The 230026-nt window shown below is 67.2% G+C and carries 219 protein-coding genes, 2 pseudogenes and 1 riboswitch (2 of these 222 only partly in view); of the genes and pseudogenes, 100 read left to right on the forward strand and 121 right to left on the reverse strand.

All coding sequences use genetic code 11. The annotated features are described in order from the left end of the window. Nucleotides 1–603, forward strand: the final stretch of a protein-coding gene (locus BKA23_RS08660; RefSeq protein ID WP_145227295.1) for a lamin tail domain-containing protein. Its footprint begins 1794 nt before the window's first position; the window shows 603 of its 2397 coding nt (coding positions 1795–2397); its start codon lies beyond the left edge, outside the window; the stop codon is at nt 601–603. A 91-nt stretch (nt 604–694) separates the two neighbouring features. After that, nucleotides 695–1117 (forward strand): peptide-methionine (R)-S-oxide reductase MsrB, encoded by a 423-nt coding sequence (gene msrB / locus BKA23_RS08665; RefSeq protein WP_145227298.1) that lies wholly within the window; start codon nt 695–697, stop codon nt 1115–1117. 70 nt (nt 1118–1187) lie between these two features. On the opposite strand, the gene hemQ is transcribed toward msrB, so the two are convergent. The 3 genes from hemQ to yczR all read right to left on the reverse strand — a co-directional run bounded on the left by hemQ (nt 1188) and on the right by yczR (nt 4835). Then, a complete protein-coding gene (gene hemQ / locus BKA23_RS08670) occupies nt 1188–1907 on the reverse strand; it encodes a hydrogen peroxide-dependent heme synthase (RefSeq protein ID WP_145227300.1) in 720 nt (239 codons plus the stop codon). 42 nt (nt 1908–1949) lie between these two features. Beyond that, nucleotides 1950–3329, reverse strand: a complete 1380-nt coding sequence (gene hemG, locus BKA23_RS08675) for a protoporphyrinogen oxidase (RefSeq protein WP_211841630.1) — start codon at nt 3327–3329, stop codon at nt 1950–1952. Nucleotides 3330–3419: 90 nt separating this feature from the next. After that, nucleotides 3420–4835 (reverse strand): MocR-like transcription factor YczR, encoded by a 1416-nt coding sequence (gene yczR / locus BKA23_RS08680; RefSeq protein ID WP_145227302.1) that lies wholly within the window; start codon nt 4833–4835, stop codon nt 3420–3422. Nucleotides 4836–4895: 60 nt separating this feature from the next. Here yczR and yczE point away from each other — a divergent pair, with 60 nt between their 5' ends. Next, entirely contained in the window at nt 4896–5615 is a 720-nt protein-coding gene (yczE, locus tag BKA23_RS08685) for a membrane protein YczE (protein WP_145227304.1), read from the forward strand. A gap of 37 nt (nt 5616–5652) precedes the next feature. Here the strand turns inward: yczE and BKA23_RS08690 are convergent, their stop codons facing one another. After that, on the reverse strand, nt 5653–6105 hold the full coding sequence (locus BKA23_RS08690; protein WP_145227306.1) for a MarR family winged helix-turn-helix transcriptional regulator: 453 nt from the start codon (nt 6103–6105) through the stop codon (nt 5653–5655). Between the two features lie 81 nt (nt 6106–6186). On the opposite strand from BKA23_RS08690, the gene BKA23_RS08695 reads away from it, so the two are divergent. Next, entirely contained in the window at nt 6187–7137 is a 951-nt protein-coding gene (locus BKA23_RS08695; RefSeq protein WP_145227308.1) for a quinone oxidoreductase family protein, read from the forward strand. Nucleotides 7138–8126: 989 nt separating this feature from the next. Here the strand turns inward: BKA23_RS08695 and hemE are convergent. Genes hemE through BKA23_RS08710 form a run of 3 tightly spaced genes read right to left on the reverse strand, consistent with a single transcriptional unit; the run spans nt 8127 to nt 10838 of the window. Continuing rightward, entirely contained in the window at nt 8127–9173 is a 1047-nt protein-coding gene (gene hemE / locus BKA23_RS08700) for a uroporphyrinogen decarboxylase (protein ID WP_425473761.1), read from the reverse strand. Nucleotides 9174–9204: 31 nt separating this feature from the next. Next, the gene (locus BKA23_RS08705; protein ID WP_145227310.1) at nt 9205–10044 is read right to left on the reverse strand and encodes a DMT family transporter; all 840 of its coding nucleotides are present in this window, start codon (nt 10042–10044) and stop codon (nt 9205–9207) included. Between the two features lie 2 nt (nt 10045–10046). Next, nucleotides 10047–10838: an isocitrate lyase/PEP mutase family protein gene (locus BKA23_RS08710; protein WP_145227312.1), complete on the reverse strand. Its 792-nt coding sequence runs from the start codon at nt 10836–10838 to the stop codon at nt 10047–10049. Nucleotides 10839–10967: 129 nt separating this feature from the next. Between BKA23_RS08710 and BKA23_RS08715 the strand changes: the two genes are divergently transcribed. From BKA23_RS08715 to BKA23_RS08740, 6 genes are all read left to right on the forward strand, one after another. Then, on the forward strand, nt 10968–11555 hold the full coding sequence (locus BKA23_RS08715; protein ID WP_246104530.1) for a DUF3000 domain-containing protein: 588 nt from the start codon (nt 10968–10970) through the stop codon (nt 11553–11555). Beyond that, entirely contained in the window at nt 11552–12826 is a 1275-nt protein-coding gene (locus BKA23_RS08720; RefSeq protein WP_145227314.1) for an HRDC domain-containing protein, read from the forward strand. Before BKA23_RS08715 ends, BKA23_RS08720 begins: the two co-directional genes overlap by 4 nt. Nucleotides 12827–12877: 51 nt before the next feature. Continuing rightward, nucleotides 12878–14107, forward strand: a complete 1230-nt coding sequence (locus BKA23_RS08725; RefSeq protein WP_145227316.1) for a thiolase family protein — start codon at nt 12878–12880, stop codon at nt 14105–14107. Further along, on the forward strand, nt 14104–16242 hold the full coding sequence (locus tag BKA23_RS08730) for a 3-hydroxyacyl-CoA dehydrogenase NAD-binding domain-containing protein (protein ID WP_145227318.1): 2139 nt from the start codon (nt 14104–14106) through the stop codon (nt 16240–16242). Before BKA23_RS08725 ends, BKA23_RS08730 begins: the two co-directional genes overlap by 4 nt. A gap of 126 nt (nt 16243–16368) precedes the next feature. Next, the gene (locus BKA23_RS08735) at nt 16369–17898 is read left to right on the forward strand and encodes a helix-turn-helix domain-containing protein (protein WP_145227320.1); all 1530 of its coding nucleotides are present in this window, start codon (nt 16369–16371) and stop codon (nt 17896–17898) included. A gap of 24 nt (nt 17899–17922) precedes the next feature. Next, a complete protein-coding gene (locus BKA23_RS08740) occupies nt 17923–18675 on the forward strand; it encodes a glycerophosphodiester phosphodiesterase family protein (protein ID WP_145227322.1) in 753 nt (250 codons plus the stop codon). Nucleotides 18676–18833: 158 nt separating this feature from the next. Here the strand turns inward: BKA23_RS08740 and BKA23_RS08745 are convergent, their stop codons facing one another. The 3 genes from BKA23_RS08745 to dxs all read right to left on the reverse strand — a co-directional run bounded on the left by BKA23_RS08745 (nt 18834) and on the right by dxs (nt 23429). After that, nucleotides 18834–20393: a DEAD/DEAH box helicase gene (locus BKA23_RS08745; protein ID WP_246104531.1), complete on the reverse strand. Its 1560-nt coding sequence runs from the start codon at nt 20391–20393 to the stop codon at nt 18834–18836. A 127-nt stretch (nt 20394–20520) separates the two neighbouring features. Then, the gene (locus BKA23_RS08750) at nt 20521–21558 is read right to left on the reverse strand and encodes a phosphotransferase (RefSeq protein ID WP_145227326.1); all 1038 of its coding nucleotides are present in this window, start codon (nt 21556–21558) and stop codon (nt 20521–20523) included. Beyond that, entirely contained in the window at nt 21555–23429 is a 1875-nt protein-coding gene (gene dxs / locus BKA23_RS08755; protein ID WP_145227328.1) for a 1-deoxy-D-xylulose-5-phosphate synthase, read from the reverse strand. Before dxs ends, BKA23_RS08750 begins: the two co-directional genes overlap by 4 nt. A gap of 140 nt (nt 23430–23569) precedes the next feature. Further along, nucleotides 23570–23676, forward strand: a riboswitch (TPP riboswitch). On the opposite strand from dxs, the gene BKA23_RS08760 reads away from it, so the two are divergent. From BKA23_RS08760 to BKA23_RS08770, 3 genes are all read left to right on the forward strand, one after another. Next, nucleotides 23667–24308: an ECF transporter S component gene (locus BKA23_RS08760; RefSeq protein ID WP_145227330.1), complete on the forward strand. Its 642-nt coding sequence runs from the start codon at nt 23667–23669 to the stop codon at nt 24306–24308. It overlaps the preceding riboswitch by 10 nt. Beyond that, nucleotides 24305–25732: an ABC transporter ATP-binding protein gene (locus BKA23_RS08765; protein ID WP_145227332.1), complete on the forward strand. Its 1428-nt coding sequence runs from the start codon at nt 24305–24307 to the stop codon at nt 25730–25732. The genes BKA23_RS08760 and BKA23_RS08765 overlap by 4 nt, the downstream gene beginning before the upstream one ends. Next, entirely contained in the window at nt 25729–26427 is a 699-nt protein-coding gene (locus tag BKA23_RS08770; RefSeq protein ID WP_145227334.1) for an energy-coupling factor transporter transmembrane component T family protein, read from the forward strand. The genes BKA23_RS08765 and BKA23_RS08770 overlap by 4 nt, the downstream gene beginning before the upstream one ends. A gap of 7 nt (nt 26428–26434) precedes the next feature. Here BKA23_RS08770 and BKA23_RS18125 read toward each other — a convergent pair whose 3' ends face one another. From BKA23_RS18125 to acnA, 4 genes are all read right to left on the reverse strand, one after another. Further along, the gene (locus BKA23_RS18125; protein WP_281287543.1) at nt 26435–26569 is read right to left on the reverse strand and encodes a hypothetical protein; all 135 of its coding nucleotides are present in this window, start codon (nt 26567–26569) and stop codon (nt 26435–26437) included. A gap of 77 nt (nt 26570–26646) precedes the next feature. After that, entirely contained in the window at nt 26647–27753 is a 1107-nt protein-coding gene (locus tag BKA23_RS08775; RefSeq protein ID WP_170226430.1) for a DUF1648 domain-containing protein, read from the reverse strand. After that, on the reverse strand, nt 27750–28151 hold the full coding sequence (locus BKA23_RS08780; RefSeq protein WP_145227338.1) for a GntR family transcriptional regulator: 402 nt from the start codon (nt 28149–28151) through the stop codon (nt 27750–27752). Before BKA23_RS08780 ends, BKA23_RS08775 begins: the two co-directional genes overlap by 4 nt. A 175-nt stretch (nt 28152–28326) precedes the next feature. Continuing rightward, nucleotides 28327–30990 carry an aconitate hydratase AcnA gene (gene acnA, locus BKA23_RS08785; RefSeq protein WP_145227340.1) on the reverse strand — a complete coding sequence of 888 codons (2664 nt, stop codon included), beginning with the start codon at nt 30988–30990 and terminating at the stop codon, nt 28327–28329. 321 nt (nt 30991–31311) lie between these two features. On the opposite strand from acnA, the gene BKA23_RS08790 reads away from it, so the two are divergent. Together BKA23_RS08790 and BKA23_RS08795 are read left to right on the forward strand one after the other, a co-directional pair. Beyond that, complete coding sequence (locus BKA23_RS08790; RefSeq protein WP_145227342.1) at nt 31312–31518, forward strand: type II toxin-antitoxin system VapB family antitoxin; 207 nt, start codon at nt 31312–31314, stop codon at nt 31516–31518. Beyond that, complete coding sequence (locus BKA23_RS08795; protein ID WP_145227344.1) at nt 31515–31952, forward strand: PIN domain-containing protein; 438 nt, start codon at nt 31515–31517, stop codon at nt 31950–31952. Before BKA23_RS08790 ends, BKA23_RS08795 begins: the two co-directional genes overlap by 4 nt. 411 nt (nt 31953–32363) lie before the next feature. Here the strand turns inward: BKA23_RS08795 and BKA23_RS08800 are convergent, their stop codons facing one another. From BKA23_RS08800 to BKA23_RS08810, 3 genes are all read right to left on the reverse strand, one after another. Next, nucleotides 32364–33062: a hypothetical protein gene (locus BKA23_RS08800; RefSeq protein WP_145227346.1), complete on the reverse strand. Its 699-nt coding sequence runs from the start codon at nt 33060–33062 to the stop codon at nt 32364–32366. 83 nt (nt 33063–33145) lie between these two features. Further along, a complete protein-coding gene (locus BKA23_RS08805; protein ID WP_145227348.1) occupies nt 33146–34375 on the reverse strand; it encodes a class I SAM-dependent RNA methyltransferase in 1230 nt (409 codons plus the stop codon). A gap of 167 nt (nt 34376–34542) precedes the next feature. Beyond that, entirely contained in the window at nt 34543–36546 is a 2004-nt protein-coding gene (locus tag BKA23_RS08810; RefSeq protein WP_246104532.1) for an APC family permease, read from the reverse strand. A 63-nt stretch (nt 36547–36609) separates the two neighbouring features. Here BKA23_RS08810 and BKA23_RS08815 point away from each other — a divergent pair, with 63 nt between their 5' ends. Both BKA23_RS08815 and BKA23_RS08820 read left to right on the forward strand, forming a co-directional pair. Then, nucleotides 36610–37275 (forward strand): potassium channel family protein, encoded by a 666-nt coding sequence (locus BKA23_RS08815; RefSeq protein ID WP_145227350.1) that lies wholly within the window; start codon nt 36610–36612, stop codon nt 37273–37275. 51 nt (nt 37276–37326) lie between these two features. Next, nucleotides 37327–38022 (forward strand): potassium channel family protein, encoded by a 696-nt coding sequence (locus BKA23_RS08820; RefSeq protein WP_145227352.1) that lies wholly within the window; start codon nt 37327–37329, stop codon nt 38020–38022. Nucleotides 38023–38044: 22 nt separating this feature from the next. On the opposite strand, the gene BKA23_RS08825 is transcribed toward BKA23_RS08820, so the two are convergent. From BKA23_RS08825 to BKA23_RS08850, 6 genes are all read right to left on the reverse strand, one after another. Then, nucleotides 38045–38419: an OB-fold nucleic acid binding domain-containing protein gene (locus BKA23_RS08825; protein ID WP_145227354.1), complete on the reverse strand. Its 375-nt coding sequence runs from the start codon at nt 38417–38419 to the stop codon at nt 38045–38047. Next, entirely contained in the window at nt 38419–39276 is an 858-nt protein-coding gene (locus tag BKA23_RS08830) for a DUF3710 domain-containing protein (RefSeq protein WP_145227356.1), read from the reverse strand. Before BKA23_RS08830 ends, BKA23_RS08825 begins: the two co-directional genes overlap by 1 nt. Before the next feature lie 42 nt (nt 39277–39318). Next, nucleotides 39319–39768: a dUTP diphosphatase gene (dut, locus tag BKA23_RS08835; RefSeq protein WP_145227358.1), complete on the reverse strand. Its 450-nt coding sequence runs from the start codon at nt 39766–39768 to the stop codon at nt 39319–39321. A gap of 5 nt (nt 39769–39773) precedes the next feature. Next, entirely contained in the window at nt 39774–40073 is a 300-nt protein-coding gene (locus BKA23_RS08840; RefSeq protein ID WP_145227360.1) for a DUF4193 domain-containing protein, read from the reverse strand. Between the two features lie 189 nt (nt 40074–40262). Next, nucleotides 40263–41096 (reverse strand): inositol monophosphatase family protein, encoded by an 834-nt coding sequence (locus BKA23_RS08845; RefSeq protein ID WP_145227361.1) that lies wholly within the window; start codon nt 41094–41096, stop codon nt 40263–40265. Nucleotides 41097–41102: 6 nt separating this feature from the next. Further along, a complete protein-coding gene (locus BKA23_RS08850) occupies nt 41103–42341 on the reverse strand; it encodes a ferrochelatase (protein WP_145227363.1) in 1239 nt (412 codons plus the stop codon). A 118-nt stretch (nt 42342–42459) separates the two neighbouring features. On the opposite strand from BKA23_RS08850, the gene sepH reads away from it, so the two are divergent. Beyond that, nucleotides 42460–43857, forward strand: a complete 1398-nt coding sequence (gene sepH, locus BKA23_RS08855; RefSeq protein WP_170226431.1) for a septation protein SepH — start codon at nt 42460–42462, stop codon at nt 43855–43857. Nucleotides 43858–43886: 29 nt separating this feature from the next. On the opposite strand, the gene BKA23_RS08860 is transcribed toward sepH, so the two are convergent. From BKA23_RS08860 to BKA23_RS08890, 7 genes are read right to left on the reverse strand one after another with little or no spacing between them, the layout of a single operon-like run. Further along, nucleotides 43887–45830: an MFS transporter gene (locus BKA23_RS08860; RefSeq protein ID WP_246104533.1), complete on the reverse strand. Its 1944-nt coding sequence runs from the start codon at nt 45828–45830 to the stop codon at nt 43887–43889. Further along, a complete protein-coding gene (locus BKA23_RS08865; protein WP_145227367.1) occupies nt 45827–46531 on the reverse strand; it encodes a thymidine kinase in 705 nt (234 codons plus the stop codon). Before BKA23_RS08865 ends, BKA23_RS08860 begins: the two co-directional genes overlap by 4 nt. An 11-nt stretch (nt 46532–46542) precedes the next feature. Further along, complete coding sequence (locus BKA23_RS08870; protein WP_246104534.1) at nt 46543–47706, reverse strand: alkaline phosphatase family protein; 1164 nt, start codon at nt 47704–47706, stop codon at nt 46543–46545. 8 nt (nt 47707–47714) lie between these two features. After that, nucleotides 47715–48323 carry a DUF5998 family protein gene (locus BKA23_RS08875; protein ID WP_145227370.1) on the reverse strand — a complete coding sequence of 203 codons (609 nt, stop codon included), beginning with the start codon at nt 48321–48323 and terminating at the stop codon, nt 47715–47717. A 57-nt stretch (nt 48324–48380) separates the two neighbouring features. After that, nucleotides 48381–51110: a bifunctional acetate--CoA ligase family protein/GNAT family N-acetyltransferase gene (locus BKA23_RS08880; RefSeq protein WP_145227372.1), complete on the reverse strand. Its 2730-nt coding sequence runs from the start codon at nt 51108–51110 to the stop codon at nt 48381–48383. A gap of 18 nt (nt 51111–51128) precedes the next feature. Further along, nucleotides 51129–52556, reverse strand: coding sequence for a sialidase family protein (locus BKA23_RS08885; RefSeq protein WP_145227374.1), 1428 nt, complete (start codon nt 52554–52556; stop codon nt 51129–51131). Further along, complete coding sequence (locus BKA23_RS08890) at nt 52553–53059, reverse strand: RNA polymerase sigma factor (RefSeq protein ID WP_170226432.1); 507 nt, start codon at nt 53057–53059, stop codon at nt 52553–52555. The genes BKA23_RS08885 and BKA23_RS08890 overlap by 4 nt, the downstream gene beginning before the upstream one ends. Nucleotides 53060–53265: 206 nt before the next feature. Between BKA23_RS08890 and BKA23_RS08895 the strand changes: the two genes are divergently transcribed. Next, entirely contained in the window at nt 53266–53901 is a 636-nt protein-coding gene (locus BKA23_RS08895; RefSeq protein ID WP_145227379.1) for a nitroreductase family protein, read from the forward strand. On the opposite strand, the gene BKA23_RS08900 is transcribed toward BKA23_RS08895, so the two are convergent. Further along, nucleotides 53877–54917, reverse strand: a complete 1041-nt coding sequence (locus BKA23_RS08900; RefSeq protein ID WP_145228389.1) for an alpha-hydroxy acid oxidase — start codon at nt 54915–54917, stop codon at nt 53877–53879. The genes BKA23_RS08895 and BKA23_RS08900 overlap by 25 nt on opposite strands. A 103-nt stretch (nt 54918–55020) precedes the next feature. Here BKA23_RS08900 and BKA23_RS08905 point away from each other — a divergent pair, with 103 nt between their 5' ends. The 3 genes from BKA23_RS08905 (at nt 55021) to BKA23_RS08915 (ending at nt 59839) form a co-directional block, all read left to right on the forward strand. After that, nucleotides 55021–55830 (forward strand): LLM class F420-dependent oxidoreductase, encoded by an 810-nt coding sequence (locus tag BKA23_RS08905; RefSeq protein ID WP_145227382.1) that lies wholly within the window; start codon nt 55021–55023, stop codon nt 55828–55830. 1 nt (nt 55831) lies between these two features. Continuing rightward, nucleotides 55832–57286, forward strand: a complete 1455-nt coding sequence (locus BKA23_RS08910; RefSeq protein ID WP_170226434.1) for a glycosyltransferase family 39 protein — start codon at nt 55832–55834, stop codon at nt 57284–57286. 105 nt (nt 57287–57391) lie between these two features. Next, nucleotides 57392–59839, forward strand: coding sequence for a DNA gyrase/topoisomerase IV subunit A (locus BKA23_RS08915; protein WP_145227386.1), 2448 nt, complete (start codon nt 57392–57394; stop codon nt 59837–59839). 195 nt (nt 59840–60034) lie between these two features. Here the strand turns inward: BKA23_RS08915 and BKA23_RS08920 are convergent, their stop codons facing one another. Genes BKA23_RS08920 through BKA23_RS08930 form a run of 3 tightly spaced genes read right to left on the reverse strand, consistent with a single transcriptional unit; the run spans nt 60035 to nt 62705 of the window. Beyond that, nucleotides 60035–60529 (reverse strand): GNAT family N-acetyltransferase, encoded by a 495-nt coding sequence (locus tag BKA23_RS08920; protein WP_145227388.1) that lies wholly within the window; start codon nt 60527–60529, stop codon nt 60035–60037. Then, nucleotides 60526–61071, reverse strand: a complete 546-nt coding sequence (locus tag BKA23_RS08925) for a DinB family protein (protein WP_145227390.1) — start codon at nt 61069–61071, stop codon at nt 60526–60528. The genes BKA23_RS08920 and BKA23_RS08925 overlap by 4 nt, the downstream gene beginning before the upstream one ends. 32 nt (nt 61072–61103) lie before the next feature. Then, nucleotides 61104–62705: an MFS transporter gene (locus BKA23_RS08930; protein WP_145227392.1), complete on the reverse strand. Its 1602-nt coding sequence runs from the start codon at nt 62703–62705 to the stop codon at nt 61104–61106. Nucleotides 62706–62804: 99 nt separating this feature from the next. On the opposite strand from BKA23_RS08930, the gene BKA23_RS08935 reads away from it, so the two are divergent. Beyond that, the gene (locus BKA23_RS08935; RefSeq protein WP_145227394.1) at nt 62805–63389 is read left to right on the forward strand and encodes a TetR/AcrR family transcriptional regulator; all 585 of its coding nucleotides are present in this window, start codon (nt 62805–62807) and stop codon (nt 63387–63389) included. 198 nt (nt 63390–63587) lie between these two features. On the opposite strand, the gene BKA23_RS08940 is transcribed toward BKA23_RS08935, so the two are convergent. Beyond that, nucleotides 63588–64163: an HhH-GPD-type base excision DNA repair protein gene (locus BKA23_RS08940; protein ID WP_145227396.1), complete on the reverse strand. Its 576-nt coding sequence runs from the start codon at nt 64161–64163 to the stop codon at nt 63588–63590. Nucleotides 64164–64379: 216 nt separating this feature from the next. Here BKA23_RS08940 and uraD point away from each other — a divergent pair, with 216 nt between their 5' ends. The 5 genes from uraD to BKA23_RS08965 are packed head-to-tail and all read left to right on the forward strand — an operon-like array spanning nt 64380 to nt 72356. After that, nucleotides 64380–66305: a 2-oxo-4-hydroxy-4-carboxy-5-ureidoimidazoline decarboxylase gene (gene uraD, locus BKA23_RS08945; RefSeq protein WP_145227398.1), complete on the forward strand. Its 1926-nt coding sequence runs from the start codon at nt 64380–64382 to the stop codon at nt 66303–66305. 53 nt (nt 66306–66358) lie between these two features. Then, entirely contained in the window at nt 66359–67783 is a 1425-nt protein-coding gene (locus tag BKA23_RS08950; RefSeq protein WP_145227400.1) for a xanthine dehydrogenase small subunit, read from the forward strand. Next, the gene (gene xdhB, locus BKA23_RS08955) at nt 67780–70257 is read left to right on the forward strand and encodes a xanthine dehydrogenase molybdopterin binding subunit (protein WP_145227402.1); all 2478 of its coding nucleotides are present in this window, start codon (nt 67780–67782) and stop codon (nt 70255–70257) included. Before BKA23_RS08950 ends, xdhB begins: the two co-directional genes overlap by 4 nt. Before the next feature lie 3 nt (nt 70258–70260). Next, nucleotides 70261–71079 carry a xanthine dehydrogenase accessory protein XdhC gene (xdhC, locus tag BKA23_RS08960; RefSeq protein ID WP_145227404.1) on the forward strand — a complete coding sequence of 273 codons (819 nt, stop codon included), beginning with the start codon at nt 70261–70263 and terminating at the stop codon, nt 71077–71079. Then, on the forward strand, nt 71076–72356 hold the full coding sequence (locus BKA23_RS08965; protein ID WP_145227406.1) for a guanine deaminase: 1281 nt from the start codon (nt 71076–71078) through the stop codon (nt 72354–72356). The genes xdhC and BKA23_RS08965 overlap by 4 nt, the downstream gene beginning before the upstream one ends. A gap of 166 nt (nt 72357–72522) precedes the next feature. Here the strand turns inward: BKA23_RS08965 and BKA23_RS08970 are convergent, their stop codons facing one another. After that, nucleotides 72523–74643, reverse strand: coding sequence for a DNA gyrase/topoisomerase IV subunit B (locus tag BKA23_RS08970; RefSeq protein ID WP_145227408.1), 2121 nt, complete (start codon nt 74641–74643; stop codon nt 72523–72525). Between the two features lie 300 nt (nt 74644–74943). Here BKA23_RS08970 and BKA23_RS08975 point away from each other — a divergent pair, with 300 nt between their 5' ends. Then, nucleotides 74944–75159, forward strand: coding sequence for a DUF7455 domain-containing protein (locus tag BKA23_RS08975; RefSeq protein WP_145227410.1), 216 nt, complete (start codon nt 74944–74946; stop codon nt 75157–75159). A gap of 132 nt (nt 75160–75291) precedes the next feature. Here BKA23_RS08975 and BKA23_RS08980 read toward each other — a convergent pair whose 3' ends face one another. The 3 genes from BKA23_RS08980 to metF all read right to left on the reverse strand — a co-directional run bounded on the left by BKA23_RS08980 (nt 75292) and on the right by metF (nt 77440). Further along, nucleotides 75292–75705 carry a DUF3040 domain-containing protein gene (locus BKA23_RS08980; RefSeq protein ID WP_145227412.1) on the reverse strand — a complete coding sequence of 138 codons (414 nt, stop codon included), beginning with the start codon at nt 75703–75705 and terminating at the stop codon, nt 75292–75294. A gap of 286 nt (nt 75706–75991) precedes the next feature. After that, nucleotides 75992–76435, reverse strand: a complete 444-nt coding sequence (locus BKA23_RS08985) for an SAV_6107 family HEPN domain-containing protein (RefSeq protein WP_145227414.1) — start codon at nt 76433–76435, stop codon at nt 75992–75994. 102 nt (nt 76436–76537) lie between these two features. Next, nucleotides 76538–77440, reverse strand: coding sequence for a methylenetetrahydrofolate reductase [NAD(P)H] (metF, locus tag BKA23_RS08990; protein ID WP_145227416.1), 903 nt, complete (start codon nt 77438–77440; stop codon nt 76538–76540). Between the two features lie 69 nt (nt 77441–77509). On the opposite strand from metF, the gene BKA23_RS08995 reads away from it, so the two are divergent. Next, nucleotides 77510–78589, forward strand: a complete 1080-nt coding sequence (locus BKA23_RS08995; protein WP_170226435.1) for a polyprenyl synthetase family protein — start codon at nt 77510–77512, stop codon at nt 78587–78589. A gap of 22 nt (nt 78590–78611) precedes the next feature. Here BKA23_RS08995 and BKA23_RS09000 read toward each other — a convergent pair whose 3' ends face one another. Genes BKA23_RS09000 through BKA23_RS09010 form a run of 3 tightly spaced genes read right to left on the reverse strand, consistent with a single transcriptional unit; the run spans nt 78612 to nt 79632 of the window. Then, nucleotides 78612–78947 carry a lycopene cyclase domain-containing protein gene (locus BKA23_RS09000; RefSeq protein WP_145227418.1) on the reverse strand — a complete coding sequence of 112 codons (336 nt, stop codon included), beginning with the start codon at nt 78945–78947 and terminating at the stop codon, nt 78612–78614. Next, entirely contained in the window at nt 78944–79264 is a 321-nt protein-coding gene (locus BKA23_RS09005) for a lycopene cyclase domain-containing protein (RefSeq protein ID WP_145227420.1), read from the reverse strand. Before BKA23_RS09005 ends, BKA23_RS09000 begins: the two co-directional genes overlap by 4 nt. Before the next feature lie 8 nt (nt 79265–79272). Further along, nucleotides 79273–79632, reverse strand: coding sequence for an Rv2175c family DNA-binding protein (locus BKA23_RS09010; protein WP_246104535.1), 360 nt, complete (start codon nt 79630–79632; stop codon nt 79273–79275). 210 nt (nt 79633–79842) lie between these two features. Between BKA23_RS09010 and BKA23_RS09015 the strand changes: the two genes are divergently transcribed. Beyond that, entirely contained in the window at nt 79843–80643 is an 801-nt protein-coding gene (locus tag BKA23_RS09015; protein WP_145227421.1) for a lytic transglycosylase, read from the forward strand. Nucleotides 80644–80716: 73 nt separating this feature from the next. Continuing rightward, nucleotides 80717–82585, forward strand: a complete 1869-nt coding sequence (gene pknB / locus BKA23_RS09020; RefSeq protein ID WP_246104536.1) for a Stk1 family PASTA domain-containing Ser/Thr kinase — start codon at nt 80717–80719, stop codon at nt 82583–82585. A gap of 97 nt (nt 82586–82682) precedes the next feature. On the opposite strand, the gene BKA23_RS09025 is transcribed toward pknB, so the two are convergent. Together BKA23_RS09025 and BKA23_RS09030 are read right to left on the reverse strand one after the other, a co-directional pair. Next, the gene (locus BKA23_RS09025; RefSeq protein WP_145228395.1) at nt 82683–84053 is read right to left on the reverse strand and encodes a class II 3-deoxy-7-phosphoheptulonate synthase; all 1371 of its coding nucleotides are present in this window, start codon (nt 84051–84053) and stop codon (nt 82683–82685) included. Between the two features lie 78 nt (nt 84054–84131). Further along, nucleotides 84132–85040 carry a lysophospholipid acyltransferase family protein gene (locus tag BKA23_RS09030; RefSeq protein WP_145227422.1) on the reverse strand — a complete coding sequence of 303 codons (909 nt, stop codon included), beginning with the start codon at nt 85038–85040 and terminating at the stop codon, nt 84132–84134. Between the two features lie 218 nt (nt 85041–85258). On the opposite strand from BKA23_RS09030, the gene BKA23_RS09035 reads away from it, so the two are divergent. Then, nucleotides 85259–85777: a hypothetical protein gene (locus BKA23_RS09035; protein WP_145227423.1), complete on the forward strand. Its 519-nt coding sequence runs from the start codon at nt 85259–85261 to the stop codon at nt 85775–85777. Nucleotides 85778–85787: 10 nt separating this feature from the next. On the opposite strand, the gene BKA23_RS09040 is transcribed toward BKA23_RS09035, so the two are convergent. The 8 genes from BKA23_RS09040 to BKA23_RS09075 are packed head-to-tail and all read right to left on the reverse strand — an operon-like array spanning nt 85788 to nt 91575. Beyond that, complete coding sequence (locus BKA23_RS09040) at nt 85788–86501, reverse strand: endonuclease/exonuclease/phosphatase family protein (RefSeq protein WP_145227424.1); 714 nt, start codon at nt 86499–86501, stop codon at nt 85788–85790. Next, complete coding sequence (locus BKA23_RS09045) at nt 86498–87520, reverse strand: ROK family glucokinase (RefSeq protein ID WP_145227425.1); 1023 nt, start codon at nt 87518–87520, stop codon at nt 86498–86500. The genes BKA23_RS09040 and BKA23_RS09045 overlap by 4 nt, the downstream gene beginning before the upstream one ends. Further along, nucleotides 87517–88473: an ROK family glucokinase gene (locus tag BKA23_RS09050; RefSeq protein WP_145227426.1), complete on the reverse strand. Its 957-nt coding sequence runs from the start codon at nt 88471–88473 to the stop codon at nt 87517–87519. Before BKA23_RS09050 ends, BKA23_RS09045 begins: the two co-directional genes overlap by 4 nt. After that, the gene (locus BKA23_RS09055) at nt 88473–88949 is read right to left on the reverse strand and encodes a hypothetical protein (RefSeq protein WP_145227427.1); all 477 of its coding nucleotides are present in this window, start codon (nt 88947–88949) and stop codon (nt 88473–88475) included. Before BKA23_RS09055 ends, BKA23_RS09050 begins: the two co-directional genes overlap by 1 nt. Beyond that, a complete protein-coding gene (locus BKA23_RS09060; protein ID WP_145227428.1) occupies nt 88946–89980 on the reverse strand; it encodes an ArsA family ATPase in 1035 nt (344 codons plus the stop codon). The genes BKA23_RS09055 and BKA23_RS09060 overlap by 4 nt, the downstream gene beginning before the upstream one ends. Then, nucleotides 89980–90423: an SRPBCC family protein gene (locus tag BKA23_RS09065; protein WP_145227429.1), complete on the reverse strand. Its 444-nt coding sequence runs from the start codon at nt 90421–90423 to the stop codon at nt 89980–89982. Before BKA23_RS09065 ends, BKA23_RS09060 begins: the two co-directional genes overlap by 1 nt. A 40-nt stretch (nt 90424–90463) precedes the next feature. Then, nucleotides 90464–91414, reverse strand: coding sequence for a gluzincin family metallopeptidase (locus BKA23_RS09070; protein ID WP_145227430.1), 951 nt, complete (start codon nt 91412–91414; stop codon nt 90464–90466). After that, entirely contained in the window at nt 91411–91575 is a 165-nt protein-coding gene (locus BKA23_RS09075) for a hypothetical protein (protein WP_170226299.1), read from the reverse strand. The genes BKA23_RS09070 and BKA23_RS09075 overlap by 4 nt, the downstream gene beginning before the upstream one ends. 12 nt (nt 91576–91587) lie before the next feature. On the opposite strand from BKA23_RS09075, the gene BKA23_RS17640 reads away from it, so the two are divergent. From BKA23_RS17640 to BKA23_RS09090, 3 genes are all read left to right on the forward strand, one after another. Further along, nucleotides 91588–92070: a hypothetical protein gene (locus BKA23_RS17640; protein ID WP_170226300.1), complete on the forward strand. Its 483-nt coding sequence runs from the start codon at nt 91588–91590 to the stop codon at nt 92068–92070. Nucleotides 92071–92209: 139 nt separating this feature from the next. Next, on the forward strand, nt 92210–93964 hold the full coding sequence (locus tag BKA23_RS09085) for a DEDD exonuclease domain-containing protein (protein ID WP_145227434.1): 1755 nt from the start codon (nt 92210–92212) through the stop codon (nt 93962–93964). Nucleotides 93965–94036: 72 nt separating this feature from the next. Next, nucleotides 94037–94318, forward strand: coding sequence for an Lrp/AsnC family transcriptional regulator (locus tag BKA23_RS09090; protein WP_145227436.1), 282 nt, complete (start codon nt 94037–94039; stop codon nt 94316–94318). Here the strand turns inward: BKA23_RS09090 and trpD are convergent. Further along, nucleotides 94307–95377 carry an anthranilate phosphoribosyltransferase gene (gene trpD / locus BKA23_RS09095; RefSeq protein WP_246104537.1) on the reverse strand — a complete coding sequence of 357 codons (1071 nt, stop codon included), beginning with the start codon at nt 95375–95377 and terminating at the stop codon, nt 94307–94309. The two genes, BKA23_RS09090 and trpD, sit on opposite strands and share 12 nt — an antisense overlap. Nucleotides 95378–95391: 14 nt before the next feature. Beyond that, a complete protein-coding gene (locus tag BKA23_RS09100; protein WP_145227440.1) occupies nt 95392–95832 on the reverse strand; it encodes a response regulator transcription factor in 441 nt (146 codons plus the stop codon). 200 nt (nt 95833–96032) lie between these two features. Here BKA23_RS09100 and ctaE point away from each other — a divergent pair, with 200 nt between their 5' ends. The 5 genes from ctaE to BKA23_RS09125 all read left to right on the forward strand — a co-directional run bounded on the left by ctaE (nt 96033) and on the right by BKA23_RS09125 (nt 101116). After that, nucleotides 96033–96686 carry a cytochrome c oxidase subunit 3 gene (gene ctaE / locus BKA23_RS09105; protein WP_484336726.1) on the forward strand — a complete coding sequence of 218 codons (654 nt, stop codon included), beginning with the start codon at nt 96033–96035 and terminating at the stop codon, nt 96684–96686. Nucleotides 96687–96738: 52 nt separating this feature from the next. Beyond that, the gene (gene qcrC / locus BKA23_RS09110; RefSeq protein ID WP_145227442.1) at nt 96739–97521 is read left to right on the forward strand and encodes a cytochrome bc1 complex diheme cytochrome c subunit; all 783 of its coding nucleotides are present in this window, start codon (nt 96739–96741) and stop codon (nt 97519–97521) included. Next, nucleotides 97521–98660 carry a cytochrome bc1 complex Rieske iron-sulfur subunit gene (qcrA, locus tag BKA23_RS09115; RefSeq protein ID WP_145227444.1) on the forward strand — a complete coding sequence of 380 codons (1140 nt, stop codon included), beginning with the start codon at nt 97521–97523 and terminating at the stop codon, nt 98658–98660. Before qcrC ends, qcrA begins: the two co-directional genes overlap by 1 nt. Beyond that, nucleotides 98660–100444: a cytochrome bc1 complex cytochrome b subunit gene (gene qcrB, locus BKA23_RS09120; RefSeq protein WP_145227446.1), complete on the forward strand. Its 1785-nt coding sequence runs from the start codon at nt 98660–98662 to the stop codon at nt 100442–100444. Before qcrA ends, qcrB begins: the two co-directional genes overlap by 1 nt. Before the next feature lie 306 nt (nt 100445–100750). Beyond that, the gene (locus tag BKA23_RS09125; RefSeq protein WP_145227447.1) at nt 100751–101116 is read left to right on the forward strand and encodes a metallopeptidase family protein; all 366 of its coding nucleotides are present in this window, start codon (nt 100751–100753) and stop codon (nt 101114–101116) included. A 772-nt stretch (nt 101117–101888) separates the two neighbouring features. Here the strand turns inward: BKA23_RS09125 and BKA23_RS09130 are convergent. From BKA23_RS09130 to BKA23_RS09165, 8 genes are all read right to left on the reverse strand, one after another. Continuing rightward, the gene (locus BKA23_RS09130) at nt 101889–102290 is read right to left on the reverse strand and encodes a cytochrome c oxidase subunit 4 (RefSeq protein WP_145227448.1); all 402 of its coding nucleotides are present in this window, start codon (nt 102288–102290) and stop codon (nt 101889–101891) included. Continuing rightward, nucleotides 102287–104056, reverse strand: a complete 1770-nt coding sequence (gene ctaD / locus BKA23_RS09135) for an aa3-type cytochrome oxidase subunit I (RefSeq protein ID WP_145227449.1) — start codon at nt 104054–104056, stop codon at nt 102287–102289. The genes BKA23_RS09130 and ctaD overlap by 4 nt, the downstream gene beginning before the upstream one ends. Beyond that, on the reverse strand, nt 104056–105000 hold the full coding sequence (gene ctaC / locus BKA23_RS09140; RefSeq protein ID WP_425473762.1) for an aa3-type cytochrome oxidase subunit II: 945 nt from the start codon (nt 104998–105000) through the stop codon (nt 104056–104058). The genes ctaD and ctaC overlap by 1 nt, the downstream gene beginning before the upstream one ends. Nucleotides 105001–105028: 28 nt before the next feature. Further along, a complete protein-coding gene (aat, locus tag BKA23_RS09145) occupies nt 105029–105784 on the reverse strand; it encodes a leucyl/phenylalanyl-tRNA--protein transferase (RefSeq protein WP_145227450.1) in 756 nt (251 codons plus the stop codon). Between the two features lie 18 nt (nt 105785–105802). After that, on the reverse strand, nt 105803–106780 hold the full coding sequence (locus BKA23_RS09150; protein WP_145227451.1) for a carbohydrate kinase family protein: 978 nt from the start codon (nt 106778–106780) through the stop codon (nt 105803–105805). A gap of 163 nt (nt 106781–106943) precedes the next feature. Further along, nucleotides 106944–107309: a HesB/IscA family protein gene (locus BKA23_RS09155; RefSeq protein WP_145227452.1), complete on the reverse strand. Its 366-nt coding sequence runs from the start codon at nt 107307–107309 to the stop codon at nt 106944–106946. 93 nt (nt 107310–107402) lie between these two features. Next, nucleotides 107403–108473 (reverse strand): glycerate kinase, encoded by a 1071-nt coding sequence (locus tag BKA23_RS09160; RefSeq protein ID WP_170226436.1) that lies wholly within the window; start codon nt 108471–108473, stop codon nt 107403–107405. 55 nt (nt 108474–108528) lie between these two features. Then, the gene (locus BKA23_RS09165) at nt 108529–109203 is read right to left on the reverse strand and encodes a M50 family metallopeptidase (protein WP_246104538.1); all 675 of its coding nucleotides are present in this window, start codon (nt 109201–109203) and stop codon (nt 108529–108531) included. A gap of 102 nt (nt 109204–109305) precedes the next feature. Between BKA23_RS09165 and BKA23_RS09170 the strand changes: the two genes are divergently transcribed. Continuing rightward, nucleotides 109306–110238, forward strand: coding sequence for a phosphotransferase (locus BKA23_RS09170; protein WP_170226437.1), 933 nt, complete (start codon nt 109306–109308; stop codon nt 110236–110238). A 60-nt stretch (nt 110239–110298) separates the two neighbouring features. Here BKA23_RS09170 and BKA23_RS09175 read toward each other — a convergent pair whose 3' ends face one another. The 3 genes from BKA23_RS09175 to BKA23_RS09185 are packed head-to-tail and all read right to left on the reverse strand — an operon-like array spanning nt 110299 to nt 113611. Next, nucleotides 110299–111264 carry a nucleoside hydrolase gene (locus tag BKA23_RS09175; protein WP_246104539.1) on the reverse strand — a complete coding sequence of 322 codons (966 nt, stop codon included), beginning with the start codon at nt 111262–111264 and terminating at the stop codon, nt 110299–110301. Beyond that, nucleotides 111261–112295, reverse strand: a complete 1035-nt coding sequence (locus BKA23_RS09180) for a glutathione S-transferase family protein (protein ID WP_145227455.1) — start codon at nt 112293–112295, stop codon at nt 111261–111263. Before BKA23_RS09180 ends, BKA23_RS09175 begins: the two co-directional genes overlap by 4 nt. A gap of 2 nt (nt 112296–112297) precedes the next feature. Continuing rightward, the gene (locus tag BKA23_RS09185; RefSeq protein WP_246104607.1) at nt 112298–113611 is read right to left on the reverse strand and encodes a dipeptidase; all 1314 of its coding nucleotides are present in this window, start codon (nt 113609–113611) and stop codon (nt 112298–112300) included. Nucleotides 113612–113775: 164 nt separating this feature from the next. Here BKA23_RS09185 and BKA23_RS09190 point away from each other — a divergent pair, with 164 nt between their 5' ends. Further along, nucleotides 113776–114345: a DUF3043 domain-containing protein gene (locus BKA23_RS09190; protein WP_246104540.1), complete on the forward strand. Its 570-nt coding sequence runs from the start codon at nt 113776–113778 to the stop codon at nt 114343–114345. Between the two features lie 25 nt (nt 114346–114370). Here the strand turns inward: BKA23_RS09190 and BKA23_RS09195 are convergent, their stop codons facing one another. The 3 genes from BKA23_RS09195 to BKA23_RS09205 form a co-directional block, all read right to left on the reverse strand. Beyond that, nucleotides 114371–114586, reverse strand: coding sequence for a hypothetical protein (locus BKA23_RS09195; protein ID WP_145227460.1), 216 nt, complete (start codon nt 114584–114586; stop codon nt 114371–114373). A 181-nt stretch (nt 114587–114767) separates the two neighbouring features. Then, nucleotides 114768–115589, reverse strand: a complete 822-nt coding sequence (locus BKA23_RS09200; protein WP_145227461.1) for an ABC-2 transporter permease — start codon at nt 115587–115589, stop codon at nt 114768–114770. Next, nucleotides 115586–116482: an ABC transporter ATP-binding protein gene (locus tag BKA23_RS09205; RefSeq protein WP_211841632.1), complete on the reverse strand. Its 897-nt coding sequence runs from the start codon at nt 116480–116482 to the stop codon at nt 115586–115588. Before BKA23_RS09205 ends, BKA23_RS09200 begins: the two co-directional genes overlap by 4 nt. A gap of 111 nt (nt 116483–116593) precedes the next feature. Between BKA23_RS09205 and BKA23_RS09210 the strand changes: the two genes are divergently transcribed. Both BKA23_RS09210 and BKA23_RS09215 read left to right on the forward strand, forming a co-directional pair. Further along, nucleotides 116594–117790, forward strand: a complete 1197-nt coding sequence (locus BKA23_RS09210) for a sensor histidine kinase (RefSeq protein ID WP_170226438.1) — start codon at nt 116594–116596, stop codon at nt 117788–117790. Next, nucleotides 117771–118457: a response regulator gene (locus tag BKA23_RS09215; RefSeq protein ID WP_170226439.1), complete on the forward strand. Its 687-nt coding sequence runs from the start codon at nt 117771–117773 to the stop codon at nt 118455–118457. Before BKA23_RS09210 ends, BKA23_RS09215 begins: the two co-directional genes overlap by 20 nt. A gap of 57 nt (nt 118458–118514) precedes the next feature. Here the strand turns inward: BKA23_RS09215 and BKA23_RS09220 are convergent, their stop codons facing one another. Further along, nucleotides 118515–119666, reverse strand: coding sequence for an NAD(P)-dependent malic enzyme (locus BKA23_RS09220; RefSeq protein ID WP_145227464.1), 1152 nt, complete (start codon nt 119664–119666; stop codon nt 118515–118517). Between the two features lie 268 nt (nt 119667–119934). On the opposite strand from BKA23_RS09220, the gene BKA23_RS09225 reads away from it, so the two are divergent. Further along, nucleotides 119935–120456, forward strand: a complete 522-nt coding sequence (locus BKA23_RS09225) for a bifunctional adenosylcobinamide kinase/adenosylcobinamide-phosphate guanylyltransferase (RefSeq protein WP_170226440.1) — start codon at nt 119935–119937, stop codon at nt 120454–120456. Nucleotides 120457–120870: 414 nt separating this feature from the next. Here the strand turns inward: BKA23_RS09225 and gcvT are convergent, their stop codons facing one another. After that, a complete protein-coding gene (gcvT, locus tag BKA23_RS09230; protein ID WP_145227466.1) occupies nt 120871–121974 on the reverse strand; it encodes a glycine cleavage system aminomethyltransferase GcvT in 1104 nt (367 codons plus the stop codon). 80 nt (nt 121975–122054) lie between these two features. On the opposite strand from gcvT, the gene BKA23_RS09235 reads away from it, so the two are divergent. Continuing rightward, on the forward strand, nt 122055–123557 hold the full coding sequence (locus tag BKA23_RS09235) for a leucyl aminopeptidase (protein WP_342783600.1): 1503 nt from the start codon (nt 122055–122057) through the stop codon (nt 123555–123557). Nucleotides 123558–123640: 83 nt separating this feature from the next. Here BKA23_RS09235 and BKA23_RS09240 read toward each other — a convergent pair whose 3' ends face one another. Continuing rightward, complete coding sequence (locus BKA23_RS09240) at nt 123641–123823, reverse strand: DUF5302 domain-containing protein (protein ID WP_145227468.1); 183 nt, start codon at nt 123821–123823, stop codon at nt 123641–123643. Between the two features lie 251 nt (nt 123824–124074). On the opposite strand from BKA23_RS09240, the gene lpdA reads away from it, so the two are divergent. The 4 genes and pseudogenes from lpdA to BKA23_RS09260 form a co-directional block, all read left to right on the forward strand. Further along, nucleotides 124075–125454 carry a dihydrolipoyl dehydrogenase gene (lpdA, locus tag BKA23_RS09245; protein WP_145227469.1) on the forward strand — a complete coding sequence of 460 codons (1380 nt, stop codon included), beginning with the start codon at nt 124075–124077 and terminating at the stop codon, nt 125452–125454. 44 nt (nt 125455–125498) lie between these two features. Continuing rightward, the gene (gene sucB / locus BKA23_RS09250; RefSeq protein WP_145227470.1) at nt 125499–127280 is read left to right on the forward strand and encodes a 2-oxoglutarate dehydrogenase, E2 component, dihydrolipoamide succinyltransferase; all 1782 of its coding nucleotides are present in this window, start codon (nt 125499–125501) and stop codon (nt 127278–127280) included. Between the two features lie 209 nt (nt 127281–127489). After that, entirely contained in the window at nt 127490–128380 is an 891-nt protein-coding gene (locus tag BKA23_RS09255) for a TIGR01777 family oxidoreductase (protein WP_145227471.1), read from the forward strand. 120 nt (nt 128381–128500) lie between these two features. Continuing rightward, a pseudogene (locus BKA23_RS09260) lies at nt 128501–128977 on the forward strand (ABC transporter ATP-binding protein); the annotation flags it as partial. Between the two features lie 38 nt (nt 128978–129015). On the opposite strand, the gene BKA23_RS09265 reads toward BKA23_RS09260, so the two are convergent. The 5 genes from BKA23_RS09265 to BKA23_RS17985 all read right to left on the reverse strand — a co-directional run bounded on the left by BKA23_RS09265 (nt 129016) and on the right by BKA23_RS17985 (nt 132900). Continuing rightward, nucleotides 129016–129825: an SDR family NAD(P)-dependent oxidoreductase gene (locus tag BKA23_RS09265; protein WP_145227472.1), complete on the reverse strand. Its 810-nt coding sequence runs from the start codon at nt 129823–129825 to the stop codon at nt 129016–129018. Nucleotides 129826–129827: 2 nt separating this feature from the next. Further along, nucleotides 129828–130514, reverse strand: a complete 687-nt coding sequence (locus tag BKA23_RS09270; protein WP_145227473.1) for an NADPH-dependent F420 reductase — start codon at nt 130512–130514, stop codon at nt 129828–129830. A 74-nt stretch (nt 130515–130588) separates the two neighbouring features. Next, entirely contained in the window at nt 130589–131443 is an 855-nt protein-coding gene (locus BKA23_RS09275) for an aldo/keto reductase (RefSeq protein WP_145227474.1), read from the reverse strand. A 240-nt stretch (nt 131444–131683) separates the two neighbouring features. Then, nucleotides 131684–132574, reverse strand: a complete 891-nt coding sequence (locus tag BKA23_RS09280; protein WP_145227475.1) for a helix-turn-helix transcriptional regulator — start codon at nt 132572–132574, stop codon at nt 131684–131686. Between the two features lie 53 nt (nt 132575–132627). Continuing rightward, nucleotides 132628–132900: a hypothetical protein gene (locus BKA23_RS17985; protein ID WP_246104619.1), complete on the reverse strand. Its 273-nt coding sequence runs from the start codon at nt 132898–132900 to the stop codon at nt 132628–132630. Between BKA23_RS17985 and BKA23_RS09285 the strand changes: the two genes are divergently transcribed. From BKA23_RS09285 to BKA23_RS09300, 4 genes are all read left to right on the forward strand, one after another. Next, nucleotides 132815–133981, forward strand: a complete 1167-nt coding sequence (locus BKA23_RS09285) for a multidrug effflux MFS transporter (RefSeq protein WP_246104608.1) — start codon at nt 132815–132817, stop codon at nt 133979–133981. The genes BKA23_RS17985 and BKA23_RS09285 overlap by 86 nt on opposite strands. Beyond that, a complete protein-coding gene (locus tag BKA23_RS09290) occupies nt 133969–134991 on the forward strand; it encodes a zinc-dependent alcohol dehydrogenase family protein (RefSeq protein WP_145227477.1) in 1023 nt (340 codons plus the stop codon). Before BKA23_RS09285 ends, BKA23_RS09290 begins: the two co-directional genes overlap by 13 nt. A 53-nt stretch (nt 134992–135044) precedes the next feature. Beyond that, complete coding sequence (locus BKA23_RS09295) at nt 135045–136025, forward strand: aldo/keto reductase (RefSeq protein ID WP_145227478.1); 981 nt, start codon at nt 135045–135047, stop codon at nt 136023–136025. A 128-nt stretch (nt 136026–136153) separates the two neighbouring features. Next, entirely contained in the window at nt 136154–136510 is a 357-nt protein-coding gene (locus tag BKA23_RS09300) for a helix-turn-helix domain-containing protein (RefSeq protein WP_170226442.1), read from the forward strand. Nucleotides 136511–136560: 50 nt separating this feature from the next. On the opposite strand, the gene BKA23_RS09305 is transcribed toward BKA23_RS09300, so the two are convergent. From BKA23_RS09305 to mobF, 3 genes are all read right to left on the reverse strand, one after another. Continuing rightward, on the reverse strand, nt 136561–136935 hold the full coding sequence (locus tag BKA23_RS09305; RefSeq protein WP_145227480.1) for a recombinase family protein: 375 nt from the start codon (nt 136933–136935) through the stop codon (nt 136561–136563). Continuing rightward, nucleotides 136932–137327, reverse strand: a complete 396-nt coding sequence (locus BKA23_RS09310) for a sulfate permease (RefSeq protein ID WP_145227481.1) — start codon at nt 137325–137327, stop codon at nt 136932–136934. Before BKA23_RS09310 ends, BKA23_RS09305 begins: the two co-directional genes overlap by 4 nt. Before the next feature lie 211 nt (nt 137328–137538). Continuing rightward, nucleotides 137539–141144 (reverse strand): MobF family relaxase, encoded by a 3606-nt coding sequence (mobF, locus tag BKA23_RS09315; RefSeq protein WP_145227482.1) that lies wholly within the window; start codon nt 141142–141144, stop codon nt 137539–137541. Nucleotides 141145–141359: 215 nt separating this feature from the next. Here mobF and BKA23_RS09320 point away from each other — a divergent pair, with 215 nt between their 5' ends. The 25 genes from BKA23_RS09320 (at nt 141360) to BKA23_RS09440 (ending at nt 162206) form a co-directional block, all read left to right on the forward strand. After that, the gene (locus BKA23_RS09320; protein WP_145228409.1) at nt 141360–141968 is read left to right on the forward strand and encodes a helix-turn-helix domain-containing protein; all 609 of its coding nucleotides are present in this window, start codon (nt 141360–141362) and stop codon (nt 141966–141968) included. Next, a complete protein-coding gene (locus BKA23_RS09325) occupies nt 141961–142722 on the forward strand; it encodes a B3/B4 domain-containing protein (RefSeq protein WP_145227483.1) in 762 nt (253 codons plus the stop codon). Before BKA23_RS09320 ends, BKA23_RS09325 begins: the two co-directional genes overlap by 8 nt. Before the next feature lies 1 nt (nt 142723). Beyond that, nucleotides 142724–143389, forward strand: coding sequence for an FMN-binding negative transcriptional regulator (locus BKA23_RS09330; protein ID WP_145227484.1), 666 nt, complete (start codon nt 142724–142726; stop codon nt 143387–143389). Nucleotides 143390–143400: 11 nt separating this feature from the next. Then, the gene (locus tag BKA23_RS09335) at nt 143401–144267 is read left to right on the forward strand and encodes an EamA family transporter (RefSeq protein WP_145227485.1); all 867 of its coding nucleotides are present in this window, start codon (nt 143401–143403) and stop codon (nt 144265–144267) included. Nucleotides 144268–144272: 5 nt separating this feature from the next. Continuing rightward, nucleotides 144273–144695, forward strand: coding sequence for a helix-turn-helix transcriptional regulator (locus BKA23_RS09340; RefSeq protein WP_145227486.1), 423 nt, complete (start codon nt 144273–144275; stop codon nt 144693–144695). 245 nt (nt 144696–144940) lie between these two features. Then, a complete protein-coding gene (locus BKA23_RS09345; RefSeq protein WP_211841636.1) occupies nt 144941–146044 on the forward strand; it encodes an ArdC-like ssDNA-binding domain-containing protein in 1104 nt (367 codons plus the stop codon). A gap of 11 nt (nt 146045–146055) precedes the next feature. Beyond that, a complete protein-coding gene (locus BKA23_RS09350; RefSeq protein ID WP_170226443.1) occupies nt 146056–146925 on the forward strand; it encodes a bifunctional DNA primase/polymerase in 870 nt (289 codons plus the stop codon). 56 nt (nt 146926–146981) lie between these two features. Further along, nucleotides 146982–147674, forward strand: a complete 693-nt coding sequence (locus tag BKA23_RS09355) for a DUF2637 domain-containing protein (RefSeq protein ID WP_246104609.1) — start codon at nt 146982–146984, stop codon at nt 147672–147674. Then, entirely contained in the window at nt 147671–148033 is a 363-nt protein-coding gene (locus BKA23_RS09360) for a hypothetical protein (RefSeq protein WP_145227489.1), read from the forward strand. The genes BKA23_RS09355 and BKA23_RS09360 overlap by 4 nt, the downstream gene beginning before the upstream one ends. A 128-nt stretch (nt 148034–148161) precedes the next feature. Then, nucleotides 148162–149001: a serine/arginine repetitive matrix protein 2 gene (locus BKA23_RS09365; RefSeq protein WP_170226444.1), complete on the forward strand. Its 840-nt coding sequence runs from the start codon at nt 148162–148164 to the stop codon at nt 148999–149001. Further along, nucleotides 148994–150100, forward strand: coding sequence for a ParB N-terminal domain-containing protein (locus BKA23_RS09370; RefSeq protein ID WP_246104542.1), 1107 nt, complete (start codon nt 148994–148996; stop codon nt 150098–150100). Before BKA23_RS09365 ends, BKA23_RS09370 begins: the two co-directional genes overlap by 8 nt. 73 nt (nt 150101–150173) lie before the next feature. Beyond that, on the forward strand, nt 150174–150839 hold the full coding sequence (locus tag BKA23_RS09375; RefSeq protein ID WP_145227492.1) for a hypothetical protein: 666 nt from the start codon (nt 150174–150176) through the stop codon (nt 150837–150839). Between the two features lie 16 nt (nt 150840–150855). Further along, entirely contained in the window at nt 150856–152004 is a 1149-nt protein-coding gene (locus BKA23_RS09380) for a C40 family peptidase (protein WP_211841637.1), read from the forward strand. A 92-nt stretch (nt 152005–152096) separates the two neighbouring features. After that, entirely contained in the window at nt 152097–152357 is a 261-nt protein-coding gene (locus tag BKA23_RS09385) for a DUF6112 family protein (protein WP_246104543.1), read from the forward strand. A gap of 132 nt (nt 152358–152489) precedes the next feature. Further along, nucleotides 152490–152831, forward strand: coding sequence for a DUF6112 family protein (locus tag BKA23_RS09390; RefSeq protein WP_246104544.1), 342 nt, complete (start codon nt 152490–152492; stop codon nt 152829–152831). A 13-nt stretch (nt 152832–152844) separates the two neighbouring features. After that, nucleotides 152845–154362 (forward strand): conjugal transfer protein TrbL, encoded by a 1518-nt coding sequence (locus BKA23_RS09395; RefSeq protein WP_145227494.1) that lies wholly within the window; start codon nt 152845–152847, stop codon nt 154360–154362. Continuing rightward, nucleotides 154362–155819 carry an SCO6880 family protein gene (locus BKA23_RS09400; RefSeq protein WP_145227495.1) on the forward strand — a complete coding sequence of 486 codons (1458 nt, stop codon included), beginning with the start codon at nt 154362–154364 and terminating at the stop codon, nt 155817–155819. Before BKA23_RS09395 ends, BKA23_RS09400 begins: the two co-directional genes overlap by 1 nt. Before the next feature lie 94 nt (nt 155820–155913). After that, nucleotides 155914–156363 carry a hypothetical protein gene (locus tag BKA23_RS09405; protein ID WP_145227496.1) on the forward strand — a complete coding sequence of 150 codons (450 nt, stop codon included), beginning with the start codon at nt 155914–155916 and terminating at the stop codon, nt 156361–156363. 92 nt (nt 156364–156455) lie between these two features. After that, nucleotides 156456–157949, forward strand: coding sequence for an ATP-binding protein (locus BKA23_RS09410; protein WP_145227497.1), 1494 nt, complete (start codon nt 156456–156458; stop codon nt 157947–157949). Beyond that, nucleotides 157946–158416 carry a hypothetical protein gene (locus BKA23_RS09415; protein WP_145227498.1) on the forward strand — a complete coding sequence of 157 codons (471 nt, stop codon included), beginning with the start codon at nt 157946–157948 and terminating at the stop codon, nt 158414–158416. Before BKA23_RS09410 ends, BKA23_RS09415 begins: the two co-directional genes overlap by 4 nt. 68 nt (nt 158417–158484) lie before the next feature. Beyond that, nucleotides 158485–159084 carry a hypothetical protein gene (locus BKA23_RS09420; RefSeq protein WP_145227499.1) on the forward strand — a complete coding sequence of 200 codons (600 nt, stop codon included), beginning with the start codon at nt 158485–158487 and terminating at the stop codon, nt 159082–159084. Next, a complete protein-coding gene (locus tag BKA23_RS09425) occupies nt 159081–160844 on the forward strand; it encodes a type IV secretory system conjugative DNA transfer family protein (RefSeq protein ID WP_145227500.1) in 1764 nt (587 codons plus the stop codon). Before BKA23_RS09420 ends, BKA23_RS09425 begins: the two co-directional genes overlap by 4 nt. Before the next feature lie 95 nt (nt 160845–160939). Beyond that, on the forward strand, nt 160940–161392 hold the full coding sequence (locus BKA23_RS09430) for a single-stranded DNA-binding protein (RefSeq protein ID WP_145227501.1): 453 nt from the start codon (nt 160940–160942) through the stop codon (nt 161390–161392). Between the two features lie 5 nt (nt 161393–161397). Further along, nucleotides 161398–162015, forward strand: a complete 618-nt coding sequence (locus BKA23_RS09435) for a hypothetical protein (protein WP_246104545.1) — start codon at nt 161398–161400, stop codon at nt 162013–162015. Beyond that, a complete protein-coding gene (locus BKA23_RS09440; protein WP_145227502.1) occupies nt 162012–162206 on the forward strand; it encodes a hypothetical protein in 195 nt (64 codons plus the stop codon). The genes BKA23_RS09435 and BKA23_RS09440 overlap by 4 nt, the downstream gene beginning before the upstream one ends. A gap of 25 nt (nt 162207–162231) precedes the next feature. On the opposite strand, the gene BKA23_RS09445 is transcribed toward BKA23_RS09440, so the two are convergent. Continuing rightward, the gene (locus BKA23_RS09445; RefSeq protein WP_145227503.1) at nt 162232–163734 is read right to left on the reverse strand and encodes a recombinase family protein; all 1503 of its coding nucleotides are present in this window, start codon (nt 163732–163734) and stop codon (nt 162232–162234) included. A gap of 26 nt (nt 163735–163760) precedes the next feature. On the opposite strand from BKA23_RS09445, the pseudogene BKA23_RS09450 reads away from it, so the two are divergent. The 3 genes and pseudogenes from BKA23_RS09450 to BKA23_RS09460 all read left to right on the forward strand — a co-directional run. After that, nucleotides 163761–164219 (forward strand): annotated as a pseudogene (locus BKA23_RS09450) (ABC transporter ATP-binding protein); the annotation flags it as partial. Further along, nucleotides 164219–165046 (forward strand): ABC transporter permease, encoded by an 828-nt coding sequence (locus tag BKA23_RS09455; RefSeq protein WP_145227505.1) that lies wholly within the window; start codon nt 164219–164221, stop codon nt 165044–165046. The pseudogene BKA23_RS09450 and the gene BKA23_RS09455, both read left to right, overlap by 1 nt. Then, on the forward strand, nt 165046–165858 hold the full coding sequence (locus BKA23_RS09460) for an ABC transporter permease (RefSeq protein WP_145227506.1): 813 nt from the start codon (nt 165046–165048) through the stop codon (nt 165856–165858). The genes BKA23_RS09455 and BKA23_RS09460 overlap by 1 nt, the downstream gene beginning before the upstream one ends. A 115-nt stretch (nt 165859–165973) precedes the next feature. Here BKA23_RS09460 and BKA23_RS09465 read toward each other — a convergent pair whose 3' ends face one another. Continuing rightward, nucleotides 165974–167578: a serine/threonine-protein kinase gene (locus BKA23_RS09465; protein WP_145227507.1), complete on the reverse strand. Its 1605-nt coding sequence runs from the start codon at nt 167576–167578 to the stop codon at nt 165974–165976. Nucleotides 167579–167706: 128 nt separating this feature from the next. Between BKA23_RS09465 and BKA23_RS09470 the strand changes: the two genes are divergently transcribed. Further along, complete coding sequence (locus tag BKA23_RS09470) at nt 167707–168879, forward strand: citrate synthase (protein ID WP_145227508.1); 1173 nt, start codon at nt 167707–167709, stop codon at nt 168877–168879. Here the strand turns inward: BKA23_RS09470 and BKA23_RS09475 are convergent. Further along, the gene (locus BKA23_RS09475; RefSeq protein WP_145227509.1) at nt 168864–170033 is read right to left on the reverse strand and encodes a citrate/2-methylcitrate synthase; all 1170 of its coding nucleotides are present in this window, start codon (nt 170031–170033) and stop codon (nt 168864–168866) included. The two genes, BKA23_RS09470 and BKA23_RS09475, sit on opposite strands and share 16 nt — an antisense overlap. Nucleotides 170034–170196: 163 nt before the next feature. Between BKA23_RS09475 and BKA23_RS09480 the strand changes: the two genes are divergently transcribed. Next, on the forward strand, nt 170197–171429 hold the full coding sequence (locus BKA23_RS09480) for an O-antigen ligase family protein (protein ID WP_145227510.1): 1233 nt from the start codon (nt 170197–170199) through the stop codon (nt 171427–171429). A gap of 49 nt (nt 171430–171478) precedes the next feature. Continuing rightward, a complete protein-coding gene (locus BKA23_RS09485; RefSeq protein ID WP_145227511.1) occupies nt 171479–172651 on the forward strand; it encodes a DegT/DnrJ/EryC1/StrS family aminotransferase in 1173 nt (390 codons plus the stop codon). Between the two features lie 23 nt (nt 172652–172674). Here BKA23_RS09485 and BKA23_RS09490 read toward each other — a convergent pair whose 3' ends face one another. Further along, nucleotides 172675–173895, reverse strand: coding sequence for a carboxylate--amine ligase (locus BKA23_RS09490; protein ID WP_145227512.1), 1221 nt, complete (start codon nt 173893–173895; stop codon nt 172675–172677). 369 nt (nt 173896–174264) lie between these two features. Between BKA23_RS09490 and aspS the strand changes: the two genes are divergently transcribed. Both aspS and lipB read left to right on the forward strand, forming a co-directional pair. Then, nucleotides 174265–175557, forward strand: coding sequence for an aspartate--tRNA(Asn) ligase (gene aspS / locus BKA23_RS09495; protein ID WP_145227513.1), 1293 nt, complete (start codon nt 174265–174267; stop codon nt 175555–175557). Between the two features lie 81 nt (nt 175558–175638). Next, on the forward strand, nt 175639–176283 hold the full coding sequence (lipB, locus tag BKA23_RS09500) for a lipoyl(octanoyl) transferase LipB (protein ID WP_145227514.1): 645 nt from the start codon (nt 175639–175641) through the stop codon (nt 176281–176283). Between the two features lie 115 nt (nt 176284–176398). Here the strand turns inward: lipB and BKA23_RS09505 are convergent, their stop codons facing one another. Together BKA23_RS09505 and BKA23_RS09510 are read right to left on the reverse strand one after the other, a co-directional pair. Then, nucleotides 176399–177847 carry a gamma-aminobutyraldehyde dehydrogenase gene (locus BKA23_RS09505; protein WP_145227515.1) on the reverse strand — a complete coding sequence of 483 codons (1449 nt, stop codon included), beginning with the start codon at nt 177845–177847 and terminating at the stop codon, nt 176399–176401. Nucleotides 177848–177889: 42 nt separating this feature from the next. Beyond that, on the reverse strand, nt 177890–179263 hold the full coding sequence (locus BKA23_RS09510) for an L-serine ammonia-lyase (protein ID WP_145227516.1): 1374 nt from the start codon (nt 179261–179263) through the stop codon (nt 177890–177892). 88 nt (nt 179264–179351) lie between these two features. Between BKA23_RS09510 and BKA23_RS09515 the strand changes: the two genes are divergently transcribed. From BKA23_RS09515 to BKA23_RS09530, 4 genes are all read left to right on the forward strand, one after another. After that, nucleotides 179352–179828, forward strand: a complete 477-nt coding sequence (locus tag BKA23_RS09515; RefSeq protein WP_145227517.1) for an Lrp/AsnC family transcriptional regulator — start codon at nt 179352–179354, stop codon at nt 179826–179828. Then, on the forward strand, nt 179825–181249 hold the full coding sequence (locus tag BKA23_RS09520) for an aspartate aminotransferase family protein (protein ID WP_145227518.1): 1425 nt from the start codon (nt 179825–179827) through the stop codon (nt 181247–181249). Before BKA23_RS09515 ends, BKA23_RS09520 begins: the two co-directional genes overlap by 4 nt. 102 nt (nt 181250–181351) lie before the next feature. Then, nucleotides 181352–182170, forward strand: a complete 819-nt coding sequence (locus tag BKA23_RS09525) for a hypothetical protein (protein WP_145227519.1) — start codon at nt 181352–181354, stop codon at nt 182168–182170. Between the two features lie 15 nt (nt 182171–182185). After that, complete coding sequence (locus BKA23_RS09530) at nt 182186–183424, forward strand: saccharopine dehydrogenase family protein (protein ID WP_145227520.1); 1239 nt, start codon at nt 182186–182188, stop codon at nt 183422–183424. 106 nt (nt 183425–183530) lie between these two features. On the opposite strand, the gene BKA23_RS09535 is transcribed toward BKA23_RS09530, so the two are convergent. The 3 genes from BKA23_RS09535 to BKA23_RS09545 form a co-directional block, all read right to left on the reverse strand. After that, nucleotides 183531–184151 (reverse strand): SIMPL domain-containing protein, encoded by a 621-nt coding sequence (locus tag BKA23_RS09535; RefSeq protein WP_170226445.1) that lies wholly within the window; start codon nt 184149–184151, stop codon nt 183531–183533. A 150-nt stretch (nt 184152–184301) separates the two neighbouring features. Then, nucleotides 184302–185594, reverse strand: a complete 1293-nt coding sequence (locus BKA23_RS09540; protein ID WP_145227522.1) for an AAA family ATPase — start codon at nt 185592–185594, stop codon at nt 184302–184304. Nucleotides 185595–185854: 260 nt separating this feature from the next. Beyond that, nucleotides 185855–186379 (reverse strand): hypothetical protein, encoded by a 525-nt coding sequence (locus tag BKA23_RS09545; RefSeq protein ID WP_145227523.1) that lies wholly within the window; start codon nt 186377–186379, stop codon nt 185855–185857. Nucleotides 186380–186528: 149 nt separating this feature from the next. On the opposite strand from BKA23_RS09545, the gene BKA23_RS09550 reads away from it, so the two are divergent. Further along, on the forward strand, nt 186529–187632 hold the full coding sequence (locus tag BKA23_RS09550; RefSeq protein WP_145227524.1) for an LOG family protein: 1104 nt from the start codon (nt 186529–186531) through the stop codon (nt 187630–187632). Here the strand turns inward: BKA23_RS09550 and BKA23_RS09555 are convergent. From BKA23_RS09555 to pyrH, 5 genes are all read right to left on the reverse strand, one after another. Continuing rightward, nucleotides 187546–188436 carry a phosphatase PAP2 family protein gene (locus BKA23_RS09555; RefSeq protein ID WP_145227525.1) on the reverse strand — a complete coding sequence of 297 codons (891 nt, stop codon included), beginning with the start codon at nt 188434–188436 and terminating at the stop codon, nt 187546–187548. The two genes, BKA23_RS09550 and BKA23_RS09555, sit on opposite strands and share 87 nt — an antisense overlap. Further along, nucleotides 188433–189596 (reverse strand): 23S rRNA (adenine(2503)-C(2))-methyltransferase RlmN, encoded by a 1164-nt coding sequence (rlmN, locus tag BKA23_RS09560; protein ID WP_145227526.1) that lies wholly within the window; start codon nt 189594–189596, stop codon nt 188433–188435. The genes BKA23_RS09555 and rlmN overlap by 4 nt, the downstream gene beginning before the upstream one ends. 9 nt (nt 189597–189605) lie before the next feature. Beyond that, nucleotides 189606–190553, reverse strand: a complete 948-nt coding sequence (locus BKA23_RS09565; protein WP_246104547.1) for a phosphatidate cytidylyltransferase — start codon at nt 190551–190553, stop codon at nt 189606–189608. Nucleotides 190554–190574: 21 nt separating this feature from the next. Further along, the gene (frr, locus tag BKA23_RS09570) at nt 190575–191141 is read right to left on the reverse strand and encodes a ribosome recycling factor (protein WP_145227527.1); all 567 of its coding nucleotides are present in this window, start codon (nt 191139–191141) and stop codon (nt 190575–190577) included. A gap of 84 nt (nt 191142–191225) precedes the next feature. Next, nucleotides 191226–191957, reverse strand: coding sequence for a UMP kinase (gene pyrH / locus BKA23_RS09575; protein ID WP_145227528.1), 732 nt, complete (start codon nt 191955–191957; stop codon nt 191226–191228). Nucleotides 191958–192116: 159 nt separating this feature from the next. Between pyrH and BKA23_RS09580 the strand changes: the two genes are divergently transcribed. After that, nucleotides 192117–193805, forward strand: a complete 1689-nt coding sequence (locus BKA23_RS09580; RefSeq protein WP_145227529.1) for an APC family permease — start codon at nt 192117–192119, stop codon at nt 193803–193805. A gap of 190 nt (nt 193806–193995) precedes the next feature. Further along, nucleotides 193996–195009: a LacI family DNA-binding transcriptional regulator gene (locus BKA23_RS09585; RefSeq protein ID WP_145227530.1), complete on the forward strand. Its 1014-nt coding sequence runs from the start codon at nt 193996–193998 to the stop codon at nt 195007–195009. Nucleotides 195010–195205: 196 nt separating this feature from the next. On the opposite strand, the gene tsf is transcribed toward BKA23_RS09585, so the two are convergent. Beyond that, the gene (gene tsf, locus BKA23_RS09590) at nt 195206–196033 is read right to left on the reverse strand and encodes a translation elongation factor Ts (RefSeq protein WP_145227531.1); all 828 of its coding nucleotides are present in this window, start codon (nt 196031–196033) and stop codon (nt 195206–195208) included. Between the two features lie 120 nt (nt 196034–196153). Beyond that, nucleotides 196154–197077, reverse strand: a complete 924-nt coding sequence (gene rpsB / locus BKA23_RS09595) for a 30S ribosomal protein S2 (RefSeq protein WP_145227532.1) — start codon at nt 197075–197077, stop codon at nt 196154–196156. Between the two features lie 256 nt (nt 197078–197333). Here rpsB and BKA23_RS09600 point away from each other — a divergent pair, with 256 nt between their 5' ends. Beyond that, a complete protein-coding gene (locus BKA23_RS09600; protein ID WP_145227533.1) occupies nt 197334–198503 on the forward strand; it encodes a pyridoxal phosphate-dependent aminotransferase in 1170 nt (389 codons plus the stop codon). Nucleotides 198504–198687: 184 nt separating this feature from the next. Beyond that, nucleotides 198688–199275 (forward strand): M23 family metallopeptidase, encoded by a 588-nt coding sequence (locus tag BKA23_RS09605; RefSeq protein ID WP_145227534.1) that lies wholly within the window; start codon nt 198688–198690, stop codon nt 199273–199275. A gap of 102 nt (nt 199276–199377) precedes the next feature. Here BKA23_RS09605 and BKA23_RS09610 read toward each other — a convergent pair whose 3' ends face one another. The 17 genes from BKA23_RS09610 to BKA23_RS09690 form a co-directional block, all read right to left on the reverse strand. Next, nucleotides 199378–200298 (reverse strand): tyrosine recombinase XerC, encoded by a 921-nt coding sequence (locus BKA23_RS09610; protein WP_246104548.1) that lies wholly within the window; start codon nt 200296–200298, stop codon nt 199378–199380. Nucleotides 200299–200387: 89 nt separating this feature from the next. Next, on the reverse strand, nt 200388–201623 hold the full coding sequence (gene dprA, locus BKA23_RS09615) for a DNA-processing protein DprA (protein ID WP_170226446.1): 1236 nt from the start codon (nt 201621–201623) through the stop codon (nt 200388–200390). Nucleotides 201624–201652: 29 nt separating this feature from the next. Continuing rightward, nucleotides 201653–203185 carry a YifB family Mg chelatase-like AAA ATPase gene (locus BKA23_RS09620; RefSeq protein ID WP_145227537.1) on the reverse strand — a complete coding sequence of 511 codons (1533 nt, stop codon included), beginning with the start codon at nt 203183–203185 and terminating at the stop codon, nt 201653–201655. Beyond that, nucleotides 203182–203628, reverse strand: a complete 447-nt coding sequence (locus tag BKA23_RS09625) for a YraN family protein (protein WP_145227538.1) — start codon at nt 203626–203628, stop codon at nt 203182–203184. Before BKA23_RS09625 ends, BKA23_RS09620 begins: the two co-directional genes overlap by 4 nt. A 117-nt stretch (nt 203629–203745) precedes the next feature. Next, the gene (locus BKA23_RS09630) at nt 203746–204051 is read right to left on the reverse strand and encodes a DUF2469 domain-containing protein (RefSeq protein ID WP_145227539.1); all 306 of its coding nucleotides are present in this window, start codon (nt 204049–204051) and stop codon (nt 203746–203748) included. Continuing rightward, nucleotides 204048–204824 carry a ribonuclease HII gene (locus tag BKA23_RS09635; protein WP_246104549.1) on the reverse strand — a complete coding sequence of 259 codons (777 nt, stop codon included), beginning with the start codon at nt 204822–204824 and terminating at the stop codon, nt 204048–204050. The genes BKA23_RS09630 and BKA23_RS09635 overlap by 4 nt, the downstream gene beginning before the upstream one ends. Next, on the reverse strand, nt 204821–205597 hold the full coding sequence (lepB, locus tag BKA23_RS09640; protein WP_145227540.1) for a signal peptidase I: 777 nt from the start codon (nt 205595–205597) through the stop codon (nt 204821–204823). The genes BKA23_RS09635 and lepB (BKA23_RS09640) overlap by 4 nt, the downstream gene beginning before the upstream one ends. Beyond that, nucleotides 205594–206511 carry a signal peptidase I gene (lepB, locus tag BKA23_RS09645; RefSeq protein ID WP_246104550.1) on the reverse strand — a complete coding sequence of 306 codons (918 nt, stop codon included), beginning with the start codon at nt 206509–206511 and terminating at the stop codon, nt 205594–205596. Before lepB (BKA23_RS09645) ends, lepB (BKA23_RS09640) begins: the two co-directional genes overlap by 4 nt. Further along, a complete protein-coding gene (lepB, locus tag BKA23_RS09650; RefSeq protein ID WP_145227541.1) occupies nt 206508–207173 on the reverse strand; it encodes a signal peptidase I in 666 nt (221 codons plus the stop codon). Before lepB (BKA23_RS09650) ends, lepB (BKA23_RS09645) begins: the two co-directional genes overlap by 4 nt. An 18-nt stretch (nt 207174–207191) precedes the next feature. Then, nucleotides 207192–207554: a 50S ribosomal protein L19 gene (gene rplS / locus BKA23_RS09655; RefSeq protein WP_145227542.1), complete on the reverse strand. Its 363-nt coding sequence runs from the start codon at nt 207552–207554 to the stop codon at nt 207192–207194. A 195-nt stretch (nt 207555–207749) separates the two neighbouring features. Beyond that, nucleotides 207750–208949: a tRNA (guanosine(37)-N1)-methyltransferase TrmD gene (gene trmD / locus BKA23_RS09660; RefSeq protein WP_145227543.1), complete on the reverse strand. Its 1200-nt coding sequence runs from the start codon at nt 208947–208949 to the stop codon at nt 207750–207752. A 1-nt stretch (nt 208950) separates the two neighbouring features. Further along, entirely contained in the window at nt 208951–209484 is a 534-nt protein-coding gene (gene rimM / locus BKA23_RS09665; RefSeq protein WP_246104551.1) for a ribosome maturation factor RimM, read from the reverse strand. Between the two features lie 12 nt (nt 209485–209496). Continuing rightward, the gene (nagA, locus tag BKA23_RS09670; protein WP_145227544.1) at nt 209497–210624 is read right to left on the reverse strand and encodes an N-acetylglucosamine-6-phosphate deacetylase; all 1128 of its coding nucleotides are present in this window, start codon (nt 210622–210624) and stop codon (nt 209497–209499) included. A gap of 100 nt (nt 210625–210724) precedes the next feature. After that, on the reverse strand, nt 210725–210961 hold the full coding sequence (locus BKA23_RS09675) for an RNA-binding protein (RefSeq protein ID WP_145227545.1): 237 nt from the start codon (nt 210959–210961) through the stop codon (nt 210725–210727). A gap of 5 nt (nt 210962–210966) precedes the next feature. Beyond that, nucleotides 210967–211425, reverse strand: coding sequence for a 30S ribosomal protein S16 (gene rpsP / locus BKA23_RS09680; protein WP_145227546.1), 459 nt, complete (start codon nt 211423–211425; stop codon nt 210967–210969). Between the two features lie 171 nt (nt 211426–211596). After that, complete coding sequence (locus BKA23_RS09685) at nt 211597–212943, reverse strand: serpin family protein (protein ID WP_145227547.1); 1347 nt, start codon at nt 212941–212943, stop codon at nt 211597–211599. A 187-nt stretch (nt 212944–213130) separates the two neighbouring features. Beyond that, nucleotides 213131–214714, reverse strand: a complete 1584-nt coding sequence (locus tag BKA23_RS09690) for a helix-turn-helix transcriptional regulator (RefSeq protein ID WP_246104552.1) — start codon at nt 214712–214714, stop codon at nt 213131–213133. Nucleotides 214715–214831: 117 nt separating this feature from the next. Between BKA23_RS09690 and aceA the strand changes: the two genes are divergently transcribed. The 3 genes from aceA to BKA23_RS09705 all read left to right on the forward strand — a co-directional run bounded on the left by aceA (nt 214832) and on the right by BKA23_RS09705 (nt 219095). Further along, complete coding sequence (gene aceA / locus BKA23_RS09695; RefSeq protein WP_145227548.1) at nt 214832–216130, forward strand: isocitrate lyase; 1299 nt, start codon at nt 214832–214834, stop codon at nt 216128–216130. Between the two features lie 160 nt (nt 216131–216290). Next, on the forward strand, nt 216291–217976 hold the full coding sequence (aceB, locus tag BKA23_RS09700; protein ID WP_145227549.1) for a malate synthase A: 1686 nt from the start codon (nt 216291–216293) through the stop codon (nt 217974–217976). A 102-nt stretch (nt 217977–218078) separates the two neighbouring features. Next, nucleotides 218079–219095, forward strand: a complete 1017-nt coding sequence (locus BKA23_RS09705; protein ID WP_145227550.1) for an agmatine deiminase family protein — start codon at nt 218079–218081, stop codon at nt 219093–219095. A gap of 49 nt (nt 219096–219144) precedes the next feature. Here BKA23_RS09705 and BKA23_RS09710 read toward each other — a convergent pair whose 3' ends face one another. From BKA23_RS09710 to BKA23_RS09750, 9 genes are all read right to left on the reverse strand, one after another. Next, nucleotides 219145–220263, reverse strand: a complete 1119-nt coding sequence (locus BKA23_RS09710) for a GNAT family N-acetyltransferase (RefSeq protein ID WP_246104553.1) — start codon at nt 220261–220263, stop codon at nt 219145–219147. A 46-nt stretch (nt 220264–220309) separates the two neighbouring features. Next, the gene (locus tag BKA23_RS09715; RefSeq protein WP_211841638.1) at nt 220310–221404 is read right to left on the reverse strand and encodes an amidohydrolase family protein; all 1095 of its coding nucleotides are present in this window, start codon (nt 221402–221404) and stop codon (nt 220310–220312) included. 77 nt (nt 221405–221481) lie between these two features. Continuing rightward, nucleotides 221482–222648, reverse strand: coding sequence for an NlpC/P60 family protein (locus BKA23_RS09720; RefSeq protein ID WP_145227552.1), 1167 nt, complete (start codon nt 222646–222648; stop codon nt 221482–221484). 124 nt (nt 222649–222772) lie between these two features. Beyond that, nucleotides 222773–223042: an ArsR/SmtB family transcription factor gene (locus BKA23_RS09725; RefSeq protein WP_170226447.1), complete on the reverse strand. Its 270-nt coding sequence runs from the start codon at nt 223040–223042 to the stop codon at nt 222773–222775. 134 nt (nt 223043–223176) lie between these two features. Continuing rightward, nucleotides 223177–224352 carry an NlpC/P60 family protein gene (locus BKA23_RS09730; RefSeq protein WP_145227554.1) on the reverse strand — a complete coding sequence of 392 codons (1176 nt, stop codon included), beginning with the start codon at nt 224350–224352 and terminating at the stop codon, nt 223177–223179. 242 nt (nt 224353–224594) lie between these two features. After that, the gene (ffh, locus tag BKA23_RS09735; protein WP_145227555.1) at nt 224595–226184 is read right to left on the reverse strand and encodes a signal recognition particle protein; all 1590 of its coding nucleotides are present in this window, start codon (nt 226182–226184) and stop codon (nt 224595–224597) included. 10 nt (nt 226185–226194) lie between these two features. Further along, entirely contained in the window at nt 226195–228564 is a 2370-nt protein-coding gene (locus BKA23_RS09740; RefSeq protein ID WP_145227556.1) for a [protein-PII] uridylyltransferase, read from the reverse strand. A 5-nt stretch (nt 228565–228569) separates the two neighbouring features. Continuing rightward, nucleotides 228570–228908: a P-II family nitrogen regulator gene (locus BKA23_RS09745; protein ID WP_145227557.1), complete on the reverse strand. Its 339-nt coding sequence runs from the start codon at nt 228906–228908 to the stop codon at nt 228570–228572. Then, nucleotides 228905–230026 carry the 3' portion of an ammonium transporter gene (locus tag BKA23_RS09750; RefSeq protein ID WP_145227558.1) on the reverse strand. Its footprint extends 312 nt past the window's final position, so only the last 1122 of its 1434 coding nucleotides appear in the window; its start codon lies beyond the right edge, outside the window — the gene reads right to left on this strand; it ends in the stop codon at nt 228905–228907. Before BKA23_RS09750 ends, BKA23_RS09745 begins: the two co-directional genes overlap by 4 nt.

A 230026-nucleotide genomic window follows, 5' to 3' on the forward strand; every position in this document is an offset into this window, starting at 1 on the left:
GTGCACAAGGCGGGTGGCACCGCGACCAACTCGACGCAGGTCACCGGCAAGGGCGCCGCGACCTCGATCTCCTTCTCGCCCGGCCGTCTCGACCCGACCGACTCGGCCTGGTCCAGCTCCCGCAAGCCGCTGGTCGGTGAGTTCCTGTGGCAGGGAACGCCGATCTTCGTCGTCGCCAACCACTTCAACTCCAAGGGCGGCGACGACCCGCTGACCGGGCGCTACCAACAGCCGGTGCGGACCTCCGAAGCCCAGCGGCACGCGCAGGCGACGATCGTGCGCACCTTCGTCTCGCAGTTGCTCAAGGCGAACTCCGCTGCCAATGTCGTGGTGCTGGGCGATCTGAACGACTTCGAGTTCAGCCAGACCGCTGACATCCTGGTCGGCTCGGGCAAGTCCGCGCTGACCGACCTGCCGCGCACGCTGCCAGTGAACCAGCGCTACACCTACGACTACGAGGGCAACAGCCAGGTGCTGGACCACATCCTGCTGAGCCCCTCGCTCACCGCGAAGTACAAGTACCAGGTCGTGCACACCAATTCCGAGTTCTACGACCAGGATTCCGACCATGACCCGCAGGTCGTGAAGCTCACCCTGAAGTAATCGCCGGCGTTCACAGGGCCGGTCGGGAAGCTCCGGCCGGCCCTGTGCGTTGCGCACGTATGACGATGCTTTCGATGCGTAAGGAGTCGTGATGGGCGAGCAGGCGGCATACCGGGTGAACAAGTCCGACGAGCAGTGGCGCGAGGAGTTGTCCCCGCAGGAGTACTCCGTGCTGCGCGGCGCCGGCACCGAACGACCGTTCACCGGTGAATACACAGACACCGAGACCGAGGGTGTCTACTCGTGTCGCGCGTGCGGAGCGGAGTTGTTCCGCAGCACCACCAAGTTCCACAGCCACTGCGGCTGGCCGTCGTTCTATGCGCCGTCGGCCGACGACAACGTCGAACTGATCAGCGACCGCTCGATGGGCATGGTGCGCACCGAGGTGCGCTGCGCCACCTGCGGCTCACACCTCGGCCACGTCTTCGAGGGCGAGGGTTACGGCACACCCACCGACCAGCGCTACTGCATCAACTCGGTGTCGCTACGGCTCGAGCCGTCCGCACAGCAGTGAGCACCCGCTGACCGGCTCGCATCGCGGGCCGGTCAGCTCGGGCGGCCGGACAGCCGGCGGCCGGTGCCGATCAGCGAAGCTGGTCGACGAACGCGCTCAGTTCCACCAGCGGCCCGGTGAAGAACGGAATCTCCTCGCGCACGTGCCGCCGGGCTTCGGTGGCGCGCAGGTCGCGCATGAGGTCGACGATGCGGTGCAACTCGTCGGCCTCGAATGCGAGCAGCCACTCGTAGTCGCCCAGAGCGAACGCCGGGACGGTGTTGGCGCGCACATCCGGGTATCCACGAGCGGCCATACCGTGGTCCTTCAGCATCGTGCGGCGTTCGTCGTCGGGCAGTAGATACCAGTCGTACGAACGCACGAACGGGTACAGGCACAGGTACTTCTTGGGGTTCGGATCCACCAGGAAGTCGGGGATGTGCGACTTGTTGAACTCCGCCGGCCGGTGCACGGCGGCATTCGACCAGACGGGGTCGAGGTGGCGGCCCAGACCGGTCCGCTGCAACCCGCGGTAGGCGGCCTGCAACAACTCGATGCGCGGCGCGTGCCACCAGACGAGCAGATCGGCGTCCGCGCGCATCCCGCCCACGTCATACAGGCCTCGGACGACGACGTCCTGCTCCCCCAGCTCCGCGAGGAACTGCTGCGCCTCGACGACGAGTTCACTGCGATCAGAGGGCAGTTCGCGGGTCACCTTGAACGCCGAATACATCGTGTAGCGCAGCGTGTCGTTGATCTCGTTGATGGTGCGAGCCCCTGGGCGAAGTCGCTGGGTTTCCTGTTCGGTCATGTCGTCATCCTCTCCGGGTGGGTGAAGTCGTGGTGTGCCGGGTCAGCGCAGCGCGGCGATGAGTTGGTCGGCGGCGGCTCGTGCGGAGCCGATGCAGGCTGGGATCCCGACCCCGTCGTAGGCCGCGCCGGCGAGAGCAAGCGTCGGGTATGCCGCAAGCGACTCCCGCACACCGGCGATCCGCTCGACGTGGCCGACGGCATACTGCGGCAGTCCCCCGCCCCATCGCTGGACGTGCGCCGCGACCGGTGCGGGGACCTGGCCTGGTAGCGCCTTGCGCAGGTCGGCCAGTCCGTCCCATGCGAGATGAGCGTCGCTGAGTTGCAGGCTCGCGACCTCGCGGTGCCGACCGAAGGAGACGCGGACGAAGGTGAGGTCTGGTCGCGCCTGCCCCAGCCGTGGCCACTTGCTGCTGCTGAAGGTGGACGCCTTGATGTTGCGCCCGTCGACAGGCGGCACCAGGAAGCCGGAACTGCCTGCAAATGCTGCTGATTCGGCACTCGGGAAGGCGTAGGTGACCAGCGCCATCGAGGCGTAGTCGATGTCGGCGAGCGCCGCCGCGGCATCCGGCGCAACGCTACGCAGGAGCCGCGCCGTCGGGGCAGCAGGCACGGCACACAGGACCGCATCGACAGTGAGCGACTCGTCGCGCACCGGTCCACCTGCCTGCAGACGCCAGCCGGATCCTTCCACAGCGATCTCGGTGACGGGCGTGTCGAGTCGGATGCTGACGCCGCGCTCTTGCAGAGCAGCGACCAGCACGGATGGCAGTTGGCCGAGTCCGCCTTCGATGCTGGCGAAGACAGGCTCACCTGCGCGCGCGGTCGAGGCCTCGGACACGCGCCGCGCCACGGCGGTCAGCGATTCGCCTGTGTCCGCGGCGGTCAAGAGCGCCGGCATACAGGCACGGGCAGACAGCTCGCGCGCGTGTCCGGCATACACGCCGCCGAGCAGCGGTTCGACCAGCCGGTCGACGACCGCCGAACCAAGTGCGCGCTCGATGAGCACACCGATGGCGACGTCGCCGTCGACCGAGACGCTGTGCTCGTCGGCCACCCGCGCCAACTCATCCTCGCTCAGCAGACCTTCGAGGTCCGCGGGCTTGCCTGGGACACCCATCAGCGTCCCGGCAGGCATGGGATGCAACGCATCTCGGCTCCAGATGCTCGCGCCGACGCGGTCGGGGTGCACCGTCGGCAGGCCGAGCTCCTGCAAGAGTTGCACCGCCTCAGGGCGACGGGCGAGCACGGATTCGGCACCGACATCGACACTCTGACCGCCGACGACTGCACTGCGCAACTTGCCCCCAGCGGTGCCGGATCCTTCGAGCACGATGACCTCGACGCTGTCCGCGTGGGTACTCAGCTGCCATGCAGCTGCCAGACCCGCGATTCCCCCGCCAACGATTGCGATCGACACCATGTCGGAAGCCTTTCACCTTGAATTACTACACATTGTAGTAGATCGTTTCTCGGGCTCCTCGCGCAGGGTCTTGGCGTCGGACGCTCGCACCTACCGGCCAGTCTTCGCCTCGGCCCATGCCTGCGCGATGATCGGCACTGCGCGCCGGAGCGTCACGTCATCCAGACCGTATGGCGTGCGCACCCATCTCTCCAGCCCGTGGCCGGTGACCGCGAAGGCAGAGCCCGGCGCGAGCAGGATGCCGTGACGCCGAGCCGCCGTCACAAGCGCCGATGACTTCGGCTGTGGCAGTTGCCACCACAAGGACAGTCCGCCCTCGGGCACGCGCGTGCGCCATCCAGGACACGCCGTCGCCAATTCGAGGAGCGCTTCCCTCGACGCGATCAGTTGCCGGCGCACGCTGTCGGCGAGCCCGTCGGACTCTCGCAGCAACTGGGCAACGACGAGTTGCTCCAGGATGGGCGCGCCCAGATCCAAACTCAGCCGCGCGCGGGCGATCGCGCCTATCACGTTGTGCGGAGCACGTATCCAACCGATCCGCAGACCGCCCCAGTGGGATTTGGACGCACTCCCGACACTGACGCAGTCGGCGGAATGCGCCGCCATCGGCCGCACCTGCGGTTCCGCATCGAGCCACACACGCGCCGTGGTGTCGTCCACGATGCCGATCACTCCGCGCTCACGCCACGCCGCGGCAACGCGGGCACGCTCGTCCTCCGACCACACCACACCGGTGGGGTTGTGGAAGTCCGGCATCGCGAGCATCGCCCGGGCACCCGAGCGATGAATCGTGTCCAGCAGTTGCTCGATTCCCGCGCCGTCATCGGTCACAGGCACCACTCGTGCACCCGAATGGCTCAGCGCACCAAGAGAATTCGGGTATCCAGGACTCTGCGCGATTACCCGGTCGCCAGGACGAACGAGGGCCCGGAAGACCGCGGCCAGGCCACCAAGAGCGCCGACCGTGACGATGATCTGCTCGGCATCGGTGGGCACCCCGCGCGCCCGATAGCCGGAAGCGATCTGCTCGCGCAGCTGCGGGACGCCCAGGTGGAAGTAGCCTCCACCGCCGACGAAGGCAGGCAGACGGTCGACAGCCTCGGCATACGCAACGGAGAGCCCCGGGACGGCCATAGGGGATGCATGCGTCAGGTCGATGACATCGCCGGATCCGTCGTCGAGCGAGGCAAGTGGTAGGGGCTCTCCGCCGCCAGACGCGGGACCACCCGGCACTCGTACGACCGTGCCCGACCCCTGTCGGGATTGGGCATACCCCTTGTCACGCAGAATTGCGTACGCGTGCGTCACCGTCGTGCGGCTGAGCGCGAGCGCAGTCACCAAATCGCGCTCGCTGGGAAGTCTCGTGTCGTGCAGCAGTCTGCCATCGGCGATCAGGAGCCGGATGCTATCTGAAATCCATTGGTATGCAGGAATATTCGGATCTACTGGACCTAGCAGACGGACAAGGTGGGGCGCCGACACGCGGCGATCGGTCACAGCGGACATGAGGCCACTGTCGGGCAAGTGGCTCTTTGAAGCAAGGCCACTTTGATTCAGGATGGACGTATGCCGATCGCCACTCTTGCCCGCCGGCCCCGGGGTATCGCACGCACGGGGGCGCAGTTGGCAGCACTCTCCCCGCGGCAGCAACTGCGCGCCGGTCGCATGCCGCGCCGATTGGTGCAACTGTTCGCCGGCCTGAGTTTGTACGGCGTGGCGATGGCGATGTTCGTCCGCGCCCACCTCGGACTGGACCCATGGGACGTCTTTCATTACGGCATCGCCCGGCACCTCGGACTCGACCTCGGAACCGCAGTCATTCTGGTGAGCATTCCGGTGCTTCTCCTGTGGATCCCGTTGCGGCAATGGCCCGGCCTGGGCACCATCACGAATGCAGTCTGGATCGGCGTCGCCACGAACATCGCGCTCGTCGTCATACCGAACGCACAGGGCATCTGGACACGAGCAGCAATGTTCGCAATTGCGTTGATGATCAATGGCTTTGGAGGCGCGCTCTACATCGGCAGCCAGCTGGGGCCAGGTCCTCGCGACGGCTTGATGACCGGGCTGCACCGCCGCACCGGGCTGTCACTCCGACTGGTGCGCACAGCACTCGAACTGTCGGTCCTGGTGATCGGTTGGCTGCTCGGCGGAATCGTCGGCATTGGCACCATCGTCTACGCCGTGGCAATCGGACCCCTTGTGCAGTTGTTCCTGCCGTGGTGCATCGTGCGCCTGGGCGACGGTGGCGTGTCTGCGGACACGGCCGGATCAGACCAGCCATGAGAGAAGCAGGACCCACCCCCATGTGGGACTCGGTGCGTCAGAACAACCGCATGAGCAGCGCCGTCAAACGCGAGGTCTCCTGCGAATCAAGGCGATTCAAGGTCGGTGCCAGTCCTGTGGCGACCTGCTTGACGCCCTCGGCGATGACACGGTGGCCGATCGCGGTCAGCGACACGAGCACGCCGCGATGATCGTGCGGATTGGGCTTGCGCTGCAGTAGACCCCTCGCCTCACCCCGGGCGACCAGCCCCGACACCGTCGACTTGTCCAAGCCCAGATAGCCGGCAAGCTCGCCCACAGTCGTCGTACGGTCCCGCAGAATCGCCAGCACCCTCAACTGCGTCAGCGACAGGTCATGCGCCGCGGCGACCCGATTGAGCACCCCCATCGTGAGGAAGGACGCCTGCACCAATGCGTCGATCAGCGGCTGATCGGGGGCAGCCATCGCCCCGGCGTCATCGGAAGCCTTCGGCGACTCGTCGTCGGACATGGCTGGCAGCGTATCCCTATTTAGTTGGTAATCACATCTAGTTGTGTATGGTGTTACCACCTAATCAAGGAGAATCACTTCATGGATGCCGCCGTCGTCACCCGCTTCGACCAGCCGCCGCAGTTCGGCCAGATCGACGCCCCGGAACCTCGCTCCGAGCACGACCTCGTGGTCGACGTCCTGGCCGCAGGGCTTCACCAACGCGTGCGCTCGCAGGCAGCGGGCTCGCACTACACCAGCACCGACCACCTGCCCCTCGTGCCCGGTATCGACGGGGTCGGACGGGACACCGAGGGTCGTCTGCGCTACTTCTTGCTCCCCACCACGACGATGGGCTCGATGGCTCAGCAGACGGTGATCGACGCACGACGCAGCGTCATACTGCCCGAGGACATCGACCCCGTCGCACTCGCCGCAGCGATGAATCCGGCGATGTCGTCATGGGTGGCATTGCGTCAGCGCATCTCCTTCGAGCCGGGTCAGGACGTGCTGATCCTCGGCGCGACCGGGAATTCAGGGCAGATGGCCGTCCGCATCGCGAAGCTGTTCGGAGCCGGCAAGATCGTCGCCGCCGGGCGGGATTTGGAGAAACTGGCGCAGCTGCCTGCCCTCGGCGCGACCGAGACGATCCGCCTCGGCGCGGATGACACCGCAGATCGCCTCGCCGAACTCGCTGCCGACGTCGACGTCGTCATCGACTATGTCTGGGGCGAGAACACCGTCGCGGCCATGACCGCGATGGTGCCGCGTCGTTCGGATCCGGGCCGCCAGCTCACCTGGATCGAGATCGGTTCGGTCGGTGGCCTCACTGCGAACATCCCGTCGGCAGCTTTCCGTGCTGTGCGGCTGCAGCTCGTGGGAAGCGGCCAGGGGTCGATCACACCGAGCGACTACATGGCCCAATTGCCAGCATTGGCAACAGAAATTGTGTCGGGTTCACTCCGCGTCGATGCCAGCGCGGTGCCGCTTCGCGAGGTCACCGCAGCATGGACCGCCGACGACGCGAACGGTCGCATCGTCCTGGTGCCCTGACCGTCAAGCGCCGGTCAGGGTCTCATCGAACTCTCGTCGTCCTTCGGCGGTCCACCAGTCCGCATCATCGCTGGCGTCTTGGCCGTAGCCTCGACAGCGATCTTTGGGCGGAGTCCGGCGTCACGAGATGTCGTCATTTGTCGGCGCTCGGCACTGGTTCCGACCATTCTCGACATCTCGCGGAACAGGTAGCGACCAGAAACGACATCTCGCGACGAACGCCAAGCGCGCGAGGAACACACCAGCACAACAGCACAACCTCGACGCCGCATCGGCGACTTATGTGTGACTGCCGCATCGGCGACTTATGTGTGACTGCCGCATCGGCGACTTATGTGTGACTGCCGCATCGGCAACGTATGTGTGACTACAGAGGCCAGTGTAAACCAGGTGACTGGTGAGGCGCTCAATTCGACCGCATCGGCGACTTATGTGTGACGACGCAATCACCGAGCGCCGCATCGGCGACTTCTGTCTCTGGGCACACGTGGCGCGGGTGGCGTGGCCCGGTGCCACGAGATGTCGTCATTTGTCGGCGCTCGTCACTGGTTCCGACCATTCTCGACATCTCGCGGAACAGGTAGCGACCAGAAACGACATCTCACGACGAACGCCAAGCGCGCGAGGAACACATCAGCACAGCAGCACAACCTCAACGCGCCGCATCGGCGACTTATGTGTGACTACAGAAGCCAGCGTGAACCAGGTGACCGGTGAGGCGCCAAACTCGACCGAATCGGCGACTTATGTTGGGCAGCACAACCTCGACGCGCCGAATCGGCGACTTATGTTGGGCAGCACAACCTCGACGCGCCGCATCGGCGACTTATGTTGGGCAGCACAACCTCGACGCGCCGCATCGGCGACTTATGTTGGGCAGCACAACCTCGACGCGCCGCATCGGCGACTTATGTTGGGCAGCGCAGTCACAAAGCGCCGCATCGGCGACTTTTGTATGACGTCGGCCAGCGAACCGCGCCGCCCCGACCTCAGCGGACCGAGATCTCGCGCACCCGTTCGACCACCCGCGTCAGCACGCCCGGATCCGTCGACGGCAGCACCCCGTGGCCGAGGTTGAAGATGTGCCCACGCGCAGATCGACCGGCGGCCACGATCTCGTCGATCGCGTCCGACAACGGCTCCCAGGGCGCGAAGAGCAGCGCCGGGTCGAGGTTGCCCTGCACGCTGTATGTCGGGCCGATCCGCTTGGCGGCCTCGTCGAGGGGGATGCGGAAATCCACCCCCACGACGTCGGCACCGGCCTCACCCATCGCGGCCAGCAACTCCCCCGTGCCGACACCGAAATGAATCCGCGGCACGTCGAGGTCGGCCACCGCCGCGAGCGCGTCACGCGAGTGGGGTTGCACGAACCGCAGGTAGTCGCGCAACGACAGCGCGCCGACCCAGGAGTCGAACAGTTGCACCGCAGACGCGCCCGCCTCGGCCTGCACCCGCAGGAATGTTCCAGAAATGCGAGCAAGCTTGGCGCACAACGCATTCCAGGTCTCGGGAGCGCCATACATCATCGCCTTGGTCCGCTCGTGATTGCGCGACGGGCCGCCTTCGACCAGATAGCTGGCCAGGGTGAACGGCGCCCCGGCGAATCCGATGAGCGGGGTGCCCCCGAGTTCACCGCGCAGCAGGTGCACGGCTTCGGCGATGTCCTGCACCTGATCGGCGGACAGCTCCGGCAGCGCTTCGACATCGGCGAGGGTCCGCACCGGCGAGGCGACCACCGGCCCCACACCGGGCACGATGTCGACGTCGATACCGGCCGCGGCAAGCGGCACGACGATGTCGCTGAAGAAGATCGCCGCGTCCACGCCATGGCGCCGGACCGGCTGCATCGTGATCTCGCAGACGAGTTCGGGAGTGCGGCACGCCTGCAGCATCGGCACGTCGGCACGCACCTGGCGGTATTCCGGCAGCGAACGTCCGGCCTGACGCATGAACCACACCGGCGTCCGACTGACCGGCAGTCCACGTGCTGCTCGAACCAGGTCACTGTCTCGGGGGTCTGTCACAGGCGAAGTCACGTGGCCGATCCTCGCACGCTTCCGCTGGGCTTCAGGACGCCACCAGTGCGACTCCCAGGACAGCCAAGCCCACACCGACGAGCTGTATGCCGCGCAGCCTCTCGTGCAACACGAATCGCGCCCAAGCCAGCGTCGCCACCGGATACAACGAGCCGAGCACGCTCGCGACGGCAAGGCTGCCGCGAGAGGACGCGAGGGCGAACAGTCCGTTCGCGCTCAGGTCGATGCAGCCGACTGCCATGACCAGCGGGATCGTGCGGCGCGGAATCGACGTCGCGCCAGCCAGTTTCGGCCGCACCCGCCAGGTCGTGAACAACACGCAGGCACTGGCCAAGCGCATCGCCCACAACGTGCCGACGACGCTGGTTGCTCCGCCGCGGTCGAGGAAGAAGAACGTGAGCCCGAAGCCGACGGCAGCTGCCACCGCCAGCAGCACCGGTCGCCGACTGACCTGACCGGACAGCTCGGGCCCGGATGCGAGCGCAGCGCCAATGAGGGCGACCGCCATACCGACTCCGACGACGATGGTCACGTGATTGCCGGTTGCGAAGCCGATCGCGACCGGCACGAGCGCCCCCATCGCCGAGATCGGCGAGATGACGCCCATGGTGCCGGCCGACAGCGCTGCATAGAAGCACGACAGTGCGATGCACCCGCAGACGCCGGCGCACAGCCCGTAACCGAACCATGGCCCGGACGGCCGGCCGTCGATCGCGACTGTCGCGGCGAACACCACCGAGATCGCGATCAACCCACCCAGTTGTGAGATCGCGACCACCCGCATTGCGGCATACCGCCTGCTGAACAATCCGCCGCAGAAGTCGGACGTGCCCCATGCGGCGCTCGAGGCGAGCGCAAGAAGAGCGATCATCCTCAGCCGCCGAAGACGACCGCGCGACGCTCGGCCGGCAGCGCGCCCGCGAGGTAACCGGTGCTTCCCTGGTCCCGCAACTCGTCAGCTCCCCGCAGCAGCGCACCGTACGCCGCCCATGCCAAGGCTCCCCCGGTTGACACGCGGCGAACACCAAGGTCCGCGAGGTCGCGCACACTCGGAATGCCTGCGATCGCAAGCACATTCACTGGTGCACCGAGGGCCACGATCCGCGAGATGTCAGCGGCGGCAACGACACCCGGTGCATACAGGACGTCCGCACCTGCCGCCCGGAAGGCCGCCAGCCGCGTGACGGTGTCGTCGACGTCGCCTGCGGCATACAGGTGGTTCTCGGCGCGGGCGATCAGCAGCATGCCGTGACGGTGTGCCGCCTGCGCGGCGATGCCGACACGTTCGGTCGCCGTGGGCAGATCGAGCACGACCCCCGCCACCGGGTCGTAGTCCTCGATCGACACTCCGGCGGCGCCGGCGTCCGCGAGCGCCTCGACCGTGTGTTCGACTCCTGGACTGTGGGGATAACAGGCCTCGGCGTCGACCTGCACCGGCACGTCCACGGCGTCGGTGAGTGCAGTCACGTGAGCGCACAACTCGTCCAGGCTCACCTGCTGGTCGGCCTTGCCGAGACTCGCTGCGAGCCCGGAACTCGTCGTCGCAAGTGCCGGATATCCAGCGCTGGCAAGCACTTTCGCCGATCCGACATCAAACGGGTTCGGTATGACGAAGGTCCCGTGACGATGCAGATCAGCGAACTGCCGACGAGCGATGGTGAGCATCGGACCATGCTGTCACGCATCGCGCCTCGGACCCGCCGGATCGGTCGCATCCTTGAACTGGACGACTGTCGCGACCCGCCGATGCCGGCCTCCCGGCATCGAAGGCATGTACGACCTACTCTTACGGACGTGGCAACAAGAAACATCAGCGGCGACGCCGCTGCCGACTTCCAGCACGCGGTCGCCTGCCTGCAAACGGTGCGACTGCGTCCGGAGCTTCGGCTCACCGAGGTGCCTTCCCCCGGTCGCATCGCGCCCCATTCGGTCGCGATGTCGGTCGACGTGCTCGGCGCTCCCGACGACGCCGACGAGGAGCTCGCATCGGGCCGTTTCGTGGTGCTGCACGACCCGAGTTTCCCTGAGCCCTGGGAAGGTTCGTGGCGCATCGTCACGTTCGCCCGCGCCGAGATCGACGCCGAGACCGGCACCGACCCGCTGCTCGGAGAGGTCGGTTGGAGCTGGCTCACCGATTCGTTGGCGGATGGCGACGCGACATTCCGGGCCGAGGCCGGCACGGTCACCCGGGTGATCTCTGAGGGCTTCGGGTCGTTGGCCGACAACGTCACGACGGTCGACCTCGAGGTCCGCGCCTCGTGGACGCCGACCGGCATCGACCTGGGCAACCACTTGTCTGCGTGGACCAATCTGTTGTGCACCATTGCGGGGCTGCCGCCCCTGCCCGAGGGCGTCGTAGCCCTTCCCGGCCAACGTCGATGAGTTCGGCGGACTCTCCGCCACCGGCATCCGACGTGCCGGTCCTGACCGAACCGGCCGAGGGCGTGCCGGACGTCATACAAAGCGAACGTGCACTCGTAGCCGCCGCCGAGGCGATCGCCGAAGGCACCGGCCCAGTTGCCCTGGATGCCGAACGCGCCGGCGGGTTCCGCTACGGCAATCGTGCGTACCTCGTGCAGCTGCGACGCGAAGGCTCCGGCAGCTTCCTGTTCGACCCGATTGCCGTGCCCGACCTGTCCCCCATTCAGACCGCCATCGGCGACGCGGAGTGGGTGCTGCACGCGGCCACACAGGACCTGCCGTGCCTGGCCGAACTCGGCCTCCATCCCACGGCCCTGTTCGACACAGAGCTCGGTGCCCGCTTGGCGGGACTGCCACGCGTCGGCCTCGCCGCGGTGGTCGAGAACTACCTGGGCATCTCGCTGGCAAAAGAGCACTCGGCGGTCGACTGGTCGACGAGACCCCTGCCCGAACCCTGGCTCACGTATGCCGCATTGGACGTCGAGTTGCTCGTCCAGGTGCGCGACGCGATGTATGCCGATCTGGCCGGTCAACAGAAACTCGAACTGGCCCTGCAGGACTTCGCGGCGCTGACCCATTTCACCGGCCCTCCGGTGCGCACCGACCCGTGGCGGCGCACCTCAGGCATGCACAAGATCAGGGATCGTCGGGCCATCGCGCGGGTGCGCGAGCTGTGGCTGACCCGTGATCGCATCGCGGCCGCCAACGACACGGCACCAGGTCGCGTCCTGCCGGATTACCTGATCGTGGTCCTGGCCAACCTGGCGCCGACCACTCCGGAGGCATTGCGCGCTGCCGGCGCCAGCGAGCGGCCGGCCTCCCGCAGCAGGGCGCGCATCGCGCACCGCGGCATCGAGCGCCATGCCGAGGAGTGGCTGAGCGCCATACGTCGCGTGAACGAACTCACCGACCGGCAACTGCCACCGGCCACCGTTCGCAACGACTCTCCGCCGCCACCTCGGGTCTGGGCCGACCGCGACCCGATGGCCTCCGCCCGCCTCACCTACGTCCGCGAACAGCTGACCGAACTCAGCGAGCAGCGCACGATCCCGCTGGAGAATCTGATCACCCCTGACACCCTGCGACGGGCGCTCTGGGGAGCTCCGAAGACGTTGGACGAGAGCGTGATTCGCACCCAGCTGAGCGATCTCGGGGCACGGCAATGGCAGCAGGACATCGTCACTCCACTCATCCTCGAAGCGCCGACGACGGCCCCTGTTACCGACGAGTAACAACCGGGTTAGAGTGAGTTCGTCAACTCGTTCGCTCTCTCGGGAGGCATCGTGCCCCGCACGCTCTCTGAGGTCGTCTTCGTCGATGGTGTCCGCACACCGTTCGGCAAGGCCGGGGACAAGGGCATGTACGCCCAGACCCGCGCCGACGACCTGGTCATCAAATGCATTCGTGAACTTCTGCGCCGCAACCCCGACCTCGATCCGGCCAAGGTCGAAGAAGTCGCCATCGCCGCCACGACCCAGATCGGCGACCAGGGTCTGACACTCGGTCGCGTGGCGGGTCTGCTGGCCGGGCTGCCGAAGTCGACTCCGGGATATTCGATCGACCGGATGTGCGCCGGCGCGATGACAGCGGTCACCAACACCGCGTCGAGCATCGCCTTCGGCTCCTACGACATCGGCATCGCCGGTGGCGTCGAGCACATGGGCCGTCACCCCATGGGTGAGGGCGTCGATCCGAACCCGCGCATCATCGCCGAGAAGCTCGTCGACCCCTCGGCGCTGGTCATGGGTGAGACCGCCGAGAACCTGCACGATCGCTTCCCGCACATCACCAAGGAGCGTTGCGACGCCTTCGCCGTCGGCAGCCAGAACAAACTCGCTCAGGCGTATGCCGACGGCCGGATCCAGCCCGACCTGATCACGGTCGCCACGCGGCACACCGAGAACGGTTGGGGCCTGGCCACGACCGACGAGCCGCCGCGTCCCGGCACAACCGTCGACGACCTCGCGCAGCTGAAGACGCCTTTCCGTCCGCACGGCAACGTGACCGCCGGCAACGCGGCCGGCCTCAACGACGGCGCGACCGCCTGCCTGCTGGCATCCGAAAATGCAGCAACCGCAATCGGTTTGCCGATCGCGATGCGCCTGGTCAACTACGCCTTCGTCGGCGTCGAGCCGGAGGTCATGGGCATCGGCCCGGTGCCCGCCACCGAAAAAGCGCTCGCCAAGGCCGGTCTCGGCATCGAGGACATCGGCCTGTTCGAGCTCAACGAGGCATTCGCCGTGCAGGTGCTGGCCTTCCTCGACCACTTCGGCATCGCCGACGATGACCCGCGGGTCAACGAGTATGGCGGTGCCATCGCCACCGGCCACCCTCTCGCGTCCTCCGGCGTGCGCCTGATGACGCAACTGGCACGTCAGTTCGCCGAGCACCCCGACGTGCGCTACGGCCTGACCGCTATGTGCATCGGCATCGGCATGGGCGGAGCGGTGATTTGGGAGAACCCGCACCACCCCGACTACGTCAGCAGTGTCACCGAAGGAGCAGCCCGATGAGCACCACCACCGAGACCACCCAGGGCACGACCGGACTGCCCCAGGTCGACGAGGTCGTCACGCACGCGCACGTGCACGACATCCAGCTGCCGAGCGGCACCTTCGCGCTCATCACCCTGGACAACGGTTTCAACCACACCAAGCCGAACACCTTTGGTGCACAGGGCCTTTCGGAGCTCGCTGCGGCATTGGACACCCTGCACCAGCGGGCGACGTCCGGCGAGATCGTCGGCGTGGGTGTCACCGGCAAGCCGTTCATCATGGCTGTCGGTGCCGATCTGACCGGCGTGCCAGCGATCACCACGCGTGAGCAGGCTCTTGAGATCGCGCGGCTTGGCCACCAGACGTTCTCGCGAATCGCCGACCTGCCGGTGGCGACTTTCGGCTTCATCAACGGCGCGTCGATGGGCGGTGGCGTGGAAATCGCGCTGTATGCCGACTACCGCACCATCTCCTCCGATGTCCCGGCGTACGCGACTCCGGAGTGTTTCCTCGGACTGGTCCCCGGATGGGGTGGCACCTACCTGGTGCCGCGGCTGATCGGCACCGAGGGCGCGGCGAAGCTGATCGTGACCAACCCGCTGTCGCAGAACCGCATGATCAAGGGCAAGGACGCCTTCGCCCTGGGCTTGGCGGACCGACTGCTGGAGCCGGTGACCTTCCTGGAGGACTCGCTGGCGTTCGCCGACCGGGTCATCGCCGGCTCCGAGACGGTCGAGCGCACGCCGGTCGACACCGACGACGAGGCCGCCTGGAACGCTCCGCTGGACAAGGCTGCTGCCGACGCCGACGGGCGCACCGGCAAGGCCGCGCCTGCGCCATACCGCGCGATCGAATTGATGCGCCTGGCCCGCACGGCGACCCGCGAGGAGGCTTTCGAGGCCGAGAACCAAGCCCTCGCCGATCTGATCATGAGCGACGAACTGCGCTCGGGTCTTTACGCATTCGATCTGGTGCAGAAGCGGGCCAAGCGGCCGGCAGGCGCACCCGACAAGTCCCTTGCGCGCAAGGTGACCAAGGTCGGCGTCGTCGGTGCGGGCCTCATGGCCAGCCAGATGGCGCTGCTGTTCGCGCGCCGGCTGAAGGTGCCGGTCGTCATGACCGACCTCGACCAGCAGCGGGTCGACAAGGGCGTGGCGTATGTCCACGACGAGGTCGACAAGCTCGCGGCCAAGGGCCGGGTCAGCGCCGACGGAGCCAACCGGCTCAAGGCTCTGGTGACCGGTTCGACCAGCAAGGACGGCTTCGCAGACGCCGACTTCGTCATAGAGGCCGTCTTCGAGGAGATGTCGGTCAAGAAGACCGTTTTCGCGCAGGTCGAGGACGTCGTCACTCCGGAGTGCGTGCTGGCGACCAACACCTCCTCGCTGGACATCACCGAGATGGCGGCCGACCTGAAGCACCCCGAGCGGGTCGTCGGCTTCCACTTCTTCAACCCCGTCGCGGTGATGCCGTTGCTGGAGATCATCCGCGGCGACCGGACCGACGACGCAACGTTGGCAACGGCGTTCGCGACCTCGCGCGGTCTGGGCAAGACCAGCATCCTGGTCAAGAACTCGCCGTCCTTCGTGGTCAACCGACTGCTCGGGCGGTTCATGGGTGAGTCAGGGCGCATCGTCGACGAGGGCACGCCGATCTCGGTCGTCGAGCAGGCCTTCGCCGGTCTGACCCCGATGCCGCCGTTCATGCTGATCAGCCTGGTCGGTCCGGCGATCGCCCTACACAACAGCGAGACTCTGGCGGCGGCCTTCCCGGAGCGGTTCAGCGCGTCGCCGAACCTTGCCAAGGTCGTCGAAGCGAAGATCCCCAGCTTCTACGGCAGCGACGGCGCCATCGACCCCGAGGTGCTCGCGCTGTTCGAGGCACCCGCCGACCCGGTCGTGCTCACCGGCGAGCAGGTGCGCGAGCGTGCCCTGGAGGCGCTGGCCGACGAGATCCGTCGGATGCTCGACGAGGGCGTGGTGCAGGGGCCGCAGGACATCGATCTGGCGATGATCACCGGTGCAGGCTTCCCGTTCTGGAACGGCGGCGTCACTCCGCTGCTGGACCGCTCGGGCATCTCCGAGAAGGTCACCGGACGGCGATTCCTGCCGCGCGGGGTCGCAAGCGTTCCGGAGGCCGCAACCGCGGGCTGAGCCCCGTCATACAGGGCAATTCGCTGTCGACGACGGCGGCGACACCTGGGATGCACGGTGGACCGGTGCGTGGCGACACACAGGCTGAGTTCACCGTGCATCTCATATGTGATCTACAATTTCGGCATGGCTGATGACTACCTCGTCCGCGTCGGGACGCTGATCCGCGACGCACGCCGCCACAAGAAGCTCACCCAAAATGAGTTGGCCCAATCCCTGCAGACTTCGCAGAGCGCCGTCGCCCGCATCGAGCAGGGCAAACAGAACCTCAGCCTCGAGACGCTGGCCCGCATCAGCGAGGCGCTTGACACCGAAGTCGTCGCGGTGGCGTCCTCGACGCCGCTGAATCTGCGGATTCAGGGCGGTCGCAAACTGTCCGGCGAGATCGACGTGCGCACCTCCAAGAACGCCGCCGTCGCGTGCCTGTGCGCCTCGCTGTTGAACAAGGGCAAGACCACCCTGCGCAACCTGGCGCGCATCGAGGAGGTCAACCGGATCACCGAGGTGCTCAACTCCATCGGCGTCAAGACCCGCTGGCTGCCCGACAGCAGCGACCTCGAGATCGTCCCGCCGGCGCGCCTCAACCTGGAAGCGATGGACGAGACGGCAGCGCGGCGCACCCGCACCATCCTGATGTTCCTCGGCCCCCTGCTGCACGGTTTCGACCAGTTCAAGCTGCCCAACGCCGGTGGCTGCGACCTGGGGTCGCGCACGGTGGAGCCGCACCTGCACGCACTGCAGGCCTTCGGGCTGAATGTCGTTGCCTCCCATGGCTATTACGAGGCCACGGTCAACCCGAACGTGCGCCCGACCAAGCCGATCATCCTCACCGAGCGGGGCGACACCGTCACCGAGAACGCCTTGTTCGCCGCCGCGCTGTATGACGGCACCACCGTGATCCGCAACGCCTCCCCGAACTACATGGTGCAGGATCTCTGCTTCATGCTCGAGAAGTTCGGCGTGCGGATCAACGGCATCGGCACGACCACCCTCGAGGTGCACGGGGTGCCGGAGATCGACGTGGATGTGGAGTACCACCCGTCCGAGGACCCCATTGAGGCGATGACGCTGCTCGCGGCAGCGGTGGTGACCGAGTCCACCATCACGATCCGCCGAGTGCCGATCGAGTTCATGGAGATCGAGCTGACGCTGCTTGAGGGCATGGGCATGAAGTACCACCTCAGCGAGGAGTACAAGTCCGCCAACGGCAAGACCCGACTGGTCGACCTCACGACTGAGCCCGGTCCGCTGGTCGCTCCGAAGGACAAGATCCACCCGATGCCCTTCCCCGGGCTCAACATCGACAACCTGCCATTCTTCGCCGTCATCGCGGCTTATGCCGACGGGCGCACCACCCTGCACGACTGGGTCTATGAGAACCGCGCCATCTATCTGACCGAGCTCACGCCGCTGGGCGTGAAGGTGCAGCTGATGGACCCGCACCGGGTGCTCATCGACGGCCCGACCCGGTGGCGTGCAGCCGAGGTCATGTCACCGCCCGCGCTGCGACCGGCCGTCGTCATCCTGCTGGCGATGCTCGCGGCGCCCGGCGTCTCCGTGCTGCGCAACATCTACGTCATCGACCGCGGCTACGAGGAACTCGACTCCCGGCTGAACAAACTCGGCGCCAACATCCAGACGTTCCGCGACATCTGAGCGCAGCAGGCAGCTGCCCGCACAATGAAGACCGCGTATCTGGACGGCCCCGGTGTGCTGGCAATGGCGCACCGGGGCTTTTCCCGCACCGGGCTCGAGAACTCGATGGCAGCCTTCGCGGCAGCTGTCGACCTCGGCTTCCGGTATGTCGAGACCGACGTCCACGCGACCAGCGACGGAGTGCTGCTGGCCCTCCACGACTCCACGCTCGATCGGGTCACCGACCGCACCGGCGTCATCGCCGATCTGCCATGGTCGGCGGTGCGGGAGGCGAAAATTGCTGGTACTGAACCAATTCCGACGTTCGACGAATTGCTGGAAACCTGGCCGGAGTTGCGGATCAACATCGATTGCAAGGCCGCGGGTGCTGTGCAGCCACTTGCCGAGGCGATCGAACGGCATGGGGCGCACGACCGGGTGTGTATCGCCTCGTTCTCCGATCGGCGACGCCGGTCGGTACTGCGCCAGTTGACCCGGCCGACCGCGACATCGGCCGGTCCCGTCACCACCGGTGCACTGGCGATCGGCCGGATTCCGTTGGTGCACAGTGCTTTCGGCGTCGACTGCATCCAGATCCCGCAACGGGTGGGCTCGCGACCGCTGGTGACCGCGCGGCTGATCCGGTCGATGCACGCTCGCGAGGTGCAGGTGCACGTGTGGACCGTCGACGATCCCGACGACATGCACCGCCTGCTTGACCTGGGGGTCGACGGCCTCATCACCGACCGCTCGGACGTGCTCAAAGACGTTCTCCAGCAACGCAATCAGTGGGTCTGAGCTACGCCGATCGAGCATCCACCAAACGCTTCGACAACCGCGATATTCGACGATGGGGCTGCTATGCCCGCCACAGTGTCGAATGTGGAGAGGTAAAACGAGCGAGCAACGCACGATGGGCCGGCAACATCCGCCGGCCCATCGTCATGTCTGCAAGGTCAGCGCGAGCGACCCGAGCTGAAACCAGCTGCCGAGTGTCCGGTGCCGCCACCATTGCCGCGGCCACCACGCTGCTGGCCGCCTCGACCGCCGTTGCGCGCTGCGGTCGGCGCACCCGAGCGCGACCCCTGCGAACCGCCGCGACCGCCCGAGCCGCCTCGACCGCCCGTGCCGTTGCCACCACCCAAGCCGCTACGACCACGGTTGTCGCCGCCGGATCGACCACCGTCAGACCGACCGCGGCCGGACGACTGCGAATTTCCCTGCGGCTGAGCCGAGCCCGAACCTGAGCCGCCTGACCGACCCCGACGACGACCGCCACCACCAGAGCCGGCGGGCTTCTGAGCCTGCTGCTGAGGCGTGACGGGTGCGACATACCCACCGTCGACGAGCACCCGCTCCCCCGGCGCCAACTCACGCAGCACCGGGTGCTGCGCGCTGTCGACCTTGGTGGTCGCGGGCTTGATGCCGGCCGCCTTGGCGAGACTGCGTACGTCGTTTCGCTGGTCGTCGGTCATCAACGTGATGACGGTGCCCTCGGCACCCGCCCGTGCGGTGCGACCGGAACGGTGCAAGTAAGCCTTGTGCTCTGCCGGCGGGTCTGCGTGCACGACCAGCGCGACATCGTCGACGTGGATGCCGCGGGCTGCGACATCGGTGGCGACCAGCGTGCTGGCCTCACCGGAGTGGAACGCGGCCATGTTGCGGGTGCGTGCGTTCTGCCCGAGGTTGCCGTGCAAGTCGACGGCGGGCACACCGCTCTTGTTCAGCTGCCGCGCCAACGCCTTGGCGCCATACTTGGTGCGAGTGAAGACAACCGTCCGCCCGGGCGCCGACGCAAGGTCGACCAGCACCGGCAGACGCAGCTCACGGGTGATGTGCAACACGTGATGGCTCATCTTGGCGACCGGCGACTGCGCCGAATCCGCCTCGTGCGTCACAGGTTTGCGCAGGAATTCGCGCACCAGCACGTCGATGGCCTTGTCCAGCGTTGCCGAGAACAGCAGGCGCTGACCACCCGTCGGTGTCTGCTTCAGCAGACGCCGCACGCCCGGCAGGAAGCCCAGGTCCGCCATGTGGTCGGCCTCGTCGAGCACGGTCACCTCGACCGCCGCAAGGGAGCAGTGCCCTTGGCTGATGAGGTCTTCGAGCCGCCCGGGACAGGCGATGAGAATGTCCACGCCCGAACGCAATCCGCGCACCTGCGGGTTCTGTCCGACGCCGCCGAAGACGGTCAGCGTGTTCAGGCCGGCAGTCGCAGCGAGCGGTGCGATGGCCGTCTCGATCTGGGTGACCAACTCACGCGTCGGGGCCAGGATCAGCGCGCGCGGCTTGTTCGGCGCAGGGCGGCGGTTGCTCTCGCCGAGCCGAGCAACGACCGGCAGCGCGAACGCATAGGTCTTGCCAGAACCGGTACGGCCACGACCGAGAACATCACGACCGGAGAGGGAGTCCGGCAGCGTCGCGGCCTGGATAGGTGTGGGATTCGTGATGCCCTGGGTCTTCAGGACATCGATAAGTCGTGCAGGGACGCCGATGGCGTCGAAAGATGAGCTCAATTCACTACTATCTGTGCGGTGTCTCGCCTCACCAGCCTGTTCCCTGATCTCAGGGGGCTGCGCATGGAGCGTGCTCGACATGCGGATCAACTCGTGGCGAGAACTTCGACGAGTGGATGACTCCAGTCTAGCGGTCAGCTCTCGAAATCCCCGAATCGCCAATCCGTCCAGCGCGTCTCAGCGCCACCTCGACGACCTCGTCCACGGTCGGATCGACGACCCGTGGCGCCCATGTCGTAACCTCGTACGGCGTCGCCGACACCAGCGCAGCCTCCATCGCGAACACCCGCGCCAGCCGGGCGATCAGCATTGCGTCATCCAGCGCCGCCAGCAACGAAGATGCCGGAACGACGTCGGCCCAGCCGGCGGCGTACGCGCGGAACAACCGCGCATCCCGCTCGGGATCGGGTGGCAGCCCGAAGTGGTATGACGGTCCGCGCAGCGCAATCAGCAACGAACACAACGGGTTTCCGACATACGCGTCGCCCCAGTCGAAGAACCGCGCGTCGTGCGCGGCCTTTGCGGTGTTGTCGGCGCAGAAGACGTTCCCGGCGTGCAGGTCACCGTGCTCGATAGTGAGCGGAAGACCCAACGAGTCCAGTCGATCGGCGGCATCGCGCAGCACCGGTTCCAGATCCGTGTGCCCGGCGCCACGACCCGCGAACCACCTGTCGACCAGCTGGTGTGGCCACGCTGCCGGAACCCCCGCACGCGTGACCTGATCGACGACAGCAACCGAAGCTCGCTGCAACCTGGAGTAGCTGCGTAACACCGACGACCAGAGACCGGTGATGGATTCGGTATCGGCGACGTCCCGTAACTGCGGTCCCTGATCGGGCATGAGCAACCACCGGCGCTCCTCATCGGCGGCCCAGACCGGCGGGAGCAGGTCCGGCGCGACGGCACTGAGCGCTGCGTAGATCGCCGACTCTGGAGGCGACGTGGGAAGTGCCGCCTTGAACCACGCCCGCCCGGCGGAGGTGTCGACCACCAACTGGGTGGACCACGGCCGCACTCTCGGCTGGCGTGGGGTGACGGGAATCCGCGTCAGACCACGACGCTCCAGGGATTCGTCGATCCACCGGGTGGCCGCCTGCCGCCACCGCACCGACGACCACAGCGCCGATGCCGACCCACCGTCGCCGACGACAGCGGGGTCCCTCACTCCTGCGCCGAAAGGCGCGACATCACCTCGGTGGCAATGACATCAGGAGTCAGGCCGATCGCCTCGAGCACCTGGCCCCGGGATGCGTGATCGAGGAACTGCTTCGGTATGCCGAAGGTATGCACCGCCGCCGGCACCCGCTCGGTCTGCAGCGTCTGTGCGACGGCAACACCGATGCCGCTGGTCACCAGGTTGTCCTCGATCACCACGACGTGAGCGACCGATCGGGCCAACGAGACCACGTCGGCGGACACTGGCAATACCCAGCGCGGGTCGACGACGAGCACCGAATGTCCCTGCGCCTCAAGCTTTTCCGCAACGCCGAGAGCGGTCGGACACATCGACCCGACTCCGACGAGCAAGACGTCCGGCTGCTCGGCGTCGTGCAGCACGTCGACCGCACCGTGCTGTCGCACGGCCGACAGAGGGTCACCCACGTCGCCCTTGGGAAAACGCAGGACCGTCGGTGCATCGTCGACCTCGACGGCCTCACGCAGTTGCAGGCGCACCTGCTCCCCGTCGCGTGGCGCTGCCAGGCGCAGCCCCGGCACGATCGAGCAGATCGAGATGTCCCACATGCCGTTGTGTGACGGGCCATCCGACCCGGTCACCCCGGCACGGTCGAGCACGAAGGTCACACCGGCATGATGCAGCGCGGCATCCATCAGCAACTGATCGAAAGCGCGGTTGAGGAAGGTCGCATAGACCGCGACGACCGGATGCATTCCGCCGAACGCGAGCCCGGAAGCCATGGTGACTGCGTGCTGTTCGGCGATGCCGACGTCGACGACACGTTCCGGGTATGCCGCAGCAAAACCGTCGAGACCGACCGGGATCATCATGGCCGCGGTGATCGCGACCAGGTCGTCACGCTCGGCGCCGAGGCGCACCATCTCGTCGTTGAACTCGTCTGTCCAGATACGGCCCGACACTTCGAACGGCAGACCGGTCTCGGGGTTGATCTTGCCGATGCCGTGCATGTGATCGGCGACGTCGTCCAGTGCCGGCTGATAGCCGCGGCCCTTCTGGGTGATCACGTGCACGATGCACGGGCCGTCATACGCACGCGCGCGGCGCAACGCCTGCTCGACCGCGGGTTCGTCGTGGCCGTCGACCGGCCCGACATACTTCATGCCGAGGTCCTCGAACATCCCCTGCTGGGGGGCGACGATGTCTTTGACGCCCTTCTTGACGCCGTGCAGCGTCTCGTACAGCAGTTCACCGACCACCGGCGTGTTGTGCAGGGTGGTCTTGCCCCAGTCGAGCACCCGTTCGTAGCTGCGGGTCGTGCGCAACGCGGCCAGGTGGTCGGCCAACCCGCCGATCGTCGGAGCGTAGGAACGCTCGTTGTCGTTGACCACGATCACCAACGGCAGGTCACGCTCGACGGCAACATTGTTGAGCGCCTCCCACGCCATACCGCCGGTCAATGCGCCGTCACCGATCACCGCGACCGTATGCCGCTGCGACTCCCCCGCCAGCACCCGCGCCTTGGCGATGCCCTCCGCCCACGACAGCGACGACGATGCGTGTGAACTCTCGACGACGTCATGCTCGGATTCCGCGCGCGACGGATAGCCCGAAAGGCCGCCCTGCTTCTTGAGTTTGGAGAAATCGTGTCTGCCGGTGATGAGCTTGTGCACGTAGGACTGGTGGCCCGTGTCGAAGACGATCGCGTCGCTGGGTGAGTCGAAGACGCGATGTATGGCGATGGTCAACTCGACGACGCCGAGGTTCGGGCCGAGGTGGCCGCCGGTCTTGGACACGGACTCGACGAGGAAAGACCGGATCTCGGCAGCGAGGTCGTCCAGCCGGTCCTCCGGCAGTTCCTTCAGCGCTCGAGGTGAGGTGATCGAGTCCAGCAGTCCCACGGTGTCGTCAGTTCCTTCCGCGCGCCGGGTCGACGCTTGTCGGGGTCGGTCGAGTCTACGCGGCGCGGGGCCGTGACGGCGAAGCGACGGGATGCGGCGCGGCGGCTCGGCCAACCGCCTCCTGCTACGGTGGACAACACATCAACCGACAGGGGAGCGCCTGGTGGCGCTGAGAGTGCGGATCGACCGCAGACCCTAAGAACCTGCTCCGGCTAGCACCGGCGAAGGGAGTCATTCATGGCTACTGTCAGCGCACCCCAGACCACACCGCCGTCATCGGACAAGCGGCCCCGACTCACGGCATACCGAACGATCGACCTGGTCACGATCGCAACCCTGGGCGTCGCGTGCGGTGTGGTCTTCTGGGGCTGGTCCCAGGCCTGGAACGGCATCAGCACACTGGCTCTGTTCGCTGCTCCTCCCCTGCTCGGATTGCTGGCCGGCCCCTGGCTCGTCGGCGGGATCCTGGGCGGGCTGATCGTGCGACGGCCGGGAGCCGCACTCGCCACCGAATTCATCGCTGCCTTCGTCGAGATGCTGATCGGCAACCAGTGGGGCGCGAGCACGATGGTCTCCGGCCTGCTGCAGGGCCTCGGCGCCGAGATCGTCCTCGCCATACTGCTGTATCGGCGTTTCGGCCCGGTCGCGGCCGGCCTCTCGGGAGCACTGGCCGCAGCGCTGGAGATCTTCTACGAGTGGCACGCGTACTACGGCTACTGGACGTGGAACTACAAGCTGGCCTACCTGGGCTGCACGATGCTGTCGGGACTGGTCATCGCAGGGATCGGCGGCTGGCTGATCGTGCGAGCCATGGCTGCGACCGGGGTGCTCGACGCCTTCGGCCCCGGACGTGAGCACCACGACCGCACCGCGGTGTGACGGGCGTCTCTGCTGCGCTGGCGGGCTTCGGCTGGCGACCGCTCGGTCGTCGTGCCGAGGTCGTCAGCGGCCTTGACCTGACCCTCGCACCCGGTCAGATCACATTGCTCGCAGGTGGCAGCGGGGCCGGCAAGTCGACTGTATTACGAGCATTTGCAGGCGTTCTCGGCTCTTCGGTGCCAGGCGAAGCGAGCGGCCGCATCACGATCGACGATGCGCACATCGGCTTGCTGCTGCAGAATCCCGCCGACAGCCTGGTGGCCACCACCCTCGGGCGTGAGGTCGCCTTCGGCCCGGAGAATCTCGGGCTGCCGCGAGACCAGATCTGGCGCCGGGTGCACGAGTCGTTGGAGCGGGTCGGCCTGCAGTATGACGTCGAGCGGCCGACCAACGCGCTGTCCGGAGGTGAGTTGCAACGCCTTGCTCTGGCGGGCGTGCTCGCGATAACACCCGGGCTGCTGCTGCTGGATGAACCCACCTCGATGCTGGATGACGCGACCGCGGCGCACGTGCGCAAATACATCGTGCGGGTCGCGCGTGAGACCGGTGCCACCACCGTCGTGGTCGAACACCGGATCGGGCCGTGGCTGCCGCACTGCGACCGGGTCGTGGTGCTCGACCGCGGGCAGCTGATCGCGGACACCGACCCGCACTCGTTCATCGCCGACCAGCACGACGCGATGATGTCCGCGGGTGTGTGGATGCCCGGCGCGCCGGACCCGGCGCCCGTCGACGTTCCCGAGGACTGGGTGCGACCTGTTCGTCGCGGACCGACGCTGACCGCGGATTCGTTGTCGGTGGAGCTCGTGATGCGCACACTGCGCGGAAGCATCCGCCACCGCGCTCTGCGCGATACGTCGGCAATCCTCGAATCAGGTGCGCTCACCGCCCTTACCGGTCCGTCAGGGGCGGGCAAGTCAACCCTGCTCGCTGCTCTCGCCGGTCTGCTGCGACCCAGTGGCGGCTCTGTCAGCGGCGCGACACCGCCGCTCGACCGTCGCGCATCCAGGTCCCTGGCGCAGATCGCCGGCTTCGTGCCGCAGAACCCCGAGCATGGCTTCCTCACCCACCGGGTGCGCGACGAGATCGAGCTCACCGCGCGGCTGGTCGGCCGTTCGGTGGAGACCGAGGGGTTGCTGGATCTGATGCGGCTGAGTCACCTGGCCGATGCAAATCCGTTTCAGCTCTCCGGCGGCGAACAGCGGCGGCTCGCGGTGCTGGCCGGGCTCGCGCATCGGCCGGAACTCGTCCTGCTCGATGAGCCGACCGTCGGTCAGGACCGCCACACCTGGGCTGCTGTCACGGGGTGGGTCACCAGCGCTCGCGCGTCGGCCGCCACCGTGGGTGTCGCCACGCACGATGCGAGCCTGATCGCGCTCGCGGACTCCGTCATACATCTGGACGACGGGCGGTCGGCGTCGTGAAACATGTTCTGCCACAGGCCAATCCGCTCGCACTGTTGGCAGTCGGACTCAGTGCAGTGGTGGGATCCTTCTTTGTCGGATCCGCCACGGCCGGCGGTCTCACCGTCCTTCTGTATGCCGCAATCGCCGGATGTTTGGTCCCGCAGTGGCAACCGGTGCGCTGGCGATTGGTGGCGGTCGGAATAGCCGCGGTGTCGCTGTGGTGGTCGACGTGGCTGCTCGGGGGCCACCACCCGGACCTGGCCACAGAGGCCGCGACGCGCGTCCTGGTGCTGGCCCTGCCCGGCGCGGTCCTGATGGCGTTCGTCGATCCGAGCCGACTCGGGGACGCACTGCGCCAACAGTTGCGCCTGCCGGCGCGGCCGGTGGCGGCTCTCACCGCCGCACTCACCAGATTCGAGACGCTGGGGCAGGTCTGGGAGCAGGTGCGCCGGCTTCGTCGCATGCGCGGGATGGGCGCCGGCCGCAACCCGTTCGCACAAGTCCGTGCGACGACCGCGACGAGCTTCACACTGTTGGTCTCCGCGATGCGAGGAGCCACTCAGCTGTCGATCGCCATGGATTCCAGGGGCTTTCGGCTGGCCCACGATCGAACGTCGGCACACGACTCGGCGTGGTCCGTCGTCGACACCGTCCTGCTCCTCGGCGGCATCGTCGCCACCATCGTGGCGCCGGTGGTCCTCTCGGCCTGGTGACGCGACGTCAGCGAGTCAGAGCCGTCACGACAGCAACGACGACCACGACAAGAATCGCGACGAGTGCCCAGCCCTGCCAGGTCTGCGGTCGCACACCGATGCCGACCCGCTTGGGCCCGAACCATGGCTTGTTTTCTGACATCACAGACTCCCCTTCTGACAAACCGGACGGCGTCTCCGTCCGGAAGTTCATCGCATGCTTGCTTCAGCGTTGTGCCGTCAGTGCAGCGCGAGTGGCAGGACGACGCCCAGCACGACGAAAGCCAGCAACGCAATGGTCAGCGCCATACCGGCCGGCGCTCCGACGTTGACGGTGTAACCGACGCCGACCCGCTTGGGCACAAAGACCGCAGGATCGTCGCGGTTGAAGTAGACCAAGCCACCTTTCCAGACCCGATCATCATCGGGTGAATCGGCGGCCGAAGTGCCCGATTTCGTTGAAGATTCGGATGTCACAACCACTTGATGCTCTCCGCGCAGCCTGGTCGCCCGCACGACAGCGAAGCCGGCAAATGCCAGCATCACGACCGTCATCGCAATGACCACGACTCCGCGGAGCTCGTCCGGCACCGTCAGGTATGTCGTTGTGCCGACCACCGCGAACATCGTTGCTACGAGCACGACAGCTCCGCTCAGGATTGTCGTCGTGACGCGCAGCGTTGACTCGGCGCGCTGTTTCGCGCCCCCTTGGTCACCATCGGCGTAACGACGGGGCGGCAACTTCGCGAGAATCACCAGCAGCACTCCGAGCACGACCGTCACCACGAGCCCTATGAGCAGCGGCCCAAAGACCGTCATGACGCTCTTGTCGGCCCACGAATCGGCCCGTCCGCTGATTCCGAAGTGCACCGGGAACCGCTGCGGCAGTTGACTCCAACGGGCGACACCCACGGCGGCAGCGACAGCCTGGACCAGCAGTGCGACGCCGATCGACCACCACACTCGCCGTGGCGTCGCGTGTGCCTGCGGTGAGACCGAGGCAGACGCCACGACGGAAACATCGTCATACCAATGGCTTTCGCGCTTGGTCATGATGATGCTCCGGCGACACCAGATGAGCGCGAGCGCACCCGCCGCGACCATGCCGAGTGTCCCGACGGCAAGCCCCACGGCGGGGTTCGGGATGGCGACGACTGCGACGAGAAGGACCACACCTGCACTGCCCGTGATGCGGTGGAAGCGGCGAATCGCGATGGCCACAACGGGGTCTGCGGCATACCGCGCCGGGACGCTGACGCCCAGTGGCACGGTCGGTCGGGACAGTTGCGGCGACAGGTAGACACATCCCGCGATCAGCAGGACGACTGCGATGTTGACCCAGATCATGCCTGCAATCCCCTGTCTGCTCCCGTGAAACTCGTTGCGACTGCATCGCATTCGTCCAACAGCGACTGCAGGGGCACGCCCTTGGCGATCTCTTCGGCGAAGAGCATCCGCACGCGGTCGTGCCAGTCGAATGATGGCGACGACTGCACCGGATGATCGGGGTCGCAGGCAACCACCGATCCGGACTTGGCATTCGTCGTCAGAAAGCCGTCCTCACGCAGACTGTCGTAGGCCTTCACGACGGTCGCCGGATTGATACCGAAGGCCACGGCCAACCCGCGAACCGACTGCAGGGCCTCTCCGTAGCGCAGTCCGCCACCTGCGATCGCCTCGACGATGCGGTCGCGCAACTGCTGGTAGATCGGTGTCCGCGACTGCGGTTCCAGAACGATCTCCACGGCGGCCCTTTCGCACAATCTGTATTGCACCTATCAACACAGTCAACTGTATGACTATCGCCAATACAGATGCAAGTACGCCGCTGCAATACATGCCCACGTATGACGCAGCCCGCGTCCCCTCGGAGGGGACGCGGGCTGCGTCATACGTGCCGTCAACCGGTGGCCGACATGGTCAGTTGGAGACCAAGGACCGCAGGACGTACTGCAGGATGCCGTCGTTGCGGTAGTACTCCGCTTCGCCGGGAGTGTCGATGCGCACGTCGGCGTCGAACTCGACCTTCGCGCCGTCCGTCTTGGTCGCCGTGACGTGGACAGTCTTGGGAATGCCTCCATCGTTCAGTGCCGAAACGCCTTCGATGTCAAAGGATTCCGTGCCGTCCAAGCCGAGGGACTCGATGTTCTGCCCCTGTGGGAACTGCAGCGGCAGCACACCCATGCCGATCAGATTGGACCGGTGGATCCGCTCGAAGGACTCGGTGATGACCGCCTTGACGCCCAGCAGTCGAGTGCCCTTGGCCGCCCAGTCGCGCGACGACCCGGAGCCGTACTCCTTGCCACCCAGGATCACCAGCGGGATGCCGGCGTCCGCGTAGTTCTGCGCGGCATCGTAGATCGCTGCCTGCTCGCCGTCCTTGGTGAAGTCGCGGGTGTAGCCGCCCTCGACATCGTCCAGCAACTGGTTGCGCAGCCGGATGTTGGCGAAGGTGCCACGCACCATGACCTCGTGGTTGCCGCGCCGCGAACCGTAGGAGTTGAAGTCGCGGCGCTGGACGCCGTGCTCCGACAGGTAACGGCCAGCCGGGCTGTCTGCCTTGATCGAACCGGCCGGGCTGATGTGGTCGGTCGTGACCGAGTCCCCCAGCTTGGCCAGCACGCGCGCACCCTTGATGTCCTCGACCGGCGACGGCTTGGCCGCCATGCCCTCGAAGTACGGAGGCTTGCGCACGTATGTCGAATCTTCGGCCCACTCGAAGGTGTCGCCCTCCGGCGTGGGCAGCGACTGCCAGCGCTCGTCACCGGCGAAGACGTCGGCGTAGTCCTTGACGAACAGCTCGCGGTCCATCGCACCGGCGATCGTCTGCTCGACGTCGGTCGGCGCCGGCCAGATGTCCTTGAGGAAGACGTCGTTGCCGGCCTGGTCCTGACCCAGCGGGTCGGTCTCGAAGTCGAAGTTCATCGTTCCGGCGAGCGCGTAGGCGATGACCAGCGGCGGCGAGGCCAGGTAGTTCATCTTGACGTCGGGGTTGATGCGGCCTTCGAAGTTGCGGTTGCCCGATAGCACCGAAACCACTGTCAGATCGTCCTTCTGGACGGCCGCCGAGATCTCTTCGTTGAGCGGGCCGGAGTTGCCGATGCACGTGGTGCAGCCGTAGCCGACGAGGTAGAAGCCGAGCTTCTCCAGGTAGGGCCACAGGCCGGCGTTGTCGTAGTAACCGGTCACAACCTGCGAACCAGGCGCCATCGACGTCTTGACCCACGGCGGGACCGTCAGGCCCTTCTCGACGGCGTTCTTGGCCAGCAGTGCAGCCGCCATCATCACCGACGGGTTGGAGGTGTTGGTGCAGCTGGTGATGCTGGCGATCACCACGGCGCCGTCCTTCAGGCCGTAGGTCTTGCCGTCCTCACTGGTGACCTCGGCCTCGCGGAAGTTGCCTTCCACGCCGTAGTTCTTGATGTCCAGGGAGAACTGCTGCTTGGCGTCGGCCAGCACGATACGGTCCTGCGGACGCTTCGGACCGGCGATCGAGGGTACGACTGTCGACAGGTCGAGCTCGAGACGCTCACTGAACCGTGGCTCGACGCTCGCGTCGTGCCACAGGCCCTGCTCCTTGGCGTAGGCCTCGACGAGCGTGACCTGCTCGTCGGGACGGCCGGTGAGACGCAGGTAGTCCAGGGTGACATCGTCGATCGGGAAGATCGCGCAGGTGGACCCGAACTCCGGGCTCATGTTGCCGATGGTCGCGCGGTTGGCCAGCGGCACCGAGGCGACGCCCTCGCCGTAGAACTCCACGAACTTGCCGACCACGCCGTGCTCACGCAGCATCTGGGTGATGGTCAGCACGACATCGGTCGCCGTTGCACCAGAAGGGATTTCGCCGGTCAGCTTGAAGCCGACGACGCGCGGGATCAGCATCGAGACCGGCTGGCCCAGCATCGCGGCCTCCGCCTCGATGCCGCCGACGCCCCAGCCCAGCACGCCCAGGCCGTTGACCATCGTCGTGTGGCTGTCGGTGCCGACGCAGGAGTCGGGGTAGGCGACACCGTCGCGCACCATGACGGTGCGGGCGAGGTGCTCGATGTTGACCTGGTGCACGATGCCGGTGCCCGGCGGCACGACCTTGAAGTCGTCGAAGGCGGTCTGGCCCCAGCGCAGGAACTGGTAGCGCTCCTTGTTGCGGCCGTACTCGATCTCGACGTTCTTCTCGAAGGCGTCGGGACGACCAAAGACGTCAATGATGACGGAGTGGTCGATGACCATCTCGGCGGGAGCAAGCGGGTTGATCTTGGTGGCATCGCCGCCCAGGTCGACAACGGCCTCACGCATGGTGGCCAGGTCGACCACGCACGGCACACCGGTGAAGTCCTGCATGATCACGCGGGCCGGCGTGAACTGGATCTCGGTGTCGGGCGTGGCGTTTTCGTCCCACTGACCGACAGCGTTGATGTGGTCCTTGGTGATGTTCGCGCCGTCCTCGGTCCGTAGGAGACACTCCAGCAGCACCTTGAGACTGAACGGCAGATTCTTGCTGCCCTCGACCTTGTCGAGGCGGTAGATCTCGTAGGACTGATCCCCGACCTTCAGGGTGTCCTTCGCACCAAAGCTGTCGCTGCTCACGACGACTCCTTTGTCCGATCGATATATCTTGATGTCAAGATAATGTTCTCACACCGGCCGCGCGCCTTTCAGCAAAGGCAGACCTAACTCGAAACCGTGACACGCAGCCCCGTGTCGATCCTCCCACCGCACCACCGATCGCGACCCAGATCCGCGTCAGCAATCGCCGCTACCTGGCCGCCAACCGAGCAACGCGCTTCTCATGTCGAGCGCGATCGAGAGTGGCTTCAACCGAGATGAGCTCGAGCCTCCGACGAAAGAACCGCACTCAAGCAGATGAGATATATACTCGATGGCGCAACGTTATATATGGAGGTCCGTATGACGAAGACATTGATCGACCTCGACGACGAACTCATCCGTCGAGCCCAGGAAGTGTCGGGCATCTCAACGAAGAAGGGCGTCGTCATGGCGGCATTGGAGGAAATGGTCCGTCGCGACGACCTGCGGCGGTATGCCGACTACATCGCTTCGGGCGCGGTTGACGATCTGGCCGACCCGGACGTGATGCGGGCAGCGCACCGGTGACGACCCGCTTCTTGGTCGACAACTCCGTCGTACAGCGCCTTGGCAAACCCGTCATCCGCCACGCGTGGGACCAACTCGTGGATCAGGGAGTCATCTCGACCTGCCTGCCAGTGATGCTGGAGGCCGGCTACTCGGCGCGGTCTGCTCGCGAACACACACAACTGCTTGCTCTGGAACAGCTGGCCAAAGTTGTGCTGCCGCCGACTCCCGAGGTTCTGACATTCGCGCTACAGATCCAGGCCAACCTCTTTGCCGCTGGGAAGGGACGCTCCGCTGGCATCAGCGACATCCAAATCGCTGCGACGGCACTCCATCACTCGACTCCGACAGACCAGGTGGTCGTCGTGCATTACGACGCGGACTTCGAGCACATCAAAAGCGTCACTCCTGAGCTCACCCTGCAATGGATCGTGCCACGAGGAACCGTCGACTGACGTCGCGGCCCCGAATTGGAATTGAGCAAGGCGAGAGCGGTCTTCCTCCGCTGCCCCACTGCTGATCACGCACGCCCGGCTTCCTACTGTCGACGACGCTGGAACTGGCGTGTGGCGATCGACGAGGCATTCACCACATGGGCGGCGCGGACGCATTGTCCCGGGCAGAACTCGGACAGCTCATCGCTTTGCGCGATGGATTGGACCCGACCGCGCTGCCTACCCGGCTCCAGGAGCAAGAACTCTGGCGCCCACGCGACGTGCGTCTGGACAACACTGCGACGCAGGCAGTGCTCACGACTCGGCTGCGCGGTGCTCGTGAATTCCTTGCCGCTGACGGAACGACTCACACACGGTGATTCCGGCAGTCTCACTCGGTCCCAGTCGAGACCGGCGGCGCCGACGGCACTCTCATTGACCTTCCGTATCCGCAGGCAACTCAGCGAGGAACTGTTCAAAGCGCTGGTCGTCACCGTTGAGGCTCCACTGCTCACCGCACGACTCGCACTCGCGCACGTAGCCCGGGTAGCTGCACCCGACGTGATGAGCCCACTCGGGATAGTCGACAACAGGACACGGGTAGACAGGCATACCGGCCAAAATATGGGTCACATCACCAGATCCGCAGGATCGGCAGGTGCCACGCGGGACGTCATACGGCACATGCTCCGGCTCTTGGATCAGCTCGGTGACCACGACATCGTCATCGTCTTCCAGCAGGTTATAGATCCGTACACGCCCGAGCGCATCGTGCAGCGCACTGATCAGGGCGCTGTCGTCAAGATCAGCGATCCGCACGACATCTCCAGTTGCCGGAACATCGTCGCCGTACGGCCCGAGATCGTCGGCGATGTCTGCACACTCGCGCACCAGTTGGACCACGCTCAGCGGGAAATCGACAGTGCAACCGACGGCCTCGTCGTTTGCGTAGATGAACACCTCGAGGAATGCGCTCTCTGCTGTGCTGTCCGCCAAATGGTCGATGACAGCAAACCGCCTGCCGAACAGCGCCATCAGCAACGTCTCGACATCATCGATGTGGTCGATCTCAACGACATTGAGTAACTGCTCAGAGTCGTCGGCAACCGTCGTGAACCTGGTGTCTTCCATGCCCAGATTCTTCCAGCGAGGTATGACACCCACCACGCGTCGAACGCCGGCCGGGTCACTCACCGCGACCGCTGACTGGATCGTCAATCGTCAGCTACGAGAACCTGATTCGACGGCTCGAGTATGGCGATGCATTCGACGTGATGCGTCATCGGGAAGGCGTCGAACGCCCGCAACGAGCGCACCTGATAACCCTGCTCCGCGGCATACGACAGATCACGTGCCAAGGCAGCCGGATCGCACGCGACGTATGCCGCCCGCCTCGGCCGCAGCTGCAAGGTCGCCTCGATCACCGCGCGCCCGGCTCCGGTCCGCGGCGGGTCGAGCACGACGAGGTCGACGCGGTCGAGCCTCTGCGTCACGACGTCGATCCATCCGCGCCGGCCGATGTCCGCCCGACGAACCTCCGCCTGCGAGACCTCCGCAAGGTTCAGCGCCGCATCCCGCACCGCACGCGAGTCGCCTTCGAGCCCGAGCACGCGCCCGTCGTCTCCCACCTCCTCCGCGAGGAAGGCCGTGAACACCCCGACACCGCTGTAGAGATCGAGCACCCGATCGCCCGCCGCGGGCTGCAGACCATCGAGCACCTCAGACACGAAGGTGCCCGCGGCGCCGGGGTGCACCTGCCAGAAGCCACGTGCCGAGACTTCGAAGTCACCTTCACCCAGCTGCGGAACAACCACGGTCTCAACGACATTCGGCACATCACCCACCAGTGGCAGGTCGACGGAAGTCACCGATCCGTCAGAGCTCACCGCGATGTCGAGACCGGTCACACCGGTCTCGACCACCGACGAGAGCACACCCGATGCAGCCACCTCCGGCACCGCGATCAGGCAATCCTCGACCGGCACCACATCGTGCGAACGATGTTTGCGCAACCCCAACCGGCCGCCCGCGGCTGTCGCGAACTCGACCCGCGTGCGCCATCGCAGACCGTCCGCATCGCCCGGCACGGCCTCGACCTCCCCGGCCCACTCGAGCCCGGCAAGCCATCGCAACTGCTCACGCACCACCATCGTCTTCAGCTCGCGCCCGTATGCCGCAGACGCGTGCTGCCAGTCGCATCCGCCGCAGGCGCCGGGCCCGGCATACGCGCACGGGGCAGGCCGCCGTTGCGGGGACGCCTGCACGATCTGCACGGCATCCGCGCGCAGGAACTTCGAGGTCGTCGTGCCGTCGGTGATCCGGATCCGGACCTGCTCCCCCGGCAGCGCGTGGCGCACGAAGACGACGCGACCGTCGAGTCGAGCGACGCAGTGACCGCCGTGCGCGACATCGCCGATGAGCACCTCGTGCTCTTGACCTGCCATCGAAAGCCCTTGATCAGCTTGGGCTTTCGGACGCACCTGGTCGGGGCGACCGCTGCGGGCGGGTGCTCCCCGCCGGCGGCTGTCGCCGCGCCCGCCACCACCGTTACGCCCGCCGCGGCCACGATCCGACCCGGCACCACCGGCACGGCCGGACCGGGACCCGCCGCTCACTGGCCGCGCCGCACTGAGCCGGCCGCGGGAGCGTCATACCGAAGCTCATGGCCCTGCGACGACCGCAACTGCCACGGCACACTCGCCACGAGCACCCCCGGCGTGAACAGCAACCGAGACTTGAGCCGCAGCGCCGACTGGTTGTGCAACAACTGCTCCCACCACTTTCCGACCACGTATTCGGGGATGTAGATCATCACCACGTCGCGGGGGCTGTCGCGCCGCACCGACTTGACGTATTGCACCACCGGACGGGTGATTTCGCGGTATGGAGATGCCACCGTCTTCAACGTGATCGGGATCTGGCGGCGCTCCCAGTCCGCCTGCAGGGCCGCGGTCTCCTCCGGATCGACGTCGACCGTGATGGCCTCGAGCACCGAAGGACGCGTCGCGCGCGCATACGCCAACGCGCGCATCGTCGGCTTGTGCAGCTTCGACACCAGCACCACCGCATGCACCCGCGAGGGCAGCAGCTGGTCGTCGCCGTCGTCCTCCAGCGCCAACTCCTCACGCACCCGCGTGTAGTGGCGCCGGATCTGCCCCATCACGAAGAAGAGCACGACCATCGCCGCGACGGCGTAACCGGCGCCGTGGGTGAACTTGGTCAGCAGCACCACCACGAGCACGATGCCGGCCATGACCGCACCGATCGCGTTGATCACCCGCGAGCGCCGCATCCGTTTGCGCTCCGCGGGGTTCTGTTCGGCGCGCAGCAGCCGGTTCCAGTGCCGGATCATGCCGGTCTGGCTGGTGGTGAAGGACACGAAGACGCCAACGATGTAGAGCTGGATGAGCCGGGTGGGCTCTGCGTCATACACGACGATGAGCAGGATCGCGACGGCAGCAAGGATCAGGATGCCGTTGGAGTACGCCAGCCGGTCACCGCGCGTGTGCAACTGCCGCGGGAGCCATCCGTCGCGGGCGAGGATCGAGGCGAGCACCGGGAATCCGTTGAATGCGGTATTGGCGGCGAGCACCAGGATCACACCGGTGACGATCGCCACGAACAGGATGCCGAGCGGGAACCCATGGAAGACCGCGTGTGACAGCTGGCCGATGACGGTGTCCTCGTTGTACCCCTTGACCGGCACACCGTGCAGCAGCAGGTTCCCCGGATGCTCCGGGTCCTGGATGTGCACGCCGGTCCAGTTCGCCAGCGTGATGATCGACACCAGCATCGCGACCGAGATGCTGCCCATCAGCAGCAGTGTCGAGGCTGCGTTCTTGCTCTTCGGTTTCTTGAACGCAGGCACGCCGTTCGAGATCGCCTCGACACCGGTCAGGGCCGCACATCCGCTGGAGAACGCGCGCAGCAGCAGGAACATCACCGCGATCTGCGACAGGCTGTCCATGTGCGGCTGCGGGGCGAGGGTGTATTTCGCGCTCTCCGCCAGCGGCAGGTCGCCGGCCAGTTTGCGGATGACGCCGACGATCGCCAGCGCGAAGATGCCGAGCATGAACAGATAGACAGGTATGGCGAAGAACGACCCGGACTCGCGCACACCGCGCAGGTTCATCGCCGTCAGGCCCACGACGAGCAAGACCGCAACCAGGGCTTCGTGACCATGCAGGAAGGGCATCGCGGATGCGGCGTTCTGCACGCCGGACGACACCGACACCGCCACGGTCAGGGTGTAGTCGACCAACAGCGCCGACGCGACGGTGAGACCGGCCTTCGGCCCGAGGTTGGTCGTGGCGACCTCGTAGTCACCGCCGCCGGAGGGATAGGCGTGGACGTTCTGCCGGTACGACATGACGACGACCGCCATCACGAAGATGACACAGGCGGTGATCATCCATGAGTGTGTGAAGGCGAAGGTGCCGCCCGCTGTGCCCAGCGTCAGGAATATCTCGTCAGGGGCATAGGCGACCGATGACAGCGCGTCACTGGCGAAGATCGGCAGCGCCAGCTTCTTGGGCAGCAGCGTCTCCCCGAGGCGGTCGCTGCGCATCGCCCGCCCGACCACGAGGCGCTTGACGGCCCGACCTGTCACTGACACAACGCGAAAGTGTAAGGGTCACCGCAGGTTGCGTGGATGGTGCACTCAGGTAGCGTCTGCCCGGTGTACTTCGTGATCATGGGTTGTGGGCGCGTCGGATCCGCGCTCGCGCTGAGCCTGGAGCAGCAGGGCCACGAGGTGGCCGTCATCGACCAGGACGAAGCGGCCTTCCGCCGGTTAGGCCCGTCCTTCGAAGGTCGTCGCGTCACCGGGCTGGGCTTCGACCGGGACACGTTGATCCAGGCCGGCATCCGCGACACCTACGCCTTCGCTGCAGTGAGCAGCGGTGACAATTCCAACATCCTGGCTGCGCGCGTAGCGCGGGAGACCTTCGATGTCGAACACGTCGTCGCCCGCATCTACGACCCCGGGCGGGCCGAGATCTATCAGCGGCTCGGGATCCCCACCGTCGCAACCGTTCGCTGGACCAGCGACCAGGTGTTGCGCCGACTGCTGCCGCAGGGCGCCGTACCGACACACACCGATCCCAGCGGCCGGATCATGTTGACCGAGATCCCGCCGCACTCCTCGTGGGTGGGCACGAGCCTGCGACGCATGGAGGAGGCTGCCGGTGCTCGTGTCGGCTATCTGACGCGGCTCGGCGAGGGCATGCTCCCGGCCGTGGACACGGTCTTTCAGGAAGGTGACTTGGTGCAATTCCTGGTCGGGACCGACCGACTCACCGCCGTCGAGGCCCTGCTGACGTCGCCTCGCCCGCACGACCTCTGAGCGACGCTCCCCCACCACGACACCATCCCGCACGACAAGGAGACTGAACCCATGCGCGTTGTCATCGTCGGTGCCGGAAGCGTCGGCCGCTCGATCGCCCGCGAACTCATCCTCGGCGGTCACCAGATCCTGATGATCGACAAGGATGCCGACGAGTCCCGCTCTCGTTCGGTCCCCGAGGCCTCGTGGCTGCTGGCCGACGCCTGCGAAACGTCGACCCTGCACGAGGCCGACCTGGCCAATTGCGACGTCGTGGTGTGCGCGACCGGCGACGACAAGGTCAATCTGGTCGTGTCCCTGCTCGCGAAGACCGAGTTCGGCATCGGCCGCACCGTCGCCCGGGTCAACAACCCCAAGAACGAGTGGATGTTCGACGAGGCGTGGGGCGTCGACGTCGCCGTCTCGACGCCCCGGCTGATGACGGCGCTGGTCGAGGAGGCCGTCAGCGTCGGTGACCTGGTGCGACTGTTCCAGTTCCAACAGGGCAAGGCCACGATGGTCGAGATCACCGTCCCCGACGACAGCCCCAACGTCGGCCGCGCAGTGGGCCAGTTGAGCCTTCCGCCTGAGTGCGTCCTGGTCGGCATCATCCGCGACGAGAAACCGATCGCGCCCAGCCCCGACGACGCGATCGAGGCACTGGACGAATTGCTGCTGCTGGCGACCCCCGAGGCCGAGGCCTCGCTGGGCGCCGTGCTCACCGGCCGGCCGGCGGACCAGATCCGCACGCACGCGCCGAACGACTGACGCCGACCGGCCCGTACCGATCTCAGGGGCCGGGCTTGATCTCGTATGCCGGATTGAAGATCGTCGGGACGCCCTTGCGAAAGGTGACGCGTCCGCGCACCTTCAGATAGACACCTGGCTCGATGCCGCCGATCCGGCGTCGACCCAGCCAGATCAGGTTCATCGTGCGCGTGCCGTCATCCAGATCGACGACCAGCGCAGGCACCTCACCGGACCGAGGACGCAGGCTGACGCATCGCACGGTGCCGGCACAGCACGTGACACTGCGGTCGATGGTCTGCCCGATCGGCACACCTCCGTGACGCCGTGCGGCTTGCTCAAGCTCGTCCTGCTCGAGAGCAGTCTCCGAACGGGTGAGCCGCCCGGCCACCTGCCCGACGCGAGTGCGCAGCGACATCAGCGGACCTCGGTGATCTCCGGTCCGCGCTCGAACGGCTTGAAGTCGTCGGCGGTGTCCGACTTGTCCTGCAGGTGGTCGGGCGCGGCGTTGGGGTCCACCTCAGGCTGCTGCGCGGCAACCTCGTCGGGGATCCTCAGCGGCAGCAGCTCGCGGGGTGCGCGGGCCTGGCTGCCGCGGATCACCACGCTGCGACGGATGAAGGCGATCAGCGGCTCGCCGGCGGCGTCGTCGACAGCCGCACGACCCGAGAGCACTGCGCGCAGGAACCAGCGCGGCCCGTCGACGCCCACGAAGCGAGCCGGGGAGTATGTCGTGCGACCGTCGGCACCCCTCGCCGGCATCCGGGCGTGCAACTCGATGCCGAGCGGACCCATCTTCTCCTCGGCGGTACCGCCACCGGCGATGAGATTGTCGGCGATCTCGTCACGGATGCTGTCCCAGATACCGCTGGTCTTGGGCGCCGCGAAAACCTGCAGCTGGCAGGCGGATTCGCCTTGGACCGCCGTCATACCGGTGATCTCCGTGCCCGAGTCGTCGACGTCGAGGCGCAACTCCATGGTCGCCTCGGGGATGATCGCGATCGACCCGAATGCCAGTCGGCTGTCGAGGTCGTCGACCTCAGACTCGTCGAAGGGGCCGTCCGTGCGGTCAAGGTCGAACGGACGCGGCAGCCGGTCAGGCGCGTCGTCCTCAGCTGCTTCGTCGGCCTCCCCGTCGTCGGATTCTTCGTCCAGCGATGCGTCGGCGTCGACCTCGTCGGTCTCCTCCTCGACGGATTCGTCCAGTTCGGTCGCGTCGGAGACGACGGCGGAGTCGTCAGCGTCGTCCTTGGCCTTCCGTCGGAAGATCGCCACGGCAGTCGTGCCCCTTTGTGTCGGTGATGTGTGACCAGTGAATTATGCGCCGGCGAAACCGCCGCTGGCCCCATGGCCAGTCTCGCCCCTGACCGAGTCCGGAAGCGAATCGACCGGGTCCCACTCGATCGTCTCGACCCGTTGGACGACAAGCTGTGCGATGCGATCACCGCGCTCGATCGTGAACGCCTGCTGCGGGTCGTGGTTGATGAGGTTCACCAGGATCTCGCCGCGGTATCCCGCATCGACCGTGCCCGGCCCGTTGAGCGTCGTGACACCGTGCCGGGTCGCAAGACCTGAGCGAGGATGCACAAATGCGGCATACCCCTCGGGCAGGGCGATCGCGATGCCCGTTGCGACCAGCCCCCGCTCCCCCGGCCGCAGCGTCGCGGTTGTCCGTGCATACAGGTCGAGACCTGCATCCGCCGGGCGAGCGTATGCCGGCAGCGGCAACTCGGGATCGAGTTGCCGCACCTGCACACGCATCGTCATGTCGGTCAGGCCGCGCACTCGCTGCAGACCGGAAGTCCGGCGACCTCCTTGGCCAACTGGCTGCGGTGGTGCACCAGGAAGCACTTGGAGCAGGTGAACTCGTCCGCCTGACGCGGAATGACCTGCACCGACAACTCCTCACCGGAGAGGTCGGCGCCGGGGAGTTCGAAGCCTTCGGCCTGCTCGGTCTCGTCGACATCGACACTCGCGGTGTTCTTGTCGACGCGGCGGGCCTTCAGTTCTTCGATGGAATCGTTGTCGATGTCATCGTCTGTCTTGCGCGGTGCGTCGTAATCCGTTGCCATTGCTCAGGTTTCCCGTCTTCATCTGGCGTCCTGCCACGTGGCCCCGGACGCGTCTCTTCAAGCTCTCGCGCGCATCAACGTCGTGACCGGCGATTTTGTGCCCGGTCGGACCGGGATTGTGCCCTATGTCGCTGCGATGTCAATACAGCGGGTCAGGTCGCGGACACCCCACCGCCGCGAAAGCGCAGGTCAGGCGTCGATCAGCGCGGCCAGATCGGTGACCAGCGGGTCCGGCCCGGCGATCACGAGTTCCTTGCCCGCGGGCGCGCCGTGCCGGCCGCGTACGACCCCACCGGCTTCGGTGACGATCAACTGGCCGGCGGCCTGGTCCCACGCGTTGAGGCCCGACTCGTAGTACACGTCGAGCCGGCCGGCAGCCACCGAGCACAGATCCAGCGCCGCACTGCCGATCCGGCGTATGTCGCGCACCTCGCCGATGATCGCCGCCACGACGGAGATCTGCTCGCGACGCTTCTGCGCGGCATACCCGAACCCGGTGCCCAGCAAGGACAGTGCCAGGTCACGCTGCCCGCTGACGTTCAGCAGTGTCAGTTCCTCACCGCGGCGCAGGAAGGCACCGCCGCCCTGTCGTGCGTGGAACAGTTCTCCGGTGACCGGGTTGATGACCGCACCGGCAACCGTGTGCCACGCGCCTGCCACCGAGACATCACCGACGCAGGCGGCCACCGACACGGCATACGCGGGGATGTCATAGAGGTAGTTGACGGTGCCGTCGATCGGGTCGACCACCCACGTGATGCCTGACGACGATTCTTTGGACCCACCCTCCTCGCCCAGCAGACCGTCCTGCGGACGGAGTTCCTCCAGCCGGGTGCGCAGCAACTCCTCGCTGCGCTGATCCATGACCGTGACGACATCTGTGCCGGTGGACTTGGTGGCTGCGACATCGACATGCCGTGGCCGTTCTTCCACGATCAGCCGGCCGGCCTCCGTCGCGAGCTCGCAGGCGATGCGCTCGAGGGTGGACAGGTCGGCAGGCCCGAGCGGCGGTTGGTCGATCATCACGTCTCAGTCCATTCCGCACGCGGCGGGCTTGGCCACCCGCAGATTGGGGCAGCAGCCGGCCCGGCACACCGACGGCATCGCAGCCCCGGGCCAGGCAGCTGGGTCCACGGCCTCGCCACGGGCCTCGGCAGCACGTTCCTCCAGCAGGTCCACCAGGCCCATGACGAACTCCGGATCGACTCCCAATGTCGGCACGCGCGTCATGCGCAGGCCGAGCTCGGCAGCGGTCTCGGCTGCTTCGGTGTCGAGGTCGTGAACGACCTCCATGTGGTCGGAGATGAAACCGATCGGTGCGACGACGACATCCGTCACGCCCTTGCGGGCGAGCTCTCGTAAGTGGTCGTTGACGTCGGGCTCGAGCCAGGGCGTGTGCGGCGAACCGGATCGCGAGCAATAGACCAGCGCGCCGCTGAGGTTGCGATCCAGCGTGACGCCGGCCTCGTCCAGGATCACGTGGGCGATCTCGTCATGCTGGTGCTCGTACAGATTGCCCTCGCCGTCACCCGGCCCGGAGGTGTCGTCCATCGCCTCTGGGATCGAGTGGGTCACGAACACGATGCGGAGCCGGTCGTCGTCGGGCTGCCCGCAGGCCCGCACCGCGTCGGTCACCAGTCGCGCGTAGACCCGGGTGAAGCTGGGGTGGGTGGCGTACTGCCGGATCTTGTCGACCTCGATGACACGCCCTTCGTCGGCCAGCGCCTCGATCGCCGCGGCGATGTCCTCGCGGTATTGACGGCACGAGCTGTATGACGAATACGCACTCGTCGTGACTGCCACCACACGTCGGACTCCGGCGTCGTGGGCATCGCGCAACACGTCCGTGGCGAACGGCTCACTGTTGCGGTTACCGAACAGCACCGGCGCGGGGATGCCGCGGCGTCGGAGTTCGTCGTGCAGGGCCTTCTGCAGGTCGCGGTTGAGGTCGTTGATCGGGCTCCTGCCGCCACGCGCGTAGTAGTGCTCGGCGACGGATTCCAGCCGCTCGTCCGGCACGCCGCGGCCGGCGGTGACCCGTCGCAGGAAGGGCATCACCTCGTCCATCGACTCGGGACCACCGAACGACATGAGCAGGACTGCGTCATACGGCTCGACGCCTGTCGCTTCTGTCTCCGGTGCAGGTTCGAGGTCCGCGGATTCCTGCGTCGAGGCGTCGCCGAGGAGCGGCTCGGGCGCCAGGTGACCGGCCGGCTGGTCGCCCGGTGGAACGGTTGGATCCGGCGGTTCAACGATCGGCGACGTCATACGGCACACACTACGACGCCTGACACCGGCGATCCGGCGCGCCCTGCCACGCCCGATCGCCCCGTCGTGGCATGGTGGTGGACGGCCCATGCCACGAACTCACCTGGGAGATACACGCATGCGGGATCTGCGACTTGTCGGCGTTCACGAGGACGGTGAACACGTCGTCCTCACGGATGCCGACGGCGAACGCTTCCAGGTCGCGATCGACGACGAACTGCGACGTTCTGTGCGCGTCCGGCAGGTTTCGACAACGAGCACGGAGGCCTCCGACGAGGACGCCGTGCAGATGCGGCCGCGCGACATCCAGGCGTTGCTGCGGTCCGGCTTGACAATGGACGAGGTCGCCGAGCGCTCCGGGTGGACCGTGGAGAAGATCCGGCGATACGAACCTCCGATCCGGGCCGAGCGCGACTATGTCGCCGGACTGGCGCGGAACATCGCCATCTATCACCCGGGGCCGCGACAGGCCGAGCCCGCGACCTTCGCCGGGCGGGTGCAGCAGCGACTCGACGGTCGCGGTGTGCCGGCCGAGGAGATCGTCTGGGATTCGTGGCGCGGCAACGACGGTGTCTGGACGGTGCAATGCGCCTTCCCCGCCGGCGGACGGCTGCGACAGGCGAACTGGCGCTTCGAGGTGTCCAGCCGCACGCTCGCGCCGCAGGACGACGAGGCTCGGTGGCTCGGTGAGGACGAGCAGACGCCGGGACCGCTGAGTGCCGCTCCCTCCGGCCGCGATGTCACGGTGTATGACGTGGAGGCCGAAGGTGGTCTGGCCGGTCGCGGCGGCACCAGCGTCCGCCGGGTCCGCGGCGGCACGGCGTCGGCCACCGCGATACCCGCAGCGGTTGCCCCGGCAACGCCTGCGGACAAGGGAGCGACACCGGTGGATCTCGTCTCGGCCATGCGGGAGCGGTCCAAAGGCCGCCGCAAGCGCGGCCGAACCAAGCCCGACACCACCTTTCCGGCCGATGCAGTGCCGGCCGTGCACGTCGACACCACCGGCGTGGAACCTCCGCTCGGATCGCACCCGCGTCCCGACGAGATCGACCCCCCGGCGCCCGCGACCGCTAAACGGTCCGAGGCGTCGGACGGCGACGCGGCCCCGCGCAAGCAGCGGCCGACCGTCGAAGATCTGGGCCACGACCCGGTCACCGGCACCGTCTCGATGTTCGCCGACGCCGAGTTGACCGACTCCGAATCGACACGTGCGCCCCTCGATTCGCAGCCTGCCACTGCAGCGGACGATGCCGCTGATGAGACCGTCGATGTCGCGCAGGTTGCGGCGGACGATGAGACCGCCGATGGCGCCCAAGCCGGCCAGCGGACATCTGCGAATGATGCGCGTGAGACAGCTGAGCAGCAGGAGCGCGTCACACCCCTTGCTGCAGCCGAGGCCGCCACGCCCGACGACTCGGTCGTTCCGCCGGAGCGTCCGAGTGCAGCGCGCAAGGGTCGTCCTGCCGTGCCCAGCTGGGACGACATCATGTTCGGCCGGCGTCCGGGCAACGACTGAGCCGCGCCGGATTCCACCGGCCGGCGAGGTCAGCGCCAGCCGCCGGGACGCCGCGGCTGACGGCCGTCGGCGGGCTGATCGCCGTCATGCCGGTATGCCGCGACGTCGCTGCGCCGCACACCGATCGTGTCCGCTGTGCCCCGATCGCGGGATGTGCTCTGCTGCGCGGGTGCTGAGGGTGCTGAGGGTGCTGCCGGCAATGTGACACCGGTCTCCTGCGGACGCGCCGAGCCGGCAGCGGGCCCTGCGTCATACGGAACGGTTTCGGCAGGCTCGCCGGTGACGGGTCGCTGTCGACGAGCCATCGGATTGGCCGATTTCACCCGGGCCGGCAACGGCAGTTCGCGGCCGGTGTGCCAGACCAGCACCACGCTCGCCCATCCGACGAGCAGCACGGCGGCCAGGACCATCCCCAGCGTTGCATCGGACGGTATGGCGACGGCGATGATGCCGCCGATGACCCAGGACAGTTGCAGCAGCGTCTCAGAACGGCCGAAGACGCTGGTGCGCATGTGTTCCGGCACGGTGTCCTGGATCTGCGAGTCGAGCGCCAACTTGCCCAGTTGCTGACCGATGCCGGCCACCAGACCCACGGCGATCGCGGTGCTCAGCGAGAAGTGCACGGCCGCGACGACGGCCAGGATCGCATCGGCCACGAGGGTGCCGAGCACGATGACCTTCGGCGAGGCGATCCGCAACAACGAGCCCATCACGGTGCCGAGCGAATTGCCGGCGCCGGCTGCCCCGACCACCAGTGCGAGCAGGAGCGTCTTGCGGTCCTCCCAGCCGGGGAACGGATGGATACGCACCAGGAAGGCCAGGAAGATCGTCAGGAATCCTGACAACCACCGCAGCCCGACGTTGGCGCGCAGCGCGGTCACCACCGAAGCCGTGATGCCGTACTTGCTACCGCCACCGGTCGCCAGGCCGGACGGAGCCGGCTTCTCACCGACCGCGGAGTCGACCTTGGGCGGCAGCAGGATGGCCAGCACGGTGCCGATCGCGAACAACAGCGCGCCCATGCGCAGCGCCCACGGCGCTCCGCCCAACTTGGCGGCGGTGCCGGCCAGTCCACCGGCGACCGCTGCACCGATGACCCCGGCGAGCGAAAGCCGACCATTGGCCTTGACGAGGGTCAGTTGGTCGGGAAGCAGTCGCGGCGCCGCCGCCGATCGCGTGACCAGGTAGGCCTTGGAAGCGACCAGCACGCACAACGCGACCGGAAAGAGCCAGGTCGACTTGTCCTGCACGGCCTGCGCGAGAACCCAGCACAGAAAGGCGCGGATGGCCAGGGTGGTGCCGATCGCCCAACGGCGGCCGTGCCGGTAGCGGTCCAGCAGCGGTCCGATGAACGGCGCGACCACAGCAAACGGCAGCATCGTCAGGCACAGGAACAACAGCACCGAACTCTTCGCCTGCGCCGAGGACACCGAGAAGAAAACCGTCCCCGCCAGGCCGATCGTGACTGCGGCGTCACCGGCGGAACTGAAGGCGTGGACCTGGATCAGCCGGGCCAGCCCGCTCTCGCCTGCGCCTTGGGCTTCGCTGGCCCGACGTGCAACGCGCACGGTGGTGCGACTCGCAGTGGCCGCCAACCGGGCTGCTGCTCCCGCGCCACGACCGACGGTGCGACCTGCGGAGACCGCCGCGTCGCGCTTGTTGTGCATCGAGTCGCCTGGGTGGTCACCCGAATCCGTACGGCTGCCAAGCGGATTCGCACCGGGGTGTGTTGGCGCGTCGACGTCGGAGCTGTCGGGCTCGTATGCCGCACGGTGGTCGTAACTCACGTCATACGCACGCTCGGAGGGATCGATGCGCTCAGTGCGCGGCCGTATGCCGGAGGTGCTGTCACGACCAGGTCGATCGCGCCTGATCGGCCTGGTCGACTCGGAGGCCGGCGCACCCGGGCTGAAGGCACGATCGCGCTCCATGCGACGGCGCTGCCGGCGGGAGGGCGAGCCGTCGCGAGTCATGGCTCCATCATGCCAACCGGTGGCGCCGGTGGACCGGGTAGCGGACAGAGATCAAGATCGAAGGGCAGGACCTCCGGCGAGACCGCCTGCGCCCGGGCAGCCTGCGAGGTCATCCGCCGCATGTAGTGGCGCCGGCACAAGACTTCGTACTCCACCGCAGCCGTCGGCACACCGGTGACGTCACCGACCACGACCTGCTCCCCCTCGACCACCATGTGACCGTCGACGACGCGCGCATTGTGCGTGGCCCGGCGCCCGCACCAGCACAGTGCCTCGACCTGCAACACCTGGATCCGGTCGGCGAGTTCGATCAACCGGCGCGACCCCGGGAACAGCTGAGTGCGGAAGTCCGCGGTGATGCCGAAGGCGTAGACGTCGACATCCATCTCGTCGACCAGCCGGGCCAGTTGCTCGATCTGCTCCGGGGTGTAGAACTGCGCCTCGTCACCGATCAGGTAGTCGACGACCCGGCCACCGGTCGCCTGCGTCACGACCAGCTCCCAGAAGTCCAGGTCGTCGGCCACCTCGAGTGCGTCGTGCGCGAGTCCGAGCCGCGAGGACAGCACCGCCTCGCCCGCGCGGTCGTGCTTGGTGAACACCAGACCCCGCCGACCACGCGCGCGGTGGTTGTGCTCCATCTGCAGGGCAAGGGTGCTCTTGCCGCAGTCCATCGTTCCGCTGAAGAAGACCAGTTCCGCCACGACAGCAGACCTTACGAGGTCGGCAGGTGCAGCATCGGCACCGCCGTCTCCGCCGTGGTGAGAGAGCCGTGCTGGCCGATCAGGCCGGTGACGGTCGGCTTCATGAACCGCGAGTCGTACGCCCCGACAGGCGCCCGCATCGCGACGATCACGTCTCCGATTCTGTTTTGTATGGCGGGCACCACCGGTCCGAACAGCCCTGCGCTGACAGCGGTTTCGCGATCGAGCACCCACGCGTCGTCACCGAAGCGCTCCTGCCAGATGGCCAGCACGTCGTCGGCGGCACCGGACCTGCAGTACAACTGCAACGATCGCAGTTCGCCGCCGACGAGTTCGATGCCGTCGCGCAGTTGCGCATCGTGGGCGATGTCGACCCGCGCGTCGGGCGGAACGTCGACCATGCCGTGGTCGGCAGTGATCGTGAGCGAGGTGCCGGCGGGCAGTGACCGGTGCAATCGCGCGAGTTCGCGGTCGAGCAGTTCGAGCGCATCACCCCATTGCCAGGAGTCGCAGCCGTGGCCGTGGCCGGTGCGGTCGACATCGCCCCAGTAGAGATAGGTCAACGAGCGACGGGCGGCTTTCGCGGCCGGCACGGCCGCGTCGACGCAGTCGGCCAGGTCGCGGCCACCGCGAAAATGCGCACCGCGCAAGGCAGCACGGGTCAGACCCGAGCCATCGAACTTGGCCGGGCCGACCATGGTGACCTCGATGCCGGCTGCGACCGCGCGTTCGAAGACCGTCGGATTGCTCTGCCACTGCAGCGGATCCGGCCCGTCGACCCAGTCGAGCTCGTTGAACAGGTGATCGGTGCCCGGCACGCGCACCTGGTAGCCGACCAGGCCGTGCGCGCCTGGCGGCAGACCGGTGCCGAACGAACCCATGCTGGTGGCGGTGGTGCTGGGGAAACCACACGTGAGTTGGACCGGCACCTCAGAGGGCTGACCGGCGAGAGCCTTCCGCAGGAAGGGCGCGTGGCCGCTGCGGGCCTTCAACAGTTCGAGGCCGAGTCCGTCGGCGAGAACCACCACCGCACGTTGCGCCGGCGGCAGCGGCGCGCCCGCGATGTCTTCCGGGGGGCGCGGGCCACCGATCGATGCCAGCACCCGCGGCAGCACTCCTGCGAGACCACCTGCGTCATACGCGGGCAGCGGCAGACCAGGCCGGGCCGTCGGCACCGGCCCGGTCACTGACCGATCGCCGCCGACAACGCGCGTGAAAAGTCCAGTGCCTGCTGCAGATTCGCGTCGCCGTCGGCGTCGGCGCTGACACGCAGCGCGATGTCGTCGCCGGCGATCGAGCCTTCGTAACCGTGATCGGCGCCGCAGTCGGGGTCACCACACGTCGCCGGCAGCAGGTCCACCCGGCTGACCGCTCCCCACGAAATCGTCACGGTCACCTCGCGGCCGAGGCTGCCCTCGACATACGTCTCGGGAGACGGCATGACGTGGGCAAGCATGACGCCACGGACTGCCGACAAGGGCACAGTTTCGGTGGTCGCCGTCGCCACCGAGCCAAGGTGGGCCACCGGGGACTCCGGCGTGGGTGTGTGGTCGTCGGCGTGGGCCACGATCAGCCGGCGAGACGTCAGCGCGACGACGGTGACGTGACGACGAACCGTCTCGTTATCGATGGTGGTCTCGGCGTGCACCAAGTGCGACAGGACCAAATCGGTTCCGACTGCAGTCGCGACGACGTCGGCGACGAGCGCCGGGAAGTACCCCGCCTGCTCGATGTCGGACAGCAGTCCCTGCGGCAGGACGGCACCGGTGATCTGTTCACTGCGTGAAGCCATGAGGGACATTCTCGCAGCATGCCTACGGTGCTCGCGATGGCTGTGTGCAGATCGCTCTCAGCGCGCTGTCGGCAACGATCTGCGACCGGTGTCGGTCCGCGAGCGCGAGGGAGCGACCGTTGCCGCAGCACCGAGGACCTCGAGCCCCGAAGAGTGGGTGTTGATCGGGTTGAGCTCCAGCGCTGCGACCTCCGGCAGGTGCTCGGCCAGGACAGCGACCCGCGCGATCAGATCTTCCAGCGCCGCACGGTCGATCGCCATACCGCCGCCGCGCCCGCTCAGCAGCGGCGCTGCCCGCACCGAGCCGATCAGGTCGCGCACATCGGCAGCGGACATCGGCGGAATCCGGTAACCGATGTCGCCCATGACCTCCGTCGGGGCGCCGCCGAGGCCGAACCGCACGACCGGGCCGAACAGCGGATCCTCACCCGTCGACACGACGCACGCGATGCCGGGAGGCGCCATCCGTTGCACGACGAGGCGATTCGCGTGCAACGTTCGCAGCCGCTCGTCCAGTGACCGGAAGGCATCGCGCACGGCGGCGTCGTGATGCAGGTCCGCGCGCACGGCGGTGATCGGTTGTGCCCGCACCAGCGGCGAGACCGACTTGACCACGACCGGGTAGCCGACGCGTCGGGCAGCTGCGACGGCTTCGTCCGGCGACCTCACCAGGGTGACCGGCCACACCGAGATGCCGTATGCCGCAAGCAACTCCTGCAGTTCGGCAGCTGTCAACGCGCGACCCTCCCGCGAGCCGGCCAGAACCCTGGCGATCAGCGCCTCGGCGGCAATCCGGTCGATTCCATCGGGCATCACCGGCACCCCCCGCTCACTGGCGCGCCATTCGCCGTATCGCGTGGCAGCGGCCAGCGCGCGGACCCCGTCCTCGGGCATCGAGTATGCCGGGACCACCTTGCTGCGGCCGTCGCTCGTGGTGCCGCCCGCGAGCGCCTCGGACACTCCCTCGATGCCCAGGAAACTGGTGATGCAGGGTTTGTCATGATCGGAGGCGACACGAGCCAGGCTCTGGGCCAGAGCGAGTCCGGCGAAGATCCGCGACTGCATGAAGCCGGTGATGACGCTGTCGACATTGGGGTCCTCGAAAGCGGCAGTCACCGCCGCGGCACACTCGTCCGGGCCCGATTCGGCGGGAAGGTCGATCGGGCCGTGTGTCACCTCCAGGCCCCAGCTGACGGCGGCATCGGCGGCAAGGGCCCCCATGGCTGCGGAGTTGCTGACGATGGCGACACGCGGGCCGCGCGGGATCGGCTGGTGCACGACCAACTGGCCGACGTCGAAGAGTTGGTGGACGTTCTCCACCCGGATCACGCCCGCCTGCCGCAGCATCGCCGCGAAGGCCTCGGGTCGGGCGTTCGTGACGCGCACCCGGTGACCCGGCGGAACGCCATACTCGGAGACTCCGGACTTGACCACGATCACCGGTTTGCGAAGCGCCAACCTGCGCGCGATGCGGGAGAACTTGCGCGGGTTGCCCATCGATTCGAGGTAGAGGCCGACCGCCTTGGTGGCGTCGTCGTCGATCCACAACTGCATGATGTCGTTGCCGGACACGTCGGCCCGGTTGCCGGTGGACACGAAGTGCGACAGGCCCAGCCCACGACGGGTGGCGAAATCGAGAACGGCGATACCGAGTGCGCCGCTTTGGGAGAAGAGCCCGAACCCACCCGTCGGCGGCATCTCCGGGGCCATCGAGGCGTTGAGCCGCACCTGAGGGTCGGTGTTGATGATGCCGAAGGAGTTCGGCCCGACCACCCGCATACCGTGTCGCCGCGCGGCCCGCACCAGCTGGGCCTGCCGACGCTCGCCCTCCGGACCCGCCTCCGCGAAACCCGACGACACCACGAGCAGCGCCTTGACGCCGTGCGCGGCGCAGTCGGTCACGACCTGCATCACTTCGGCGGCCGGGACGGCGACGACGGCAAGGTCGACCGGTTCAGGCAGATCGGTGACCTTGGCGAACAACTCACGATCGGCCAATTCGTCGTGACTGCGCGCGTTGACGGCATACAGGCGGCCGGTGTAGCCACCGTCGACGAGGTGGTCGAGCAGTCCGCGTCCGACCGAATCCAGCCGGTGACTGACGCCGATGACAGCGACGGATTCCGGCGACAGCAGCGTGTGCACGCTGCGTGCCTCGGCACGCTGCTCACGTGCGGCGCGCACTGCCTGGGATTGTTCGGTGGGTTCGATCCGGAACGACAGTGAGATGACGCCGTCGTCGAACCGGCGGTCGACCTCGTAGCCGGCGTCGGTGAAGACGCCCATCATCTTGCGGTTCTGCGGGAGCACGTCGGCGACGAACTCCTGAACCCCGGACTCCGCACCGATCACAGCCAGGTGTTCGAGCAGCACGGAGCCGACACCTCGGCCCTGGAAGTCGTCGGCGACGTTGAAGGCGACCTCGGCGCGTGGACTGTCCGGCCCGGAGAGCCGGTCGTAGCGCGCGACTCCGACCATCTGCTCGCTGGCCTCCATGATCAGGGCGACCCGCTCGCGGTAGTCGACCGTGGCGAACCGTTGGGCGTCGCGATCGCTCAGGTGCCGCAGCGGCGCGAAGAACCGTAGGTAGATCGATTCCTCGGACTGCCGCTCATGGAATTGCTGCAGTCGTTGCACGTCGTCCGGCCGGATCGGCCGCACCTGCGCGACTGAGCCGTCGCGCAGCACGACATCGGCTTCCCAGTCCTGCGGATAGCCCTCCGGCAACGCCGGCGGCGTGGCCCGCTCGGGCGCGGTCGCCGAGGTGTCACCCGGATCGACGCTCATGGCGTCCAGCATCCCAGGTCACCTCGTGGGGTCAATGACTCCCCAGGTCTGCCCGTAATCGTCGGACACCAGGATCTGGCTGTTGGTGCGCGTGAACGCGTAGAAGATCCGGCTGCCGGGACTGGCGAGCCAGTTGACCCCGGTCGCCGGTGTGGCGACTGCCGCCGGGGCGAAACTGCCACCGCCGTCGCCGGAGACGAGCACATTGCCCGAGCCGGTCGCAGTCGACGCGCTGCCCGCCGGCTGACCACCGGTCGCCGCGACCACATGCTTCTCGTCCGCAGCCGCGAGCCACACCTGCCCCAGGTTCGGCAGGGTCAGCGCCGAAGTGGACACAGTGGTCCAGGTCTGCCCGTCGTCGGTGCTGCGGACAACGGTGTAGGTGGCGTCGGCCCCCGAGACCCGCTCATCGCACAGGCCATAGAGCACCAGCGCGGAGATGTTCGTCGCCGGGGTGAGGGCCTGGATCGGCGTGCTCGCGCAGGACGACGGCCCGGTGAGTGGCACGAGGTTGCCACCGACAAGTCGCATCGCCGACGGGGACGCCGCGCTGCCGGAGGAGGTGAGCTCGACATACGTCTGGTTGTTCTGCACCACGATCCGGCCGGCGCTGATCGCCGAGGACGGCGACGTGGTCGCCACCATATCGGTGTCGTTGTTGCTCTGCGCCGAGATCTTGCTGACGTAGACCGGCCCTGAGCAGACGCCCTGTGTGCAGCCCGACGCGCTGAGAACCATGATCTGGCCCTGCCAGATCTCGACGTCGAGGACGATGTCGCCGGGGTGCTGCATCTGGGTGAAGCTGGCGCCGCCGTCGTGGGTGACCCACAGCCCCCCACCAAAGACATAACCGGTGGTGGCCGTCGCGAATCTCACCTGGGTGGCCGCGCCCGACGGTTGGATCGACGGCACGGTCTGACCGGTCGCGCTGGAGACGTCGGTGCCCTCGAAGGTGTGCACCGCGGACCATGTCTGACCGTCGGTGCCCGACCGCAGCAACACCGGGCAGGTTCCGTCACTGCTGCAGGTCTGCGCGCCGAGCGCGTACAGCGTGTTCTGCGCCGCGTAGCTCACCGACCAGGTGGTGAACGACTTGGGCACCGCGAACGGTTGCTGCGTCGCCGTGGAATTCGGGGCTGTGGCAGGACCTGACCCGAGACGAGGCTGGCCCGTGGCGGCGGGCACCGTGGTGTCGACTCCGGTCTGCTTTGTCGGTTGCTGCCAGCTCCAGATCGCGAACAGAGCCACGATCGCCACCGCCGCACTGGCGATGATCGTGACGTGGCTGCGCCGCCGTGTGGTGGTGCGCGCGGACCGCAGGATCCGCTGCCAATCCAGGTCGGTGGCCGGTTGGCTCTCGACGGAGTCGCGCTGCTGTGCGAAGAAGCGGGCGACCGGGTCGTCGTCGTTCACGGGCTCGGATGCCCTGCGCGGATCAGAGTTCATCGCACACCCTCCAGAGCCGCAGCCAGTTGCTTGCGCGCATCGAACAGATCTCGTTTGACGGCGCCTTCGGACTTGCCGGTTTGTATGGCGACCTGCGCTATCGACAGGTCAGCGTAATAGTGCAGCAGCACCGCGAGCCGGAAACGTTCCGGCAACGACTCCACCGCCTGACGGACGGTCACGCGAGTCGCCGAGTCGAACTCCGGCGCCGCGACATCGGGATCCACCGGCTGACCGGCCGTCAACTTGTCGTATGCCGCGGACTCCCGACCGCGCTTGCGCCAATGGTCGCGGACCTGGTTCGCCGCGGCCGTGTACAGCCAGGCACGCGGATCCTGCACTGAATCCCAGTGCTTGATGAGCTTGATGAAGGCATCGGTGGCCACGTCGTGGGCCAGATCCCGGTCGCCGATCAGCGACGTCGTCCACCCCGCCAATCGACCGAAATGCGCGTCATACACCTGCCGTACATCTTGCTCGACGGCCGCCTCCCCCGACGTCACGCACCCCCACCTTTCCCGAGAACGAGCGGCACGGTGCACCGCAGGGAACGCAATCGTCATACCAGCTGGACGACGCAGGAGCCCTCTCGGTTGGCTGCCGCCTCAAACATTGTGACCGTGTCCTGGCATCCAGGGCCGATTCACAGCCGAGCCACAGGAGGTCACCCTATCCCGCGGCTGACAGGCCCTGGGCCTACGGTGGCCGGATGCAACTCGATGACGCGATCTTCGGACGCCGGATGGTGCGCCGCTTCGACCCGGACCGCCCTGTTCCGCGCACCGCCCTGGACAACATCGCCCGCTCCGCTGTGCGCGCTCCCAGCGCCGGTTTCAGCCAGGGTTGGGATTTCGTGATTCTCGAGGGCGCGGCGCGCGAGTCCTTCTGGACCGCCAGCGCGGATGCGGATGGCCCGGACGCTTGGCTGCGCGGGGTGATGAGCGCGCCGACGCTGATCCTGTGCGTCTCGGACAAAAACCGTTACCTCGACCGGTACGCCAAGGACGACAAGCCCTGGCCCGACCGCAGCGAATCCCACTGGCCGGTGCCTTACTGGGACGTCGACACCGGTATGGCGTCGATGCTGATGCTGCTCACGGCGGTGCAGGAGGGCCTCGGCGGACTTTTCTTCGGAGTCGCAGTCGAGCGGCACGTCGCCGTCCGAGATGTCTTCGGCATACCGGACGAACACAACATCGTCGGCGTCATCGCGCTGGGATACGCCAGCAGCACCAAGGCGTCCGGCAGCACCCGGTCCGTGACCCGCCGGCCGTTGGAGGACACCTTCCACGACGGTGCCTTCGGCCGGCCGTATGCCGTTCAGCCCGCCACCACCAGCGACTGATCGACTGCGCTCAGTCCGGCGGCACCGGCCAGCCCCATGGCGTGTGCGAGTTCGTCCGTGAGGCCACTGAGCACCGCTCGCACTCCCGCGGCTCCGTCGGCACCCAGACCCCACAGCACCGGGCGACCGACAAAGACAGCAGCCGCGCCGAGCGCCAGCGCGGTCAGCGCATCGAATCCGGACCGGATGCCACCGTCGACGATCACCGGAGCGTCACCGCCCACCGCTGCGACGACCTCCGGGAGCGCGCGTGCCGTCGGGACGGCCCGGTCGAGTTGTCGGCCACCGTGGTTGCTGACCCACACCCCCGATGCCCCGGCGGCCAACAGTTCGTGGGCATCGTCCCCGCGCAGCACCCCTTTGACGATCACCGGCAGACCGGTGAGTTCGGCGAGCGCCCGGACGTCGGCGACGGTCTGATCGGCCCGCTGATCGATGCGATCCCACGCCTCGTCGACGGGTCCGCGCAGATGTTCGCCCACATTGACCAGCGCAAGCTCGTCCGACATCGGCAACGGCCGGACCGCCTGCCCGGCGCTGCGATAACCCACGTATGGCGTGTCGCCGGTCAACACGAGCGCGCTCGCGCCGGCGCGGGTCGCTCGGAGCGCCAGCGCCTCGGTGACCTCGCGGTCGCGCATCGAATACACCTGGAACCACCATGGCCCGCCGATACCGGCAGCGACATCCTCGATGCGCGTGGTCGACCTGCTCGACAGCACCATCGGCGATCCGCAGTGAGCGGCTGCCCTCGCCGTCGCCAACTCCCCGTCCGGGTGGACCAGCCGGTGGAAGGCGGTCGGCGCCACGCCGATCGGCGTGCGCCACCGTCCGAACAGGCTCAGTTCGGTGGACACGTGCGACACGTCGCGCAGCACGTGCGGACGCAGCCGCCACGTCGACCACGCGTCGGTGGCCTCCTCGACGCTGACGTTCTCGCCGGCGCCGCGGTTGAGGTAGTGCCAGACCTGCGGGTCACAGGTGCGGGCAGCCTGGTCGCGCAACCCGCGCAGCATCTCGCGCACATCAACCTCCTCGTCGGGCCCACCCCGTCGAAATTCGACACCAGGGCGGTTACAGGTGCCACCTCAGCAAACATCGCTCACTAGCATGACGGGCATGACCCTCTCACGTCCTGTGCGCATCGGCGTGCAACTCCAGCCGCAGCATGCTCCGTATTCCGCGATCCGCGACGCCGTCCGGCGTGCCGAGGATCTCGGCGTCGACGTGGCCTTCAACTGGGACCACTTCTACCCGCTGTACGGCGAGCCGGAAGGCATGCACTTCGAGTGCTGGACCATGCTCAGTGCCTGGGCGGAGCAGACCAGCCGCGTCGAGATCGGCGCGCTGGTGACCTGCAACAGCTACCGCAATCCGGATCTGCTCGCCGACATGGCGCGCACCGTCGACCACATCAGTGACGGTCGACTCATCCTCGGCATCGGCTCGGGCTGGTTCGAAAAGGACTACGAATCATACGGATTCGAGTTCGGCACCGCCGGTGGACGACTGGACGACCTGGCCAATGCGCTCCCCCGCATCGAGGCGCGTTTCGAGGCGTTGAACCCTGCTCCGACCCGCAAGATCCCGGTGCTCATCGGTGGTGGCGGCGAGAAGAAGACCCTGCGTCTGGTCGCGCAGCACGCGGACATCTGGCACACCTTTGCCGACCCTGAGGTGTTGAGCCACAAGCTCGAGGTGCTGCGCGGACACTGCGACAGCGTCGGGCGCGATCTGAACGACATCGAGGTTTCCGTGGGCGTCGGCGGACGAGGCCGAGACGGCGGTCAGGCGGGCGAGCCCGAGGAGGAGGGCAGCCCGCTGCTCGACCTCGGTGCGCGGTTGTTCACCGTCGGCACAGGTGGACCCGACTACGACATGTCGGTGCTGGAGAAGTGGATCGCCTGGCGCGACCGCGTCAACTCCTGAGGTGACGACGGTCCCGGTCCGCCCACGCACCATCCGCACGTGGGCGCTGCTCGCCGGTGCGGCCGCCGCACTGCTGAGCCTGGCCTGGTCCTGGCGTCCGAGCATCTGGTTCGACGAGACGGCGAGCTTGTCCGCGGTCCGGCGACCGTGGTGGTCGCTCATCGACGTGGTGCATCACGTCGACCTGGTCCATCTCACGTTCTACTCGTTGTTGCGTTGCTGGTCGGATGTGTTCGGCACGTCCGGCTTCGCCATCCGCTCGCTGTCGGCCGTGCTGCTCGGCGCCTGCTGCGCCCTCGGGGTGCTCGTCGCCAAAGAATTGTTCGACGAGCGGGTGGCCGCCTGGTCGACGCTGACCTTCCTGCTGCTGCCCGGACTCACCTGGTCGGGCTTCGACGCCCGCTCGAGCGCCTTCTCGTGCTTCACCTCGATGCTGGCGGTCTGGGTGTTGCTCAAGGCCAAGGCCCGTGGCGGCCGCTGGTGGGTGCTGTATGCCGCAGCCCTCATGTTGTCGGTCTTCGTGCAACTGCTGACGGTCATCGCGCTGGTGGTGCACCTGGTCATCGCGCGCGAGCGGTGGCGCCCGTGGGTCCTCTCCGCGGCGGTCGCCCTTGTGCTCTTGGCACCGTTCATCCTGGCCGCCCACGGTCAGCAGGGCCAGATCAGCTGGCTCCATATCCAGCCACTGGATTCAGCTGTCTCTGTTGGCTTTTCACAGTTCTTCCTCGGGATGCGAAGCGACTCCCGCAACCCGCTGGTGACGATCGTCGGTCCGGCGCTGCTCGGCGCCAGCGCCTGGGCACTCGTGGTGATCGGCTGGCGTCGCAGCCGCGGCTGGGCCGTCGCGCTGATCTGGGCCCTGGTGCCTGCCATGCTCGCCGTTGCCTGGTCGCTCGTGGCGTCGCCGATCTACCAGGAGCGCTATTTTTCGTGGTGTGCTCCGGCATACGCCATGTTGATGGCAGCAGGAATCGACCGGCTGTGGCGCTCTCGTCGGCCGCTCGGAGTCGCCCTGACCGTGGCGGCGGTGCTGGGCGCATTGCCCGTCACGGTGGCCCAGCGGGGGCCGCACGCGAAGTACGACCAGGACTACCGACTGCTCGCGTCATACGTGCGCGCCCTGCCCCGCGCGGGAACCGGCGTGTTCTACGCGACTCCCGCCTCGCGTGCCGGCAGCATCGCCTATCCGTCGAGTTTCACCGGCCTGCAAGACTTTTCGCTCGGCCAGTCCCCCGTCGCATCGGGCACGCTGTTCGGGGTGAATGCCCCGGACAGCACCACATTGGCGCGACTGAAGGCCGCTCATGTCAGGCACGTGTTGCTGTTGTACGAATTCCAGACACCACTGCGGAAGCGCCCGCAACTGCCGGAGTTGCAGGCGGCCGGCTGCACTCTGCAGTGGGACAAGGTGATCAGCCGCACCAGTGCCGCGTGGTTCGAGTGCACCTGGCGGTGAACACCCGCGCCCGGCGGCCGGGTGTCGCGGATGGGTTCGCACGCGCGATGTTGGATGATGAGCCGCGCAACAGATGGACGATCGGGTAAATCAGAAGGGCGGCCAATGGCACGCGGCAAGAAGCGCGATGACATCGAGTACATCGACGACGACCAGCAGAACATCGTCGACATCGACGTCGAGGATGAGATGCAGGCGGCATACCTTGAGTACGCCTACTCGGTCATCTACTCCCGTGCTCTGCCTGACGCGCGTGACGGCCTCAAGCCGGTACAGCGGCGGATCCTGTTCGCGATGGACGAGTTGCGACTGTTCCCGGACCGCAATCACGTGAAGTCTTCGCGTGTCATCGGGGAGGTCATGGGTAAATACCACCCGCACGGCGACCAGGCGATCTACGACACCTTGGTCCGTATGGCGCAGAGCTTCACGATGCGGCTGCCGCTCATCGACGGTCACGGCAACTTCGGGTCACTGGATGACGGACCGGCCGCTGCGCGATACACCGAGGTGCGCCTTGCTCCGGTGGCGCTGACGATGACGCGCAGCCTCGGCGAGGACACCGTCGACTTCGTCCCGAACTACGACGACAGCGAGATGCAGCCCGACGTGCTGCCGGCGGCCTTCCCCAATCTGCTGGTCAACGGCGCGAGCGGCATCGCCGTCGGCATGGCCACCAACATGGCACCGCACAACCTCGGCGAGGTCGTCGCCGCGGCGCGTCACCTGATCGCGCACCCGGACTGCTCGTTGGACGACCTGATGAAATTCGTGCCAGGGCCCGACCTGCCGTGCGGTGGCCGCATCATCGGTCTCGACGGTGTGCGCGACGCCTATCTGACCGGGCGCGGCAGCTTCCGCACCCGCGCCACCGCCACCATCGAAAACCTCACTCCCCGCAGAAAATCCATCGTTGTCACCGAGTTGCCCTACCTGGTCGGCGCGGAGAAGGTCATCGAGCGGATGAAGGACCTGGTGCAGGCCAAGAAGCTGCAGGGCATCGCCGATGTCTACGACCTGTCGGACATGTCCGGCATGCGGTTGGTGATCGACGTCAAGAACGGTTTCAATCCCGAGGCTGTGCTCGAAACCCTCTACAAACAAACGCCGTTGGAGGAATCCTTCGGCATCAACAATGTCACCCTCGTCGACGGCCAGCCGCGCACCCTGGGCTTGAAGGAACTGCTCAAGGTGTATGTCGATTTCCGCATCGACGTCGTGCGCCGCCGCACCGCCTTCCGGCTGGCCAAGAAGCAGGACCGGCTGCACCTGGTCGAGGGCCTGCTGCTCGCGATTCTCGACATCGACGAGGTCATCCAGCTGATTCGCTCCTCGGACGACGCCGGCACAGCGCGCGCCCGCCTCATCGAGGTCTTCGACCTGTCGACCGCCCAGGCGGACTACATCCTTGAGTTGCAGTTGCGCCGTCTGACGAAGTTCTCGCGCATCGAGCTCGAGAAGGAGCAGGACGAGCTGCGCCGCGAGATCGAGCAGTTGCAGGCGATCCTCGACGACGAGAAGCTGCTGCACCGGACCGTCTCCAATGAACTCGCAGACGTGGCAAAGGAATTCGGCACGCCGCGGCGCACCGTGCTGCTCGAGGGCGGACAGGCGGTGTCGTCGGCATCAGGCCCCCTGGAGGTGTCCGACGACCCGTGCTGGGTGCTGCTGTCGTCGACGGGGCTGCTCGCGCGCACCACCGGAGTCGACCCGCTGTCGACGCAGGGCAGCCGACGCAAGCACGACGTGGTCGTCTCGCGCGTGCGCACGACGGCACGTGGCGAGTTCGCCGTGGTGACCAGCGCCGGGCGCATGGTGCGGCTGACCGCCCTCGATCTGCCGGCGCTTCCGCCGACCAACGACGCGCCGGTCCTGGCCGGCGGCGCCCCGCTGGCGGCATACATCGACCTGCCGCCCGGCGAGCAGCCACTGGCACTGGTCTCGGTGGCTGCCGACTCCAAGGGCCTGGCGGTCGGCACGGCGCAGGGCGTCGTCAAGCGTGTGAACCCCGACTACCCGGGTAAGGACTCCTTCGAGATCATCACGCTCAAAGACGGTGATCACCTCGTCGGCGCGGTCGAAATCGAGACCGGCGAGGAGCACCTGGTGTTCGTCACCGACGATGCGCAGCTGCTGCACTTCTCCGCCGAAAGCGTTCGCCCGCAAGGGCGTTCAGGCGGCGGTATGGCGGGGATCAAGCTCTCGCCGAAGGCAGCCGTCATCTGGTTCGGCGCTGTCGCTCCGAGCGACGCGAGTGTCGTGGTCACCTGCGCAGGAGCATCGGGGGCACTACCCGGCACGAGCATCGCGTCGGTCAAAGTCGCGCCGTTCGCGGAGTTCCCAAGCAAGGGCCGCGCCACCGGCGGCGTGCGCTGCCAGAGGTTCCTGCGCGACGAGGATCAACTGGTGCTCGCCTGGGCCGGCACCGGCCCCGCGCGCGCTGCGTCGGCCACGGGTGCCGCGGTCGAGCTGCCGAGCGCTGACGGCAAGCGCGACGGCAGCGGCGTTCCGGCGGCCGGTCAGCTCGTCGCGATCGCAGGAGCCTTCGACTGAGGGTCATCTCGCTCGATCGCAGGAGCCTCGGCTGGTGACTTCTGGACGGCGACCCGACCGGCGGATGCGCCGGCGCCCCTCGCTCACGCGTTGACCTGTCGGCACACGTCGTTATCCGGCGGTCACAACGACACCTTCTGCCAGGTCAACCCGCAGCTCCTGACGCGACGCTCGTGTCTTACCGCCCGACCCCGGTCACCCCAGCCGCAGGTACATGACGTGCAAGCCCACGAGTCCGTCCGTGGGGTGCCGGAATGCCTCGGGAACCGTGCCGATGATCCGGAAGCCGAGGGACTGCCACAGTGCGACCGCGGCGGCATTGCTCTCGACAACTGCGTTGAACTGGATCGCGTGGTAACCATTTTCGCGATGCCACTGCACGACGTACTTACCCATTGCCCTTCCGGCGCCATGTCCACGAGCCGCCTCGGCGACCATGAAACTCGCTGTGCCCACGTGGTCACCGTTGCCGGGCCGATTCGGTCCCATCTTCGCTGTGCCGATCACTGCGCCGTCGTCATCGACTGCGACCACCGTCGCGCCCGGCGCCTCGGCCAGCCACAACCGTCGTGCCTCGTCCGACGTCAGATCCGTGGGATAGGCGTAGGTGTCACCAGCGGCTACAACTGCTTGGAAGATCGGCCAGACGGCGGGCCAGTCGGCGGCAGTTGCGGTGCGAATCAACGTCATTCGCCGACCTGCCCGTCGATCGACTGCCGGATCAGGTCTGCGTGACCGTTGTGGCGGGCGTACTCCTCGACGAGGTGCAGCAGGATCCAGCGCAGCGAAAAGCGTTCTCCCGTATGACGACTCGGACGCTGTGATTCTGCCGCGAGGCCGCCACCGGCGAGCGCTGCACTGATCACTGTGTCCGCCCGGGCCACCGATGCGTCATACAGCTCGCGCAACTCGGTCGGGCTGTCCAGATGTGCGCTGTGCCACTCCCAGTCGGGGTCGTCGTCACCAGCAGACGCCCACGGTTCCGGATCCGGCTGGCCGGCGAAGACCACGACAAGCCAGTTGTCCTCGACGAGTGCGAGGTGTTTCAGCATCCCGCCGAGGGTCATGTCCGAGGGAGCAAGCGTCGTGGCGAGCTGCTCGGCGGTGAGTCCACCAATCTTCATCCGCAAGGTGTCCCGGTGATAGTTCAGAAAGCCGAGGAGCGTCTCGGCCTCCCCGGCGCGCAGTGCCGGGTCACGGCGGTCGTCCGGTGCGAACGTGGCAGTCGTCATACCGGCGAACCTACCGACGGCCGGTGCGGTAGTCATCCGATTTCAGCGACCACCCGTTGATCCGCGTGTGTTTTCTCCGCTGCACCCTCACCGCGTCGACGGGCGAGCAGCAGAAGCCCTGCCACCACCACGATCGACCCCGTCGAGACCACTCCACCGATCAGCAGGATCGAGTGGATGCCGTGAGCGGTCGCGTCGACGGCGACGTTGGCCAGCATGCTGCGGTCTGCCGCGGGCGCATGCGCCGCAACGAGTTTGCCTGCTCCCGATTCGACCGCACCCGAGATCGTCGCGACCGTCTGGCGGGGCAGTTGCGCCACGCCGAGATCGGCCGTGACGCGTGAGCGCACGTTCGAGGTGAACACCGCGCCCAGAGCCGCAACACCCGCAGCCGTGCCGACCTGCCGAAGCGTATTGACGACACCGGTCGCCATACCTGCACGGTCTGGTTCGACGGAGGCCAGCGCCGCAGCCGACATCACCGCGCTCGATGCGCCGAGCCCGACTCCGGCGAGTGCGAGCCCCGGAGCGAGGGCCAGCCAGCCGCTGTGGGCATCGATACGCGAGGCCCACAGCAGGCCCACCGCGACGGTCACGAGGCTGGCTGGCAGGGTCACCACCGGCGGTACCTGGCGGCCGAGCTGAGCCGTCACCGGCGCAGCGACGAAGGCCGCCAGACTCAGCGGCAGGAAGCGCAGACCGGCCCCGAACGGCGAAAAGCCCAGTGAGTTCACGAAATACAGGCCCACGTAGTTCGTCGCGGCGACGATCGTTCCGGCGATCACGAAGCCGCTCAGACCGATGCCGACGAAGCCGGGTCGGCGAAAGAGTTCGAGGTCGACCATCGGTTCGTCGACGACCGCAGCACGTATGACGAAGCCGATCAGGGCCAGCACGCTCACCGCGAAGGCGCCGAGGATCTGTGCCGATGACCACCCCGCACTCTGCCCGCGGATCAGCCCGAACACCAGAGCGGCGAGTGCCACGGTGAGCAGTGCCGTGCCGATCCAGTCGGCGGCGCGCGGCACCGCCGCCTTCGACTGCGGCAGGTACCTGCGCGCCGCCACGAAGGCGGCAATGCCGATCGGCACGTTGATCGCGAAGATCCACTTCCAGCCGAGGTGGTCGACGATCGCTCCGCCGAGCAGCGGTCCGACCGCCGTCGCCGACGCCAGCACCGCGCCGAAGATGCCGACCGCCTTCGCGCGGGAGGCCAGGTCGGGGTATGCGTGACCGAGGATCGGCATGGTCGTGGCGAACAGCATGGCCGCGCCGATGCCCTGCAGCCCGCGCATCAGGTTGAGCATCATCGGATCCACCGACAGTGCGCACATCAGCGAGCCGAGCGTGAAGACAGCCATGCCGGAGCTGAACATCGTGCGCCGACCGATGCGATCGCCCATCGTGGCGGCCGTCAGCAGGAGCGCCGCCAGCGGCAGCGTGTACGCGTCGACGACCCATTGCAGGTCGCTGAGATTCGACCCCAGGTCCCGTTGGATGTCGGGCAGGGCCACCGCGACGATCGTGAGGTCGAGCATGAGCATGAACATCGCGGTGCAGATGAGAGTGAGCGAGATGCCCGGCCTCGAGACCCGTGCTGACGTGGCGTCGTCTTGCGCGGTGGTGATCGACATGGCGTCCTCAATTCGACGAATCAGTGAGTGAACACCCGTAGCCTAACGGTCGTAGCCCTACGAGTGTCAATCTTTGATCACACAGAGCACAATGAGGCCATGACGAAACGAACGCCGTCCGCGCGAGGCGAGGGTGGCCAGCTGCGCGAGGACATCGTGGACACAGCACTCCAACTCGTGGAGGAGCTCGACGATCCCTGGTCGCTGTCCCTTCGAGCTGTCGCCCGCAAGCTGGGAATTGCCGCCACGTCGATCTACCTGCACTTCGACTCGCTCGAATCGCTATTGACCGCAGTGAAATCCAAGCTCTGGCTGCAGTTCGGCGAGCAACTCGCGGAGGCGGGCCATACGACGGACGACTCCCCCAAGGATCGACTCGTCGAGCTCGGCCTGCTGTATGCCGACTTCGCCGAAAAGCGCCCCGGAGCTTTCCGGACACTCTTCGCGACGAGCTGGAACCTCGACCTGCCCGACGGCTGCGACTACATCGGCCAGCCCGAATTCGAACTCATCGTCGACACGGTCCGCCCGGTCTGCACCTCAGACGAGGACGCCCGCGAGCGCGCCATCCAGTTGTGGTGCGGGATCCACGGGGCCGTCGTGCTGCGCAGCCCGCTCAGCAAGTTCCCGTGGCCGGACCTGCGCGAACAGATCAACGCTCTCGCGACACGCATCACCAGTTGAGACGACCCGGCGCGCGCCGATTCGGCGGAACCAAAAGCCGCGATCGGTTGACCTGGCAGCAGACGTCGTTATCCGACGCCCAAAACGACACCTACGGACAGCTCGCCCGGTCGCACCGCACGTAGCCGCTCAGTCGAACACCCGACCACCTCGATACCCACCCAACCTGGGCGGCGAACCGCGGGACCGCGGCGCCGGTCAGCCTTGAGCGGCAGCCTTCGCCGCGGCCTTGGCCGACTTCTTGAAATCCCTGACCTTCTGCAGGGATTCGGCATCGACGACGTCTGCGACGGACCGGAAGCTGCCGACCTCGGCATACGGCCCGATCGCCTCGCGCCAACCCGCCGACTGCACACCCAGTTGCTTGCCGAGCAGCGCGGCGAAGATCCGCGCCTTCTGCTCACCGAAACCGGGTAGCGCCATCAGTCGCCTCAACAGCTCTCGCGTGTCGGACGCGGTCGTCCAGATGGCGGCGGTGTCACCGTCATACTCATCGCGCACGACCGCCGCGACGGCCATCACCCGGCGAGCCATCGACCCGGCATACCGGTGGATCGCCGGCGGCTGGACGCACAACTGCACGAAGGCCTCCTCGTCGGCAGCGGCGATCTGGACCGGGTCGATGGATCCGAAGCGGTCGGCGATCTTGGCCGGTCCCTGAAACGCGCGCTCCATCGGAAACTGCTGATCGAGCAGCATCCCGACGACCAACGCGAACGGATGGTCGGACAGCACGGCGTCGGCGTGCTCGTCTTGCGCGATGCAGAGCGTCATGACGCCCGAGAATACGCGCCGAAGCGCCTGCCGTGAGTCGTCACCGATTCCACCAATTGAAATTAATCTTCCAAAATGCGTGACACGGGTCACAGCGACCGCCTACTATCGCATCCCAGGACCTGCTGTTCGGCATGGATAACCTGCTGGTCCCGCCTTGAAGGCCCGTCAACCATGTCTGCCTCATCTCGGCAGACATGGTCAGGAGCCCACCCGATGACCGCAACAGCTACCAGGCGCCGCGCCGTCCACCCGGTCGATGAGGTGTTGCCGCCCAGCAAACTCGCGATCTACGGATTCCAGCACGTGCTCGCGTTCTACGCCGGTGCCGTCATCGTGCCGATCCTGCTCGCCAGCAGCCTCAAGCTGAGCACGGAGCAGTTGATCCACCTGATCAATGCCGACCTGTTCACCTGCGGCATCGCCTCGATCATCCAGTCGATCGGATTCTGGAAGGTCGGCGTCCGGCTGCCGCTGCTGCAGGGCGTGACCTTCACTGCGGTGTCACCGATGATCTCCATCGGCCTCGCGGCCGGCGGCGGTGTCAACGGCCTCCTCACGATCTACGGGTCGGTGCTCGTCGCGGGCCTGGTCACCCTGGCGATCGCCCCATTGTTCGGCAAGCTGGTCCGCTTCTTCCCGCCCGTGGTCACCGGCTCGGTCATCACCATCATCGGCCTGTCGCTCTTGCCGGTCGCCGCCGGCGACGCGGTCACCAGCGCGAACGGCAAGTCCGACCCCACCTCGGTGCGCAATCTGTGTTATGCGATCGGCACCGTCCTGCTCATCGTCGCCCTGCAACGCATCTTCCGTGGGTTCATCGCCACGGTGGCGGTGCTCATCGGACTGGTCATCGGCACCGTGGTCGCCTGGTCGATGGGTGACGCGCACTTCGGTTCGGTCGGTTCGTCCAGCTGGGTCGGAGTCACCACCCCGTTCCATTTCGGAGCGCCGAAATTCGCGGTGGCAGCGTGTATCTCGATGATCATCGTCATGCTGATCACAGCGGTCGAAACCACCGGCGACGTCTTCGCCACCGCCGAGATCGTCGACAAGCGAGTCGACTCCAGCGACGTCACCCGCGCCCTCCGCGCCGACGGCCTCGCCACGATGATCGGCGGTGTCCTCAACTCTTTTCCCTACACCTGCTTCGCCGAGAACGTCGGTCTGGTGCGGCTGACCCGGGTCAAAAGTCGGTATGTCGTCGCCACCGCGGGCGCGTTCATGATCGTGCTGGGCCTGCTGCCCAAGGCGGCGGCAATCGTCGCAGGCATCCCGACGCCGGTGCTCGGTGGTGCCGGTCTGGCGATGTTCGCGACCGTGGCCGTGGTCGGCATACAAACCCTCGCCAAGGTCGATTTTCAGGACCACCGCAACGTGATCATCGTGGCCACCAGCCTGGGGCTGGCGATGTTTGTCACCGCCGAACCTGGTGTCGCGCAGACGCTTCCGCAGTGGGCCCAGGTCTTCCTCGGCAGCGGAATCACCATCGGCAGCATCAGCGCGTTCGTGCTGTACCTCGTCTTCCATCACCTTGGCTCCGGTCTCGGACCGGCAGTCGCCGGTCGTCCAGGCGACTTGATCCGTCTCGAGCAGGTCAACCGGATGAGCCGCGCCGACTTCGTGAGCACTTTCGGTGAACTCTTCGAGGGTCCGACCTCCGTCGTCGAACGGGCCTACGATCAAAGGCCGTTCAGCACCACGCACGACCTTCGACGCTCGTTCCAGGAAGCGCTCTTCGCGTCCGACCCGGGCGAGCGAACCGCCCTCCTCAACGCGTACCCTCCCCTGGGCGAGCCCGCCACCGACGAAGCACATGCTGCGTCCGTCGACGACCAGCGCTCGGCGGGCCTGACCGATCTGACCGCTGCCGAGCGCAGCGAACTCCACGAGCTGACGAGCACGTATGCCGAGCGTTTCGGCATGCCGCTGGTCCTGTGTGTGCGCGGTGAGACCTCCGTCCCGACGCTCATGGCGCACGGCTGGGAGCGGCTGGCGAACTCTCCGGCGCAGGAGCAGGCAGCGGCCGTTGTCGAGGTGGCCAAGATCGCCGGCCACCGGTTCGACCGGCTTGTCGAGGACGCCAACCCGATCCCGATGTCCCGCACCAGCCATCTGCGGCTGAACGAGGCGAGTCGATGACCACGACCGGCATACCGAAATACACTCTCCACACGATCGGAAGGAGCCCGCTCATGGAGGCGACTGTCAATGGCCGGTGCGCGTCCCTGGACGCTGCGGACCCACACACCAACGCTCTGGACTGGTTGCGCAGTCAGGGCCTGACCGGTGCCAAAGAGGGGTGTGCGGAGGGCGAATGCGGCGCCTGCTCGGTGCTCGTCGCCAAACCGGACAGCACGGGCGAGGGCACCACCTGGGTCGCGGTGAACTCCTGTCTCATCTCCGCGCTCAGCCTCGAAGGCCAGGAGGTCGTCACCTCTGAGGGCCTGGGCTCCGCCGACGACCTGCACCCTGTCCAACAGGAGATGGCCAGCCGCGGCGGTTCCCAATGTGGTTACTGCACACCGGGATTCATCTGCAGTATGGCGTCGGAGTTCTATCGCGACAGCCGTCAGGCATGCGAGCACGCCGATGCCGAGCATGGGCCAAACGGCTTCGACCTGCACTCGTTGTCGGGCAATCTGTGCCGGTGCACCGGGTACCGACCGATCCGCGATGCGGCATACGCCCTGGGCTTCCCCGAGTCCGGTGACGCACTCGCTGCCCGGCGGACCCAGCCGGCACCGCAAGCGGCACCGACCCGCGTCAGCGCCGCGGGTGCGACCTTCGTCCGCCCGCGCGACCTGGACGAAGCGCTCTCGCTGCTCGCCGAGAGCCCGCAGGCGCAACTGGTCGCCGGTGCTACCGACTGGGGAGTCGGCGTCAACCTGCTGCGCTCGCGCGCCGAGACCGTCATCGCGATCGACCGGTTGCCACAACTGCGCGAGTTGACCGAGACGGACGAGGCCGTCGAGATCGGCGCCGCACTGACCCTGAGTGAGATCGAGAACCGCCTCGACGGCTCGATTCCGTTGCTGGCCAAGCTCTTTCCGCAGTTTGCATCTCGCCTGATCCGCAACGGCGCCACCCTTGGTGGCAATATCGGCACCGGCTCTCCCATCGGCGATTCGCCGCCGGTGCTGCTGGCGTTGGAGGCCGAGGTGATCCTCACCAGCACCTCCGGCGATCGGTCGGTGCCTTTGGCGGACTATTTCACCGGCTACCGGCAGACCGTGCGCGCGCCAGGCGAGATCATCCGCGCGCTCCGCCTGCCCAAGCCGCTCGCCCGACTCACCGACTTCCACAAGATCGCCAAACGCCGGTTCGACGACATCTCGAGCGTCGCCATCGCGTATGCCGTCGACGTGAGCGATGGCATCGTGACGCGTGCGGCCATCGGTCTGGGTGGCGTGGCGGCCACTCCGATCCGGGCTCGTGCCACGGAGGCAGCGCTCCTCGGGCAGCCGTGGTCGGCCGAGACGGTGTCCGCTGCAGCCGAGGCCATGAGCACGGAGGGCACTCCGATGAGCGACCACCGCGCCAGCGACAGGTACCGCCGGGCAGTGCTGGGCACCAGCCTGCCGAAGTTCTTCGAGTCAACGATGGAGTCGGTGCGATGAGTTCTCTTTCCCAACGCCCAATGAATCCGGTTGTCGGGCAAGCGCTTTCGCACGAGGCCGCCGACCTGCACGTCACGGGAGCGGCGCTCTACACCGACGACCTCATCGAACGCACCCGGGACGTGCTGCACGCATGGCCGGTCCAGTCGACGCATGCCCGCGCCACCGTCACCGCCATACGCACCGCACCTGCGCTCGAGGTGCCGGGCGTGATCCGGGTGCTGACCGGTGACGACGTCCCCGGCGTCAACGACGCGGGAGTCAAGCATGACGAGCCGTTGTTCCCGACCGAGGTGCAGTTCTATGGGCACGCCGTCTGCTGGGTGCTCGCCGAAACCCTTGACGCCGCACGGCAAGGCGCTGCCGCGGTCGAGGTCGACTACGAGCCCCTGCCGGCTATCGTCACAGTGCGTGAGGCGATCGCTGCCGACCAGTTCCAGGGCGCGCAGCCGGTCATGGAACGCGGTGACCTCACCACCGCCTTCGACTCCGCAGCTCACGTCTTCAGCGGCGAGTTCGAGTTCAAAGGCCAGGAGCACTTCTATCTCGAGACTCACGCTGCCCTGGCGCTCGTCGACGAGAACCAGCAGATCTTCGTCCAGAGCAGCACCCAGCACCCCAGCGAGACGCAGGAGATCGTCGCTCATGTCATGGGCGTCGCCTCACACGAGGTCACGGTGCAGTGTCTGCGCATGGGCGGCGGATTCGGTGGCAAGGAGATGCAACCCCACGGCTTCGCGGCCATCGCGGCGTTGGGTGCGACCTTGACCGGCCGACCCGTCCGTCTGCGCCTGAACCGCACCCTGGACATGACCATGAGCGGCAAACGCCATGGATTCCATGCGGATTGGCGGGTGGGCTTCGACGCGAACAACCGCATCACCGCGCTGGATGCGACGCTGACCTCTGACGCCGGCTGGAGTCTCGATCTGTCCGAGCCGGTGCTCGCCCGCGCGCTGTGTCACATCGACAACGCCTACTACGTTCCGAACGTGCGCGTCGCCGGCCGCATCGCCCGAACGAACAAGACGTCGCAGACGGCCTTCCGCGGGTTCGGCGGTCCGCAGGGGATGCTCGTCATCGAAGACATCATCGGTCGCTGCGCGCCCTTGCTGGGAGTCGACGCCACGACGCTGCGGCACGACAACCTTTACCAACCCGGCCAGACCACGCCGTACGGCCAGCCGGTCGCCCAGGCGGAACGCCTCGGCCGCGCATGGAACCAACTGGTCGATCAGGCGGACGTGTCACGTCGCCTGCGCGAGATCGAAGAATTCAACGCGACGCACCGCCATACCAAACGAGGTATGGCGATCACTCCGGTGAAGTTCGGCATCTCCTTCAACCTGACCGCTTTCAACCAGGCGGGCGCCCTTGTGCTCATCTACAAGGACGGCTCGGTGCTGATCAACCACGGCGGCACCGAGATGGGCCAGGGCTTGCACACAAAGATGCTGCAGGTCGCTGCGACCGCTCTCGGGGTCCCGCTGTCCACGGTCCGGCTGGCACCGACCCGCACCGACAAAGTCCCGAACACCTCTGCCACCGCTGCGAGTTCGGGTGCAGACCTCAACGGTGGAGCCGTCAAGCACGCCTGCGAGCAACTCCGCGAACGGCTGGCCGTCGTGGCGGCTCAGCACTTCGGTGTCAACCCGGCCGATGTGCGCTTCGAAGCCGGCGTGGTCTCGGCGATCGGCAGCAAGGCCGAGCCGATCACCTGGTCCGACCTCACCACGCGTGCGTACTTCCAGCGGGTTCAACTGGCCGCGTCGGGGTACTACCGCACCGAGGGTCTGCACTGGGACTCCACCGCCATGCAGGGCGAGCCCTTCAAGTATTTCGCGCACGGCGTCTCCTGCACGGAGGTGGAGGTCGACGGGTTCACCGGCAGCTACCGCACCCGTCGGGTCGACATCGTGCACGACGTCGGCGACAGCCTCTCCCCGCTGGTCGACATCGGTCAGATCGAAGGCGGCTTCGTGCAGGGCGCCGGCTGGATGACGCTCGAGGAACTCGTCTGGGACGAGAGCGACCGCCCGACCCGTGGTCGGCTGCAGACACAGGCGGCATCGACCTACAAACTGCCGAGCTTCTCGGAGATGCCCGAGGAGTTCCATGTTTCGCTGCTCGAGCAGGCACACGAGGAGGGTGCGGTCTACGGATCCAAGGCAGTCGGCGAGCCGCCGCTGATGCTGGCGTTCTCCGTCCGTGAGGCACTGCGTCACGCGGCCGCCGCCTTCGGCAGTCCGGGCGCCAGCGTGAACCTCGGCCTGCCGGCGACACCGGAGGCTGTCTTCTGGGCGATCGAATCCGCACGTGCCGGCCACTGTGGTGACGATCTGCGCCGTGACAGCAACGCTGTGCAGCCTCCGCGCCCGGATGCCGATGCCCCTGCGATGCACCCGCTGTCCGAGCAGATGAACGAGGAACACGAACCTCGGCAGTCCATGCTCGAAGAGCCCGCGAAGGCTTGAATCATGCACTGGATCAACGCAATTGCGCACTTGCGCGCCAGCGGTGAAGCGGCCGTCCTGGTCACCGTCATCGAGACGCGCGGGCACGCTCCGCAGTCCCCTGGCGCGAAGATGGTCGTCACAACTGAGCGCACCTGGGGCACCGTCGGCGGGGGCAACCTCGAGGCGACCGCGGTGCAGCACGCGCGGGAGCAACTCCAAGCGGCCGATGCGGCCACGCGCACCATGCGCTTCGATCTGAACGAGCATGCAACCACGGAACACGGCACGCAGTGCTGCGGCGGTGTGGTGACCGTACTCTTCGAGGCGCTTCGCCCGTCACCGTCCATCGCGGTCTTCGGTCTCGGACACGTCGGCGTCGAACTCGCCGCGCTACTCGCCCGCCACGACGTCCGCCTGCACTTGGTGGACTCGCGCGCATCACACGCCGTGTGGCCGTCGACAATCGCTCCCGACCCGACCGCCGACATCGTCATACACCACGCGCCGGTGCCCGAAGTCACGCTCGGCGAGCTCCCCGTCGGCACACACGTGGTGATCCTCACCCATGATCACAGCGAGGACGCCGCATTGTGCGACATGGCACTGCGGTGCCGGCACCTCGGGTCCGTCGGACTGATCGGATCATCGGCGAAGTGGCGGCGTTTCGAGAAGCGGCTGCAGGACGAGGGTCACTCGCCGGAGGCGGTCGCCGGTATCCGTAGCCCGTTGGGCGACCGGTCGATCGCGGGCAAGGATCCCGCTGTGGTGGCCGTGTCGATCGCCGCCGAACTGCTGCGCATCACCGAGTCGGAGCGCGCACCTGTGGGGGCCACCCGATGACGATCTACCGCGCCTGCCTGCTGGACACACCGGAGGACCCGTTCACCGGGGCTGCTCTGCGCACCGAGTCCGATGGCGCTTTGCAGGTGATCGACGGAAAGATCACCGATCGCGGCGCATATACCCAGGTGCGCAGCCGGTGTCCCGACGATGACGTCATCCACCTCGACGGGGGCCTGTTGCTGCCAGGGTTCATCGACACGCACGTGCATTTCCCGCAGGTGCGTGTCATCGGCGGCCTCGGTATGCCGTTGCTGGAATGGCTCGACCGGTGCGCGCTGCCGGAGGAGGCCCGGCTGGCGCAACCGTCCTACGCACGCGGAGTGGCCGCGGACTTCGTTCGCGGCCTGGCTCAGGCCGGCACGACCTCGGCACTGGTCTTCGGGTCGCACTTCGCGTCGGCCGTGGATCTGCTGTTCGAGGAGGCCGCTGCGGTGGGTCTGCGGATCACCAGCGGAGTGGTGCTCAGCGACCGGATCCTGCGGGAGGATCTGCTGACCGACGCGCAGCGCGGGTTGGCGGACTCGCTGGCGCTGGCCGCGCGCTGGTCCGGCCAGGAACGCCTGCGGTATGCCGTGACTCCCCGTTTCTCGCTGTCGTGCACCGACGATCTGCTCGCTGCCTGCGGCGAGCTGATGCGTCAGGTGGACGGGGCGCTGTTCACCTCTCACATCAACGAGAACGTCCACGAGATCGCCCGCGTGCGTGAGCTCTTCGGGACCGATTACCTCGGCAGCTACCTGCGGCACGGTCTTGTCGGCAACCGCAGCATCTTCGCCCACAACGTCCACCCGGCGGACTCCGAACTTGCGGCGATGGCAGAGCATGACGCGGCGGTGGCGCACTGCCCGACGAGCAATGCGGCGCTGGGTAGTGGCCTGTTCCCGTTGCGGCGGCATCTTGATGCAGGAGTGCGTGTCGCCCTCGGCTCCGACGTCGGCGCCGGCACCGGCTTCAACCTGCTGAAAGAGGGTCTCCAGGCGTACTTCATGCAGTCACTGCTGGGCGCGGACGGTATGCCGATGACCCCCGCGCAGCTGTTGAGCCTGATGACCCGCGCCGGAGCGGACGCCCTCGCCCTGCCCGAAGTGGGCGACCTGAGCGTCGGCCGGCGTTTCGACGCCGTGTGGGTACGTCCGGTCGCCGACACCGTGCTCGACGTGGCATTGCGGCACGCCGAGGACGAAAGCGAAGCCTTGGCAAGGACATTCGCGCTCGGCGCCAGCGCCGATCTGGCGTCGGTGTGGGTCGACGGCGAGGTCGTGCACCAACGCTGATCGCACGACGCTCATGGCCCGCCGTCTGTCGCGAGTGGCGGGCGCGCATCGTGACACCGCTCGCTGCCACTGGCTGCCGCTCGCGGGCCGATGCCTCATGCCCCTCGCAGCACGAGGACACGCGTCGCTGGGTCACGCCACTGCCCGCAGTGTGCGATGACCCCGATCAGGCGTCGATGCGTTCGCGGTCGAGTTCGAGCGCCGCGTCGACGATGAACTCCTTGCGAGGAGCGACATCGCTGCCCATCAGCAGGTCGAAGATGCGCTCGGCGTTCTCTGCGTCCTTCAGAGTGACACGGCGCAACATCCGGTAGCGCGGGTCCATGGTCGTCTCGGCGAGTTGATGAGCGTCCATCTCTCCGAGGCCCTTGTAGCGCTGAGGTTGCTTGAGGTTGCGGCCCCTGCGCTGCAGGTCGGCGGTGACCTTGCGCATCTCCGCCTCGGAGTAGGTGTAAATGACCTCACCCTTGGCCCGGCCCTGCGCCGTCGTCTCGATGCGATGCAGCGGCGGAACGGCGGCATACACCCGGCCGGCTTCGACCAAGGGACGCATGTATCGGAAGAACAACGTCAGCAGCAGCGTGCGGATGTGCGCGCCGTCGACGTCGGCATCGGTCATCAGGATGACCTTGCCGTAGCGCGCCATGTCGACGTCGAAGGAACGGCCGGAGCCGGCGCCGATCACCTGGATGATCGCGGCACACTCGGCGTTCTTGAGCATGTCGCCCACCGACGCCTTCTGCACGTTGAGAATCTTGCCCCGGATCGGCAGGAGCGCTTGATACTCGGAGTTGCGGGCCGCCATACCGGTGCCGAGAGCGCTGTCACCCTCGACGATGAACAACTCCGAGCGCCCGGTGTCGGTGCTGCGGCAGTCCTTGAGTTTGCCCGGCAGGGAGGACGACTCGAGGGCGGTCTTGCGGCGCTGAGTCTCCTTGTGCAGCCGCGCGCTGATGCGGCTCTTCATCTCGGCGACGACCTTCTCTTGCACGAGCGCAGACTGCGCCTTGTCGTCGCGTTTGGCCGACGTCAGCCGCGCGGTCAGCTCGGTCTCGACGACCTTGCTGACGATCTGCCGCACCGCGGCGGTGCCCAGCACCTCTTTGGTCTGCCCCTCGAACTGGGGCTCGGCCAGGCGCACGGTGACGACACCGGTCAGGCCAGCGAGCACGTCATCCTTCTCGACCTTGTCGTTGCCGACCTTGAGCCTGCGCGAGTTGACCTCGAGCTGCTTGCGGAAGACCTTCAGCAAGGCTTGGTCGAAGCCCGCCACGTGCGTGCCGCCCTTCGGCGTCTCGATGACGTTGACGAAGGACATCAGCCGCGTGTCGTAGCCGGTGCCCCAACGGATGGCGACGTCGACCTCCGCGACCCGCTCGACGTCCGCAGGAGCCATGTGGCCCTGGGCGTCCAGCACCGGCACGGTCTCGGTGAACGTGCCCGACCCCTGCAAGCGCCAGACGTCGGTGAGCGCCGGATCGGCGGCGAGGAACTCGGTGAACTCCGAAATGCCACCGTCGTGGCGGAAGACCTCCTCGTGGCGACCCTCGGCCCCTGGGGTGTCCGGCAGGCGCCGGTCGTCGCGCACGACAATGGTCAGCCCTGGTATCAGGAAGGATGTCTGCCGCGCGCGTGCGATGAGCCCGTCGTAGTCGAAAGCAGCCCCCTTCAGGAAGATCTGCGGGTCGCTCCAGTAGCGGATCCGGGTGCCGGTGACCCCTCGCTTGGCCTTGCCGATCACCCGCAGCTCGCTGCCGGCCAGGAACGGCGTGAAGCGGGACTCCGGCGACGGCGCATCGCTGTCGTCGAAGATGCCGGGTTCGCCGCGCCGGAAGCTCATCGCGTAAGTCTTGCCACCGCGGTCGACCTCGACGTCGAGCCTGCTCGACAAGGCGTTGACGACCGAAGCGCCCACACCGTGCAGACCGCCGGACGCGGCATACGAACCGCCGCCGAATTTGCCGCCGGCGTGCAATTTGGTGAAGACCACCTCGACGCCGGTCAGCCCGGTGCGTGGCTCGATGTCGACCGGTATGCCGGCGCCCTGGTCGTCGATCGACACGGATCCGTCGCTGTGCAGGGTCACCGTGACGTGGTCACCGCGGCCGGCGAGCGCCTCGTCGACAGCGTTGTCGATGATCTCCCAGACGCAGTGCATGAGACCGCGGCCGTCGGTCGAGCCGATGTACATGCCCGGCCGCTTGCGGACGGCCTCCAGCCCCTCAAGGACCTGCAGGTGGCGGGCGGTGTAGTCACCTTCGGACGACGTCGACCGGTTGGCAGTCACGGGTGGTCTGGCTCCTTCGGCAGCACGCCGCTGACAGCGACGCACGGTGGTGAGATCGTTCCGTGGAAGGGTAACCGGCCACCCGGACAATGCCCGGGAGGCGTTCCGGGAACAACGGCAGCGCCTGGCACGCTGTGTGCACTGGGATCGGCACCGGCGTCCGGCACAGAAAGTATTTTCTGTGAACCGCACCACAGGCCACGAATGTGTCACCTGGGAATCCATTGCCGTGATTGACTGTTGACCACTTCGAAGACGGCAGCGGGTGAGGCCCCAGTCCGCAACGAGAGGATGATCACGATGACCACTGCACTAGCTCCGACCTTGACCACATCCGATCGCTGCGACCGTTGCGGCGCGCAGGCATTCATCCGCGCACGGCTCGGCGGCGGACACGACCTGCTCTTCTGCGCTCATCACGGACGCAAGCACCTCGACAAGCTGCGCTCCATCGCTGAAGAAGTCATCGACGAGACCGACCGGCTCCACGCAGAGGAGCACCCTTCCGAGGGATGACCGTGTGGCCGTCCGCTATTCGACGACCCGATGGCAGACGAGCCGACTCACGAAGTGAGAAAATGTCGAACGTGGCACCTCGCATTTCGAGGTGCCACGTTCGATGTCTTTAGTCCTGCGAGGTGCGGCGGATTACCAGCCGCCCATGCCCCGGCGACGATCCCAGCGCTGCTCCAGACGCTGCATGAATGACCCCGTGGTGCGTTGCCGCGATGACACCGATGGCCTGCGCGCCGGAGCCGCGGGCGTGACCGAGCCGTCGGCCTGCACGGTGCCCAACTGGGTCCGGCCCGGGGTCAACCCGTAGGCGCCAGCAGCGACCATGCACGCAAATCCGATCGCGCCCACCCAGATCTGAGCACTCATCACGCCGACCAGCACCAGCGCCAGGCCGGCAAGCACTCCGAATCCACCGATCACAGCGCGACGGCCGAGGCGATGTGACAATCGGCTCGACACCATGTGCGAAGCGAACTTCGGGTCTTCGGCTTTGAGCGCCTGCTCCATTTGATCGAGCAGGCGTTGCTCGTGCTCCGAGAGCGGCACTGTGACCTCCCACAATCTCCACGCCACCACCACGCGGCCGCGTGCTACGAGTCGATCCGACCGTGGGGCTTTCGTCCCAGGATATGTCGCTCCGTTGGGGAGCGGAAGTCGCGGCGGAGACTCCGGACCCGAGGGCCGGACCGGGCAACATCTGGAACGTCGTCACCATCGATAGAACCAACGATTCATCGGTGAATGCGCACAGCCTAAACACCTGAACGCCTCCGTGTGTGGACAAGGCCGAAAGTTCATCAGCACACCCGTCGTACCGGCCGACCGCGCGGCTTCAGCAGCGGCCGGTGGGAGCCACACACGCAGTGAACGACTCCATCATCGGCAGACCCAGATGGGCCAGGACGAGTTCGAGGAAGGTCTCGACCTGGCGGACCAGATCGTCGGCCTCACGGGTACTCACATGGCGCGCACCACGCTCGATCTCCGCGCGGATGGCCGCCGTCCCGGTGAAGAAATCCGCCCACTCCGACAGGTCGGGCGCGACGGCGGGCAGGGTGGCCCACACATTCCGCGGAGCCGATCGGCGCGCGCCGGGCGCCGCGCCCGCGAGCAACGCTCCGCCGGCCCGCAGTGCCGCCAGATGCGCCAACTGGAAGCGGTCGTCCGCAGTGGAGGCATGGCACGCGAGCAACAGACCCGTGCGGGTGCGATCGACAAGCTCCAGAGCCGCGGTCGCGACGGCGGGAACGGGTGCGGACGGGATGACTACGGCCATGAGCGACTCCTGCGGGTGCGTCGGACTGCATCGAAATAACGAACATGTGTTCGATAGTTCCAACTCTAGTACCGCACGCCGACAGCCACCTCTGGCCACGCCTCAGACGGCGGGCACGTGCAGGTTGTCGAAGACCTCGATCGTCGCCGTGGATTTGTTCATCGTGATGAAATGCAACCCAGGGGCGCCCTCGCGCAGCAACCGCGACGCATGCTCGGTGCAGATGGCGATGCCCACCTCCCGCACCGCCGCGGCATCGTCGCCGACCGCGTCGATGCGGCGCACGACATCAGCCGCAACCGGCTGACCGTTGAGCTCGGTCAACCGCTGCAACTGGCCCGCGGCCGTCACGGGCAGCAGTCCGGGGATGATCGGCATCGCGCAGCCTCGGCGGTCGACGAGATCCCGCAGCCGCAGATAGGCATCGACATCGGTCACCATCTGGGTGATCGCGAACTCCGCGCCGGCGTCGGCCTTGCGCACGAGCACATCGGCGTCCATCTCAAGATCCACCGACTCCGGATGCCGGTCCGGAAAGGCCGCGACGCCTACCGTGAAGTCACCCAGCGACTGCACCAGATGGACCAGTTTGTCAGCGTGATCCAGGCCCTCCGGATGAGCCGTCCACACGCCCCCGGGGCCGCCGGGCGGATCCCCGCGCAGTGCCAGCACATTGCGTATGCCGACCGCGGCGTACTCCCCCACGATCTGCCGCAACTGAGCCACCGATGAACCCACACAGGTCAGATGGGCCATCGTCGTCAGCGTGGTCTCCTGCTCGATGCGACCGGTGATCCGGATCGTGCGGTCACGAGTCGACCCGCCTGCGCCATACGTGACGGACACGAAGGTCGGGCTGAGCCGCTCAAGGCGCCGGATCGAGTCCCAGAGCAGGTCCTCGCCCTTCTCCGAGCGCGGCGGCATGAACTCGAAGCTGAAACTGGGACCATCGTCGGCGAGCAGCTCGGGAATGGTGCGGCGCGGGCCTCGAGACGGGGTCGACATGCCGGTGATCCTAATTGCCGCCGAGGCAACTAGGCTCGGCTGAACACCATTCGGAAAGGACCACCGTTCGTGTCTGCCCTGGATATCGACGACCTGCGGGTTCGCGTGCAGAGCGTCCTTGACGCCGAGCGTGAGATCCAGCGCGCAGTCCTCGCCCCCCTCGGCGACGAGATGGACGACCTTCTCGGCTGCGTGTTCGACCTGCTCAGTGGTGGCAAGCGGCTGCGCGCGGGCTTCTTCTACTGGGGCTATCGCGCGTTCGGTCGCGACAGTTCTGACGCGCTCGTCCGCGCCGCCACGTCGCTGGAGGTCTTCCAGGCGGCTGCGCTGCTGCACGACGACGTGATGGACGACTCCGACGTACGTCGCGGAATGCCCGCCGCGCACCGGCGTCTGGCGCAGGTGCACCGCGAGCGTCATCTGGCCGGCGACTCCGACCGGTTCGGGCAGGCAGGCGCCATCCTCGCCGGAGATCTGTGCCTGAACTGGACCGACGAGATCTACACGACCAGCGGTCTGCCCGATGACGAACTCGCCCGCGGGCGAAAGGTGTTCAACACCATGCGAACCCAGTTGATGGGTGGGCAGTACCTCGACGTCGTCGAGTCCGCTCAGACCTGGAGGGGTGCCTCCCACGAGGAGCGTGTGGCACGCGCGCGTGCCGTCATCCGCTTCAAGAGCGCCAAGTACACCGTCGAGCAACCGGTGCTCATCGGCGCGTCCTGTGCCGGCGCGGACGACGCGAGCCTCGCCGCGCTGTCGGCATACGGTCTCGCGCTCGGCGAGGCATTCCAGCTGCGCGACGACCTGCTCGGAGTCTTCGGCGACCCGGAGGCCACCGGCAAGCCCGCCGGCGACGACCTGCGCGAAGGCAAGCGCACGGTGCTGATCGCCTACCTGCTGGAGTCGGCGACACCGGGTGAAGCGGAGCGTTTCGCAACGGTCTTCGGTCGTCCGGACATCGCCCCGCTCGACCTCGACTGGTTACGTGACCTGTGTGTCAGAACCGGTGCGGTCGACCGTGTGGAAAAACTCATCAGCAGCACGGCCGATGCCGCCAGGATCGCCCTCGAGGACGCACGTGTCACACCGCTGGGTCGGCAGGTGCTGACCGAACTCGTCGACATCTCGACGGCGCGCACCTCCTGAGCACGGCTACTTCCGGGCGCCACTACTCCTCAGTTGCGCCGAGCCGACGATTCCACCAGCACCACCACGCGACGCTCGCCAGCGCCAGGGCGAATCCGAAGCCAAGATCCTCGACCGGCGCGAAGACCAGCCGGCCGTCGCCGATGAAGCGCACCTGACCCGACCCGATGATCGCTCGCGGGTCGTAGGTCACGATGCGGCGCCCGGTGAGCCAACCATTGGTCACCAGCTGGAAGACCAGCACGATCGCGTATGCCGACCACCAGCGCCGGGTTGCGGTCACCCGGGTGCGCAACACCACCCAGTCCATGCACAGCGCCACGACAACGGCGAGTGCCGCAAGAGCGGTGTAACTCACCGCTGCCTGCGCCGCCGGCTGATCTCACCGACGGTCGAGTATGTCGCGATCGCTGCGAACGGGATCACCACGAAGAAGCACCACTCCTCCACCGGGAGCCCGAGCAAGCGCATCGGCAGCGTCTGGCCGGCCGCGAAGTGCCACTGGCCGTTTCGGGCGGCGATCACATCCCAGATCACGAACGGCACTGCGGCACAGGCGATCGCGAGAGCCAGCCGGCGGATCCGTTTCAGGCTGCGCACCTTGAAGACAAACCCCAGCGGCACGGTCCCGGCGAGGCAGAAGACCAGCATCGCGACATACGACAGGTGCCGCACGGTCAGGCCTAGAACGCCAGCTCGGCGGCCCTCTTACGCACCTCGGCCTTGCGATGGGCCTGCAGCATCGTGATGGGCGAACCGACGATCGGCAGCGTTTCGTCCGGGGTGAACAACCACAGCAGAGCGTCGTCGTCGCTCAGATGCGCGTCGCGCAGAACGGTGATCGTGCCTTCCAGACCGGGCAGGAAGTGGTCGTCCTCGACGAAGTCCGCGGGGATGCAACGGGCGAGGTTGGGGCCGACCCGCGCCGACAGGACGACGCCTTCCTCGACGAGTTTGCGAGCCTGTCGCTGAGGCAGGCCGAGGCGGTCGCCCAGCTCGGGGATCGACAACCACGCACCGACCAGGTCTTCGATGGAACTCACCCGGGGCAGTGTAGTTACCGCGCATGGCACGCGCGCACCGCGCGGGGTTCGTCCCGCTCGCGCAGCCGGCTCGACTCCGGAGTGGGCACGCGCGCGCCGCGCGGTTCGTCGCCCGATTGCCACCATCGCGACTCGCATGTCCGCTAGGTTTTCAATAAAGTCTCAGCTTTCCCAACTGTCACACCGCTTGCAGCCTCCAAGGAGTCGTCCATGGCTTTGATCGCCACCGCACCCCCCGCGGCAGCACCTGTGCACGCGCTTCATGCAACATCTCGGAAGAAGCCGGCGAAGGCCAAGAAGCCCTCAACGCACTCACCCCGCCGTAGCACCGCCACCGGCAAACGTCAGGTCCGGACGTCCAGCACGTATGTCGTCCGCCCCGGCGACACCCTGACCTCGATCGCAGCGTCACATCACGTCGGTATCGCGGCGCTGATGAAGGCGAACCACATCGGCAACCCAAACTACATCCAGGCGGGGGCGCGGCTGGTCATGCCTGGTCAGGTCGGATCGGCGCCCACCCGCTCGACAAAGACCACCGCCCGCAAGAAGCCGCTCGGCGCGCCCCGGCTGAGCACCTCACGCGCGGCCAACGAGGCGGCTCTTGCAGCCCGTCCCGCACCCAGCCGCTCGCAGGCCAAATCGCTGATCGAGCACACCGCACGGCGCTACGGCGTCAACACCAAGCTGGCCCTCGGCATCGCCTGGCAGGAGTCCGGCTGGAACCAACGAGCGGTGTCGTCGTGCAATGCGATCGGCATCATGCAGGTCATGCCGCAGTCCGGAACCTGGGCTTCGGATTTGGTCGGCCGGCGGCTGAACATCATGGAGGCACAAGACAACGTCACCGCCGGAGTGGCCATCCTGCGGTATCTCACCAGCAACTCGTCGAACCTGGACGAGGCCATCGGCGCCTACTACCAGGGCCTGGCAGGAATCCGGGCACACGGGCCGTATGCGGACACCAAGGCATACGTCCGTAACGTCAAAGCGATCATGGCCAGGCAATAGTCCTCACGAGTCCGACAGGCATGCTTCGGCCTGCCTCAGTCATCGCCGCGTATCGGCTCCGTAGGATCTGAGCGTGTCAACAACTGCACCTTCCCTGGTCGGCCGCACCGTCGACCGGCGATATGTGGTGCGCGGACACATCGCCGACGGCGGCATGGGTTCGGTGTATGTCGCTCTCGACCAGCGCCTCGACCGTGAGGTGGCGCTGAAGATCATGCGCGCGGATCTCGCGCGCGACGAGGCCTTCGTCGAGCGGTTCCGACGCGAGGCGCGTTCTGCGGCGCGGCTGAATCACCCCAATGTCGTGGCCGTCACCGACCAGGGCCAGGACAAGAATCACGTCTTCCTGGCGATGGAACTCGTCCGCGGTCGCACCCTGCGAGACGTGATCAGGGATGACGCGCCGCTCCCCCTGCGTCAGTCCCTCGACATCGTCGACGGCATTCTGCAGGCTCTCAGCGCCGCGCACCGAGCGGGCCTGGTGCACCGCGACATCAAGCCGGAGAACGTCATCATCGGAGACAGCGGCGTCAAGGTCGCCGACTTCGGACTCGCGCGAGCGGTCACCACCGAGACGTTGACGACCGACAACGACGTCCTGCTCGGCACCGCCGCCTACCTGTCGCCGGAGCAGGTGGAGTTCGGCCGGGCGGATGAGCGCAGCGACGTCTACTCCACCGGCCTGCTGCTGTTCGAGTTGCTCACCGGCGAAAAGGCCTTCCCCGGCGATGTGCCCATCCACGTCGCCTACCAGCACGTGCACGGCAGTATGCCGATCGCCTCGGACGCGGTGCCCACGGTTCCGCCGCAGATCGACGAACTCATTGCGCGGGCGACGTCCCGCAACCCTGAGGACCGACCCGAGAACGCCACCGCCTTCCTGCAGGAGTTGCGGCATACCCGAACGCTGTTGGACCCCGATGCGATGGACACCGCGCCTGCCGCGGCGGTCGCAGTCGCGGGTGACCCCAATCGCACCGATCCGCTGGGCGCCGGCTCGACGCGGCAACTGCGCCGCGCCGAATTGCCTGTCGTCGAAGCACCACCGCGACGGCGACGTAACCGGCTCGTACTGATGGTGCTGGCCGTCATCGTCGTCCTGGGCGCCCTCGGCGGCTGGTTGTTCACGGCTGGTCCGCTGGGCTCGGTGACCATGCCACGCGTCGTCGGTATGTCGCAAAGCGCTGCCACCACTCGCGTCCACCATGCCGGCTTGGGGACGCGCATCGAGCAGATCTTCAGCGAGAACATCCCTGTCGGCACCGTGGTGTCGACCAGCCCCAAAGCAGGTGGCAGCGCACGCCGCGACTCTGACGCCGTGCTGCGCATCTCCAAGGGACCCCTACGGTTCACGGTGCCGTCCGTCGTGCTGCGCCCGCAAGCCGATGCGACGGCCGCCATCAAGGCGGCCGGCCTGAGCCTGGGATCGGTGACCCAGGCCTACAGCGACACGGTGCCGTCCGGACAGGTCATCAGCACTGATCCGGCGGCGGGCACATCCCAGAAACCGGGCACAGCAGTTGATGTCGTCGTCAGCAAAGGTAAGCAGCCGATCGCCATCCCGAACGTCACCAACCAGACCAAGGCTGCGGCGCAGACCACCCTGACCGGACTCGGGCTCAACGTGAGCTTCGCCGCAGACCAGAACAGTTCCACAGTGCCGTCCGGGGAGGTCATCAGTGAGAGCCCGGGCCAGGGCGGCACGGCATACAAGGGGGACACGATCACCCTCACGATCTCCAAGGGCCCGGTGATGGTCACCGTGCCGAAGGTGATCGGCGACTCCTCAAGTGCCGCGAAGAAAGCGCTGGAAGCTGCCGGCTTCAAGGTGAAGGTCAACTACCCGTTGTTGATCCCGGTGTTGTTCGTCGTGCAGGGCCAGTCGGTCAGCGGCGGATCCCAGGCGCCACAGGGCAGCACCATCACCATCGACGTGGTCTGACAGCTCGACGGGCCAGGCGACCATTGACCGCACGCCGATCAGACGGCGATCCGGCCGCCAGGCGAAGCTGCCGACCCAATGACGTGGCCGCCGATGATCAGACGCGCGACCGGCGCGACAGCATCTCGGCCACCAGGAATGCCATCTCCAGGCTCTGCTGGTGGTTCAGCCGCGGGTCGCACGCCGTCTCGTAGCGCTTCTCGAGATCCGCGTCCAGGATCTTCTCCGAACCGCCGAGGCACTCCGTCACATCGTTGCCGGTGAGTTCGACATGCACGCCACCCGGCACCGTGCCCAACCCTTCGTGCACCTCGAAGAAGCCCTGCACCTCGTCGATGATCGCGTCGAACTCGCGTGTCTTGTATCCCGACGGGGCTTCGAAGGTGTTGCCGTGCATCGGATCGCACACCCACACGACCTTGGCACCAGAGTCGGTGACACGCTGCACGATCGACGGCAGCGCGTCACGCACCGTGCCGGCGCCCATGCGGGTGATGAACGTCAGCCTGCCGGGCTCGCGCTCGGGGTCGAGGATGTCGATGAGCCGCAGGACCTCGTCGGGGTCGGCTGTCGGGCCCAGCTTGACGCCGATGGGGTTCTTGATGCGGGCAGCGAAATCGACGTGCGCGCCGTCCAGTTGCCGGGTGCGTTCCCCCACCCACACGAAGTGGCCGGAGACGGCGTAGCGATCGCCGGTGCGTGAGTCGATGCGGGTCAAGGGCTGCTCGTAGTCCAGCAGCAGCGCCTCGTGGCTGGCGAAGAACTCCACCGAACTCATCGGGCTCGAAGCGAAGTCGACGCCGCAGGCCAGCATGAATTTCATCGCCCGATCGATCTCGACGGCCATCGACTCGTAACGAGCGTATGCCGCATTGGCGATGAAACCGCGGTTCCACTCGTGCACGTGCCGCAGGTCGGCGAAACCGCCTGTGGTGAAGGCGCGCACGAGATTCAGCGTCGACGCAGCGGTGTGGTAGGCGCGCAGCAAACGCTGCGGGTCGGGCCGACGCGCCTGCTCGTCGAACTCGAAGTCGTTGATGATGTCGCCTCGGTATGCCGGGAGCGTCGCCTCGCCACGCGTCTCGGTGTCCTTGCTGCGAGGCTTGGCGTACTGGCCCGCAAGACGGCCTAGTTTGACGACCGGCGTGCTCGCGCCATACGTGAGCACGGCGGCCATCTGCAGGATCGTCTTGACCCGGTCCCGGATGTTGTCGGCGGTGGCCTCGGAGAAGCGTTCGGCGCAGTCGCCGCCCTGCAGCACGAATGCGTCGCCGACGGCGGCATCGGCGAGTCGGTCGCGAAGCACGTCGCACTCGCCGGCGAACACCAGCGGCGGCGAGGCCGCGAGCTCTGCGCGCACCCGGGCGAGAGTGTCGACATCTGGCCAGGTCGGTTGCTGCATCGCGGGCAACGACGGCCAGTCCAGCTGCCCGCTCAAGAGTTGGGCAGGTTCTGAGGTGGCTGACATCGCGGTGAAACTCACGCGGCAAGCTTACGGTCCGGCATGGCTGCGGCCCGTGCCGGTGTTCGCCAGATGGAATGCCCCTCAGTCAGTCTTCGGATCGGCGTCGGCCCCGGCCCGCTGCGACGTCGCGTCGACCGAGTCGGCCTCGGTGCTCTCATAGTGATCGCGCTCGCCGTCGGCCGGCTTCTTGTCGACGGACTCGGTCTTGACAGTCTCGTCGCCGTGCCGCGGCAGGCGTCCCACCTGCTCCTTCGCGTGTGACGCCAGAGCCGCAGCGCCCGTCACTGCGCCGCCCCCGATCTCCTTCGCCTTCTGCGCGATGCGGTTCTTCACCGTTGCGGCATACACATCGACGTACTCCTGGCCGGACAGCAGCATCAGTTCGTACATCACCTCGTCGGTGATCGACCGCAGGACGAACCGATCGTCCTGCATGCCTTCGTAGCGCGAGAAATCCATCGGCTTGCCGAAGCGGACGTGCGGGCGCACGATCCGGCCGAACAGCTTGCCCTGCGGCGCGATCTCGTCGGTGCCGATGACCGCCACCGGAATGATCGGGACCTTGGCCTCGAGCACCATCCGGGCGATACCGGTCTTGCCCTTGTACAACCGGCCGTCCGGCGAGCGCGTGCCTTCGGGGTAGATGCCGAACAACTCGCCCTGCCGCAGGATCTTCAACCCGGTCGCGAGTGCTCCGGCAGCCGCTGTGCCACTACTGCGATCGATCGGCACCTGTCCGGCACCGGAGAAGAACGCGCGCTGCAACCGGCCCTTGATACCGGGGCTGGTGAAGTACTCCGCCTTGGCCACGAAGGTCACCCGCCGGGGAATCGCGAGCGGCATGAACAACCAGTCGGCCACCGACAGGTGGTTGCTCGCCAGAATTGCCGGACCTTCCTCCGGAACGTTCTGCGCACCCTCGACCGTCGGACGGAAAACGCCCTTGAGCAGGGGGCCGAGCAACACCCATTTGAGCAACCAGTAGAACAACCGTGCCTCCTCGCATCGATTCGGGTGAACAATACGGCAGCGGGCTCCGGCGCGCCTGGCTGGTGGAATGATGTGCTCATGGGGATCCTTGCCTCCGGAAACCGATTGAGCTGTGCTCGTCTCAAGCGTGTCAGCAGCGTCCCGAGGCTCCCCCTCGACAACACTGCCGGTCTGGCTGAGGATGAGTCAGTGAGTTTCGTGCGCCGGGTGAGTGCCTCGTGACTCCCGAGCGCGCCGAGGAACCCGACGGGCAGACCGACATCGACCGGCAATTCGCCGAGATCATCGCCCATTTCGACCCGCCACAGTACCCATGGGAGGACGCGCGGGCGCTCGGCGACCAGTCGGACACCGAGCGCGCCGCCCCGGCGGCATCCGAAGATCGGCCCACCCCGTCGAGCGATGACTCGACGGAGCAACCACCACCTGCTGCCCTTCCCACGCAGTGGCGCATCCCCTCCGAAGCCGAGTCGATGTCGTTCCTGGAGGACGACGGCGACTTCGAAGCGCCGCCGCTACGTCCGTTGCCCGATGCAGATGACCTGGGGTTCTGGAGCATCCTGGGATGTCTGGTGGCAGGCCCGTTGTGGCTGTTGTACTTGTTCCTGTTCGACCAGTACGCCGCCCCACTGTGGTGGGTGCTGGCCTGCGCGCTGATCGTCGCCGGTGTGGTGCAACTGATCATGCGGCAACCGAAGCACCGCCCCGATGACGGGGACGACGGCGCCAGACTGTGAGCCGGTCGGCTCAGTCCGTCGCGAGCGCACTCAGATCGAGGTCGACGACCACCGGGCGATGATCGCTGGCCGTCGCGACGTCGGCGTCGACGAGGTCGAGGCCCGGTGTACGACCAGTGATCAAGGGACTGGCGAAGATCGCATCGATCTGCTTGTGCGGTGCCTTCGCCGGATAGGTCGGGACCGACTCGCTCACCTGGGCAAGCCCATCGCTCAGCTCGGTCCACGCCGCATCGCCTGGCTCCTCATTGAGGTCCCCGCCCACCACGGCCGGCCGCCCGGCGGCCGTCGCAGCCGCACGTATGGCGCGGACATGTGGCAGCCGCTCGGAGCTGCGGAGCGGCAGATGCACGCTGGCGACGACCAACGACTCATGACCGGGCAGCCGCACCGTGGCCATCGCATAACCGCGTGGTTCATCGAAGATCCGCACCGGCAGCGTGGCGTGGTGCGCCTCCAGCAGATCCACCCGGAGGCTGGTCATCAGCGTCGTGCTCATCCGGCCGCGCGCACCGCCGAACCAGGTCAACCCCAACTCGTCGGCGAAACCGGCGAGCCGGTGACCCGACAACGGATGACGCGGAACCTCTTGCAGCAGAAGCACATCCGCATCGATGGCTCGAATGACCCGTGTGATCGCAGCGCGGTCGTCCTTGAAGATTCGCAGGTTGTACGACGCGACGCGCAGCACGTGCGATGAGCGTGTTTCCGTGGGCTGCGTCATACCCGACTCTCCTCCGAACGTGCCAGATCGGCCGCGCCGATGAACCCGGCTTCATTTCCCAGTCCGGCCGCGACGATGCGCGCCTCCGGACGATAACCTCGACCGGCGAGGTGCCGGCGGAACGCATCTCGAGCCGGCTCGAGCAGCAGGTCGCCGGCGGCGCTGACTCCCCCGCCGATGACGAACGCACCGGGATCGAAGGCATTGGCCAGGTTCGCGAGCCCGACGCCGAGCCAGGTGCCGATCTCGGCGAGCAATTCGGCCGCTGTCGGATCACCCGCCCGGGCGGCCTCGGTGATCATCGGCCCGCTCAACGACTGCGGATCACTGCCGACGGTCGCAGCCAGATCGTGCGCGAGCGGAGAGCCCGCCTGGATCAGCGAACGCGCCTCGCGCACAAGGGCATTGCCACTGGCGTACTGCTCCCAGCAACCCCGGTTTCCGCACTCGCAGCGGTGACCGCCGGGCATGACCTGCATGTGGCCGAACTCGCCGGCGATGCCGAAGCGACCGCGCTCGATGCGGCCGTTCAGCAGCACCGCGCCGCCGATGCCGGTCCCGAGATTGACCATCAGGACATGGGACTCACCCTGCACGCTGCCGAAGCGCCATTCCGCCCAGCATGCCGCGTTGGCGTCGTTGTCGACGAACACCGGCAGGTCGATCCGCTTGGCCAAGGCGTCGCGCAACGGCTCGTGCCGCCAGGACAGATGCGGCGCGAAGACAACGGTCGCCCGGTCGGCCGCCACGAATCCGGCAGCCCCGATGCCGATGGCGCCGACCGGCCGGTCGGCGAGTTCGAGCAACTCGTCGACGACGCTGACGATCATGTCCTCCACGACCAGCGGCTTCGTCGATCGATGCGGTGTGTCACGACGGGCACGCCGGGATACGGCGCCGGTGTCATCCACCAGACCACCGGCAACCTTGGTGCCGCCGATGTCGATGCCGATGGCAAGCGGGGTCTGCTCGTCGGCCGTTCTCGCCCCAGAGCCCGGGTGCACCCCGGCCTGGGTCACGCCTCGATCTCCATCGCCAGCATGGCAGCGCCGATGACGCCTGCATCGTTGCCGAGGGTGGCACCGGCGAATCCGGCCACCGGCAACTGGCCGAGGCCGGGCTGCTGCGCGCGGTATGCCGCACGCATCGGCTCCAGCAGCAGGTCCCCGGCGTCGGCCACGCCACCGCCGATGACGAACAATTCCGGGTCGCACACTGCCGACAACGACGCGGCTGCCTCGCCGAGCCAGCGGCCGAGATCCGCAAGGAGTCCGATCGCCGCCGGGTCGTCGGCCTTGGCGGCCTCTGTCACGTGCGAACCCCGCAGTGCGGCGACGTCGCCGTCGCACATCTGCGACAACACCGCTGCCTCAGGCGCGCCGGACTGCACGAGTTTCCGAGCAGCGCGCAGCAGCGCCGAGCCGCTGCCGTAGGCCTCCAGGCATCCCCTCTTGCCGCAGCCGCACGGCAGCCCGTCCGGCATGACGCGCAGATGGCCGATCTCGCCGCCGAACCCGAAGGCACCGCGGACAAGGTTGCCGTCATTGATGATTCCCCCGCCCACACCGGTGCCGACAGTCATCATGATCATGTCGTCGGCGGCCTTCCCACCGCCGTGCAGGAACTCGCCGTATGCCGCTGCGTTGGCATCGTTCTCGATCAGCACGGGCAGTTCGACCTGACTGGACAGCCGAGCCTTCAGCGGCTCGTCGCGCCACGCGAGGTTCGGCGCGAACAGCACGGTCGAGCCGACCTTATCGATGTACCCGGCGCACGCCACACCGACACCGGCAATGTGGTCGGCGCCCGCGGCGAGTTCGAGGATCAGATCCGCCGTGGTGTGGGCGATCGCGTCAGGATCCTGCGCGGGTGTGTCACGTCGCGCCCGGCGGACGATCTGTCCGCCCTGGTCGACCACACCACCGGCGATCTTGGTGCCGCCGATGTCGATGCCGATGCTGACCGTTGCCATCAGTCCTCTGCTCCTTGAACCGGTATGTCGACGCCCGCGTGCCTTTCGGCCGGGCTGTTGCTGTCGTGCGCCTGCGGGGTCTGTCCAGCTGCGGCATCGCGCCGGCTGGAGGCAACTTCGTGCAGGCTTCCCGACACCATGGCCAGCAGATCCGCAACCCGGTCGATGACATCGGGACGGATCGCCTGGACCAGTCCCGCGAGCCGGCAGACCGGACAGACACGGCATACAGCATCGAGTGCAGTGGCTTGACCGCACCCGCATCCGGGTTCTGGGGGCTCGTGCGCCTCCGCTCGTGGTGTCGACGACCCCTGACCCGCGGTGTCGTCACGCGCGGCATCGGCCGACCGATCGGCGTCAGCGTGTTGCGAGTGGGTGTCGGACACTCCTCCCGCCCAGGCGGCGAATGCCTCGGCGAGGCGAAGAGCCTCGGCAGCTACCGGACCGGCGCTGTCGCTCGGTGGAAGGTCGGTCAACGGTGGGCTCCTGCAGTCATCGGGTCGAAGGCGACCTCAAGCATGCCGTCCCGGAGTCTGGCGCGTGTGGGGTGGCACCGCCGAAGTGCGCTCGGCAGGGGCTTGAGCACCTGGTGACCGGCCGCACGCAACACCAGATCGTCGTCAACACGTTTGAGATCGAGTTCGTGAAAGCTCAGCAATGGCAGCGACATTCGCCATACATAACCATCCCCGACCGGCGACACGGTGACCGAGTGCGCGGTCGGTCGCACGAGCGTGTTGTATGTCGCAGGCGTGATCTCGGCATCGGCGTCCCCCACCGTGACCACGTCGACCGATCCAGCCGTCGTCACCAATGCGTCACGGTCACCGGGCCGACCCGCGAGCGCGCGTATCGGCACACCCGCCAGGGCAACACCGACGGCAAGACCGCGGAGCTTGCCGACCGCGCCCTGACCCCCAACAAGCACGCACCCTCCCGTGGTTCCGGCAACCGCTGCGCGCAGTGCCGTGGCACGCGAACCGGCGACCTGCAGACCGGCCGTGAGATCAGGCATGGACCTACTCCGGCCGAGGGCCGCCGCCAGCAACGGCCGTGCCGTGGCCAGCCAGCCAGGGCCGGCCTCACCCAGACGGCTGCAGATCCACGGCAGGGTCATGATCAGACGCGCGAGTTCTGCGACGGCAGGTCCGGCGTCGATCACCACGAGCCGATCGTCCGCGACGGGAACGGACCACAGCAGTCGCAGTTGCGCAGCGGTGGTCGTCGTGGCCAACTCGCCACCGAGCCGGGGGTCGATGCCGAAGGCGTCGAGCAGCGCGGCCAGACCGCCGGCGAATCGCTCACCGTCCTCCGGCTGCTCCGCGAGATGGTGTGCCGGTCGATCCGACTCGACGAAAGAGGTCTTCGCCGCCGCCCCGTATGCCGGGTCGAGGTCGACCACGGTGACCGTGCGACCGGCGAGCTGTCCGGCGCGCGCAATCGCCGCGGCGTAGGTGGAGACGCCGGACCCCCCGGTTCCTCCGACCAGCACGATCGTCGGCGGCATCAGCCTTCGGCGCGCTTCTTGAGACCCTTCAGCGCGGTGTCGATGATCATCTTCTCGGCTTTGCGTCGCAGCATGGCGATCACTGGAATCGTCACGTCGACGCTGAGCTCGTAGGTCACTCGGGTCGTGTCGCCGTCGGCGACGAGGCGGTAGACGCCATCCATCGCCTTTAAGATCGTGGACTTCACCAGATGCCACTCGACGGTCCCGGTGCCGTTCTCGACGACGTCCCACACGTAGGACAGCGTGTAGGTGTCCTTGATGACACCGGCGTCGAGTGTCAACTCGACCTGCTCGGGCCAACCGTCCTCGTCCTCGACCACGACCGTCGCGCTCTTGATCTGACCGGTCCACTCGGGGTACCCGTCGAAATCGGCGATCACGTCGAGCACCTTCGCTGGAGTCGCGTTGATGACCACGGACGATTGGGTGCTGTCAGCCATACCGGTGACCCTACCGGGATCATGGCCGTGTTAGCTCGGATCAACCCGCTCGCACACGTGACCGCAGGAACGTGGCGTACGCATCGCTCAGTCGCGGGATAGAGGTCGCAAACGCGCTGGCGAATGCGTCGGCAGACCTGGCGTCTGCCGCTCTCACAAATGAGGTGAACGCCGCCAGCCCGAATCGGTCGGCCAGGAAGAGGCAGTACGCATATGCGTACTGGTAGGCCTGCTGCGGATCCGCGGACGATCCGGAGAACTCGGCATCATCGGGCGGACCAGTGGGAACCTGACCCTTGGCGACAACAGTCGCGAGTTGTGGTGCCGCTGCGGCAAGACCCAGCCCGGTGGGCCGGTACGCCGTGTACTCCGCCGAGCCTTCGATCACCCAGTGGTGCACGCCCGTCAGGCCGCCCTGACCGAGCACCGCGTGGGTCAACTCGTGGGCGAGGACCACGACGACCCCCTCGGCAGTGACCTCGGTGGTCAACTGCGGGCTGATGACGATCAGGCGAGACGGGGTCGTCGTCGCGGCGATCTGCCCGGCCTCACCCGTGCCGCCACCCAGTGCCCGGAACTCGGTCAGCGTCTTCGGAGCCGCCAGCGTGAGGGGTGCGTGCGCCGCGACTGTCGGCTCTCCCCACACCTGGGACACCCAACCAACGGCCCGCTCCGCCGCCGTGAACAGCACCTGCAGTTGCGCAGCTGCAACGTCGCCGACCAGCGTCACGCGAGATCCGTGCAACACACGAGCACCAGGCATGCGCGCGGCGATGCGATCGGTTGCAGTCGCACCACTGCCTCCGGTGGCTGAGCCGCTCGCCCAGCTCCGATGTGTCGCCGTTGTCGACGAAGCACACCCTGCCAGCGCCGGCGAGGCGCCCATCGACAGCAGTGCTCGAAGGACGAGCCGCCGGTCGACGTGCTGCCGAAGCCAGCCGTCCCCTACGTCGAAACGCACCGGGAGAGCCGCTGCGGGTTCGTCGATCACCCGGTCGAACGTAGCGGACGCCAGGGTTCGATCCGGGCGGTGGCCCGGGCGGCCTCCCCGGCCGACACCATGCCGAGCGCGGCAAGTGCGTCCACCGCCGCACGTTCGTCGTCATCGAGCCGTAATTCCAGCGGTGCAAGCTGCAGCAGCGCTGTCACCATGCACTCCGCACAGTGGCGCTCGCGCACCGGGCAGCTGTCGCAGTCGATCTGCATCGGTCTCACCTCGTTCCGGAGTTCGGGCGGCCGACTCGGCCGCCGTCACGGACGACGCTAGGCGCGGGGTGTGACAACCACGTCACGCTGTCCACCACCGGCCTGCCCACCAAGTCGCTCGGCCCGGCCAAACCCTACGACCCGGGCGTCTATGCGGCTCTGGGCACGAAGGGAAGCAGCGGCACGATCACCGTGCGCGGGTCAAGTACAGGGTCCAGCTTCACTGTTCGCGCGGCCTTGCCCAAGAGCTGCGCCGGACTTCCGACCATCAAGCCGGTGGCGCCGACGTGGGGAGCCTCCGGCCCGCCCGTGGTCACCGACGGTCCGGCAGCCACCTCGGGCAATGACACCACCCTGATCCTCGCCGGAGCGGGCCTGGTTGTGGTGGGTGTCGCGTCCGCAGGCACCGGCCTTCGGATGCAGATGAAGCGTCGCCGCTGAGCGGACCGTCATGAGGGAACGCCCCGTCCGCTGGGTTCACAGCGGGTGGGGCGTTCCCTCATGACGCAGGCCAGTACTGCTGCGGTCCCTCGGCGCGGCGCGGCGGTGGTTGTCGTACCCGGGGCCTAGCGTCAGCGGCATGAGCACGACAGCAGCGATACAGGCGACCTTCGAGGACCTGGGCACGGCCCTCGCCGACGTCACGTTCGTCGTGCTCGACCTCGAGACCACCGGTGGCAGCGCCACAGACTCACGCATCACCGAGATCGGCGCGGTGAAGGTGCGGGCCGGCGAGCGCCTGGAGGAGTTCCAGACGCTCATCAATCCAGCGGAGTCGATCCCCGCCTTCATCTCCGTCCTGACCGGCATCACCGACCGCATGGTCGCAAGCGCGCCGCGCATCGAGTCTGCCCTGCCTGCCTTTTTGGAGTTCATCGGCGACTCGGTGCTGGTGGCGCACAACGCCGGCTTCGACATCACGTTCTTGAAGGTGAATGCCGCACGCCTCGGGCTGCCATGGCCCGGCAACAAGGTGCTCGACACGGTGCACCTGGCCCGCCAACTGGTCGGCCGCGACGAATCCCCCAACCACAAACTTTCCTCGTTGGCGCAGTTGTTCCATGCGGTGACCACGCCCGATCACCGTGCCCTGCACGATGCCCGTGCGACCGTCGACGTGCTGCACGGCCTCTTGGAACGGGTCGGCAATCTCGGCGTGCACACCCTGGAGGAGTTGCAGTCCTACTCGGCCCGCGTGTCACCGGGTCAGCGGCGCAAGCGTTTTCTTGCTGATCCATTGCCGTCGGCGCCGGGGGTCTACATCTTCAAGGACGACCACCAGCGACCGCTCTACATCGGCACCTCGGTCAACATCAAACGCAGAGTCCGCACCTACTTCACCGCAGCCGAGCAGCGATCCCGGATGGCTGAGATGGTCGGTTTGGCAGCATCCGTCACGCCGATCGTCTGCCAGACGACGTTGGAGGCCCAGGTCCGCGAGTTGCGCCTGATCGCGGAGCACAAACCGCGGTACAACCGTCGCTCACGTCATCCTGAGCGCGCCGTCTGGCTCAAGCTCACGGCCGAGGCATTCCCACGGTTGTCGATCGTGCGCGAGGTCCGTTGCGACCACGCCACGTATGCCGGCCCGTTTGGCTCGCGGGTTGCTGCCGAGGCGGCGATGGCGGCCGTGCACGAGGTGTTGCCGTTGCGGCAATGCACCAAACGCCTGTCGACACGGACGACGTCCTCCGCGTGCGCTCTCGCGGAGATGGGCCGATGCGGTGCACCCTGCACCGGTGCCCAGTCCGTCGACGACTACGCACTCATCGCGCGCTCGGCGGCACAGACCCTCGACGGCAGCGGCCGCGGCGTACTCGACGCACTGGACGAGCGACTGCGCGACCTGGCTGCGGGTGAACGCTTCGAGGATGCCAGCCTGGTTCGCGACCGGATGATCGCACTGGTGCGGGCGGCAGCACGCGCTCAGCGCATCCGCCCCTTGGCCGACAGTGCAGAGATCATCGCCGCGGCACCTCGGCCGACGGGTGGCTGGGAGTTCACCTGTGTGCGTTGGGGCCGCTTCGCCGGGGCCACCGTGGCTCCTCGCGGTGCCGACCCGCGCCCTTTCATAGAGGCCTTGCGCGCCTCCGCCGAAACCGTCGCCGAGCCGCAGAGCCCGGCACCGGCAGCATCGGCAGAGGAGACGGAGAAGATTCTCACCTGGCTCGACCAGCCCGGTGTGCGGGTGGTCGACATCGACGGCGTGTGGACCTGCCCGGTCGACGGTGCCGGTCAGGCCCAGGACGTCCTCGAACCCCTGTTGCGCTCACAACGTGACGTGGCCGGATTCAGCGAGGCGAGCGACTGGTCCGTCGCGTCACGCGCCGGCTGAGCCGACCGACCGTCATACGCTCTGTGTGCCGTCACCGCAACGATGGGCACCCTGCGGCACTAGGCTCTTGCCATGATTTCCGCGATTGTGATGATCAAAGCCGATGTGCACCGCATTCCCGAGGTCGCCGAGCAGATCGCAGAGATCGACGGCATCTCGGAGGTCTACAGCGTCACCGGCGACGTCGACCTCATCGCAATCGCCCGCGTCGCGCGGCACGAAGACTTCGCCGATGTCATCGCGGACCGCCTCAACAAGGTCGACGGCGTTCGCGACTCGCAGACGCACATCGCCTTCCGCACCTACTCCGCACAGGATCTGGGCGCGGCCTTCGCCATCGGTTTAGACGACTGATCCGTCCTGGGTGGCCCGCACCCACCGTTCAATGGCTCGTGCCGCAGCGCCGGAGTCGATCGACGCGCGCGCCTGCGCCATACCGCTGGAAAGCGCCTCGTCGAGCGAACCGTGAGATCCGAACCGGCCCGGGCCGTCTTCGAGTCCGACCACCGCGAGAGCCAACCCTGCGTTCAGGACGACGGCGTCGCGCACCGGGCCCCGCTCACCGGAGAGCAGCGTGCGCACCACCGCTGCGTTGTGAGCGGCGTCCCCGCCGCGCAGAGCGGCGATGTCGGCGAGTTGCAGGCCGTGCGCGCCCGGATCGACGACGTGGTCACTGACCTCACCTCCGCGCACCCAGCACAACGTCGAGGTGGTGGTGATCGTCGCCTCGTCGAGTCCGTCGTCACCGCGCACGACCACGGCATCCCGTCCCCGGTCGGCGAAGACACCCGCGATCAACGGGACCATGCGCGGGTCAGCAGCGCCGATGCAGGCATATCTCGGGCTGGCCGGGTTGGTCAGCGGACCGAGCACATTGAAGGCGGTGCGGATGCCGAGTTCGCTGCGAGTCGGTGCCGTATGCCGGAACGACGGGTGAAAGGTCTGCGCAAAACAGAAGGTGATGCCGGCCTCGGCCGCAACCCTCGCCACGTCCGCAGCGCTGAGATCCAGCCGGACACCGAGCGCTTCGAGCACATCAGCAGCGCCGGATTGCGAGGACGCTGCACGGTTGCCGTGCTTGACGATCGAGGCGCCGGCGCCCGCTGCGACGATCGCCGACATCGTCGAGATGTTGACCGTGTGCGCCCCGTCACCGCCGGTCCCGACGATGTCGAGAGTGACTCCGGGGACGCTGATGGGCACGGCGTGTCTGATCATCTCGTCGGCGAGGCCACGCAGTTCGGCGACAGTCTCGCCCTTGGCGCGCAACGCGACGAGGAAGCCGGCAATCTGCGAACCCGTCGCGGCTCCCGACATGATCTGGTCCATCGCCCACGACGTGTCTGAGGCGGCCAGATCGCGGCCGTCCAGCAGCGCGTTCAGCAGTCGGGGCCAACTGTTGTGATCGACCACGACGGGCCGGTCGTTCAGGAGGTGCGACCCCGACGGGCCAGGTCGGCGATCGCCGATCCCAGAGTCATCGGGTCGATGGGGTGCGGAACGGCAGCGTCGGCCTGCGACCAGGCCGCCAACCAGCCGTCAGCGGGTCGACCGGTGAGCACCAGGATGTCGGGGCAGTCGTAGATCTCGTTCTTCAACTGTTTCGCCAGACCGAGACCGCCGACCTTTGCCGCCTCGCCGTCGAGGATGAGCAGGTCGTAACGCTCCTTCTCGACCGCTTCGATGACGGCGTCGGCGGTCGCGCACTCGCGCCACGCCGCAATCTCGACGTCCTTCGCAGGTCGACGTCCAACCCCGACGCGCACCGCATCCCGGGTCGCGATGTCGTCGCTGTAGAGCAGGACGGTGATGGTGTGCGCTGTGCCGGTGCGGTCGCCGGTCGGAGACGCGACGGAAGAAGCTGTCATGCCCGGAATCCTACTTGTCCCATCGGGCACCAAACGCGGCAGTCGTCCGTTGTCAGAGGTGCGACGACGAGCGCGCCCCGGCATACCAGTCTGTGAGTTCCCATTCGAACCCGCGTGATTCCGGGCAGCGTTGCAGTGAAATGAAACTCGTTGGGGGGTCGCGCGCGCGCCGACGCCCCATTGGGTACATAATTCTGCGCGTGGCGACCGCAACTGCAGCTCATACGAGCAATCCCGGGATACCCGCCGGACACGGCCCGGTGACCCGGCCAAACATGACCGCCGTTGGCACCATGGTCTGGCTGTCCAGCGAACTGATGTTCTTCGCGGGACTCTTCGCGATGTACTTCACGATCCGATCAGTCGCCGGCGGCCTCTGGCACGAGCGCACGAATCACCTCGAGGTGACCTACGCCTTCTGCAACACACTGGTCCTGGTGATCTCCTCGGTGTGGTGCCAGATGGGCGTCTGGAAGGCTGAGCAGGGCCAGCCCTCGCGCACCGGCAAGCTGCTGCAGTTCAAGCAATGGGGTATGCGCGAGTGGTACGTCCTCGCCTACCTCTTCGGCGCGGTCTTCGTCTCCGGCCAGGTGCTCGAGTACTCCAACATGTTCGGGGACGGCATCTCGCTGAACTCCGACGCCTATGGCTCGATGTTCTATCTGACGACCGGTTTCCACGCGATGCACGTGACTGGTGGCCTCATTGCGTTCCTGCTGATCATCGGCCGTACGTTCACGGCCAAGAAGTTCTCCCACCACCAGATCACCGGCGCCATCGTCGTGTCCTACTACTGGCACTTCGTCGACGTCGTGTGGATCGCTCTGTTCGCCACGATCTACCTGCTGAAGTGATGCCGACACCGATGAGCGCCGCATCGCACCCCTCCGACGACAGGATCACCTCGTGACTTCCATCGCAGCCAAGCGCCGGCACCCCGCCGCGATCGCCGTGGTGCTGCTGCTCGGTCTGATCATCACAGGCGGGCTGTATGCCGCGTTCGCTCCCAAGGACGCCAGCGCTGCGCCGGACAACAGTCAGGCCATCGCGGCCGGCCACAAGCTGTTCCTGTCCAACTGCGCGACCTGCCACGGCCTCGAAGCCGCAGGCGGTGACGGCGGCCCGTCCCTCGTCGGTGTCGGCGCTGCGGCGGTCGACTTCCAGGTCGGCACCGGCCGTATGCCGCTCGCGAACCCCGGTGTGCAGGCGCAGCACGGAATCATCGTCCAGTTCAGCACGAACGAGATTTCCCAGCTTGCCGCCTACGTCGCTTCGCTGGCACCCGGCCCGGCGATCCCTCCCGCGGACCTCACCTCGGGTGGCGGTGACATCGCGAAGGGCGGTGAACTCTTCCGCGTGAACTGCGCCATGTGTCACAACTTCGCCGGCTCCGGTGGCGCCCTGACTCGCGGCAAGTACGCGCCTGACCTGATGGATGTGTCCGGAAAGCACATCTACGAGGCGATGCTGACCGGCCCGGAATCCATGCCGATCTTCAATGACGCGAACCTCAGTCCGCAGGACAAGAAGGACATCATCTCCTTCTTGATGAACGTCAAGACCGAGTCCAGCCCCGGCGGTTGGAGCCTGGGCAACCTCGGCCCGGTGCCGGAAGGTCTGTTCGCCTGGACCATCGGCATCGGCATGATGATCGCAGTCGCCGTCTGGCTCGGTAAGAAGGCCGCCTGATGATCGACGAGTCCGCAGAAGGAAAGCACGTGACCCACGCCGAGAACCACGGCTCTGCCGTCGGTTCGCATGACACGGTCGGACAAGCACCCGAGCGATTCGTGGACCCGGGCCTGCCGGCCCATGTCCACCGCCTCGGTGACACCGACGAGAAGGCCGCGCACCGCAGCGAGGTGCAAGTCGCGTCGCTGTTCGGCATTTCGATGGTGGCGACGGTCCTGTTCTGTGTCAGCTATTTCGCCATCGGTGAAGAGCAGTCGGTCACCCTGCCCATCGCAGGCAAGGTGGGAGCGCTGCACGTCGCACTCGGCGTCTCGCTGGGCGTGTCCCTGCTGTGCATCGGTCTCGGTGCGATCCACTGGGCCAAGACACTCATGTCCGACGAAGAAGTGGTCGAGGAACGCCACGAGCTGCGCACGTCCGACGAGGACCGTCAGGCCTTCGTGGAGACTCTCAACGACGGCATCGAAACCTCGCAGTTCAAGCGGCGTCCGTTGATCAAGTACACCCTGGGCGGCGCGCTCGGCATCTTCGCACTGCCGCTCGGCCTGCAGTTGGTGGGCTCGCTCGGTCCGACCGGCAGCAGCGTCGTCGAAGACCTGCGCACCACGTTGTGGGACACCGGGGTGCCTGTCCTCAACGCCAACGGCACTCCGATGATCGTCGACGGGAAGCCGGTCACCAGGCCGCGTCGGTTGATGCGCGACCCGGAGGGCACCGCCATACTCCTGTCCGACGTCACCCTCGGCTCGGTCTTCCACGTCCTGCCCGAAGGTATCAACGACACCGCGGAGCCGAACAACCAAAAGGTCAAGGCCGCCGTCATCCTGATCAGCCTTGAGAACAGCGAGATCAAGAGCGCCAAGGAGCGTGAGTGGGGTCTCAACGGTGTTGTGGCCTACTCGAAGATCTGCACCCACGTCGGTTGCCCGGTCGGCCTGTACGAGCACACCACGCACCACCTGCTGTGCCCGTGTCACCAGTCGACCTTCGACCTGAGTGAGGACTGCCGGGTGATTTTCGGACCGGCAAAACGTCCCCTTCCGCAGTTGAAGATCGAAGTGGATGACGCCGGTTACCTCTATGCGCCGCACGGTTTCGGACAACCGGTGGGCCCGAGCTTCTGGGAGCGTGGCTGATGAGCAGCAACTCCGGCGCTGAGTCGCTGCGCGCCAACGACAAGACCGGTGCACCCTCGGGTGACGGCGGTCCCATCGGTGGCGTCGCCAGCTGGGTCGACGAACGCACCGGCGCCGCCAAGGGCGTCCGCTACCTGATGAAGAAGGTCTTCCCCGACCACTGGTCGTTCATGCTGGGTGAGATCGCGATGTACTCGCTGATCATCCTGTTGATCAGCGGGACCTTCCTCACCTTCTGGTTCGTGCCCAGCATGGGCGAGACCACGTACACCGGCTCCTATGTGCCGTTGCGCGGCGTCCAGATGAGTGAGGCCTTCGCCTCGACGGTCAAGATCTCGATGGACATCCGTGGTGGTCTGCTGATGCGGCAGATCCACCACTGGGCGGCATTGATCTTCGTCGTCTCGATCGCGCTGCACATGTTCCGCGTGTTCTTCACCGGCGCTTTCCGCAAGCCGCGCGAGATCAACTGGATGATCGGCCTCATCCTCGCCCTGCTGGCGATGGTCGAGGGCTTCATCGGTTACTCGTTGCCGGACGACCTTCTGTCCGGCACCGGTATCCGCGCCATGCAGGGATTCATCCTGTCCATCCCGGTTCTCGGCACCTACATCAGCTACTTCCTGTTCGGTGGCGGCTTCCCGGGCGAGGACATCATTCCGCGCTTCTTCACCATTCACGTGCTGCTGCTTCCGGCGATCCTGGTCGGCTTGTTCACTGCTCACATCATCCTGGTGATGGTGCACAAGCACACCCAGTACCCCGGCCCCGGCCGCACGGACAAGAACGTCGTCGGCTACCCGATGATGCCGGTGTATGCCGCAAAGGCCGGCGGCTTCTTCTTCGTGGTCTTCGGTATCACCGCGCTGATCGCCGGCTTGGTCTCGATCAACCCGATCTGGATGTACGGCCCCTACGAGCCCACGATGGTGACCGCCGGCTCACAGCCGGACTGGTACATGGGCTTCGCCGACGGTGCGCTCCGACTTCTGCCGGGCTTCCTGGAATTCAACCTGTTCCATCGAACGTTCAGCTTCAACATCATGATCGGCGCAATCCTGCTGTTGCCGATCCTGTGGACGATCATGGGCGCGTATCCGTTCGTCGAATCCTGGGTGATCGGCGACAAGCGTGAGCACCACATTCTCGACCGTCCGCGCAATGCTCCGACCCGCACCGGGCTCGGTATGGCGGCGATCACCTTCTACGGCATCCTGTTTGCTGCCTGCGGCAACGACATCATTGCCGTGAAGTTCCAGTTGTCGATCGACGACATCACCCGAAGTTTCCAAGTCGGGTTGATCATCATGCCGCCGATCGTGTTCTGGGTGACCAAGCGGTTGTGTCTGTCGTTGCAGCGTCGTGACCGCGACCTGGTGCTGCACGGTCGGGAGAGCGGCCGTATCGTCCGCACCGCGGAGGGCCGATTCTTCGAAGCGCACGAGCCGCTCAACGAGTACGACCGTTGGCGTCTGGTGTCGTTCGAGGCGCACGAGCCGATCGCGTTGCCCGCCGGCACGGACGAGAATGGCGTGCGCAAGGCGACCGCTCGCAAGGATCGGCTACGCGCTCGGCTGTCGCACTACTACTTCAAGGATCGCATTGAGCCGGTCACCCCGCTGGAACTGGCCGCTGCCCACCACGACGGTCATGCACACGAGGCGATCGAGTCGCACCCTGACGAATCCGAGTCCGGTCACATGCACGGTGGCGCGGAAGAGCTCGGCGAGAGCCACGCGTACGGTCATCCCAGCGAGCATCAGCACGCCGACCGGCAGCCGTGACGTTCAACTGACTGAAGAAACATTCATCGGCCATGACCGCTGACCTGCTTCCGAGCAGCGTCGGCCGTCATGGCCGATGTGTGTCTCAGCCGTACCCGGCATCGCGGGCACGTGTCTTCCGCAGCTTTCCTTCGGGGCACGGCCTTGTGAGTCCTGCCCTCGCTTCGGAGACAGCGCGTTTCTCGCCTTCCGAAGGCCGCACTGGCCACGCCGACGCATCGACAAGGCGGGCGGCATACTCTCCACTCCCCCGCGGCGCCTGCCAGCCGCTTCTCCCGCACATGCCACCGGCCGGAGGCTGACGTCATGACACTGCACATGTCCGCCGCTGAATTCGACCACGCTGTCGACGACGCGATGGCCAGCATCCCCGAAGACCTGCTGAAGCAGCTCGACAATGTGGCCGTCCTGATCCAGGACGAACCCGATGCCGACATGCCGGGTGCACCCCACCTGCTCGGACTGTATGTCGGTGTCCCGTTGACGCAGAGGTCGTCCGGATACGGTTTCGGTAATCTGCCCGACCGGATCTACATCTTCAAAGGCCCACTCAGTCGGCAGGCCCACAACCGCACTGAACTGCTGCGCCAGATCCGCGTCACCGTTGTGCATGAGATCGGCCACTACTTCGGCATCGACGACGCTCGTCTGCACGAACTCGGCTGGGGCTGACTCACTCCCGCGCGATCGGCCCCCCGCACGTAACAGCACGCACGTGTAGATGCGGCGGGACGCCGTGTCTGGGAAGGATCGGCCCCGCACCTACAGCACGGACGTGTAGATGCGGCGGGACGCCGTGTCTGGGAAGGATCGGCCCCGCACCTACAGCACGACCGTCAGTTATCCGCTGTCGGTCGACGCCAGAACCCAGCTGAGCCTCCCACCACACTCGGTCAAGCACCTACCTCCACGAGATGTCGCGATGTGTCGAATGATGGCGACGTTTCTGACCAATGCGGACATCTCGTGTAGCTGGTTTCCGACCAGGATCGACATCTCGTGGTGACCGGCCACACGGACCGTGCACCCAGCCGGACCGTGCACTCACCCAGACCGTGCACCCACTTCTCGATCCTCGTGACCGGTGGTGGCCATCACAGCCACCCCGACGTTGCCGGTCGACAATGGCCGCTACCTCCACGAGATGTCGCGATGTGTCGAATGATGGCGACGTTTCTGACCAATGCGGACATCTCGTGTAGCTGGCGACGCCGCTTCCCGGACATCGCTCAGCCGGGCAACGAGGCCGTCTCGTCTGCTGGCGACGCCGCTTCCCGGACATCGCTCAGCCGGGCAACGAGGCCGTCTCGTCTGCTGGCGACGCCGCCTCCCGGACATCGCTCAGCCGGCGAACCAGTCCGTCGTCTTGCTCTGACATAAGGATGCTGCCCGGGAATCCCCTCTACGGGGTCCCAGGCAGCACCTGTATGACGTATGTCGCGCCTCAGATCGAGCTGTCTCCGTGGAAGTACTCGAACACCCAGCCGACAACGCACAAGGCGGCGAGCGGGACCGCGAGCATCACCAGCCACCAGCCGACGGCCAGGCCGAGGAAGAGCACCGCGCATGAGCCGGCCAGGAACAGCGGCCACCACGAGTGAGGGCTGAAGAAGCCGTAGTCACCCTCGACGTCGGAGATCTCCCCGTCAGGATCGTCGTCCGGGCGCAGGTCGATCTTGCGGCCGGTCCACCACATGAAGCTGCCGATCATCAGGCAGAGACCCGCAGTCAGGAACAGACCGACCACACCGACCGGCTCGTCACCGTGAGTGAAGTGCAGGTAGATCAGCGCCATGATGAGGCTGAAGGCGAACAGGATTCCGAACAGCTTGTATTCGATCTTCATCGCTGATCAGCATCCTTGTCGGTCGATCCGGCGGCCGTATCTCGGCGTGCCCCCAACTGCTCCAGTGTCTGCGCCGCTGGTTTGACCGACGCCGCGGCTGCCTCCGGGTGGTGCAGGTCGAACGCGGGGCGCTCGGAGCGGATACGCGGGATGGAGTCAAAGTTGTGGCGCGGCGGCGGGCACGAGGTCGCCCACTCCAGCGAGGCTCCGTAACCCCACGGGTCGTCGGTCTGGACCAGCGGAGCGGTACGCCAGGTCTTCCACACGTTGTAGATGAACGGCAGCATCGAGACACCGAGCAGGAAGGCTCCGATGCTGGAGATGTCGTTCATCCACTGGAAGTCGTCCTGCGGCAGATAGTCGGCGTAACGACGCGGCATACCCTTCACACCCAGCCAGTGCTGGATCAGGAATGTCGTGTGGAAGCCGATGAACAGCAACCAGAAGTGCAACTTGCCCAAGCGCTCGTCGAGCATCCGACCGGTGAGCTTGGGCCACCAGAAGTAGAAGCCGGCGAACATTGCGAAGACCACGGTGCCGAACACCACGTAGTGGAAGTGCGCCACCACGAAATAGGAGTCGGTCAGCGAGAAGTCCAGAGCGGGGCTGGCCAGGATGATGCCGGTCAGACCACCGAACAGGAAGGTCACCAGGAAGCCGAGCGACCAGAGCATCGGGGTCTCGAACGTGAGCGAACCGCCCCACATGGTGCCGATCCAGTTGAAGAACTTCACACCGGTGGGCACCGCGATGAGCATGGTCATGACTGCGAAGAACGGCAACAGCACCTGGCCGGTGGCGTACATGTGGTGGGCCCAGACGCTCACCGAGAGTGCAGCGATGGCGATTGTCGCGAAGACAAGGGTCTTGTAGCCGAAGATCGGCTTGCGGGAGAACACCGGCAGCACTTCGGAGATGATCCCGAAGAAGGGCAACGCGATGATGTAGACCTCGGGGTGCCCGAAGAACCAGAACATGTGCTCCCAGAGCATTGCTCCAGCAGTGGCCGGGTCGAAGACATGGGCTCCCATCACGCGGTCGGCGCCGAGTCCGAAGAGCGCGGCCGCCAGCACCGGGAAGACGATGAGCACCAGGATGGCCGTGATCAGCACCGTCCAGGTGAAGATCGGCATACGGAACATCGTCATACCGGGCGCACGCATACACACGATGGTGGTGATGAAGTTGACCGCACCCAGGATGGTTCCGAAACCTGCCAGGGCCAGACCGAAGACCCACAGGTTTCCACCGAGACCGGGGCTGTAGGTGCCATTGGACAGCGGCGCGTACGCGAACCAACCGAACGCGGCAGCGCCCTGCGGGGTGAGGAAGCCGGCCGAGGCAATGAGGCCGCCGAAGAGGTACAGCCAGTAGGCGAACATGTTCAGCCGCGGGAACGCGACATCCGGCGAACCGATCTGCAACGGCATCAAAGCGTTGGCAAAGCCTGCGAACAGCGGAGTCGCGAACAGCAGCAGCATGATCGTGCCGTGCATGGTGAACAGCTGGTTGAACTGCTCGGGGTTGTCGACGATCTGCAGTCCGGGCTCGACGAGCTCGGCGCGGATCAGCAGCGCGAGGACACCACCGACGAGGAAGAACGCGAACGAGGTGATGAAGTAGAGGTTGCCGATGACCTTGTGGTCGGTCGCGGTGATCCACTTGACAATGGTGCGACCGGGGTGACGGGTGCGCACGGTCGAAGCAGCACGCGGGCGACCGTAATCTCCGGCGTCACCGACGCGATGGGTGGTGGTGGTAGCCATCAGTTGGCTCCTTCGGTCACGACGTCGGACTGGTCGACGCCCGGCGGGAGGTACTGCTGCTGGTTGGGTTCGATCTGCGAGCCCTCACGCATCAGCGCATTGGACAGGAATCCGACCTTGCCCTCGGCGCGCAGTTGGTTCAGGTGAGCCTGGTAGTCGGCCTCGCTGACCACCTTGACGTTGAACAGCATCTGCGAGTGGTAGGCGCCGCAGAGCTCGGCGCATTTGCCCTCGAAGGTGCCGATCTGCGTCGGTATGACGTCGAAGCGGTTCACCTTGCCCGGAATCATGTCCATCTTCTGCAGGAACTGGATCACCCAGAACGAGTGGATGACATCCCGGGAGGTCAGCACGAACTCGACGCGTTGGTTCACAGGGAGGTACAGCGTCGGGATGGTGGTCTCCGGGTCCGGAGCGTTCATGTTGGCCTGCTGGCCGGCGTCGTAGACGTCGGCGTTGACGTAGTTGAAGTCCCACGACCACTGTTTGCCGACGACATTGATGATGACGTCCGGCTTCGGCTTCGTGTCGAGCATCTTGTTCTCGAGCTCGACGGTCTTGCCGAACAGCACGGCGACCATGAAGACGGGCACGACCGTGTAGAGGATCTCGATCGGCACGTTGTAGGCCAACTGCGGCGGCAGTCCGACGTCGGTCTTCTTGCGGCGGTAGCGCACGACGCAGTAGAGGATCAGGCCCCACACCAGGACACCGACTGCAAGAGCCCAGAGCCAGGTGGCCTTCCAGAAGGACGTGATCTGCGGCGAGATCGCCGTGACGCCCTTGGGCAGGTAGCCGCGCTCCTCGACCGGCGTGCAGCCGGAGAGCAGCATCGCACTGACGGCGATCAGGCCGGTGAAGGCAACTTTGCCCCGCCGCCGACGACTGGAACTGGAGTGGGCGCGACGCGTGTCTTCGACGCTGCGTTCATCTGATCCGGGCACGGGGAAACCGTACCCCAGGCTCGTTCGTTCACGTCGTTGGGGCTCGACCTTGGTTCCTGTCAATTTCGTTGTCCGGGACGAGGACTGGACGATCCGACGGCGTCCGTCGGCGCCATACCGCAGGTGTTGTGCACCTGGTGGCACGAGAAAGCCGCCGAAGGTAGTCCGAGCGGGGTATTTCTCGCACTCCGAGAGATGCCAGATGGTCGGTCGACCACTGCACGTCGATCATCCGATCGGGGTCGGCATCGGCGAAGACCACCTCCGCCGTCGCCCAGACCGCGACCTTGCCGGCGTCAGTCTCACGATGGAACATCGACTCCCCTGCGAACAGCCCGCCGATGGCTACGCCATACAGCCCGCCGACCAGATCTCCGACGCTGTTGCGCACCTCGACCGAATGCGCCCAACCCAGGTCGAAGAGCGTGCGATAGGCAGCTGCGATGTCCGTCGTGATCCAGCGCCCATCCCGTTGCGGATCCGCGCAGGCGGCCACGACCCCGTCGAAATCGTCGTCGAAACCGACGGTGAATCGGCGCCGGGACCGTCGCAACGACCGCGAGACATGGTGGTCCCCGCGCAGCAGCACCCCGCGATGCACGGGTGACCACCAGCCGATCGGCGGCGTCCCGTCGTCGCCGACGCCCATCGGGAACAGACCGGCGCGGTAGGCCGCCAGCAAAGTGCCGGGGAGCAGATCTGCACCGACGGCGATCAGGTCGGTGTCATCGGCCTGATCGGGCGACGGCAGGTGCCACCGCGTGCGGAGCGGTTCGACCGGCATCGATGACGTCGCGCGATGTCAGGCGGGCAGGTGGGGGCGTACCGCGGCCGCGGTGTCCTCGCCATACGCGGCGGTGAGCCGCTGCAGAAAGTCGTCCGGGCGCAGGACGTATTCCTGGGTGCCGACGGTTTCCAGGACGTAGGTCGCGAGCATCGAGCCCACCTCGGCGCAGGTGCGCAGGTCCAGCTCCCAGGTGAGACCAGCGATGAAACCGGCACGAAAGGCATCGCCGACGCCGGTCGGGTCGAGCCGGCGAACCTCGGCGGCCACGGGCACCTCGATCGGATCGTGGCCCTTGCGCTGTATGACGGCGCCTTCCTTGCCCCGGGTGATGACGCGGGTGCCGACCTCGTCGAGGATCTGCTCAGGGCTCCACCCGGTCTTCTGCTCGGTCATGTGGGCTTCGTATTCGTTGGTGAACAGATAGGTCGCGCCACTGATCAGCTCGCGGATGAACGGCCCGTCGGCGAAGGCGAGTTGCTGGCTCGGGTCGGCGATGAACGGGATGCCGCGCTGGCGGCACTCCATCGTGTGGCGACGCATGCCCTCGGGGTCGCTGGCCCCGATCAGCACCATGTCGAGGCCGCCCACCCGCTGGGCGACCGGCGCGAGTTCGATCTCGCGCGCCTCGCTCATGGCACCCGCGTAGAAGGTCGCGATCTGAGCCATGTCGTCGTCGGTGGTGCAGACGAATCGCGCCGTGTGCCGGGTCTGCGAGACGTAGACCGAATCGCAGTCGACGCCATGGCGTTCCAGCCAGCTGCGGTAGTCGGCGAAGTCCTCACCGACCGCGTCGACCAGGATCGGCCGCAGGCCGAGGTTCGCCATACCGAAGCTGATGTTGGCGGCGACACCACCGCGACGGATCTGCAATTCGTCGGCGAGGAAGGACAACGAGATCTTGTCCAGCTGATCGACGACGAGGGAGTCGGCGAACCGGCCCTTGAACGTCATGAGGTGGTCGGTGGCGATGGATCCGGTCACGGCGATCTTCATGAGTCGCCAGGCTAGTCGTCGGCGTCGCGCCTCCCCGGGCCGCCATCGTTCAGGCACCCGGATACAGGTCAGCGCACGGGACGAGGTCCCGTGCGCTGCCTGATGAAATCCGGGGGGGGTGCCGACCGCCTCGACACGCGAGGCGGGAGCCGGCCGATGCAGATCAGCTGAAGCTGTCACCGCAGGCGCAGGAGCTGCCGGCGTTGGGGTTGTCGATGGTGAAACCCTGCTTCTCGATCGTGTCAGCGAAGTCGATGGACGCGCCATCAAGGTAGGGCGCGCTCATCCGGTCGACGACGACCTCGACACCGTCGAAGTCGCGCACGAGGTCACCGTCGAGGGTGCGCTCGTCGAAGTAGAGCTGGTAGATCAGGCCCGAGCAGCCGCCCGGCTGCACGCCGACGCGCAGGCGCAGGTCGTCACGGCCTTCCTGTTCCAGCAGACTCTTGACCTTGCTAGCGGCGACGTCGCTGAGAATGACGCCGTGGGTCTCGGTCTCGGCCTGGGGGGTGTTGGTGTCGACGCTCATGCTTGAAATCCTTCGTCGTGCGTGCGAACGGAATCTGACGTTGTCCAACGGTGTCAACATCGTCGGTGACGGGAATGTTCCTTGCTGCAGTGATCAGCCTACGTCGCCGTGGGGCCGCGGTGTCCACGTCCCCGCCACGCGCCGAGCCAGTGCCTGCAACGAACCCCTCAGTTCGGAGGGAGCCGGCGGCTGCCGGCGGCTCATGGGGTCGATCACGCTGTATGCCGCAGACGCTCCGAGCGACATGGTTTCGCGCCGTCCGACCTCGACGTGTTCGGCCAGCACCACCGTCGGCCTCGCTTCGGCCGCGGCAGCGCGAACCACGGTCGAGACCGGGTGCTCCCCCAGGCAGCGCCAGTCGAACGTCTGCGTGCCGACAACCACCAGATCGGCCGCACCGACGCGGTGGCGCAACCCGACGACGTCGGCGACACAGGACGCACCCGCGAGCAACCGGCCACCCAGGGCTGCCAGACCGAAGGCGATGCCACCACCTGCTCCGGCTCCCGGCTCACGGTCCAGCCGGTGCTCCTTGCCGCTGATCAGGTCACGGCGCACCGGCAGCAACCGACGGACGTGATCGGCATACCTGCCCATCGCCGCCTCCGCCTCTTGGGCAACGCGCGGATCCCAGCCCAGCGACTCGACGGCAGCGGCACAGGCGCCCTGCAGGCCGAGCAGGGTGCGTTCGTTGTCGTAGGCCACGGTGAGCTCGACGTCCGAGAGCCGCTCACGTGCAGCAGCGAGCGCGGTCGCAAGATCGGCGCTGCGCCCGATCGCTTCGATCAATCCCCGACCGCCGTCGACGCCGTCGATGTCGCCGACGCCGACCACGATCCGCCGCGCGCCACGGTGCAGCACGTTGTCGATGACTGTGCCGAGGCCGGTGGAGTCGCCCCCCGGACACACCTGGGCCGCTTCGACGTAGGTGCATCCGTTCGAGACCAGCACATCCGCCCATGTCGCTGAGGAGGCCGCGACCGCCACCCGGGAGCCGCCGATGGCGTCATCAAGAGCCGCGACGAACCCGCGGCCGCCGGCAGAGAACGGCAGCGCGTCGATGTCGACGAAGGGAGCGCGCTCTTGCCATCCGACCACGATCGCCGTCGTCGCTTCCGACGCCGACAACTCACCCCAGTGATCGCTGGTGACAAGAACTCGCACTCTCACATTGTGCGGGGTGGGTGCACTACGGACGTCGGCCACCGTGTCACCGGCGTCAGCGCAGCAGCAACCATGCCCCGCCGCCAAGGCAGGCAAGAGTGATCAGCAGCATGGCCAGCACCCACAGCAGCGCCGGGAACGGCGTGATGCGCGCGAGCTGGTCGGGGTCAGAACCTGCCCCGCGCCCGGCGTGTCTGGTGCGCTGCATGTCGATCACCGACCACGGTGCAGCGAACAACAGGAACCACGCGACCGCCAGCGCCACGACCGACTGCGAGGTGCCCGGCAACCACCAGGTGACCCCGAACAACACCGCGCCACTGGCCAGCACCACCCACAGGCCATAGAGGTTGCGAATCTGCAGGAGCAGCAGCACCAGGGCGATCAGCAGGAGCCACAGCATCCCGACTGCGTGGCCGCTGCGCAGCAGGGCCGCGGCGCCGAGACCGAGCAGCCCGGGTCCGCAGTATCCGGCGAAAAGCGTTGCCACCATCCCGAATCCGCGCGGCTTTCCGCGCGACACCGTCAGGCCCGAGCTGTCGGAGTGCAGCCGTATGCCGGACAGGCGTCGGCCGGCCGCAAGCGCGACAACCCCGTGAGCACCCTCGTGTGCGACAGTCACCACATGCCGTCCGACGCGCCACGCCGGGCGCCATACAACACAGGCCAGAGCGGCCAGAGCGATGACGATGATGGCGGTGCGGTCGGGCATCGCCGCCGTCGCGGTCACCCGGTTCCACCACTGGTCCACGTCTGAGGCAACGTGGCGCCCTCGGCCGCTGTTCCGAAAATCGGGTGCGTTCCTGCCCGTCGACGTTTGATGGTGGTGCCCATGGACGCGCCCGATCTGTCGCCGTGGGGTATGACGTCAAGAGCTCCGGCGATCGGTCCTCCGCACGGCACCAACAACACCGTCCGGCTGGTCGCGGCGGGCGGCATCGATTATGTGTGGCGGCGCTGCGACAACCTCGACGCAGGACAGGTCCGTCGGGAGCAACGACTGCTCGAGTGGCTGTCGAGGCAGGGGCTGGATTTCAAGGTGCCGCTGGCGCTGCCCACGACGGACGGTGCATGCTTCGCGGTCGACGGCTCGGCGCCGGTGACGCTGCATCGCCTCATCCCCGGTCGTAAACCGAGCCGGGGCATCCATGAGATCGAAGCGGTGGCACGAGCTTTCGGGCAACTGTGGGCAACGTTGGCGTCAGCGCCGAGAGGGCTGGGAGTGCACGACTGGGACGGCCGGTCGATCGTCAGCACCCACGAGCATGCCGGCAATCTCGCCGACGTCGTCGCGTCGGCGCAGCGTGAGGTCGACACGTCGTGGTTCGTTCGGCAAATGGAACTGGACGAGCACCTCACGGACGCTCTTGCCGCTTTGCCGGGGCAGGTGACCCACGGGGATGTCGCCACGTCCAATGCGCTTATCAACGACGGCGTGATCACCGGGCTGCTCGACTTCGAGATCGCCGGATGGGACGCGCGAGTGAACGACGTGGTCACCGGATTGTGCACCTGTGTCGATGATCCGTGGGAGGACGGGTTCGAAGCCCAGAAGCAAGCGTTCGTCACGGCTTTCGACACCGCCGATCAGTTGCGCGACGACGAGTTGGCATTGGTTCCGGAGCTGGTGATGCGACGCTGCGCCGGCTCGGTGATCTGGCGCATCGGTCGCTGGCGGCAGGGATTGGACCCGTGGTCGGCAGTGCTCAACCGGATGGCAGACGGTGCAACACGTGCGCGTCACCGGTCGGCATACCGGATCTGATCGGTGCCACCGCGGACGCCCACGCGGTCGGTCAACCACTGACCGGCAGACCGCGAACTGTCAGCCGTGGACGGAGTGGAGCCAGAGATCGGCGTATCGACGTGCGTCCACACCCAGAGCGACCTCGATGGTCGCGGGGGCCTTGCCGTGCGGATCGTGCGCGAGGTCGCCGGCCCAGTCACGCGCGTCGGCGATGGTGCGTCCGCGGCTCCAGGTGCCCGCGAGTTCGACCCGCACCGGCATCGAAACGCACTGCAAACCTTGCGGATCCAACACCGCGCACACGGCTCCGGCGTCTCCGATGGTGGCGCTGGGTGCACCGAAACGGTCGCACTGGAAGGCAATCAGCGCGCCGGCGAGCTCCGCCGGGCCATGACCACCTGATGCGACAAGCCTCTCGGCCTCGGCGCGGGTGATGACCGGTTCGTAGAACACGTCGAGGCCGTACATCGTCACCGGTATGCCGAGTTCGGCGGCCGCGTCGAGCACGATCGCCGCGGCCTCCGGGTCATGGAAGACGTTGAATTCTGCGGACGCCGTCGCGTTGCCGTGGCGCGCGGCGCCACCCATGAACACGATCCGCGAAATCCCTTGTGCTGCTTGCGGATACGTCCGCAGGAGTAGCGCGACGTTGGTCATCGGTGCAGTCGGCACCAGGGTGATCGGCTCTCCGTCCGTCGCCGCGGCCAGGAAGAGGTCGCGCAGCAACTCGACCGCATGGCGCTCGTCCGGCTGGCGGGACGAGAACTCCCAACCCAAGTCGCCCATCCCATCGTCACCGTGCACGTGTCGGGCGTCGACCGGCTCCTCCAGCAACGGGCGGGCCGCTCCGCGCGCGACCGGCACGTCGGCGCGACCTGCGACATCCAGCACTGTCAGGGTGTTTCGCACCACGTCGTCGACGACGGTGTTGCCGCCGACGCAGGTGACGGCTCGCAAATCGAGACCGGGATGGCAGGCCGCCAGCAACAGGGCGCAGGCGTCGTCGACACCGGTGTCGACGTCCATGACGATCGGGATCGTCACACGTGCACCAGGCCGTCAGGCCCCACCGCCGGGTTGTGCGCCGGGTCGACGCGCTCCCCCTCGGCAATGGCACCGGGCGCCGTGCCAGCGCCGAAAGCGTTGCCGCCCAACGCCTCTCGGCCGTGCGGTGTCAGCCAACCGGCCAGGTCGGGACCGAGCGGAACGACTCCTGTCGGATTGATGTCGCTGTGCACGATGTAGTAGTGCCGCTTGATGTGGGTGAAGTCGACGGTGTCACCGAAGCCGGGTGTCTGGAACAGGTCGCGGGCATATCCCCACAGTGCCGGCAGCTCGATCAGCTTGCCCCGATTGCACTTGAAGTGGCCGTGGTAGACCGGATCAAAGCGCACCAGCGTCGTGAACAAGCGCACGTCGGCCAGGGTGATCGTGTCGCCCAGCAGATACCGCCGCCCGGTCAGTCGCTGCTCCAGCCAGTCCAAGGCGGTGAACAAGCGCTCGTATGCCGCGTCGTACGCCTCCTGGGTGCCGGCGAATCCGCAGCGGTAGACGCCGTTGTTGACCTCGGTGTAGATGCGCCGCATCACCGGCTCCATCTCCTCGCGCAGCGCCTCCGGATAGAGATCCGGAGCACCGGCACGATGGAATTGCGTCCACTCGGAGACGAAATCCCTTGTCATCCGGTCGAAGTCGTTGGTCACGACCTGGCCGGTGGGAACGTCGACCATCGCCGGCACGGTGATGCCGCGGGGGTAGTCCGGGTCACGGCGCAGGTAGGCGTCCTTGATCCTGGGGATGCGCAGCACCGGGTCGAGCCCGTCGGGGTCGAGGTCGAAGGTCCAGCTGTCGGAGTCATGGGTCGGCCCGCACACGCCCATCGAGATGACGTCTTCCAGTCCCAGCAGCCGTCGCACGATGACGGCGCGGCTCGCCCACGGACAAGCGCGGCTCACGACCAGGCGGTATCTGCCGGGCTCGACGGGCCAGCCCTCCGAGCCGTCCCGCAGGATCCGCGTGGTGATGTAGTTGGTGTCGCGCTCGAACGTCGGCTCGACATACGTGCCCTTTGCCATGATCAGGCCTCCTTCGGTGTCAGTGTGGCCAGCCGTTCCAGCAGTACAGCTTCGGCGATGCAGACGCGCTCGAACTCGCCGAGGTGCAGGCTCTCGTTCGCGCCGTGGGCGCGTGTGTCCGGGTCCTCGACGCCGGTGACCAGGATGGCGGCCTCGGGGAACTTCTCGGCGAAGGCTGCGACGAACGGGATGGAACCGCCGACGCCGACATCGACCGGCTGGGTGCCGTCCCAGGCATCGGCGAAGGACGCGCGCGCCGCGTCGTAGATCGGGCCTTCGGCGTCGGCCGCGAACCCGGGACCTTCGTCGTCGAGGGTCACCTCGACCTGGGCTCCCCATGGTGTATGCCGCACGATGTGGTCGCGCACCAGGTCGTATGCCTTGCGCGGGTCCTGGTCGGGAGCCAGCCGGATCGACACCTTGGCACGAGCAGCCGGGACCAGCGTGTTGGAGGCGACGTCGACGCCAGGTGCGTCGATGCCGATGGTGCTGATCGCGGGCCGGGTCCACAGTCGCGACAGCAAGGAGCCAGATCCGATGACCTGCACGCCCTCCAGCAGACCGCTCTCCTCGCGCAGTCGTTCTTCGTCGAAGTCGAGTTCGGCAGCATCGCCACCGGCGAGGCCCTGCAGCGCGACCTCACCGTCGTCGTCGTGCAGACTCGCGAGCACCCGCACGAGCGCGGTGATCGCGTCGGGCACCGGCCCGCCATACATGCCGGAATGCACGCTGTGATCCAGCGTCCGCACCGAGACGACCACACGGATCATCCCGCGCAGCGTGGTCGTCAGGGCGGGGACGCCGATCTGCCAGTTGGTGGAATCCGCCAACACGATCGCATCGGCCGCGAGCAGATCACCATGCCGCTGCAGGATCGTGGCCAGGGAATCCGAACCGACCTCCTCCTCGCCCTCGACGAAGACATTGACGCCGACCGGAGGACGGCCGTCGTGTGCGCGCAGCGCCGCGATATGGGCCATGACACCGGCCTTGTCGTCCGCCGCGCCGCGACCGTACAGTCGGCCGTCACGCACGACGGGTTCGAACGGCGCGGAATCCCAGTCGGCGTCGTCGCCCGGGGGCTGCACGTCGTGGTGGGCGTACAGCGTGATGGTCGGAGCACCTTCGGGCGCGGCGAGCCTGCCGATGACCGCAGGTCGTCCGCCCTCGCGCACGATCTGCACGTCGAGACCCTCGGCCCGCAACAACTGCGCAACGGCCTCCGCGCTGCGATCGACCTGGGTCTGGTCGAACGAATCGAGAGAGACACTCGGAATGCGGGTCAGCTGCTCCAGATCGGACTGGACCTGCGGCATGAGCTCGCGGACATGGGTGGCGATGGCAGAGATACGGGCGGCGTCGACGTCGGTCACCCTGCTCACGCTAGTGCTCCACGCCGGAGCCGCGAGCACGAGCGGTCTCGACGGGCCCCGCGCCCCGTAAGATTGCCGACGTGTTCGGCCGAAGCAAATCAACGACAGTGACTCCCGACCCGACCCCTGAGCGCATCTCGGTGGACGCGGGCTCGTCAAGCACCACCCAGAAGAAGGGTCGTCCGACCCCGAAGCGCAAGGAGGCCGAGGCCGCGCGCCGTCAGCCGCTGGTGCCGGTCGACCGCAAGGCCGCGCAACGCCAGGCCCGCGACGAGGCCCGGCGCGCACGCATGGACCAGCGCGAGGCATTCGCCCGGGGCGACGAGAAGGCACTGCCGGCCCGCGACCGTGGACCGGTCAAGCGCCACATCCGTGACGTCGTCGACTCACGCTGGAACTTCGGCGAATTCGTGCTGCCGCTGATGGTCGTCGTGCTGGCGCTGTCGCTGGTGCGAGACCGCAACGTCCAGGCGGCAATGTTCGTCGTGCTGTGGTTCGTCGTCGCTGCTTTGGTCATCGACGGTTTCTTTCTGGTGCGACGGGTCAAGCGCTCCGTCCGCGAGAAGTTCGGCGAAGAACCGCCCAAGGGCTACGCGCGGTATGCCGCGACCCGCGCCTTCCAGTTGCGGATGGGACGGCGTCCCGGCCCTCAGGTCAAGCGCGGTCAGCGCGTCTGACCGGCGCGTCACACCCCCCGGGGGGTCAGCTGCCGTCGGCCAGCGACATCGGACCGTAGACGACAGCGTCGCTCTCGTGCAGCGTGACAGCAGCCACTCCTGCCGCGGAAAGCTCCTGCCATTGCGCCCCGAGCCAGGTCTCGGCGTCGCTTTGTGTCGGGAAGGCCGACGAGACGAGCGCGTCTCCGGTCACCGGTGCGCCGCTGAGGTCCTCGTAACTCCACGTCCACTCGTTGCTCATGACACGCAACCCTAGGTGGTGCCAACGGCACGTCGGCGTCGTGGCCGAGTTCGGTTGTGGCAGCAGTGCGCACGTCGGCGCCGTGACATGCATGGCAGCAGCCGGCATACATGATCGGCGTGACCGGACTCCCCCGATGGGCCCGGTCACGCCGAATAGGTGATGCGACGGCAGTCGGCGCTCAGCCGGACTTGACCTCGCTGTGCGTCATCCGCCAGATGCCGAGGGACATCGGTATGCCGATCCAGATGGCGAGCGACACGACCAGATGCGCCCAGTCGGCTCCGGACATCGACCCGTCGAGCAGTGTTGACAGGGTCCTGCTGGTGTCGGCCCACTCGGCGATGGTCGACATCCAGGAGATCGCACCGACCATCCCCCATGCGATGGGCAGTACCAGGTAGGCGACGACGGCTCCGGGGGTGTTCTGGATCAGCATCCCGAAGGCGACACCCATTGCGACATACAGCAATTGACCGAACACCAGGCCGAGCACCGTAAAGGCGCTCATGTGCCAGGACGGGTCGGTGCCGCGCACCAGGCCGTCGACACCGGTCGCGGCGGCGCCGAGCACGAAGGCCAGCACGACCACGGCGACTCCCATCACCGACGCCGCGAGCCACTTGGCGAAGGCGACACGGGAACGACGGGGTTCGAGGGTGAAGGTCACCAGGCCGGTGCGCTGGGACCACTCGGTGGTGACCGCCATGATGCCGAGGATGGGCAACAGGATCTGAGCCGGAGCCACGCTGGCCTCGACGAAGTTACGGAAGCCCCGGTCCGACGACCCGGAACCGGTGCAGATCATCACCACCACCACGACCAGCGTGAGCAGCGCGGTGGCGAGGATCAGGAACCTGCCAGCACGCGTGTCCAGCAGTTTGCGAAGCTCCAGCCGCACCAGCCGGCTGAACGGCACCGGATCGATGCGCGTGTCGCGCAGGCGGCTCGGCAGCCGCACGTCGTTCGTGGTCGTTGAGGAATGTGTCGTCGGGGCGCTCATGCGGCGACTCCTTCTCGTGCGTCAGCTGCGGTGAGTTGCAGGAACATCTCCTCCAGACCGGCAGAACCAGCTGCCTTGAGCTCGATGAGCGCGATCTGCTGGTCCAGCGCGATCCGGCCGACCTGCGCCGGTTCGGCGTCGGTTCGGATGGCGCCGCCGACACCGTCGACCGCGAACCCGGCACCCTGCAGAGCACCTGCCAGGCGCATGTCATCGGTGCTACGGACCGAGGTGCCGGCAGCCGCCATCAGCTGCGACTTCGGACCGTTCGCCACGATCTTTCCCCGGCCGATGACGATGAAATGATCGGCGACGACCTCGATCTCGTGCAGCAGGTGTGACGACAGCAGCACGGTGCCGCCCTCGTCCGCGAAACCGCGCAGCAAGGTGCGCATCCACCGGATTCCAGCGGGGTCGAGACCATTGGCCGGCTCGTCGAGGATCAGCACTTTGGGGTCGCCGAGAAGTGCGTGCGCGATGCCGAGACGCTGGCGCATGCCGAGGGAGTAATCGCGCAGGCGTCGCTTCGATTCGTCCCCATTGAGGCCGACGAGATGCAGCATCTCGTCGACACGGCTCTTGGGCAGGCCCATCAGTATCGCCCCGAGCGAGAGGATCTCCCGGCCCGTGCGCCCGTTGTGCTGGGCTGCCGCGTCGAGCAGCACACCGACCTGCCGTCCCGGGTTCGGCAGGTCGGTGTACGAACCACCGAGCACACGGGCGACCCCTCCTGAGGGGGGTGTGAGGCCGCAGATCATGCGCATGCAGGTGGATTTGCCGGCTCCGTTCGGCCCGAGGAAGCCGGTCACCGAACCGGGACGTACTTCGAAGGACACGTCGTCGACGGCGACATACGAGCCGTATCGGCGGGTCAGATGTTCGACAGTGATCATGTCCTCCACCTTGAACGGCCGAAGGTCGATCGCACATCGGCCGGGCGGATTGAACCAGGCCCGACTTTGGTATGCCGCAGCGCTCGTACGGCTGCGCCTACGCTGTGGGGCGTGAATCTCGCCTTGCCCGGAGTCAGCCGGACCCGGCACATCTGGGGTGAGATCGGCCGCGAGTTCGCCGCCGCGCTGATCGGCGCGCTGGTGCTGGCATCGGTGGCGTCCAACGAGGGTGTGGCGCACGACCATCTGTGGGTGTGGATCGACGCCGGGCTCGGTGTCCTGTCGCTGGTGCTGGTGCTGTTCCGGCGACGGTATCCGCTGCTGGTGTGCGTGGTCGTCAGTGCGCTCACCGCCGTCAGCGGAGCAGCGAGTGGTGCCGCGGCGCTGGCACTGGTGTCGTTGGCGACTCGGCGCAAATGGCGGCCGGTCGCAGTGGCGTCGGCAGTCCTGTTGGTCGCAGGTCTCGTCTTCGAGATGCTGACCCGTGGCGCTCACGACGACCTTGGCGACTGGATCACCAATGTCGTACTCGGGCTCTTGTCGATAGCGCTCTGCGTGGTTTCCGGACTTGCGATCGGCTCTCGGCGGCTGCTCGTGGAGAACCTGCAGACCCGCCTCATCGAAGCCGAGCACAGCCAGCAGATGCGCGTCGAGCAGGCGCGTGTGGCCGAACGGGGGCGCATCGCCCGTGAGATGCACGACGTCCTCGCCCATCGCATCTCCCTGGTGGCGATGCACTCCGGGGCGCTGGCATATCGCACCGACCTCTCCCCCGAGGAACTGCGCGAGTCATCGGCGATCATCCGTGACAACGCGCACCTGGCGCTGACCGAACTGCGGCAGGTGCTCGGAGTGCTGCGGGCGACCGAGCCCGCCGACGCGGACCCGCATGCACCGCAACCCACGTTGGCCGATCTGCCGGCCTTCGTCGCGGGCATCGAGCCGGCCGACGGCCCGATCCGACTGACCATGCCGGACGATCTGACAGGTATGTCGGATCTGGTGTCCCGCAACGCTTTTCGCATCGTTCAGGAAGGTCTGACCAACCGCCGCAAGCACTCGCCGCAAGCCGAGCTGAGCGTGCAGCTCACCCGCGAGGACGAATCGCTGGTGTTGTCGATGCGCAACGCGGTGCCCCGCGAGAACCGGCAGACGCACCCCGGCCTGCCGGCATCCGGTCTCGGCCTGGTCGGAGCCGCCGAACGCGCGGTGCTGGCCGGCGGCGAGCTGACCTCCGGCCTCGACCGCGGCGGCGACTTCGCCGTCCGGGCCCGGCTACCGTGGCCACGTGACCCAGAAGAGCCATGAGGGCGACGACCCGATCACAGTCCTGCTCGTGGATGACGACGCGCTGGTGCGCGCGGGGCTGCGCGTCATACTGCGCGGGGCGAAGGACATCTCGGTGCTTGATCACGACGCCGCCAACGGGCAGGAGGCGCTGGCCGCCGTCGTCCAGCACCGGCCCGATGTCGTGCTCATGGATGTGCGGATGCCGGTCATGGACGGCATCGAGGCCACAGCGGCGCTGACGGCGCAACCGGACCCGCCGCAGGTGATCGTGCTGACGACCTTCGACGCCGATGACCTGGTGGTGCGGGCGCTGCGGACCGGCGCGAGTGGGTTTCTGCTGAAGGACACTCCGCCGGAACGACTGGTCGACGCAGTGCGCTCGGTCGCTGCCGGAGAGCCGATCCTGTCTCCGAGTGTGACCCGTCATCTGCTCGAGCGGATCACCTCCGGCGGTGACGGGGCGCGACGAACCGCAGCCAACGACCGGCTCGCAGCGCTGACCGCAAGGGAGCGCGAGGTGGCGGAACTGGTCGGTCAGGGCCTGTCGAATGCAGACATCGCCAAGGAATTGTTCATGAGCGTGCCCACGGTGAAGGCCCACGTGTCACGGGTTCTCACCAAGCTCGGCGCAGACAACCGGGTGCAGGTCGCCATCGTGGTGCACGAGTCACACCTGCCGGACTGACAAGGCGGGAGCTCATCCCGGCGCCTACCGCTGCTTCTGGCCTGAATCTTCAGCGCCTCAGACGCCGCGCCGGACGGCCTCGGCGACCGCCGGGGCGACGCGCTCGTCAAACACCGAGGGCACGATCTGATCGGCCGTGGGATCGTCGACAAGAGCCGCGATCGCTTCTGCCGCAGCGATTTTCATCTCCTCGGTGATCGCTTTTGCGCCGCAGTCGAGCGCTCCGCGGAACAACCCCGGAAACGCGAGCACGTTGTTGATCTGGTTGGGATGATCCGAACGCCCCGTCGCCACAACGGCCGCATGCCGCGCGGCGACATCCGGGCTGACCTCGGGATCGGGGTTGGCGAGCGCGAAGATGATGGCGTCCGGCGCCATACGTTCGATGTCGGATTCGGCCACCCGGCCACCGGAGACACCGACGAAGACGTCTGCGCCCTCGAGCGCGTCGCCCAGCGATCCGGAGACGCCGCGGGGGTTGGTGTCGTGCGCCAGCCGCTTCTTGTGCGGCCCGAGGTCCTCGCGCGCGGTGCAGATCACGCCTCGGGAGTCGGCGACCACCACGTCGGCGATGCCGGCGCGTTCGAGGATGTTGGCGATCGCGACCCCGGCCGCCCCTGCCCCGGCGATCGCGACGCGCATCGCTGACAGGTCACGCCCGGTGACCTTCGCCGCGTTGATGAGGGCGGCCAGGGTGACGATCGCGGTGCCGTGCTGGTCGTCGTGGAACACCGGGATGTCGAGGCGCTCCTTGAGCTGTTCCTCAATGTCGAAACACCGCGGCGCGGAGATGTCCTCGAGATTGATGCCGCCGTATGTCGGAGCCAGGCGCGCGATGGCCTCGACGAGTTCGTCCACGGTGCCGGTCTCGAGGCACACCGGCACGGAGTCGACACCGCCGAAATGCTTGAACAGCACGGCTTTTCCCTCCATCACCGGCAGCGCGGCGACCGGCCCGATGTCGCCGAGCCCGAGGACCGCCGTGCCGTCGGTGACGACCGCGACGGTGTTGCGCTTGGTCGTGTACGTCATCGCGAGCGCCGGGTCGACGGCGATGGCGCGGCATACATCGGCGACCCCGGGGGTGTAGAGCAGCGACAGATCGTCCCTGTCGCGCAGCGGCTTGGTGGGTACGGTCTCGAGCTTGCCGCCCTCATGGGCGAGGAAGACGGGGCTGTTGGCGTCCGGCGCCGGCGTGATCTCGGTCATAACGGGCACAGCCAAGCACACCCGCGGACCGGATGCCTGTGAGGACCGCCAGTTGTCGAGACCGTGGCCCGCGTGTGGAGGTCGGTGGCCGGCAGATCCGCGATGGCGGCCACACCACTTCGTGGCCGTAGTCGGTCTCCTGCGCCATACCCGCCGATCCGCAAAGACGGTCCCACCCACACCGCGAGTCACACCCGAGGAGTTGTTCGCGATGGATAGGCTGCCGGACAGGCCCATATGTGGTGCCGCCGGCGGTGAAAGGGTGCTCATGACTGCGACGTTGGTGCTCGGTGGGGTGCACAGTGGCAAGGCGCGGTATGCCGTAGGTCTGCTGCCGACGGACGATCCGGTGACGCTCATCGTCCCGACGCCCAAGGCCGGTGACGGAAGCGAGGCTGTGACCGCCCTGTCGCACTGGACCCGTATCGACACCGACGACGTCACACGGACGATCCTGCGCGGACGCACCCCGGCGATCGTGGACCGGCTCACGCCGTGGGCGATCTCGCTCATCGAGGCGGCGGACGCACGCGACGATCTGACCAGGGCACTGGACATCGTGACCGGCGCGGGCGAGGAACTCGCCGCCCTGTGTCTGGGCGTGCCGTATGACGTCGTCCTGATCGGCGACGAATTCAACGCAGCGCCGAGTTCGGCCAAGTCAAAGGACCATGTGCTGCAAGCCGCGGTCGGCCGGCTCAACCAGGTGATCGGAGCCGAACTACCGCGGGTGGTGCTGGTGTCCGGCGGACGAGCGCTGGATCTGTCGGACGCCCCCAAGGTGCGCTGACCGCCGTTCGCGTGATCGGTCGCGACGGCGTGGCGACACGCCTTCGGGCGGAGGCGGCTCGCGGCCGGAAACGTTGACCTGGCAGAAGTTGTCGTTACCGCGCACGCACAACGACAACTGGCGCCACATCGACGAGGTGGCTCCCGGCCGGGAACCGGGCAGCTCACGTCAGGAGACGTCCGAAGGCACAGCCCCCATTGACCTGGCAGAAGTTGTCGAAATCGAGGGCTCACAACAGCACCTGGTGCCAGGTCAACGAGGTGGGTTGCGTGAAGAAAAAGTTGACCTGGCGGAAGCGGTCGTTATCGCGCACGCACAACGACAACTGGTGCCAGCTCGACGAGGTGGCTCCCGGCCGGGACGAGCGGCTCGCGACCGAGCGTCCGGCTCTCCTTGGAAGCCCGAGGGCCTATGTCAGGAGACGTCGACCTTCACGAAGGGCGGCTTGACGACCGTCGCCGGCACCTCGCGACCGCGCACGTCGATGGTGACCTCATCACCCTCGGCGACACCACGGTCGAGCAGGGCGAGCGCGATGCCCTGCTTCAGCGACGGCGACATCGTGCCGGAGGTGACCTCGCCGATCACGGTGCCGTCCGCCCCCTTGACCTCGCAGTGGGCGCGCGGGATGCCGCGTCCGGTCGCGAGCAGACCCCACGTGAGGCGGTAGTCCTTCGCGGCCTTCTGCGTCTCCAGCGCGGACTTGCCCCAGAAGTCGTCCTTCTTCCAGCCGACGGCCCACCCGGCGCGTGCCATGTTGGGCGTGATCGTCATCGACAGGTCGTTGCCGTGCAACGGGTAGCCCATCTCGGTGCGCAACGTGTCGCGAGCGCCGAGGCCGCAGGGCAGCCCGTCATACGGCACCATTGCGTCGACGAGGGCGTCCCACAGCGCCGGGGCGTCATCCCAGCCCGGCACGAGCTCAAAGCCCTTCTCACCGGTGTAACCCGAGCGAAGCACGATCACCTCGCGGCCGTTCCATTGCGCCACCGCGAAGGACATGTAGTCCAGATCCGTCGGCAGCCCGAGCGCCTCGACAACCTCGAAGGACTTCGGGCCTTGCACCGCGATGATCGCGTAGTCCTCGTGCTGGTTGGTGATCTCGATGCCGGCGGGGGCCTTCGCCTGCATCCGCCGGATCACCTCGGCGGTGTTGGCGGCGTTGGGCACGAGGAAGACCTCGTCCTCGGCGGTGAAGTACTGGATGAGATCGTCGACGACGCCGCCGGTCTCGTCGTCGCAGCACATCGTGTACTGCGCCTTCGGCGGTGCGATCTTGCGCAGGTCGTTGGTGAAGCACGAGTTGACGAAGTCGGCCGCACCTTCGCCCTTGACCAGCGCCTTGCCCAGGTGCGACACGTCGAAGATGCCGACGCGTTCGCGCACCGCAGTGTGCTCGCGCAGCACTCCCCCACCGGGATATTCGATCGGCATCTGCCAGCCGCCGAAGTCGGCAAGTTTGGCGCCGAGCGCGACGTGGCGCTCGTGCAACGGCGAGGTCTTGGTGGGCTCACTCATGGTGGGCACCGTACCGCCCGGCTCGGCGCGTATTGTCGCCGGAGTCACATCCATCATGTATGTCGCAAGGAGCCTCCCACGTGCCGACGCTGACTGTCACCGCCACCACGGCCACCAAGGCCAAAACCGACGCTGTCGTCGTGCTGTCCCTCAAGGACGGTGCACACGCCCGCACCGCTGCCACGTCCGCCCTCGAGCCTGCCGCACAGGAGTATCTGGACACCGCACTGCGGACGTTGTCGGCGACCGGGGCGGCCGACGAGGTGCTGCGCGTTCCTGGTGTGCCCGGTGTCAACGGCGTGGTCGTGGTCACGGGTGCGGGTCTGACGGCAGCACCGACCGCAGCAGACGTCGAGGACATCCGCAAAGCTGCGGGCGCGGCTGCTCGATCACTGCTGGGCAAGGCGACGTCGGTCGCCTATGCCTTTCCCGGTGACGACGCCGCTGTGGTCGCCGCCACAGCCGAAGGCGCGCTGTTCGGCAGCTACGAATACCGCGTCTACCGGTCCGCGAGCGACACCCACAAGGTGCTCGCCACGATCGTGGTGCTGTCCACGCTGGCCAAGGACAAGGCGGTCAAGGCCGCAGTCGAGCGCGGCATCACGCTGGCCACCCACCGCGCGTGGGCACAGGACCTGGTCAACATGCCGCCGCTGGACCTGTACCCCGCGTCCTTCGCAGAGGAGGTCAAGAAGCACTTCGCCGGCACCAAGGTGAAGGTCACGGTGCAGGACGAGAAGGCGCTCGCCAAGGCGAACTGTGGCGGCCTCATCGGTGTGGGCCGTGGGTCCGCACGACCGCCCCGGCTGGTCACCCTGAGCTACCAGCCGGCCAAAGCCAAGGCGCACCTCGCGTTCGTGGGCAAGGGCATCACCTTCGACTCCGGTGGTCTGTGCATCAAGCCGGCGACCGGAATGGTGACGATGAAGTGCGACATGGCCGGGGCTGCTGCCGTAGCGGCTGCGGTCGCCGCCGTCGCCGAACTCGGTCTGCCCGTCGCGGTCACGGCATACCTGTGCCTGGCCGAGAATCTCACCGGCTCCGACGCGCAGCGCCCCGGCGACGTGGTCACCATGCCCAACGGCAAGACCGTCGAAATCATCAACACCGATGCCGAAGGCCGCCTGGTCATGGCCGACGGGCTGTGCTTCGCCTCACGTGAGAAGCCCGACCTCATCGTCGACGTCGCGACCCTCACCGGCGCGGCGGTCCTGTCGCTCGGCCCCCGCACCGCGGCCGCGCTCGGCAACGACGACGCGACCCGCGACGAGGTCGTGGCCGCCGCCCACACCGCGGGTGAGGACATGTGGCCGATCCCGCTGCTGCAGCACCTGCGGTCGGCCATGAAGTCCTTGGTCGCCGACACCAAGCACACCGGAGCCCGTGAGGGCGGCATGATCACCGCGGCTTTGTTCCTGGAGGAATTCGTCGGCAACGGCGACGACGGCGCCGCCCTGCCGTGGGTGCACCTTGACATCGCCGGCCCGGCATATGTGACGGACGGTGCCTTCGGCTACACCGGCGCGGGAGCATCCGGCTATGCCGTGCGCACGCTGCTCGCGCTCGCCGAGGGCCGTGCCTGATCGACGCACCTCGGCACCACCTGCGTTGACGAAAGGAGCCCGCATCCGGTTCGGATGCGGGCTCCCTTCGTCAGTCGCCGGGCTCAGCCGCCGGACTTGCGACGGAACATCTGCTGGGAGCCGGACGTCTCCGGCCCGTGGGAACCGCTCACCTTGGAGTGAGCGGCGTGGTCGGAGACGTCCTTGCCACCGTGGGCGTTCTTCTTGTCCAACGCCTCACGGAACTTGCGCTTGACGTCGTCACTGGGTCCGTTGTCCTGCGTCACTGCCGGTCTCCTTTGCGTCGGGCTGTCGACCCACTCTCCCATGCGAGCCGTCTCACAGACCACGGAAACGTGGACGCCGGTCCGACGCCGCGCGCAAGTGGTGGGAGGCGGAACACCCGCATGCCTGGGCAGGTGCGCCTGCGGATGGTCGCGGCGTACGCGGTAGTTCGATGCCGCCGGAACGGGCTGTCACGCTCAGTGCCAAGATGACTGGCGACAGCCACCGTGAACGCAAGGGAGCGCCACACCTGATGTCAGCGCAAGCCGACGACACCTTCGACATCGTCATCCTGGGCGGGGGAAGCGGTGGTTACGCCTGCGCCTTCCGCGCCGCTGAGCTCGGCCTGCGCGTCGCGCTCGTCGAGAAGGACAAGGTGGGTGGCACCTGCCTGCACCGCGGGTGCATACCGACGAAGGCACTGCTACACGCAGCCGAGATCGCCGACAGCGCTCGCGAAGGCGCCAAGTTCGGCGTGCGTACCACCTTCGAATCCATCGACATGGCCGGCGTGCACTCCTACAAGGACGGCGTCATCGGCCGGCTCTACAAGGGTCTGCAGGGCCTGGTGAAGTCGCACGACATCACGTATGTCGAAGGCACCGGCACCTTGTCGTCGGCGACGACGGTCACCGTCGGCGATCGCGTGCTGACCGGCCGCAACGTCGTGCTGGCCACCGGCTCGTATGCCCGTTCGCTGCCGGGCCTGGAGATCGGCGGGCGGATCATGACCAGCGATCAAGCCCTCTCTCTCGACCATGTGCCATCGCGTGTCACCGTCCTGGGCGGCGGAGTCATCGGAGTCGAATTCGCTTCTGTTTTCGCGTCATTCGGCGCGGACGTGACCATCGTCGAAGCGCTGCCGCGGTTGGTGGCGGCCGAGGACGAAGCGATTTCCAAGCAACTTGAGCGCTCCTTCCGCAAGCGCAAGATCAAGGCGCTGACCGGAGTTCGCTTCGCGTCCGCCACCCAGACCGAGGACTCCGTCACGGTGACCTTGGAGTCCGGCGACACCATCGAGTCGGATCTGCTGCTGGTCGCTGTGGGTCGCGGGCCGGTCACTGCTGGCATGGGCTATGCCGAGGCCGGCGTGACCGTGGAGCGCGGGTTCGTCATCGCCGACGAGCGCTGCCGCACCGGCGTACCCGGGGTGTATGCCGTCGGCGACATCGTGCCCGGGCTGCAACTGGCGCACCGCGGATTCGCGCAAGGCATCTTCGTCGCGGAGGAGATTGCCGGCCTCGCGCCCACGCCGATCGACGAGAGCGGCATCCCGCGCGTGACCTACTGCGACCCCGAGATCGCATCGGTCGGACTGACCGAGGACGCTGCCCGCGAAACGTATGGCGAGGTCGAGACCTACGAATACAACCTCGGCGGCAACGGCAAGAGCCAGATTCTGCAGACGCAGGGCTTCGTGAAGGTCGTGCGCGCCAAGGACGGCGCTGTCGTCGGTGTCCACATGATCGGCGCACGCATGGGCGAGCAGGTGGGCGAAGCCCAGCTCATCGTCGGCTGGGAGGCATTGCCCGACGATGTCGCGACCTTGATCCACGCCCACCCGACGCAGAACGAAGCACTCGGCGAAGCCCATCTGGCGCTCGCCGGCAAGCCCCTGCACGCCCATGCCTGAGACCCGCCTGCACTTCCGCTACACAATCGAGGAGACTGTTGTCCATGTCTGAACGCGTGACAATGCCAGCACTCGGCGAGTCGGTGACCGAGGGCACCGTCACTCGCTGGCTCAAGCAGGTCGGAGAACAGGTTGCGGTCGACGAGCCGCTGCTGGAGGTCTCCACCGACAAGGTCGACACCGAGATTCCCTCACCTGTCGCGGGCACCTTGCAGGAGGTGCTCGTCGAAGAAGACGAGACCGTGCCGGTCGGCGCCGACCTTGCCGTGATCGGTGACGGTGCTGCGGCACCGCAGTCCGACAGCGGCTCGGGCCAGGCCGCCGCTCCTGCGGAGCCTGAGCCCGCCGCTGACCCGGAACCCACCGAGGCGCCATCCACCGAGCAGGCTGCGCCGGCCGCGAAGCCTGAGGCCGCCACCGAGCTGGTCGGTGGAGAGGTCACCGGAGGCGAGAAGATCACGATGCCCGCGCTCGGTGAATCCGTGACCGAGGGCACGATCACCCGCTGGCTCAAGGCCGAGGGCGACGACGTCGCGGTCGACGAGCCGCTGCTGGAGGTGTCCACCGACAAGGTCGACACCGAGGTGCCGTCCCCAGTCGCCGGCAAGCTCACCAAGATCCTGGTGCAGGAGGACGAGACGGTGCCGGTCGGCGCGGACCTGGCCATCGTGGGCGGTTCGGCCGCTGCGGCGCCGGCAGCTGCTCCGCAACAGGCGGAGGCGCCGAAGACCCAGCCTGAGCCCGAGGCTCCCGGTCACGAAGCACGCGAGGAGGCCGCTCCGCAACAGGCAGCGCCTGCACAGCAGGCTGCTCCTGCACCGGCGACCGCGGCCCCCGCACCGGCTCAGCCGGCCACGGACACGCAGCCACGGGAGCAAGGCGCCGACCGCGACGACTCCACGTCATACGTCACTCCCCTGGTCCGCAAGCTCGCCGCCGAGCACGGCGTCGAGCTGGCGACCCTGACCGGGTCCGGTGTGGGCGGTCGTATCCGCAAGCAGGACGTTCTGGCCGCAGCCGAGAAGGCCAAGCAGCCCGAACCCGCGGCCGCACCGGCGGCCGCGGCACCGACGGCTCCCGCTGCGGCACCGCGCCCCAGCACGGTGCCGGAGGTGTCTGCCAAGCGCGGTACCACCGAGAAGATGACCCGCATGCGCAAGCTCATCGCCACGCGCATGGTCGAGTCGCTGCAGGTGTCGGCCCAGTTGACGACGGTGCTCGAGGTCGACGTGACCAAGATTGCTCGCCTGCGCGCCAAGAACAAGGCCGGTTTCGAACAGCGTGAGGGCGTCAAGCTGAGCTTCATGCCGTTCTTCGCCCTGGCTGCGATCGAGGCGCTCAAGGCCTTCCCGCAGCTGAACGCCAGCGTCGAGGACGACTCCATCGTCTACCACCCGAGTGAGAACCTCGGCATCGCGGTCGACACCGAGAAGGGCTTGTTCGTCCCGGTCATCAAGAACGCCGGTGACCTGAACATCGCCGGCCTGGCCCGCAAGATCGCCGACCTGGCGGAGCGCACTCGCTCCAACAAGGTGACCCCGGACGAACTCGGCGGCGGCACCTTCACGCTGACCAACACCGGCAGTCGCGGTGCGTTGTTCGACACCCCGATCATCAACCAGCCACAGGTCGGCATCCTGGGCACCGGAGCCGTGGTCAAGCGCCCGGTTGTGGTCACCGACGCCGATGGTGGCGAGACGATCGCGATCCGCTCGATGGTGTACCTGGCACTGTCCTACGACCACCGCATCATCGACGGCGCGGACGCAGCGCGGTTCCTGTCGGCGATGAAGCAGCGCCTCGAGGAAGGCGCCTTCGAGGTCTGAGCGAGGCACCTCCGGCATACGACGCCGCCCCACCGATCCGTCGGTGGGGCGGCGTCGTCATGTGCTGTGTGTCGATCACGGTGCCGGCCGACGGCGCGTCATACAGCCCGGGGCGGCCGGCGCCGATGCCCGGCCACCCATACGGCTGATGCTGCTGTCAGCAGCGGGTGATCTACTGACAGCCACCCATCAGTGAGGAGCCCGATCCCATGCGTGTCGCCATCACCGGAGCCAGCGGTCTCATCGGTTCTGCTTTGTCCGTGGCTCTGAGCCGCCGTGGTGACGAGGTGGTCAAACTGGTGCGCCGCGAGCCGTCCGGACCCGGCCAGGTCCGCTGGGCGCCGGACAAGGGTGAGCTGAATTCCACGGAGCTGCAAGGGGTTTCGGCGGTCGTCAATCTTGCGGGCGCCGGGATCGCCGACAAGAGGTGGACGGCGGCATACAAACGCACCCTGCTGGACTCACGGGTCGACAGCACCCGCACCGTCGTGCGCGCCATCACCGAACTCGACGAGCCGGTGCGCCTGGTCAACGGCTCGGCCATGGGCTACTACGGCGACCGCGGCGACGAGGTGCTGGACGAGGACGCCGCTGCCGGTGCGGGATTTCTCGCGGAGGTCGTGACGGCGTGGGAGGCAGCGGCGGCCGAAGCAGTTCACCAGGGGTTGCCTGTCGCCTATGCGCGCACCGGCCTGGTGCTGTCATCGGCAGGCGGCGCCATGGGGCGGGTGCTGCCGTTGGCGCGGCTGGGCCTGGCCGGGCCGCTCGGCAACGGCCGCCAATGGTGGTCGTGGATCACCCTGCGCGACGAGGTCGCCGCCCTGATCCACCTCATCGACCATCCGGAGGTGACCGGACCGGTGAATCTCGGCGGACCTGAGCCGGTCCGGCAGCGCGACGCCATGAAGGCGCTGGGCGTGGTGCTGCACCGGCCAGCACTGCTGCCCGCGCCGACTCCCGCCCTACGGCTGGTGCTCGGCGAGATGTCCGCCGACATACTCGCCAGTGCCCGTATGTCGCCGAAAGCGTTGCAGGAGAGCGGTTTCGAGTGGACCGACCGCACTGTCGCCGACGGCATGAGGTATGCCGCGGGCGTCTGACGCTGCGGCATACGTCCCGCGCCGGCTGCGACCAATCGACCGCGACATCCGGCAGAAGCGCTGTCGGTGGCGCCGTTTACGATCACTGGCGTGTCTCAACCGCCGACGCCAGCCGACGCCATGATCCGCACCCGCGACCTGCGAAAGTCCTTCGGGGAGTTCGAGGCCGTGCGCGGGATCGACATCGACGTGCGGCGTGGCGAATCCTTCGGGTTCCTCGGCCCGAACGGCGCCGGCAAGTCCTCGACGATGCGGATGGTCGCGGCCGTGTCACCGGTGACCAGCGGTGAGCTGCGCATTCTCGGCATGGACCCCGCGACCCAGGGCCCGCAGATACGAGCCCGTCTCGGCGTCTGCCCGCAGGACGACACCCTCGACAACGAGCTGACGGTGCGGGACAACCTGATCGTCTACGGCCGGTATTTCGGTATGTCGCGGGCCGTCGTCCGGCAGCGCGCCGACGAGTTGCTGGAGTTCGCGCAGCTCACCGAGAAGGCCTCCGCCCGCGTGGACGACCTGTCCGGAGGAATGAAACGACGGCTGACCATCGCGCGCTCGTTGGTGAACGACCCGGAGCTCCTGCTGCTGGACGAGCCGAGGATGCGTTTGGGGGGTATCTAGCTGAGATAGCTAGTTTACCTGGCTGAGCGGCGGGTTTGTGAGGTATCCGCTGGATCGGCGGGTGCTGGGCGTGGCGGGTCGCTATCGGCCAGACGTTCGTCGGTGAGATGTGCGAGTTCTTCGAGAAGTTGGTCTTGAAAGCTTTCGTCGTTGGTAGCGCGTGCTGGGTCGGTGCGATGTTGGTGATACCAGTACCCGCCGGAAGTGAGGGCTTCCGGGGCGTTGCTGGTCGCCAGCCATACTTGGGTGCGATATCCAAGGTCGATGTCGTCGGTTGCGCTTGCGCCCCCCATCTTGGTTGGCACCCATCCGGGATCGACCGCGTTTGTGAGCGTGCCGGGCCAGCGACGCGCGACCGCAGCGGCGAGGGTCGTGACTAGCAGCTTGCTATCCGAATAGGACACGTTCCCTTCTTGGTTGTTCGGGTCGATCGCGGTCAGGTCGGCTCGTCCGCTTTGGTGCAGGCTGCTACTGAGATACACCAGTCGTTCGGGGCGGTCGATCAGTGCGGTGAGCAGGTACGGGGCAACGACGTTGACCGACATAACGTTCGGTCCAGACATGATGCCCGCGTTGTGGATTACTGCGTCCATCCGTCCGAGCTGGTTGACCTGTTTTGCGACCTCACGAGTCTGTTGCTGGTCGGAGAGATCACCCACCACGGCTGCGGCTCCTTGGTCGATCAGGTCCCGCACAGTTTTGAGACGGTCGGCGTTCCGGGCGTGGACGACGACCTCGTGGCCGCCGTTCATGAGCGCCCGTGCGGCTAGGTGACCGAGACCATCCGTTGAGCCGGTGACGAAAACACGTGCTGCCGTAGTCATTGTTACGCGCGGACGATCGCGATGTTGAACTCGAACGTGTCGAGCACCCCAACGAGGTTGAAGTACATCTGCATGTACATCTCCGTCGCACGAGCGGATTGAATGCTGCCAAGGTCGATGATCGTCTCCTGTTGCCAACCAAACTCGGTGAGCAGGGTCGTGACGGTTTCCTTTGCGCCGGTGTCGTTGCCCGCAATGAAGATGTTGTGGTGTCCGGGTAGGCGGGCGGGATCGACCATGATGTCTTTGAACATCGTGTTCAGGGTCTTGACCACCAGGGCGTCAGGAAACGCGCGCTGGACTTGCTCGCCAAGGCTGTCAGTGTTCGCGATCGTCAGCCTTGGGGGCATCCCTCCTGAGAAATCGAGCGGCAGCGCAAGATCAACCAACACCTTGCCCGCTAGGTTCTCTGAGCCGGTCGCTTCTAGTGCGGCCATCGCGTTCACGCCCGAGGTCGCGTTGATAACCAGCTCGCCATGCGTACCAGCGTCCGGGAACGTCGCCAGTCGCACGGTCGCGTTGTCTTTTTGCCACCCGGAATAGGGCGGAGTTCCCATTGAGTCCGGCTCGGTGCGCGTCAACGTCTGCTGCACGTCGCGCGTGCCAATCACAACGTCATGCCCAAGCCCTGATAGTCGGCCAGCGAGCGCGCGACCGACCATGCCCGTTCCAAGAACTGCAATTTTCATTTTGGTCTCCAATTTCTAGCTAGTGAGTTAGTGACTACGCCCAGCGTCGGTCGTCCGACCGGAACGGTGGACGTTTACTTGCCGCTGTAAACCGGGAATGCGCTGGAGTCGCCGTAGTCCCTGTGATCCATCGCCTGGAGGGTGCTCATGTCCTCGTCGGAGATGGTGAAGTCGAGCTGCGCGTTGCTGCGCATGTGCTCGGGGTCCGCGGTCTTGGGCAGTGACACTGTGCCGAGCTGGAGGGTGTAGCGGATGCAGAGTTGCGGGACGGTCACGTCGTACTTGTCCGCGATCGTGGCGATGTCTTCGTTGTTCAGGATTTCGCCGTGCGCGATCGGTGAGTACGCCTCCACGAGAATCTGCTTGCTCTCGCAGTAGGCGATGAGGTCGGCGGGTGTGTTGCCGATGTGGACGAGAAGTTGGTTGACCTGCGGCGCAACCGTGCATGACGCAAGGATGTTCTCAACGTCGTCTTGTAGGAAGTTGGATACTCCGATGGCGCGGAGCTTGCCAGCCTTGTAGGCGTGCTCTAGTGCGCGCCATGCCTGGCGGTTGCCTTCGGAGTAGTCGCCGCCGCGGAAGTCGTCCCACGGCTGCGGGCTGTGGATCAGCATGAGGTCGATGTACTCCAGACCGAGCTTGTTCAGCGACCCGTCGATCGCCGCCACCGCGTCGTCGTAGTTCTTGATCTCGGCGGCCAGCTTGGTAGACACGAATAGTCCCTCGCGGGCGACGCCGCTGGTGCGCACGCCCTCACCGACACCTTGCTCGTTGCCGTATGCCTGCGCGGTGTCGATGTTCCGGTACCCGATCTCGATCGCGTCCCGGACCGCCTGGGCGGCCTTGTCGTCGTCAATGAACCACGTACCCAACCCCAGCTTCGGGATCGACACATTGTTGGACAGCTTGTAGGTCTCGTTCAGAGCCATGAGTGCTCGTTCTCCTTCATTCATTGGTCGTTCCTCGCCGTTTCCTACAGGCCCCGCGATGTCGTCGGTTACCGCGCCTGGCGGGTTGCGTTGCGGGCTGTCATCAGGCGTACAAAAACGGATGCGACCGCGGCGGTCTGGCGTTTCGGGTTCCGCAAAGCCTGTCGGTCGATGACGGGTGCGGAAGCGCTAATCTGAGGCTCGTTGTGCTAGGAGCTGGGGATCGCTAATGGGTATGGGTTACGGCTGGTTGGGGGTGGCTGCGGGGTGGGGTATCGGTTGGTCGGCGGCGAGGGATGCGAGGAGTCGTAGCTTGTCCGCTGAGGCTGTGCCGGGCTCGGCGGTGTAGAGGATGAGGACGAGACCGGGTTCGGCAGTGATCGCGAGTTCTTCGTAGGCGAGGGTGAGTTCGCCTACGTCGGGGTGGTGGAAGCGCTTGGTGCCGGTGCCGTGGGTGCGCACGTCGTGAGAGCCCCAGAGCTGGCGGAACGTTTCGCTTTGGGTGGAGAGTTCGCCAACCAGCTCTTGGAGACAGCGGTCGTGTGGGTCGCGTCCGGCTTCGGCGCGCATGATCGAGACGCACATGTGCGCGAACAGGTCCCAATCGGGGTAGAAGTCGCGGGAGGCCGGGTCAAGGAACTGGAACCGGGCGAGGTTCGGGGTGCGACCGCCGTCGCCAATGAGCGGCGAGTAGAAGATTCGGCCGAGAGCGTTGGTAGCGAGCAGGTCTTGGTGGGGGTTGCGGACGAACGCGACGCCATCGGTGATCGCTTCGAGCGCCCAGTGCAAGCTCGGCCGGGAAGCGCTCTGCTTGGTGGCGCGGCGTCGGGGACGGCCGGAGGCGGGGATGCCGTCAGCGGCGCGAGCGAGGTCGAATAGGTGCGCTCGCTCGGTGTCATCGAGGCGCAATGCTTGGGCGATAGCTTCGAGCACGGATGCGGAGGCTCCGGCGATCGCGCCGCGCTCAAGCTTGGCGTAGTACTCGATGCTGACCCCGGCCAGGGTGGCGACCTCCCCGCGGCGTAGGCCAGGGACGCGACGCTGCCCGATGTCGGGAATGCCGACATCGGCTGGGGTGAGCTTGGCTCGGCGTGAGGCCAAGAACTCGCGGACTTCGGCCTTGTTGTCCATGATCTCAACGGTATCGGCGTCCGCCCAGGCGAGGGGTGCCCTGCCAGTACACGTCACGACCGGGCCTTCTTCAGGGTCGATTCACGCGCTTCCATTGAGAGGGAACCGATGCCCGAGAGGAACGTGATGACCTTGACCACCGAGCGCCCGCTGCCAGACGCCTCCAAGGAGATGGCGTTGAGCGCGACTGTGTTGGGAGCGGTGGTGCTCATCACGGCGATCGCGCCGCTGGCGACCGATATGTACGTCCCAGCGTTCCCCAGGGTCGGCCGGGACTTGGATGCGTCCGCGACCCAGGTGCAGTTGACGTTGACGACGTTCTTCATCGGTATGGCGCTCGGTCAGCTCATCGGCGGCCCGGTGTCGGATCGGGTTGGGCGTCGCCGCCCGCTGCTGGCGTCCCTGACGGTGTTGGCCGCCGCGAGCGTGGTGTGCGCGTTCAGCCCGACGATCGGCGTGATGATGGCCGCGCGGCTGTTGCAGGGGTTCGCTGGTGGCTGGGCGATGGTGATCGCCCGGTCGATTGTGGTGGACTTGACCTCCGGGGACCGGATGGTGCGAGCGATGAACCTGGTCGCGGGGGTGTCGGGGATCGCGCCGATCGTGGGGCCGTTGCTCGGCGCGGCGATCTTGGAGTTTTCCCATTGGCGGGTGTCGTTCTGGGTAGTGGCGGCCCTTGCCGTGGTGATGGTCGTGGTGGTCACGGTTGGCGTGTCTGAGACGCTGCCTGCCGAGCGTCGACACGGCGGCGCGCTCGCGCAGCTCGCCGGTTCGACCGCCCTTGTGCTGCGCCGCCGCGTGTTCGTCGGGTACTTGCTGGTGTTCGCGTTCTCGATGGGCGCGATCTTCGCGTATGTGGCGACCTCGGCGTTCGTGCTGCAATCCATGAACGGCCTCTCGCCGGTGCTGTACTCGGTGGACTTCGCGGGCAACGCGGTCGGTTTGACCATCGCCACTCTGCTCGCCGCCAAGCTGGCAGGAAAGGTGTCTACCCGGATGGTTGTCGGGATCGGACTGGTCGCGACCGGCGCGGCGGGTGTGATACTGCTGGTCGGCGCTGTCTGCTTCGCGATGCCGCTCCCGGTGGCCCTGATCGGGTTCTTCGTGCTGATGAGCGCCCAGGGCCTCGTCGGTCCCAACGCCGGAGCCCTCGCCTCCGGTGAGGTACCCGAGCATCCCGGCACCGGATCAGCCCTGCTAGGCTTTCTGCAATGGACGATGGCCGGGGTGATCGCGCCGCTGGCCGGGCTCGGCGGCGCCCATACCGCGGTACCGATGGCAACCATCGTCGCTGCCCTGACCGCCATCTCGGTGTTCGCGCTCATCGTGCTCGCACGCCCCCGGAGCACACAACAAGCATCTGTGACAGCAACGAAGAAAAGGGAGCTTGCCCCATGCACGGAGTAGTCATGTACGCGCCCGGTGATGTTCGTGTCGAGGACCGGCCGGACCCGAGAATCGAGCAGCCGACCGACGCGATCATCCGCCTGGCCGCCACCTGCGTGTGTGGCTCTGACCTGTGGCCCTACCGCGGCACCGACCAGCTCGACGGCCCCGCGCCGATGGGGCACGAGTACGTCGGTGTGGTCGAAGAAATCGGCTCGCAGGTCAAGAACGTCAAGCCCGGTGACTTCGTGATCGGCTCGTTTTTCGCCTCCGACAACACCTGTGAGATCTGTCAAGCTGGTTACCAGTCCCGCTGCATTCACGCCGAGCTGATCGGTGCGATCGGCACGCAGGCCGAGCGGGCGCGTATCCCGCTGGCGGACGGCACTTTGGTCGCTACTCCGGCCATGCCCGACCCGGACCTGATCCCGTCCTTGCTGGCCGCCTCCGACGTGCTCGGCACTGGTTGGTTCGCTGCCGTCGCTGCCGCGGTGAAGCCCGGCAAGACCGTCGCGGTCGTCGGCGACGGCGCTGTTGGCTTGCTCGGGGTGCTGGCGGCCAAGCAGCTCGGCGCGGAGCGGATCATCGCCATGTCCCGCCATGAGTCCCGCCAACAGTTGGCTCGCACCTTTGGCGCGACCGACATCGTGACTGAACGCGGCGACGACGGCGTAGCCATCATCAAAGAGTTGACAGGCGGCTATGGCGCGCACTCGGTGATCGAGGCGGTCGGCACCCAAGAGTCGATGATGCAAGCCATCCGCGCTACCCGCCCTGGCGGGCATGTCGGCTACGTCGGCGTCTCCCACAACGTCACCCTCCCCGGAGAGGAGCTGTTCTTCTCCGGCGTCCACCTCCACGGCGGCCCCGCGCCGGTACGCCGGTACCTGCCCGAGCTGATCGACCTGATCTGGCAACGGCAAATCGAGCCCGGCAAGGTCTTTGACCTGAGACTCCCGCTCGCGGATGCCGCGGACGCTTACCGGGCAATGGACCAACGCCAAGCCATCAAGGCACTACTCCAGCCCTGACCTCGCCCGCACCACTAACGCACTCACGACAGAGAAAGAAGCAGAAGCAACAAATGGACTACACACACCTAGGACGCTCAGGTCTGCTGGTAAGCAGAGTCGCGCTGGGCACCATGAACTTCGGTGACGCCACCGACGAGGACACCAGCTTTCGGATCATGGACCTCGCGGTTGACCAAGGCATCAACTTCTTCGACTCCGCCGACGTGTACGGCGGACCGCAATCCCCCGACATGGCGCAGGGATACGGAACCTCAGAGGAAATCATCGGCCGGTGGCTCAAGCGCTCCGGCCACCGCGACGACATCGTGATCGCCACCAAGGTGTACCAGCCGATGGGACTCGGACCTAACGACCGGCGCTTGTCCGCCTACCACATCAAACGGGCCTGCGAGGCCAGCCTGCGGCGGCTGCAAACCGATCACATCGACCTCTACCAGATGCACCACATCGACCGGGCAACCCCCTGGGAGGAAATCTGGCAGGCAATGGAACAACTGATCGCCGAAGGGAAGATCACCTACGTCGGGTCCAGCAACTTCGCCGGCTGGGACATCGCGACCGCTCAGATGATCGCGCGGTCACGGAACTTCCTTGGCCTGGTATCCGAGCAGAGCCTGTACAACCTCACCAACCGAGCCGTAGAGCAGGAACTGGTCCCCGCGCTTTCCTACTTCGGCATCGGCCTGATCCCCTGGAGCCCACTCGCCGCCGGGCTACTCGCCGTCACGCCTGACGCCGACTCGGTGCGTCGCAAGGCACCGCAGGTCCAGGCACAAGCAAAAGAGCACGCCGACCAGCTCGCCGCCTACCAGAAGCTCTGCAACCAACTTGGCCGTACCCCTGCGGAGGTAGCCCTGGCGTGGCTGCTGCACCAGCCGGTCGTACCCGCGATCATCTCCGGCCCCCGCACTCCCGAACAACTCCAAGCCAACCTGCACGTGGCCTCCATCGAACTCGATACCGACACCCTCACCGAACTCGACCGCATCTGGCCCGGCCCCGGCCAAGCGCCACAGTCCTACGCCTGGTAGTGAGCGCTAAGCCACAAGATGCCCCCTCGACCCCAAGCAATGCAATGAAAGGAAGCTGTCGTACAGAGTCAAAGCCAACGCCGAATGATGCTGACGCTCAAGCCGTTGGGTGCGAGGGTCATAGCGTCTTGAACTCACCGCACGGTGTGGTCCGTGGTCACGTCGTCGCTGCGGTCAAGTTGTTGCGTGATCGTCTGGCGGAGCCGTGGACGCTCAATGGACTGGCTGAGGAAGTGCATCTGTCTCGCTCTCAGCTCAAGCGTGCGTTCGTGACGACGGTTGGGATGAGCCCGATGGCCTACCTTCGCCAGATGCGCCTCCGTCGCCTCGCCAAGTTGCTGGCGACGACTGACCTGTCGGTCGCTGAGGCAGCCCGTCAGGCCGGGTGGACCGACCCGGATTACGCGAGCCGCTGTTTCCACGCCGACTACGGCATCTCTCCCACCGAATACCGCCGTCGGCAGACGCGATCGCCCCTCGGGTAGTAGGCGGTAGCGCTACGCCAGGACCCTGCCGACAGCAACGCTGATTGTGGTCAGGTGGCTGCGGGGCCGATGTGGTCGGCGGCGATGACGATCGCGACCTCCGCGTCGTCCAGCGCTTGGTCGATCTCGGCCATGTGCTCGGGGTCCTCGGAGAGCCGATCACGAGTGGCGACAACGCAGTAGCCGACCCGGTAGGCAGTTACGTGGTCGAGTAGACGGTTCAGGTCGGGGCGGTCTGTGCTCATCCCGGAATAGCCGACATCCACGAACTCGTCGGCCATCCGCAACCTGAGCCGATCGGCGGCAAGCGCAATCTGCGCCCGCTGGCACTCCATCTCGTGTGCCGCCTGGTCGGTGGTGGTGGGTGCGACGCGGATGTAGGAGACGGCGGGCAGGTCGCTCGGTGACCAGTCCTCGGCGCTCATGACGCCTGGGCGGCCGGTACGCGGGCACCCATGCGCTCGGCCTCGGGACTGGCGGTGTGGATGCGCTGCCAGTCACGTAGCAGCACCTTCTCCTGATGGCGAACCCGCAACAGACGGACCACCGAGACGGGGATCAGGACGGTGAAACGAAGGGTGTTCCAGAACCCGATGATGAAGAACAGGTTGATCCAGCCCGGCCCACCGTCCCGGACGATCGTGCCCGCGGCCACCATGACCGACCCGTAGACGACGATCCCGGCGAGGCCGACGAGCGGCCCCCATTTGAGCCCGGTGCGGGTGTGGACGCGACGGATGACGATGTTGCTCGGGCAGAACCGCTGTGCCAGGCCGTAGAGGCGGGAACTGAGTGCCCAACTGGCTGCGAAGATCATGACGGCCCTCTTTCTGGGTCAGACACGCCAAGGCGCGTCAGCTTGCGGGAGTGGCAGTCCAGGAAAAGAGGGCAACCCAGGCCGGAGCCGGGTGCAGCGCCGAAGCGTCGATAGATATTCTCTGCCAAGTTTCAGGATAGCGCTGCCGGTAGCGGAATGGAACCCCGTCTTGAGCTACCCAAGGTGTGCGGAGTCGAGTCGGTGCTGTCTGTCATCGGCTAAGCCCGCGGCCAGAGTCGATCTGCTGCTCCGGTCCACGCCGCCGCCGAGCCTCGTCGCTCCCGGTTGCTTGTGTTCGACGGGCGGCAGCGTCGGCGAGCTGGTAGTCGAGCCGCGGACCTTGACCGCTCGGTGTGGGTCCGAGCGGATCGCTGCCGGTGATTCCGTAGCGGTCGCGGTATGCCGCGACGATGCGGACCTGCTGCTGCCATGCCGCGCGCCGGGCCGGGTTGGTCGGTGGTGGTCCGAGCCTGCGCACCCACGCCTGACCTTCTTGGACGGCTTGACCGGCGAGCGCGGTGGCGCGTTGTTCGATCAGGTCTTGTAGCTCGGTGAGGGTGCGGTGCATGTCGGCGGGCATCGCCCCGGTGGCCTCGGGGATCAGCCCGGCGATGTAGCGAGGGCGACGGCGTGGCCGGGTACCGCCAGCTCGGGCGGCGGTCAACCGGGCGAGGCGAGCGGCGAGCACGGCGGCCGGGTCGTTGGCATCGTCGAGCCCGCCTGCGCGGACCGCGCGGGACAAGAGCTGTTCGGGCTGGTGCCCTTCGGCTTCGGTGCGGCGGAGCTGCGCGATCAGCGCCCCAAACGACTCCCCGCCCACAACCGCTCGCGCCCGCTCGTCGGGAAGGCCACTGTTGCCGACGGCGGTGGCGAACCGCTGGTGCTGGGCAGCTTGGGCGACGGTCTCGTACTCAGCGGCGAGCTGGGCGATGCTCGACCACTTCTCCTGCTCGACCTCGATCGTCTCGTGCGCGGACTTCTCCGCGCCCTCGTGCTGAAGCACGCCGTAAAGGATCGTGCGGGCCGTGACGTCATCCTCGTAGCCGGGGGTGTGCTGATGTTCCTCAAGATGGGCCTCATCGGTCGCGACATACGCGACGTTGGAGAACCGGCCGCGGGTCATGGCGACATAGAACGCCTCTCGGGTCATCGAGGACGAGTGGACGACCAAGTGCGCGGTGTCCATCGTCGCGCCCTGCGCTCTATGGGCCGTGATCGCGTAACCCAACTCGACGTGCTCGGCCACATACGCGGCGGGCAGCGTGACCCGGCCGCGTCGCCCACGCGAGCCCGGCCGCTGCACGGTCAGACTTCCGTCCTCGTGACTCTCGATGACAGTCCAGGCGTCACCGTTCTTCACCCATCCTCTGCCGGTGGTGAGGCGGCGGTCGTTGTCGCGAGTGACGATCGTGTCGCCTCGCCCGGCAACCGTGTCATCGTGCAGGGCGACTCCTTCGACCGTGACCTGACCGGCGAGCACCCGATCGACACGCGCTCGGTTGTTGAGGGCGGTCACGGTGTCGCTGGTCTCCGCGATCAGGATGCTCGACCGCCCCACCGCCACATCGGTCTGCCAGGCTCGGTAGGCGGCGTCGAGCATGTCGTCGTGGTCGCCGTCGATGATCCGGCCGTGCTCGTCGTAGAGGTCGATCACATCGGTATCGCCCCGGCGGAGGGCCAGCGAAGCGGCCTTCTCCCACTCGTTCTTGAAGCGGCGGATGTCGGCCAGCTCCGGCGCTCCATCGTCGTCGTGCGCGTTGCGGTCGCGGAAGAGTAGACCGAACGCACCACCCGCGTCCACGGCGGCGAGTTGCGCGGGGTCACCGGCCAGCAACACCTTCGCCCCTACGTCCGCGGCGTGGGTGGCGAGCTGGTCGAGCAGCATCGTCCCTGCCAAGGACGCCTCATCCACAATGACGAGCTGCCCTGCGGTCAGGTCCCAACGACCGTGATCGTGCTCGTAGAGCCACTTGGCGGTGTTCTCCGTGCTGATTTCGAGATCGCTGGCCAGGACTTCGGCGGCGGCGGCGGATGGGGCGAGGCCGATGACGCTGCCCGGCGCGCGCTCGGCCTCCCACGCCCGGCGTAGGCCGCCGAGCGCGAGCGTCTTGCCTGCTCCCGCCGGGCCGACCAACACGTCCACGGTGCGACCGGAGGTTGCGATGCGCTCGACCACGCTGCGCTGATCGGACGACAGCACCCTGCCTTGCTCATCGGGGGAGTCTGCAACCTGAGCCGCACCGGCCTGGTCGATCGCCGGTCCGGTCGTGGCGCGAGAGAGGTCGAGCAGCCTGTCCTCAGCCGCGAGCAGAGCGGTTGACGTGTAGAGGATCGCGTGACGGGGCCGGAACACGCTGGACCCTTCCGGCCGGGTGAACGCGGCCGGGGCGGCGACCAGTTCGGGCGGTGTGAGCCGTAGCGACATGGCTTCGGCGGTGTCGGTGATGAGCCCGATGACCGCCTCCCGGTCGGTGACCGTCGCGAACCGTAGGCCCATCGTTTGCCGGGACGCCTCCGCTGACAGGTTCCACCGTCCCCAGGTCGAGCGCTTCTCCTGCACTTGCTCGACCACTGCCTGAGAGAGCGCTGCGAACTCGTCCCGGCTCACGTCCTCGGCGCTGACGATCGAGGGGTGCGCACGGTTAGCGATCAAGGCTCCTGCCCAGGCTCTTGGGTCCTGTCCGAGCACGCGGTCGGCACGGCTGCGCCACTGATCGGTCAGGTCCGCCAGTGATCCGTGTGTCTTGTCTGGACGGGTCGAGAGCGTGGCTTGCTGGCGTAGTCGCAAGATCGTCCTCGTGTCAGGGCGGTGGCCATGATCGCTGAGGTAGGTGTCGATGAGCCGGTCGGTCTCCGCGTCGATCGCCGCGCTCCGCGATGAGAACTCCGCGATCAGCTCGTCGGGCACGCCGACGATCTCCCAAGCCGGGTTCCGGTCCCGGCCGCGCTCGCGTTGCGCCCAGCCGACGCCGAGCGTGCGGGTCATGCGGTCGGCCAGCACGGCGTTGTAATGCTCGGAGATCGCGACGACGGCCTGGTGCATCGGTCGCCCGTCCAACGCCCGCCATTTGCCGTCCTCGCCCTGGACCTTGTTGCTCACGACGACGTGCGTGTGCAGCTGCGGGTCGGCGGCGCGGGAGTCGTAGTGGTCGTAGGCGGTTGCGATCAGCCCGCGGGTTGCGACTTGTGCAACTCCGGCGTGTCCGACTCTGGTGGCTGCAACGTCGCGCTCCATCAGCGCAACCACGTCCGCAACCGCCTCGTGGTGCGCCGCAACGATCCGGGCTTGCACGGCTGCGTCTGCAACGGCCCATAGAGCGGACACGCTCTTGGGGACCGAGAACGTGTAGTCATACCCCGCCACGACCCGGCGGGTGCCGCGCTCGTGTTCCTCGGCCTCGATTCGCTCGACCGCCGCCGACCGTTCAATCGGCGGGAGGTTCGGGTCCAAGTGCTCAGCCCGTTCGCTGATCCGTTCCTCGGCGGTCTTGAACTTGCTGTACGCCTGGCCCAGCGGCTCGTTGGTGACAGGATCGTGTCCCTGGCCGAGCAGACGCCGCAGATGGTCCTCGCTCACCGTCCCGCCTGGCTGAATCCGCCGGTCGTTGGTGCCGAGGCCGTGGACGCCGGTGCCGAGCCAGTAGCCGGGCGGCGTTCCCGACGCTTCGTAATAGGCGATCAGGGGCGTGGTCAGCGGGCGGTCGTCGTCGCCGGCGGCGACGGACTGGAGTAGGTACTTGTAGCCGTCCCCGGCGGACATCACTCGCATCGAGACCGTCACGCCGGTCAGGTGCGCCGGGGTTACCTCGTGGTGCAAGAGGTGTGCTAGGTCCAGCGGCTGGACCGGCTGGGAGGCTTGGGGGCCTAGCGGGGACGTGGTCCGCGATGCGCGCCCAGTGGTCGGGACAAGGGTCGACAGTGCCGGTCGCGCTCTCGATCTCTACGTCGAACAGTCGAGTTTGGAAGGCATCGCGGCGATGTTGCCCAGCAGCGTCACGAAACCCTGCACCACGAGTGCAGTATGATGCACTCATGGATAGCCATACAGCCGATCTCGCTTCAGCGATCGGAGGCAGGGTCAAGCAGGAGCGCCAGTCGCGCCATTGGACTTTGGATCAGTTGGCGTCGGTTGCGGGGGTGAGCCGCCGAATGCTCGTCAATGTTGAGCAGGGGGTGGTGAACCCGAGCGTGGGGACGTTGTTGCGGATCAGTGATGCGCTGGGGGTTGGGCTACCGGCGTTGGTCGAGCCGCCTCGGTCGCGTCCGGTGAGGCTTGTTCGTGCTGGTGAAGGGGCCGTGCTGTGGAGCGGCGAGTGCGGTGGCCGCGGGGTGTTGGTTGCTGGTACCGATCCGCCAGATGTCGTGGAGCTGTGGGATTGGACGCTGGGAGTTGGGGACCGGCACGCCAGCGAGTCGCACGCCGCCGGGACCAAGGAACTTCTCCAAGTTCTGGCGGGCAACATCACAGTCGAGGTCGGAGGTCAGTCGATCAGTCTCGGTGTCGGTGACGCGATCCGTTTCGACGGCGATGTGCCGCATAGCTACGCCAATTCCGGTGATCTGCCAGCAAAGTTTTCGCTGGCTGTGTTCGAGCCGGGCGTTGGGTCGGGATCGACCCAGGTGGAGGTTCCCGATGTCTGATCTTGACCGGCTCAAGAGGTTCCTGTCCGGCGCCAGCGTTGACGGGGCGGTGTTCGGGCTTCGGTCGGATTACCGGGCGATGCTGGTCGCGGTTGAGGGGATCATTCCCGGTTCGAGCGATGCTATGAGCGGCGCGCTGGTTGAGACTGCGCAGGCTGCGGCCCGTGAGATGTTGCGTAATCGTCCGGTGGAGGACGTCGAGCACGTGGCGGCGTGGCGAGAGGCGTATCGGGCGTTTGGAGCCAAGCCGCAGCGCACCCGCAACAGCCTGGAAGCACTACTACGACGCGCCGCGACCGAATCAGGGCTGCCACGAGTCAACCGGCTCACCGATGTGTACAACGCGATCTCGGTACTGCACCAACTACCCCTCGGCGGAGAGGACCTGAGCAGATATGACGCCGCGCCGCGGTTAATCCGAGCCACCGGCAGCGAGCCGTTCTCCACGGTCGCCAACGGTGAGACGGTGATCGATTACCCCGATCCTGGCGAGGTGGTGTGGTGCGACGACGGTGGCGTCACTTGCCGACGTTGGAACTGGCGTCAGACGCGCCGCACCCAACTGACCGACGAGACGAGTACGGCGCTGTTCATCCTCGACGCCCTGGCCCCGCTGAGCGACGCGGCGCTGACGGCCGCGGCTGATGATCTGGTCGGGCATCTGGCTCGGCTGGGACCCGACGTGCAATCCGTTCGCCGGTTGATCGCAGCGCCAGGCCACCCGGCTGGTGCCATAACGACAGAAGGAGACTGACATGCTGATTCATCCTTGGGACGCAGCGACGAGTCCAGCCGAGTGGCGCGCTTGGCTAGCGACGACGGACCGCTTCGGCATCCTCGCGGTGAACAACCTCGAACCGGCTCACGCCCCGGTGCTCGTACCGACGCACTTCACGCTTGCTGAGAATGAGTTGTTGGTCCATTTGGCTCGCCCGAACCCGGTCTGGCAACACCTGGAAGCAGCCAGCGAGGTCACGTTGGCTGTGGTCGGAGACTACGCCTACATCCCAACGTACTGGCGCGCGAAGGCTGGCGGGCCTGACGAAGATGGGGTACCCACGAGCTACTACGCCGCGGTGCAGTTCGTGTGTCAACCTACGGTCGTTGATGATCCGCAGGGGAAGGTGGACATCCTTACCGCCCAGCTCGCAGACTTCCAGCCCGAAGGCCGTCACGTGGCTGTCGAGGTCGACCAGCCGCCGTATGGCCGGATGCTGCCGGGTATCCGCGGTCTGCGGTTAGCGGTAGTGCGGGTCGAAGCCAAGTTCAAGTACGACGACAATAACCCGATCGAGCACCGCCAGCGCGTAAGCGCTGACCTCAAACACCGCGACCGCGGGCTCGACCAAGCCGTCGCTGCCCAACAACAGCGCCGACTCGCGGCGATCGGTGACTGGCAAACCTTTCGGCAGCGGTCCTGACCGTCCATAGCATGGCGACCCGCACGGCCCGAACCCTTCCGGTGCCACCTTGGAGTCTGGCCGTCACGGCGATCCTGTCGGTCCAGCTCGGCTCGGCCCTGTCAATCCATCTGATCTCTAAGGTCGGCGCGGCCGGAACCGCGTGGCTGCGGCTGAGCATCGGAGCGCTCGTTTTCCTGGCGGTGGCGCGACCCCCGCTGCGCGCGATCCGTCGCCACGACCTACCCGCCCTGCTCGGTCTCGGCATTGCGACCGGAGTGCAGACCGCTACGTTCCTCGCCGCCATCGCACGCATCCCGCTCGGCACCTCTGTAGCGATCGAGTTCCTTGGGCCGCTCACCGTCGCCACCGTTCGCAGCCACAACAAACGAGCGTTGTGTTGGCCCGCGTTAGCAGCAGCCGGGGTTACCCTCCTTGCTCAGCCCTGGCATGGCCATATCGACCTGGCTGGCATCGGTCTGGCCGGGTGCGCTGCTGGTTGCTGGGCCGTCTACATCCTTCTGACCCAACATGTCGGAGACCGCCTCAGCGGCATTCAAGGGCTCGCAATCACCGTCCCGCTCGCCGCTGCAACCACGGCCATCATCGGGGTCCACCAAGCCATCGGTCACATCACCCTTGAAACGCTCGCCGCCGCAGCCGGACTCGCGCTCCTGCTCCCCGTACTGCCTTATGCCCTGGAGATGCTTGCGCTGCGCCGAATCAAGCCGAGCGCGTTCGGAACCCTGATGGCCCTGGAACCCGCTGCCGCAGTCCTGCTCGGACTACTCCTGCTACACCAAGATCCCTCGATCACTCAACTTGTCGGCCTGATCCTCGTCGTGACCGCAGGTACGGGCGCACAACGGGGCGGCCGACGCATAGCGCAAGTCGTCTGAGCGCTATGAACACCCAAAACGAAAATCCCCCTCACTCCAACACTTGCGATAACTCGACGCCGCCCGGCTCGACATCTGCCAAGCGCGGCGTCGTCAGGGGGCATGTCGTGACTGCGGTCGGTGTGCTTCGTGATCGTCTGGCGGAGCCGTGGACGCTCAATGGACTGGCTGAGGAAGTGCATCTGTCCCGTTCTCAGCTCAAGCGTGCGTTCGTGACGACGGTTGGGATGAGCCCGATGGCCTACCTTCGCCAGATGCGCCTCCGTCGCCTCGCCAAGTTGCTGGCGACGACTGACTTGTCGGTCGCTGAGGCAGCTCGTCAGGCCGGGTGGACGGACCCGGATTACGCGAGCCGTTGTTTCCACGCCGACTACGGCGTCACGCCCAGCGAGTACCGCCGCCAACAGACGACCCCACCGCTCGGCTAGCAGCGATCAGCGGAGGCCCCGCAGGCCGGGTTCTTGGTGTTTCGGCTGGATCCAGGGCTCGTATTTCTGGAGCTGGGGGCCGTAGTGGAGTCGTGCGCGAGAGTTTCGTCGTAGCCGGGTGTATGGGTGGGTGATGGCCTGCTGAGTCGTTGATCGTGTGGAGAGGATGATGGCCGGGTTCGCTGTGCGTACCTGACTCCCGATGTGCCGCCGGTTGGCGGCTGGTGCAGGTCGGGAGGTATGTGATGGCAGCGCGCATGACGGCGGAGGAAGTTAGGGAGGCTCGTGAAGCGAAACTGACCGAGCTGTCCGGGCGGCTGGAGGGCGCGGTCGGCCGGTTGGTGTCCGATGCCGATTGGGCGGCTGCGGTCCGGTTCGCGGCCAGGTTTCGGTCGCGGTCGTTCGCGAACACGCTGTTGATCTTCGCCCAGCATCAGGACGCTTTCGAGCAAGGGCGCGTCAGTGAGCCGTTCCCGTCGTATGTCGCGGGTTTTCAGCAATGGAAGAAGCTCGGCCGTCAGGTAGCCAAGGGCCAGTCGGGGTACATGATCTACGCCCCGGTGACCGCTCGGTTCGCGAGCACCAACCCGGCTGATCCTGAGTCGTGGCGGCGGCTTGATCGTGGTGAGAAGCCGCGGCCGAGTGAAGTCGTGCGCTCGAAGATGGTCGGCGTCAAGCCCGCGTATGTGTGGGACGTGACCCAGACCAGCGGCGAGCCGATCCCCGAGCGCCCCCGGCCGGTGCTGCTGGCCGGTGAGGCACCGGCCGGGTTGTGGGAGGGTCTGGCCGCGCAGGTCCGCGAGCGCGGATTCGCTCTGGCGGATGCACCGGATGCGGTGGTGCTGGGCGGCGCGAACGGCGTGACGGACTTCCTCGCGCGCTCGGTGCAGGTGCGGGCGGATATGGATGACGCGGCCAGGGTCAAGACGTTGGCGCATGAGTTGGCGCATATCGAGTTGGGGCATGAGGATCGTCGCCCGGAGGGGTTGCATCGCGGGATCGGTGAGGTCGAGGCCGAGTCGGTCGCGCTGATGATCTGCGCGAGCTTCGGGCTCGACTCGACCGACTACACGGTCCCCTACGTTGCCGGGTGGTCCTCGCAGGTGGAGGGCAGCTCGCCGTTGGAGGTCATCCGCGCGACGGGCGAGCGGGCACGGACGACCGCGCTGGCAATCCTCGACGGGCTACCTGAGCCCACGGTCGGGGACGGTGACCCTCCCGGCCTTGATCGCAGTAGCGGGGAGCGAGCGCGGGAGCGTTCGGGCACAGAGCGTGTCGCTTCGATCCGCGCCCGTCCAGCGGCTATGCCGGTAGAGGTTCGGGAGCCAGCGGCGGTGGTCGGATGGTGACCCCGCCCGTCATGAGCACGCCGGTCGATGCCCTGGCTGCGGCGGGCACCTTGTCGCTGCCGGATGCCGCGATGGCGTACGCACGGGCGAGCATGGCGGTATTCCCGTGCGTGCCGGGTGAGAAGCGGCCATTGACCGAGCACGGTTTGACCGACGCGACCGCCGATCCGGCGCGGGTCGCGAGCTGGTGGCGGCGCTGGCCGCAGGCGAACATCGGCCTTGCGACCGGCCTGCCAGGCGGGTTCGACGTGCTCGACATCGACGTGCATCCCAGCGGATCAGGGTTTCCGGCGCTACGCCGGGCACGGCAGGCCGGGCTCGTGGACGGCTGGGCGGTGCTGATCCAGTCCCCGTCCGGCGGGGTGCATCTCTACTTTGCCGTCGATCATGGGCGCGAGCAGCGGTCGTGGGCGCTGCCAAAGGCGCATGTGGATTTTCGCGGGGCGGGCGGGTATGTGATCGCCCCGCCTTCCTACGTTGTTGACGGGCATGGCGGTCGGCGGGGGTATCGGCTGGTTGCCACGGGCCGTGACCGGCAGCCCGTCGAGGCTGAGGAGCTGCGGCGTCTGCTGGACCCGCCGCGTCCGCGCCCGGCTCGGCGACCGGCGACGGCGTGGGATGGACGGTCTGGTGAGCGGCTGGGGACGTGGCTGGCCGCTCAGCCGGAGGGCAACCGCAACCGGGCGTTGTTCTGGGCGGCGTGCCGTCAGGCTGAGGCCGGGGTCCCCCAAGACGAAGCCCGGTTCGTGCTCGGGTCGGCTGCCGGGCGGACGGGGCTGGGTGAGCGCGAGATCGACGCCACCTTGGCGTCCGCCTATCGCACCACCGCTCGGCAGCGCGACGTGCCGACCGCGAGCATGGCGGGAGGGTTGGGCCGATGAGTCCCACGGCATCGAGCGCGGCCGTGATCCTTCCGCGAGGCTCGGGCCGTTTGGTGCTGGGGGTCGCGGTCGCGGGCACGGTATTCATTGCGTTGGGCGCGTTCTGGCTGTCGTTCACGTCCCTGTCGACGCTGGCGCGTGACTGTGGGATTCCGGCGGATCGGGCGTGGATGTGGCCGTTGATCGTTGATGGCGTGATCGTCGTTGCCACCGTCTCGGTCGTCGCTGTGAGTGGCAGCGGCCAGGATCGCCACGCCGCGCGCTACCCGTGGCTGCTGTTGTCGGCGGGGGCGGCGGTGTCGGTGCTGGCGAACGCCAGCCACGCGATCGTGACCGCCGACGCCAAGGTGCCGTCCGTGCTCGCCGCTCTCGTTGCCGCGGTTCCTCCGGTGGTGCTGGTCGCGATCACGCATCTGACGGTCGAGCTGACCCGCCACCCGGCCCCGCGTCCGAGAGCAACGGCTGGCGCGCCGTCTCATCCGGTACAGCGTCCCGCGCGGGCGACGAAGCCGACGGGCAGGGGTGATGAGGACGGTCGGGTTGGGGAGGCGTTGCGGCTACGGGCGGGCACGTCGTTGACGAACCGGGAGATCGCGGCGCGGCTCGGGGTGCATCCCTCGACGGTGGGCCGCTGGTTGAAGTCCCGCCCGGCGCGGATGCTGACGGCCCCGCCGGTAGCGCCCGCATTGGAGGCGGGCGCTGACGAGGCCGACGAGACGAGAAATGTGCAGGAAAGGAGACAACAATGAGCACAGAACAGACCCGCCCCACAGATGGCGGGCACCGCAGCAAGCACGACGATCCGCAGGCCGATCGGACTGAATCGTTGCGACATCTGCTGGCGATCCACGATCCATCCAAGCGCACCGCTGGCCGCGACCCGCGGACGGCGGCTGATGGGCATGGGGTGACGGTTCAGTGGGTGCGCCCGACCGACCTCGCCGCCCGCGTGGCAGCGAGGGCTTCCGCTGGGGCGGTCGCCGCGCACGTTGCGGCCCACCGTCAGGTGCGCGAGCACGTCCGAGCGCGGTTGGCTCCGCTGTCGGCGTTCGGACGGCAGACCGAGGGACAGGCCCCGGTCGCAGCCCGGTCGGTGATCGGCCATTGACCGTTCGTGCCCGCGTGCCCTGTGCTGCCGGATCGCGTGAGCTGCCCGGAGCGGTGTCGATGAGCTGATCCCTACGGGCGGACCCTTGCTGGTCTGCGGCGGTCCAGGTGGCACGGGATGCGCACCTGATGGTTGCCATGCCCATCCACCCGCCTTCGCACCCTGCTTCTTCTGAGCTGGCGTTCGCCAGCCCGGCAGGGTTGCGTGCGCTACTGGACCGGCTCAGCCAAGCCGGAGAGGGGGCATGGCAGACCGACCCCGAAGCGACCGCGCTGCTCGCGTACACGATCCAGAAGTACGAGCCACTGGCACGGAGCTGGCACCGCGACCCCGGCGAGGCCGCAACGGCGGCGTTCTTAGCGATGCGCCACAACGGCGTGCGCCACGCCGCCGATCCGTGGGCGGTCATCACCCGCGCCGTGCAGGTCAGCTTCTCGGCCGAGAGCCACGCCGAGCGGCATCTGACCTCGACCGAGAAAGCTCGCCGTAGCCAGCACGCCGAGCGCGACATCCCCTTGCGCACCGGGGAGCTGACCGACAACCTCACCGTTGAGGCAGCGACCCTCGGGTCGGGAACCGATCCCGGACCGGAGCCGGTGTTGGCCGATGCCGCCATGTTCCTGCGGCTGTTGGGCTGGCCGGAGTCGTTGGCGGGCACGGCGGTCGAGTACATCGCCGCCCGCCTAGCGGATGCGGGCAGCATCCAGGCCGGGTACGAGACGCTGCGCCGGGACGTTGCGATGCGCGCTCAACTCGATCTCGACCGCGCCGCCTGGGCCGGGCTGCTCGGGGTATTGCTCGGTTCCCGTCCGCAGCCCGGACGCCCGACCCGCAAGGGCGTGTTCGCACGGTTGCTGCTCGGTGAGAGCGTGCGGGACTTGCTCGATGACAACCGCCTCGTGCGAGCCACGCTCACCGCCCGCCCCTCGAACCGCGTCTCCCCGGCTGGGGGTGGTTGGGGTGAGTAGCGGTGGTGTGGAGCTGGACCGCACGGTGGAGTCGATCCAAGTTGGGTACCGGGTCCGCCGCGATCTCGGTGACCTGACCGAGCTGTGCGCCTCGATCCACCAACTCGGCCTGTTGCAACCGATCACGATTACCCCGGACGGGACGCTGGTCTGCGGTGCCCGCCGCCTCGCCGCGGTCAGACAGCTCGGCTGGGGGCGCGTCAAGGTGTGGATCACGTCCACCGTGTCCTCCCGGTTGGCGGAGGTTCTGGCCGAGCAGCACGAGAACACGGCTCGCAAGCCGCTGACCCCGACCGAGGCCGCCGCGCTCTACACGGAGCTGAAGCGGCTCTACGCCGAGGACGCCGCCCGCCGCCAGCAAGCCACGCAGTTCACCGCGGACCGCAACCCGCGCCATCAGCCGGGAAGTGACGGTGGTGGCAAATTGCCACCACCGTCAAACCCGCCACCGGACAGTGAGGCCACGGTCGGCAAGGCACGCCAACAGGCGGCCAGAGCGATCACCGGCCGCGATTCATCACGATCGTTGGATCACGTCAGCGAAGTGCAACGCCTCGCTGATGATCCGGCCACCCCCAAGCAGGTGCGAGAGATTGCGCGCCGGGAGCTGGCAGGCATGGAGGCGGACGGCACGGTCTACGGCCACTACCTGACGGTCCGAGCCGCTGCCAGCACCGTCGCGCTCGGTCGCCTGGCCGACGACCCTGCCCAGCCGGAGATGGTGCGGGTGCTTGCCGCGGGCGAGTTGGACGGCCTGGACCTGGGCCAGCCGCCCGCGGAGCTGGTCAAGGCCGCGCAAGCGGCTATCGCCCGCGCCACCAACCCGAGCCCTGACGACGACAGCGAGGGGCTGCGGCTGGCGGCGGTCAAACACTACGGGCTACGCGCGTTCCTAACGACCGTGGATGAGATGGACGGCTGGTGGCGTCACTACGACCCTGCCGAGATCGCCGCCGGACTATCCGAGCAGCAATGGCAGCGGCTACGGGACTGCCTGGACGGCAGCGTGGCGTTCATCGAGGCCATCGCAACCGCCCGCACCGCCGACCGAAGCGACGCGGGGGCCGAGGATCGACCACCGCGGGCAGCCACCGACTGAAGCGGCACGTCGGGCGCGGGCCGCGCACCTGAACGGCGACCTGTCCATTCGTGATCTGCCCTGGGAGCCTGTCGTGCCTGCTTCGCGTCGTCGTCTGATCGTTGTCCTCACCGTTGTCGGTGTCGTCGTATTGGCGACCGTCGGCGTCGGCGTCTACGGGCTCGTTCGTGGCCCGGCGCACCCAAACCACACCACCACCCGGCACGGGGGATCGAGCCCATCGGGTACGCAGAACCCGTCAAGTGTGGCGGGTCCGGTCCCGGCAACGCTGCCCAAGACCGACAACCCTGTCGTCTACGCCAAGGCGGTCGCTTTCGCGTTGTTTGACTGGTCCACGATCACCGGGTACGCGCCGTCTGATTACACGGCCCCGGTGTTGGCGGACGCGGACCCCTCCGGCGACGAAATCCCTGGTCTCGTCGGGGACGTAGCCAGCTACGAGCCGACCACCGATGAGTGGACGGAGCTGGCGACGATGAAGGTCATCGAGCATCTGACGATCGCCAGCGCGACCGTGCCCTCGTTGTGGCCCGAAGCGCTGGCCGAGGCGCACGGACAGGTTCGGCCGGGCACGACCGCGATCACAATTACCGGAACCCTGCACCGAACCGGCGTCTGGTACGGCCAACCGGCATCCACCACCGATCCGGTGAGCTTCACGATCTTTGAGGCGTGCAGCCCGGCATGGCCCGACTGCCACACCCTGCGCCTCTCACAACTCAACGATCCCCTCGGTTAGCGGGACGGGGTTGGTGATGGTCCGCAAGGTGCTGATCGGCCTGGTGGTCGCGGTGGTGTTCCTCGGCCCCGGCATCGGCCTGACCGCGTTGGCCGGGATGTTCGATCCGGCGACGACCGACGCCGCCACCTGCGCCACAACTACCGACGCGGGCGGGTTGTCGGGGCCGTCAATGCCGGTCAGCGGCACCGTGCCCCAGAGCCTCACGGCCACGACCGCTGACGGGCAGACCGTGACGCTCGATCACACACAGCTTGTGCGGGCGGCGACGATCATCGCGGTCGGCAACAGCGAGAACATCCCCGCCAACGGCCAGGTGATCGCGCTGATGGCCGCGCTCACCGAGTCCACCCTGCGCGTCCTCGCCAACACCACCGTCTACCCGCAGTCCGCGAACTACCCCAACGATGGCGACGGCGACAATGACGCTTCGCTGGGGTTGTTTCAGATGCAGCCGCCGGACGGATGGGGAACGGTGGCGGAGTTGATGGACCCGGTGTGGTCCAGCCGCGCGTTCTACGGCGGGCCGGACGGCCCCAACCACGGCTCCCCGGCCGGGCTATTGGACATCCCCAACTGGCAATCGCTCTCGCTCGGGGCGGCAGCGCAAGCAGTCGAGGTCTCGCAGTACCCCACGAGATATGCGAACTATCAGCCGGTCGCGGAGAAGATCGCCAGCACCCTCACCGGCGTGACCCTCACCGGCAGCCAGTGCATCACGGGCACCACCGGGAACCTCCCGCCAGGGTTCGCCGGAGCGTTCATCGCCGCCGCCGAGAAAGAGATCGGGCTGCCGTATGTGTGGGGTGGCGGAACCTACACCGGCCCCTCCGGCGAGGCAGCGGACGGCCAGCCGGGATTCGACTGCTCCGGGCTGGTCATGTACGCCGCCTACCAAGCCTCCAACGGCAAAGTCCGGCTGTTGCATTACACCGGCGATCAAATCAACGAAACCCAACCCGTCACTTGGGCCGATAAGCAGCCGGGCGACATCATCTTCTACACGTATCCCGGTGCCAGCGTCCCGCACCACGTCGTCATTTACCTCGGTGGGGATCGCATCCTCCAAGCGCCGGAGACGGGGCAGAACGTCGGCTACGGCACCCTCTCGATGTTCACCGGCCAGACGGCCACGGTTCGCCGGATCGCCGAACCGTCGTCCTGACTGGCGCGCCGGTTGGGGTCGCGCACCTGCGGAGTGTGAACTTCCTATCTCCACTCCACCGCCCTGTCACGTTCGTCATCGCTGGTGTTGGCGTGTATCCGAACTTCAACGGTGTCGGCGGCGCGGGCCAGCTCGACACAGTGATTGGCGCGTTGATGACGATTGTGCTGATCGTCGCTGTGCTGATGATCGTCGTGTGTGCTGCGGCGTGGGCGCTGGCCTCCGCGCACGGTAACTATCAGGCCGCCACCAAGGCCCGCACCGGGCTACTCGTCGCCGTTGGTGCGGCCGCCCTAGATGGTGGCGGGATCGCGTGGATGAACTTCCTGCTCGGGATCGGCCCCAACCTGTAGCCGTTCGACCGGCGGCGGGGTCGAACCGTTGCCGTGGCGTGGCGGGAGCACCTGCGGGGTGAACCCCGCCACTTCGCACCGGCTGATTGTTGTCGGTGGTGTGCGGGTCCGTGCTGCGAGGGAGCCCGCCCAATGATCTCTGTCCTTACCTCTTTCACCACCGGCTTGACCGGCTCGTTCGGCCGCTCCGGCTTACTGCTGGCCGATGTGAATATCTCTCCGAACTCCAACGGTCTGCCCGGCATCAGTGCGTTGCAGACGATCGTTGGGGCGGTCATGACCGTGGGGCTGATCCTCTCGGTCCTGGCGCTGATCGTCGCCGCGGTCGCATGGGCGTTCGGGTCACACTCCGCCAACCCGCACCTTGCTACGCGCGGTAAGACGGGGGTGTTGATCGCCTGTGGTGCCGCGATTCTCTGTGGTGGGGCGGTCGCGTTCATCAATTTCTTCTGGCACGTCGGCCAGGGCATCTGAGGGGCGCGCCGCGATGGGTGTCTGCTCTATCCCGGTCATCTCGACCGTCTGCCACGTCGCGGGCAAGGCCGCCGCGACCGTCGTATCGGCTCCGTTCGACTGGATCGCTGAGGGCGTCGGTAACGCCGCCAAGTGGATGTTTCAGGGGGTCTGGCAGCTCTTTGACTCCACGACCTTGGTGGATGTCACCGACCCGAATTATCTGCGGGTGTATGACGTGCTGTTTGGCGTCGCGATCTTTCTGATGCTGTTGTTCTTCTGCTTGCAGCTCATCACTGGCCTGATCCACCGCGATCCCGGCGCGTTGCACCGGGCGGGGATCGGGTTGGCGAAATCGGTCCTCGGCTCGTTCCTCGTGGTGACCATCACGGGGTTGGCGTTGGAGATCACCGACGAGCTGTGCGTCGGGATCATCCAGGCCACGGGGAACACGCTGTCTGAGATGGGCGGCAAGATCGCCGCCCTCGCCGCCGGGATCGGAGCGATCAGCGTCTCCGCACCGGGGGCGGGGGTCATCATCATCATCTTCCTCGGCTGTTTGGCGATCACCGGGGCAGCGATCGTGTGGTTCTCGCTGTTGATCCGCAAGGCCCTGTTGCTCGTCGCCGTGGTTCTTGCCCCGGTGGCGTTGTCGGGGCAGTCGTGGGATCACGCCCGCGGGTGGTTCTCGAAGTGGGCGTCGTTTGTGGTCGCGCTGATCGTGAGCAAGTTGGTGGTGGTCGTGATCTTCCTCGTCGCGATCAACCAAATGAACGCGCCCTTGAACTTGGGGCTGTCCTCGATCGCTAACCCGGTCGCCGGGATCGTGCTCATGTTCGTGGCCGCGTTCGCGCCGTACATGGCCTACAAGTTCATCTCCTTCATCGGCTTCGACCTCTACCACTCGATGTCCGCCGAGTCGGAGGCGAAGGGGGCGATGAACCGGCCCATCCCTGTTCCCGCGATGGCTCGGCTCGGCGCGGCCCGCAAGGTCCTCGGCGGTGGCTCCGGCGGCGACAGCGGCAACGGTGGCGGTGACAAGAGCGGCGGCGATGATGACGGGCCACCACCCCCACCGCCCGGCGGCGGTGGTAACCCGGTCGCAGGCGGGGGCACCGGCAAGGACGCGGAGGGTCAAGGTGCTCAGACGGGTGCCGAAGGGGCGGAGGCCGGGCCGGAGGGCATGGCTTTGGTCGCGGGAGCGCAGGCGGTCACCGGGGCGGCGAAGGCCGGGCCGCAGGCCGGGAAGGCGGTTGCCCGTGCTGCTGAGCAACACGTGGACGCCAGCCAGGACGCCGGTCACCCCGCGACTGACTCGCCAGAGAACCAGTCGAGCCGGTCGGGTGCTGTCCCCACCCCGCCAGCATCAGCCACGCCGCAGCCAGATAACCCGGCTCCACCGACGACGAGTACTCCGTCGGCGGAGCCGCCGATGTCGGTTCCGCTGACCCCGACAGAACCGAATGCACCGGCCCCCAGCCAACAGCGGCCAGCACCGCCCCCCACGACACCATCGCGACCGGGGTCGGGGTCGAGTGAGGGAGAGGCGTGATGGCCGATAACACCAACCCCGACCGTGGGCTCGGGCCGGTCAAGTTCTCCCGCCTCGCCCGCCGTGGACTCTTGCTCGGCCTCTCGTTGCCGCAGGTGATCGTCCTCGGCGTCGGCGCGGTCGCGATCATCGCCGCGCTCTACACCGCAGGCGGCAAGGGACTGCTGTTCGTGTTCCCCGTGATCGGCGTCTGCGCGCTGCTGGTCTGGGTGCCGGTCGCCGGTCACAAGCTGATCGAGTGGGTACCGCTGGCCGGACACTGGACGGTCCGGGCGCTGCTTGGACAAACGGTGTATCGGCGTAGGGTGACAAAGCCGCGCCCGGCGGGGACGCTCGCGCTCCCCGGCGACGCGGCAGCGCTGCGCCAGTACCTCGATCCCGATACCGGGGTTGTCATGGTCCACGACCCCCACCGGGCAACGTTGACGGCGCTGGTCGAGGTCACGCATCCGAGCTTCATCCTGTTGGACCCTGGCGAGCAGCAACGTCGCGTCGCCGCCTGGGGCCGCGCGCTCTCCACGGTGTGCCGCTCCGGGCGGATCGCCCGCCTCCAAGTCCTTGAGCGGACGGTCCCCGATAGCGGTACGGGTTTGGAGCAATGGTGGGCCACCCACGGCAGCGACGACGGTTCCTGGGTCGCCCGGACCTACCGGGAGTTGATCGAGCGGGCCGGGCCGACCGCCGAACGGCACGTCACCACCCTCTCGTTGTCGCTGGACATGAAGGCGGCAGCGCGGGCGATCCGATCGGCCGGGCACGGGATGCGCGGTGCCGCCGCGGTCCTGCGCGCGGAGATGCGAACCCTCACCACCGCCCTTCGCGCCGCCGACCTGACCCCCGGTGAGTGGTACACCCCCGGCCAGCTCGCCGTCCTGCTGCGCTCCGCCTATGACCCCGCGGTCGCCGCCACCTTGGAGCGCAGCGAACTGGGTCGTGACCTCGCCACCGCCGGGCCGGTCGCGGTCGAGGAAACGTGGGACCGGCTCCGCTCAGACTCCGCCTACCACGCCGTGCTGTGGGTAAGTGAGTGGCCGCGGTCGCAGGTGTACCCCGGCTTCCTCGCCCCGATCCTGCTGTCATCCGGTGTGAGGCGCGCGTTCACGTTGCTGTGCGACCCGGTGCGCTCCGATCAAGCGGCCAGGGATATTCGCAAGAAAAAGACGGGCTACCTGTCGGACGCGACCCAACGCGCTCGGATCGGGCAGATCGAGGACGCCGAGCAGACCGCCGAGTACCGCGACGTGCTCCAACAAGAGGCCGATCTGATCGCCGGTCACGGCGTACTCAGGTACATCGGCCTCATCGCGATCTCCGCACCGACGACAGATGAGCTGGACGCGGCCGTGGCTGCGATCGAGCAGGCCGCGATCCAAGCCTCCTGCGAGACCCGCCACCTCGTCGGCCAGCAAGCCCAAGCGTTCACCGCCGCCGCCCTGCCGCTCTGCCGAGGACTCTGAAATTGCTGGGCTTGGCCCCTGTGCCCGTTGTTGGGTGCCGGGGCTGTGGCGCGTACCTGCGGGGTGATCGACCCTCGCGTGGATGGAGTGAGTGATGGCTTTCAGTAACCCGGCAGTTGAGGCGACTGAGGCGGCGCGGGCGTTGCGGTTGTTGGCGCGTGAGACTCGCACGATCGAGTCTCCGACGCACGTGTACCAGACGCTCGGGGCGCTGTCGGAGGCGTTGTACGCGCTGGGGGAATCGCTGGATCAGCTCGCGGACTGGCACGAACGCAATGTCGAGCACGCCATGAATGACGACGGTGACCGTACCGCTGGGCGGCAAGACGCGACCGCAGCGGCGCTGCTGTTGCGTGACGCGGCGACCCTAGCCCGGAGGGTGAAGGGGCCGTTGCGTGAAGCGTTCGCTCACAACGGCCGCATCGCGTGGAGCCCAGACCACATCGAGGCAGCCGAACGCAACCGCGCCCGACCGCTACCCCCGGCGTCCATGTTCGGACGCAACTCAGCACCGATGCCTCAGAACGGCTCCCTCGGCCGCTGATCCTCCCGCAGCTCCCGGTCCTTGGCCGGGGGTTGTCGGGCGCACCTGATCGGCAGACACCTGTTCTGCCGTGAAAAAGGAGTGCTGGCCGTATGGGCTCACGCGAGAAGAAGTTGTATTCGACGGTGCTGGTCGGCCGCTCCGGGCAGCACCGCCGCGACCGCCGGGCGGCGCGGCGTGCCGCCTCCCGCGCTTACGCGCAGGACGCCGCCGAGCGCAAAGCCCAAGCGAAGGCCGAGGCGGAAGCTGAGAAGGCTGAGCGGGCAGCGGTCACGTACCTGCCGCGTAGTGGGGAGCCGGACCGAGCGGCGTTGCGGGCGTGGCGACGGTTCCGGCTCCCCGCCCACCAAGACACCTCAGCCACCCTCGCCGGGGCCTACCCGTTCTTGGCCGAGGGTGGCCTGGGTGGCGAGGGCGTGTTCGTCGGCCAAGACCTCTACTCCGGCGGCTCGTTCGTCTTCGACCCCTGGGTCCTCTACCAGCGCGGGGTTATCACCGCCCCCAATGTGGTCCTCGCCGGGATCGTCGGGGCCGGTAAGTCCGCTCTGGCGAAGGCGCTCTACACCCGCTCCATCCCATTCGGGAGGCGCGTCTATGTCCCCGGTGACCCGAAGGGTGAGCACACCCCGGTCGCGAAGGCGGTCGGTGGGCAGGCGATCGTGCTCGGCCACGGCCTCTCCAACCGCCTCAACCCCTTAGACGCGGGACGCCGACCCTCCGGGGTCTCGGATGTGGAGTGGGCTTCGATGGTCACGGCCCGCCGCCGCGATCTCATCGGCGCGCTCACCGAAACGGTGTTGGGAAGGCCGCTGTCGCCGGTCGAGCACACCGCCGTAGACATCGCCCTCAACGCCGCAGTCAGTTCGTCGGAGACGCCGATCCTGCCGATGGTCGTGGACCGCATCCTCAACCCCGACACGTCCTCCGATCCTCGCTTGGCGGAGGACGGGCGGATCGTCGGCCACGCCCTCCGCCGCCTCGTCGCCGGCGACCTCGCCGGCATCTTCGACGGCCCCTCCACGGTGGCGTTCGACCCCGACCTCCCAATGGTCTCCCTGGACCTGTCGCGGGTGGCGGAGAACAACGCCCTGATCTCCGTGCTGATGACCTGCGCCTCCGCCTGGATGGAGTCAGCGCTACTGGACCCGAACGGCGGACAGCGCTGGGTCGTCTACGACGAGGCATGGCAACTCATGCAACACCCCGCGCTGCTCAGACGGATGGACGCTCACTGGCGGCTCGCCCGATACCTGGGGATCGCGAACATGCTGATCTTCCACAAGCTCACCGACCTGGACAACGTGGGCGACCAAGGCACCGCCGCCCACGCCCTCGCATCCTCGCTGTTGGCGAACGCGGAGACCAGGATCATCTACCGCCAAGAGTCCGACCAGCTCGGCGCGACCTCGGCCATGCTCAACCTGACCGGCACCGAACAACGGATGCTCCCGCAACTCGGGACCGGGCAAGGACTCTGGCGCATCAAAGACCGCAGCTTTGTCGTGCAGCACCAGCTCCACCCGGACGAGCTGACCATCTTCGACACCACGGCCAGAATGCGCGAGATTACGCGGGTGACACCATGAGCGGTCCGGTGCGGTCGTGGGATTTGCCGGTCGTGCGCGCCCTCGACGCGGTAGAGCAACTACCCGGCTTCCGACCCGATCAGATCGAGTGGGACTCCTTCCAGCTTCACCGCACCGGGCGGGGTGAGCAGATGGAGGCCGTGTCGATCTACGCCTACCCGACCGGCTCAGAGCACGGTTTCGTGCGGTTCGGGGTGACCGATGGCGAGTTCACCGTCACCGACCCTGAGCGCCGCCGGATGACCGCCAGCGATGTGGCGGTTGCGCTCAATGTGCCAACCATGAGCGCGGAGAAAGCGATCACCGCAGTCATACCGGCGCTGGCGACGGCGCTGTCACGGTTCAACGCCGCACACGCACCACACGCTGCCGCGCGAGCGGTGAATGCCGGGCAGGGGCCGGTCGGTTCGTATAACTGCCACAGCGGTCTGTCGGATCAGCCACAGCAACCTGGCATCGGCCTGTAACTGCCGGGTCCGAAGCTGCCGCGCGGCGCTTCTTGTTGACGGTTGGAGGGTGACGAGCACCTACGGGTGTGACATCAACACCTGACACGGGCGGCAGCGACGGCACGGTGACGCGCGTCCATCATGGTGCGACTAACACCAGCGTCGATGAGTTCCCGGCCGTGACGGTGCCGGTGGTGCTCCCGCAAGCAGTCGTCACCGTCGATGACAGCGGCCATGCCCGGATCACGGTCGAGAACACCGGCCACCGCACGATCGACTGCCCGGACGAACCGATCGGCCGTGACGAGCTGGGCAAGGCGCTCGCTGTCATAGCGGAGCAGGTCGCCGGGCCGATCCGAGTTGAGGTCCGCGAGCCCGACGGGTCGCGTTACGCCGACATCCTCCAACCCCACCCGCCGCAACCGAGCGCCGCAACCGCGCCAGACGACGACGCTGAAGGTGACGGGCGGTGGGTGTCGGGCGAGGGGTTCCTGCCCGGTGAGACCGTGCTGGTCGCCGTGGTCGCCACGACGATCCGTGCCGACCAGGACGGGACCGCTGGCCTCGATACCCCGCCGAAGCTGCCACGGCAGGGCAGTGAAGTGGTGCTGTTCGGGTCCGCGTCGGGAACGACCGTCCGCGTCACCCTTCCACCCCGACCGACCCGCCGGTGGTGGCGGCGATGACCGGGCAGACGCCCCGGTCGGGGAACGACACCGCAGTCAACCTCGGGCTCGGAGCAGTCGCCGCGATCGGCGTACTCGCCGGTCTGTTGCGGATCGCGGGCGCAATCGCGGCATGGGTCGGTGACACCAAGCAGCCTGCCGGGAACATCGGGGCCGGGCTCGGGGTACTCACCCACCCGACCCAGCCCTCAGTTGCCTTGCGGGCTCCGGGGTTGAGCCCGTTCGCGTATTGGGCCGTCGTCGCCGTCTTGCTCATCGCTGCCGGAGCGGGCGCGTGGCTCGTGCTGCGCCTGGTCCGCTCGCAAACGTCAAGCGACGATCGCCGCAGGCGGGCCGGGATCGCCACACCGGCCCAAATCCGCAAGGTCGCCTCCGGGCGGGCGTTGCGCCGCCGTGGCGGCACGCTACGCCCGTCGCTGAACCACCCGGCCCCCTGCGAGGTCGGGTACCTGCTCGGCCGCGCACGCGGTCAGCAGGTGTGGGCGTCGGTCGAGGACTCGATGCTGCTAATCGGTCCGCCCCGGAGCGGCAAGGGCCTCCATGTGGTCATCAACGCGATCTTGGACGCGCCCGGCGCGGTGGTCACGACCTCGACGCGGCCCGACAACCTCACCGTCACGCTCGCGGCCCGGCAGAAGGTCGGGCCGGTCGCGGTGTTCGACCCCCAACACCTCGCGCCCGGCCTCCCAGCCGGGTTGCGGTGGTCCCCTGTCCGCGGGTGTGAGGACCCGCTGACCGCGATGATCCGCGCCACCGGCCTCGCCGCCGGAACTGGCCTCGGCGGAGGCGGGGTCGAGGGCGGCGGGTTCTGGGAGGGCAAGACCGCCGCCGCCATCCAAACGCTGCTACATGCCGCCGCGCTCGATGGGCGGGACGCCCGCAGGTTGTATCAGTGGGCGTTGAATCCGACCGCCGCTACCGATGCCGTTCAGGTCTTGCAGTCCGACCCTCGGGCGGCGGAGGGGTGGGCCGACTCGTTGGAGTCCATGATCGACTCTGATCCCCGGACCCGCGACTCGATCTGGCAGGGCGTCGGCCTCGCCTTCAACGCGCTCGCGGACCCGCGTGTGCTCGACGCGGTAAGCCCTCGCGACGGGGAGGGTTTCAACCCGGATGCGTTCTTGGCCGAGCACGGCACCCTCTACCTCTTGGCGACCGGGGCCGGGGCGGGCGCCAGTGCTGCGTTGGTGTCGGCGTTCATCGAGGACTTGACCGAGACCGCGCGCCGCCACGCCGCCCGATCGGCGGGAGCGCGTCTCGATCCACCGCTCCTGCTCGCGCTGGACGAGATTGGGAACCTGGCACCGCTGCCGTCGCTACCGACGCTGATGTCGGATGGCGGCGGGACCGGGATCACCACCCTGACCGTGCTTCAGTCGTTGGCGCAGGCCCGGCAGAAGTGGGGAGAGCACCATGCCGCCGCGATCTGGGACGCCGCGATCGTGAAGATCATCCTCGGCGGCGAGTCACAAAGCCGCGACCTCCAAGACCTCTCCACCCTGATCGGTGAGCGCGACGAGACCACCGACTCGACCACCACCGACGCAACCGGCGGCCGGTCACACCAACGCTCAATCCGCCGCGTGCCGATCCTCCCACCCGATGCGCTACGAACGATGCCGTTCGGGCTCGGCACGATCCTCCTACGCGCCGCACCGCCGATCGTGACCGACCTCCGCCCCTGGACCAGCCGGGCCGACGCCGACCAGCTCACCGCCGACCGCCGCGAGATCGAGCAGACCTTGCGCTCCGCCGCCTGAGCTACCCGCTGTCGCAATGGGAAGTGGTGAGCACCTTTCGGGTGGAGCACCGATCCCCGGTGCTCGCTCATTGACCCGAGCCTGGGAGGTTCATCGTGGCGATCAAGACTGAACCGTCGATCAAGGGGTTCATCGCCAGCGACCCGCGACTGACGTTCAACGACGACGGGCAGGCGCGTTTCTACGCCCGCATCGGACAGAACCACTATCACCGTGAGGAAGATGGGACCTTCACGGAGATGGAGCCGAGCTTTCACGATCTCGTGCAGTTCGGCAAAGGCGCGGAACTGTCAGCCGAGCGGTTCCGCAAAGGCGACAAGTTCATCGCGCAAGGCTACGTGCAGGACTACCGGCACATGGTCGATGAGGAGCAGCGCACCGATGAGCAGTTCGTCGCCAAGCGCGTCGCGCACGATCCGAACCTGACCACCTACACCGTCGATCGCCGCCCCCGCGCCGAACGGGAAACCCCAGTGGCAGAGCGCGACTCCGCTACCCGCACGGCCGTCGAGCAATCGGCCGTCGAGTATGACGGCCTCGGGCGCTGATCGCCATGAGCGAACAGACTCCCGAGCCGCCCAACCAGTCACCTTACGATTGGGCCAACGACCCCGACAACCACGATCTGGAGCCCGAGCCTGAGCCGGATGAGATCACCGCCGAGGCTTCTGGCGACGAGACCGATGTGCCGCACCCGGTCAACTGGCGGACCCTGAGCGCCGAGGACGCCGAGTATGAGTGGCTGGCGCTGAATGAGTGGGTCGATTGGCTGCGCCACGAGTTCGGGCTGCCCGCCTCGGTCGTCCCGCCGTACTGGCATCGACACCCCGAGCTGGTATGGGAGCTATCGGCGCTGCACCTGCACTGGCTTGGCGCCCATGACCCTGCCCAGCACGCCTCCGCGCCGATCGGGTGGCTCGCGGACTTCCACGTCGCCCAACAGCGGCTCCGTGAGTGGGTGGCGCTGTCCGGCACCCGGCTGGACCGGGACCGACCGACCCGCCAAACCGTCTGGCCCGGCGAGCAAGTGATGTCCCCGATAGCGGAGACCGCGATCGTCAACCGCGATGAGGATTTCGTTGCGTTCGTGATCGCTGACGTGAACCGCCGAGCCCAAGCCGAGTCCGACTTCCTGCGCCGCAGCGAGCCGGACTCCGAGGACCGGCCATGACAACGCCCGGCGGCAGCGTCGATCCCTCGGTGCGCTCAAGCATGACCACAGCTACCGACGAGACTGAGCCAGCATCGAGCTTGCAAGCAGACGTGCGGCAGGCTGCGGGTGAGGTTGCCCGCAGCCTGCCACCGATGACCGCCGAGCAAGCCGCGTTGATCCGCCACCTGCTGCGAGACCAACACCACTGACCCCCGCGCTCCGTCCCGTCGAGAATCAGACGCGGGCGGTGATAAGGACTCGCTCGGGCTCAAAGGCGTTCTGCCCGCGGTTCGTGGTCTGCTGGATACGCACGTCGAACACGGCCTTGATGATCTTGCGCTGCTCCGCCAACGGCATCGCGGCCCACGCGGCGCGGATGTCGGCGGCGGTCACGAGCTGAAGGATTCGCTCATCCGTGATCGGCGGGACCATCGCCCGCTGCGCCTGCTCAATCTGCGGCCGTAGGGTCTGCTCGACCCGCGTGAGCATCGCCAGCGGGAGGTCCCCGGCCGCGTACTGATCGGCGGCCTCATCCAAACGCTGTTGCAACGACGCAAGCTGCTGCTCGGCCGCTTGGGTCTGCGTGAGCCAGTCATCGCCATCGGTGGCGGTCAAGCGGGCGAGGTTCGCGGGTTGCTCAAACCACTCAAGCGCGACCTCCTGCACGTACTCGTCAAGGCCGGGCTGGGAAATCATCGTCTTGTAACAACCCCGGAAGCTGCACTTGTACTTGGTCGCGTCGGCCTTGTCCTTGCGCCGGATCGTCGCGCGGCGCAGCACCCGACCGCAATAATGACAGCGGGCGATATGCACCATCAACGTCTTAGCAGCCGCCCCGCCACCGTTCCTCGTGCGACGCGACGGGTCAGCGAAAAGGCGCTGGAGGCGCTGAAAGTCCTCCCACGAAATCAACGGCTCCCAATCAGCGTCACCGATCACCTTGTCGCGATAGACGCGCTTGCCCGCGATCGTCGGGTTCTGGAGCACCTGCCGGATCGTGTGCGTATCCCACCCCCGCGGGCTCTCAGTCCACGGCTTCATCGGCGTCGGCTCCCCAGCGTCCTGCAACCGCATCGCCACCGACCACAGAGTCGCGCCCGCCAACGCATCACGCGCAGCGTCCTTGACGATCTGACCCGTGTGCGGATCGGGCTCCTGACGGATCAGCGTCCCGGTCCGCTCGTCATACACCCGCCGGTACCCATACGGGATACGCGCGTGCGGACGGCCCTTCTCCGCGTTACGCCGCGCGGTACGCAACTGCCGCTCGCGCATCGTGTTCGCGTCCGCCTCCGCCCGCAAAAACTCAAAACCCATCATAAAGCTGTCATCCGACCGCGACAGGTCATACACCCGGCCGTGCGTCAGATACAGCACCCCGGCCCGCTGACACGCCGCCCGGAGCTGCACATAGAACGCAAGATCACGGCCCGCGCGTGAGGGCTCCCACGTCACGAACCCGCCGAACTTCCCGGACTCGATCAGCGCCAGCGCTTCCTCGAAACCCTCCCGCTCCTTCCGCCGCCATTGCGACGCTGAACGGTTCGCGTCCTTGATAACCCGCGCGACATGCCACCCCAGCGGGCGGCACCACGCCTTGCACTCGCTGACCTGATCGTCAATCGACCGCATCAACATATGCCGATCCTTCGACGCCCGGCCGTACACGATCGCCTCGACCCGCTCGCGACCGTCCTCGACCCCGAGGTCCGTCCTTACCAACGTTTCCATGCTCATCAGGTGCGTCTCCTGTTCCGCACCCCATTTGCATCCTCGACGAACCCACGACAGGCCTGGACCCGCAGGCGCGACACGTGTTGTGGGACAAGCTTTTTCGGCTGAAGCAGCAGGGCGTGACACTGGTGCTGACGACGCACTACATGGACGAGGCCGAGCAGTTGTGCGACCGCCTCGTGGTCATGGACAAGGGCGTCATCGTCGCCGAGGGCTCGCCCGCGACGCTCATCCGCGACCACTCCTCCCGCGAGGTGGTCGAGCTGCGCTTCGGCGTCGGCGAGCACGAGGCCATGGCCGCGCAGCTGAACGATCTGGCGGAGCGAGTCGAGGTGCTGCCCGACCGCGTGCTGCTCTACACCGACGACGGCGAGCGCGCCTCGGCGGCCGTGCACGAGCGTGGATTGCGCCCACTCGCCGTGCTGGCACGGCGCTCGACGCTGGAGGACGTCTTCCTCCGGCTGACCGGGCGAAGTCTGGTGGACTGATGAGCGGCTCGACGACAGTTCCGGCTCCGCAACCGCTCGACCGTGGGTCGGGCCCACGGATGACGTGGCGCCTGCTCGACTACTGGGCGACGGTCTACAAGCGCACGTGGCGCGGCTCGATCATCAACAGCTTCGTCAGCCCGATCCTGTATGTCGTCGCGATGGGCGTGCTGCTCGGCGGTTTCGTCAAGGCCGACCCGGCCAAGCTCGACGGCGCCCACAGCTACCTGGCCTTTGTTGTGCCCGGAATGCTGTCGGCGCAGACGATGCAGGTCGCCATCGGCGAGACGACCTACCCGGTGATGGGTGGGATCAAGTGGCACAAGAGCTACTTCGCGATGCTCGCGACACCCCTGCGAGTGGCGGACATCGTGCTGGCCAACCTGGGCTTCGCAATCTTCCGCATCGGCTCGAGTGCAGCGGTCTTCGTACTGGTCATGGCGCCATTCGGCGTCTTCACCTCGGTGCCCGGCGCCCTCGCGGCGTTCGTCATACAGCTGTTGCTCGGTCTTGCCTTCGCCGCGCCGATCTTCGCGTACTCCTCGGTGCTCAAGGACGAGGGCGGATTCAGCATCATCTACCGACTGCTGATGATCCCCTTGTTCCTGTTCTCCGGGGCGTTCTTTCCGCTCAGCAACCTGCCCGCGCCGCTTGAGGCGATCGCCGTGTGCAGCCCACTGTGGCAGGGCGTGGACCTGGCACGTATGGCGACGCTGGGCACGTGGCACGCCGGGACCGCACTGGTGCACATCGTCTATCTGGTGGTCCTGGCTGCGCTCGGCACCTGGCTGGCCATCCGGGGACTGACCCGACGGATGGTGAAGTGATGGCAGTGATCTCAGCCCCGCTGGCGCGGTCCAACGGCCGTGAGCTCAGCCGCGCCGGAGCCACCGCCGTGTTGGTCTACCGCAACTACCTGGTCTACCGACGCGGCTGGATCTTCTTCGTGACCGGGTTCCTCGAGCCGGTGTTCTACCTGCTGTCCATCGGCATCGGGGTCGGCAAACTGATCCCGAGTTTCGACATCGGTGGCCAGGTCGTCCCGTATGCCGATTTCGTCGCGCCTGGCATGCTCGCAGCGTCGGCGATGAACGGCGCGGTCTTCGACACCACGTTCAACGTCTTCTTCCGGTTGAAGTACCAAAAGCTCTACGACCAGATCCTGGCGACACCACGCACTCCCGCCGATGTCGCCCGCGGGGAGATCAGCTGGGCGCTGCTGCGCGGCGGGATCTACTCTGCGGCCTTCTTGCTGGTGATGACTGCGCTGGGCATGGTGCACTCGTGGTGGGCGGTGCTGGCGCTGCCGGCGGCGCTGCTCATCGGGTTCGCCTTCGCCGGCATCTGCATGGCACTGACGACCTGGATGACGTCGTGGCAGGACTTCGAATACATCACCCTCGGCACCCTGCCCCTGTTCTTGTTCTCGGCGACGTTCTTTCCGCCGTCGGCATTTCCGACCTGGTTGCGGTGGGTGGTCGAATGCACGCCGCTGTATCGCGGAGTCGTGCTGTGCCGTGAGCTGACGACCGGCCATGTCGGCTGGGCGTCACTGATCTCGGTGATCTATCTGGCGGTGCTCGGACTCATCGGCACCCGCATCGTGAGCCGCCGTCTGGCATCGCTGCTGCTGACCTGATCCTGCCCAACGTCGGCAACGGGGAGATGAACGCTCCGAACCTGCCTGAAACCTGTGGTCGTTCGGGGCGATGACAACGTGTGGTCACTCGGGACGATGGCAACGTACAGCGCCGTCAGCGTGCCGCGCCCCACGTCGCGATGCGCCACCCTCCTGACGTCCACTGCAACGACAGATCGGTGTGCACCGGAGGTGTCGAGGCCACCGTGCGACGGCCTGTTGCCGTGACGACGGTGAACTCGGGCTGAGTGATCACGGCGTCGACGTGCACGGTTGCGCCGCTGCCTTGCTGCACCACCGCAGACCGCACGACGAACGACAGTCCGCTGTAGGTCGCGCCCGCTTCAGCCGCCGAGGCGAGATCTGCCGCATCAGCGGTGTAGGCCGTGGAGCCCGGAACCAACGCGGCGCCGAGCGCGGAGGCATCGCGCGCGGTCCAGGCAGCGGCACGAGCCGACACCAGGCTCTGCACGACCCGCACCGTCTGTGATCCGAGAGCCTCAGCGGAGGTGGGGCCCCCGCCTGCTGATCGCGCGGGCTGGGATGCGGAGCTCGAACGGGCAGGACCACTGCCAGAGGAGGTCCCGGTCCCAGTTGCCCGCCCTGGCGCCGTCGGTTGTTTCGAGGATGTGGTCGCGCTCGACCTCGCCGGCAGTTGCGCGCTTGACGCAGGCACAGGCGCGTTGGTCGCCGCACGTCCGGATCCACCGGCGAGCGTCATACTCAACGCGGCCGCCCCGACGACGATCACGCCCGCCACGGTGAGCATCACGGGACGCAGTGTCCGACGCGAACTCGCGCGGACGGCACGGGCCGACCGCCGCTCCGGCGTCCCTTCGCGCGCAGCGTCGGTGCGGATGCGTCGGGTGAGCGCGGACGCCGGGTCCTCCTGCGCCAGCGCCGAAGCGGCACGTCGACCTGGCGAACCCTGAACAGGCGCCGGCTCCGGATCCGCACACTCCCACAGCGCCAGTGCAAACTCACCGGCAAGCGGACGCGCTGAATCCGTATGCGACAGAGCAGAATTGACGAGATCCCGGATCTCCGGCGAAGCCTCCGGAGCGAGTTCGGCGAGGTCGGAACGCAAGGCCGCCGGCTCCGGAGCCGCACCGGTCAGTGCAGCCCAGGCAATGGCACCCAGCGAGTACACATCCGACGCCGGCAGCGGCGCCGTCCCGGCGAGCACCTCCGGTGCCGCCCACGCCTCGGTGGCCCACACCTCCTCACCGGAATGACCGGCCAGACGCGACATGCCCAAGTCGGCGATGAGCGGCTTGCCCTGGTCGGTGAGCAGAATGTTGCCCGGGCTGAGGTCACCGTGCACGAGCCCCATGCCGTGCAGGTCGTGCAGCGCACGCGCGACAGGACACAACACCGTGACAAGTTCGCCAGGCGTCAGCACACCACGACGCGCCAATGTCTGCGCCAGGGAGCCACCCTCCGCGAGATCCATGACCAGCGCGGTGCGCGGCGGCTGCACCGAGGTGTCGAGGACGACATCCAGCAGCCGAACAACGTGATCGTGCCGGATCGCCTGCAGCACTGACACTTCATAGTCGAGCTGTTCGCTCTCCGCAGCGACGATCTTGGCAGCCAGGCGAACACCGTCGCGTGACCGCACTGCCCACACCTCGCCGGTAGCGCCCTGCCCGATCGGTGTCAACACCTCGTAACCCGGCAGATGCGGGATCGCCGACTCCACTGTCCCGTCGTGATCCATGACACCTCCTCTCACCGTGCGCCAGATTTGCACGGCCGCTGGAGACGGCGCAGACGTTGTCCACAGACCCGCCGACAGTCGCGCGACGATGGACGGCAGGTGGCCGGCCACCCGTTACCGTGAGGGTCGTGCCAGCCTCGGACCTCGTCACCACCGCACAGGCGGCGGATCTGCTGGGCGTCCGGGTATCCACCGTCTACTCCTACGTCAGTCGTGGGCTGCTGCGCCGCGCTGACGAGGGACGCACCCGGCAGCAGGGCTCCCGCTTCGACCGAGACGAGGTCGTGGCGCTGGCAGCAAGCCACCATCGGCAACGCGCGGGCACCTTCGAACTGTCCATCGAGACCGCGATCACCGACCTGGACCCCGCCGGGCGACTGTTCTTCCGCGGCCACGACGCCTGCGAGCTGGCCGAGCGACACAGCTTCGAGCAGGTCGCCGAACTGGTCTGGGGAACACCGGGTGCGCCGACCCCCTGGCCGTCGCTTGACATCGATCCTGTGTTGTATGACGCGCGCGGGGTGCCGTCACCGACGTCATTGCGCAGCGCGGATCACATCCGCCGAGCGATCCTCACCGCCGCGGAGAACGACTCGGATCGCGAGGACATCAGCGCGGATCACTTCCGCCAGGCGGCGCGGCGGTCTGTGACGGCCGCACTCGCGTCGATCCCGCCACGTCAGCGCCAGTCCCTGTGCGCACCAACGACATCGGTGGTCGACCGCCTGTGGCCGCTGTTGAGTGAGCGACCGTGCGGTGTTGACGAACACCGCGCGTTGCAGGTGGCACTCGTGCTGCTGATCGACCACGAATTGGCGACCTCCACGATCGCGGCTCGCGCAGCCGCAAGCACCGGCGCCGGACCGTATCTCGTGCTGCTCGCGGGTGCCGGCGCGCTCGGTGGGCCGCGCCACGGAGCTGCGTCGGCCGCGGCATACGACCTCATCCGTGACTACTCGAAGGGAACCCTGACGATCGGAGTGGCACCTGCTGGCTTCGGGCACGCCGTGTACAGGGACGTCGACCCCCGAGCGGAGCAGATCCTGCTTGCCGTCGGCCAGTTCGCGCCAGATGTGGCCGAACTCGTCGACGACCTCGCGTTGCAGGTCCGCCGCGTGCACGGCCTTGCCCCGAACGTCGATCTGGCGCTGGCCGCCCTGAGCATCAGCTGCGGATTCCGGCGGGACGCCGGCGAGGCGATCTTCCTGCTGGCTCGCATCGCCGGCTTCACCGCCCACGGCATCGAGGAGCAAGGTCACCGGATGAGATTTCGCCCGCGCGCTGCCTACCGCACCGACTGATCCGGCAGCAGGCGAGGGGCAGGCTCTCCGACATACCGCGACCGCGGCCGGATGATCTTGCGGTCCAGACCCTGTTCGAGGATGTGCGCCGTCCAGCCGACCACGCGACTCACTGCGAAGGTCGGCGTGAACATCTCACGCGGGATCCCGCACGCTTGCATCACGACCCCGGCGTAATACTCGACATTGGCCCGCAAGGGACGATCCGGCTTGGCTTCGTCCAATACCGCGACCACCTGGGCTTCACAACCGATCGCCAGCTCCGCCAGCGGTCCACCGAGCTCGGCGGCAGTCTGCTTGAGCAGCTCGGACCTGGGGTCCAGCGTGCGATAGACCGCGTGCCCGAATCCCATGACCCGGCGGCCCGCTGCCAACTGGTCACGCGCCCACGCTTCCGCCCGGTCGACCGAACCGATCCGGTCGAGTGCGTCCAGCGCGCGGCTGGGTGCACCACCGTGCAGTGGTCCGGACAATGCGCCGATCCCGGCAACGACACAGGAGGTCAGATCAGCGCCGGTCGATGCGACACAGCGAGCGGTGAAGGTCGAATTGTTGAAACCGTGGTCGACCGTCAGCACGAGATATCTGCTCAGCGCGCGGATGTGTTCGTCGGCGGGAACACGGCCCGTGAGCATCCACAGGTAGTTCGCCACGTAGCCCAGATCCGGACGTGGCAGGCGAGGTTGTGCTCCGGCAGCGATGGCGTGCGCCGCCGTGACCAGCCACGGCACGGCCGTTGCGGTGCGTATGGCGCGCACCTCCCGCGTCGGCTGGTCGCTGTCCCACAGCGGCTGATCGCCCGACAACGTGCCGTATGCCGACAGGGCCGTCCGCAGAGTGGCCAGCGGATCCGCAACGCCGCCGGCGACGGTCGCGGCCCGAACGACCTCGAGCAGGCGGGCCGTGAGGTCGTCGTCTTCCACAGCAGCGGAGGCGATGGTGTTCCGCCACTGCTGCGCCTGCCCGGCATCCGGCAGCTCGTGCCGGAGCAGGAGATGCCAGACCTCCTCGAAGGAGCAGCGCCGGGCGAGTTGGGTTGCGTCATACCCGCGGTAATGGAAGAAGCCGTCCGCACCGAGCACATCGCCGATGCGGGTCTCTGCGGCGATCAGATTCGCCAGGCCGGGGGCTGCAATCACGTCAGATGTCGTCATGGACGCAGCGTGCGCGCCAACAGAAGTCGTGGTCAATGTGGATTCTGTCTACATACTTAAGGGTGAGAAATATGTAATCTGCATCCTTTGCACTAGTGAATTCGCCGGAAACAACGATATTTTCACCGCATTTACCGATCGGTAAGCGTTACTGTGCCAACTCATGGGGGAACAAGAACGTCGCACTCGGCTGCGCGAATTTCCGGCCATTGCCGCACTGCTGATACTCGCCTTCGGCGGTTACATCAAGGGATCCAAATACCTGGCGTGGATGCCGATCGACATGACACTGCTCGCGGGTGCGATCGTCGCAGTGCTGCTGGTGCACTCCTGGATGTATCGGTCGCTGGAGTTTCGAAGAGCAATGTTGCTGGCGCTGTGGGGCGTGTCCCTGACCTTCGGTATCTTCGCCACAGGCTCGGCAGGCAACACCTACGTGTCGACGAAACTGCAGGAGGTCTTCCTCTTCGTACCACTGTGCGTGCTCGGCGGCATCTACCTGCTGCGGACTGCCGACGCCAGGCGCCTGTGGGTGATGCTCATCGCGGGCTATGGCCTGCTCGTTCTCGCAGTGGCCTGGCTCGACCCGTCCTCACTGACGGAGAACCGACTGTCTTTGGCGGGCGGCAACACCATCGGCGCCGGTCGAGCGGCCGGAGCATCGCTGATCGTGTTCTTCCTCGCAGCGCTGACGGAACGACGATTCAGGATGCTGTGGCTGGCTCTTGCCGCGGTTTCGGGATATGCGGGCCTCGAGGCGGCCTCCCGTGGCCCGCTCGTCGCGGCTGCGGGAGCAATCGTGATAGCGGCAGTCATCTCCCGGTACCGCGGTCAGGGAAAGCGAGCCGCAGTGGCTGTGGCCGCCGTCACTGTGGCGACGTGGTGGGTGCTGACCTCGGGTGACTTCAATGCCAGATTGGACACCGTCGATGACACCTCGGCCAGCATGCGCAAGGTGCTGTGGGCGCAGACGTGGACGATCATCACGCACAATCCGTTCGGAATCGGCTGGGGCCATCTTTACGGCCATTTCGGCTTTGCCCTGCTGAATTCTGGGTACGTCCAGTATCCACACAATCTCGTGTTGGAGGTTTTCTCCGAAGGTGGCTGGATCGCCGGCTTCCTGACAATTGCCATACTCGTCGTCGCCCTGATCGATCAGGGAGTTCTGGCCGCGACGAACTCCACGGAAATGACCATGCTGGCGCTGTTCGTCTTCGCACTGATCAACGCGATGGTGTCCGGAGACGTCGGCGCCAACCGAGGGGTCTGGGTCAGCCTCGGCGCGGCGCTGATCCCCCTGATCGCCGGCAAGATCCCATCGCACTCAACCTTGGCCGGGCCCGAGCGCAAAGCGCCCCTCCCGGCGGCGAAAGCCACAGCGACATCGGGCTGACGGCGTGCGACAGGTGGCGCCGGCATCGCTGGGTACCCTGGATCGCACAATGGCGACATCTTCACGACCTCAGCTGACCGACGCCCACCGGCATCTCGCCACGATCACCGACACCGATCCGTCCGACTGGCATCTGGTGTTCCGCGCCAGGTATGCGATGGCGCTCGCATTCGGCGCGATGGCCGATCTGCACGGCCCTGGTGATGTGGCGACCCAATTGCTCACCTGCGCGACGGCCGTCGATCCGATCATGGTCGGTGGACTTCGCCCCGAGTATGCCGAGGTCAGCCCCGCGTCACTCGCTCTCGACCCCGAGGCGCTCGAGCTGACCGATGCCACCCGCGCGGTCGTCCTTCAGCACACCTTCGGCATCATCGACGACGCCCGCTCGATCGCGTTGCGCGAGAAGGCGAATCGCGCGGGCGTCATACTTGTCGAAGACTCCGCGCACTGTGTCGGTCGGATGGCTCGAGACGCGGACGGTATGCCGCTGGCCGATCTGTCGATCCACTCCTTCGGTGCCGAGAAGATCCTGCCGACCCGCTTCGGCGGCGCCATCTGGGTGAACCCGCGCTTGTCCGACCGCGCGCTGCATCACCGGCTGACGACGGACCTCACCGAGCTTCCAGCGGTCAGCACCGCTGTGTCCCTGCGATCGCGCGCCTACCGCAATCAGGTGCGCGTGCTCAACCGCCTGCCCGGCGCAGTGTCGGCCCAGGCACGGTCGGCGATGACTGCGCTACGCCTGTTCGAACCACTGATCGGGCCCGCCGAGAGGCGAGGCGGCCTGGAGCGGACGCCGATGCAGCCCGCGCCCTGGATGACCGCGCAGGCCGCTCACCACCTGGGTCGCATCACCGAAATCGAGCGCGGACGTGCCGCGGCGACGGCCGAGTATCTGCGGGCTTTGGCGGGACACGTCCAGATGCCCGACACCATCGACGCCGCGGCGCCGTTGGTGCGTTTCCCGTTCTTCGTCGACTCGACCGAGACTGCCGAACGGTTGATCCGTGAACTCACCGCCGGCGGCGTCTACGCAGGTCGGTGGTATCGCCCGGCGCTGTTCCCCGGTCCGGACGACCCTGCGGCATACAACCTCGACCCGGCAAGCACCACGCCGCAGACTCAGGACCTCATCGCGCGGATCGTCAACCTGCCGACGACACTCGACGTGGCCGGCGCCCGGCGCGCCGCGGACCTGTTGCTGTCCCTCCGGAGCTAAGACCGAGCCCGTGCGATCGCGGGTCAGCCGAGGCTGGACTTGGAGAACTTGATGTAGTCCAGGCAGTGCCGTGCGTTGATCCTGGCGATGTCGAGGCGACGCTGCCGGCTCAGGTCCGGGCCGTAGTCGAGGGTGTGGATCCGGCCGAGCTTCGCGGCCCGCCGCAACTGTGTCCGCAGCGATGGGGGCGCGTAGCGCAGGACAACCGGATAGGGCACGTTCACCCACAGCCGCTCCTGCTGCGCGCTGGTGAACTCATCGCGCCGGTCGTACACCAGGTCGTGGACCGCGGTCGCGATGAGATTGAGGCCGCCGGCCATCGTGTAATAGCTGGTCGCCCCGGGGCGGAGGTTGACCTCGAGAAGCTTGGACTCACCCGTCCGTTCATCGACCATGACGTCGAAGTTGGCGAGTCCGACATACCCGACGCCGTCCAGGAACGTCCGGATCGCGCTCGTCAGGGCGTCGTCGTTGATGGGGATGATCGCGTTGTTGTTGCCGATGAGCACCGGGTTGTATTCGGTCAGCACCACCTGCCCGGCACTGATCACCCGCGCGCTGCCCGTCGTGTCGGAGTAGGAGTTGGCGACCTGCATCACCGACTCGTCGCCGGAGAGGTACTCCTGGACGATCAGGTTGCCGGTGTAGCCGGCGGCGAAGATCCGCGCGCACAGGTCGGTGAGCTCGGCGCCGTCGTTGACCAGGTAGACCTTCTGCTTTCCCGCGAAGCTCAGCCGCGGATAGCTGTCGGTGTCGGCGGGCTTCACGATCACCGGGTAATCGAAGGGCATACCGTCGACATCGATCGATGAATCCGGTTCGACGACAACAGTTTTCGGATGCGGGACGCCCAGATCCGCGCAGGTGCGGTAGAAGTCGGTCTTGTCCATCAACCGGTCGGCGACCTCGGTGGAGACCAGCGGGATGAGGAACAACTGGTCGAGTTCGGCGCGATTGCGCAACACCACATTGGTGTAGAACTCGATCGTCGGGAACAGCACCAGCTTGCGGCCGGTGAACTCGGCTGCGACATCCCGCAGCGTCTGTATGACGACGTCGGCCTCGCCCAGTCCGGGCACGACGCGCACGTCGATGATCTGCGAGTGCGCGGTCTCGCGGGAGGCAAACCGGCCGATCGCCAGCGACCTGACACCGAAGACCTCCCGCAGGCTGCGGGCGATGTTGTAAGCGTTGAGGCCGGACCCGAGGATCACGGGTACGAAGTCGTCATTGCCGTAAGTCATCTGTCTCCCAGACATTCGCGTCGAGTGGGCGCGCCGTGCTCGCCGCTGCGATCAGCTTCCGCCGAAACCCTATAACCCGCGCGCGGGCGTCGCTCTGCCCCCGAAATTCGCTCGCGAGCCACCTGTGGCGACGGGTAGCGTGCCGAACGGCAACGACGGGACCGAGTAACCGCCGGATCTGCGAGATCACCAGAGAAACGCTCCATGGGCTGGAAGAGCGGGATCCGCACCGACGGCCAAGACACCCCTGAGCCAGGCAGAATCCATGAGGTCGCAGCAGTCCCGTTGCGACGAAGGTGCGGTGGCACAGCGAATTCGACCCCATCGCCCGCACCTCCGGGGAGACCGTTTCCCAGGAGGTGAAGACCCATGCAGAACCGCACCCTGGCAGCGCAGCTCGCTGCCGAACCAACCGGATCGATCGTTGTCCTCGACGGTTGGATCCATCGGCGCCGAATGTTGGCACACGTGAGTTTCCTTGTGCTGCGGGACCGTTCAGGTATGGCGCGGGTCGTCGTGAAGGAACCACCGGCACGCGCCGTGCTCGACGGACTCGGCGAAGAAAGCGTCGTGCGCGTCACCGGCACCGTGCATGCGAATCCCGCAGCACCCGCCGGGGTCGAAGTGATCGACCCTGTCATCGTGCCGTTGGGTGAGCCTGCGGCGACTCCCCCACTCGAGCTGTGGCGACCGAACGTCTCTGGCGGTCTCGCCAGCCGACTCGACCATGCCCCGGTCGCGCTCAGGCACCCTCGGGCGCAGCACTCGTGGCGGATCGCCGCAACCTCCATGCGCGGCTTCCGCGAGACACTCACGGAAGCCGGCTTCGTCGAGATCACAACTCCCAAAATCGTCGGCACGGCCACCGAATCCGGTTCGAACGTCTTCGAAATGGACTATTTCGGACAGCCTGGATTCCTCGCGCAGTCGCCGCAGTTCTTCAAACAGATGATGGTCGGTGCCCACGAGCGGGTCTTCGAGGTCGGGCCGGTCTTCCGCGCCGAGCCCCACGACACGGTCCGCCATCTGGCGCAATACACCTCTCTCGACGTGGAGTTCGGGTTCATCCAGGACCACCGCGACGTCATCGCTCAGCTTCGCGACGTGCTCGCCGGCATGATCCGGTCGATCGCCACGTATGCCGCTGCCTCGGTCGAAGCGCTCGAAGTCGAACTGCCGTCAGTGCCGGGCGTTATTCCGCGTGTCCACTTTGCCGACGCGCTGCGGATCGTCGGTGCCGCACCGGACGAGCCGGACCTCGAGCCGGCTCATGAACGTGCACTGTCGCAATGGGCGCTGGCGGAGTTCGGCTCGGAATTCCTTGCGGTGGAGGGCTATCCGATGCGCAAGCGGCCCTTCTACACGCACCCGCAGCCGGACGACCCGCGCTGGTCCAACAGCTTCGACCTGTTGTTCCGCGGCCTGGAACTGACGACCGGTGGTCAGCGACTGCACCGCCGCTCGGACTATCGGACGGCGCTGGCAGCGGCCGGCGAGAGGGAGGAGGACTTTGCGGCATACCTCTCGGCCTTCGAACACGGCATGCCACCGCACGGTGGCTTCGCGATCGGACTGGAGCGGTGGGTCGCTCGGTTGCTTCGAGTGACCAACGTCCGTGAGGTCACCTTGTTCCCGCGTGACCTGCACCGGCTCACACCCTGAGCCACGACGACACTTGCGGCGCCACATGCCTACTGATGGGTTGCCACGCCGGGCGGATCGAGGCGATTCGCCCGGCGTACCGTGACCGGTATGCGCATCGAGCACGTCGGTTTCGACCCGAACTTCGTCGACTACCAGGCTGCGTGGGATCTGCAGCGCGAGGTGCACGCCCGCGTTGTCGCCCACGAGCAGGAGGACACCACGCTGCTGCTGGAGCACCAGCGGGTCTACACCGCCGGCAAGCGCACCGAGCCGCACGAGCGCCCGTTCGACGGCACTCCGGTCATCGATGTCGATCGCGGCGGCAAGATCACCTGGCACGGCCCGGGTCAGCTCACGGGCTACCCGATCGTGCGGCTGCCCGATCCCATCGACGTCGTCGGCCACGTGCGGCGCATCGAGCAGCTGATGATCGACGTCTGCGCCGACCTCGGACTGCACACCGAACGTGTCGAGGGCCGCAGTGGAGTGTGGCTGCCTGCCGACGCCACCCGACCGAGCCGCAAGATCGGCGCCATCGGCATCCGGGTCAGCCGCGACGTGACCATGCACGGCTTCGCACTCAACTGCAACTGCGACCTCTCGTGGGCGAATGTCATTGTGCCGTGCGGGATTCCGGACGCAGGCGTGACGTCGTTGAGCAACGAGCTCGGCCGCGATGTCACCGTCGCCGAGGTCGTGCCGTATGTCGAGAAACGCCTTCCCGACATACTCGCCGGAGCGTGACGGCCCTCCCGCCGACCGGCCCAACCGGGCCTGAGCTCGCACTGTTCATCTGACGCGAACGGCCGCCGCCCCGATATGGGGACGGCGGCCGTCGTCGCGTTGGCGGAGTTGCCGGTCAGCTGTCGATGTTGGCCATCACGTGCTTGATGCGCGTGTAGTCCTCGAAGCCGTAGCGGCTGAGGTCCTTGCCGTAACCGCTGTGCTTGAAGCCACCGTGCGGCATCTCGGCCACCAGCGGAATGTGCGTGTTGATCCAGACGCAGCCGAAGTCCAGTGCCTTGGACACGCGCATCGCGCGACCGAGGTCGCGGGTCCAGACCGAGGACGCCAGACCGTATTGCACGCCGTTGGCGTAGCTGATCGCGGTCTTCTCGTCCTCGAACTTCTGCACCGTGATGACCGGGCCGAAGACCTCGTTCTGGCTGATCTCGTCGTTCTGGGTGAGTCCCGAGACAACCGTCGGCTGAAGGAAGTAACCGTCGCCGAGCGCGGCGATCCGCGAGCCACCGGCCGAGATGGTCGCGTGGTCGGGCAACCGCTCGAGCATGCCGGTGACGTGCGCGAGTTGGTTGGCGTTGTTGACCGGGCCGAGCAGCGCGTCCTCGTCGTCCGGCATACCGACCTTGGCGTCGTTCTTGGCGTATTCGGCGAGCGCGGCGACGAAGTCGTCATGGATGCCCGGGGCCACGAGCACCCGGGTCGCGGCGGTGCAGTCCTGGCCGGCGTTGAAGTAACCAGCGACCGCGATGCCCTCGACGGCGGCTTCGATGTCGGCGTCGTCGAAGACGATGACCGGCGCCTTGCCCCCGAGTTCGAGGTGCACGCGCTTGAGTCCGCGAGCAGCAGACTCGGCGACCTGTATGCCGGCTCGCACCGATCCGGTGATCGCGACAAGCTGCGGCACGTCATGCTCTACGACGAGGCGACCGGTCTCGCGGTCGCCGGTCACGACGTTGAAGGCGCCGGCAGGCAGGAACTCCGAAGCGACCTCGGCCAGCAACAGAGTGGTCTCAGGGGTGGTGTCGCTGGGCTTCAGCACGATCGTGTTGCCTGCGGCGAGCGCCGGGGCGATCTTCCACATCGCCATCATCATCGGGTAGTTCCACGGCGTCACCTGACCGACGACACCGATCGGCTCGCGGCGGATCCAGGAGGTGTGACCGGCGAGGTACTCCGTGCTCGCGATGCCCTCGAGCACCCGTGCCGCGCCTGCGAAGAAGCGCAACTGGTCGACCATCGGCGGGATCTCCTCCGAGGTGGTCAGCGCGAACGGCTTGCCGGTGTTCTGCGCCTCCAGCTTCACGAACTCGTCGCCACGCTTTTCGATGGCGTCGGCGAACTTCAGCAACGCCTGCTGGCGCTCGCTCGGTGTGGTCTGACCCCATTCCTCGAAAGCCTTTGCGGCCGAGGCGTAAGCGTCGTCAACATCCTTGGCTGTCGAAACCGGTGCCTTGGCAACGACTTTCGCGGTGGTCGGGTCGATGATGTCGGTCGTGGCGTCGGTCTCCGCCGCGGCATAGCCGCCGTTCACGAAGTTGCGCAACAGGCGCGGGCTGTCGGTCATCGTGGTGCTCCGTTTTCTTTCTGGGTGGCAGCGATCGTGCGCTCAACACTCGATCACGTTGACGGCGAGACCGCCTCGCGCGGTCTCCTTGTATTTGACGGACATGTCGCGACCGGTGTCGCGCATGGTCTTGATCGCCTTGTCGAGGCTGACCGTGTGCACGCCGGTGCCACCGAGCGACAGGCGTGCTGCATTGATCGCCTTGACGCTGGCGATGGCGTTGCGCTCGATGCACGGGATCTGAACCAGCCCGCCGACCGGGTCGCAGGTCAGGCCGAGATTGTGCTCGATGCCGATCTCGGCGGCATTCTCGACCTGGCTGGGCGTGCCGCCGGTGACTTCGGCAAGGCCGCCGGCTGCCATCGCGCAGGCAGACCCGACTTCGCCCTGGCAGCCGACCTCGGCGCCGGAGATGGAGGCGTTCTCCTTGAACAGGATGCCGACGGCTGCCGCCGCCAGCAGGAAACGCACGATGCCGTCATCGTCGGCATCGGCCACGAAGTTGACGTAGTAGTGCAGCACTGCCGGAATGATGCCGGCCGCGCCGTTGGTCGGCGCCGTGACGACGCGGCCGCCGGAGGCGTTCTCCTCGTTCACCGCCAGGGCGTAGAGATTGACCCAGTCCATGACCTTCAGCGGGTCATCGCGCAACCGGCCCCTGGTGAGCTCCTGGTGGAGCCCCGGCGCGCGACGCGGCACCCGCAGCCCGCCCGGCAGGGTGCCCTCATGGGCGATCCCGTTGCGCACGCACTGCGCCATCACCTGCCACAGAGCCAACATGCCCTCACGGACCTCGGCCTCGGTGCGCCAAGCCAGCTCGTTGCGCAGCATCACATCGCTGACCGACAGGTGCTCGCGCTCACAGATCTCCAGCAGCTGCGCACCGGTCGAGAACGGGAACTCCAGCGGGGTGTCGTCCAGCACGACGCGGTCGGCGCCGGTCGCGGCCTCGTCGACGACGAAGCCCCCGCCGACCGAGTAGTAGACGTGACTGGCCACGAGATCACCGGCTGCGTCATACGCGTCGAACTGCATGCCGTTGGGGTGGGCCGGCAACGACTTGCGCCGGTGCATGGTCAGGTCGTCGTCCGGCGACCACTCGATCTGGTGAATTCCCAGCAACGACAACGTATGCCGGGTCCGCGCCTCGGCGACGCGATCGTCGGCCCGGTCGGTGTCGACGGTCTCCGGGCGCTCCCCTTCCAGGCCGAGCACGACAGCCTTGTCGGACCCGTGGCCGTGGCCGGTGGCGCCCAACGAACCGAACAACTGGGCACGCACGCGCCGCACGTCCGCCAGCCGGCCGGACTCCTGAAGCCCCTCGACGAAGGTGCGGGCAGCACGCATCGGACCGACAGTGTGGGACGACGACGGCCCGATTCCCACCGAATACAGATCAAATGCACTCAGCGCCATACCCAAAGCATAGTCATATCCGGCGTCGACAACTGATTTCGTGGCGAAACGGGTTGAAAATGTTTGGAAACCGTGGCAACGTGGAGCCATGCCGCAGCCAACTCGCACATCGACGCGACCTGCGCTCGACGACGTCTCCAAGGCGATCATCGGCCGGCTGCAGACCGACGGCCGCGCGGCATACTCCGCGATCGCCCGTGACATCGGCCTGTCCGAAGCGGCGGTGCGGCAACGTGTGCAGCGCATGCTCGACGCCGACATCCTGCAGATCGTCGCCGTCACCGATCCCGCGCAGGTCGGTTTCGACCGGCAGGCCATGATCGGCATCACGATCCGCGGTGACATCACCGTCGTGGCCGACGAGCTCAGCCAGATGCCAGAGGTGGCGTATGTCGTGCTCACCGCGGGCCGGTTCGACGTGCTGGTCGAGGTCGTCTGCGCCGACGACGAGCACCTGCTGGAGCTGCTGACCGGGCGCATCCGCGACATCGACGGCGTCGCCGACACCGAAACGTTCATGTATCTCAAACTCGCCAAACAACGATATGACTGGGGCACCAGATGACCACCGCCACAACGCAATCCGACGATCTCACTCCGGCCGGCACGCCGCGCCAGGATGCCGCCCGCGACCACCTGTGGGGGCACTTCACCCGTCAATCGGTGTACGAGCCGACCGCCGACGGCGGCGCCGGAGCGCGACTGCCGATCATCACCCGCGGTGAGGGCGCCTACATCTACGACGACGCGGGCAAGAAGTACCTCGACGGCCTGTCCGGGCTGTTCACCGTGCAGGTCGGCCACGGCCGTGAGGAACTCGCCGAGGCCGCCGCCAAGCAGGCGCGCGAACTCGCGTTCTTCCCGATCTGGTCCTATGGCCACCGCCCGGCTATCGACCTGGCCGAGCGCCTGGCCGGTTACGCCCCCGGCGACCTCAACCGCGTCTTCTTCACCACCGGCGGTGGTGAAGCCGTGGAGTCGGCCTGGAAGCTGGCCAAGCACTACTACAAGCTGACCGGCAAGCCGACCAAGCACAAGGTCATCAGCCGCTCGATCGCCTACCACGGCACCCCGCAGGGCGCCCTGTCGATCACCGGTCTGCCAGACCTGAAGTCGATGTTCGAACCGCTCGTGCCCGGCGCCTTCCGCGTGCCCAACACCAACATCTACCGCGCCGCTCCCGAGCACCGTGAGGACCCCAAGGCATTCGGCCGTTGGGCTGCCGACCGCATCGCCGAGGCCATCGAGTTCGAGGGTGCCGACACGGTTGCCGCGGTTTTCCTGGAGCCGGTGCAGAACGCCGGCGGCTGCTTCCCGCCGCCGCCCGGATACTTCGAGCGAGTCCGCGAGATCTGCGACGAGTATGACGTCCTGCTGGTCTCGGACGAGACCATCTGCGCCTTCGGGCGCATCGGCGAGATCTTCGCCTGCAAGGACTTCGGCTACGTCCCCGACATCATCACCACCGCCAAGGGCCTGACCTCGGGCTACTCCCCCATCGGTGCGATGATCGCCAGCGACCGACTGTTCGAGCCGTTCCGCAAGGGCACGACGTCCTTCCCGCACGGTTACACCTTCGGCGGGCACCCGGTCTCGGCCGCTGTCGCGATGGCCAACCTCGACATCTTCGAGCGCGAGGGGCTGGTGCAGCACGTGCACGAGAACGCCCCGAAGTTCCGCGCGACGCTGGAGAAGCTCACCGACCTGCCGATCGTGGGCGACGTGCGCGGCGAGGGCTACTTCTACGGCATCGAGTTGGTCAAGGACAAGGAGACCCGCGAGACCTTCAACGACGACGAGGCCGAGCGCATGCTGCGCGGCTTCTTGTCCAAGGCGCTGTATGACGCAGGCATCTACTGCCGCGCCGACGACCGTGGCGACCCGGTCGTGCAGCTGGCCCCGCCGCTGATCATCGGTCAGACCGAGTTCGACGAGATCGAGCAGAAGCTGCGCGGTGTGCTCACCGAAGCCTGGTCGATGATCTGAGGCCCATCGGCTGACCCGGCTCGACCGGCTCGACGCGGCCCCGCCCGGAGTCATTCACGGCTCCGGGCGGGGCCGCGTCGCTGCCAGGTAGGCTCCGGCCGCATGCAGCTGCCACCGCGCTACTGGTCCGCCGCCCGCGACGGTGCCCTGCTGGCATGGGGGTGGTCGGCCACCTCGATCGACGAAGCCACCTGGATGGCCCGTGACCGCCTCACCGCGCTGCTGGCCGCGCTCGGCAGCGGCACGGCGCGCGCGTCATACGGCTGGGTACCACCGCGTGAGGAGTTGGTGCACGAGGTCCGGGCTGACGACGGCACGCTCATCGGTGTCGTGACCCGCAACAGGTATGGCGCCGACGTCCTCGGCACCGATCAGCTGCTCATCGCGGATGTGGATGTGCCGCGAGGCCGTACCGGATCGCGGGTGCGCCGCTTCTTCGGGCGGTCCCAACCCGAAGATGACCCGAAAACCGTTGCTTTGCAACGGATTCAAACATTCGCGAACACTCACCCCCATCTGGGCGTGCGGGTCTACGAGACGTATGGCGGGTTCCGGGCCGTGGTCACCGGCACTGGCCTGGCCCCCGATGCGCCGCAGGCCGCGGAGATGTTCGGGCAGTTGGCCACCGACGAGGTCTATGCGCACCTGTGTCGCAAGTTCCACACCTGCCGCGCGCGCCTGACCCCCAAACCGTGGCGCTGCGGTATGCACCGCCGCCCGCCGGAGTGGCCGGCGGCCGACGCTGCGGCGGAGACCGCGCTGAGCGACTGGCTCGCGGCATACCGAACCGCGTGTGGCAACGCACGCACATGCCGGCTGGTCTTGGCTTCCGGCCCGTCTCCGAATCCGCAGGAATGGCAACTGATCGACGTGCACGACCGGGCCACGCGCATCACTGACGAACAGTTGCCACTGGCCTGACACTACGGTGACCCCATGACTTCGACCCGCGACCACGACATCGTCGTCTTCGGCTGCACCGGCTTTGTCGGGCGGCTGACGGCACAGCATCTGGCCGCTCACGCTCCCTCCGGCACCCGCATCGCGCTGGCCGGACGCTCCCGTGAGAAGGTCGCAGCGGTGGCGACCGAGATCGGCGGCATAGCCACGAAATGGCCTGTGCTGGTGGCAGATTCGAGCGATCAGGCGTCATTGGACGCGTTGGCCACCGCGGCGCGCGTGGTGATCACGACCGTCGGACCCTACGCGAAATACGGCCTACCGCTGGTCAAGGCGTGCGCGGAGGCCGGCACCGACTACGTCGACCTCACCGGTGAGGTGTTGTTCGTGCGCGAGTCGATCGACCGCTTCCAGAACATCGCCGAGGCTAGCGGAGCGCGGATCATCCACTCATGCGGCTTCGACTCCGTTCCGTCCGATCTGGCGGTGCTGGGGCTCGCCGAGGCGGCCCGGGCCGACGACGCCGGTGAGCTCACCGACACCACGCTGTTCGTGACGATGAAGGGCGGCGCGAGCGGCGGCACCCTCGCGTCCGCGATGCACCAGGTCGATGAGATCCGGCGCGACAAGCAGAAGCGCTCGATCGCCCTCGACAAGTTCGCGCTGAGTCCGAACCGCGCTGACGAGCCCAGCGGCGAATGGCGCGACTCGCTGAGCGTCAGCTATGCACCCGACATCGGTTCGTGGACAGCGCCATTCGTGATGGCTTCCTTCAACACTCGGATCGTCCGGCGCAGCAATGCGCTCGACGGGCACGGCTACGGCAGACGATTCCGCTACCGCGAGGTGATGCGTGTCGGCGCCGGCAACCGCGGACGGCTCACCGCGTATGCCGTTGCCGGTGGTCTGGCCGCCGGTTTCGGTGCGCTCAACGTGCCGCTGCTACGACCGGTCGTAGAGCGTGTGCTGCCCTCCCCCGGCGAAGGCCCCAGCGAGAAGGCTCGTGCCGCGGGCTTCTTCCGGGCGGAGGCGCGTACCGTCACGACCAATGGTGCGGCATACCGCAGCGTCGTTGCGGCACAGGGGGATCCGGGCTATGCCGCCACCTGTGTGATGCTCGGCGAGAGCGCCTTGGCGTTGGCACTCGAGCGAGACCGTTGCCCACTTCCTGCCGGTCTCAACGGTGGAGTGCTCACGCCCGCAACGGGTCTCGGCGACGTGCTGACCGAACGCCTGCGAGCACAGGGCTTCACCATCGAGGCGACATCTCTCTGAGCGTGGCTCGGCTGCCCATACGGTGAGTCGAGGGCACGTGAGCCGATGACCCGGTGGGCCGACAACCCGTGCGGTCTGCCCGTGAGCGAGGGTGACCTGTGCCGTGTCAGTCGGCGAAGGCCCACCGGACCAGCAAGGTCACCGAAACCTCGCTGAGGCCGTCGCCGATGGGCATCCGCGCAGCAGCGGCATATCGCGCTGCCGGTCGCGCACGCGATGGATTGAACTGCGGCCCTGCAGCGCCACCTTCAGCGACGTCGACCGCCTGGCCGAGTTCCCGGCCCGCCAAGGTGGCGAGCTGCTGTGCCGAGACCCGCGCACGTTCGAATGCCTCGGCGCGTGCGGTTCGCTCGGCGTCTTCGGCGGATGCCTCGGTCAGGCTCACACCCTCTATCCGCACAAAGCCGTCGCCGGTGGACACCGCCGCCGCCATCGCGTCGCTGAGCTGCGCGGTGTCGCGAAGGCGGACTGACAGCCGGTGCTGCCACACATAACCGAGCAGTCTTTCTTCGCCGTCGTGCGACAGCTTCGGGTGCATCGAGATGTTCTCGGTGAGCAACCCTCCGGCGGGCAGTTCGAGCGCCTCGAGCGCTGCGAACAATGCCTCGGTGCGCGTTTGCGCCTGCTCGTACGCTGCATGCGGACTCGGATCCTGTGCAACGACAACCAGTTTCAGCGTCGACCCCTCGGTGGCGATCTCGGCTGAGCCCGTGCCGACGGTTGTCACGACATCCCTGTGCCTGCGGTGGTGTCCCATGACCCAGTCTCACCGACGGGTGCCGGAGTGCGCCAGCGGCGCGGGACTCGCGCTGAGGTTTCCGCAGTCGCTGCGCCGAAGCAGGCCGAAGGGCCTGACGGAAAATCGGCGAGCCAGGCCTCAGCGAGTGCCCCACTCCCACCGCGGTGTCGTCAGCAGACCGAGACCCTCGACACGCGTTTCGCCGAGGTCTTTGGCGAGCACCACCTCGGTGCCTCTCGCAGCGGCCGATCCGTCGCCGTCAGCGCCGTCGGGACCGTCATCGTCGCGTTCGTCGTCACCGGGTTCGTCGTCACCGGGTTCGTCACCCGGGTCTTCGTCACCCGGGTCTTCGTCATCGTCGGCGCCGAGCGGTCGCACGCCGAGCTGATCGATCAGCGGTCGCGCGTGCGAGACCACCACCACCTGCGAGCGCTTCGCAGCGAGCCGGATCAGCCGACCGAGAGCAGGCAGCAGTTGTGGATGCAGCGAGGTCTCGGGCTCGTTGAGCACCATCAGCTGGGGCGGCTCGATCGTGAGCAGCGCTGCCACCCACAGCAGGTAGCGCAAGGTGCCGTCGGACAGCTCCGCCGACCGCAACGGCCGCAGCATCCCCGGCTGATGCAGCGCCAGGTCGAACATCCCGTCGACGACCACGACCTCCAGGCGCGCGCCGTCGAAGGCATCGGCGACCGCGGCGTCGAGGTCGCCGAAACCGGCCTCCTTGATGGTCGCGACGGCTGCAGCGAGGTCCGCGCCATCATCGGCGAGGACCGGGGTCCGCGTGCCGACCTGAGGGCGTCGCGCAGGCGCTCCCGCATCGGCGCGGAATCCGTCGTAGAAGCGCCACGACCGGATCGCCGCGCGGACGGCATACAGCTCGGGCGACAGGGTCGGGTCGCCGAACTCGGTGAGCACGCTGCGGTATGCCGGGAACGACTTCGTCACCTGCCGCCATCCGCGGCCGTCACGCACTTCGACGACCTCGCGCAGCCGGCGCACCAAGGTGGAGCCGGGACGCATCACCGGCCCGCTGAAAATCACCTCGCGTTTGATCAGCGGGTCTCGGTCGAAGGCGGACGGCAGGCACTTGAACCGTTGCGGCAGGCCGAGATCGACCAGGTAGCCGAAGTCGTCGGAGGCGTAGCCGAGCTGCAGGCTGATCGGGCCATTGCGGACCGTCCCTTGGACCGGCGCGCCACGTCTCGCACCTGCCAATGACTCGGGCCCCGCCCAGAGCGCCGACGGCAGCCCACCTTCGTGAGCGAGCGCCGCAATGACACGGCCCTGGCCGCAATCGGACAACAGCCGCAGCGCCCGGTAGAGCGAGGATTTGCCGCTGCCGTTGGCCCCGGTGATCACCGTCAGCGGCGCCAACGGCAGCACGACGTCGCGCAGTGATCGGTAGCCGGAGACCGCCACAGTGGTGAGCATCCCGTCACGGTATTGCGGACCACTGACGGGCGTTGCGCTGACCACTTCCCCCTCACACTCACCTCTGGCCACAGTGATGCGGCAGAAATGACGATCAGTTGCGCCATGGGCGGGGTTACGCGTGGGTAATCGTCATCCCAGCCACACTCCGTTACCTCGCCCCGCCGCGATGTTCGACGCCAGGACAGGTATCACCGCCCCCACGACGAACATCGAACTGCCAGGCTCCGTGTCGAACGCGGCCGGTCAGACGTGCGACGTCAGCAGGCGCCGTGCAGACCCAGCTGAGCGCGGACGGTGGCCGGGGCGATGCCACAGCCGACGGCATACGTGCCCAGGTCACGCACCTGCCAGGTGGCTCCGACCTTGTGCAGCACAACCTGCGCCGGGTCGGTCTGGCCGTTGCGCGGTGTGGCGAGCGCGGCGGCCCACGACGTGTCGGACGACGCGAAGTGGATGTCGCTGACCGCGATGTCGGCGGGCTGGACCACACCGAGCAGCGGGCTGTGCAAGATCGCCGTCGTGATCGCGGCGTCGGTGGACCTGGTCGACGAGCCGGACCTGGTCGACGTGGTGGAGGTCGTACGCACATCGACCACGTGCACTTCGGTGGCGGTGGACGCGGTCTGCAGGTGGGCAGCGCTGCCGAGATCCTGCTGGACCCGCGGGCTGACCAGGTGAGACTGCGCCAGAACCGATGCGGTCCCGGCCGGCGCGAAGGCGACAGCACCGGCTCCGGCGAGAACCAGGGCTCCGGTGGCAACGAAGGAAGTGGTGCGGTTCATGCGTATCAATCCTTTCCGCGATCGAGAAGATCACAGTCCCCGAGTGGCTGCCGGCCCGTGTTGTGGCCGACACCGGGTATGACGCCGCTGCCCGCCGGTCGGTTGCTCCCTGTCTCACGACGTGATCGGATCGTGATGAAATCAGCACCATGGCCGCCATCGAGGTAGAAACGCTCGAACAACTGCTGCGACTGCTCGCGTCCGGCACGCCGCTGCGGGGAGCGCGCTTGCAGGATCTCGACCTCACCGGACTTGATCCCGCCCTGCTGGAACACGCCGACGTCGACAAGATGGTCGTGCTCGGCTGTGAACTGCCGCAACAACTGGACGAGCAACTGCGCGTGCGTGGTGCTCTGGTCTTCCCGCGCGAGGACAGGGTGCCCTTCGACCCGTGGCGGGCCGGGCTCTACACCGCGCGCGAGCTGTATGCCGATCCCACCGGCGAGGGGTACTCCGGAAGCCGCGATGCACGCACCTACCGATGGTCGCTGGATCCGCGCACCCGCAGCGACGTCTACGCCACCCTCCTGCAGGCGATCCACGACGACAGCATCGCCGACGCCTTGGCAGAGCTGGTGGATGGCCGACGAGTGGTCGGAGTGATGGGTGGGCACGCCCTCGATCGCGGGACCGCCGGGTATGCCGATGCTGCCCATCTCGGCCACACCCTCGCCGCCGACGGCGCGATCGTGGCCACCGGAGGTGGACCGGGCGCGATGGAGGCGGCGAACCTCGGCGCGCTCTTCGAGGACGCGACGGCCCTCGCCGCAGCGCTGGATGAGCTCGCCGGGGTGCCGTCGTTCCGGCCGAGCGTGGATGCCTGGGCGACGATCGCGTTCGGCATACGCGATCGGTTGGCTCAAGCTCAGCGGCCGGACGCGCCCAGCCTGGGTGTCCCGACCTGGTTCTACGGGCACGAGCCGCCGAACGTCTTCGCCGCGCACATAGCGAAATACTTCAGCAACGCACTGCGTGAAGACGCGTTGCTTGCCATCTGCACCGCCGGCATCGTGGTGCTGCCCGGTGCGGCCGGCACGGTGCAGGAGATCTTCCAGGCAGCGACCCGGCTGTTCTATGCAACGGAGTCCGACGGCCCGCTGCCACCATTGGTGTTGGTCGATGAACGCCACTGGCAGCAAGCGATTCCGGCGTGGGAACCACTGCGCTCACTTGCCGAGGGCCGGCCGATGCAGTCCGCGATCCACCTCGTCGGCACCGTCGACGAGGCTGCCGCGATCATCGCCGCGGGCTGACCCACGCCGCCTCCGGTGAACCAACCGCGTGACGGCGTCATGCAATTGCACCGCGGCGATCAACAAGGCGATGGCCACAATTCCGTCCAGCCACCAGTGGTTGGCGGTGGCGACGATGACAAAGACCGTCACGACGAAGTGCAGCACTGCGATGTACCGCCACTTGGACGTACTCACCCGCCAGGTGAACCAGCCCACCACAGATGCGAACAACACGTGCACCGAGGGCATCGCGCCGAGCGCATCCACCGAGAATCCGGCGTTGTAGACCGATTGACCGTAGAGCTCGGCCGTGTCGACGAAACCCGGCAGCAGCCGCGGCGGTGCGACCGGCATCAGCTGCACGATGAAGCAACCGAGCACCGCGATCGCCAGCGACGTGCGGATCCGCGGATACGCGTCGCGGTGCCGGACGTACAACCACACCAGGAAGATCCCCATGACGGTGAAGTGCATGGTGGCGTAATAGAGGTTCGCCAGACGCACCACATCCGGATGACCGAGGATGAGGTCCTGCACGTGCCGTTCGTTCGGCAGATGGATCGCGGTCTGAAAGCGTTCGATCCACCGGCCACGCGCGAGCGCATTGCCGCCGATGCTGATGTCGGGCTCCTGCACCAGCTGCCACACCGCGAACAGCACCGCGATGATCGAGCCCTCACGGCATACAGCACTCAGGCCCTGGAACCGGTGCCGCAGCACAAGCCAGCCCACCACCAGGACGGCCGCGAGCGCCAGAGCCTGACGCCAGTTGAGCATGAGGTTCGGCAGCGAACCGAACAGCAGGCCCTTCGCGTGGATCACGCGGTCGACGCGGCGAGTTGCCCGCAGGCCCCGTCGATGTCGGAGCCGCGTGTGTCGCGGATCGTCGTCGGTATGCCGTGGGCTCGCAGCCGCTCCACGAACTGCTGCTCGACGCCCTTGCGGGACGCGGTCCACTTCGACCCGGGCGTCGGGTTGAGCGGGATCGGGTTGACGTGCACCCAGCCCTTGCCGCGCGCGGCAAGCTTCTGGCCGAGCAGGTCGGCCCGCCATGCCTGGTCGTTGACGTCGCGGATCAGGGCGTACTCGATCGACACCCGACGGCCCGTCACATCGAAGTACCGGTATGCCGCATCGAGCGCCTCGTCGACCGACCATCGTGTGTTGATCGGCACGAGTTCGTTGCGCAGCTCGTCGTCGGGGGCGTGCAGCGACAGTGCCAGCGTGACGGGAATGCCTTCGGCTGCGAGCTTGTCGATGGCGGGAACGAGTCCGACGGTGGACATGGTGAGTCCGCGGGCCGACATACCCAGGCCGGCGGGCGGAGGTTCCGTCAGTCGGCGGATGGCGTTGACGGCCTGACGGTAGTTGGCCAGCGCCTCGCCCATGCCCATGAAGACGACGTTGGACACGCGCAGCGGTGTCTCGCGGGACTCCTCGTCGCCACCGGCCAGCGCGCCGTCGCGCAGCATCCGGGCACCGGCGACGACCTGCTCGACGATCTCGGCCGTCGACAGGTTGCGGGTCAGGCCCTCCTGCCCTGTCGCGCAGAACGGGCAGTTCATCCCGCAGCCGGCCTGGCTGGAGATGCACATCGTCACGCGTCCGGGGTACCGCATGAGCACCGACTCGACCAGCGCACCGTCGAACAACCGCCAGACCTGTTTGACGGTGCGACCGTCGTCCGCCTGCACCGACCGAATCGGCGTCATCAGCGAGGGCAGCATCGCGTCGACCAGCTCGTCACGTCCGGCTGCCGGCAGATCCGTCATCTGTGCGGGATCGCTGACGAACCGTTCGAAGTAGTGTGTGGACAGCTGCTTAGCGCGAAAACCCTTGTGCCCCAACGCTTCCACCGCCTCTTTGCGGCCGGCTTCGTCGAAGTCGGCCAGATGCTGCGGCGGCTTGCCCCGGCGCGGTGCAGCGAACGTCAGCTGCCCTGGCGCCGGACGAGTGGTGGGTTCAGGCAGGTCGGTCGGCATGGCGGAACCTCACTTCACCGCGACGAAAGGAGTCAGGACGGCCCACACCACCGGCACGGCCAGCAGCAGCGAGTCGAGGCGGTCCATCAGCCCGCCGTGGCCCGGGATGAGATTGCTCATGTCCTTGATGCCGAGGTCGCGCTTGATCATCGACTCGCACAGGTCGCCGACGGTGGCAGCCACGACGACCAGCGCACCGAGGATCGCGCCGACCCACCATCGTCCGTCGAGCACGAGCGACACCGAAAGCGCCCCGCCGATGACGCAGGCCGTGAATGATCCGGCGAAGCCCTCCCAGGACTTCTTCGGCGAGACGCTGGGCGCCATCGGGTGCCTGCCCGCGACCACTCCCACGGCATACCCGCCGATGTCGCTGCAGATCGTGACGAGAACGAAGACCACGATGCGGCCGGGACCGTCGGAGTTGTGCAGCAGCAGCATCGCGAACCCCACGAGAGCCGGCAGATAGAGCACCACCATCGCTCCCCCGGCGACATCGCGACGCAAGCCCTCCTCGTCGCCGAAGCTGCGCCAGACAAGCACCACGAGCACCGCCACGATGGCTGAAAACGCCAGGGCCGGTGCGCCCCACAGGTAGGCGATCAACGGCACGACCGCCGCAGCCGTCAGGGTCGGGATCAACGGCGGGTGGATGCGGCCGTTGCTCATCGCGCGAACCACCTCGAAGCAGCCGATCACAGAGGCGGCCATGGCGACCGCGACGAAGATCTCCTTCACCAGGAAGAGGCTGAGTATGACGATGGCCCCGAGCAGCACTCCCACGCCGATCGCGGCATACAGATTGCGGCCGGCGCGCGGAGTGGGATTGGTGCTCTCAGCTCCCGGCCGGCCGGCGGCCGCCTCGGCAGGCGCGACGACGGGCTGCGGCATACTGCTGGACTTCGAGCGCGCGGCTCGCGCCTCGCGGGCAGCCCGGCGGGAGGTGGGTTCGGACATGGTGGGATGCGCGAGCACGCCTCAGACTGAGAGGAGCTCGGCCTCCTTGCCCTTCAACAGGTCGTCGACGGCGTCGACGTGACGCTTGGTGACGGCCTCGAGCTCCTTCTCGGCGCGGCTGCCTTCGTCCTCGCCCACGTCACCGTCCTTGACGGCCTTGTCGATGTCTTCCTTGGCCTTGCGACGGACGTTGCGGATCGACACCTTGGCGTCCTCGCCCTTCTGACGGGCGATCTTGATGTAGTCCTTGCGGCGCTCCTCGGTCAGCGCCGGCAGCACGATGCGGATGAGGTTGCCGTCGTTGCTGGGGTTGACGCCCAGGTCGCTTTCGCGCAACGCCTTCTCGATGCCGGCCATCGCGCCCTTGTCGAAAGGCTGGATCAGCACGGTGCGCGCCTCGGGTGTCTGGAAGGACGCGAGTTGCTGTAACGGGGTCGGCGCGCCGTAGTAGTCGACAGTCAGCTTGTTGAACATGGCGGCACTGGCCCGGCCGGTGCGGATGGCTGCGAAGTCCTCCTTGGCGACCTCGACCGCCTTCTCCATCTTTTCCTCTGCCTCGAACAGACTCTCGTCGATGCTGCCGTCCATGTTTCGCGCTGACTCCTCGTGATGCCCCACTGAGGGGACGTGATGGTGGTGGATCCCTGTGGACCGGATGCCGATCCGATCCGGTCAGGTCGTGACCAGAGTTCCGATCTTCTCACCTTGCAGGGCACGGGTGATATTTCCCTCGCCCTCCATGCCGAAGACGCGCATCGGCAGGTCGTTCTCCATGCAGAGACTGAACGCTGCAGCATCGACGATGCGCAGGTTCTGGGCGAGCGCATCGGAGAAGGTGACGGTGTCCAGCTTGGTGGCCGACGGGTCGATCTTCGGGTCTGCGGTGTAGACGCCGTCGACGCCACTCTTGGCGATCAGCACCATGTCGCACTTGATCTCGAGCGCGCGCTGGGCGCTGACGGTGTCGGTGGAGAAGAACGGCATACCGGCGCCGGCGCCGAAGATCACGACGCGGTGCTTCTCAAGGTGACGCATCGCCCGGCGGGGAATGTAGGGCTCGGCGACCTGCCCCATCGTGATGGCGGTCTGCACACGGGTGTCGATGCCTTGCTTCTCCAGGAAGTCCTGCAAGGCAAGGCAGTTCATGACTGTGCCGAGCATGCCCATGTAGTCCGCGCGGGTGCGGTCCATGCCCTTGGTCTGCAGTTCCGCGCCGCGGAAGAAGTTGCCACCACCGATCACGACGGCGATCTCGACGCCGGATCGGGCCGCGGCCGCGATCTGCTCGGCGACACCACGCACGACGTCGGGCGCGAGGCCGACCTGGCCCCCACCGAACACCTCGCCGGACAGTTTCAACAGGACCCGCAAGGGGTTCTCGGACTGGTTCGGGGCGAGGGTCATCGCGGCCTCCCGGCGGTGTGGTCAAGGTGAGCTGCGGTCGGTAGATCCTGCCACAGCCAGATCCGCGTTCCCTGCGCCCCCGTCGGCGAACCCCACCCGAAGGTAGGGATCACGGACCCGAAACCCCATTTCGAGGAGGCAGCCGAACATACTGAAACTATGGACCAATCCAGCCCCGCCACGGCCACCGGCCGCCAGAGCGCCGCAGATGCCCAGGACCACAAACTTCGCAGAGAGCTCGGATTCTGGTCACTCGTGGCCGCGGGAGTCGGAAGCGTCATCGGCTCGGGGTGGTTGTTCTCCTCGATGTATGCCGCCCAGGACGCCGGCCCCGCCGCACTGATCGCCTGGGTCATCGCCGGTGCACTGATGCTGATGATCGCGCTGGTCTTCGCCGAACTCGGCATGGTGCGCCCCGAGTCCGGTGGCCTGGTCCGTTATCCGCTCTACTCGAACGGCCGCCTCGCCGCCAGCATCATCGGCTGGGCCATGTGGCTGTCGTATGTTGCCAACCCGCCCAGTGAGGCGTCGGCGGTGGTGCAGTACGCCTCCAAGTGGTGGCACGGGGTGTACTCGGCAAAGACCTCCAAGCTCACGGCCCTTGGCACCTTCGTCGCGGTCGTGCTGATGGCGCTGTTCGTGGTCGTCAACTACTTCGGCGTGAAGTGGTTCGCCAAGTCCAACAACATCGTGACCGCGGTCAAACTCGGCATCCCCGTCATCACGGTGGTGCTGCTGCTTGCCAGCGGCTTCGGCGCCAACAGCAAGGCCGGTGGGTTCTCCCACAACTTCAGCGCGCACGGCTTCGCGCCATACGGCATCTCGGCAGCCTTCAGCGCCATCGCATCCGGCGGCCTGATCTTCGCCTACACCGGTTTCCGCAATGTCATCGAGCTGTCCGGTGAGGCATCCAATCCGCGGCGGGACATCCCGCGCGCGATGGTCGTCACCATCGTGTTCAGCATCGTGCTCTACATCTGCCTCCAACTGGGATACCTCGGCTCGCTGCCGGGCAGTGAACTGGCCCATGCGGCCGGCTGGAACGGCGTGAATCTGGATTCACCCTTTGCCGACCTGGCCAAGATGCTCGGTTTCACCTGGTTGTCGTGGTTGCTGATCGCCGACTCGTCGATCTCGCCGTCCGGCTCCGGCATCGTCTACACGGCGGCGAATGCCCGCAACGTCTTCGGCCTGGCGAAGAACGGCTTCTTCCCGCGCGCGGTGATGAAGGTCAGCGACCGCACCGGTGTGCCTGTCGTGGCGATGCTGGTCAACTTTGTGCTCGGCGCCGGCCTCATCGTGCTCCTGCCCAGCTGGCACGACATCGTCGAGGTGCTCAGTGCTCTCGCCGCACTGACCTTCTCGATCGGCTCGATCTCGGTGCTGGTGTTCCGCAACGTCGGACTGGGCGGGTCCGCCACCCGACTGCGCGGTATGACGATCATCGCGCCGCTGGCGTTCGCCGTCGCCTCACTGGTGATCGTCTGGCAGCCGTGGGACACCCTGTGGAAGACGTTGATCCCGATCGGGGTGGGGCTGGCGTGGTTCGCTGCGAGCTTCGCGATCGGTGAGCGCAACAAGGGCGACCTGGCGGGCGGCCTGTGGCTGGTCGTCTACATCGCCTTCATCTACGGCGTGGGGGCGCTGGGCAGTTTCGGTGGCGCCGACATCATCCCCGCGCCGTGGGATTCGGTCGTGGTGGCGGTCGGCGCAGTTCTTCTCTACTTCTGGGGAGTGCGCGCGGGCACGACATATCTGTCGAACCATCACGAGCTGCTGGTGGTGCTCAAGGAGCGAGAAGGCGATGACACCGACATCATCGCCAAAACGCAGCGACCGCAGGGCTGATCTGGACCACAACCGCACCACAGCACCGCAATAGGTTTCGACACGACTTGACAGTCGTACAAACCTGCTGTGATATTAGCCTCAACGAGCTGGCTCGGCATCGCAATGGTTCAGATTTGGACAGGTGGCCAGTACGCTAGCCTGACGTGAGGCGATGCCATCTGGCTCGGCCTGAAGGGGAATCCATTACATGCCACGTCCAACAATTGCGGACATCGCCCGCGAAGCCGGCGTGTCCAAAGGGGCAGTGTCGTTCGCCCTCAACGGCCAGCCGGGCGTCAGCAGCGAGACCCGCGCGCGGATCGTGGCCATTGCAGACCGCATGCACTGGCGCCCCCACAGCGCTGCTCGTGCTCTTGGTCGTTCCAACACCCAATTGGCCGGCCTCGTGACGGCTCGGCCACGCCGCACGCTGGGCGTCGAGCCGTCCTTCTCGCAGATCTTCTCAGGGGTGCAGTCACGTCTGTCGCTGGAGGGAATCGGCCTGCAGTTGACGATCGTGGAAGATCTCGACAGCGAAATCGCGACCTACCGCGACTGGGCGGCAGAACACCGCGTCGACGGCGTCGTGCTGATGGACCTCACGATCGCCGATCCTCGCCTGGACGAACTCCAGCGATTGGGTCTTCCGGCGGTGGCGCTCGGCGGGCGGTCCGCCGGCCACAGCATCAACGCCGTGACTCTCGACGAGAGTGCCGCCATGACCTCCATCATCGAATACCTCGCAGCCATCGGCCATCGCCGGTTCCATCACATCAGCGGACCGCGGCAGTTGCACAGCACCGAGGACCGGGTCTCCGCCCTCGCCGCAGCCGGCGCGGCGCTCAACCTACAGACACAGGTGACTGCGACAGACGGCACCGGCACCGACGCCACCCGGGCCACCCGAGCCGCCCTGTCCTCCCACGACCGACCGACGGCACTCATCTTCGACAACGACATCATGGCATTCGCCGGGCTCGCCGTGGCCGTCGAGATGGGAGCCGCCGTCCCCGGGGATGTATCCATCGTGTCGTTCGAGGACTCGGCTCTGGCCAAGTTGATGCACCCGGGGATCACCGCTTTGAGTCGGGATTCTTTCGCATTGGGCGAAATTCTCGCCGATAACTTGATCAAGTCCATTAAGCACCCCGAAATTCACACACAGATTGCGGCCCCACTGCCCCACCTGATCGTTCGAGAAAGCACAGCTGCAATTCGATAGCGACATATTCGTCGCTGCAACACGCAGCTGAAGCGCAGCACAAGGCGCGATGACGTGACCCCCGCCGTCGCTGCACACTGTCGGCCCCGTCCGGTCCCAGCAGGGCGGGCTGGTGAAGTCGCAAAACGCAAGGAAGGGCTCACGGCATCTGCCGTGAGCCCTTCCTTGCGAGTTGTCTGTCTCGGTGGCTGTCCGGTCAGACGCCGACCTTGAATCGCGCGAAACCGGACACGGACGTGCCGGCCTCATCGGCGACCTTCTTGACGGTCTTCTTCGGGTCCTTGGCGAACGGCTGCTCCAGCAGGACGTTCTCCTTGAAGTAGCCGTTGACGCGACCTTCGATGATCTTCGGCAGTGCCGCCTCCGGCTTGCCTTCTTCCTTGGCGGTGGCCTCGGCGACGCGACGCTCGTTCTCCACGGTCGCGGCGTCGACGTCCTCGCGGGTCAGCACGGTGGGGCTGAACGCGGCGACGTGCATTGCGATGTCGCGCGCGGTCTGCTCGTCGCCACCGTCGACGGCCACGAGCACGCCGATCTGCGCAGGCAGGTCGGGGCTGGTCTTGTGCAGGTAGGACACGACCTTGTCGCCTTCGAGGCGGGCCACCCGGCGCACTTCGATCTTCTCGCCGATCGTCGCGTTGGCCTCGTCGAGGACCTCCTTGACGGTCTTGCCGTCAAGCTCCGAGTTCAGCAGCGCCTCGGCATCGGCGGCCTCGACCGCAACCGCCTGCGCCAGAACGCGGTCGGCGAGCGCGACGAACTTCTCGCCCTTGGCGACGAAGTCGGTCTCGCAGTTGACCTCGACCAGGGTGCCGACGTTGCCGTCGACCTGTGCAGCGACCAGACCGTTGGAGGCCGAACGGCCCTCACGCTTGGTCACGCCCTTCAAGCCCTTGACCCGCAGGATCTCGGTGGCCTTGGCCTGGTCGCCGTCGGCCTCGTCGAGAGCCTTCTTGACGTCGAGCATGCCGGCGCCGGTCTGCTCGCGCAGTGCCTTGATGTCAGCGGCGGTGTAGTTGGCCATGTGTGTACTTCGCTCCTTCGCGAACGTGCTTGTCGTTGTTCGGCCCGTATGCCGGTGCGACCCCCGCCTCGCGGCATACGGTCGCTCCCGGCATACGGGCCGTCGAGGTTCGTGCGTGGATCAGGCGCCGGCGATTTCTTCGGCGGCCTTCTCGGTGGCCTTGGCCACCGCGGCCTGCTCGGCCGGGTCGACCACGTCAGCGGCGGCGGTCGCGTCAGCGGCAGCGGCCGTCGAGGTCGGGCCGGTCTCGACGTCGGTCTTGGCGGCAGCGTCCTCGGAACCGAGCAGTTCGCGCTCCCATTCGGCCATCGGCTCGGCAGCTGCGCCCTCGGTCTGCTCACCGGAGCGGCCCTGCGAGCGAGCGATGAGACCCTCGGCCACAGCGTCGGCGACCACACGGGTCAGCAGGGTGACCGAACGGATCGCGTCGTCGTTGCCCGGGATCTTGTAATCGACCTCGTCGGGGTCGCAGTTGGTGTCCAGGATCGCGATGACCGGGATGTTGAGCTTGCGGGCCTCGGTGACAGCCAGGTGCTCCTTCTTGGTGTCGACGACCCACACCGCGGAGGGGACCTTCGCCATGTCGCGGATACCGCCGAGGGTGCGCTCCAGCTTGTCCTTCTCGCGCTTGAGCACGAGGAGTTCCTTCTTGGTGCGACCGGAGCCGGCGACGTCGTCGTAGTCGATCTCCTCAAGCTCCTTCAGGCGTGCCAGACGCTTGTGCACCGTGTTGAAGTTGGTGAGCATGCCGCCGAGCCAGCGGTGGTTGACGTAGGGCATGCCGACGCGGGTGGCCTGCTCCTGAATCGACTCCTGAGCCTGCTTCTTGGTGCCGACGAAGAGCACCGTGCCACCGTGAGACACGGTCTGCTGGATGAACTCGAAGGCGTCAGCGATGTAGGTCAGCGACTGCTGCAGGTCGATGATGTAGATGCCATTGCGCTCGGTGAGGATGAAGCGCTTCATCTTGGGGTTCCAGCGACGGGTCTGGTGCCCGAAGTGGACGCCGCTCTCCAGGAGCTGGCGGGTGGTGACGACGGCCATGCCGAGGTCCTTCCTTGGTGGTTTCCAGTTGTTCTGCGCAGCCGACCCGTTGCCGACTGCACACCTGGCGCCCCGATGAGCCCCGACCGGCGACCGGCTGGCCGACGGACTGCGGAGGTCCACCCCGGCACGAGTGCCGGTCTGAGACGCGCGAATTCGACCCATGGCCACACCTGCGGACAGGATCTGACACGGGTCGTGTGAACAAGTCTACGGATCGAGGCGCCGCCGCGCGAATCCGTGGTGGACTGGCCCGATGGACTCCCCTCTCACCTCCCGCATGCGCGGTTTCGGCGCGACGATCTTCGGCGAGATGTCGGCCCTCGCCGCACGCACCGGCGCCATCAACCTGGGGCAGGGTTTTCCGGACACCGACGGCCCGGCCGAGGTGCTGGCAGCCGCGCACGCTGCCATCGACAGCGGCGGCAATCAATACCCGCCGGCGATCGGCCTCCCGCGACTGCGCCAGGCGATCGTCGAGCACCAGCGCCGGTTCTACGACGTGCGCCTCGACGCAGACAGCCAGGTGCTCGTCACGGTAGGGGCCACCGAGGCGATCGCCTCCGCCATACTCGCGCTGTGTGAGCCTGGCGACGAGGTGGTGACCTTCGAGCCGTATTACGACTCGTACGCCGCCTGCATCGCCCTCGCCGGGGCGGTGCGCCGCACGAGCATGCTGCGGTTCCCCGATTTCGCGGTCGACGAGGAGTCGTTACGGGCAGCGTTTTCGGCGCGCACGCGACTGGTGCTGCTCAACACCCCGCACAACCCGACCGGCAAGGTCTTCTCCCCCACCGAACTCGCCCTCATCGCCGACCTTGCCCGCGAGCACGACGCGATCGTGGTCACCGACGAGGTCTACGAGCACCTGATCTTCGACAGCATCCAGCACGTGCCGATGGCCACGCTGCCGGGAATGTTCGAGCGCACGCTGACGATCAGCTCGGGCGGCAAGACGTTCTCGACGACGGGCTGGAAGGTCGGCTGGCTGACCGGTCCTGAGGCGCTCGTCCGTGCGTGCCTGACCGTCAAACAGTTCCTCACGTATGTCGGCAGTGGCCCCTTCCAGCCGGCCATCGCGGTCGGGCTGGGCCTGGACGACTCGTACTTCCGGCAGGTCGCGCAGGATCTGCAGCGCAAGCGTGGGTTGCTGACGCAGGGGCTGGTCGACGCCGGTCTCTCCGTGAGCAGTCCAGCCGGCACCTACTTCGTCATCGCCGACGCCGCCGCCTTGGGCGCGACGGATGCGGTGGAATTCTGCTGGCGGCTGCCCGAGCTGTATGGCGTGGTCGGCGTGCCTGTGTCGGTCTTTTGTGACGACAAGGATGCCGCGCGGACGCTGGTGCGTTTCGCTTTCTGCAAACGCGACGAGGTGCTGACAGAAGCGGTTCGGCGGCTCTCGTCCGGCGGCGGCGCATCCTCGTGACGATCGGAAGGCTCGTGCCGGTCGGCTACCGCACTCGTTGAGAAATCGTGCCCGCCGTGCACCGGCGAAACCGGCCCTGGCATGCGCGTCACCCTTCCACAACCTCCGTGGCTGTCGAGCGCCATCCACAACACGCGGTCTCGACCGGTGACCCTGACCGCCGTTCACGACCAGGCTCTGGGACATGCATCCCCTGCCTGTCGCGCTTCAGGCCTTCGCGCTGGTCATCTCCACCGCCACGGCCGTCACCGGCATCGCCACCGGTGATCCCGCCCTCCCGACCCGCGGCCTGCCGGGCCAGGCCGGAGTGCCGCCGCTCATCCGCGCGGCCGATGACCGTGGCCGGCCCGCTCCATCGCGAGGTTTCGTGTGGCCGCTGGATCCGGTCCCGGCCGTCGTCCGCGAATTCGAGGCACCGCCGCAACCGTGGGCTGCGGGCCACCGCGGAGTGGACCTGTCGGCAGAGGCGGGTCAGCAGGTGCGCGCGGCAGGCGCGGGTGTTGTGTCGTACTCCGGTACCATCGTCGGCCGTGGTGTCGTGGCAGTCACCCACGCCAACGGGTGGAAGACGACCTACGAGCCGGTCGATCAGCGGGTTCCCACAGGCACGCACGTCGCAGCGGGCGACCCGATCGGCGTCATCGCCACGGCTCCGGCACATTGCGCGCCCCGAGCTTGTCTGCACTGGGGCCTGCTCATCGCTGCGGACGTCTATCGAGATCCGTTGACGCTGGTGAAGATCGGGCGACCCATCCTGCTGCCGCTCGGTTGAGACCTCGGGAGGGCGATAACTCCGGCGATGACTCTCGTGTGCCAGCTTCGGGGATGGGTGCCGGACGCCGTCGGAGCTGGTGGGACCCGGGACGCCTCCGCGTCAGGCACGGGGATGCGCTTGTGCGAACGAGCGGCGCAATCGCTCCACTGACACGTGCGTGTAGACCTGGGTCGTCGACAGGCTCGCGTGACCGAGGAGTTCCTGCACGGTCCGGATGTCTGCGCCGCCTTCCAGGAGATGGGTGGCGGCGCTGTGCCGCAGCCCGTGCGGACCCATGTCCGGTGCTCCCGGCACGTGCGCGACCATCGTGTGAACGGCCTCGCGGACCGTCCGCGGGTCGACGCGGCGGCCCCGGCGGCCGAGGAAGAGCGCCGCTCCGGACTCGGTGGTGACCAGGCGTGGACGTCCACTGCTGAGCCAGTGCTCCACCGCTGTCGCAGCGGGCCGCCCGAAGGGCACGGTGCGCTCTTTGTCGCCCTTGCCGACGACACGCATGATCAGGTCGTGCCGATCGAGGTCGTCGATGTCGAGGCCGACCAACTCGCCCACCCGGATGCCACCGGCATACAGCAGCTCCATCATCGCTCGGTCGCGGATGTGCACCGGATCGTCGTCGTCGGCGGCGACTGCGGCGACGTCGAGCACACTCGTCGCCTGGTCCTGGCGCAGCACGCCAGGCAGCGTCTTGGAACGTTTGGGCGCGATGAGGCGCAGCGACGGATCCTTCGGGCAAGAGCCCGCGCGGGTGGCCCACCCGAAGAACCCGCGAGCGGCAGCGGAACGGCGCGCCATGGTCGACCGGCTCGCGCCGGAAGCATCCAGCCAGGCCAGCCATGCACGCAGATCCGCCAGCCGCACCTCCTGCCAGCTGTCGGTCCCCCTCTCGTGCACGAACTGCGCCAGCGAGCGCAGATCCACCAGATACCCCCGGATCGTGTGCTCCGAGCGGCCGAGCTCGAGCCGCAGATGACGCTCGTATGCCGCAATGAGGTCGTCGCCGTCAAGCGTGGATGCGGTCACCAGGTCAGGTTAGCCACGGCCACAGCCAGGTGCGGGGACGCTCGGCCTGACTGCACGGGCGCCGACGCGGGGCGACCGAAACCGGGCCGTCACACCCGCTGACGACGGCGCCACCCGGGCCCCGCCCGCTCGACGAGGCCGTCGGCGCCCAGCACCGCAAGAGCCCGAAGCACCTCGCGCCCGGTCATGCCCGCGCTGGCGGCGAGCCGTTCGACGCTCGTGCCACGCACCACCGGCATCGCGTTGAGCAACCGCTGCTGTTCCGTCGGCAGCGTGTCGAACAGCGTTGGTGCAGCGCGTTTGTCCGGCGCGCAGTCGTCGCCGATCGCACCGAAGAGGTCGGCGCACTCCTCCGCGTCGCCGACGAGCACGGCCTTGTTGTCCCTGATCAGCTTGTTGGTGCCGGCGCTGGCGGGCGAGGTGACCGGCCCCGGAACCGCGCCGACGACGCGTCCGATGTCGTCGGCCTCCCGCGCTGTCGACAGTGACCCGGACCGCAGGTTCGCCTCGACGACGAGTGTTCCGGCGGTGAGCGCGGCGATCAACCGGTTGCGGGACAGGAAACGTTGCCGCTGGGGAGACCAGCCTGGCGGTTGCTCGGTGATCAGAACCCCGTCGACCATGACTTGCTCCAAGAGTTCGGTGTTGGCGACCGGGTAGAGCCGATCGATGCCACCGGCCATCGCCGCGATCGTGCGACCCCCTGCCGCGAGGGCCCCGCGGTGGCTGGCCGCATCGATGCCGAAGGCGCCGCCCGACACGACAGTGAAACCCGAACCGGCGAGGTTCATGGCGATGTCAGCGGCCACGTGCGTGCCGTATGCCGTGGCGGCGCGTGAGCCCACCATCGACAGGCTGCGGCCTTGAACCAGTTCGTCCAGATGACCGCGCCCGCGCAGCCACAGGCAGAACGGTGGGTCTCTCAGATCATCGAGCGACGTCGGCCACTCGTCGTCGCACGGCAGAACCACGCGTGCACCAAGCCGGGCCGTTGTGGCCACGATCGCGTCGAGTTCAAGGGTGCCGAGTCGTGCCTGGCAGCGGTCGAACTTGCCCTGCCAGTTGGTGCGCACCATCTCCCAGGCGGTGAAGACATCGACGCCCCGCAGAATCGGCATCAGCTGCTTGTCCGCTGCCTCGACCGTGTTGGCGAGCGCCAGCCGCACAGCCAGCTGCGCGTCGCGATCGCGAGCAAGGTCTGCTCGCGATGACCTGTCATTGACCTCGAAGGCAACGCCTGCCGCCTGGGCGGCGGTGTGGTCGTCGACACCTGGGCGGTCATCGACGACCCGGTGATCGGCGGGGTCGTCGTGGGCAGACTGCACGGGATGTTCCTCCCCAGGTCTCACGGTGCTCATGCCGCAGCCCTCGAATCGCGAAGGCCCAGTGCTTCACGCACATGTGTCAGCGTCGGCGCCGCGGCCGAGTCGAGGTCTGCGATGGTCCATGCCACCCGCAGGCAGCGGTCGTACCCGCGCAGGGTGATGGACCCGGACTCCATGGCCATGTCCAACGGCCGGGTCACTGCGGGCGGCAGTCGCCAGGTGCCGGACCTCAGCGCAGGTCCCGGGACCTGGCTGTTCATCCGCCAGCCGTGTTGCTTCCAGCGAGTCGATTGACGCAGCCGCGCCTTCCGCACACGTGCCGCCACCTCGTCGGTCGACTCGCCGCGGGGACTGGACAGCGTCGCCCGTGTCACCGGCAGAAGTTGCAGCTGGACGTCGACGCGATCCAGCAGCGGTCCCGACATACGGCTCAGATAGGTCCGGCGGATCTGCGGAGCACACGTGCAACCACTGCCCGTGCCGTAGTTGCGTCCGCAAGGGCACGGGTTGGCGGCGAGCACCAGCTGGAATCGCGCCGGGTAACTGACAACGCGGTCGGCCCGCGCCACGTTGATGACACCGGCTTCGAGCGGCTGGCGAAGAGCGTCGAGCACATCACGACGGAACTCGGGCGTCTCGTCCAGGAAGAGCACGCCGCAGTGGGCGCGGGATGCCGCACCCGGTCGCACGCGCCCGGACCCGCCGCCCACGATCGAGGGCATCGATGCGCCGTGGTGCGGTGCGACGAAGGGCGCGTGTTCGATGAGTGCGCTGTCGCCGAGGGCGCCGAGCACCGAGTGAATCGCTGTCACCTCCAGTGCCTGGGTGCGGTCGAGCCGTGGCAGCAGACCGGCGAGACGTTCGGCGACCATCGTCTTGCCAGCGCCGGGTGGACCGACCATCGCCATGTGGTGGCCGCCGGCGGCAGCGACCTCCAGGGCATAACGCGCCTCCTCCTGGCCGACCACATCGGCCAGGTCCGGCGCCTGGTGCGGCTGCTGATGGCCGGCCACCGGCTCCGGGAGATCCGGGAGCGGTTTGCCCTTGCGCTGGCAGCGGTAGCGCTCGACGAGAGCACCGAGAGTATCCATCGGGATCACCGTCACGTCCGGCACGAGCCGGGCCTCGGTGGCATTGGCCACCGGAACCACGACCGTGCGGTGACCCGCCTGAGCGGCGGCGAGCACCGCAGGCAGCACCCCGTGAAGCGCTCTGATCGACCCGTCGAGGCCGAGTTCGCCCAGGTGCACCGTGTCGCCGACCGTCGCCGGGTCCACCACGCCTCCGGAGGCCAGCGCAGCGACAGCAATCGCCAGGTCGAAGCCGGACCCCTGTTTGGGCAGCGAGGCCGGCGACAGGTTGACGGTGATTCGCTGACGCGGCAGCTGCAGCCCGGAGTTCGAGGCGGCAGCCCGCACGCGGTCCGGCGCCTGACGGCAGGCGGCATCCGGCATCCCGCTCACGACAAATGCAGGCAGCCCGGAGGTGACGTCGGCCTCGACCTCGACCACTCGGCCCTCGATACCGGTCACCGCGATGCTCAGCGTGCGACCCAGGGTCACGGCGTCACATCCCGCACGTGACGCAGGCTCATCGGCCCGCTCGGTGGACGAAGCACGCCGATCACGTCGATCCGCACCGCTCCCGCACCGATGGGATGGTCGGCCAGCCACCGGGAGGCGAGCACCCGCAGCCGTCGCGCCTTGACCGGGGTGACCGCGTCAACGGGCGAGCCGAAGAACTCGGTGGTGCGGGTCTTGACTTCGACCACCACGACGCAGTCGCCGTCGACCGCGATCAGGTCGATCTCGCCGTCCCGGCAGCGCCAGTTGCGTTCGACCACCTGCATACCGCCGGACCGCAGGTGCCGGGCCGCGACGTCCTCACCCCACCGGCCGAGTTCCGCCTTGGTCAGCGACAGCCTGGTCGTCGGTCGACCCTGCCCGGATGGCGCGGATGCGCCAGATGTGTCTGTGGCTGCCGGTTGTCTGGATGGACTGCCCATCGTCGATCACCTCCGTGACAACGATGCGCGGAGCGGCATACAGCACGGACGGTCTGTGCCTTGATCTGTGGACGAGCGCGCTCCGCAGAGGGTCCTGTGGACGGCCGACTCGCGGACTCAGTCAGGCAGCTCGATCTCGCGAGCGGGCAGTTCTTCGACGTTGACGTCCTTGAACGTGATCACGCGGACGTTCTTGACGAAGCGCGCCGGCCGGTAGACATCCCACACCCAGGCGTCGGTCATCCGGACGTCGAAGAAGACCTCCGAGCCTTCGCCGCGCACCTGCAGGTCGACCTCGTTGCACAGGTAGAACCGGCGCTCGGTCTCGACCACATGGCTGAACAGGCCCACCACATCACGGTATTCGCGATACAGCGAGAGCTCCTGCTCGGTTTCGTACTTCTCGAGGTCTTCCGCGCTCACACCAGTTCCTTCCAGGGCGATTCCAGGCCCACGCTACTCGCCGATGCGGCACCGTTGTCACCCGTCGAGCCTGTCGCGAGCCCACCGTCCTCCGACTCGACCACGAAGCGCCGCCACGACCGGCGGTGCAGCTCGCACGGCCCGTGCGCATCCAACGCCGCGAGATGGTCGGGGGCGGAGTAGCCCTTGTTGCCGGCCCAGTTGTAGTGCGGGTGGTCGTCATGGAATTGGACGAGCATCCCGTCGCGCTCGACCTTGGCCAGCACCGACGCAGCCGCGACCGAGGAACACTTCATGTCCCCCTTGATCAGCGTCATCACCGGCGGCACCGGCGGCGCGTCGTCGAGCATCCCCAGCAGGCCGACCTTGGCCGGATCGGTCAGCCAATCGAAGTTGCCGTCCAGGATGATCACGTCGGGTATGACGCTGAGCCCGGCCAGGGCACGCAGCCCCGCCATACGCAACGCTGCCATGATCCCGACGTCGTCGATCTCCTGCGCACTGGCGTGACCGACCGCGTAGTCAAGCGCCCAGCGCCGCACCGCTGGCACCATCCGCTCGCGCATCGCCGGGGACAGCAACTTGGAGTCCTTGACACCCTGAGGCACGGTGCGCGTGGCCTCGTCGATCACGACGACACCGACCGAGACCGGGCCGGCGAGCGCGCCGCGACCGACCTCGTCCATGCCGGCGACCAGGCGGTGACCATCCCGTTGCAACGATCGCTCGACCCGCAGACTCGGGCGGGTGCTCCGAGGCCGCGCCTGCGTCACGGGTTCGGCACCTTGGCGAACACGTAGGCGTAACTCTTGAGCGCCTGGATCCGGTCGATCGGCCACGCGATCGCGACCACCTGGCCGCTGATGTCCTTCATCGGCACCGAGCCCAGACGTCCGCCGGAGCCGTCGTCGTGGGCGCGGGAGTCAGCCGAGTCGCCACGGTTGTCGCCCATCACCCACACCTCGCCGGCCGGGACGGTGATGTTGAACGGGATCTCGCTGGGCGCGTTGCTGCCGATGTAGGGCTCACTGATTGCCACGCCGTTGACCATGAGCTCGCCGTTGGCAGAGCAGCACTTCACGTGGTCGCCGGGCATCCCGATGATGCGTTTGACGATGTGATCGCCACCGCCGGGCAGGATGCCGAGGAACTCCAGCGCGTCCCGCACGATCTTCTTGTATTCCGGCGTGTGGTCGGCCGGAGTGTCGGATGCCCACGACGGCGGCGCCTCGAAGACGATGACATCACCGCGGTGCAGCGGCGAGTGCTGCGGAGTGAACTTGCTGACCAGGATCCGGTCGCCGATGTCGAGGGTGTTCTCCATCGACGCCGACGGAATGTAATACGGCTGTACCACGAAGGTTTTCACCAGGAACGACAGCCCGAGCGCGATGACCACGATGATGACCAGTTCGCGTACGAACGAGCCACGCGACTGTTTCTTCGCCGGTGGGGTGGCATCCTCCGGTATGGCGCCCGGCGCCAGCTCCGCGGTCTGATCCGGCTCCTGCGCTGCAGGTCCGTCGTCGGGGCGTTGGGAGGTCATGGTTCAGGCACCCTGTCGAATGTCGATGAGAAGTTGCTGAGCCAGGACATCCTGTCAAGCGGCCAGACGATGGCCACAGCCCGGCCGACGATGTCCTTCTCGGGCACCGATCCGGTCGCGCCGGTGCCGTTGTCGTGGAAGCGAGAGTCCGCCGAGTCGCCGCGATGGTCACCCATCACCCACACGTCCCCCGGCGGGACGGTGATGTTGAACTGCACCTGGTCGGTGCCGCCACCGGGATAGATGTAAGGCTCGTTGAGGCCGACACCGTTGACGGTGATCTGGCCGGCGGCATTGCAGCAGCGCACGTGATCGCCAGGCAGCCCGATCACCCGCTTGATCAGGTGGTCGTCCCCTGCGGGATAGAGCCCGACGAACTGCAGACCTTCGATGAGCAGGCCGCTGAGGCCGCTGTGCTTCTGCACGGGCGTGTCGAGCCAGCCGCCCGGGTCCTTGAACACGATGACGTCGCCGCGCTTGAGCGAGAAGACACCCGGTGTCAGCTTGCTGACGATGACCCGGTCACCGGGCACGAGAGTGTTCTCCATCGACCCGGACGGGATCCAGAACGGCTGGAAGAGGAACGTCTTGACGATGAGCGAGAGCACGAGGGCCACCACCACGACGACGGACAGTTCGCGCACAGCCCCGAAGAACCGTCGCGCCGGAGACTTCAGCACCGTGTCGTGCTCCTCATCCTCCTGGGGACCCGGGGTGCCAGACGCGTTCACCGGGTGAAAGACCGCTGTCTGGTCCACACCCGGAGCATCCTGGCGAGGTGGTGCCTGATCGACACTGCCGACCGCAGCCACATCGCTGCGGCGCATCTCCAGGGTGGCCTCCGGATCGACGGGCGGTTCAGGTTGCCCGGCCTTGCCGGGCTGCCCAGGCAAGCGGTGTCGCTCTGAGGTCACGAGTGGAGTCTCCCCCATGAGGCTGTCGGCCAGTAGCGCACAGTGACCTTTCCCACGATCGTGTCGATCGGCACCATGCCGCCGCCGGGATCCCCCAGATGAGCTCGTGAATCGTCGGAGTCCGGTCTGTTGTCGCCCATGACAAAGACGTCTCCGGCGGGAACCACGACATCGAAGGGTACGGTGCTCGCCTGCATGCCGCGCGGCAGGTACGGCTCGGGCTCGGTCACACCGTTGACCTGCAGGGTTCCGCTCTTGCCCACGACCAGATGATCGCCGGGCAAACCGACGATGCGCTTGACGTAGAGGTCCTCTTCCGGCCGGAAGCCGACGAGATTGCCGAGCCACTGCATCCAGCCGGCAATTCCGGTGGGCGATGCCTGTCCCGGATGGCTGAACACGTCGGTGCCGTTGAAGACGACGATCTCGCCGCGGTGCACATCATGGGCGTCGATCTTCCACACCACGATGCGATCGCCCGGGCGCAGCGTCGGTTCCATCGACGCCGACGGGACGGTGAACGTCTCGAAGACCAGGCCGTGCAGCAGCACGATCGCGGCGAGTGCCGCGAGCGCCGCCACCAGCCATCGTCTGCGCGACCGTCGTCCGGGCACAGAAATGCCCGACGGCGGGACCTCTGCGGAGGTCGTGCCGTCGGGCATCTCGTGGGAAAGCGAGCGTCAGGCCTGGGTGGCCACGGCGTCGCGCTTCTCCTTGATCTTGGCGGCCTTGCCGCGCAGGTCACGCAGGTAGTAGAGCTTGGCGCGACGGACGTCACCGCGAGTCGCAACCTCGATCTTGTCGATCACCGGGGTGTGCAGCGGGAAGGTGCGCTCGACACCGACACCGAAGCTGACCTTGCGGACGGTGAAGGTCTCGCCCACGCCGCCACCGTGGCGGCGGATGACGACGCCCTGGAAGACCTGGACGCGGGAGCGGGTTCCTTCGATGACCTTCACGTGCACCTTGACGGTGTCACCGGCGCGGAAGGCCGGAATGTCGTCGCGCAACTGCGCGGCGTCGATGGCGTCGAACTTCTGCATGATGCTTCTTCCTCGTGGCGCCACAGGCCGCCACCGTCTTGGGTCAGGACGCGTCGTCACCGTCTCATCGACCGCATGAGTAGCCGCCTTGCTCGTTGGCAACTCACTCCCCCTGTGGCGGGGGTCGGACCGGTGTCGGACGCGAGGATCCATTCTGCCAGAGACGTGCCCGGCCGGGGAAATCGAGCGACGTGCTCAGGCGCTGCGACGTCGCGGCTTGATCAGGATCAACGCGCCTGGCTCGTCGCTGGGCCCGAGCACCTTGAATCCGGCCTTGCGGTACATCCGCAGATTCGCCTCGCTGTCGACACCTGCGATGAGGCTGTATGACGCAGCCGCCGGTGGCGCGACCTGCTGGATGTGGCCCAGCAGCCATCGACCGAGGCCGCGACCATGCAGATCGGGTGCCACCATCAACCGGCCGATCCGCCAGTCGGTGGCATCGCCGCTGCTGGTGGCACTTGGAGGCGCCTGCAACATCCCCCGCACCGAGCCGACCAGCCTGCCGTGCAGGCGCGCCGTGTATGTCGTCCAGTCCCCCAGCGACGCGGTCAACGACGCCACGGTCTCGTGCTGGGCCGGTATGTCGAGCGTCTGATTGGCGATGCCCTCCTTCAGCCAGCAGGCATGGGTGAGGGTCAGCAACTCGCCGATGTCGGCCGGGGTGGCCACGCCGACCACCAGGTCCTCCGGGGCACCGGCCAATTCCGGCGGCAGCAGGTCCGGCCGCCGGGCGGCGGTGCGGTCCAGGCGCTGCTGATGACGCCATTGCGCGATCCGCCCGTGGTCCCCCGAGAGCAGCACATCAGGCACCGAAAATCCTTGCCATTGCTCAGGTTTGGTGTAGATCGGGTACTCCAGCAGGCCGTCCTCGTGCGACTCCTCGAAGAGCGACGCCGCGTTGCCGATGACGCCGGGCACCAGACGGGCCACCGCCTCGATGATGGCCAAAGCGGCCACCTCGCCACCGTTGAGGACGTAGTCGCCGAGCGAGATCACCCGCACGTCATACGTGCTCTGCGCATAGTCGTAGACACGCTCGTCGATGCCCTCGTACCGCCCGCACGCGAACACCAGCCAGTCGGCAGCCGCGAGCTGGCGCGCGAGCGACTGGTCGAGGCGTGCCCCACCGGGCCCAGGAACGATCAGGATCGGCCGTGAATCCTCTTGATCCGCAACATGATCGAGCGCCTCGCCCCACGGCTCCGGCTTCATCACCATGCCGGCCCCACCGCCGTACGGCGTGTCGTCGACGGTGCGGTGTCGGTCGTGGGTGAAGGTGCGCAGGTCATGCACGTGCAGGTCGAGCAGACCACTGCGGCGAGCCTTGCCGATCAACGAAAGATCAAGCGGCGCAAGGTATTCCGGAAAGATCGAGATGACGTCGACGCGCATGTCACTCCCCCGCGAGGTCCAGCAGACCCGGCGGCGGGTCGACCACGACACGGCCCGCCTCGACGTCGACCTCGGGCACCAGCTGCTCGACGAACGGCACGAAAGCCGTGCGGCCGTCGGTCAACCGCACCTCGAGCAGATCCTGGGCCGGTCGGTCGAGCAGGTCGGTGACCTCGCCCAACAGACGACCGTCACGGTGCTCGACGCGCAGGCCGATCAGGTCATCGGCATACCACGCGTCGTCCTCGTCGACATCGTCCGCGCCCGCGAGCAATTGCACGCCCCGCAGCGACTCCGCCGCCGTGCGGTCGGCGAAGCCCTCGAAGCTGAGCAGGTGGATTCCGTTGTGCACGCGGTGGGTTCGCAGCACGAGCGGGCCGACATCCGCGGGCTGGGTCGTCAGTGATGCGCCGACGACGAAGCGCTCCTGCGGCATGTCGGTGTGCAGGCGCACCGTCACCTCGCCCTTGAGCCCGTGCGGTTTGCCCAACCGCGCCACCACCACGTCATTCGCCGCCATGCGGTCACCATCCATGCCCGAATGCTCTCAGGAGATCCACTGCCCGCCGCGCATCACCCGGGTGACTCGCAGCTGTGCATCCAGCACGACCAGATCCGCCCTGGCACCCGGGGCGATGGCGCCGACGCCGTCGAGGCCGACAGCCGCTGCCGGATTGCGCGCGGCAGCGGCGACAGCCTGCTCCAGCGGAATGCCGTCCTTGACCGCGCGACGCACGGCGCGGTCCATCGTCAGTGTGCTGCCCGCCAGTGAGCCTGAGTCGAGCCGGGCGGCACCGTCGCTGACCGTGACCTGCTGGCCACCGAGCTCGTAGCTGCCGTCACCGACCCCTGTGGCGTCGATGGCGTCGGTCACCAACACAAGCCGGTCGGCACCGCGTGCCAGCACCTCGCGCAGCACAGCAGGATGCACGTGGATCCCGTCGTTGATGACCTCGCAGCGGGCGCCGGCATCCAGGCTCGCCAGCACCGGGCCGGGTTCACGGTGGTGCACCGGCCGCATGCCGTTGAACAGGTGGGTCGCCACGGTCGCGCCGCGCACGTATGCCGCTTCCGCCTCCGTGTAGGTCGCGTCGGTGTGCCCGACGGCGACGACGACACCGGCCGCGACGGCCTGCTCCACCAACGGCAGTGCCCCGGGCAGCTCCGGAGCGATGGTGATCATCCGCAGGTGGCCGCGCGCTGCGTCATACATCCGCGAAAACGCATCAGTGTCAGGAAGTTTCAGGTGTGCTGGGTTTTGTGCACCGCATCGCACGTGCGACAGGAACGGCCCTTCGAGATGTGCCCCGGCGACCAGGCCGGCCTCCGCCAGGTCGGCCGCCCAGCCCAGCTGTCGGCACAACTGCTCGACGGGCGCGGTCACCAGCGAGACGAGCCCGCTGGTGGTGCCGTGCGCCCGGTGGAAATCGACAGCAGCCCGCATCGAATCCGGTGAGGCGGCCATGTCGTGGCCACCGCCGCCGTGCACGTGGATGTCGATGAAACCCGGCACGACAACCGACCCCGGCGGCAGCACCTCGACGTCCGGCCCGTGGCCCTGGACGTCGTCGAGAGCGGTGACCGACCCGATCAGGTCGCCGTCGATCCGCACCTGCGCCGGCCTTGCCCCCTCCGCGGCCAGCACGCGCTCACCGACAAGCGTCGTGTGGCTCATCGGGCTCCTTCGCGGCGGTAGGTCTCTGGCGGGGCAGACATCGACGGGGTGCGTCCGGAAGCTACTGCTCCCGGGCACACCCCGTCGAGATCACCGCTGTTCAGCGGTCGGTGTCGACGATGTCGACACGGACGTTCTTGCCACCGGCAAGCGCACCGATAACGGTCCGCAGCGCCGAGGCGGTGCGGCCGGACCGGCCGATCACCCGACCGAGATCGTCCGGGTGCACACGCACTTCGAGCATCTCGCCGCGGCGGCCGCTCTTGTGCCGCACCACGACGTCGCCGTCGTGGTCGACGATGCCCTTGACGAGGTGCTCGAGAGCTTCCTCAAGCACCTGGCTCAGCCCTCAGCAGCGGCGTCGGCGGCGTCGCTCTCGACGGCCGGCTCCTCAGCCTTGGCCTCGGCCTTCTTACGGGCCGTGGTGGCGCCGCCCTTGGAGGTGTCGTCGGCGGCGTTCTGAGCGGCAGCGAGCGCGGCTTCGTACAGCGCCTTCTTGTCCGCCTTGGGGGCCTTGACCTTCAGGGTGCCTTCGGCGCCCTCTTCACCCTTGAACTTCTGCCAGTCACCGGTGACCTTCAGCAGCGCGGCGACCTGCTCGGTCGGCTGCGCGCCGACACCGAGCCAGTACTGCGCACGCTCGGAGTCGATCTGGATCAGGCTGGGCTCTTCCTTCGGGTGGTACTTGCCGATCTCTTCGATCGCACGGCCATCGCGCTTGGTGCGTGAGTCCATCACGACGACGCGGTACTGGGGGGTGCGAATCTTGCCGAGACGCTTCAAACGAATCTTGACGGCCACTGGTGTGGTCACTCCTGTTTCTCGATGGTGCGAACACGGCAAGACCGGGTGGGGAACACACGGGGAACCGGGTTGCGGGGGGTAGGCGCACGCGTCTGCGGGTGAGAGGGCCTGCAGGCCGTGCGGGTACGCCCGCCATTGTGCCATGCCGGATCCGGCTGCACCCAATCGTCAGGTGGTGGGGTCGCTGACCTGTCCGAGGAACAGCGGCGCATGGGTCGTCGTGTCATGGATCGCGTAGAAGTACGCCCGATCGACGACCACCGAGTCGAGCACCTGCGGCACCGCCCCGGCCGTCATCCCGACCGCGGTCGACGCCGCAGCCTGGGTGCCGTACTCGTCGACCTTCACCACCGACTGCTGTATGACGCTGCCCACCGTGATCTCGCCCGGTGCCCCGGCGATGCCGGACAGATCCGGACCGTCGAACAGCTGGGTGACTCCGAGGTCGCGCAGCGCACTCACCAGGCTGCTGTTCGTGGTCATCGTGAACGACGGCATCGACAGGTGCACCAGCCCGGTCTCGCGTGGCGTCGTGCCCGAGATCCTCGCCGCCGTCGCAACGGGCAGCACGCTCGCCAGCTGCGCACGCACCGCGGCGAAGCAACCCGGGTCCGGCAGGACGATCGTCATGGCGACGCCGCTGCCGACATACGGCACGGTGACACTGACCCAGCCCGACCCGTGCGCCGCGCCGAACGACGAGGTCGCCGTCATCTGCGACGCCTTCACGGTGCCGCCGGATGCTGTCGTGAAGTCCGTGGGCGCGGCCGCCTTGGTGAACGGTATGGTCCACGACGCGTTGAGGTAGAGCGCGTTGACGATCTCCAGCTGGGTGGCCGGGCTGACCGAACCGTTGCTCAGCAAGGTGGGGATGAGGTCGTGGGTGCGTTCGGCGACCCACGCGTTGATCTTGCCGACCGCCGCCGTCGGATCCTGCCGGTAGTCGACGACGTGCACCCCGGCGGCGTAGCCGACAGCCAACTGGCGCAGATACGCGACGTTGATGTGCAGGCTCGCGTCGGGCCACAACGAGTTGGCCGCCTGGATCACCATCGGTGCACCACCGGCGCCGGTGGAGGTCGCGTTCCCGGCGTTGATCGCAGCGGCGATCGCGGTGTCGACCGCCGTGACGTTGGCCGCCTGGCGCTGCTGTCCTCCACCCATGGCGGCCGCCAGTTGCTGGGCCGTCGTGCCTTTTGCGCCGGCATCGGTCATCGCCAGCGCGGCGTATGCCGAGTAGGGGCTGATCGAGCCGTTGCCGGTCGGCGGGATCGAGGAGTCGGCGAGGAACAACCGCACGCCGAATTCGGTGAGATCGGCTCCGGCAGTGGATGCCGGGCCTGGCGACATCCGAGAGGCCTTCACCGCGAGCACCCCGTCCGCACCGACGCGCGGCGATGCGGACGCTGCGTCGCTGGTGCTGGACGACGTGGCCGACCGCCCGGACCCACACGCGGTCAGCGCCATACCGAGCATTCCCGCCCCCGCGAGCCCCAGTGCTTCTCGACGTCTCATCTTCCTGCATCTCCCGGTGTCTCGCTGCGTGGTGTGTCTCTCACCTGTCAGACGCCCGGCCCAGGGGCGAGGTTGCACGACCGCGCGCGACTATCCCCCACCAGTTTGCAGCTGCTCCGCGAGGTATGCCGCAGCGCTCGTGCCGCCACAGCGTGACGGCGGCGCGGCGTCACATGGCGGGCAACCTTCAGACCGGTTCCGGCGCAGGTGCGTGTCGCTCGAGGAATCGGTAGACCTCGGTGTCGTCGACACCCGGGAAGACACCCGGCGGCATCGCGGCCAGCAGATGGGAGTGCACCCGCGCCGACGGCCACGCCTGGCCGGTCCACCGCTGAGCCAGTCCGGTCGGCGGCTGCACGCAGCAACTGGGGTCAGGGCAGCGCGACACGGAACGCTCGGTGGTTTCGCGCCCGCGCATCCACTTCACGTGCTGGTAGGGCACGCCGACGTTGACCGCGAAAAGACCGTCGTGGGTGCGGTCGACCACCGCAGTGCACCAGTAGGTGCCGGATCTGGTGTCGGTGTAGGCCTGGAAGGCCTGGGACAGATCGGGCTGCTCGAACACGCGACGTGCTGTCCAGGACCGGCACACCCGTTGACCCTCGATGGCGCCGAGCGGGTCGACGGGGAACTGCACGCCGTCGTTCTCGTACGCCTTGTAGATCACGCCGTCCTGCGAGATGCGCATGAAGTGCACCGGCAGTCCGAGGTGCCTCGTGGCCAGGTTGGTGAAGCGGTGCGCGGCCGTCTCGTAGGACACCGCGTAGGCGTCACGCAGATCCTCGATGGCGATGTCCTTCTCGCGCATCGCCCGGCGCAGGAAGTCGACCGTCTCACCCTCGGGCATCAGCAGGGCCGCGGCGAAGTAGTTGATCTCGACGCGCTGCGACAGGAACTCCGCGTAGTCAGCCGGCACGCGGTGGCCGAGCACCAGGTGACCGACGGCGTGCAACGCCAAGGAGCGCGAATCATGTTGTCCTGCCTCGGGTTGCGGCAGATAGATGCGCTTGTTGTGCAGGTCGGTCACGGTGCGCGTCGAGCCCGGCAGATCGGAGGTGTGCACCAGTTTGTAGCCGAGGTGACCGGCGAGACGGTCGACCGCGGCGCGGCTGATCGGACCGCCCGGGTGGTGGATCGCGGCCAGCAACTGTCCGGCCTCGGTCTCGATGTCGCCGAAGTAGTTGTCGGCGGCGCGCATCCGCTCACGCAGCTGCGCGTTGGCCCGCCGCGCATGCTCCGGTGTGGCAGCCCGGTCGGCCTGCGCCGAGGCCATCGCCTCGTGCATGCCGACGAGTGCCTCGAGAGCTTCCGTCGGCAGGCGCGGGCCGATCTTGACCTTCGGCAGACCCAACGTCTCGTATGACGGTTGACGTTGGGCGCGCTCCAGTCGTATCTCCAGCGATGCACGTCGCGTCGGCGCAGCAGTGGTCAGCAGGTCCTGCAACGGCACGCCGAGTGCGCCTGCGAGCGCGGTCAGCACGGACAACCGTGGCTCCCGTTTGCCGTTCTCGATCAGCGACAGTGCGGACGCGGACAATCCGATCGCGTCAGCGACGTCACCGAGGGTGCGGCCGCTCTCCTGACGCACATGACGCAACCTGCGGCCGATCGTCAGCGCGTCGGGTGCCGCGCCCGGTGGGGGTGTGGTGGCGGAGTCGTCGGGTTCGGTGGACGTGAGCCGGCCCGGGTTCGCCTCGGCAGTCGTCATGCGGTCAGGATCACGCTTTTTGACACGGGTGGTCGTGGCCTTGCCCGGCGAAACTCGACTCATACCGACACGCTATCGCAAAAACGCACGAATTTGACGCGGGAAAGTACTCGAAGTTGGCGATCGTATCCCCCAGAGTTGCTGGCAACCGACATACCGCCGAAAGGACTTCGAGGCGCCATGACCACCACACCGAACACCCCGAGCACGGCCGAGCAGGAGACTGCGCTGCAGAACGACTGGCACAGCAACCCCCGCTGGGCCGGCGTCAAGCGCGACTACACCGCCGGTGACGTGATCAAGCTGCGTGGCTCGGTCCAGGAGGAGTTCACCCTCGCCCGCCGCGGCGCAGAGCAACTGTGGGACAAGCTGCACAGCGAGCCGTTCGTGAACGCGCTCGGCGCGCTGACCGGCAACCAGGCGGTGCAGCAGGTCAAAGCGGGCCTCAAGGCGATCTACCTGTCCGGTTGGCAGGTCGCCGGTGACGCGAACCTGTCCGGCCACACCTACCCCGACCAGTCGTTGTACCCCGCGAACTCGGTGCCTTCGGTCGTCCGCCGGATCAACAACGCGCTGATGCGGGCCGACCAGATCGAATTCTCCGAGGGCATCAAGACCGTCGAGGAATGGGTCGTGCCGATCGTCGCCGACGCCGAGGCCGGCTTTGGCGGCCCGCTCAACGCATACGAGTTGATGAAGGCCATGATCGCCGCCGGGGCCTCCGGGGTGCACTGGGAGGACCAGTTGGCGTCGGAGAAGAAGTGCGGCCACCTCGGCGGCAAGGTGCTCATCCCGACGCAGCAGCACGTCCGAACGCTCAACGCGGCGCGCCTGGCTGCCGACGTCGCGGGTGTCCCCTCGGTCGTCATCGCCCGCACCGACGCCGAGGCAGCCACACTGCTGACGACCGATGTCGACGAGCGCGACCAGGAGTTCCTGACCGGCGAGCGCACCGGTGAGGGTTTCTACAAGGTGCGCAACGGCATCGAGCCGTGCATCGCCCGCGCCAAGGCGTATGCCGACTACGCGGACCTGATCTGGATGGAGACCGGCACCCCGGACCTCGAACTGGCACGCACATTCGCCGAGGCCGTCAAGGCCGACCACCCGGACCAGATGCTGGCGTACAACTGCAGCCCGTCGTTCAACTGGAAGAAGCACCTGGACGACGACACCATCGCCAAGTTCCAGCGCGAACTGGGTGCGATGGGCTTCAAGTTCCAGTTCATCACCCTGGCCGGCTTCCACGCCCTCAACTACTCCATGTTCGACCTGGCGCACGGCTACGCCCGTGAGCAGATGAAGGCCTACGTGGAGTTGCAGGAGAAGGAGTTCGCCTCCGAGGCCCGCGGCTACACCGCCACCAAGCACCAGCGCGAAGTCGGCACCGGCTACTTCGACCTGATCTCGACGGCGCTGAACCCCGACAGCTCCACCACAGCGCTGAAGGACAGCACCGAAACCGCTCAGTTCCACTGAGCCCGGCTCGCGTCGAACTGCTGAACTCGGACACGACGCGACCGCACACGACCCGGGATCGCTCGGTCACCTGGCTCCGGCCGAGCGATCCCGGGTTCCCCTATTCGTCACAAAGCAACGGCACCAGGCACGTTCGTCATTTCCGGAGAGGACACCCACCATGTGTGACACGCACGGCACACCCCAGGTGCGCGGCACGATGCACGCGCGCTTCGATGAGATCGTCACCCCGGACGCCCTCGCCTTCGTCGCTGCGCTCGACGGAGCGTTCGCCGGGCGCCGGGCCGAGCTTCTGGCCGCCCGCCGCGAGCGGTCCAAGGAGATCAGCGCCGGGGCCGACCTCGACTTCCTGCCGCAGACCGCCTCGATCCGTGCCGACCCCAGCTGGAAGGTCGCGGCGCCGGGCCCGGGCCTGGCCGACCGCCGCTGCGAACTCGTGGCTCCCGCAACACCCAAGATGGCGGTGCACGCGCTCAACTCCGGTGCGAAGGTCTGGCTCGCCGACCTCGAGGATGCCACCGCGCCCTCGTGGGCGAACATCATCGGTGGCCAGATCACGCTGTATGACGCGATCCGCGGCACCTTGAGCTACGACTCCGCCGACGGCACGACGATGACGGTCGGCGAACAGACCCCGACGATCGTGATGCGGCCGCGCGGCTGGCATCTGTGCGAGAAGCATGTCTCGATCGACGGCCGGCCCATCTCGGCGTCCTTGTTCGACTTCGGCATCTACTTCTTCCACAACGCTGCCCAGCTGATCGCGGGCGGCGCCGGGCCGTACTTCTACCTGCCGAAGATCGAGTCCCACCACGAGGCGCGGTTGTGGAACGACGTCTTCGTTCTCGCGCAGCAACTGCTCGGCATTCCGCAGGGCACCATCCGCGCCACCGTGCTCATCGAGACGCTGCCGGCTGCCTTCGAGATGGACGAGATCCTCTACGAACTCCGCACGCACTGCTCAGGATTGGCCGACGGCCGCTGGGACTACATCTTCAGTTACGTGCGCACCTTCGCGCACCGCGGCGAGGAATTCGTGCTGCCCGACCGCGACAAGATCACGATGGCGACGCCCTTCATCCAGGCCTACGACAAGCTCATCGTGGCGACCTGCCACAAGCGCTGGGCGCACGCGATCGGCGGACCGGCCGCGGTCAACCCGACCCGGCAGGACGAGGAGTCGCGCCACCGTGCCCTGGCACAGGTGCGTGCCGAAAAGGAGCGTGAGGCGGCAGAGGGCTTCGACGGGTCGTGGGTGGCGCACCCGGCCGTCGTCGAGACCTGCCTGGCGGCATATGTCAGTGTGCTGGGCAACCGCATCGACCAGCGCAGCCTGCGGATGGCGGTCGACGTGAACGCCGCCGACCTGGTGTCGCTGGGCAACCGGCAGACCATCACCTTGCACGGTGTGCGCACCAACGTGTCGGTGGCGTTGCAGTATCTCGCCGCATGGGTCGACGGGCGCGGTGCCGTGGCGATCGACAACCTGATGGAAGACGCTGCGACTGTTGAGATTTCGCGGGCTCAGTTGTGGCAGTGGTTGTTCCACGAGTCGCAGCTGGCCGAGGGTCCGCGGGTGACGCGTGAACTGCTCGAGCGGATCATCGACGAAGAACTCACCCGCCTCACCCGAGGCCTCGACGCGGCTGGCATCGCGCGCTTCGAGGCCGCCCGCGACGTGCTGACGTATGTCGCGCTGAGCGAGTACCTGCCCGGGTTCTTCACCAACTATGCGTACGTGCGGTATCTCACCGACAGCCCGTTGCGTATGACGCCGACCAGTCGCGAGGACTTGCGCCAGTCCGAACACGTCGGTGGTCCGACGACCAACGAGTCGGCTGCCTGAGCGCGACCCGCGCACGGATGCGCCATACCTGACGATGCCGCACTTCTCCGGGAGTGCGGCATCGTCATGACCCCCTCTCGACGGGTGTGACAGGGTTCCCCCATGAACCCGCGCATGCCCAGTGAGACCGCCCCGCAGACACGAGTGTGGATGGCGTTCCCGCCCGGTGGCTACACCCTGGGTGAGACCGAGGCGGATGCCGACGAGGCGCGCACCACGTGGAGCGCGGTCGCCCACGCCGTGCTGGAGTTCGAGCCGGTCACGATGGTCGTCGACCCCGCCGACGAGCAGGTCGCCCGCCGCTACCTCTCCGGTGACGTGGAGATCATCCATGCGCCACTGGATGACGCCTGGATGCGTGACATCGGGCCGACGTTCGTACACACCGATGATGGCGAACTCGGCGCCGTCGACTGGGTTTTCAACGGCTGGGGGCAACAGGACTGGGCCACCTGGGACAACGACCAGCGCATCGGCCGTTTCGTGGCCGAGCAGGCGGGAGCGACCCGCATCGACTCCCCCATCACCAACGAAGGCGGCGGGATCCACGTCGACGGCCTCGGCACCGTCTTGGTCACCGACACCGTGCAGTTGGACCCGATGCGCAACCCCGGAGCCACCCGTGCCGACATCGAAGCCGAGCTGGCACGCACCATCGGCGCCACTCACGCCGTCTGGCTGCCGCGCGGCCTCAGCCGCGACTCGCAGCGCTACGGCACACGCGGTCACGTCGACATCGTCGCGACGATTCCATCCCCCGGGGTGCTGCTCGTGCACGACCAGCGAGACCCGGCGCACCCAGACCACGCGGTGATGCAGGAGGTCGTCGCGGCGCTGGAGGACACCACCGACGCCGACGGACGGCTGTGGGATATCCGGCGGATGCCGGCGCCTCAGGTGCTCACCGACGACGAGGGTCCGGTCGACTACAGCTACCTCAACCACCTGGTCGTCAACGACGGGGTCATCGCCTGCTCGTTCAACGACCCGCACGACGACGAGGCAGTCGCGCTCTTGCGCGAGTGTTATCCGGGCCGTCGCGTCGTGACGGTGGACGCGCGGCCGATCTTCGCCCGCGGTGGCGGGGTGCACTGCATCACCCAGCACCAACCGGCATGACGTCTCGGCATCTGCCGAAAACCCTTATGCGCAGTGAAATTGGGGGCTGTCACGTGTGAGCGGCGCGCACGCGCAAGCCGGCCGCGACGATCTCGCGGTCGGTGACGTCGCGCGTGGCGTCGACGCGGATCAGGTCACCTAGGGGCAGCGGCTGCCACAGCCCCAGCCGGCGCCATACGCTCTCGTCCCACATCTGACCGTCGGCCGACTCGTGCCGCCGGCGCGCGTCGGCCACCGGCAGGTCGCACCACACCTGCGGCACCCTGGTCGGGTCGAATCCCGCTGCCCTGAAACCGTGGTGCACGGCGACCTCGTCGCCTGCCGGCACATGCGCCTCGACGACGCCTCCGGTCGCTGAACCCGCCAACAACTGCCACAGCGCGGCGCCGGTGCCCGTTGCGAGAGTTGCGCCGGGGTCGGTGAGTTCGTGGGTCGTGGTTGCGGTGAACCCGGCGGCGATCGCCGCGGCCATCGCCGATCGCGAGAAGACCGGCACCGACAACTCGCTGGCCAGGCGCGCCGCTGTGTCGCCGGACCCACTGCCCGGTAACCCGTTGACCAGCACCGTCATACGCAATGGACGATGCGCCGCGTATGCCGCTGCGGGCCACTCCTCGCGCGTCACCGCATGCGCGTCGTGGTCACGCCAGGCGACGCCGTCGCGGCCTTGCAGCCACAGCATGTCGCGCACGTGTCCTTCGCGCCGAAAACCCAAGGATCGCAGCATTCCCGAGGATGCCGCATTGCCCGGGCGCACGTTGGCCTCGATGCGGTGCAGGCCCATGCCGTGCGGTGCTTCGGCGAAGCAGAGCCCGACAATCAGACGCAATCCCTCGGCGAACAGACCACGCCCGGCATACGGATCGTAGGCGTCGTAACCGATGACGCCGTTCTGAAACCGACCGCGAACGACGTTGGTGACATTGACTTTTCCGACAATACCGTGGCTGCCGGCGGGATCCTTGGCGTGGACCAGGAAGGTCCGGTGATCCAGACTCTGCCGGGACAGGTGCCACTGCAGGTCGTCGGGGTTGACCGGATTCCATTCGCCGATGCGCGCGCGGGACGCCGTCACCGCCAGGCGATAGGCCGGTATGTCGGCGGCGTCCACGGTGGCCACCCACACCCGCTCACCCGTCGCGGTCAGTGGCTCCACCGGTCCAGTCACCATCGCATCCTTGCACCGACCCGGGACCGGCGCGCGCACGCCGCGCTCAGCGGACCACCTTGCCGCGCAACACGATCCGGCTCGGTGCTGCGAGGACACGCACGTCTTCGCGTGGATCCGACTCGTAGACAACGAAGTCCGCGCTCTCGCCCTCGGCGATGCCCGGCCGGCCGAGCCACTGCCGCGCACCCCAGGTCGCGGCATCGAGGGCCTCGAGGTTCGTCATGCCGGCGCGGGTGAGCTCCTCGACCTCGGCGGCGGCCAGGCCGTGCGGCAGCTGGCCGCCCGCATCGGTGCCCACCCAGATCGGCACCCCCGCCTCGTGCGCCGCCGCGATCGTGGCGTAGCGACGCTCGTAGAGGTCTCGCATGTGCGCTGCGTATGCCGGGAACTTCGCTTCCCCCGCGTCGGCGAACTTCGGGAAGTTCTCGATGTTGACCAGCGTCGGAACGATCGAAATCCCTTGGCGCGCAAATAGATCGATGGAGTCCTCTTGCAGACCGGGCGCGTGTTCGATGCAGTCGGTGCCGGCGGCGGCGAAGTCCAGCAGCGACTCTTCGCCGAAGCAGTGCGCGGTGACTCGGGCACCCTCCTCGTGCGCTGTGGCGATAGCTGCCGTCAGCGCCTCCCGGGGCCAGCACGGCGCCAGGTCGCCACGGTCGCGGTCGATCCAGTCCCCTACCAGCTTGACCCAGCCGTCGCCGCGGCGCGCCTCCTGGCGCACGTAGGCGACCAGGTCCTCCGGCTCGATCTCGTGCGCGAAGTTGCGGATGTACCGCTTGGTGCGAGCGATGTGCCGACCCGCCCTGATGATGCGCGGCAAATCCTCACGGTCGTCGATCCAGTGCGAGTCCACCGGTGAGCCGGCGTCACGCAGCAGCAGAGCTCCCGCTTCTCGGTCGGCGAGTGCGTGCTGTTCGGTGGTGGCCGCATCGACACCGCCATGTGCTTCAAGCCCCACGTGACAGTGCGCGTCGACCAGACCAGGCAGCACGAAACCGCTCACGCTTTGCACGTCCGCACCGGCGTCCGGCGGACTCCAGCTGATCCGGCCGTCGATCACCCACAGCTCGTCCCGCACCTCTTGCGGACCGACGAGGATCCGACCACGAACATGGAGCACCGGTGCGTCATTGGCCATGTCCGCAGCCTAACCGCGGCGGCCCGCCGGCGTCTGTCGCCGGCGGACCGCCTTCCCTCATGCCCTGTGTACGCGTCTCAGCACGCGGGGATTCCGGGGATCTGACCGTTGTTCGAACCACCACTGACGAAGATCGCGTTCACCCACACATTCGAGTTACCCGAGTCGTCATCAGTCTTCAGCCACCAATCGTTCTGGTACCCCGACGCATTCAGCTCCGCACCCTGGGTCTGGCAATAGAAATAGTTCGAACCCGCGTTGAGCACCCCGACCGTCCGCATCGACGTCGGCGAGCTGTACGACGACGCGCTCTGCCACACGTTCTTGTAAATCTTCGCCGTCGGCGAGCCTCCACCGCCGGTGCAGGTCGGCACCCCCGGAATGCTGCCGTTGTTCGACCCCGTCGATACGTAGATCGCATTCACCCACACGCCCGAGTTGCCCGAATCGTCATCGGTCTTCAACCACCAGTCGTTGTTGTACCCCTGAGCGGCAACCTCCTGACCCTTGGTCTGGCAGTAAAAATAGTTCTGCCCGGAATCCAACGTGCCCGCCCGACTCGCCAACGACGTCGACCGGTATGACGGAGCATTCATCCACACGTTCTCGTAATACTTCCCACCACCCGAGGGAGGCGGCGTCGGGGTGGGCGGGGGCGGTGTGCCGCCGTTGCCGGTGTAGCGGAAGACCCCGATGACCGAATCGGTTTCGCTCGACAGGCTCGCGACGTTCAGTCCCTCGAGGTCGCCCTCCGCCTGCACGACCAAGCCGTCGCCGAGATAGATGACGGTGTGCCCGTTGTAAACCACGACGTCGCCGGGCTCGGTCGGGGTGTCGCTGCTGAGCTGGGTGAAATTGTGCGAGGTGAGTTCTTGCTGCATGTGCGACGTTCCGTAAGGCCCGTAGTCGACCCCCGTCGCTTCGTACCACGCATACCGCACCAGACCGGAGCAGTCGAGCCCGATCTTGTGGGTGTCGTTGAAGTACTGGCCGTCCTCGTCGTACACCGCGCCGTAGGACGGACCCGGCGTGGCCGCGTGGCCGCCGTCCCACGAATACTTCACCCCCGCGTTCACCTCGGCGCAGGCGGCAGCGATGGCGCGATTCGCGGCGGCGCTGGTCGCGCCATACGCGTGGCAGTTCGACGCCGCATGCGCCGCATCCCCCTGGGTCACAGCAAATCCACCCATCACGGCAGCGGACCCGCACACACTCGCCGCGATCATTCCGGTCAATTTCTTCATGACGTGCTCCCTGGATCAACCTCGTGCGCAGATCCATTTCGCCTGCGCTGTGTCAATCCGACTCAGGAACGCTGTTGATCGGTTCCTCATTGCAAAACAATGCAATGGTCAAAGAATGGTAAATTCAGCAACCATTCATTCCGCACAAAAGAAGTGCGCCGAGTTGCGTCATCGCATGCACGACGGTCTGCCCACACCGGGTCGAGCTGATCAGACCGGCCTCCCGCAGCACGGCCGCATGGCGGCTGGCGCTCGGGGCCGACATGAAACACGCATCCGCGAGCTCTGAGGTGGTGCGGGGCTGCTGCGCTGCCACCAGCACCATGAGCCGGGATTCCCCGATCAGTCGGGCGACAGCGGATTCCGACGGTGCTGCTGCCTTCGAGGTCTTCACGGTTCGCATCTCCCTGTCACGTCGTGTCGTTGTCCCGGAAATCCGACGACGACGCCCCTCCAACGGTTCCGGCACCATGCGGATCGGCCCGCGACGCGAGCGCGCGCCACGGGCCGATCCGGTGTTTTCTGCACTCAGCAGGCCGGGATTCCCGGGATCTGACCGTTGTTCGAACCACCACTGACGAAGATCGCGTTCACCCAGACACCGGAGTTACCCGAGTCGTCATCGGTCTTCAGCCACCAGTTGTTCTGGTACCCCGACGCATTCAGCTCCGAACCCTTGGTCTGGCAGTAGAAGTAGTTCGAGCCGGCGTGCAGCACGCCGATCGTCTTCATCGAGGTCGGCGAGGTGTATGACGACGCCGACTGCCACACGCTCTTGTAAATCTTGGCCGTCGGTGAGGTGTGCCCACCACCGCCGCCCGTGCTTCCGGCACATTGCGGCACCCCCGGAATACTGCCGTCATTCGTACCTGAGGACACGTAGATCGCGTTCACCCAGACACCGGAGTTACCCGAGTCGTCATCGGTCTTCAGCCACCAGTCGTTGTGGTAGCCCTCAGCGTTCATCTCCTGGCCCTTGGCCTGGCAGTAGAAGTAGTTGCGGCCGGCGTTCAGCGTGCCGGCGCGCGATGCGGTCGAAGCCGCCCGGTATGACGGAGCCGACTTCCACACGTTCTCGTAGTACTTGCCACCGGTCGAGGGCGGAGGCGTCGGGGTGCCACCGCCACCGCCACCGCTGATCTTGTTGTAGCGGATCGGCGTGAACTCATGCGCGTAGCTGGAGTTCCACGTCCGCTGCGTCTGCGAGTGGCCGTAGTCGTACTGCTCGATGACGATCGGCTCGGTGTGCGCCTTGTCGGCCCAGCCCACGAACAACGCGATGTGGTTGTACTGAGCGTTCTGCACCAGCGCGTCGCCGGGCTGCAGATCCGACCAGGAGATCTGGTGGTCGATGCCGGCGAACTGCGACGAATGCGGGTCGAACTGCCATGTCGTCAGCGACGTGCCCAGATGCCATGCCATCGAGACCGAGCCGGAACAGTCCTGCCGGTACAACTTGCCCTCGGGGCCCGGGGCATAGTGCGTCTCGCTGTAGGGCGGCTGCGTCTTGAGCCAGTACTGCGCCCGCGAGATGACCTCACTGCGGCTGATCGTGCCGTTGACACTCGAGGCCGCCGTGCGGACGGTCGACACGTGCGTCGCATGGCTGCCCATGCCGTCGGCGAAGGCGGTGCCTGCCGGTACCGCGACCGCGCAGCCCACTGCCGCGACGGAAGCGAGTGTGATTGCTGTCCTGGTCCTCATGATCATCCTCCTGTCGGTGCCGACGGAACCGTCGGCGCTGGCAGTGGGACGCAGGCACATCTGAAACGGTGCGACCTTTGCAGAACTCTGCAATCACGGAACCTGCAGACGTCGTCGACCGTCGCCGAGGTCGTCCGCCGACGCACCCCGTGTATGACGAACGGAACCCCTCGTGCACGGACGAGGGGTTCCGCAGTCGCGGGTGCAGCTCACGACAAGACGAGCTGCGACATACGTCTGGGTCAGTCCTTGCCGGAGCCGAGGAACTTCTCAAAACCCTTGGGGAGCTTGATGTTCGACAGGTCCTGCTCCTCCTCCGGCGCGCCGAAGGCATTGCCGAGGGCCTTGTCGCGGGCTGCGGTCGCCTTGGCCGCGGCCTCCTGCTCCTGCTGGGCGCGCTTGGCGGGATTGCCGCTCTTGCCCTTCTTGGTGACCTGCTTGCGTTTGGCACCGCCGCCACCGGGCATCCCCGGCATACCGGGCATGCCGCCACCCCGTCGCAGCTGGCGCATCATCTTCTGGGCCTGGCCGAAGCGCTCGAGCAACTGGTTGACCTCGGACACCGAGACTCCCGAACCGCCGGCGATACGTGCCCGCCGTGAGCCGTTGATCTGCTTGGGGTGGGTGCGCTCGAAGGGCGTCATCGAGCGCACCATCGCCTCGACCCGGTCGAACTCCCGCTCATCAAGATTGGCCAACTGCTCCTTCATGCCCGACATGCCGGGCATCATCCCCATGAGCGACTTCAGGTTGCCCATCTTTTTGATGGCCGACATCTGCTGGAGGAAGTCGTCGAAGGTGAAATCCTCCTCGTCCATGAACTTGCGGGCCATCTCGGCAGCCTGCTTGCGATCGAAGGCCTTCTCGGCCTGCTCGATCAGGGTCAGCACGTCACCCATGTCCAGGATGCGCGAAGCCATCCGGTCGGGGTGGAAGACCTCGATGTCCTTGGTCTGCTCGCCGATCGAGGAGAACATGATCGGCCGGCCGGTCACCGAGGCGACCGACAAGGCGGCGCCACCGCGGGCGTCACCGTCCAGCTTCGAGAGCACGACACCGGTGAAGTCGACGCCCTTCTGGAAGGCCAGTGCGGTCTCGATCGCCGCCTGGCCGATCATCGCGTCGATGACGAAGAGCACCTCGTCGGGCTCGATCGCGGCACGTATGTCGGCGGCCTGCTGCATGAGGTTCTCATCGACGGCCAGCCGGCCGGCGGTGTCGACGATGACCACGTCGTACTGGCGCACCTTCGCCTGGCCGACCCCGGCCTGGGCCACCCACACCGGGTCGCCGTAGGACTGGGTGCCCTCGGTGGTGGCTGAGTCGTGGCCGCCGATGTTGCCGCGCTCCGGTGCGAAACACGGCACGCCCGCACGCTCGGCCACGACCTCCAACTGGGTCACGGCGTTGGGACGCTGCAGGTCAGCCGCGACCAGCACCGGGAAGTGCCCCTTGTCGCGCAGATGACGCGCCAGCTTGCCGGCGAAGGTGGTCTTACCCGAACCCTGCAGACCCGCCAGCATGATGACGGTCGGCGGACGCTTGGCCATTGCCAGCTCGCGGGTCTGACCACCGAGGATCGCGATGAGCTCCTCGTTGACGATCTTGACGACCTGTTGACCGGGGTTCAACGCAGCACTGACCTCGGCGCCGAGCGCTCGTTCGCGCACGCGGCCGGTGAACTCGCGCACCACGGGCGTTGCGACGTCGGCGTCGATCAGCGCCAGCCGGATGTCCCGGATGGTCGAGTTGATGTCGGATTCGGAGAGACGTCCCTTGCCGCGGAGGTTCTTGAAGGTCGCGGTCAGGTGGTCGGACAGGCTGTTGAACACGCGGGACAGGTTATCCCGCCGACGGGGCTGCGCCGTCACACGCGTCGATCAACGCGGCGATCACCTGCGCCACCTGCGGCGGGCTGACCGGCTGACCACCGGCCGCCGTCACATAAAAGGTGTCGAGGGACTGCCCGCCATACGTCGCGACGTGGGCCGACCGCACCGCGAGGGTGAACCGGGCGAACGTCATACCGATGTCGCGCAGCAGACCCGGACGGTCCTGTGAGCGCACCTCGATCACGGTGGCATCGCCCGACGCACCGGGCACCACCGTCGCCCGCGTGGTCAGCCCGGCATCGACCGCGCTCTCGCGGCGCTTGCGATCGAGGGCGCGCAACGGGGACCGGTCGCCCGCGGCAAGTTGCTGGATCCCGCGCACCAGGTCCGCGGTTGCCGGCAGCTCGCCCTGGGGGGATTCGACGTCCCAGGTGTTGAGGGCGACGCCGTCGACCGTGCGTACCCGTGCCGATCGCACGACCAGACCGTATGCCGACAGCAGTCCGGCCGAATCGGCGAACAGACCGAGCCGGTCCCGGTCGGCGATCTCGATGCGCGCACCGCTGGGAGTCGCCACGACCTCCACGTGCGCGGCACCGACGGCCACGTCGTGCAACGCGGCAGCGCTGAGCTGGTCGGCCGAGGTCGTCGGCTCGACACGTGGCATGCGCCGGTCCGCCAACGCCTTCGTGGCGCGCGCGGACAGGTCAGCAACGAGCCCGGCACGCCAGCTGGTCCACGCCTTGGGCCCGGCGGCGATGGCGTCGGCCTCGGTGAGAGCAGTCAGAAGTTCGAGGATGTCGGGCCGCTCCTCCACCGCTCCGACGAGGGTCTGAACGGTCTGCGGGTCCTGCGGATCGCGGCGGGTGGCGCTGTCGACGAGGGTGAGGTGCTCGCGCACGAGCAACTCGATCACATCGACGTCATCGGCTGCGAAGCCGAGCCGGCGGGTGATGTTGGCCGCGACCGGCGCCCCCTCGACCGCGTGGTCGAGCACGCCGGCGATCTTGCCGATGTCGTGCAGCAGCGCCGCGATCAGCAGCAGGTCCGCCCGCGCCACGTCGCCGCGCAGCCTGCACGCCTGCACCACCGTCTCGATGATGTGCCGGTCGACCGTGTGCCGGTGCACAGCGTTGCGCTGCGGCCTGCTGCGCACCGCACGCCACTCCGGGATCCACTGCCCGATGACGCCTGCCTGATCGAGCGCCTCCCAGACCTGCACCAGACCTGGGCCGGTCGCCAGCAGGTCGACGAAGGCATCGCGGATCTCGCCCGGCCACGGCGTCGGCAGCGGTTGCAGGTCGCTCGTGAGGTTGACGACTGTGGTCGGTGCCAGCGGCAGACCGCGCCGGGCGGCGACTCGCGCCGCGCGCAACAGCAGCAACTGGCTGCCGGTCGGGTTGAATCGCGGGCCGAGCACCACCTCGCCGTCGTGCTGATAGAGGCCGTAGCCCAGCGGCGCTAGCACCGGCCGCCGCGGCCCCACCCGCAGGGTGCGCGCCCGCTGCGACTGACTCGCCCGCCGCAGCGTGCCTTCGAGAGCGAAGCTGATGACCCGTGCCGATTCGACGACTCCGGTCAGCAGGGCGTCGGAGTCGGGCTTGCCCAGCAGCGCGGCTACCGCGTCCTGATCCTCGCGGCCCAGCCGGTCGCGGCCGCGGCCGGTGGCCACATGCAGGGCGTCGCGCACATCGAGCAGCTCGTCATACGCGACGTCGACCTGCCCGTGCGGGCGGTCGGTGAGCCACGCCGCGGTCAGCGCGCGCAGCACCGCCATGTCGCGCAGACCACCGCTGCCTTCCTTCAGGTCGGGCTCGATGGTGTCGGCCAGACTGCCGTGCCGCTCGTGCCGTTGCTGCAGGCTCTCGCCCAGTTCGGGCAGGCGCTTGCGGGCGTTGGCCCGCCAGTCGTGCGCGATGCTCTGCCGGACGCCGGCGACCAGGATCGGGTCGCCGGCGATCCACTCCATGTCCAGCAACCCGACCGCAGCGGCCAGGTCGCCCGACGCCACCGCACGGCACTCGCCGAGAGTGCGAACGCTGTGGTCGAGGCGCACCCCGGTGTCCCAGATGGGGTACCAGATGCGGTCGGCCAGTGCGGTCACATCGGCGGTGTTCAGCGTCCGGCCGTCGTGCACCAGCACGAGGTCGTAATCCGACAACGGCCCGCTGTCACCACGGGCCAGGCTGCCGACGGCCGCCAGCGCGACACCGGTCTGCTCCCGGCCCGCGTCCGGCACGGCCGCATCCCACAGGTCTCCCAGGAGGCTGCGGCCGTATGCCGTGACGCGTTGCCGGCGTGCAGTCCCCGCGCCCGGCTTGGTGAAGTCACGGGTGCCGGCCAGGTCGAGCCGCTTGCTGTCCACCGAGGTGGAACGCATCGCGTTCACAACGCAGTCGCGCCCTTTTCGCCGGTGCGGACCCGGACGACGTCCTCAACCGGCACCGTCCAGACCTTGCCGTCGCCGATGCGCCCGGTCTGGGCGGCTTTGACCATGACATCGACGACGCTGCCGGCGTCCATGTCCTCCACGAGCACCTCGATGCGGACCTTCGGCACGAAGTCGACGGTGTACTCCGCACCTCGGTAGACCTCGCTGTGGCCCCGCTGACGGCCGTAGCCGCTGGCTTCGCTCACCGTCATACCGGTGATGCCGTAGGACTCGAGCGCTTCCTTGACCTCGTCCAGCTTGAACGGCTTGACGATTGCGGTGACCAGCTTCATGCCTCTACCTTCTCCTGAGTCTCGTCGTGATGGCGGGCGTCCTGCTCATGCGAGGGGTGATGCCCGATGCGGCTGCCGGAGAACAGGTTGCCGAAGTCGTAACCGGTCTCGGCGTGCTCGGCCTGGTCGATGCCGGCGATCTCCTCCTCCTGCGAGATCCGGAAGCCCATCGTCTTGTGCAGTGCGTAACCAATGATGTAGGTCACCACGAACGAGAAGATCAGCACGGTGAACGCCGCCGCGGCCTGCACACCGAGCTGCAGGAATCCGCCGCCGTAGAACAGCCCGTCCCTGGTGCCCGAACCGTTCGGGCTGGACTTGGAGGCGAGCAGCCCGATGAGCAGGGTGCCGACGAGTCCGCCGACCAGGTGCACACCGACGACGTCGAGGCTGTCGTCGAAACCGAGCTTGAACTTCAGACCCACCGCCAGGGCGCAGATCGCACCGGCGGCCAGACCCACGATCAGGGCACCGATCGGGGTGACCGTGGCACAGGCCGGCGTGATCGCGACCAGACCGGCGACCACACCCGACGCCGCACCGAGGGAGGTGAAATGGCCGTCACGGAACTTCTCCACGAGCAACCAGCCGAGCATCGCGGTGCAGGTGGCGCCGAGGGTGTTGACCCAGACCCCGGCCGCCAGCGTGCCGGCGCTGAGTGCTGAACCGGCGTTGAAACCGAACCAGCCGAACCACAGCATTCCCGCGCCGATCATCACCAGCGTCAGGTTGTGCGGTCGCATCGGATCCTTGCCGAAACCGACGCGCTTGCCGATCACCAGCGCCAGCGCCAAACCAGCCGCCCCGGCGTTGATGTGGATCGCGGTGCCACCGGCGAAGTCGTAGGCGCCATGACCGTGCAGGAAGAGCCCGCCGTTGGCGATCCAGCCGCCGGCCTTGGCGGCGTAGCCGTTGAAAGCGAACACCCAGTGCGCGGCCGGGAAGTACACGACCGTCGCCCAGATGACGGTGAACACCGTCCAGGTCGTGAACTTCGCGCGGTCGGCGATGGCACCGCTGACCAGCGCCACCGCGATGATCGCGAACACCACCTGGAAGGCGACGAACGCCATACCGGGAATGCCTCCGGTGGCGGCCGATCCGCCCGCCGCGGGTAC

Source organism: Rudaeicoccus suwonensis (assembly GCF_007829035.1).
Lineage (GTDB): Bacteria > Actinomycetota > Actinomycetes > Actinomycetales > Dermatophilaceae > Rudaeicoccus > Rudaeicoccus suwonensis.

Bases quoted from the DNA above. Each gene is read 5' to 3' on its own strand.
- BKA23_RS09395 (WP_145227494.1), top strand. From the start codon at position 152,845: ATGGGTGTCTGCTCTATCCCGGTCATCTCGACCGTCTGCCACGTCGCG.
- aat (WP_145227450.1), bottom strand. From the start codon at position 105,784: ATGCCGGTCGAACCGCTCCGCACGCGGTGGCACCTGCCGTCGCCCGAT.
- BKA23_RS09185 (WP_246104607.1), bottom strand. From the start codon at position 113,611: ATGCCGCAGGTCCAGTCCGATCTGGAGCAGCTGACCCGCATTCCGAGT.
- BKA23_RS09270 (WP_145227473.1), bottom strand. From the start codon at position 130,514: ATGAAAATTGCAGTTCTTGGAACGGGCATGGTCGGTCGCGCGCTCGCT.
- BKA23_RS09360 (WP_145227489.1), top strand. From the start codon at position 147,671: ATGAGCACAGAACAGACCCGCCCCACAGATGGCGGGCACCGCAGCAAG.
- lepB (WP_145227540.1), bottom strand. From the start codon at position 205,597: ATGACCTCCCAACGCCCCGACGACGGACCTGCAGCGCAGGAGCCGGAT.
- BKA23_RS09155 (WP_145227452.1), bottom strand. From the start codon at position 107,309: ATGAGCGTCGACACCAACACCCCCCAGGCCGAGACCGAGACCCACGGC.
- BKA23_RS09475 (WP_145227509.1), bottom strand. From the start codon at position 170,033: ATGACGACATCTGACGTGATTGCAGCCCCCGGCCTGGCGAATCTGATC.
- rimM (WP_246104551.1), bottom strand. From the start codon at position 209,484: ATGGATGGTGACCGCATGGCGGCGAATGACGTGGTGGTGGCGCGGTTG.
- lepB (WP_145227541.1), bottom strand. From the start codon at position 207,173: ATGCCCGACGGCACGACCTCCGCAGAGGTCCCGCCGTCGGGCATTTCT.
- BKA23_RS09705 (WP_145227550.1), top strand. From the start codon at position 218,079: ATGAACCCGCGCATGCCCAGTGAGACCGCCCCGCAGACACGAGTGTGG.
- BKA23_RS09085 (WP_145227434.1), top strand. From the start codon at position 92,210: ATGAGCACGACAGCAGCGATACAGGCGACCTTCGAGGACCTGGGCACG.
- BKA23_RS08850 (WP_145227363.1), bottom strand. From the start codon at position 42,341: ATGACGTCGCCGATCGTTGAACCGCCGGATCCAACCGTTCCACCGGGC.
- BKA23_RS08930 (WP_145227392.1), bottom strand. From the start codon at position 62,705: ATGTCGATCACCACCGCGCAAGACGACGCCACGTCAGCACGGGTCTCG.
- BKA23_RS08935 (WP_145227394.1), top strand. From the start codon at position 62,805: ATGACGAAACGAACGCCGTCCGCGCGAGGCGAGGGTGGCCAGCTGCGC.
- pyrH (WP_145227528.1), bottom strand. From the start codon at position 191,957: ATGACCCTCGCCCCGAACCAGTCCGAGAACCCCTTGCGGGTCCTGTTG.
- BKA23_RS08820 (WP_145227352.1), top strand. From the start codon at position 37,327: ATGCGCGTTGTCATCGTCGGTGCCGGAAGCGTCGGCCGCTCGATCGCC.
- trmD (WP_145227543.1), bottom strand. From the start codon at position 208,949: ATGCGCGTCGACGTCATCTCGATCTTTCCGGAATACCTTGCGCCGCTT.
- BKA23_RS09100 (WP_145227440.1), bottom strand. From the start codon at position 95,832: ATGACAGCTTCTTCCGTCGCGTCTCCGACCGGCGACCGCACCGGCACA.
- rlmN (WP_145227526.1), bottom strand. From the start codon at position 189,596: ATGCCGACCGACCTGCCTGAACCCACCACTCGTCCGGCGCCAGGGCAG.
- BKA23_RS09585 (WP_145227530.1), top strand. From the start codon at position 193,996: ATGCCACGTCCAACAATTGCGGACATCGCCCGCGAAGCCGGCGTGTCC.
- BKA23_RS08720 (WP_145227314.1), top strand. From the start codon at position 11,552: ATGAGTTCGGCGGACTCTCCGCCACCGGCATCCGACGTGCCGGTCCTG.
- BKA23_RS09265 (WP_145227472.1), bottom strand. From the start codon at position 129,825: ATGACTACGGCAGCACGTGTTTTCGTCACCGGCTCAACGGATGGTCTC.
- BKA23_RS09580 (WP_145227529.1), top strand. From the start codon at position 192,117: ATGGACCAATCCAGCCCCGCCACGGCCACCGGCCGCCAGAGCGCCGCA.
- qcrA (WP_145227444.1), top strand. From the start codon at position 97,521: ATGATCGACGAGTCCGCAGAAGGAAAGCACGTGACCCACGCCGAGAAC.
- BKA23_RS08965 (WP_145227406.1), top strand. From the start codon at position 71,076: ATGACGATCTACCGCGCCTGCCTGCTGGACACACCGGAGGACCCGTTC.
- ctaD (WP_145227449.1), bottom strand. From the start codon at position 104,056: ATGGCTACCACCACCACCCATCGCGTCGGTGACGCCGGAGATTACGGT.
- aspS (WP_145227513.1), top strand. From the start codon at position 174,265: ATGCAGAACCGCACCCTGGCAGCGCAGCTCGCTGCCGAACCAACCGGA.
- BKA23_RS09530 (WP_145227520.1), top strand. From the start codon at position 182,186: ATGACTTCGACCCGCGACCACGACATCGTCGTCTTCGGCTGCACCGGC.
- BKA23_RS09280 (WP_145227475.1), bottom strand. From the start codon at position 132,574: ATGGACAACAAGGCCGAAGTCCGCGAGTTCTTGGCCTCACGCCGAGCC.
- BKA23_RS09320 (WP_145228409.1), top strand. From the start codon at position 141,360: ATGGATAGCCATACAGCCGATCTCGCTTCAGCGATCGGAGGCAGGGTC.
- BKA23_RS08740 (WP_145227322.1), top strand. From the start codon at position 17,923: ATGAAGACCGCGTATCTGGACGGCCCCGGTGTGCTGGCAATGGCGCAC.
- BKA23_RS09525 (WP_145227519.1), top strand. From the start codon at position 181,352: ATGCAGCTGCCACCGCGCTACTGGTCCGCCGCCCGCGACGGTGCCCTG.
- BKA23_RS09090 (WP_145227436.1), top strand. From the start codon at position 94,037: ATGATTTCCGCGATTGTGATGATCAAAGCCGATGTGCACCGCATTCCC.
- qcrB (WP_145227446.1), top strand. From the start codon at position 98,660: ATGAGCAGCAACTCCGGCGCTGAGTCGCTGCGCGCCAACGACAAGACC.
- BKA23_RS09480 (WP_145227510.1), top strand. From the start codon at position 170,197: ATGGGGGAACAAGAACGTCGCACTCGGCTGCGCGAATTTCCGGCCATT.
- BKA23_RS09060 (WP_145227428.1), bottom strand. From the start codon at position 89,980: ATGCCGCCGACGATCGTGCTGGTCGGAGGAACCGGGGGGTCCGGCGTC.
- frr (WP_145227527.1), bottom strand. From the start codon at position 191,141: ATGGACGGCAGCATCGACGAGAGTCTGTTCGAGGCAGAGGAAAAGATG.
- BKA23_RS09350 (WP_170226443.1), top strand. From the start codon at position 146,056: ATGAGCACGCCGGTCGATGCCCTGGCTGCGGCGGGCACCTTGTCGCTG.
- aceB (WP_145227549.1), top strand. From the start codon at position 216,291: ATGTGTGACACGCACGGCACACCCCAGGTGCGCGGCACGATGCACGCG.
- sepH (WP_170226431.1), top strand. From the start codon at position 42,460: ATGCGGGATCTGCGACTTGTCGGCGTTCACGAGGACGGTGAACACGTC.
- BKA23_RS09425 (WP_145227500.1), top strand. From the start codon at position 159,081: ATGACCGGGCAGACGCCCCGGTCGGGGAACGACACCGCAGTCAACCTC.
- BKA23_RS09025 (WP_145228395.1), bottom strand. From the start codon at position 84,053: ATGTCAGCCACCTCAGAACCTGCCCAACTCTTGAGCGGGCAGCTGGAC.
- BKA23_RS09435 (WP_246104545.1), top strand. From the start codon at position 161,398: ATGAGCGAACAGACTCCCGAGCCGCCCAACCAGTCACCTTACGATTGG.
- BKA23_RS08985 (WP_145227414.1), bottom strand. From the start codon at position 76,435: ATGGCCGTAGTCATCCCGTCCGCACCCGTTCCCGCCGTCGCGACCGCG.
- BKA23_RS09310 (WP_145227481.1), bottom strand. From the start codon at position 137,327: ATGATCTTCGCAGCCAGTTGGGCACTCAGTTCCCGCCTCTACGGCCTG.
- BKA23_RS09225 (WP_170226440.1), top strand. From the start codon at position 119,935: ATGACTGCGACGTTGGTGCTCGGTGGGGTGCACAGTGGCAAGGCGCGG.
- BKA23_RS08800 (WP_145227346.1), bottom strand. From the start codon at position 33,062: ATGGAAGACACCAGGTTCACGACGGTTGCCGACGACTCTGAGCAGTTA.
- rpsB (WP_145227532.1), bottom strand. From the start codon at position 197,077: ATGGCCGTCGTCACCACCCGCCAGCTCCTGGAGAGCGGCGTCCACTTC.
- BKA23_RS08735 (WP_145227320.1), top strand. From the start codon at position 16,369: ATGGCTGATGACTACCTCGTCCGCGTCGGGACGCTGATCCGCGACGCA.
- BKA23_RS09445 (WP_145227503.1), bottom strand. From the start codon at position 163,734: ATGAGCATGGAAACGTTGGTAAGGACGGACCTCGGGGTCGAGGACGGT.
- BKA23_RS09730 (WP_145227554.1), bottom strand. From the start codon at position 224,352: ATGAGGACCAGGACAGCAATCACACTCGCTTCCGTCGCGGCAGTGGGC.
- aceA (WP_145227548.1), top strand. From the start codon at position 214,832: ATGACCACCACACCGAACACCCCGAGCACGGCCGAGCAGGAGACTGCG.
- BKA23_RS09200 (WP_145227461.1), bottom strand. From the start codon at position 115,589: ATGAGCGCCCCGACGACACATTCCTCAACGACCACGAACGACGTGCGG.
- BKA23_RS09400 (WP_145227495.1), top strand. From the start codon at position 154,362: ATGGCCGATAACACCAACCCCGACCGTGGGCTCGGGCCGGTCAAGTTC.
- BKA23_RS09515 (WP_145227517.1), top strand. From the start codon at position 179,352: ATGCCGCAGCCAACTCGCACATCGACGCGACCTGCGCTCGACGACGTC.
- BKA23_RS09335 (WP_145227485.1), top strand. From the start codon at position 143,401: ATGGCGACCCGCACGGCCCGAACCCTTCCGGTGCCACCTTGGAGTCTG.
- BKA23_RS09690 (WP_246104552.1), bottom strand. From the start codon at position 214,714: ATGAGTCGAGTTTCGCCGGGCAAGGCCACGACCACCCGTGTCAAAAAG.
- lpdA (WP_145227469.1), top strand. From the start codon at position 124,075: ATGTCAGCGCAAGCCGACGACACCTTCGACATCGTCATCCTGGGCGGG.
- xdhB (WP_145227402.1), top strand. From the start codon at position 67,780: ATGAGTTCTCTTTCCCAACGCCCAATGAATCCGGTTGTCGGGCAAGCG.
- BKA23_RS08775 (WP_170226430.1), bottom strand. From the start codon at position 27,753: ATGATCTGGGTCAACATCGCAGTCGTCCTGCTGATCGCGGGATGTGTC.
- BKA23_RS08900 (WP_145228389.1), bottom strand. From the start codon at position 54,917: ATGCTGCGCGGGTTGCGCGACCAGGCTGCCCGCACCTGTGACCCGCAG.
- dut (WP_145227358.1), bottom strand. From the start codon at position 39,768: ATGACGATGCGTGTGCAGGTGCGGCAACTCGATCCCGAGTTGCCGCTG.
- BKA23_RS09745 (WP_145227557.1), bottom strand. From the start codon at position 228,908: ATGAAGCTGGTCACCGCAATCGTCAAGCCGTTCAAGCTGGACGAGGTC.
- BKA23_RS08710 (WP_145227312.1), bottom strand. From the start codon at position 10,838: ATGCTCACCATCGCTCGTCGGCAGTTCGCTGATCTGCATCGTCACGGG.
- BKA23_RS09050 (WP_145227426.1), bottom strand. From the start codon at position 88,473: ATGGCAACGGTCAGCATCGGCATCGACATCGGCGGCACCAAGATCGCC.
- BKA23_RS08760 (WP_145227330.1), top strand. From the start codon at position 23,667: ATGGCTACTGTCAGCGCACCCCAGACCACACCGCCGTCATCGGACAAG.
- BKA23_RS08885 (WP_145227374.1), bottom strand. From the start codon at position 52,556: ATGAACTCTGATCCGCGCAGGGCATCCGAGCCCGTGAACGACGACGAC.
- BKA23_RS09520 (WP_145227518.1), top strand. From the start codon at position 179,825: ATGACCACCGCCACAACGCAATCCGACGATCTCACTCCGGCCGGCACG.
- BKA23_RS08705 (WP_145227310.1), bottom strand. From the start codon at position 10,044: ATGATCGCTCTTCTTGCGCTCGCCTCGAGCGCCGCATGGGGCACGTCC.
- BKA23_RS08880 (WP_145227372.1), bottom strand. From the start codon at position 51,110: ATGAGCGTCGATCCGGGTGACACCTCGGCGACCGCGCCCGAGCGGGCC.
- BKA23_RS17985 (WP_246104619.1), bottom strand. From the start codon at position 132,900: ATGAAGAACGTCGTCAACGTCAACTGCACCTGGGTCGCGGACGCATCC.
- BKA23_RS09415 (WP_145227498.1), top strand. From the start codon at position 157,946: ATGAGCGGTCCGGTGCGGTCGTGGGATTTGCCGGTCGTGCGCGCCCTC.
- BKA23_RS09285 (WP_246104608.1), top strand. From the start codon at position 132,815: ATGTACGTCCCAGCGTTCCCCAGGGTCGGCCGGGACTTGGATGCGTCC.
- BKA23_RS08920 (WP_145227388.1), bottom strand. From the start codon at position 60,529: ATGACGTTGATTCGCACCGCAACTGCCGCCGACTGGCCCGCCGTCTGG.
- BKA23_RS09510 (WP_145227516.1), bottom strand. From the start codon at position 179,263: ATGGCGCTGAGTGCATTTGATCTGTATTCGGTGGGAATCGGGCCGTCG.
- BKA23_RS09600 (WP_145227533.1), top strand. From the start codon at position 197,334: ATGGACTCCCCTCTCACCTCCCGCATGCGCGGTTTCGGCGCGACGATC.
- BKA23_RS08940 (WP_145227396.1), bottom strand. From the start codon at position 64,163: ATGACGCTCTGCATCGCGCAAGACGAGCACGCCGACGCCGTGCTGTCC.
- xdhC (WP_145227404.1), top strand. From the start codon at position 70,261: ATGCACTGGATCAACGCAATTGCGCACTTGCGCGCCAGCGGTGAAGCG.
- BKA23_RS09605 (WP_145227534.1), top strand. From the start codon at position 198,688: ATGCATCCCCTGCCTGTCGCGCTTCAGGCCTTCGCGCTGGTCATCTCC.
- BKA23_RS09180 (WP_145227455.1), bottom strand. From the start codon at position 112,295: ATGGCAAAGGGCACGTATGTCGAGCCGACGTTCGAGCGCGACACCAAC.
- nagA (WP_145227544.1), bottom strand. From the start codon at position 210,624: ATGAGCCACACGACGCTTGTCGGTGAGCGCGTGCTGGCCGCGGAGGGG.
- BKA23_RS18125 (WP_281287543.1), bottom strand. From the start codon at position 26,569: ATGTCAGAAAACAAGCCATGGTTCGGGCCCAAGCGGGTCGGCATCGGT.
- metF (WP_145227416.1), bottom strand. From the start codon at position 77,440: ATGTCGACCCCGTCTCGAGGCCCGCGCCGCACCATTCCCGAGCTGCTC.
- BKA23_RS09125 (WP_145227447.1), top strand. From the start codon at position 100,751: ATGACACTGCACATGTCCGCCGCTGAATTCGACCACGCTGTCGACGAC.
- sucB (WP_145227470.1), top strand. From the start codon at position 125,499: ATGTCTGAACGCGTGACAATGCCAGCACTCGGCGAGTCGGTGACCGAG.
- BKA23_RS09455 (WP_145227505.1), top strand. From the start codon at position 164,219: ATGAGCGGCTCGACGACAGTTCCGGCTCCGCAACCGCTCGACCGTGGG.
- BKA23_RS09720 (WP_145227552.1), bottom strand. From the start codon at position 222,648: ATGAAGAAATTGACCGGAATGATCGCGGCGAGTGTGTGCGGGTCCGCT.
- BKA23_RS08915 (WP_145227386.1), top strand. From the start codon at position 57,392: ATGGCACGCGGCAAGAAGCGCGATGACATCGAGTACATCGACGACGAC.
- BKA23_RS09170 (WP_170226437.1), top strand. From the start codon at position 109,306: ATGGACGCGCCCGATCTGTCGCCGTGGGGTATGACGTCAAGAGCTCCG.
- BKA23_RS09290 (WP_145227477.1), top strand. From the start codon at position 133,969: ATGCACGGAGTAGTCATGTACGCGCCCGGTGATGTTCGTGTCGAGGAC.
- BKA23_RS09255 (WP_145227471.1), top strand. From the start codon at position 127,490: ATGCGTGTCGCCATCACCGGAGCCAGCGGTCTCATCGGTTCTGCTTTG.
- BKA23_RS09550 (WP_145227524.1), top strand. From the start codon at position 186,529: ATGGCCGCCATCGAGGTAGAAACGCTCGAACAACTGCTGCGACTGCTC.
- BKA23_RS09195 (WP_145227460.1), bottom strand. From the start codon at position 114,586: ATGAGCAACGAGTGGACGTGGAGTTACGAGGACCTCAGCGGCGCACCG.
- rplS (WP_145227542.1), bottom strand. From the start codon at position 207,554: ATGCAGAAGTTCGACGCCATCGACGCCGCGCAGTTGCGCGACGACATT.
- BKA23_RS09625 (WP_145227538.1), bottom strand. From the start codon at position 203,628: ATGGGCAGTCCATCCAGACAACCGGCAGCCACAGACACATCTGGCGCA.
- BKA23_RS08975 (WP_145227410.1), top strand. From the start codon at position 74,944: ATGACCACTGCACTAGCTCCGACCTTGACCACATCCGATCGCTGCGAC.
- BKA23_RS08925 (WP_145227390.1), bottom strand. From the start codon at position 61,071: ATGACGACTGCCACGTTCGCACCGGACGACCGCCGTGACCCGGCACTG.
- BKA23_RS09545 (WP_145227523.1), bottom strand. From the start codon at position 186,379: ATGAACCGCACCACTTCCTTCGTTGCCACCGGAGCCCTGGTTCTCGCC.
- BKA23_RS09150 (WP_145227451.1), bottom strand. From the start codon at position 106,780: ATGAAGATCGCCGTGACCGGATCCATCGCCACCGACCACCTCATGACG.
- BKA23_RS09485 (WP_145227511.1), top strand. From the start codon at position 171,479: ATGGCGACATCTTCACGACCTCAGCTGACCGACGCCCACCGGCATCTC.
- BKA23_RS09410 (WP_145227497.1), top strand. From the start codon at position 156,456: ATGGGCTCACGCGAGAAGAAGTTGTATTCGACGGTGCTGGTCGGCCGC.
- BKA23_RS08875 (WP_145227370.1), bottom strand. From the start codon at position 48,323: ATGGCTTCACGCAGTGAACAGATCACCGGTGCCGTCCTGCCGCAGGGA.
- BKA23_RS09685 (WP_145227547.1), bottom strand. From the start codon at position 212,943: ATGAGACGTCGAGAAGCACTGGGGCTCGCGGGGGCGGGAATGCTCGGT.
- BKA23_RS09325 (WP_145227483.1), top strand. From the start codon at position 141,961: ATGTCTGATCTTGACCGGCTCAAGAGGTTCCTGTCCGGCGCCAGCGTT.
- BKA23_RS08790 (WP_145227342.1), top strand. From the start codon at position 31,312: ATGACGAAGACATTGATCGACCTCGACGACGAACTCATCCGTCGAGCC.
- BKA23_RS09390 (WP_246104544.1), top strand. From the start codon at position 152,490: ATGATCTCTGTCCTTACCTCTTTCACCACCGGCTTGACCGGCTCGTTC.
- BKA23_RS09220 (WP_145227464.1), bottom strand. From the start codon at position 119,666: ATGACCGAGATCACGCCGGCGCCGGACGCCAACAGCCCCGTCTTCCTC.
- BKA23_RS09490 (WP_145227512.1), bottom strand. From the start codon at position 173,895: ATGACTTACGGCAATGACGACTTCGTACCCGTGATCCTCGGGTCCGGC.
- BKA23_RS09345 (WP_211841636.1), top strand. From the start codon at position 144,941: ATGGCAGCGCGCATGACGGCGGAGGAAGTTAGGGAGGCTCGTGAAGCG.
- BKA23_RS09740 (WP_145227556.1), bottom strand. From the start codon at position 228,564: ATGCGTTCCACCTCGGTGGACAGCAAGCGGCTCGACCTGGCCGGCACC.
- BKA23_RS08840 (WP_145227360.1), bottom strand. From the start codon at position 40,073: ATGGCAACGGATTACGACGCACCGCGCAAGACAGACGATGACATCGAC.
- BKA23_RS09460 (WP_145227506.1), top strand. From the start codon at position 165,046: ATGGCAGTGATCTCAGCCCCGCTGGCGCGGTCCAACGGCCGTGAGCTC.
- BKA23_RS09365 (WP_170226444.1), top strand. From the start codon at position 148,162: ATGGTTGCCATGCCCATCCACCCGCCTTCGCACCCTGCTTCTTCTGAG.
- tsf (WP_145227531.1), bottom strand. From the start codon at position 196,033: ATGGCCAACTACACCGCCGCTGACATCAAGGCACTGCGCGAGCAGACC.
- BKA23_RS09715 (WP_211841638.1), bottom strand. From the start codon at position 221,404: ATGGCCAATGACGCACCGGTGCTCCATGTTCGTGGTCGGATCCTCGTC.
- BKA23_RS09330 (WP_145227484.1), top strand. From the start codon at position 142,724: ATGCTGATTCATCCTTGGGACGCAGCGACGAGTCCAGCCGAGTGGCGC.
- BKA23_RS08860 (WP_246104533.1), bottom strand. From the start codon at position 45,830: ATGACTCGCGACGGCTCGCCCTCCCGCCGGCAGCGCCGTCGCATGGAG.
- BKA23_RS09565 (WP_246104547.1), bottom strand. From the start codon at position 190,553: ATGTCCGAACCCACCTCCCGCCGGGCTGCCCGCGAGGCGCGAGCCGCG.
- BKA23_RS08825 (WP_145227354.1), bottom strand. From the start codon at position 38,419: ATGTCGCTGCGCACTCGCGTCGGGCAGGTGGCCGGGCGGCTCACCCGT.
- BKA23_RS09040 (WP_145227424.1), bottom strand. From the start codon at position 86,501: ATGACGCAGCCCACGGAAACACGCTCATCGCACGTGCTGCGCGTCGCG.
- hemQ (WP_145227300.1), bottom strand. From the start codon at position 1,907: ATGACCGAACAGGAAACCCAGCGACTTCGCCCAGGGGCTCGCACCATC.
- BKA23_RS09505 (WP_145227515.1), bottom strand. From the start codon at position 177,847: ATGACCGACAGCCCGCGCCTGTTGCGCAACTTCGTGAACGGCGGCTAT.
- msrB (WP_145227298.1), top strand. From the start codon at position 695: ATGGGCGAGCAGGCGGCATACCGGGTGAACAAGTCCGACGAGCAGTGG.
- BKA23_RS09295 (WP_145227478.1), top strand. From the start codon at position 135,045: ATGGACTACACACACCTAGGACGCTCAGGTCTGCTGGTAAGCAGAGTC.
- yczE (WP_145227304.1), top strand. From the start codon at position 4,896: ATGCCGATCGCCACTCTTGCCCGCCGGCCCCGGGGTATCGCACGCACG.
- BKA23_RS09465 (WP_145227507.1), bottom strand. From the start codon at position 167,578: ATGGATCACGACGGGACAGTGGAGTCGGCGATCCCGCATCTGCCGGGT.
- BKA23_RS08690 (WP_145227306.1), bottom strand. From the start codon at position 6,105: ATGTCCGACGACGAGTCGCCGAAGGCTTCCGATGACGCCGGGGCGATG.
- hemG (WP_211841630.1), bottom strand. From the start codon at position 3,329: ATGGTGTCGATCGCAATCGTTGGCGGGGGAATCGCGGGTCTGGCAGCT.
- BKA23_RS09065 (WP_145227429.1), bottom strand. From the start codon at position 90,423: ATGGCTGACAGCACCCAATCGTCCGTGGTCATCAACGCGACTCCAGCG.
- BKA23_RS09380 (WP_211841637.1), top strand. From the start codon at position 150,856: ATGGTCCGCAAGGTGCTGATCGGCCTGGTGGTCGCGGTGGTGTTCCTC.
- BKA23_RS08895 (WP_145227379.1), top strand. From the start codon at position 53,266: ATGCAACTCGATGACGCGATCTTCGGACGCCGGATGGTGCGCCGCTTC.
- BKA23_RS08950 (WP_145227400.1), top strand. From the start codon at position 66,359: ATGGAGGCGACTGTCAATGGCCGGTGCGCGTCCCTGGACGCTGCGGAC.
- yczR (WP_145227302.1), bottom strand. From the start codon at position 4,835: ATGTCCGCTGTGACCGATCGCCGCGTGTCGGCGCCCCACCTTGTCCGT.
- BKA23_RS09540 (WP_145227522.1), bottom strand. From the start codon at position 185,594: ATGCTCACCACTGTGGCGGTCTCCGGCTACCGATCACTGCGCGACGTC.
- BKA23_RS08730 (WP_145227318.1), top strand. From the start codon at position 14,104: ATGAGCACCACCACCGAGACCACCCAGGGCACGACCGGACTGCCCCAG.
- BKA23_RS08805 (WP_145227348.1), bottom strand. From the start codon at position 34,375: ATGGCAGGTCAAGAGCACGAGGTGCTCATCGGCGATGTCGCGCACGGC.
- BKA23_RS09305 (WP_145227480.1), bottom strand. From the start codon at position 136,935: ATGAGCGCCGAGGACTGGTCACCGAGCGACCTGCCCGCCGTCTCCTAC.
- BKA23_RS09075 (WP_170226299.1), bottom strand. From the start codon at position 91,575: ATGGTGACAGCGCTGCTGCAGCTTGCACCGCTGGAATTACGGCTCGAT.
- BKA23_RS09130 (WP_145227448.1), bottom strand. From the start codon at position 102,290: ATGAAGATCGAATACAAGCTGTTCGGAATCCTGTTCGCCTTCAGCCTC.
- BKA23_RS08905 (WP_145227382.1), top strand. From the start codon at position 55,021: ATGACCCTCTCACGTCCTGTGCGCATCGGCGTGCAACTCCAGCCGCAG.
- BKA23_RS09015 (WP_145227421.1), top strand. From the start codon at position 79,843: ATGGCTTTGATCGCCACCGCACCCCCCGCGGCAGCACCTGTGCACGCG.
- BKA23_RS09440 (WP_145227502.1), top strand. From the start codon at position 162,012: ATGACAACGCCCGGCGGCAGCGTCGATCCCTCGGTGCGCTCAAGCATG.
- BKA23_RS09340 (WP_145227486.1), top strand. From the start codon at position 144,273: ATGAACACCCAAAACGAAAATCCCCCTCACTCCAACACTTGCGATAAC.
- BKA23_RS09405 (WP_145227496.1), top strand. From the start codon at position 155,914: ATGGCTTTCAGTAACCCGGCAGTTGAGGCGACTGAGGCGGCGCGGGCG.
- BKA23_RS08695 (WP_145227308.1), top strand. From the start codon at position 6,187: ATGGATGCCGCCGTCGTCACCCGCTTCGACCAGCCGCCGCAGTTCGGC.
- BKA23_RS09275 (WP_145227474.1), bottom strand. From the start codon at position 131,443: ATGGCTCTGAACGAGACCTACAAGCTGTCCAACAATGTGTCGATCCCG.
- gcvT (WP_145227466.1), bottom strand. From the start codon at position 121,974: ATGAGTGAGCCCACCAAGACCTCGCCGTTGCACGAGCGCCACGTCGCG.
- uraD (WP_145227398.1), top strand. From the start codon at position 64,380: ATGACCGCAACAGCTACCAGGCGCCGCGCCGTCCACCCGGTCGATGAG.
- BKA23_RS08845 (WP_145227361.1), bottom strand. From the start codon at position 41,096: ATGATCGACCAACCGCCGCTCGGGCCTGCCGACCTGTCCACCCTCGAG.
- BKA23_RS09205 (WP_211841632.1), bottom strand. From the start codon at position 116,482: ATGATCACTGTCGAACATCTGACCCGCCGATACGGCTCGTATGTCGCC.